A 230686-nucleotide genomic window follows, 5' to 3' on the forward strand; every position below is an offset into this window, starting at 1 on the left:
ACTCCCATCTTCGACCGGGTTGACCCACCACTCAGTCCACTCTGGATCGTTAGAAGTGAAATGTATTTTAGGCATTGGTACAATCTCCTTAAGATAAAATTCCATTGTTTTATGAAGGCGATCGCTCGTGTTTGGGGCTATTGCCTTTTTACTTGGAACCGCTAACCCTGCGGCGCTACGACTTACGGGTGAATGCAGTTGTCGGTTGTCAGTTTCCCCTAGCAGGTCTTTGGTATTTGCTCAGTGCTGGCAGGCTGCTATCTCTGCCTGGTTTGGGGTGAAAAGTCAGGTACAGGTTTTACGCACATCTGCTAGCAGGTCTTTCTTTTATGAGGCTGCTGTCTCTCATTAGTTTGCAAATATTATGCGTATGATTTAGCATAGTAGCATCTTTTTTGAATTATACGCACAATTAGCCTAAAATTATGCGTAGGATTGAATGTTAAAATCGTGCGTAGGATTTATGAATCGAACAAATGCACAGCGAAGACCTCAAGAAGGAGTCCAAGAAACATGGTTGGTACGAAGAGAGGAAGCAGCGAATGAACGTAACGCTCACTCCTACAGCAGCCAATCACCTGGATGCGATATCACAAGCTCAAAACACGAGCAAGTCGGAAGTCATAGAAACAATGATCAGAGAGAAAATGCAACAATCTCTTTCGTCGGCGGAGGTAAAGATCCTGGGAAAATTTCAGAGCGTCTCAAGCTAATAGAGCAGTCATTTTTGTTCTATATTCACAGTCATCGCGATCGATTAGAAGCAGAACTTGATGAGAATAGAACGTTGGAGGAAAGGTTTTTAGCATCCATAAAGGAGCTTGAGCGCGAGATTAATTCTTTGGTTCCAGAGCAAGACAATTTAGACGAACACGCCGTAGACAGTAACGAGCATTCTTAGCCGTCGTACCCGAAAAGGAAAGGGTACGACGGCTTTATTCATGGATATGTCGCCTACTGCCACCAGCAGGCGACGCATCTGTGACTAGACATCGAGGTGCGATCGTCCTTAGTAAAAGTTGGTCTTAAGCAATGAATAGCAGCATTCAGCATTACAAGGAAAAATTCAAACATAAATACGGGTATCTTCTGATGTAAGCATCAGCAGATCCCGTAGATGGTGGGATTGAACATCTACCTTTCAATCCCTATGGAAATTGTAATCCTCCTTTTCTGGCTAGCGCTAATGTCGTTCCTCCTGCGGATAGCCTTCCTGGTCGTGCAAACCCACCAAGAGACTCGCAGACGCTATCACCCAAAAAGAACTGCAACATACAGACAGTCAAAGAAAAGTACACATTTTTTTCAATTCAAGCGCCCCTCTACCAACAGAGTCAGCAATTCCCGGGAGTGGAAAGAATTGCTAATTTTGGTGCAAGGTGACACAGCTACAGCCAACCGACTCATTGATGGCGAACGCAGACGAAACCCAGGACGTAGTTCTGACTGGTATTTAGATAAAGCCATTTGGCAGTTAAAACGCGATCGGCACTAGCTAACTCTCTTCTTTGAAGTTTAGCGGCGGCTGACCAGCACCAAGGACAGCCGCCATTTTTATTGACCACCAAGAAATAAAACCAATGATCAGAGCTAAATTCACCTGTCAACAGAACACCCTCGACCACGAAACCCAGACAGCAACAGTTATCCTCACCCCAGTAACCACCAACCCACCCAATGAAGAAAACCTAACTTTCTGGCAAGCGACACCAGCCGGTAACATCACACTCGAAATCACCAACCCAGCCGCATCGTCTCAATTCTCTGTTGGGACTAGCTATTACGTTGACTTCACTGCTGCGTGAAAAAGAAAGTGCGATCGCTCTTGCCCAATAACTAATGACCAATGCCCAATGACCAAACCAACATACGAAAAATTCAGCGAACTAGTAGGTAAAACAGACCTCGAAATGTATCGATTGGGCTGGACAGAAGACCAAGGTCGGGAGCATTTGTTGAAATACTACGGCAAGCGATCGCGCCTTCTGCTGACCGAAGAGGAGTTGGATAACTTTCTCCTTTACCTGCAACTCTCCGATCAGTTAGATTGTTGACAGTGTTTTAATAGTAACTAAGTGACTTGTCACACGCAAAAAAAAACTCACTAAGTTTATAGCTTAGTGAATTAGATACAAAAAACACAAGTAAATAAATGAACAAATACTTACGAATCTTAAGCGGTAAAATAACCGTTACTTTCCCGCATTCTACCACATTAAATAATTTAAACCTAGCTAATCGGGGGACAGACAAATGACACAAGGTACTTGCTCATTCCCCCAAGCACAAATTGACTTCAGTAACAACGTAGACAAATTACCACCATGCGAGATAGGAGCAGAAGAAGCAATTTTGGGTGGTATCTTATTAGACCCAAACGCAATTTACCGAGTCGAAGACAGACTAAAACCAGAACACTTTTATATCAGTGCCCATAGAGACATTTATGCAGCATGTTTGCGGCTTTCAAAAACAAAGAATCCAACCGACTTATTGAGTGTTACTAGCTTCCTGTCTAGGCATGGCATTCTTGCTCGAACCGGTGGTCAAAACAAGCTAGCTACCTTAGTAGATAGAACAGTCAGCGCCATTAATATCGACGCTATGGCTAACTCAGTAATCGAAGCATTTGTTCACAGAGAGATAATTGCATTAGGGAATAATATTATTCACTTGGGATATCAAACCGAGCGAGAAATACCTGATTTACTCGCGGAAGTTACTGAGAGAACTAGGTCAATTATTGAAGTTCCAATTGGAGCTACTAGAGACGAATACGAACAGTGTTATCACGACACATTGCTCTCGGAACTTAAACATATTTATACCACTTGCGGTAGTCCATCTCTAAGACTCATCAAACTGCGCTTAATGGCAAAAAAACACAAGGAACAGATCGAGTTCCTGGAACGGGTTTACATGAGAAGCTTGACTGATCAATGCAGCGAGTTGCTTACGTATCAGGAATTAAAAGAGTTAGCAGGCTCAACAGTTAGAGAATGGCTGCAAAATGGCTTAATACCCAAACATACAACTATCCTCTTAAGTTCAGATGGTGGAATTGGGAAAACAAAATATGCCTATGGACTGGGGAAATTCCTAATCCAAGGTAAACAGTTTGGCCCGTTTCATGTGACAGGAGAGAAACGGAGAATCCTTTACTACCAAGGCGACGAAAGCCCTGGAGATATGATGCAAGCACTCGAATCTCTTGGTTACTCTGAAAACGACATTGGCAAGTATGTGAAAGTCCGTATTGGGTGGAGCGCCGAAAACATGGCCGCCCTACTGGAAGATTTGAAGGAATTTCAGCCAGACCTGGTTGTAATTGACTCGCTTTCTACCGCTAACCGCCACTCTATTTATCGAGAAGGCGAAATGGAATATGCCCGCCCCATCTTAGAGATGGCTGGATTGGCTAACGAATACAAAACTACCTTCCTGCTCATCCACCACAACAACAAGATTGGTGAAGTTCGTGGCACGACAGCGATACGCAACTCTGTCAGTGAAGTTTGGAAACTGTCTAAAGACAATAGCAATACAGCAACGCCTCATGACCGGATCTTTGAGATCGACAAATCGCGATCCCGGTCATCTGGAAAAAAATACCGTCTTATGTTTAACCCTGAAGACCTCAGTTTTACCTTCCTGGGTGAAGAAGGCGCTGAATTGAGCGGGCCAAATCACTCTGCCAAGGAAGCAACTTTAGAACTTTTAGCCAGCCACAGAAACATCAACTTCACATCTGAAGAGATTGCCCACCGACTGAATATTTCCAAGCCTTATGCCCGACGCTACCTAACAGAGTTAGCGTCCGATGGCTTAGTTAGCGTTAACCGTCCGCCAGGAAAAGCCTACACCTACTTTTTAGCCTACGAGAAAGGATCACCAAAGGATCACCCCTCGGATCACCCCTGCTCATCTCCTATAACTATTGCTAGTAATCAATCACAGCCCGAATTAGATATTGGTATAAAAAAGTTAGGATCACCAAAGGATCACCCCCTGGATCACCTCCAGGAAGCTTGTCTGACAAGCGATACAGCCAAAGGTGATCCTCGACCCCCCGAAAATGGCGAAAAAATTTCCAGAGTAGGTTTAGAAAATATTCTCGAAAATCAGGGGGTACAGGATCACCTTTGCTCGAATGTCTTACCAGGCAACAATCCTGGAGGTGATCCAGGGGGTGATCCTAATTTTTTTATACACAATCTTCAGACAGTCGTTGAAGTATTGCCAGTTAACGGCTCTAGCAGTTTTCCACAGGGTGATCCGGGGGGTGATCCTTCAGGTGATCCTTTGCCTTTGCTTCAGGAGAAAGGCACTTACTGGAGTGTGTCCTTCAAACGAGAGGTAGAAGTATTCCAAATTTTTGATGAGATGTCTGAGGTTAGCTGCCAGGTTCCAGGGCGGGGTAGGCGGAGTCTGCCATTCACTGACTTGCAAAGCTGTCAGCAATCCCCTAAGCACAACTTCTACGTGGGAGATCAGGTAGTAATTCTTGTTGGCAAGCTCATTGAAACCTTTGCCACTATTACCGACATTAGATCGGATGGCATTTGGCTAAAATCTGACGATCGCAAAAAACGTCTAGCAAGACCTTACTTCCCTCATCAACTGGTAAAAGCCTGACATTATAATTCGGCACAGTGCAATCAACAAGTATCGTCATTGCCTTGAATGAAAAATGCGTAGGCGAAGCCCGTCGTAGACATCGCAGTTCTTGAGAGTGCGATCGCAATAAATCCGATGAAGTGAAGACAGGTGTTACAACCTCGTCCAACTTATTCGCTAGGGCAAGCTTTGTCACAAGGTTGGGGTTTATAGAGTTGCGATCGCGCCCCTTAATTGGTCAGCCCCAATGTCGATGTAACGCTCTAAAGACTTGATATCCTTGTGTCCCGTAAGTCTTTTAATCGTTGCCAAACTGATACCGTTATTGTGCAGGTTGGTAACAAAACTTCTACGAGTGCTATGAGTACTAACACCCTTGCTTGCTAGTCCCGCTTTCTCAACAGCATTAGTGAGGATATCGTAGGCATTACGCAAGCAAGTATGTTTTTCAAAGTCTCGACCAGGAAAAAGCCAAACACTATCTTTATCTGGCTTGTAATACTCTAGCTGCTCACGTAGTAGATCGTGGATCGGAACTTGTCGAGTTTCGCTATTTCCGTCTGGATCTTTCTTTCGGGTAGTAGCCCTGAAAGTGATTTCTGAATATGGCTTACCATCAGGATCGTAAACATCTGAGACTTTCAGTTGAATTAAAGCTCCCCAACGTTCGCCGGTATACCACCCCAAAGCGAAAAGGATTTTGTACTTTTCATTTACGATTTGTCTGCGGATTTTAGAGTATTCATCATTGGACAGTGTGGCAGCTTGTCCACTTCTGTTATTTTTCATATCTTGAACCAACTTTTAGATATTCCACTTTTACTTTGGCTAATGGTAAAAGTGGAATTTACTTTATATCTGCTCCGAGCAAATATAGGCTCTATTGTATTACCAGTAATGCTTTGGCGTAATCCGTGAATACTCCAGTTTTACATAAAACTGGAATATTTACATAATTTTGGATTAGCAATACAACGGATTTATTCACAACATCTAAATCTGCTTTTATGGCTGAACCAACACTTACTGCTGTATTCGGAACGTATGCAATTCAGGACGCAAACAGCTTAACTATTAGCAAAGCTGATTTGGCATCTGTGGGATTGACTGCTTCTGCAACCAATACCGCCGAATCTTTGTTAATAGCAATCATGTTGAAATTTAAATCAACACTAACGGATGAGGCACGGGACACCAATATTGACCAATCTGTGGCGGTTGTGGATGGATTTAGCCCAAGTATTACCACTCGTAATGATGCTATTTACCTACGAAATACTATTTCTGTAGAAATAGACCGGGTGCTTACAGGCGCGGAAACAATCGACCCTGACCTTTATTAATCATGCAAGCACTAACACTTGCTCAATTATTTGGTGTTAATGCTGTGCAAACTGCTACTGAATTGGTAATTAAAAAATCCGACTTAGTAGCAATTGGGTTGACGCCACAGATAAACAATCGCGCTGAACAATTAGTAGTAGCGATTCTACTGAAAGCTCTCGAAAATTTTCAAGGTCACTTAACAGACCCTAACGATAATCAAGTAACAGACTTTCAAGGTAGAAAGATAAATTATGATAATTCTAATTTGTATAAGTCGTTACTACTAGAGCCTTGGAAAGAATTTATAGAACAGCGATTAGAGAATTATGTAATTAGAAATACTTTGATTATTCACCAATTCTCAGAATATGCAGATACAGAATTTTCCTAGTGGTACGCCAACCATGAATGATTTATTGTTGTTTCAATCATCGGCAAACCAAGCATATTACAAATCTCAGTTTAGTCAATTATCGATAGCATCTAAATGGACTTCGATAAATACTAGTTACGCTGCCAGCAACTACAACAAATTAGTAATTAATACTAGTGCATCCATTACCATTACTTTGCCTATTGTGTCTGTTGGTGAAATAGAAATATTTAATATCAATAGCTCAACTGTTTATATTAATACCCAAGGCAAGGCTTATAGTAATGGTATACATGATGCAACTCACTTAAGAATAAAAACTACTAACACACATGTAAGGCTTGTCTATCTCAATGACAGCATTGGTTGGTATCCAATAGTAGGAGGTTTATCTGTTATTACTGATGCTACCGTATCAGCGCTTTTGAATTTTAACGGTAGTAATGGAAGTACAACTTTTGTAGATGCAAAAGGCGGCACAGTTACTGCATTTGGTGCGGCACAAATTAGTACAGCACAAAGTAAATTTGGCGGAGCAAGCGGTTACTTTAATGGTAGTGGTAGCTATTTAACACTTCCTCTGACAACGGGCTTGACTTACGGAACTAATGATATTACATGGGAATGTTGGATTTATCTATTAAGTAACCCAGCGTCAGCTAGCAATATGACCATCATGGGTAATGCGCTCGGTGGTGGAAGTGGAAACGCAGGGCTATTTCTATGTGTTAATAATGGCAGAGTTCATTTTAGGCATTGGGTAAACGGAACTACTAATGCTATTAGTAGCCAAACAATTTCCGCTAATACTTGGTATCATGTCGCTGCGACAAAACGTGGTACAGCGCTGCAAGTATATGTCAATGGCATTCAAGGGACAGCCGGAAGTACAACCGCTAGCAATACGGATAGTAATTTTTTTATTGGTAGAACATTGAATAATTCTGGCTTTGCAACCGACTTTAATGGGTATATTGACGATTTGCAATTAAGCGCTCCAGGGGTATTTCGATATACAGGTAATTTCACTCCACCAATTTCTCAATTTACCGTATGACACAATATTGCAAACTAGGTGATAAACCAAAAGTAATTTATAGGAAAAATGGTGCCTCAGAAGATAACGTTTTTTATGCAAATGTTTCACCTATAGATGTAACCGTTGTTCCATACGAGAATCCAAACTTACCAAATCAAATGTATGCCTGGAACTTTTCAACAGCATTGAACCCCCGCACAACGTTAGAGCAAATGCCTTTTCGAGCAATAGGCAAGCTTACCGATTTTAAGGTAACAGGATTAATAAACACCGATACAGTAAACGGTGTGCAAATTGGCAATTGGTCGTGTCAATTTAAAGATGGTAATGGAAGTTTAATTGCAGGTAGCGCTGTCGGTTATCATCCAAATGATCCGCCCACGCTTGCAAAAATACTAATACCAAATCCAGATTCACCTTCAGATATTTGTAAATTACAAATCAAAGATACCAATGGAAACTTGTTATTTACAGCTAGTGGTAAGTGCCCAATTCTTTACAAGGTAGCTTGTGGAGATTGTCCTGATGAGAGCCATAAATGCACGCATAATAAATATCCAGGATACTGCTGTGTACCATGCAAGCAAACGGGCGATCGCCTGAAAAATCTTGCAAATAAAGTAGGTCGGTAAATGGCAGAAGTTTGCAAAGATATCGAACAAGGGCTAGCCGCGCTCAACCGCAAAATTGATGAACAGAATAAACGACTGCGGGACTTAGAGCGGAGACAGAAAGAATGTTGTGAGCAACATGATAAAAATAACAATAACAACAATAATAATGATTTAGAAAAGCGTGTAAAAGAACTAGAAAAAACTTCAGAAGCGCTCAAAAAAGGAATTGTAGAAACTTTGAATAATTTTGCTGATATTGAAAACACAAACCGAGAATTTATTGACGCTTTTCAAGGGCTACACGAGATGGTAGCGCCGTTGATTGATACGGTTTCTACAATTGCTGAATTCTTAGGAGGGGATTAATAATGGCTAGCTGGAATGGGACGCCTTTACCAAGTTCACCTTCTCCTAAAATACCTAATTCAATTCCTCAAAATTTTAATTGGGATACTTTTAAAGCTGACCCCAAAGGGACTTTTAACAAATTCAAAGGAGCAAGAGAAGCTCATAGATTAAATTGGAAAGGATACCGCACAGCTAGTGCTAGTACTAAAAAAATAATTGCGTCATCTCCTAGCAAAAAATTTATTGCTGATGCAGGTAAACGCATTAGGCAATTAAAAAAAGTTACTGATTCTACAAAAAAGGTAGCTGATGCCACCAAAAAAGCGACTGATCTAACTGAAAAAATACAAGCTGCACTTTTTAAAAATGTTCCTGGCAGTGCCTTTTTAGATAAAGCTTCCCGTGTTGGTGGTATTCTTGGAATTCTTGCGGCAATTGGAACAGTAGCAATTCTCAAGTTAAATGAGTTTGTCAGTAGCCGGACTTTCGATAATTTAGATTCAATTAGTAACGACCTAACAAAAACTAATCAGTTAGCAGTACAAGCTGGATTAAAATTAAAAACTATTGATAGTAAAATTCAAAAGTTTGAAAGGGAATTAGATACTAACGCTAAAGATTATTATCGATTAAATAAGCAGCAAGAAACTTTTGGCAAGGATTTAGTAGAAGCTAAAAAGAAGGCGAATGATTCTCTATATGAAACGCGAGAAGGACGGAAGATACTTGAGGGCAAAATAACCGAAGCCAAAAAGCAATCAAATGATGCGCTTTACGAAACGCGGGAAGGCAGGAAAATACTTGAGGGCAAAATAACTGAGCAGCGAACAAGCTTTGAAGCTAAAATCCAACAAGTTAACGCCCAAATTGCAAAATTCACCAGTGAAGTCTCAGATAGCTTTCAAAAAACTGTTAACTCTACAATTTCAAAACTACAATCTGACCTAGCAGCCACGCGATCCAAAGTTGATGCAATTCGCCCACAAACACCAACAGATACCGCAGCGATTAACGCGAATGCTGTAGCGGCTGCAAGGGCGCTTGTTACCCCGCTTCAATCTCAAGTAGTGCAATTATCTGGGACGGTTGCCAGTCTGCAAGGGCAAGTGGCTCAAATTCCAGTATTAGCTGGCGCGGTTGGGAGTTTAGCGCAATCTTTGGGGAATGTAGATTCCAAAGCAGATGCAGCAATGAATGAGGCCCGTAATAAAGGCGTACCAAATTTAGCGCCTCTTCAGCAGCAGCTAGATAATAAATTTAATCAGTTGGTAGCAGATAATCTAAAATCTCTTGACATAAAAGGTTTAGAGATGTCTGGCTTATTCAAGGAGTTTGAACAAAAAAATAAGGACTTTCAGCGACAAAGTAATTTGACTGCGGATCAACGCTATCAAGAGTTTGTCAAAGAAAATATCAAAACACTGACCGCGACTGACTTAAAACTATCGGACTTATCCAAAGAATTCGACAGACGTAATGCAGAATTTTTTGCTCAAAGTACTAAAAGTTCTCAAGAAATATATGAAGGGTTTATCGAGCAAAACAAACAAGCTCTGTCACCAATAAAATCTGAAATAGCTAGTATAAAATCTGATTTAAAAACTACAACAACAGATTTAACAAAAATAGATACAAAATTGAAGGATCAAGCAAAAGTGAACGAGCAAGCCCTACCGAAATTGGATCAAATTGTAGGCATACTTGGCTTAATTCCTGCTCGTGCGGCTGACGCTATTAAGCCATCTATCCCCACAATTCCAGAAATCACAACAGCAACAGGTACTGCAATGTGCAATAACCTGAAAACGGGGTGTGGCAAGAAAGCCATTGATGACGCCGTAGGGAATGTTACTGGAAATGCTAATAGTAATGCTGCTAACATACTGGGTGCTGTTAATGCTGTAGGGCAAGGTGCTGATTTAGCCCTACTTGGTGTTATTAACAACAAGCTTGGCGATCAACTACCTGGTGGTATTGGAGGCAAACTAACTCGATTTGCACAGTGGGCGCATTTAGATAGAGCGCTAAACCTTATGAATCTTGCCGCTAATATTCACAATGGAGCAATGCTATCTAATAATCTTGGTCAAACACTATTAAGCGTAATTGGAAATCTTCTTAGTATCGTGGGATTAAAAGATGCTGAAGGACAAGCATTTGATATTGGGAGTGTAATTAGTAAAGGGATTGAAGGATTGATAAAAGGTGCAATTGGGGAAGAAAACTATAAAGTACTTGATGCTAACTGGAAACGTGCAAACCGCATTTATCAAGCAACCGCTAATCTTTTAAATTCAATTCAATCTCTCAGTGCTTCTATTCTTAATGCTTTAGAGGTTGTGGGGCAATGGAATGCAAAGGTGGGAAATGCCTTAAAGCGGTTTGGGGTAGTAGGAGAAAAAGCTTACTCGTGGATGAATCCAAATGTCAATTTCCAAAATAAATATTTTACTGCTCTTGAAAATGCCACTAATGTTATCTCACAAGTAGACCAAGTAGCATCTGAAGTTTTATCAATTAAAGAAACAATTGGACAAATTGTAGAGCAAAAGAAAGAAATCGATGACTCTTTGAAAGAAACTGATTCTAGTAAGCAAAAAACTGAACTACCTGAAGCAGCTAAACTAGCACAAAAAGAAACCGAATCAAAAACGGCTAGCGCGGCTTTACCACTAGAAGAAAATGACAAAGAAGCGGATGAGGATAATTAACAATGGTCGCTCAATTCCCAGTGGAGATAACAACCCCAGCAAAAACTCTTACACCTCAAATTAAAATAGATGTCCGAACTTTTAATGAAGGCATTGCGCGATCAAGCGAACCAGGAATGCAAAGAGATTATCGGATGTGTGCAGTTGATATTGTTATCAACAATGTCAATAAAAACTTAGCTGTAGCAACATTTTCAAGAATCTTTGCATACGCACAATCGCTAGCCAACAACGATATTAATCCGACAGCGAATACTAATTTAAGTGCAGTAGAGACTGGAGCTAATTTGCTTCAAGCAAAGCCTAATACAGGCATAATTTTATCTATAGACTCAACAGAATCAATATCAGTGTGTGCTTTGACATTGAGTATTTCTAATCTCCGCCTTGACTATATGGACGAATATTTCAACAGCACATTAACGTACTTAACAAATGCGATTGCAAGTGATTTAAATCCCTAGTATGCCACTGCCAGTTAATTTTAATGAATTTGAACACCTCCAAAATTTAATCAGACTCGAACATAATAAAGCTGTACGAGCCTACTTCAAAAATCAACCCGATGATGATATATCCACTCCCAAAGCAAATCTAAAACATGCTTGCTTGATTAAAGACGAAGATACCGCAGCCATGACTCAAATGAGGCTGTGGTTATTTGAAATTACAATTGGACACGCTCAAAGTTTACAAACTCCAATTTATGGCATTCCTGTACAGGAGTTTCAAAGAGATTCTAAATTTAAGCCACAGATAAAACTTTATTTCAAGGAGCCATACAATTTTGAAAAGCATCATGATGGTACAGAACAGGTGCGTGGTGAAATTGGCTTTAGGATCATGAATAAAAATGCTGATACAATTTCAAGAGGTGATGCTGTTGAATATGCTCGTGAAATCAAAGCAGAATTTGCTACACCTCCATTAATTTGGAAGAAGGGTAAATTTAAATGCACTTATTTAGATTTAGAGAATGGCTTTGATTTACGCTTATTCTGCTTATCTAAATCTGAAGGAATATCTACTGTTCAATCTGTTTTAAAGATTTTAAATAAAACTTACAGCGATAATAATTTTCAATTCATAGAGAACACTAAGGAATTTCCCGCTAACCCAGGAACACACCGTGTATATGGCAGACAGGTGAAAAAATTTAGACAAAGACCGACTGCTGACGTGAAGTTCACACACGCACAACTGCTCATTCCTGGTCAAGTGAAGCCTGTCAATCTAGTGGGACTTAACGGACGACTCAAGAGTGCTATCGAAAATGTCACAGTTTCTTAAGTCCGCTAATTCTTTTTAATTCTTTTTCGGAAAGTTAACTTGTCACTGGTTTAATTCTTCCTAAAACAGGGTGCTAGCTTAGTTTGAGACCTAAGTAGTGACTTTGTAGGAATTTAGACTAGATGACTAGATATGGTGATATTCGGCGAGCTAAAGAACTAACCGATGCTTTAGAGAAACTTCGGGCGTGGGAAGACAAAACAGTAAAAGAAAAAAGAGCGCTTTACAAAGCACAGCGTGGTAGCTCAGTAAGAGTCAAAGTTAACCGCACTAAAGGTTATGTTGAATCTTTTCAGCTAGTTGGACGTATATATTTACCAGTAAAACTGCTATCAGATAGCCAAACGGGAAGCAATGCCACCACATTAGCTAATACAGTCCGTGAGGCAGTACAGGCAGATGGCAGGACTGTTGCAGTAGGTTTTACTTTACCTACTGGTGGGGTTTTACTTGATAACATGACAGGCTATCGCCCAGCCCGGCTCTCGTTAACCGATCGCGGGGCAGAAGTAGCTGATAGCAAATCGCGCATTACGGATCTTGAGTACAAGCGATACGACAACAAAAGTGTTTCGTCTCCTTTTGGTTCTAAAAATACAGGAGGCGAAACTTATGCAGCCGCTGTGGCAGAAATAAGTGATATCGCCGCTATCAAAGCCTTTGCTCAACAAGAAGGTAATCGAGTTGCGTTTATTCCAGAAGTTATCTAATGAGCATATTATTGCCAGATTACCGTGATTTCTTGATGGTATCTGCTTGTGATGAGCGAAGTCTCAAAGGGATGACAATTATTAATCAAGCTTCTGCTGATTGGCTTGCAAGCACGATAGACACAGGTACTTACTTTGATGTGTTAGATCACTTTGGGATAGACCCCTTTTTGCATGTCAATCCTGTAGAAGATTTAGTCTTCAATCAAATTATTACGTTAGACCTTTGACATGAGGGAATTACAGCTTGGTAATTCTAATAACTGGGAAACAATACACAACCAAAGCGTAGATGCGGTACAAATAGCTAAAGTTGGGGGCGGATATAAAACTGTCCCCATTCCTGAAATATCTATTGCTTTGTTGCTGAATGTTTTTGTTTTAGCAATTCTGGTTTCTACTAACGTGCCTGAAGGTAGAAGTTGGAAGTTTGCTGGTAATGTTAGGCAGAAGGTTAGTACTGGTATTGTTTTTGGTGGTTCTCAAGATGCTAGCTTCAATAGAAGATACGCTTTATTTTTGGACAAGATAAACCTTGTAGTTTTTCCAGCAATATCTACTAGCTACAGTATTTCTATTCAAGTGCCTGAATGGTTTGAAAATGCCAGCATCACTGTATGGCGTTACACGGGGCCTGATTATGATTCCGATTTAACTCGAATTGAATCTAAAATTGATGCTCTTTAAATTAAATGACTACTACACAATCTACAATAGCTGCTAGTACCAATTCGCCAGTAATTACGGTAACTCTAGAATCCGTTGGCGTCTTTACTGGCATCCTTGTAAGTGTTTCTGTACTAGGCACGCTTGCAGTCAAGCTTGTAAATAACTTAAATAATATTTCAAGTTCTATTACTCAGATAAAAGAGGACTTGAAAGAACACGCTGATAACGCCGAAAAAATTAGAGATTTAGAACACAGACTTGATTTACATGTTCAAGATTATATAAATCGCAAAGATACTGTAACTTTGTTGATCGCACAAGTGACACAAACAGTTGAACATAGGACAAATCGTCTTTACACCTCGATGAAAGATATTGAAAATTTTTTGCAGATGCAAGGAACTTTCAAAATCCGGGAATTTCAGGATTTACGCAAGATGGAAGAGGAAGACCCTTTTAATAAGCTTTAGGGCTGCGAATAATTCAATGGGGATTCACTCTAGTGATTTGTAGGGGATTACGAAAAATCTCTTTTGGCGAATAAAATCCTGCAAGGTGTAGCACCAGAGGCATTGTGCAGACGCAGGAAAGTAAGGCTCATCTTCCTTGCAATACTTTCCACAAGTGCAGCAGAATCTAGATTTGGCTGCACTTGTATGACTTAGATCGTCCATTGGTCAAAATCTCCAATTTGTCACTTAGTAGGCTTAAGCCCTGTAAATTCGTAGGTCAGCTTGTTTCCAGGTTGCTTACGACCTTGAATAAAATCTTGTTTCCTAAGTCGTTCTATGGCTGGATATAACCGATGAAATCCCATGTGTAGAGTTTCATGAATTTGGACGGCTCGTAACGGGCCAGCCTTTAGTAACAAATTGTAAATTTTAGCGTCATCTTCGTTCATTTTCGTCACATTGCCTCCCCCAAGTCATCTTTGTAATCGGCGTGGATCAAATCAATTTTGCTTTTTAGCCTATCAAAAGCCTGCTTTGGTGTATTACACAATTCCGATTCAATTACTTCAAGCCTAAAAGGATGCTCACAGGAGGCATAACAGTAATTGTCTTCTGTATAAAAGACTTCTAGTAGTAATCCTCGATGTTTCTCATAAAGTACTGTCATAGTCTCCAAAGGTAAATAACGCCAATGGACTTTTAGAAATTCTATGTAAGCAGACAATAATACAAGCTGCTACAAAAACGTCTGAAGGTAATTGTTGAAAATTACAATAACCCTCTGTCAAAACTCTGTAGATAGTTTTAGGCGATAAAATGCGCGATACCCGGTCAATAGTAGCATGATAGGGATTATCAAATTTCCTAAATTGCATTGGTCAAAATTCCGTTTTTGTCACATTTTAACTGTCCAGTGGACACACTAGATATTCCACTGGACAGGAGGCGTTTTTATTTAAATTAGTCAAAGCTTTAGTGCCGTTTACCCTTGAGAATTGGGGCTTTTGGAGCATGACACCAACTCCATTTAGGCAAGATTTAGGCAAGGGGAAATAGTGGAGGGCTGGAAGTAGTGGGTGACGAGGGATTTGAACCCGCAACCAATAGATTAAGAGTCTACTGCTCTACCGTTGAGCTAGTCACCCGCACGAATAGCCATCATAGCAAACTTATGACCGATTTGCCAGTGCCGCGCCCAAAAAACTAATTAAAGCGGGAATTTGAGGGTGAAAGTGGTTTGACCGGCTCGACTCTCTACATAAATTGAGCCGCCTAAATGTCTGACCATTTTCTGCACTAATGCCAATTCCAGTCCAGTGCCGCTATGTTTCCAAGGATCATGTTTGGAAAGGTGATAGAAAGGCTCAAATATCCGTGACAGTTCATTGCTGGTAAGCTCTAGTCCCGAATTGCTAATATTAAGCTCTACTGCTTCCCCTCTCAGGTGAGCAGAGACTGTGACAGACTCACCTGCTGGGGTATATTTGCAGACATGGTTAAGTAGTTCGGTGATAATCCTCTCCATATCTGTGATATCTGTCTCTAAAAGCGGGAGTGCAGGATCAACACTCAGGTTTAACTGCTGTCGCTGGCAGTTGGTGAGGTCTCGAAAAGACTCGACAATGGGGTTAAGCCAGCTTTGTAAGTCAATGGCAATCAAAGTTGGGGGATCGGGTTCAGCTTCTAGATATGTGAGTGTGAGTAGATCGTTAATTAACTTGCTTTCTCGCGCACACTCGTTATGCAGAATCTGCAATAGTTGTGGAACTATTTCTATATCTAATATTTCTTCTGGTGTGAGGACACTTTCGAGGGTTTGGACTGCAAGGCTGATGCTAGTTATTGGTGTCCGCAGTTCTTGGGATAGGTTTCTGAGAAATTGGTTTTTAAGCCGATCGCATTTTTCTAATTCTTTAACCTGTGCCTGGTTTTGTTTGTAAAGCTGGGCTTGACGAATGGCGATCGCACATTCACTTGCTACTTGCTGCACTAACTCGATTTCAAATTCATTAAATGCCTCTTGTGTCGGTCTTGTCAACCAAATGTTTCCTAAAATTCCTTGAGTATCAAAAATTGGACAAGCCATCTGGGACATAACCAACAACTTTGGTTGCCATCCCGGCACAATTTCCAAAAATTGCAAAGGTTGTTTTTGCAACAGGGGCTGATAAACTTCAAGCCGGTCTGCAATCTGTTTAGTCAATCCTTGACACCGAGGTAGGTTAATGCTGTACTCGTAGGTAATAGTAACCAGAGTTTGACAGGTGCTATAGAGTTCGATTTGGCAACGATCAAGGTTGAGTAACTCTGCTAATTCCTGGGTGAGTGTCTGCAATACCTGAGTTTCATCCAGACTGTCGCGGATTTGTTCTGTCATGCGTCGCACCAAGGCTTCAAAGTTTCGCACCTGCTGCAACTGATTTTTGTGTTTCTGTTTTTGCAACTCTAACTTTGCTTTGAGATCCTTAAACTGCTGACGAAGTTCTGCCTGTCTGGCAGCAATGCCGATTTGAGTTGCCAACTGAAGAGTCAAGTCAGTTTCTGTTTGCTGCCATTGACGCGATTGGTGGCAATGCTGGGCAATCAATAGCCCCCACATATCTTGCTCTTTGAAAATCGGTACGACTAGATTGGCTCTCACTTGCAAAGATGCCAGAAAATCTATATGGCAAGGATGCAACCCAGCTGCATAAATATCTTCGACAACTTGAATGCAACCTCGCCCGTAGTGTTCTCGATGTTTGCCACTGAAGCAGGGATCGGTGATGTTTTTTCCCAACAGGGGATCAGTCATAGTTGATTCGGCAATGATTACCCCACTGCCATCAGCCTCGAAGCGATAAATTAGGACGCGATCGCAATTCAAAAATTGCCGCAGTTCAATTGTTGTCTGATGCAGAATTGTCTCAAATTCTACAGATTGGTGAATTCGTGCTGCGATCGCTTCTAGCAGTTGTTCCCGTTCAACCTGGAGTCCGGCTGCTTGTTCTGCTTGCTTCACAGGAGTGATATTGCTACTTGTACCAATCAGTCGATAAATCCTAGAGTTAGCATCTCGTAGCGGGGTGAGAGTCGTACTCCACCAAGTCGGAACCCCCTGGAATTGCAAACATTGTTCGTAAGAAATAGTTTTGCCGAATAGCACACATTCAGCATAATGTTGACGCACCTTAGCAGCATCGATTGGGGAGAGAATATCCTCTGGTTTTTTGCCCCGGAGATCATCTGAGCGAATGCCTATCCACTGCTCATGAGTGGGATTAAGTGCCACATATCGAAAATCTCCGTCCTCTAGAACATCAACTACAAATATTGATGCTTGCACAGAATCGTACATGCTCAGTATAAACTGCTCAATACTACTTTTCTCATCTACTTCTGTGCCGAAGAGAATCTGAGGTGGTGATAATTTTGTCAACTCTATAGTTGATTCCGTTGGATTTATATTCATGCGAGAGTCCCTGTCTGGTATTACTGACTCTTCTAGGCGCTCTCTTGTTGTTACGCTTGTAGTAGATGCATAGCGCCTATAGCAAAGTCTTGTCAGCTGTTGCTCATCGAGATTTGGATCTTTCTCTACTTCTTGTCAGAAATCTAGGAAAGCTAATAGGAGTCAGCTTAACAAATCCTGCTTTTTGAAGGCGAAAACACATTTGCAGATTAGGGCAAACTTACTGAAAATAAGTTTTTAACAGTTTTTTCAGATTGTTGCATATATCTAAGTGCAAGCATCAGTATACATCAACTAAATTTACAATTCTTAATAAAGGGAGTGGGAACTCACCATCGCAACTTGTGAGCATTCATTCCGGTGAGGATACCAACCAACAGCCAAGTAATAGCTAATCCCATGACTTCGCCTAAGAATAACTGCGTCAGGCGGTGTAAGATCATCCCGATAGCAGAACCCACGGGGACAGCAACAGCCCAACTTGCCGAAGAGACAAATATCCATCGCCACGCCGCAGGCTGGGGAATTGCCAACCATTGTGCCAATCCAATCCCCAAGCCGCCAAATGCCCCATAAACCGCCCCAGAAAGGATTCTCACAGGGAAAATCTGAGTGCTAGGGACTATCCAACCCACCGCACCAATACCGATAGCGGTGATGATACTCCAACCCAAAAGACTTGACAAAATCCACCTGATACAAAATATAGGTTCTTTGAGAAGACAACCTTGAGGAAGTGCGATCGCAAATCCGCCGATAGCCGCCTCTACTACCCCAATATCTGGCTTTTCGCCAACTTCGATAAACAGTAAACTTAATAAAAAACCGCCAAAAGTAGCGAAAGTCCACAGCAATATAAAGCTAAATCTAGTATTTCTCGGTGCAAATGGCATCAAAGTTTCTTTGGTTTTAATAGTCTGACAGTTTTAGCATTAAACAGATCAAAAAAAGCTTTGCGTCGCTGTTGGGGTGATTCGGGTACGATGTAACCCCAGAGACTCTCCCAGTAGAAAAAGGAGATACCGTCAAAATTGCGATCGCGTACAACCTGAACTTGTTCTCTAATTTGTGCTATTTTCACAGGATTACGCACCGTTCCCGTTGATATACCAATACCTACAGGAATTAGACTTTGAGCCAATTTTATCGATGATTGTTCCAGTTGAGCGATAAAAGAGTTTTTGTCATTTCGATACACCTGCAAAATTAACTCATTAACTAAACCTTTTTTTACCCAATTTTCCCAATCTTGCAAATAGTATTTGTAGGCAAAAGCTTGATAGTTAGGAGACAGAGATATTCTAACTTTGGGTTTAACTGCCTTGACAGCTTGATAGATTTCTGCCATAAAATCAGTAATTTTGTCTGCCCGCCAACGCATCCACTCTGAGTTAAAAGGATCAGTTGGGGGACTTTTGCCTTGATGCTCTTGCTGGTAGAGTTCAATAGTGAAGCGATCGTAGCCAAACTGTACCGGCATCCCAAAATGATCGTCAAGCTGAATACCATCCACATCGTAATTCCTGACTACTTCCAAAATTAGCTCTTGGATAAATTCTTGCACTTGCGGATGTAGGGGATTCAACCAAGCCACCTTACTAACCAAAACATTATCGATTTCTTCTGGTGGAGCATCTTGGGTAGACTTTATACCTTCTTGCCCAATTGTCAACCAGTCAGGATAACGCCTTGCTAATTGTGAATAATGCGGCGTCATAAATCCGTATTCAAACCAGGGGATCACTCTCAAATCTTTATTTTTGGCAAGTGTTACTATTTTTGCTAAAACATCCTGTCCACCGTGCATGAAATTGAGCAAAGGTTGAGTTTCCGAACCTGTAGTCATTTTAGCTACAGCACTCTTATAAAAAGTATGTCCTCGGTTCCAAACTACAGGATAAATTGTATTAAAGTTGAGAATCGATAATTGGTTTATAGCACGGTTAATACCCCAAGGAACAAATAGTACACCACTAGCAACATTAGTCAGCCAAACGCCGCGAATTTCTGTAGTTAATGGACTTGTATTTTGGGAATAAACTGGCAGTGAAGAGACTGAAGAGAGTGAAAAAACTCTTAAAGTGACTACTAATCCCAAACACAGTAAATAATAAACACAACGGTGAGCAACCCGATTCATTTGTAAGCGTGACCTAGTGCGATCGCAATATATATAACTACAAAATTAAGTTGTAATCCTCCGGATGATGTAAAGAAATGATGATTCAGAACTCAGGATTCAGAACTCAGGAGTCAGAATATTTGAAATAATGCAGAGCCAATTTTGGTTATAAATATACTTAACGATACCAAAACCTGATAAATTATGAATCCTAACTCTTAATTCCTGTACAGACGCGATTAATCGCGTCTCTACTCCTAACTCCTGTACAGACGCGATTAATCGCGTCTCTACTCCTAACTCTTAAAATCTTTCCACACCTTCAAATTGCTTGAGTGCCGATGCATTTGCTGCTTCACCACAAGTTCGTGGTGTGGGGAATATCTTTTCAGGATTTGCTAACCCTTTAGGATTAAAAACTTGCCGTACCCATTGCATAGTTTCTAAATCAACTTGGCTAAACATCTGTGGCATATAGCATTTTTTCTCTTCACCAATGCCGTGTTCACCAGAAATACTGCCACCAACTTGGACACAAAGTTTGAGAATTTTCCCACCCATTTCTTCTACTTGCTCTAATGCTCCAGGCACAGAATTATCATAAAGGATTAGCGGATGAAGATTGCCATCGCCAGCATGAAATACATTAGCAACACGATAACCGTATTGTTCGCTTAAAGTCTTAATCTCGTGCAGAACATAAGGCAACTGAGTTCGAGGAATTACACCATCTTGCACATAATAATCTGGGCTTAAATGCCCAGCCGCAGCAAAAGCCGCTTTGCGTCCTTTCCATAATTTCAACCGGGTTTCTGGGTCAGTAGCAGAAGTGACATTTCGTGCCCCATTCTTTTTACAAATTTCAATAACTCGCTGCTTATTTCCTGCAACTTCCACTTCTAAACCGTCAATTTCTATGAGCAAAATGGCAGTAGCATCGCGGGGATAACAATTAGTTGCTACAACATCTTCAACTGCATTGATGCTGAAATTATCCATCATTTCCATACCACCAGGAATAATTCCGGCGCTGATGATGTCAGAAACAGTTGCCCCGGCAGCTTCAATGCTAGTAAAATCTGCCAACAGCACACAAATTGATTCTGCACTTTTGAGAATTCGCAAAGTAATTTCTGTGGCAATTCCTAAAGTACCTTCAGAACCAACAAAAACACCTGTTAAATCATAACCAGGCATTTCTGGAATTTGTCCACCTAAATCGATAATTTCCCCTTCCGGCGTGACAATTTTTAATCCCAAAACGTGGTTAGTAGTAACACCGTATTTGAGACAATGTACACCACCAGAATTTTCGGCAATGTTGCCCCCAATAGAGCAAATAATTTGACTAGAAGGGTCAGGAGCGTAGTAAAAACCAGCACCACTGACAGCTTGTGTTACCCAACTATTAATCACCCCTGGTTGGACAACTGTTCGTTGATTTTCCAAATCAATGCTGAGGATTTGCCGCATTAAGGAAGTGACAATTAAAACAGAATCTTCTAATGGCAAAGCGCCGCCAGATAGACCAGTGCCAGAACCGCGTGCTATGAAGGGGATAGAGTATTGGTTGCATATTTTCACAATTTGGGCAACTTGTTCTGTAGTTCTAGGTAACACCACCACAGCCGGACGTTGGCGATAGCCAGTTAAACCATCGCATTCATAGGTAATGAGTTCTTCGCGGCGTTGCACCACACCATTTTTGCCAAGGACAGCCTCGAATGCTTTGAGAATGGGTTTCCAGTTGCGTTGTTTTTTATCTTGGGTAAGCATAGTTTTTTAAAGTTCAAGGTAGATGTTGCAGGCTGGTTAGTATAGCTGTAATTACTATTGTTGCAAGAATAGCAGTCAAAAGTGAGTAAACGCGATCGCTCTGGGCTTCTGCATTCAGTGTAATGTTATACCATCTTAGTTTTCAGGCGACACATTTTTTGGTTCTCGTCTGTATGAGTTTATTAGTAGGTAAACATTTTGAGGGGTTGCTGAGGAAGTTTCGGTTAAATTCATTAATGTGTTTGATAACGAAGCTATATGAATGAGAAGCTGACTCAAAAAATTCAGAATGATTTTGATCGCATTGCTCTATATGACAAACAGGGATGGGATCATAATAATCACTATCACCATTTTCTACTCAAACAGTTTCCAAAGCAATGTAAAACCGTCTTAGATATAGGTTGTGGAACAGGTGAATTTTCACGTCTTCTCGCTAAATATGCTGACAGAGTTGTTGCAATTGACTTATCCCCAAATATGATAGAAGTTGCCAAGCAACGTTCAAGACAGTATACAAATATTGATTTTCAAGTTGCTGATATATTGCAGTGGGAGTTTCCAGTTGAGCAATTTGATGCGATCGTTTCTATAGCTACAGTTCATCATCTACCAGTAGAAAACTTGCTGCCCAGCCTGAAAGCTGCTTTGAAGCCTGGTGGCAGTCTAGTGATTTTGGATTTATTAGAGCATGAGAATGTCCAAGATATGTTGAGCGATTTTGTTGCTGTTCCTCTAAACTGGTTGCTTCAAACGATTAGAAATAGGCGTGTTCAACCGTCATCAGAAGCAGTAGAAGCCATGAGAGAGCATCTTCGCACAGACAAGTACTTTACCTTATCGCAAGCACGACGAATTTATACAAGCTTCTTGGGGAAAGCGAAGGTTAGAAAGCACTTATTTTGGCGTTATTCCGTAGTTTGGAAGAAAGGTAATCTCCCTCAGGTAAGTTCAGCCATTATGTAGTTTTTGGATACGCGATACAAAGTTAGTTACTGTTTTACTACATGCAATCAATTAACCTAGAAATAACGCTCTTAAATACTGGATAAAATCATGGTTCAGCAAGTTTTAATCAATGATGATGATTACTATGTGCCAGATGCCAACCAGCTAGTCACTGAAGATGATACGCCTGTGGACAATTTTGCATCTGAAAAACAACAACGTCTCTTGGTTGGCTCTCTTTACAGTACTCTACAGCAGCAGACTTTTTTAGCAGCAGCTAATGTCGGTATTTACCATACAGACGGTCAACCTGCAATTGTACCCGATATCTTTCTCAGCTTCGATGTTCAAGTACCTCAAAATTGGTGGGAAAAACAAAATCGCTGTTATATGGTTTGGCGTTTTGGTAAACCTCCAGAAGTCGTGATTGAAATTGTCTCTAATAAAGAAGGTGATGAACTTGGCAAAAAGCTGAAAATTTATGAACAAATGCGGGCTAGTTATTACATCGTATATGACCAGAATCAGCAATTAGGAGAAAAAGTACTACGCGTTTATGAACTTAGAGGAAGGCGCTACTTTGAAACTTCAGAAAATTGGTTAGAACAAGTTGGTTTAGGTGTAACTTTGTGGGAAGGGAAATTTGAAGATAGACAAGATACTTGGTTACGCTGGTGCTACCAAGATGGTAATGTTTTATCGACTGGAGATGAACACGCCGAACAGGAACGACAACGTGCCGAACAAGCAGAACAACGCACCCAATTGCTAGCAGATAGGCTACGGGCTATGGGCGTAGATCCCGACACTATCTAGGACACTCAACTGTAAAGACGCAAAGTTTTTTTTGCGTCTTTGCATGAGCAAAAAAATTCTCACTAACTTGTGCGAATTATAAACTCATTTATCCGATGCCAAACCTTCTCTAATAAATCAGGATCATCGGCATCAAACCATTCAATTTGTGGATATGCTCGAAACCAAGTGCGTTGTCGCTTGGCAAATTGTCGGGTATGCAAAATGATTAATTCTTTCGCTTCATCTAAGGAAATATCCCCAGCCAAATATTGCTTGATTTCTTGATAGCCCAAAGTATTCAACAAAGACAAATCAGCGCCATATTTTTGACAAAGATACTCCACTTCAGCAACCAAACCATTTGCTATCATTTGCTCAGTACGCTGTTGAATCCGAGCAAGCAACTTTTCAACATTGCAATCTAAACCAATCTGCAAAATCGGATAATTGGGTGGATTCTCCCCTTGCTGTTCTGAAATTGAATGACCAGTGACATAATATACCTCTAAGGCTCTTAAAGTTCGCACTAAATCATTGCCATGAATCTTTTGTGCTGCAACGGGGTCAACTTGTTGTAACATTGCATAGAGTTGAGTTTGACCGAGAGATTCAAGTTGCGATCGCAATTCAATCTGTGGTGCAACTCTCGGAATTTTCATCCCTTGGACAATGGAACGGATATATAAACCAGTGCCACCAACTAGAAACAGTGGTGTAACACCAACAGAAGCAATTAAGGCTTGTGTTTGCTCCTGATAGTCTGCTACTGTCATCATGTCTGTTGGATCGCAGATATCTATTAAATAGTGCGGCACCAATTTTTGTTCAGCTACAGTTAGTTTAGCTGTCCCAATATCAAACTCACGGTAAACTTGACGAGAATCAGCACTGAGAATTACAGAACCCAACCGCATCGCCAAAGCCAAAGCTAAACCCGATTTCCCCGTTGCCGTCGCCCCACAAATCACAATTAATTTAGTCATTAGTCATTAGTCATTAGTTATTTGTTATGGGGCATTGGGCATTGGGCATTGGGCATTGGGCATTGAGCATTAGACAATGATTAATAGTTCTTCTCCCCCTGCCTCCCCTGCTCCCCCTGCTCCCCCTGCTCCCCCTGCTCCCTCTGCCCCTCTTCCACGGTAGTGCAACCCCAGTATAAACTTCTCTAGAAAATGCCCTACAGACGCCAGCAAGGCTTTTGTGTTACAATTTTGGAGTGTTTTTACTTTTATTTGCCTTTCGGCGATTTCAACCTCACGCATCAGGAGAGTTTACATGACGAGCAGTTACAGTGCCGATCAGATTCAAGTTCTGGAAGGTCTGGAAGCCGTCCGCAAAAGACCAGGAATGTACATCGGTACCACTGGGCCGCGAGGACTCCATCATTTAGTTTACGAGGTGGTGGACAATTCAATCGATGAGGCTTTGGCGGGTCATTGCACTCATATAGAGGTGGATATCAACGCTGATGGTTCAGTGACTGTAACAGATGATGGTCGCGGTATTCCCGTCGATACTCACTCGCGCACCGGAAAATCGGCTTTGGAAACCGTAATGACGGTACTGCACGCCGGTGGTAAGTTTGGCGGCGGTGGTTACAAAGTTTCTGGAGGATTGCACGGGGTTGGTATTTCTGTTGTTAATGCCCTGTCAGAGGTTGTAGAAGTTACAGTTTGGCGAGATAAAAAGGTTCATATCCAACGCTATGAACGCGGTATCCCAGTTAGTGAACTGCAAGTCAAGCCTTACAAAGAAGCTAGAACTGGAACTTCTGTTACTTTTAAGCCAGATACCCAAATATTCACTACTAGCATTGAGTTTGATTACATCACTTTATCAGGTCGCCTACGGGAATTGGCGTATCTGAATGCAGGTGTCAAAATTACCTTTACTGACCACCGTCTTGAATTACTAAAAAGCGATACACCGAAAGTAGAATCCTACAATTACAAGGGTGGTATTAAAGAATATATCGCTTACATGAACCGCGAGAAGCAGCCACTGCATGAAGAAATTATCTATGTGCAGGGGGAACGCAACAATGTACAAGTGGAAGTCTCATTGCAATGGTGTACTGATGCTTACACAGATAATGTTCTAGGTTTCGCCAACAATATTCGTACAGTAGATGGTGGTACGCACTTAGAAGGGTTGAAAGCAGTTCTGACTCGGACATTAAATGCGATCGCTCGCAAACGCAATAAAATTAAAGAGAATGAACCTAACCTCAGTGGCGAACACGTCCGCGAAGGTTTGACTGCGGTAATTTCGGTTAAAGTCCCAGATCCAGAATTTGAAGGACAAACCAAGACCAAACTCGGTAACACTGAAGTTCGAGGGATTGTTGATTCTTTGGTAGGAGAAGTCCTCACCGAATACCTAGAATTTCATCCTGCTATAGCAGACTCAATTTTAGATAAAGCTATCCAAGCTTTCAAAGCCGCAGAAGCAGCCCGTCATGCGCGGGAATTAGTTCGGCGCAAATCCGTACTGGAATCTTCGCCATTACCTGGTAAATTGGCAGATTGCAGTTCTCGTGATCCCAGCGAATCTGAGATATTCATCGTGGAAGGGGATTCAGCCGGTGGGTGTTACATTGGTAGTACGCTAGTAGCATTAGCTGATGGACGTAATCTTAGCCTTGAAGAAATTGTTACCGAACAGGCGATGGGAAAGGAGCATTTTTGCTACACAATCAGAGAAAGTGGGAATATTGGGATAGAAAGAATCATCAATGCCCGAATGACAAAGGCCAATGCCGAAGTCATCAAAATTACATTAGATAATGGGGAAACCCTAATCTGTACACCGGATCACCTACATATGTTGCGAGATGGCAGTTATAAGGCAGCAGAATTACTGACTCCAGAAGACTCGCTCATGCCTCTACATCGTCAGATATCGCAGAAGAATGAAGGGGGAACGGGACTTATTGGCTACGAAATGGTTTGGAATCCATTGAATGATAAGTGGATTTACACTCATTTGCTGGCAGATTTTTACAACCTTGAGCATGGTGTCTATAAGTCGTCAGATGGCAGCGATCGCCATCATGTTGATTTCAACAAACTCAATAACAACCCGACAAACATCAAGCGGATGTATCGTGAAGTACACTTAAATCTGCATCGCCAACACCTGAAAAAAACATTACATCGACCAGATGTAATTGAAAAGAGCCGCCAAATTCATCAGAGTCAGGAATTTCGGGCCAAGATGAGCCAAAGAATGCAGCAGCCCCAAACGCGACAGATTTTGTCACAACAGGCTAAGATGCAATGGGCTTCGACAGCTTACAAAGCCTATATGACTGGCAAATGGCGCGAGTTTTATGACAATAACGAAACTTATCGTCAGCAAAACCGCGAACATCTCAATCAAGCACAGCAAAACTATTGGAATGACGAAACCAATTGTTTAGCTCAAGCTCAAAGAGTTAGCAATTATTTTGCTAATAACCCAGAGGCGCGTGAAACTCACTCACTTATAGCCAAGCAACAATGGCAAGATGAGGCTTTGTTGGCATGGCGGCGAGAAAAAACACAGGAACAATGGACGCCTGAATTCCGTACCAAACGCCACGCTGCTTTACAGCGAACCTACTATCGCAAAACTATTGCTGCTCTCAAGCAAATCGAAATTGAACAAGGTGCGCTTGAATTAGATGCTTATCAAGCTTACCGTCTACAGACACGAGACAAGTCTCTGTTAAAGTTCGATACGTTCTGTAAGCGCTACTTTGAAGATAATCAAGCTCTTGCTTGTGAAGCAGTTGCTAACTATAATCATCGCGTTGTTTCTATAGAACGCTTAGAAGAAAAGGTAGACGTTTACGACATTGAAGTTCCTCATACCCACAACTTTGCTTTGGCAAGTGGTGTATTTGTCCATAACAGTGCAAAACAAGGACGCGATCGCCGCACTCAAGCTATCTTGCCTCTACGTGGTAAAATTCTCAACATTGAAAAAACCGACGACGCCAAAATCTATAAAAATAACGAAGTTCAAGCGTTAATTACAGCACTCGGTTTAGGTGTCAAAGGTGATGAATTCGATTCCACCCAATTGCGTTATCACCGCATAGTCATTATGACGGATGCTGACGTAGATGGGGCGCACATTCGGACTTTGTTGTTAACATTCTTCTATCGATATCAACGAGCGCTCATCGAACAAGGCTTTATTTATATTGCTTGTCCCCCACTCTATAAAGTAGAACGGGGACGTAATCATGAGTACTGCTATAGCGATCGCGAAAAAAATCAAGCGATCGCCAAATTCCCTGCTAACGCCAACTATACCATCCAACGATTCAAAGGTTTGGGTGAAATGATGCCACAACAACTCTGGGACACCACAATGAACCCAGAAACCCGCAAAATGAAGCAAGTCGAAATTGAGGACGCTGCCGAAGCCGATCGCATCTTCACAATTTTAATGGGCGATCGCGTCGCCCCCAGACGAGAATTCATCGAAACCTATGGTTCTAAACTCAACTTTACCGATTTAGATATCTAATATCAATTCTCTGACACGACTCCAATAATTTGTGACATTGGTAATGGGTGATACGTTTTCACCCATTACCTTTTTTATATCTAAAAATTGCCATAAAAACTACCTCTTTTGGATGACGACAAACTACGAAACATATAAATCTTTTGTATTAATATTTTTCAGACTACAAACTATGTCGTTAGATGAGTGACTATATCCATAAATTCAATAAGTATTGTTAATATCCTATTTAACTGGATTCTGCACAAAGCTATGAAAGCGAGCAAAGGCATAGTAGAAATATTGTTCAATATTATTGGCATAAGTAGCTTGATTGCTCTGTCTGCCTGCGCTCAACCTGTCGAAACTCCTACAGTAACTGTCCCTCCTGTCACCCCAACTCCTACTGCCACCATTGCCACCCAAAATTTAGCAGAACTGGCAAAGTCAGCAGCCAGTCAGGGACAGTTTCAAACCCTCATCCGAGCAGTGCAAGCCGCAGGCTTAACTGAACAACTTTCTGCACCAGGCCCTTACACAATATTTGCACCTACTGACGCCGCTTTCTCTGCTTTACCACGCCAGTCGTAGGTCAGTGCGACATAACTACAAAAATTCTCAATTTTTCACTTAGTCAACAACCATATAATTTGCTTATTGTCAATATTTTACAAAAGTTCAATCTTATAGTGTTAGCTAAACTACCAACTTTATGGAAGTTTAGTTAAGATAATACTCTTTGCACTGACTGGCTGATTTATTTTGTCTACCAGCTAGAAACACATTTGTTATGCTTTAAGAAAATAACTGAATCTCATCTATCAAACAGCAATTAATAAGTATTTTAAGGATTTCTCATAATAAGATGACAGAAACTTACCGAAACAAAAGTATTGAAGTTTACAGCATACTTACGTAAATCAAGTTTGTAACCAAATCATCAGGCAATCTTCTGTCTTTCTCCTTCTTCGAGGTAATGCCTACTGGAAGCGGACACCATCTGGCAGCAAACTTGTTAATATCTTCATGTACTGCCGTAGCGATCGCTATTGTATCGGATGTATCCAATAAACTTTTGCCTTAAATAAGACTATACTGGCGAGTTCGCAGGACAAATTCTTTTTGTATTGATTAAAATATCCTTGTCTACAATAAGAAAAGTTTGTCAAGTTTCATAGGGCTGAAATCGCCACAGTGCGCTAACGTGTGAATAAGACCAAATTAGTTAAACCTAAATTGATCTCCTATCAGGTCGATTCTGCCACAACCTCAACTCCTCAGTTAAGGTAATTAGTACGCAGAAGGTTAACTGCTTCAAGGCAAACACCATCACCCTTGTTGTATTTACCCAAGGTCAATACCCGCTTAAGTCTAAGGAATGCGTAATTTGTGAAGGAAATGTAAAAATGGGTAAATTAAGACGAATCGTCTGAGTTAACATAAAATTCACTCTTCCTAAGTAATGAATGTTGTGTAAAATACATGAAATTCGGCAAAAGCAAACGTACTTACTTTGTAATGTAATAAGAGGGTCACTGCAATTGGGAAAAGTGGAGAAAAATTTAAGGGTATAACTCCCGTTTTTAATGTCTTTTTGGTAATAGTGGCTAATAATTGCTTTAGAAGTTCATGATTAATACACAAAAAGAGTGCAATTTCTGTGAAACAGGCTACAATCGGAAGAGTCTTTCTAGGAAAATCTGCCAACAGTCTGAACTTATTAGTATAGAGTGGCAAATTTTTTGATAAAGACGAGTCTTTTTTTTGACTAGTTAGTTGAAAGCACTGTGTGATAGCAACACACATAACATTTACTAAGATGAGCAAGTCACTTTTAGTAATCGCTTAAACTAAAGTAAAAAACCTCCGACCGGAGGTGTAAAACGTCCGAAAATATCTTTGGCAAATCGGCCAAAAAGCTTATTTTCGGTTGATGAATAGCTCGTTTAAAAGAGCAGTAAACACATCTTGAGTAATTGATTCTGCAAGGAGCATGAGGAACGCGGCATGAACCAGGCTAACAACGTACTCGAAAGCATATATCAGCCTGACCTAGAAATAATAAATCAGCCTGAGCTCGAGTTAGAAGAACTCTTAATAGACGATGAAGAGGACTTGCTGATCATCGATGAAGGTGACGAGGAATTTTTAGAGCCTCAGTCTGATGAGGACGACGCAAAGTCTGGAAAAGCCGCTAAATCGCGTCGTCGGACACAAAGCAAGAAGAAGCACTATACCGAAGATTCAATTCGGCTTTACTTGCAAGAAATTGGTAGAATTCGGCTGTTGCGGGCAGACGAAGAAATTGAATTGGCGCGGAAAATAGCCGATTTGCTGGAATTAGAGAGGGTGCGCGAAAGACTCTCAGAACAGTTAGATCGCGATCCTAGAGATAGTGAATGGGCAGAAGCAGTACAATTACCTTTGCCAGCTTTTCGTTATCGCCTCCATGTTGGTCGCAGGGCGAAAGACAAGATGGTGCAATCTAACCTCCGTCTTGTAGTTTCAATTGCTAAGAAGTACATGAATCGTGGTTTGTCGTTCCAAGACTTAATTCAGGAAGGCAGTCTCGGTTTGATTCGTGCCGCTGAAAAGTTTGACCACGAAAAAGGTTATAAGTTTTCTACATACGCTACATGGTGGATTCGTCAAGCAATTACCCGCGCGATCGCAGATCAATCCCGCACAATTCGCCTTCCAGTTCACCTTTACGAAACCATCTCTCGGATTAAGAAAACTACCAAGTTACTGTCTCAAGAAATGGGTCGCAAACCCACGGAAGAAGAAATCGCCACTCGCATGGAAATGACCATTGAGAAGTTGCGGTTTATTGCTAAATCCGCCCAGTTACCCATTTCATTAGAAACACCCATTGGTAAAGAAGAAGATTCTCGATTGGGCGATTTTATTGAATCCGATGGTGAAACGCCAGAAGACCAAGTTTCCAAAAATCTTCTACGCGAAGACCTTGAAAAAGTCCTCGACAGTCTAAGTCCTCGTGAACGCGATGTTCTCAGACTGCGTTACGGCTTGGATGATGGTCGGATGAAGACTCTTGAGGAAATCGGACAGATTTTCAACGTCACCCGCGAACGCATTCGTCAAATTGAAGCGAAAGCACTCCGCAAGTTACGCCACCCAAATCGTAACAGCGTTCTCAAAGAATATATTCGGTAGTCAATTAGTCATTAGTCATTAGTCATTGGTCATTAGTAAATAAACAAAAAACAAATGACAACTGACTAATGACAAAACAAATAAAAAACCTGGTAGTGAATTAGCACTCCAGGTTTTTTTATTTATAGGTCATCTTAGATATTAAAACTTAAACTTACAGGATGCCCCAAAAATGTAGAAAGCCTTGACCAGAAAAAAGCTCAACCAAAACGGCTGCCAAAAAGCCGATCATTGCCAAGCGACCGTTCCAAATTTCTGCTTGTGGGGTAAAGCCCCAACGCCAAGCGTTGCGATCTTCAATTACAGGAGTAGTTACTTTTGTTGTAGTTGCATTTGTCATGGTTCGGACTCCAAGCTTAATTTTTAAGGTTTATTGCCTTATGTAAACTAATATAACAAATATTTTTATAAAGGCAACATTTTTTATACTTTTGTTTCCATAGCTTGACATGAACAATAGGAATTAATAGGAGCTAAAACATCTATCTTTGGATACAACTATAGGACTTCTACCATTTCACGAAAATCTTGATACATATAGATTTTCCGTAAAGGCGCACAGCTAGCTGTGCATTGGTGTCAACTTAAGAAGATACAGCCCAAATTTGTTGGGTGTAAGCGTCAATCAGTCGATGGCGCTTACGCCTTGTTTTGACTTTTATTTTCTAAAATTATGGATAAAATCATCTCTTTTGTCTGAAAGTCTTGTCTAGCAAGGATTATTGTTGTTTTCTCTATAGAGAGTGATGGAAGAGCGATGATATGATGTCCGGGTAATTAAGCATAATAAATACCCGGAACCTCACCCCAGCAAAGCTAAGCTTGAGCTAACCTCCCGAAGAGTGGGGAGGGGTTGAGGATGGGGTTCTTTTATTATGGGTAATTTGGTGGACATGATATGAACAGTCGAATTTACGTTTTTTAGCATCTTCGCATAAAGCTATAAAACAAAATTAAATACCGCCTAAATCGTTTTAGACGGTATTGTGAATCTTTGGGTTTTTAAGATAGTTAGAGTTAAGAGTTATGGATTATAAGTTGTAGTTGTAAGCAATTCTTATCCATCATTGATCGCTCCTAACTCCTAAATCTCTATCTTCCTACCCCTACATATTGGAATCCAGCCCGTATCATTGCTTCGGGGTCAAGGAAGTTACGACCGTCGATGATAACGGGGTGGGCCATCAATTTTGCCATCTTCACGTAGTCGAGAGTGCTGAACTGCTGCCATTCAGTGACGAGTACCAATGCATCGCAGCCATCAGCTAGTCTTTCGGCATCTGTTTCTACTAGCACACCAGAAAGACCATGACGCATACCTGTTTGGGAAACAATGGGGTCGTAGGCTTTAACTTTGGCTCCTAGTCGGTTTAGTTGTTCAATTAAGTTGAGTGCTGGAGCATCGCGCATATCATCAGTATCAGGCTTGAAGGTCAGTCCGAGTAGTCCGACTGTTTTGCCTTTGAGAATTTTCAGAACTTGTTGGAGTTTTTCCAAAGCAATCAATCGCTGGCGTTCGTTGACACTGACAGCAGATTTCAGTAGCTGGGCTTCATAGCCATAATCATCAGCAGTGTGAATCAGGGCGGAGACATCTTTGGGAAAACAAGAACCACCCCAACCAATACCAGCTTGTAAAAATTTGTTACCAATACGGGAGTCTAGACCGATACCTTTGGCTACTTGGGTGACATCAGCACCGACGCGATCGCAAATATTAGCAACTTCGTTAATAAAACTAATCTTAGTGGCTAAAAAAGCATTAGCGGCGTATTTAATCATCTCCGCCGAACTCAGGTCTGTTGCCAAAATTGGCACAGGGGGTAAAGATTGATCGTCAGCGTACTTGCGTTCTACAATTGGGGCATAAAGTTGTCGCATTAAGGCTACTGCTCTTTGACTATTGCCTCCTAGTACAATGCGATCGGGGTTGAAGGTGTCGTGAACTGCCGAACCTTCGCGCAAAAACTCTGGATTGCTGATTACATCAAACTCGGCTGCAAACTCAGGTAATTTCTCATCACTCGGCACCCCACCTGCGGGTACTAATGTTTTCTGCCGTTCAGCAACACCATCTAGAACAAGCATCCGCACCCAGTCACCTGAGCCAATGGGTACTGTAGATTTATTCACTATGACTTTATAACCACCATTGAGATTTTCACCAATCCCACGGGCTACAGCTTCAACATAACGAGTATCACTTTCACCAGTGGGTAAAGGTGGCGTTCCCACAGCAATAAACAGAATTTCGCCGTGGGAAACTCCAGCAGCGAGATCGCTAGTAAAATGAATTTTCTCTGTTTGAATGGCAGACTGGATAATTTCTGAAAGTCCCGGCTCAAAAATTGGGGACTGCCCAGACTTCATTAACTTAACTTTTTCTTCGTTGTTGTCTACGCAAATTACATCATGCCCAATATGAGCCAAGCAAGCACCTGTAACTAAACCAACGTAACCAGTACCAATCACGCAAACACGCATTTTTTAACTCCTCACTTTTTTGGGGTTAGTCTTTAAAAAGAAGTATCAAGATGAGACTTAAACACTGGCAGTCAACTCAGCCACCAAGCATACTAGTACAGCGCTGCGTAAATCAAGCTACCATTTTAAAACTTGCAAAAAGCTTGATATACAAAACTTTTGACTTTTGACTTCGCCTTGCGGAACTAGCTACCGATAAGGTGAGCCTGGATGAAATTTAGAGCAACGCTAGGTGCTGCTTAGGTGGTTGAATTATTTTCATCGCTTTGAATGCGATCACGAAAATCTTCTATTGTTAGTTTTAACCCCTCTTGCAGAGGAATAGTCGGTTCCCAATTTAACCAAGTTTTTGCCTTTGTGATATCAGGTTGGCGACGCCGGGGATCGTCCGAAGGTAGTGGCTCGAATTTAATCTGTGCGTCTGGGTTAATCATATTTTGCACTGCTTGTGCCAATTGCAAAATCGTATATTCACCAGGATTTCCCAGATTTACTGGCCCTATGTAATCGCTATTCATTAGGCGAATGAATCCTTCGACTAAATCGGAAACATAGCAGAAACTACGAGTTTGTGAACCATCACCGTAAACGGTTAAAGGATTACCCCGCAAGGCTTGAACTATAAAGTTGCTCACCACCCGGCCATCATTTTCTAACATTCTCGGCCCGTAGGTGTTAAATATCCGAACAACTCGAATATCAACTTTATTTTGCCTATAGTAATCAAATGCTAGAGTCTCAGCAATTCTTTTACCTTCGTCGTAGCATGAACGTATCCCAATGGGATTAACGCTACCCCGATACTCTTCGGGTTGGGGATGAACTTCTGGATCACCGTATACTTCACTGGTTGAAGCCAAGAAAAACCTAGCTTTCACACGTTTAGCCAGCCCCAACATATTGAGTGTTCCCATCACGTTAGTTTTAACGGTTTTAACTGGGTTGTACTGGTAATGTACTGGTGAAGCAGGACAAGCTAAATGATAAATTTGATCCACTTCTAACCGAATTGGTTCGGTAATATCGTGGCGGATCAGTTCAAAGTACGGATGACCTAACCATTTAAGGATGTTCCGTTTGTGACCAGTGTAAAAATTATCCAAGCATATTAATTCATGCCCATCATTCATTAGTCGGTCGATGAGATGGGAACCAATAAACCCAGCACCACCCGTCACCAAAATTCTCATAGTTTCCCAGTTACTTACAAATATTTTCAGTAGCTATTGCACTTACTTTTAGATTACCCAGGTTGGGTACAAAAATACAAAACGAAAAAAAGAACAATGTTCAAGCAAAAAGTCTTGTTGAATTTACCTATTTTTCTACGGTTATAGTTTTATTATTTTTTACTTGCTTCCTTAATAATTTAACTAGTAAAATAACAAAAATTGTCAGTCTTCCACCTAAAGTTCATCAAATCTTCAACAATATAAAGTGTTTTTACGGCTACTACTGTTTTCAATTGGATGTAGGAATAGGTTGACACTTTCCACAGTTTAAGGGATTACAATTACCCATATTTGCTTCATATCATACAGCAGAGGTAATGCTAGTAACCGTCTTAGACATAACTAAATTTGTGGTTTGAGTGCGTTGCGGTTCTCCAAGCATGACAATGGAGCAGGTGAGTTGTCTGGCTAACTGAGTTGTGACATCGCTAATGGCTAACCCTCCAGGGCTGGTACGATTACGTATAAAAGGTAAAACTACTAGATCATATAATCGTGCTGCCTGCAAAATTGCTTGAGCAACATTTTCATGAGCGATAATTTGAATTTCTGGGGCATTGGTCAAAGCCAATTTAGATACCAATAGGGAGAGATGCGATCGCCTCCAAGCAATTTTACTAGAACTAGTGCGGCGATCGCACACATTCAGTACAGTAATGTGGCTCTGATTTGCCTCTGCCAGCATCTGGGCAAATTGTACAGGCTGTAATGTAGGTGCTGTTAAGTTTTCTACTGGTACTAAGATACGCTGAATTTTTTTCGGTGATTCTACTAGACGTGTTACCGCGACTGGACAATGGGATGCCCAAAGCACACCATCAATCACATTCCCAAATAAACGCGCTCGCAACCCAGTCCGTTTACCCCAACCCATAACGATTAAATTAGCCTTTTGTTCACGAGCCGCTCTGCTTATTCCTTGAGCAAACGCATCATCAATTCGCAGCATTGGCTCTGCGGCCACGCCCAATACTCGACTGTGTACCGTGGCTTTGGTTAATAATTGCTCACTCCGTTGTAGAGACGCTTCTAACTGCGGTGCATCCATTTGAGCAGTGGCATTAGCGATCGCAAGCGGTATAATTTTGCCCTTAGACTGACGCGCTAATAATGCCGCCATTTCAATCAAATACTGCTCGGTGTGAGGATTATAGACAGGTACGACTATAGTAAAAGCACTGTCTGTCCCTGGTGCGTTTTGGTCAGGTAGGGGGGGGGCTGGCTCTCCGGCGGTTGCGGAATTCAAACCAACAGCTATTCTACTAGTGAGCAACGGCCCCAAGGTTGATGTGACAACCATTAAGACAATGACGCTGTGTAATACTTCTAGTGGCAGCAACCCAGCCCGGTATCCCACTAACGTTGCTGCTAACGTTGTACCAACCTGGGGAAGTGATAGCGACCAGATGGTTAGCATTTCTTGCCACTTATAGCGGTAAACCAGTTTTGTGAAAAAAGCTGCAATCAATTTACTGGCAATCAAACCGACTATCATCAACAGCGTTAACTTGAGCGTGTCTAGGTTGTTCACAAAGGCGGGTAGATTGATCGTTAAGCCAAGGTCAACAAAGAAAATCGGAATGAATAGCACACTGCCAATAAATACCACCTTTTCTTTGACTGGGCCTTCCCCTACAGCTTCATTTACCGCGAAACCCGCTAAAAAGGCACCAACAATTTTCTCTATCCCAATCAATTGAGCGCCCACAGCCGCCAGAAACACAGAAAGCAACACAAACAAAAACTTGTTTCCTTCGTCGTCTCCAGACCGTTTGAAAAATTCTTTGCCTGCCCAATCAAAGCCTGTGACAACGGCTACAGAGTAAATAATTAACCAACCCGACAAGGTGAGTAGTTTAGCAAAGCTGAATGCTCCAGCATCAGCGACGGCTACACAAAGGGCTAAGATAAGTACTGCGCCAATATCTGTAAAAATCTTAGCTCCAATGGTGACCGTAACAGCTTCGTTGTTGACCACTCCCAAACGGCTGATTATGGGATATGCCAAAAGAGTATAGGAAGCGAATAAAGAGCCAATTAATATTGAAGTATTCCAGCCATAGCCTAAAATCAGCCCTACTAAAGTTCCCATCACCAGGGGTAGAGTGAAAGTTAAGCTAGCAAACCCGAAGGCACGACTTTTTTGCCGGCGAAACTGTTCTAGATCAACTTCTAGCCCTGCGACAAACAGCAAGTAAATTAACCCAATGTCTGATAGCAGGTTAATCATCGGCGAGTCCGACTGAAATAGATTCCAGCCTGAGGGCCCGAGTACTAGCCCTGAGAAAAGCAAACCCACTAATCCTGGTAATCTTAGCCGCTCAAACATGATGGGTATAACTAAGATAACCACCAGCAAAATAGCAAAGGGAACAATTGGTTCCTTGCCAAGAACTTCGGAAGTTGGCTCCAGAGCAAGAACTTGTGATATGAGTTCCATCATGTAGGAATTGAAGGGGCTATGGTAAAACGCGATTACCTTGGGGCGATCGCTTAATCGATATAAATAGATAGAGAAGCCACCTGAGCAAAAATCAAATAAATCAAATATATTAACTTACACTAACTAGGCAATTGTCTCAGAACTAACTACCTACGGATGGATTTGACTTAAAATGAACCGCAAGCGATCGTAGTCGTCTTTAAGTAGCACACTCAAGCTACGTCCAGCTTTAATTAGCCATTCTCGGTCAGCTTTGCGTAACTGGTATATATCTCGAATGGCAGCTGCGGTCAAAGACTCTACTGGCGCACCGTTAATACAAAGGAGTGTCCGCAAAAAATCTAGTTCTTCAGTAAATTTAATGATTGCTTCTGGTTCGCACCGATAAACAGCTTGATGAATTTGCGGGGGACGGGGTGGTAGATACTGATATATTCTTTGGTTATAACCTCGATTCTGGGAAGATTGCTCAAATCCCACGATCACAGATCGAAATTCTGTTCTGAGCATGGCAAATATCTGGGGTTGTTCTTCGCGTAAGTCTTGCAAAGACAACCCCAAAGCTCTAGCCCGGTGTACGGAATCTATGGGCATAGTTGTGGCATAATATACCACAGCATAAACTTGATTGCCCGATTCTTCATCTACAGAACAGACCCAGCTACCAAAGGGTGGCATAGAGGGAAAGCTCAAATCTGGTGGTTCCAAACACTGAGCTAAAAATTCAGTACTAGTGGTTTCAATCACCTCCGCAATGTGGTTGGGATGGCGATCGTCAGTAGCAAACTGTGGTAGGGGGAGGCGCATGGGAGTGCTGAGTTAGGAGTTAAGAGTTAGGAGTGATGAGTTAAGAGTGAGGAGTGATGAGTTGAAGAATCATAATTCCTAACTCCTAACTTCTCACTCCTAACTAATCTCACTCCTAACTCCTAACTAAATATTATTTGGCTTTTTTACGTCCGGCTGTGGTTTCTACGAGTTCCAATTCGCTCAGACGAAAGGTAACTAATTTATCCCAGTTACCACCCTCAAATAATACGGCTACTTTGCCATCGGTCAGTCGTTGCACGAGTCCTTCGTAGCGATAATAGGTATCTGCGGGATTCTTGACGCGAACAGTTGCTCCAGGCAGAATCATGTTTTTAGCCTCGCTTGTTTCCTTTTAATAGCTTAATACTTCTTATTAGTCATTTGCCCTTGGCTCTTACAAATGACAAATGACTAATGACTAATGACGAATCAATAATACTTCTGCCTTTGGCGAAAATTTGCTACTGATTCTACTATTCCCAAGGAAATGAAGTTGGTCAGCATAGCAGAACGCCCGTAACTCATCCAAGGTAGCGGGATTCCTGCCACAGGCGCTAAACCAACTGTCATGCCAACGTTGACAATTAGCTGAAATACAATCATAGACAAAACCCCAATAGCCAACAAGGAACCAAAGTTATCTTTGGCGGTTTGGGCAACATGCAGTAGACGGAAGCAAATTAAGCAGAAGACAAACAGCACTACTAAACAACCAACAAAACCGAATTCTTCCCCCACTGCGGAAAAAATAAAGTCTGTATGCTGTTCAGGCACGAAATTCAGTTGCGTCATTGGCCCCTTAAACAGACCCCATCCCCAAATTTCACCAGCACCAATAGCAATGCGAGATTGGATTAAGTGATACCCAGCACCGAGTGGATCGTGATCGGGGTTCATGAATACAGTTAGCCGATCTTTTTGATACTCTTTCAAAATATGGTTCCAGGCGAAGACTCCTAATTCGCCACCCAGTATATTGAGAGTCCACGCACCAATAGCACCTAAACCAAATCGACGCCAGGGAAGAGTTTGCCAGCCCACAATAGCCATCGCAAATGACCAAACTATTCCTAATGGGCCAAAAGATAGTTCTTTGAATAAAACTATCGGCTCTGATAAAGGCCAAGATATACTAAACAAAATGGCGGCAACCACAGGAGAAATCATCAGAATTAACCAGCCTGGGTTAGCATTTGCCCAGTAAAGCATTCCTAAGACGATCGCACCAAATACCAGTGATGTTGCTAAATCTGGCTGCAAAAATACCAGTCCCCAAGGTATAGCAGTGATTGCCAGAACGCGGAAAACACCTTCGAGGGTAGAAGCAGTGCGCCTGTGTAGCAAAGCTGCTAAGGTGATGATCATGCCGATTTTGGCAAATTCTGAGGGTTGCACGTTAAAGCCGGCAATACTAATCCACCTCTGTGCCCCTTTAGCGCTAGTACCAGCAATCATCACGGCGATTAAGCTGAAGTTCGTTAGTGCATAAGTTACCCAGTGCCACTGCATCAAGAGTTCATAACGGACGCGAGCTAAAAACAGGGCTACAAGCACGCCGATACCTGCTACCATCCAGTGCCACCACCAGTCAGTTACTGGCTGCTTCAGTTCCGTACTGAGAATCATCAGGCCGCCAAAGATACTGATAACAATCGGCAAACAAAATAGTAGCCAATCTACATTCTGCCAGGGCTTAACCCAAGACTTCCAGCGAATTTTGGGGAGCGATCGTTTTAACAACATTGTGTAAGTTTAGACTTTAGCTTTAATTGTTGGGAATTGGGAATTGGGGATTGCGAATTGGGAATTGGGCATTGGTTATTTCCCCTCTACTTCCCCTGCTTCCCCTGCTCCCCCTGCTCCCTCATCTCCCTCATCTCCCTCATCTCCCTTATCCCCAATCCCCAGTACCTAGTATTCCCAAGCTATAGCCCAGGAAGAAGATAGAAATTAAAATTAATTATGTCAGGGCAGCAACTGATACTTTACCAGCAATGGTAAGAGCGATCGCTGTTAATGCTTTTGCCGAAGCTGAATCTGGATCACCAACAACTATTGGCACACCACTGTCACCGCCAACTCGTGTGGAAATTTCTAGCGGTACGCACCCCAAAAGTGGTACTCCCAATTCGGCAGCTGTTTTAGAGCCACCACCGGAACCAAATATGTCATACTGCTTATCTGGTTGATCGGGGGGTATAAAATAGCTCATATTTTCCACAATCCCTAATACCGGGACATTCATCTGCTGGAACATCCGCAATCCCTTGCGAGAATCTAACAGGGCTACAGTTTGCGGCGTGGTGACAATTACTGCCCCTGCCATCGGCACTGCTTGGGTTAAAGTTAACTGAGCATCTCCGGTTCCTGGTGGCATATCTACAATCAAATAGTCCAGTTCTCCCCATTGCACTTGATAGAGAAACTGGCGAATTACACCATTGAGCATAGGCCCCCGCCAAATTACTGGCTGATCCCGGTCAATCAAAAAGCCCATTGAAACTAATTTGACGCCGTGATTAAAAGCAGGTTCCAGGATGTCACCTGTTTCACTGGAACGCACAGTAATTTGGGCATCAGCCAGTCCCAGCATGGTGGGGTCATTAGGGCCGTAAATATCAGCATCTAGCAAACCGACTTTCGCCCCAGTTTGAGCTAGAGCCACTGCTACATTCACCGCCACCGTGCTTTTACCAACGCCACCTTTGCCACTGGAAACAGCAATGATATTTTTCACCCCAGAAATACCAGTGCGGTCAGGTAAACTTTTTTGTTGCGGTGTTTCTGCCGTCACTTCTATACTTACATCTGTAACACCTGAGAGTTTTTTGACCGCTTTCTTACAATCTTCGACAATAAATTCACGTAAAGGACAGGCAGGAGTGGTCAACACCAAAGTGAAACTAACCTTGCCACCGTCAATTTTTACGTTGCGAATCATATTCAGTTCCACCAGACTTTTGCGGAGTTCTGGGTCTTCTACTGGTCGCAACACTTCTAAGACAGAGTGAGAATCGAGGACATCGTACATAAAAATTCAAAATTAAAAATGAATAAATACACTTGTGGCGAACATCTTAGCTATTAACTGGATGCTTTCTTAAGTAAGGTCAGCTTAGTATTTTCACTGTCAATCCCGTAATAAAACTTAGCAAATTGCATTATCACCTAATAGAATCTTAACTTTCTTTGGGTATTGGGAATGGGTATTAGTCATTAGTCATTTGTCATTAGTCATTTGTTATTAGGCATAGGTTATTCTCCTTGTCCCCAGTCCCCAGTCCCCAGTCCCAGTCCCCAGTCCCCAGTCCCCAGTCCCCAGTCCCCAGCCCCCAGTCCCTAAAAATCCAAACAACTGTCATTAAGGGATTTTTTCTTACCAGATACCGTTGGCAATGCCGTCTTTTCTACTGCCTCTACTAAAGACCGTGCTACGCGGTCTGTATAAGGACGGGATAAAGACCAAATTAGGGGCGATAACCAACCCCGTAGTGTTACAGAATAAGACAAACAAGTACCACAAACTGTTGACTCTACTTGATAAGTCACCCGTTCCTCTATCCCAGGAATCGCCAGCACTCGGATACTCAGCATCTCCCTGTGATTGACGCGTTCCACAAAAATTCGGATGGGAATCGGCCAAAAGCGTGTTACAGCATGAAAAATCAATCCTGGCTTGGGTACTAATCCGTAGGGCACGTTAGTACTCTTAAGTAGTGGATGCCAGGAAACATCTGTTAAGTCAGCAACTTTTTGCCACAGTTCATCTACAGAAGCAGAACTTATCTCTCGATACGTCCGCACCAGAGAAGCGCAAAACCGACGACGTTTGCGGTGGATGAATTTGGATAACCAACCTTGCATTTTCCTAATCCTCCTCCTAGACACTTTCTGGTAACTCTGGTATTGTGGGCAACTACGCTCAAACCCTAATAGGACTTACGCAAAACTACACGCGCTCAGGGACAATACCCTGCGGCTACTCCGTTGGAGAACTCGTAGAGTAGCCGCTTTGCGTCTACATGAATTGCCCTAAGAAGAAAATCAGGGTTTCGACTATTGTTTGCGTAACTCCTGCCTAAATTAAAACTTTCTCAGAAATGCCCTAAACATAGCAAGCCTCTATTCGGTACAGAGCCTAACAGCTAACATAAGCAATATGGCAAAGAAGTTTTGAGCAGGCCAGTTAAACCCTTGATAATTCAAGGTTACGACTAAAGTCTAGTATTTATACCAGAATGTTCCAATTAAGAATTTCAAAAAAAACTCAGTCAATATACAAGCCTATACGCATTTGAGGGAAAATAACTCTAGTGATGCCCATCAATCGTATAAATGCTTAACCAGTAAGAAAAAGCGGGTTGGGCAAATAGAGCTTGATTGTTGGCGCGTGTTTCCCCCAAATTTTAAGATAAGAAATTTGTGGCTTTCTGGAAATTGTAATTTAGGTTCGGGAATCTATGTTGACCAACTCGCAAACACCAACTGTAGCAGCAGAATCATCCAAGTCTTTGCCAGCACCTGACGCTCAGACTAGAGTCAGTCAGTTTATGAAACAACTGCAAGACGAAATTACCGAATCATTGGCAAAACTAGATGGTGTGGCTAAGTTTCATGAAGATAGTTGGGAACGCCCAGAAGGGGGTGGAGGGCGATCGCGCGTGCTGCGAGAAGGTGCAATATTTGAACAAGCAGGTGTAAATTTTTCTGAAGTTTGGGGTTCCCATTTGCCAGCCTCAATTTTAGCCCAACGCCCTGAAGCAGCAGGGCATGGCTTTTATGCCACAGGCACTTCAATGGTATTACATCCTCACAATCCTTACGTGCCCACAGTTCATCTAAATTATCGCTACTTTGAAGCAGGGCCAGTGTGGTGGTTTGGTGGTGGTCTTGACTTGACACCTTATTACCCCTTTGCTGAAGATGCGGCACATTTACATAAAACGTTAAAACAGGCTTGTGACAAACACCACCCAGACTATTACTCTGTGTTTAAGCTGTGGTGCGATGAATATTTTTACCTCAAGCATCGTGATGAGACACGGGGCGTAGGTGGTCTGTTTTTTGATTACCAAGATGGTCAGGGTGCTTTATATCGCGGGCCAAATCCGAATGGGGAAGGGGCTATTCATAGCAACCAGGTGGGAACACCAGCAACCCGCAATTGGGAAGATTTATTTGCTTTTGTGCAAGACTGTGGTAGAGCATTTTTACCAGCCTATGTACCAATTGTAGAACGGCGCAATGGGATGGAGTATGGCGATCGCCAACGAAATTTTCAACTCTACCGCCGAGGACGGTATGTAGAATTTAACTTGGTTTATGACCGAGGTACTATTTTTGGTCTACAAACCAACGGACGCACCGAATCAATTCTCATGTCCCTACCGCCCTTAGTGCGCTGGGAATACGGCTATCAACCGGAACCCAATTCCCCCGAAGCCGAGTTGTATGAAACTTTCCTTAAGCCTCAAGATTGGATCAACTGGACACCCAAATAGTGCTGAGTGCTGAGTTAGGAGTTAGGAGTTAGGAGTTAGGAGTTAGGAGTTTGGAGTTAGGAGTACAGACGCGATTAATCGCGTCTGTACAGGAGTTATGATAATTATCCCGATCTTCCCCGACTTCCTCATCTCCCTCATCTCCCCACTCCCCACTATTTTGCTGAGTTAAACTACTAAAGTTAAGCACTTAGCAAAAAAAGGTGACAATTTTAGCTATAGCTTGTTAACCTCAAGTGGCAGCATTAGAAAATTCTGTAAATAGTTAATCTTAAGAAGAATGTCACGGGGAGGGCTTTAGTGATTCATATAGACCAAAAAACTTATACAACCCAAGACGGAAACACCGTTATTGTCCTGACACCAGCAGGTCGCCTAGATATTACCACTGCTTGGCAATTTCGCCTGAAGTTACAGGAGTGTATTTCCAAACTCAGCCGCCATGTAGTTGTAAATCTGGCTCAGGTAAATTTTATTGATAGTTCTGGTCTTACATCTTTGGTTGCTGGGATGCGTGATGCTGATAAAGTTAAGGGCAGTTTCCGCATCTGCAATGTACATCCAGAAGCCAAACTCGTGTTTGAAGTGACGATGATGGATACTGTCTTTGAAATCTTTGAAACAGAAGACGAAGCTTTAGAAGGTGTACCTCGTAGCATCGCTAGCTAAAAAAGAGTTAGGAGTTAGGAGTACAGACGCGATTAATCGCGTCTGTACAGGATTTAATTCAAAATTCATAACTTATAACTCATAACTTATAACTTTATGTTATTGAATACTGGTTTCGCTTGGTGTAGCGATAAGGCCCCATAATCGCTCCCCAAGTTGCTTTTCCAGTTGCTGGATCGATTCCTTTGTCATAGCTGTGAAATTCTAAAGCAGTAGCTTCAAAACCCAAGGAAACATTGATGCTATTGCCAAGATAAGTAAAGCTGCAACGAGTTTCTGGTAGTGGGGTAGCGGTAAACTTATAGCGATCGCCAGCTAGTGTTTCCTGAGTTACTGTTAGGATACAACCTGGTAGTAAATCTAATTGTTCGGATGTCAGTGTGTTAAGTAGAGCAGGGTTATTGCCTGCGCCTATTAATGCACCTGGATCTTGAGGCATGTAGTATTGTACTTCCAGAGATGTGTCATTGCTGCCCTGACGCAACCGCATAATTCGCTGGCGGTAAGGTTTATCTAGATTAACAAGGCTAGCCTGTTCGGCAAAGAGGGTGATGCTATCTTCTGTGAACAGATTAATTGGTCTTTGCCACAGCCGGAGGTGGACAAACCAAATTGGTTCTCCTATGGCTTGTTCTTGATTATCAAATTCACCAGCTAGATACTCACCCAAAGCAATTAACTGTGGCGAAAAGTTCATAAATGCGATAAACAAATCATTAAAAATAAATATTTTTGGCTAGTTTTTTAGAGGAAAGGGTCTTAATCCCCTGTGGCTACTAGCTTATAAAATACTTCTGATTTGTCTACATTGTAAATCAAACCGTCACCAGTCAAAAGCTAAACTTGGCAAAGTAGCCTTTAAGCGAGAAAATAAAGATACGTCGCCCTTAACATTTTCTTTGTGAACAACGTCCGTACTGTCTCTGATACAAAACGAACTTTTTACAATCTTCATACCCGTCCGATCAACACTATTTATCGTCGGGTAGTAGAAGAATTGATGGTGGAAATGCATCTGCTGTCAGTAAATATCGATTTTAGCTACAATTCAATTTATGCCTTGGGCGTCGTCACTACTTTTGACCGCTTCATGCAAGGCTATGAACCAGAACGGGATCAAGAATCAATTTTTAACGCCCTATGTCGGGCTATGGAACAAGATCCGCAACATTATCGACAGGATGCCGAAAGATTGCAAGCTGTAGCTAAAGGTTTGCCAGTTAAAGATTTAATTGGGTGGCTAGGCCAAACTACTTTTTTAGATCGAGATGGGGACTTGCAAGCACAATTGCAAGCGATCGCCAACAATCCTAACTTTAAATACAACCGTTTGTTCGCAATTGGTGTATTTTCGTTATTAGAACAGTCAGATCCTGAATTAGTCAAAGATGAAAAGCAACTCACGGAGGCGCTAAAAGCGATCGCTGCTGGCTTGCACCTTTCTGATGACAAACTCAACAAGGATTTGGAGCTATATCGTTCTAACCTAGAGAAGATGGCGCAAGCGCTAATAGTGATGGCAGATATGCTCTCAGCCGATCGCAAAAAACGCGAACAACGTAAACAACAATCAACTACCACCCTTGCTCCCCCAAGTTCCAACGAATAGTTAGGAGATGGAAGTGAGGAGTGATGAGTTATGAGTTAAGAGTTGTTAATAACTCTTGTAGAGACGCGATTAATCGCGTCTTAGTAGAGACGCGATTAATCGCGTCTCTTTTAATTTTAGACGCCCAATAATTTGTAGATTAAGCTGTTAATTATAGTCAGCGCAAATGCCCCAATAACGGCACTCCAAATACCGTAACGCAAGCGAAAGCCTTCTACTAACCAAGCAGCAATACTAAAACAAACCACGGCAATCATAAATGTGAAAATGCTGGATAGTAAGTCCAATGTGAGTAAGTTTGGTACTGCAAAAACGAGGCTTAAAATCGGTCTGACTATTGCCGTCACGATACCAAGCACTGCGGCAGAAAGGAAGGCTTTACCAGGAGTATCAATCTCAACTCCTAAAGGTAATTTACTAATTATCAACAGGCTAATAGCTGTTACTAACCAAACAATTAAAAGCGTAACGATATTCATGCCACAACCCCTGAAACGTGAATGGCAATTGGTGATAAATTACTTCAGTTTCTCGGTGAAAAAAATCTTTAAAGCTCAACCAATTATCTATAAATTAGCAGGAAATTTTTCTCTAACGGAATTTTATTTTAGATATCTTTAGGTTTGGGAAAAGTTTGAAGTGGAGTGGGGAGTGGGGAGTGGGGAGTAGGGAGTAGGGGAGGCAGGGGAAGTAGAGGGGAAATAACCAATGCCCCATGCCCCATGCCCCATGCCCCATGCCCAATGCCCCATGCCCCTATCTCATCTTTTGGGATTAGGTTGGGTTTGTTTAGGTGCTACAGGCGCTTGAGATGCTGGTGGGTTGGAAATACCAGGATTGATAGGGCTGATGCCTTGCCCCGTTGGAGGCTGAGTTATGCCAGGAAGGGGTACAGAATTAGGTGCTGAGGGAAATTTAGGGGCAAGATTCCCTTCGGGATTGATGCCTGGAAATGGTGCGGTTGTGGGTATTGGTGCTGCACCAGGATTGATTGGGAAAGAAGGAATATTAGGCTGGTTGAGTGAGTTTGTAGGTGGTTGAGATGGGCCAGGAATAATTCCCAAAGAAACGCGATCGCCTCCTACTTGCCGTAGCAAATCCAATGTCTCAATTACATCATTATAAGTTGCTGTCCGCGAAGCATTCAGCACCACAACGGCACTAGGGTTTGCTTGGAGATACTGTTTTAACCTCGCTCCCAAATCATCGCGTTGTACAGGCTGTTTTTCTATGTAAGTATTGCCAACGGCATCGATAGTTACAATCAGACTTCCACTCTGTGATGTTATTCCAGATACTGAACTGGCGCTGGCTTTGGGCAAATCAACATTTATTGCCTGTTGGCGCGTAAATTGTAATGCCGCTAATAAAAAAAACGTCAGAATACAAAAAACAACATCTATTAAAGGGATGATTTGAATTTGGACTTCTTCAATTGGGGTATGTAGATTAACTTTCATTTTCTCAATTTAAATGCCTAGTTCGGGGGTTGAATTATTGACTAATTAGGTGAATTCGGGGGTTCAGGAGGTTCAGGCAACCTAGTCTTTCCTGGCTTGCGGGGTGGAGTGAAATTTTCTCGCACAATTGCTGATGTACTATTACTAAAATCAGGGGGGGACTGGCGGTAAAGCAATTCCATCTCATTCCCTGCCTTCCGAAAAACTTTGACTTGATTGACTACAAAACTTTGAAATAGGCGGTAAAATACCAAACTAATAATGGCAACTATTAGCCCTGCTGCCGTACTAATTAAGGATTCACCAATACCAGTAGTCACCCCGGCGGTAGATTCAGTTCCTAAATCGCCAATCCGAATTGAGCGCAGGGACTGGATTAGACCCAAAACTGTACCTAACAATCCCAGCAGGGGCGCGAGGGCAATTACGGCTTCTAAAAGTTTTTCGCCCCGCCGCATTCCAGCTAATTCATCTTCGGCTGTGGACTCCAGTGCTAGTCGAAAGGTTTCCGCATCAGTTTTTGGAAAACGTAGAGGAGCATAGAGAAAACGCCCGACAGGCTGATGGCTTGCAAGTCTAGCAATGTCAGCAGCTTCTTGCCAATTATTCTGGGCAGCATCCAGGATGCGATCGACTATTTGCTTTTCCTGAGTCAAAATTCGTAACCAGAACCACAAACGCTCAAAAATCACACTCAAAGACAGAATTGAGAGAATAAGCAAAGGCCACATTGCTGGCCCGCCCTTATAAAATAAATCTAAAATATCCACTGTTTAAGTTTCCTCCCTCTATGACTAGAGCAAATGTGCTTAGGCATTTTAATTCTAGAGATTAATGCAAAATGAGGGACTTCCAAAATATAAATTTACCGAAAACCTAAAAAGACAGTGCAAGCATGGGGTATTTGACTTAGACTGCTGAACATTGGGATAAGGCAGGAGGCAGAAGGCAAGAGGCACGAGGGAAGAGGGTTTTAGTCTAGTTTTATTGTGCCAACTTACTTATACACGGGTGGACACTTAGCTAGTTTTCTTTGCCAGCCGAGATCAAATGTGAAATATTTTGGGAGGCATATCCTTGAGATAATCCTTTATCTTCCAATAGTGACAAAACTTTTTTAAGTTGGTTTTCAAGTTGCTGCTGACTACGAAAGTTAGCCAATAGCATTTTTTCAATGGGTTTAACAATCCGCCTCATTTGTTCCTGATTGAGTTCTTCATCTTTTGGGTCTCCTGTAATGAAACCATGAGTAATAAAGAGTTCACAACCATTAATGATCCCATTTTGAAATACTTGGTTAATTTGCACGTAATTTTCTGCGATAAATCGCTCATTACTATATTTTAAAATAATTGGTTCTAGTATATAAATTACTGAAATTTCTTCTGTATTTTTAGACATTAAACAATGCCTTACAATTAAATTATTTACAGTCTCAAATAACTGCTGATAAGTTAAAAATTGCTGACTGTCTTGTACTAATTCATTCCATAAGGCTGTATTGCGTCTGATACCTACCCAATAGATCAGATTTATTTCTACTTGTGAAAGTCTTTTAAATTGCTGATTTAAAAAACCAGTGGTTAATTCATCAATAACAGTTGTAACTTCACCATTATTTATAAATGGTGATATATCACCATTAAACACATTATGAATGCTTTGTATAATTCTTTTAAGTATCCACGGATTATTATAACGCTCACTAAATTTTTCTAGTTCAATATCTGTACCAAATAGACCTTCTGCACTTAAAAATTCTTTTACGTCTTTTTTCATAAGAGGTAACGATTTTTTGGAACAAACAAATTTTCCTTCTAATATTGCAATATTGTCAGGTTTTCTTCTACTAAGTAATAACAAAGAGCTTTTGTGGGATTCTTTAGCAACTCTCTCGACAAATACATTATACTTTGTATAATCTTCGCTATAATTGTCTATAATTTCCTCCCAAGCATCCAGCACTATTAAACATTTTTGATGATGTAAATACTGCATGAGTTGGTAAATATCGCCTTCTTCTTGTTCACCTTTAGATAAAAATTGCACCAGTCTATTCAATATCTTTTTAAATGGTGGTGCAGATTCTAGAGAAACCCAGAGTAAGCGATTATATTTGTCAGCAATCCTATCTACTAAATGGCGAACTAAGGCGCTTTTTCCAATTCCCCCCATTCCGTGAATAAGGACTAATCGACAACCTTTTTGGATAAGCCATTGCTGAAGTTCAGCTAATTCTTGGGTACGTCCATAAAAATTAATAGGAGGGGGTGCTTCGCTCAAATCTCTATTAGCATCTGCTTCATTTTCTGCTATATCTTCCCAGTTCAAGTCCAAAACTTGACAAAAAGTCTTAAAAGTAGAGGCAGTAATACGTTCCTTTGCTTCCCGAAAGCGTTTCAAAGTAGCTGATGATACAGCACAATGGTCTTCTGAAACATTATCCCAGTTTTTATCTGGTTGTAAAATCTTACTTGCTTCTTGAAGAAATATTTCATTCATATCTGAAGCACTTGCAATCGCCGTTCCATGTTTCAGAATTAGCCTCTTCCAGGCTTCCTTGATAAGTTTTTTTCCCTGTTGAGAGGCTTTGAGAGAAAAGCGTTCAGGCATAAATTTCAAGTTTATGTGAAAAAATTACATTCTTACATTGACAGTTTGTACGTCTTTTTAGGGATTATTTCGTTGTGGTGTTTCCAGAAGAGTAAAACCATATTCATCACTGTTAGGATTACTTTGATTAACTTGTACTAAAACACCAACCCCTGTGACTGCTTTGCGATCGTGATCTCGATTAAATCTTACCTCTGTAGTAGCACCTGGAGCAGAAAAATTATTCTCATCATTCAACTTATTGAATATACTTTGACGAGTTGGATTGTTATTATTTTTTAAAGCTTGCACAAATACCTGCGCTGCGTCATACGAAGTCATTGTTCTCCAACTAACTTTTCTTATTCCCCAAAGCTCTTCAGTTTTATCATTAAAATTTTTTTTAGCATTATCTGCATGAAAAGACACCGCAATTGTTATTTTATTAGCAGAACTTTGTATGTTTTTATACAAATTATCTCCTGCTAAAATTTGAACTTTTCTGCTCGTTACTCTTCTAATAATATCCAGGTATTCATTATAATTTACATTAGGAGCTGCTAACATTAATGCCTGTAGCTCGGAATTTTTCAACTGATTTTTGCAAAGTAAAGCATTATTTATAGATGCTGATACATCACAAAGATTGTAATTTCCTTCTGGATATTTATCGCTCAATTTAGATTGAAATTCTACGGCTAAAGATTGGCTATAAATATCTTTAGAATCGTAAATAATCAGGACGTTATTTAATTTAAGATCATCCCATACATATTTAGATAATTTTGATGCGGCAATGGAATCATTAGAAGCTGTTCGGAAAACATAACGATGCAAATATTTTCCTTGAGTTGTTATTATTGATTGAGAATTGATTGTCCTGGTAGCGGTACTTGTAGGTGCAATCAAAACAAGTTCTTTTTTCCCATAAATTTCTCCTACACCCTCAACCTTTTGTTGTGTACTTGTATTTTGATTAAAAAGATATTTGCTTGTATAGCGGCCAATAACTCCTAAAATTTGACTTTTCTTAAAATGATTAAATTCTTCTGGAATATTTTGATCAGAAATAAATCCAGCTAGCTTTTTTACTTCCTGGTCTATATTATTGTTACTTGCTAGGAGTATTTGAAACAATGGTAAATTTGTGTCTTGTTCTTGTAAAACTTGGGCTACACCACGTAGTATTTCTAATGCAATATTATCTTCGGGCATATTTGGAATAACAACTGCAATTGTTGGTAGGTTACGCGCTGATGTAGCTTGAGCGACCTTAGAGTTGTATTGATAAATGAATGTTTCAGGATCAGATATACAAGAATTTTGGCTAGAGGTTCTTACCATAGCTATAGATTCTGTAAACTTACTGTAAGCCTCTTGAAAATCGTTATTATTACCAGACAAACTAGCTCTTTTAAAAGCTTTCATTCCTTCTTGCTTGAGATTGTAAGCTTTTTTGCAACTTTGATCAACAGCTTTTGCATTTAGTTGAGCAATTAAAGATTCTTCCCCTCTGCTAAAATAGTTGGCAAAAGGTGGTGGGACTAATGGTTTAGGATAAAATATAACAGTGAAAGCAACTGCGATCGCAATTCCTAATGAAAACGGAAAAACAAAACTTATTATCGAACGCCAGCGTCTAGGAAGTTGCCTCACCCAATCAAGAAATCTCCTCAACATTCTTGGTTTAGGAGACGAGCCTGAATTAGGTCTTTGAGTAGGATGTGAGCCTGAATTAGGTTCACCAGACAGAATCTTAAGAACCTCTTGAGCAGACTGAGGACGGTCTTCTTGTCTGCGTTTGAGCATTTCGTCTAAAGCTTTTGCAAAATACTGATCGCTCACTGGCACATGAACTCTCCAACTTGAATTCAAGAGAAGCTCACGAGTATCTGTAATTCCTGTTAACAAACACAGACAAGTTGTGGCTGTGGCGTATAAATCTGATGCAGGGGATACTTTGTCACGATCAAATTGCTCAGGCGGTGCAAAATGCGGATCTAGCACTATAGATGTTGTCTCAACCTCTAATCCTTGCAATATCTGTTTAACTGCACCAAAATCTATTAGATATAGCTTATCGTCCTGACTACAGCGTATGATATTAGCAGGCTTAATATCTCTATGTATAACTCCGTTAGTACCGTCATAATTATGGATATAATTGAGTAAGTTCAGAATTTCCTTGAGAATGTTTATAACTTCACCCTCTGAAAAGCTTCCCACCTCCCGGAGTTCCTGAGCTAAATTTTTTCCTTCTATATAATCCTGCACTAAATAAAAAAACTTTTGCACATAGCCTGTTTCTTCCTCAAGTTCCATAGTAAAAAAAGCCAAAAATTTGGGAATTCGTGGATGTCTCAGTCTGTCCAAAGTGATTGCTTCTCTCACAAACATTTCTTCTATCCGTTTGAGAATTGTTGGAGTTAATATTTGTCCAGAAGTATTTCTGGGGTGCAACTGTTTAATTACACGGGTTGTGTACGGAAAGTGCAGATCCAGTGCTTTAAAAGTTCTGCCAAATCCGCCGCTTCCTATAAAACTTAGGGCTACAAAATTCCCCTGTAAAATCAATGGCATTTTACAATTAGAGCAAAGTATTTCTGTTGTATTTGAATTTAAAAAATCGCCTGGAATAGTATTTTCAGGTTTTGTACAACTTGGACGAGTACAGTAAACTTCCATTGGTTGTTGCATTGATTAATCTCCAAAATTAGTTTAATTAAACCCTGGATAACAAAAGATTGTTTAATTTGGAAGAATCGATAACTTCAGATCCTCGATTTATCTAAGAAGTCGGGGAGCTAATTGGGAGCATCCCAATGCAAGCAAATTTACCAAGATGATAGATTGTCATTGCGAATGAAGCAAAGCGGAATGTTCGCCTTTGGCGTTCCCGTAGGGTAGCAATCACAAAGTCTAGATGTTGCGATTGCTTCTCTACGAGACGCTCCGCGAACGCTTCATTTCATTACGCTCGCAATGACAAAATATGTTTTTACACATTTGGGATGCTCCCAGCTAATTTAGAATTGCTATAGAGGCGGGGATATTAAACCTAAAAATTACGTAGGTAAAAGCTTTGACGTAAGCAATTACGAATTAGATTAAAGTTACGCTCACCTCTTCAGCAGTATTGCTTACGTAATAATTTTAGTACAGTCATGATTCTTGTAACATCCTGCAACTAATGTTTTTTGCAAAAAATAATACTTTTGCAACCCCGACTTTTTTAATAAAGTCAGGGTTCTGATACAATGTTCTTTATATCTTGAACGTAGTTCTAATTACTCCCACAAAAATGTCCCCATTCTGCTCGTTGTGATTTGGTGCTGTCAGCCAAATTAAACCAGGAGTAATACTGATATTGTCGTTGATTTGATACCGATAAAACCCTTCAATATGAAATCCCGTATCGGGGTCACGACGAGGTAAGCCTGATAACTCTGCTGAAGAACTAGTCAATTTAGGCTGCATCCCAACGATAATCCCTCCCAAATTCCCTTTTTTGCCCAAATCAGGGAAGGCTAAAGTGACAGCCCAACTCCAGATATCAGCATCACCTTTGACTTCGCCACTCAATGCTCGTGCATTGGTGTAAGCTATCCATCCACCAAGTTGCAAGCCATCACTAACTACTACATTCGTTTCAATACCATAGGAATTAGAAGAAACTTTTCTGCCGCCCAAGTTGGAGGCTAAACTGCCAGTATTATGTCCTAAACCATTCTCGTTGTAAGCATTGACGTAAGTGAAGGCAATTTTGGTATTTGTGTCTTTTTCATTTGGATAGAATACAATCTGTGCCAATGCACCATATTTACCATTAAACAAGCCGCTACCAGGGTTGTTGGTATTAGCTGCTAAATAAAACATCTCTGCTTTTAAATTGCCATTCGGCTTAAAAGTCACACCTACACCCGTATCTCCACCTAAGCGAAAAATTGGACTGTATCGACCGAAGCGAGAAATAGTAGCATCCGCATCGCTTTGTAGAGGATTAATCACATCCGCATCATCGAAGTAAGTATTAAAACCTGTACCCAACAGAAAACTTACTTTATCGCCTATGGGAAAACGATATTCCAGCTTACTGAGGAAAACATTATTATTTGTATCACTACCAGATAGGAAGCTTAAACGAGCTTCATTTCCGGGTGCAGTTGGGTTTACCACATTACTCGCCTGAAATCGTATCCGCAGCCGATCTTTTCCAGTAAAGCTGGTATCAAAGTTGAGACGCACCCGACTAGAAAATGTGAGGTTGCTTTGATCCCCATTTCCACTAGGGCTAGCATCTCCAAGAGCATCTGTGGCAGCAAATATCACTTGACCATTAAGTTTTGTAGTGGTAGAGAACCGTTGTTCCTCTAACTGTTCGGTACGTGCTTCTAAAACATCAACTCTACCCCGTAAGGTAGCAAGTTCTGTTGCAAATTCCTCTTGTAGCTTTTGCAAAGTCGCCAAATCTTCTTTGTTAACCATCTGTGTGATATCAGCATCAATTCTTTGGTTAACTTTGTCTAAGCAGGCGTTTAATGCAGTCGCAAACTCAAAGCGAGTCATGGCGCGATCGCCTTTGAAACTACCATCAGAGTATCCAGCGATACAGCCATAACGCTCAATTAGAGACTGCAACGCTTGAAATGCCCAGTCTGTCGGTTGCACATCAGAAAGCTGAGTAACTGAAGTGACTGGTGGAGAATCAAGTTGAGCATATTGACTAACTTTCTGAAGGGAATCAGTGCTTTTTTCAGTTGTTAAAACTCCTAGTAAATCTTCAGCCTGAACTCTGGCGAAGGGAGCTAGTACCAAAATCAAGACAGCAGGAACTAACCTCAGAGAAGCTCTGAAAAAACTAAACATATTTTTCTCCTGACAAGAATTATTTTTTAAAAACCTGGAAATTACTATTTTTTGTAATAAGTAATTTCCTTGACATGGCAAAAACTTAAATCTATATACTTTTACCTTGAGGCTTTATTCATAAACTATCAGAAATTTTATTGATTTTTTCGCTGGAATTTCAACCATATATTCAACTATAAAGTTCAAAATATTCAACATTTTCAGTTTGTTCGCTCAATTTTTTAAAGATTTAATTTATCTCTCAAATTAAGTTAAGCTCACTAAAAGAAATTATTTCCAGTGGACAGATGAGCACTGACAAAATATCGGAACTCATAAGAATAGCAAATGTTCTAGTTCTCTCAAAAACAGGAATACCTTTAACAAATGTGCAAAAGTCTATCCTGGAGCAAGTTTTGGGAGGGAAGAAGCTTAAAGATATTCAGGTTTCTGGATACACCGACGGCACTGTGCAGCGAGCATCTTCCCCAAAACTTTGGGAGTTATTATCAAACGCTACAGGGCATAAAGTACGTATTAATACAGTGAAATTGATTTTAGAAAAATTATTAAAAGAACCTAAATACAACATAAGTAATGGCAGCGAAATTGTTACACTCGAACTGCCTTTAGTTCCCCCGCCTATTTCTCCCAAACAGCTACGTCACAACTTACCTGCTCCTAGCTGCACTGCATTTGTTGGTCGAGAAGAGGAAATTGCTCGGCTTTTGGAGTTAGTTTCACCCAGACATTCTGCACATTTGGTTAGCGTCGATGGGATTGGAGGTGTAGGCAAAACAACACTTGTCCTAGAAGCAGCCTATCGCTGTCTGCACGCCAGTTACAACAACGAAACTTGCTTGGGTGTGCCTACCTTCGATACCATTATTTTTACCTCGGCCAAACAGTCTTACCTCATGCCCTTCGGTTTATTGCCAAGTTTGGCTCCCAGAAGAACTTTGCACGATATTTTCCGTCAGATTGTGCGGATATTAGATGAATTAGATATTACAGGGGTGAGTTTTGAAGAGCAATTAGATTTAATTAAAGATGTCCTTTCCTGTCAGCGCACATTGCTAATTGTCGATAATTTAGAGACTGTGGAAAATCAACAGGATGTTTTGGCATTTTTGTATGAATTGCCACCAACTGTCAAAGCGGTCATTACCACCCGCGAACAAATTTTATTTGTACCCGTGCGGTTGACATCAATGCCAGAGTCAGATGGTCTTTGTTTAATTAAGCACGAAGCTAAAGAAAAGGGAGTTTCCCTCAGCAATAAAGATAGTCAAACACTTTACAAAGTCACAGGGGGTATTCCAGTAGCCATCAGCTACGCAATTGGTCAGCTAGCTAACGGCTACCCCATTAAAGAAGTATTGGGAGGAGTATCTCAGTCTACGGGAGATGTTGCCCGTTTTTGCTTTGAAACTTCCGTCAAACCACTCACAGGACAATCAGCCCATAAGTTACTCATGGCATTAGCGCTGTTTCCAATGCCAGCTTTGCAGGATGCTCTGGTACAAGTTGCAGTCCCAGAAGTTAACTTGAATACAACAAATGCAGACTTAGCTCGACTGCGAGGACTTTCCCTGGTCAGACAAGAGAATAATCGCTATAGTATGCTACCACTAACCCGCGAGTATGCCCTAGCCGAACTAAAGGCTCACCCTGACTTTGAACGGCAAGCAAGGGAGAGGTGGATTGGTTGGTACTCAAGCTTTTCCCAAAGGTACGCCGGACAAGATGCTAAAGGGTGGCAAGGACAGTTCAATGGTTTGGAGGAGGAGTGGCAAAATTTACAAGCTGCCATTGAGTGGTGTATGGTTGAGAGTCGATACGCCGAGATGTTGAACTTCTGGCAAAATCTTGAGGCATACACCCATATTATGGGTAGGCGAGAAAGTCGTTTGCAATACTGGGATGATCGCCTTACTTGGACAACATGGCTAATTCAAGCAGCAGAACAACGTGGGAACTGGTCAGTTACAGCAAAAGTGATGGTTGACCGTGCTTGGACTCTCACCTCGATGGGAAAGCAGAAGCAGTTAGAAGAAGCAGATAAACTATTTAGCAAAGCTTGGGAACTACGTCACTATCAAAAAAGTTTATTTATGTTGTCTTTGGCAAGAAATATAGCAGTTTTACGCATTCAACAGCAAAGGTTTGATGAGGCCCAGGTTTGGCTGACCCAAGCAGTAGAACTACTAGAACAAACACAATTAGATCAACAGCAGCGATCGCGGCAATTAGTTCAAATTCAATATTATCAAGGTGAAATTTTATTTAAAAATGGAAAATACGAGGAAGCAAAAATAATTTTTCAAGAAACCCTAAAACTCGCACAAGCGATGGACTGGATACGCGCCATCTTTTGTACTCAAAATTGGCTGGCTGACATTGCCATCAAACAAGAAAGATTGGATGAAGCCGAAGGACTTTTAACAGAAGGACTACGCGTAGCTGAAGCTAACGAAGACAAGAGCCGTATTGGATTTTGTCAACGCTCATTATGCTCTCTGGCAAAGGCGAAAGGCAATTTATTTGATGCTCACTATTGGGCTAGTAAAGCATTAGAAAATTTTGAGAAATTGGGGATGCTACTGGAAGTCGAGGAAACACAAAATTTGCTGCAAACGTTAGATACAGAAATGTCAGATAGCCGAATTCTCTAATAAGGCGGCTATCTGGTTCTTCAGAATGATTTTGAAAGCAGCAAGCCCTATGTAAAATTCAAAAGAATTTCACAACAAGCGGCTGCGGATCTGCCCATAGTACCTTGCCCAAAATTGAGATCGAAGAGTTTCTGAGTTTGAGCAAAAGCTAATTGCCATTCTAAATGTTCAGCTTCTCCTCCAACTCCAAATTCGGGAACGTGTTTCAGACAAATACTAAAGAGGCTTTGGCAGTCTTTTTCAAACTGATGAATATTAGCTATATGTGCGTGTAAAACTGCATCAATTTCTTGATTAGGAACCATTCTCAGGTATGGGTATTTTTGGATTAAAAATAAGAACAAACCATACTGTCGAATTGCAAATAAGGCTTGTATTACACTCATATTTTGACCTTGTTCAGATTTGATAAGTCTCATAAATATTGCTTGCCATTCAATACTTTTTAGCTTATCAAAGAAACTTTGCTCTACAAGATACTGCCAAGATATTATGGGGAACGTCTGAATCAAATTCAATTTACAACTCCTGATATCCAATCAAAGTGTTTTGTAACAAAAATTAAATTTAATGATTGTCATTAGGCTGTGCAATATTCAAGACAACTTCATTTATTGTTAAGCAATCAGTCTAGGTTAGATCCTGATTGAGCAACAAATCTATGAAGATCATCTTTTGTTTTAATCATTAATAAATTCAGAAGCTTGAGTAACGAATCCGCTCAGGATAAACCCGAAAAGAATCAAAGAAATTAACAGATTCTGTGGTTAACTCATTTGGTGTAATAGCTCCCATAAAATAAAGATGCTGATTAACCACAAATGCACGATATTGTCCCAGAGTTTCATCCGAGTGTTCCATCAGTAGCTCCAAACCAGGATGCCCATCAATTACAAGATTGGTAGTTCTAATAACCTTGCCAGTACGACCAATAGTTTCCCGCATTGCACTTTGCAACACTTGCCGAACCTGTAGAATAGGTATCCTGGAAGCTTCTGGAAATTCTTTATGTATAATAGTATATATTGTACGCGTAGTAGCGCTTACAGATGTCAATTGTTCCTCTGTACTGTCTGTGACTATACCTGGCATTAAAATTTTACAATCCCCCTGCGGACTCCAATAAGTACTGTTATCTGCAACTAAATTAGACTGTTTGGGCGTCAATTTTTTAGTATTAATAGATACTAATCCACTCGAAAACACGTCTTGCTCAACCAACGCAATTGCTGGGTTATGCATTCCAAGAGTCAGTAGTGTACAAGAAGTGACAGCAATTTTTTTTACAGCATTTAGCATAACTCGATCTCCTTCTTTGTGTTAAATTGATATCTCTCTGTTGAGCTACAATTAAGGGTTTACCATTAAAGCAAATATGAGTTCAAACCTCAGTTTTGGCTCAGAGAATAGTTCATTTAACGCTCAGAGAAAAGTTCAGTTAAGCTACCAGCTTCCAGTAATGGCTGATACCTGAATTGCAGAGTTCTCAGTTACAGCAAACTTTGTAAGTACAGTTGGGGTAGTGTGACTTTGACCATAAATTAAGCAAAAAGTTCAACATCTGCTTCAAAACGTATGTCATTACGAGTAGCGTCTTCCAGACTAACTAGGGCGGTTATTCCCACCGCCAATTTATAGGATAATTTGTCAAAATTAAAGATAACTGGAGGTTCAAAATATGAAATTTTCAATCGAATCACTTTACACTTGGTATCGCAATGTGCTTCGTAACCCGAAGTACCGTTGGTGGGTAATTTTAGGAACGTTAGCCTATTTGGTCAGTCCATTTGATATTCTTCCAGATTTTATACCCGTTGCGGGACAGATTGATGATGTTTTCCTTTTGACTCTGCTAGTTTCTGAGGTGTCTGGGCTAGTAATTGAGGGCTGGAAAGCTCGTAAGGGTGATGTGGGTACTGAAGCATCTAATACTACTGAGGGTTCTACCTCTACTGGAAGCACTATTGATGTTGATTCTGTTTCTGTTAAGTAAATTTAACAAAACCCCTGCTTTTGGAATCTGAGGTGGGGGATATTTTTTTCAACGCAAAGGAACGCAAAGGGAAGCGCAGAGGAACGCAGAGGGGGAGTTAGAGGTTGTTGGCTACGCGTTTAATACCTTCTTTGAGGTGGAGGACATTAAAGTTGAGGAGAAGACCTAGTTTGCAGTTTGCTAGTTTGAGATAGGTTAGAAGTTGAACGGAGTGAATCGGGTGGAAGGATTCTACAGATTTAATCTCTACAATTACTTTGTTTTCGACTATCAAATCTAATCGATAAACGCATTCCAATTGCACATCTTGGTAAACCAAAGGTAATGGAATTTGCTTACCAACATTCAATCCGGCTTTTTTCAACTCATAATCTAAGCACTCTTCATAAGCCGACTCCAACAAACCTGGCCCCAAAGCAGTATGCACCCTGATCGCACAACCAATAATCAACCCACTCAACTCATTCTCTCTCATCCTCTGCGTTCCTCTGCGTTTACCTTTGCGCGACGGCAGTCGCTACAACGGGGAGCCACTGCGGTGGACGGGTTCCCCGGCATAAAGCAAGTGGCGTGGGAACCCCCGCAACGCGCTGCCTCCCCTCTGCGTTTAAAAATCCTTCACAAATTCCGTCAAGAACCTAAATGCCTTCAAAATATAACTAGCGCAATCTCTAGGTGAAGTATTGTAAAACGATCGCCACGCACTCGCCTTATCCTCATCATACCGATCGCTGCGATGAGTATGGTTTTCCAACCACGCCAATCGCACCGCATGACCAATTAACACATCTAATACAATATATTCTTCAATTTGTAGCTTAGGATTATTGGCTGCGATCGCTCCTAATTCGATTAATGCTTCAATATTAACTTGGCGGTATTCTGGAGCTTCAATTTTATTCAGCAAATGCTCAACTAACAGAGCAAAATTTCTTTCCCCGGCTGTCATCTCCGACAACATTATCTCACTATCTAAACGATTGCGGCGCTCTAATTTATCGCCAATTACTAAACCCTTGCAATGTTGCATTAATAGCCAAACTTGTTTAAAAAATTCTTTTGGTACGCGCCCCGTCGCACCCTCGGCTTGGCGAAACCGTCGCCAACCGCCCGGCGGAACTTCTATCCCTTCGGCGATTCCTGGTAGCACCACCCAAGCAATATCACTTTCTTTTTGTTTGACGTGCAGTGATTCTTGCTGGCGCAACAGGTTACTCATGCCAGTATATCCAGTTAATACCTGACGCAAGCGCACTTTAACTTCAAAGGGTGAAAGTTGCATTAAGTGATCGTAAGCTTCATCTTGAGTGACATGCAATTCCCGCGCTAGTTCGCTGGTGATCAATAAGATGAGATAGCCGACTCTCAGCGTTAGTAGTCCCTGAAATAGTTCGGGTTCTGAGCGAATTAAGATACCAAGATAAATTAAAATCTCTTGTGTTAGGACGCGATCGCGTATATCCTCACGACAAAAATGATTAATTTTATCGGCAATTTCATCGTGCGACATGGGTACGGTAATCAAGGACGCTTCACTGTAAGCTTTACCCACAGCAATTTGCTTACCCCTTACCAAAATACTCGTCACTGCATCTGATAAACTGATATCAACCATTTGCCGTAACCCCGCAGCCCGACGCACTACTGCCCAAATGCCTAAATCTCCAGCTTTGATGTAAACTTCATCTAGTAAATCGGCTACGGTGACAGGATATCCTGGGCCACCATACCCCGTATCAAATTTCATTCCCTGCAAGCGAGTCAAAGTTTGCAATAACTCAATTTGCTCGTAGATATTCTCTGATGAACGCAAATAAGAAAGTAATAATCCGAAGTTAGTTTCATACTCCATTTGAAATTCTTGGGTATGTCCTAAACGCCAGTTTTTCTCAGGATGATAAGCTAGATAATAGCAACGTGGGCTAGCATTTTTTACTGGCGATCGCGAGAATTCTGCATTGGGGAGAAAATCAATTCTTTGGATTCCGGCCGTTAGCATTAGCTGATTTAGCCGCCCTAATTTCACCCGCACACCGTTACAAACACCATTTTTCAGTTCTTGCATTAGTTCTAGTAATGCTTCCGAACCGGCTTGTAACATGGTGTGCGTTAACATTAAAGTCAAGGTAGGACGCCCTAAATCGCTCCAATATTTTTGGATGTAAGCTAGTTCGCTTCTAATTTGATCTAACAGAAAATGGTAATCAAGGGTTAAGTAAAATTGTTGAGAGTCTGAGAATGAAGGCAAAAATACAATTGTTTCACCGCTAATCCGAAAGATTCTAGATGTTGTCAAACTTCGCAGCCGCCGCACTGGTCGTCCAGTTAAACCAAGTTTATTGTTACGTCCGATTTGGGTATAAATAGCTGAAAATTCTCCAGCTTTTCTCACCTGAATCGGTTCTACTTGAGTAGGCGTTTGTGCTTCAATTCCGTGAACTTCTAGTTTCGTTTGTAAATCTTCATCTTCTGCCAATAAAGCAATTTGTACCAACGATTCGCGCTGTTTACCCACACACAAATGTCTTCCTAAAGGGTCGATATCACCAACCGCTAGTAACCCTTCACTCAACATTTCACCGAAAAAATATAAACTCTGCGCCCACACTAAGGGAATATTTTCATTGGGCAAACGTGGTTGTGTTTGAGGTGCTAATTTTTCTGCCTCTATGTTTTCGGCTGGAACATAATAAAGTTCTGGCAATAAACGCAAACCATCTTGTTCTATAAGTAATGATTCTAAAAGATTTTGGTATTTTTTAACTTGTTCTTGTTCGCCGCGAAATAATCCATCTAGAACTAAATAAGTGAAAAATAACGGCCATTCGCATTCAATATGCTCAAATTGCTTGAGTTCCCACGGTTCGTAGTGTAAGCGCTGATTATCTTCTAAAACGGTTTGGTGTCCATCACGCAGAAAGCGTTTGCAGCCGTATTTACCTGCGAGTTTATTGATAATATCGTTTAAAGTGCGATCGCGTAACTCCAAATCTTCCACTGCAAAGGCAGGATAACTAATAATACTCAACAGCGCCGCATCAATTTCCTTGGAACCAGATTCTCTCGGTAATAAGGATTCTAGGGTAATCCGGGCACGGGCGATTTCATCTGGTAGCACATGAATTACCGATGCTTGACTACCACGCACACCAAACAAATCCAGCCCATTAATAGCTTCTAAAGCAGCTTTTGCCATGCCTACAGAACTGGCATTTAACTCAGCACTACCACGATTAATTTTATTACCACGTTCCCAAATGCCATAATCTGGTGTGCGGTAAGCTCGTCCAATATAGTAAACTAAATTTTGGACGAAATTCACTTCATCAATCGTATAAATTATTTGTAATCCTGCTGCGGTCATTTGCGCCAATATCAGCAAAAATATAGATGTGGCATCAAGTTGCAAATGTCCCCATTCATCATCACCAACAACAATGTCACCAGTCGCGGTATTATATTTGGCGTGCAGTCCATCCAGTAGCGACTGAGTATGTTTAAATGTCTCTACTTTATGAGCCTGTCGCATCATCGCAAACAACAACCCGCGCATCAGTTTGATGACGCTGTGTTCTAATTCATAGGTGCGTCCTTTGTCGTCGTCAATCTTGCGGTATGCAAGTCCTAAACCCCAAACTGCTAAAATGCTGTAAACGTTGTCTCGCACCCAGGCATCAGTATAATCGCCGTGGGCTGTAATCGCTGTACTCGCAGGTAGTAAACCAGTAATCGGATTCTGGCGAGTCAGGATGATCGTTTTGATTTGCTGGTAGTAATAGTCTAGACGAGCTAGCAATTTGGTAGATGTTTTCATGGTTTGGTTCAGAACAATTTGCAAAATTTGACCCTGTGACTGTCAAGTGAATTAGCTAAACCAAGCCAGAATAAGTTCTGTAATGGTTGATGGGACAACAGCTAAGGGTGGTGTGAGCTTATTATTATCTCCTGTTAATACGCCTCTGGGTACTGAATTTTAGCGATCGCAAGCTAAAATATGATATTTGTTCAAACTTCGTTCAGTCTATCGAATTATTTTATACTGAAATATTTTTCAGCCATAATGAATGATTTTTGTTGATATAGGAATCATATTTGATTTCTGAAAAAATCTAAGTATTTGTAGGGTGTGTTAGGCGTAAGCCGTAACGTACTAAAAGCTTGAAATGGTGCGTTACCCTTGGCTAACACACCCCAGGCCAAGCGCATCTCAAATGCTATTGACATAACCAATATTTTGTGGGTTTTACGTATTTCCGTTCTTTCAGGCTATTGCAAGACAGGATAATTGTAAATCTAGCGTAACAATTATCTGATCGCATCTTAATAATCCAAGAGGTTAACTCTGGTTAATTTAGCGGTAAACGCTTACGGTGCAAGCAACTCACAAATTCATTTTTTTGTCAATGATTGTTAAGATGCGCTGACCTTGTAACACACCCTACGTATATTTCAAAAATCAAATACTATTCTTATAGTAGAATTGCATCACTCTTGATGACTGCAAAAGGTGCTGATTGTATTCTTATTTCAAAAGTTTTTCGAGTTAGTTTTAGTGTAGTAGCGATCGCAGATAGCTAGCCGTTTCAAGGTGAGCATCTGTCACAGGGTAAGCGCATTTCAAACCCTATTGACAACAAGCTTTTTCAGCATCATTATGATGAGATAAACAAGCAGCTAAAATCGTCAACATATAATTGTTATCCATAGCAGCTCGATTGGATTTTTGACGATTACTACGCTTGAACTACGCATTGACAGGAAAACCCAAATATGGGGTATGGATTCCAGGGATTAAACCTTGATTTTTCGACCCCTTTTAGGCGATGCCTTCGGCGGGCTACGCCTACGCTATTTATCCCAGGATGATTTCTAAAAGCCTGAAACGACGCATTTTCGTTGATACACAAGATAATCAATTTGTACAGTGCGTAAGTCCTATTAACATATTTAATACTAAAATCCGATTCTCTCTACATTTATTGGTTAAATATTCTGTATTTTTAGCTACAAAATTATATGCGCTTACCCTGGCTCCAGCCCTGCTTTTATGCAACTTAAATGCAGATTAGCTTAAAATTCACCTCGAAGGTACAATCAGTAAATCGCAAAGTTTTTCTCAAGAGCGATCGCTAAAGCTCAAACACCTTACCATGACTATGAAGTGAAACCTGCTAACCCATTTCTGATTCTGCGTCGTCCAGGTGACTATGCATGAAGTTGGTTGATGGCAAAGATTACTTAATAGTGTTGTAAATATTTTAACTCTATAAAGTTTGCGAAAAAAATCGTTGATTGGCAAGACACATAGCTTATAGCAATAGTAAAATCTACTTTAAGCTAGACGAAAATTACCTAAATTTCAGGGTAATTAAGTTAGCTATTAGTGGTAAATATTATAAATACTGAATGCTAATATTCAGTATCTCCCGGAGAGCGCTATTCCGGGTTAGGATGATGACTAGCGATGCCTTAATTTAGATATCGATATTGATTTGTTGAAATTTTATGGGCCATAGTCCACCAGATGGCAGTATCAACCTCCTCTGATCTGGCGAGGAAGTCTCCCAGCGCGGGGGAGACTTAGGAGATATTTATCATGCTTACACAAGATATTCGTGATTTGCTGACTGATACTACCGATTTAAACCAGTTGAAATGGGATTTAAATCGCTTGCAACCTGTGGATGTGGGAGACTACATTACACAATTGCCTGAACAACAACGCGCGATCGCATTTCGTTTACTCAACAAAGCTCAGGCAATTGATGTATTTGAATATCTGCCCACAGAGGTGCAGGAAGAACTCATTAATTCTCTGCATGATGTCCAGGTAGTACAACTTGTAGAAGCGATGAGTCCCGACGAACGGGCAGAATTGTTTGATGAACTACCTGCTGGGGTAATCAAACGGCTATTACAAGAACTGAGTCCAGAACAAAGGCAAGCAACAGCAACGATTCTCGGCTATCCAGAAGGCACTGCTGGGCGGGTAATGACAACTGAATATGTCCGGTTGCGCCAAGGATTGACAGTAGGTGAAGCCCTAAGCAAAATCCGCCGTCAGGACGAAGACAAGGAGTCGATTTACTACGCCTACGTCACAGATGACAATCGGACGCTGGTGAGAGTAGTTTCACTGCGCCAATTGCTGTTTACCTTTCCCGATGTTTTCATCAAGGATATTGCTAGCGATCGCGTCATCAAAGTTAGAACTGAAACCCCCCAAGAAGAAGTGGCGCGAATCATGCAGCGCTACGACTTAATCGCTATCCCCGTAGTTGACCGAGAAGACCGATTGGTGGGCATCGTCACCATTGATGATGTCATGGATATTTTGGAAGAAGAAGCCACAGAAGATATTCAAAAACTGGCGGGTGTCAGTGGTGATGAAGCAGCTTTATCCTCTCCCTTACTCACCATCCGCAACCGCTTACCTTGGCTGTTGGGAATCATGGCAATGTATATTGGTGCAGCTAGTGCGATCGCGCCTTTTCAATCTGTAATTGCCGCAGTGCCAGTTTTAGCAGTAATCATGCCGATTTTTTCTAACACTGGTGGTACTGTTGGGATTCAATCATTAACGGTGACAATTCGCGGCTTAGGGGTAGGCGAGGTAACACCCAAAGATACCTTGAAAATTCTCCGCAAGGAACTTCTAGCTGGTTTAGGTACAGCCCTAGCTTTAGCCACAACGATGATCCTGCTTTCCTTAATTTGGGCGCGACCCCAAGAACGATGGGTGGCTTTAATTGCCGGAATGGTAATGGCAACTAATACAATTGTGGCTGTTACACTCGGCACTTTACTGCCAATGGCTTTGACACGACTGAAGCTTGACCCTGCTTTAGTTAGTGGCCCTTTAGTGACTACAATGCTAGATACAATTGGGTTTTTAACATTCCTCAGCCTAATTTCTCTAGCTTTAAACGTTTTGCATTTACCAACTTGAAAGGATTGGGAATGGGGCATTGGGCATTGGGCATTGATTATTTCTCCCTTATCTCCCCCAGTCCCCAGTCCCCAATCCCCAGTCCCCAGTCCCCAGTCCCCAAATATGCCTACTACTACCTGGAATCGTCATCACATTCTTTCCCTGGCTGACTTCACTACCACTGAATACAATACAGTTTTGCAAACTGCGGCCAGTTTTCAAGAGGTGCTATCACGGCGGACGAAGAAAGTACCAACCTTGCAGGGACAGGTGGTGGCGAATTTATTTTTTGAATCGTCTACCCGCACCCGCAGCAGTTTTGAACTCGCGGCGAAACGTTTAAGTGCAGATACGCTGAATTTCGCCGCAGCCACATCTTCTATGACTAAGGGAGAAACAATTCTCGACACGGCGAAAACCTATTTGGCGATGGGAACTGATATAATGGTAGTCCGCCATCGAGAGGCAGGAGTACCAAATGCGATCGCGGCTGAAATGGATCGTCTAGGTGTAAAAGTTGGCGTCCTCAATGCTGGTGATGGTCAGCATGAGCATCCTTCCCAAGCACTGCTAGACTTATTTACCATTTGTACTCTAATTGACCCAGCTAGTCCTCGACTAGAACTTTTAAAGGGGAAAAAGATTGCCATTGTTGGGGATATTCTTCATTCTCGCGTGGCGCGATCGAATATCTGGAGTTTAATCGCCAGTGGTGCCGAAGTACATCTCGCAGCCCCACCCACCCTCTTACCCAAATTATTTGCCGAGTATATCTTGGAAGAGGCAGGAGTGAAGAATCAGCAGTTTATTATCTCCTCATCCCCCACTCCCCACTCCCCACTCCCCACTCCCCAACTATTTCTACATTGGCAACTAGAACCAGCTTTGCAAAATGCCGATTTTGTAATGACTTTGCGCCTGCAAAAGGAACGTATGACGGCTCATTTACTGCCAAGTTTGCGAGAATATCATCAGCTATTTGGCATTACCCGTACAAAGTTACAACTTTGTAAACCTAACGTCAAAGTTTTGCATCCAGGCCCAGTTAACCGTGGTGTTGAAATTAGTTCTGAATTGATGGATGACCCAGAATTTAGTCTCATTCAATCGCAAGTTACCAGTGGTGTCGCCGTTCGTATGGCGCTGTTGTATTTATTAGGTAGCGGCAAAGCTTAATAACAGGATAGACTCAAGCTACATCCTGGCAATACATTTTCACCCGATAGCAGTTTGGTGATGTCAGATAAGACTTATGCAAAAATTGTCTGAAACTCTTATTCCTTTGCGGTAGCCTGCGGAGTTATTGCTAACAATCTTTTAATATTAGTCCCATCGGACTAGCTTACCGAAGAATACCTATTCTCATAGAAATTATGTATTACTCCGATCGCATGAGGACAGTATTCTCAAATTTTGGGACACTGGGAGCGTAGAAGTCAAGAATTTAATGACTTTTAGAAGTGTCGGAGGTAAATTATGAAAGCAATTTTTTTGACGGCAGCAGCCTTACTCAGCACGCTATCTTTAGCTGCTCCCCTTTCCGTCAAAGCAGAAAACTCCGCCCCTGTCCGGCGCTTGCTGGAAACTAGAGAATGTTCTGGATGTAATTTAACAGGAGCCAACCTCAAAGGCGCTCACCTAATAGGTGCTGACCTGAGAAATGCAAATTTGAAGTCTGCTAATCTCGAAGGTGCTAACTTAGAAGGTGCTGATTTAACTGGTGCAAATTTGAAGTCTGCTAATCTCACAAAAGCATTCGTCAGCGATACTATCTTAAATAATGCTAATCTCACCAACGTTAATTTGAGTAATTCGCGTTTATATAATAGTGACGTAGATGGCGCTGTTATGGCTAATATTGATTTAAGCGGTGCTGATGTATTTAATACTGCCATTAGCATTGGTGGTGAATACTAATAGTGAATAATGATTTCAAAGTGATGAGTTAAGAGTTATATTCAACTCCTAACTCTCTACTTTTTAACTTTTACTCACCAGTAATCGACAGTTCATTAACCCAGATTTTCGGGCAAACTCCCCCGGGCGTTAACTCTGGCTCTTTTTCTACATAAATAATTGACTTCAGGACTTCCAAGAAATCGCCAGCAACAGTTGCTGATTCAATACTCGTCCTGACACCCTTATTCACTAGCCAACCATCAAACGGCAAAGAAAACGAACCTTGCAAGGCTTTAACTCCAGCATGGAGAGCTTGTAAATCATCGATAAAAATCACATTTTCAGCAGTTTCTAAACTTAACTCTTCTTCAGGAGTTGCTGTTGACAAAACGTGATAAAAATTGGGACTAACGCTAACTTTTGCACCAATACTGGCATTACCTGTTGGCTGGGTATTAAACCTTTTCGCAGTGCCTGCACTGTGGAGAAAGCTTGTTAAAATGCCATTTTCAATCAGTGAAACCTGACGAGTAGGAGTTCCTTCACCATCAAAACTTTCTGCACCAACGTTAGCTGGGTGAAGTGCATCATCAAAAACTGAAAGCAGAGGAGAAGCAATTTGCTTACCTAAATCATCAGCAGTAGATAAGCTTTGGTTGTCCAAAATACTTTGAGCGTTGAATAAGTTAGAAAAACCACCTAACAGACTTAAGAAAGCTTCCGGTGAAAAAACAACCCGATATTTACCAGTTTTAATTTTTTCATAGTTTAAGTGACTGATAGTTTTATCTGCGGTTTCTTTGATGCAACCATTGATGTCTAGATTATCTAAACTATGGTTGATTCTAAAAGCACCTGCACTGCGAGGTTTTTTTCCTTCTTCCTCAGTTTTGCTATAAAGATAAACTGATGCTAAGGAGTGAGATTCAGTTCTCACGGCACCCTCACTATTGAGATAAAACCTGTCAATATCTCTTTGCGATAACCCATTATAAGGCACACCTTTAATTGCTGGATGAGCTGCTAGTAGTTCTTTTTCAGCTACCAACAATCTTTCTATGAGTTCAGCAACAGGTGCTTGGGGTGTCTTATCTTGTGGTTTATTTGCAATAGGAGCAGTAGCTTCTGGACTAAAATCAGGAACATTTTCTTTAACACCAAAAAAACTGGCTTCGTAGGCGGTTTTCAAAGCTAATTCCAGTCCTTTGGGGTCTACATCTGTGGTACTGGTGACACCCATTGTATTATCTTCATTCCAGACACGAACAGTAACACCAGAGCGATTTGAGGCTTTGACTTGTTTTGGCTCACCTTGGTCTACTTGTACGCTAGTATCATCTACTGTTGAGCCATAAATGTCGAATTTCTTAATACCAAGCTTCTCAGCATTATCCTTGGCAGAATTTGCAATTTCATTGATATTTGGCATAGTTCAATTTTGGATTTTGAATTTTAGATTTGAAGCAATTTTATTTTGGATATTAGATTTTGAATTTTGGATGTTAAGCTTTTCCACATAAAATTTGCTTGTATTTCTTGGGCGGGCGAGACGCCCACCCTACAACTGAGTATTATGCTAGATGTGGTTTAGCTTATGACTTATATTTGTCTCGTAGCTTTTTATTGACGTAATATCCTGAACATTCACAATCCAAAATCCAAAATCTCAAATCCAAAATTATTATCTTCCACCGACGGTAATAGAATCAACCTTGATGTGGGGTTGTCCTACTGTGGTGTAAATACTACCACTGACGGAACCACAAAAACCTGGTGCAATTTCCAAATCTTGGGAACACATAGAAATTTTATTCATAATTTCCTTAGCTTCACCAATTAGAATTGCTCCCTTTAGCGGTTTGGTGATTTTGCCATTTTCAATCAAATAAGCTTCATCAACACTAAAGTTAAATTGGCCTGTAGCACCAACGCTTCCGCCACCCATCTTTTTACAGTAAATACCTTTATCAACAGAGGTAAATAAATCATCAATGCTATATTCGCCAGAATCAATATAAGTATTACGCATCCGGCTAGCAGCAGCATAGGTATAATTTTGGCGGCGTCCACTTCCAGTTCTGGGGTGTCCGGTGCGTGCAGAACCTGTTCTATCTGCTAAGAAGTTTTTGAGAATGCCTTTTTCAATTAATAGGGTTCTTTGAGCAGGCATACCTTCGTCATCCATGTCAATTGTTCCGAAGGCATTTTCAGAACGCCCTTCATCCCAGGCTGTCAAACTTTCGTGGGCAATTTTTTCGCCTTTTTTGTCAGCAAAGGGAGTGGTATTGCGTTCAATTTGAGTGGTTTCTAACAGGTGTCCGCAAGCTTCGTGGAAGATTACCCCGCCAAAGTGATTGGCCATAATAATCGGGTAAGTACCTGATTCTACGTAATCGGCGTAGAGCATTTTGCCAGCAGATTCTGCTATTTTTTCGGCGGCTTGTTGAGAATCCCAAGTCCTCAAGAAGTTGGCATCGCTAGTGTTACCAGCGCGTTCACCGATGGAAGCACGATTAGCACCATCAGCACACAACAGGTTAAATCCTACTGATTGGGTGAGGCGAATGTCACGGGCAAAAGTGCCGTCACTGGCGGCGATTAAAACTTCTTGCCAATCCCGGAAATAGGTAGCACGGCGCGATTGGACGTGGCTAGCTTTTTGCTTCAGGTGGGCAGTACCATCAAGGAGGACTTCTCCCATTTCTCGGATGGAGCTACACACTGGTAGCCAGGCATCTTTACCTCTTTTGGTGGCGTAATCTCTCAATAATTCTAGGTTGATTTCTGGGATGAAAGCTTTAGCAGTGGGTAGTTGCAATCCCAGGATAGAAAGACCTTTTTCTAAAGCTGCTTTCAAACCGGAAAACGAAAGGTCATTGGTGCTGACGTAGCAATCAGCTTTGCCACGAAATACTCTGACTCCCGCGCCTGTAGACAGACTGGGTGAAATACTGGTGATGGAGTCGTCTTCTGCAAGAGAACTAATATAGTTGCGACGTTCTAAAAATAATTCGATGAAGTCAGCACCTGCGGCGCGTCCTAGTCCCAGGAGGGTAGCCAGGGGGGCTTCCCAGGTTTCATCGAAACGCTCTGGTGTGGAGGAATATTGCAGGGTGGGAAGTTGATTCGAGAGAAGTAGCGTACTTGTAAGCATGGGTAGCCTCGTCTGCTGGCGTAGTTCAGAGATTTGACTGAAAAATCCCGGTGTGTTCAGTCTAACAAATCAGTGAAAGCCAGAGTCGGCAATTAAATAGTAGGGGTTTCCTCACCTGGGAAACTTACTTCCCTCTCTTAAGCGTGAGTGAAATATTGTAAGTAACGCCCTTTGGAGTGCGATCGCTATCATGTAGAGTTGTTACAATATCTTGTCACTGTTACTGACCTTGGCATGAAGCAAAATATTCAAAATATCTATGGCATAGTTGCACCCTGGTAATAAGTGAAGAGAATATTTAGAGAATCAGTTGCAATACTGGGTGTAACGTTTTAGACGCAGAGAATGAGCAAATCAGAAAGTGAAAATATTCATACATAAATAATTGGAAGGCAGTATAAGACTGTCTTCCAATTTCTTAAACTATAGGAAAGAAGATGCACATATATTGGTAGAAGCAACAATTTCATCAAACTTATTTTTGATTTCTGCCTTGCTCGTCCCTAGAATGATACCGTTGATAAATTACCATTTTTACATCCAGTTAATTCTTGGTGAGAGCCTATTCCTTCTCAGGTTTATTTACGATTTGTTATTTTCAGTGGAATTCTTGCTGTTTCTTGCTGATTGAAAGTCTGACCTAAATTAGCAGCAGTTGGCGCTGGCTATGTTAAATTCTTAAACAATAGCTTTAGAGTTCGAGTAATAGTTTTAAGAATTTTCATTTTGCTGGCACTCGGCTTTTGATCGTATCTCAAAACCATTGGAATTTCTACAATTTTTGGTTTGAGCGGTTTGGCTTTCAGCAGTAAATCTATCATGCAAGCAAATCCACTTTCAGTGAATAAACTCTCGCCATAATACATATCTAGTTTGCTGACGAAAGTACGGTTATACAGTCTGTAGCCGCAAGTATAGTCTCTTACACCTGGTACACGGGCTGCAATTCTAAAAAGCCAGCTAGCTCCGTAACTCATTATCTCTCTAAATTTTGATAAACCTATGACTTTGGAGCCTTTTCGATATCTAGATGCGATCGCAATATCATAGCTACCAGCTATCATCGTCTCATACATCTTAATTAATAGTTCTGGTGGTTGAGTGTTGTCGCAATCCATCGCGGCTAAAAAATCGCCTTCTTTAGAAATTTCTAAGAAAGTTGTGAAACCTGTTTTAATGGCTTGACCTAAACCAGCATTTTTGGCATGTTGGACTAATTTCAGTGATATCCCTAACGATTGAGATTCATCTATTGCAGTCTGAGCAGTTGCATCCTTGCTACCATCATCAACAAGAATCAGCCGTATCTCCAGATTAGAGATTTCCTGCAATACCTGAAACTTTTTGAACAAGGGGCGAATTGATTCTTGCTCATTGTATGCGGGTAAAAGAACAAAAAGGCTCATAAGTACCTCGTGTGATTTTCAAAATATCATTTTCAAATTTCAAGAATTCAGTAATGTTGATTTCTTGAGAAATTCATCGACTTGTCGGACGACTGCGTTGTTATTGACGCTATCATTGACCAACTGTGAGGTATTGACGACGAAAAAATCATCGTTTTCAGTACTCACTTTTGGCACAAGGCTTGAATAATTTAAAACTTGTAGCGGCTGTACTTTAATAGCTCGATTAATGTGTGCTGCGACAATATCATCTGCTTTAAGTCCTGGGAACATCAAACGTATACCCTGGAAGAATACTTGGCGCAATTCATCATCTGGCTGTTTTAACAACGGGTCAGTAGAAAGGATATATTTTGGTAGAAATGTGATATGATATCCTGCTGTCTCTTGCAAAGAAACTAGGTTACTCATCCCGATGACTCCAGTAAAGGGAACATTTCTATCGGCAATATTTACTACGTAATAAGGAATTAGAGCCTTGCGAGTAATAAGTACCATGCAGATTACGCCCAGGTATTCTACTGTTTCACCTGTGTCTGAAACTTTCACCAGTTCTTTGGCAGCAACCTGTTGCAGAATATTAACTGGCCCAGTAAAGATGACTTTATCAAAATGCTCCTTTTTGCCCAGATATTCTACCCACATTCCACCCTCTGGATGAGGTGCGATATATTCCACCGAAACGCCTGTGTGGATATCACCCCCAGCCGCGTAAACTAATTTTTCTATATGGTCAAAAACAGTTTTGTAACCGCCTGAGACATAACCAAGTTGTTCTTTATTTAATGAAGAATCCCGCGCTGAAAATAACCGTTTGATATAAGCCCAGATAAAAACTGCTGATATTCGCTTATAGTTCTCTCCTAATTTGGATAGAAGCAAGGGTTTCCAGAGCTTTTCGTATGTGCTTTTACCACCAAGTTTCAATAGCCAATCTTCAACTAATATCTTCTCTAAGCGCCGCCAGTTATTAAGCCGTGAACCATACAAGAGAGTGAAAGCTAATCTGATTTTACCTATAAGTCCAAATAGAGGAAAGCGGAGGAATTCTATAGAGTTACTGATAGAATAAAACTTTTGATTGTCGTAGAAGCCAGTTAAACTTCGATGCCAGCGCAGTTTATCTCCAAGGCCAATATCTCTGAGAAAATTTATTAAATGAGTATCAGAAGGGAGGATAACGTGATAAAACCGATCCCAGGTAAACAACCCATAATCATGATAAGTGGTAAGTCCACCAAGCTGCTTATTACTGTCGAATACAGTTACTTTATGTCCTTGATTGGAAAGACGTTGGGCTAATACCAGCCCAGTTATACCCCCGCCAATGATACCTATATTCATAAATTTAATTCAGATTTTTGTAGGGATGTCTTGGAAATTATATTTTCAGAGAATTTTAGTTCTAATAGTCTTGCTCTCTGCCCATTTAGCTATTAGTTTACAACAAGAACGACACCAGTTATGATAATGGAAATTCCTACCCACTGGCTAAATATAACCTGCTCTTTTAGAAAATAGTGAGAAGCAATGGGTATAAGTGCATACATTAATCCTAGAACTGGAAATGCTTGACTCAGAGGAATTGTCCGCAATACATAAAGCCACAATATAGTCATAAATGTATAGCAAACAAACCAAATCCAAAAATAACGAGACAATAACAGATTTTGGATAGATGCGCTTGCTCCCTTAGTAGGACTAGAAATGTAAAGTCCATACTTTAGTGATAGGTTAGCTGTTGTTCCGAATAAAACCACAAGCATTAAAACTAGCCAAGTAATGATGTTCATTTGTGAATGCTTCCTGATGAGATTTACTATAAGTTTATGTAGATTTTTTCACTGGAATAACTACTAAAAGAACACCCAAAAAAATAGTAATTACTCCTGCTATTCGAGTTAGTGTAATCTCTTCATTAAAAAAGTAGTATGAGCCGAAAAGTATCCCGACATAATTTAAACTAGTCAGTGGATAAGCAATACTCAATTTTACAGATCGGAGAGCCAATATCCAATTTACCACTCCCAAGCAATAAACACTAATAGCTAATACTAATTGTTGAATAAATACCCAATTAAATAGTCCCTCATTTGTATGACTCATGGTATGCTTCATCAGCAGTTGCCCAGAAATACTAAATAAAATACTGATAAACAGGATAATATAAGGAATTATTTTAACGTTTGAAGTTTGCGAAATAGATTTCATAGTACATTTACCTCAATCGAGATAGTAGGTATGAACCGGACAGTAAACAGCCCATCGTTTAGAAAGTTTCGGATTTAGGTCACACCTTCTGTGCAATTCGACTTCCATTTCAATAAATAGACAACAAAATTAGGAAGCCTATGTTGAAGTGACTAATATCAAAATGATCGTCGAAGCTCATGTCCAAGAGTTAGCAACTAAATACTATGCAGCTTGTGGGATGGTTGCTGTATCATGGCAACGCCCGATATTATCCGAGTAGAATCGGTTACACTTGCAGACATAACAGTTTCCTTGCTTGACAATTGGTACAATCAATTTAGGCTTTGCCCAATTGTGAATTGCAGATGTCTTCCGTATCAGCCAGTTATGTTTCCAGACTAGTTTTAGTGCGATCGCAATATCTATGTCATAGTGGATGCAGATATAGGAAACATTGAGTCCTCTGCCACAAATTTGTGGACAAAGTTTAGCAGTGAGACATCGCTTATGCTGAACTCGGATTCGGCCCCCATGTTCAACAGATGGAGTTAAGCGAATAATAATGGATTTCCGGAATTTTTGATTAATCCATTCATTAACTTTCATCAGTTGTATCCTGCTATAGAAACCTTGTTGAAGACACTACTCAACTTCTCAAGCCATTAACTTGTGCATCAAAACTAAGCTGGATTGATAAATGTTTTTAATTTTCTCCAGGAAGTGTTTATTAGTTTTATGACATACCATAGAATTTATCCAGGCTCACAGACATATCTGCAATTTCGGCTGGAGACTAAGCCGATTCATAAAAATTTGTACTCAAATCGAGTGTGCATAGATGTTCTTTTTGGACATCGGAACACAATGGATAACAGAAATCTGCCTGAGAGCGAAAACCATCTATAGATAACTTTACAGTGATGTGCTTTACAGGTTTTTGGGGAATTTTATTGAATGTCAAAATGGAGTTTTTGACGGGACTAAGGGCTAATGTAAACTAGCGTTTGGTGATCAACTCGCAGCTTACTTACGTTGAGTTAAGTGGATTTGAGATGTTTTTACATTATCTTAAGTATTAGTGTTGTTCGATTGTTCTTAACTATATGTAATTTTAACTAGAGCTTTATCTCAAAATTAATTTTTACATATAATCACTTACTAGAATACCACGAGAAAACAATGTTGCAAATTTATCGCCACACTTCATCAAAAATTCATTTTAAGAAAATATACCTAAACAAAAACTTTATAAAATCTACACTTTCCTCTTGATGAATCTTTATTTTTAAGAATTTGTACATTTATATACCACTTTCTGGCTAATAAAAGTGCAAAGTTAAGAGTTTTATAAAGCAGAATTTAAACTTGAACAATAGTGTAAATAAATTATTTCTTGTATAATAAGATACTTAATGCATCAAGGATCATAGATGCTAACCGATAGTCTGAACGTTTTTTATTTATCCATGAAAATCTTCAAATTCAGATATCTCAGACAAAACTTAGTCGAAGGTTGACTTAGACACTAAGTAAGCCAGAGGACTCTATTTCTGAATTCTCTTATCAAACTTTATGCTTCTTCAGTACCTGTTATGCCAAATTATTAGTTAAACATGAAAACTTGGCTTAAAAATCAAGGTTAAAAACCAAAATCAATCCTCAACCCCTAAAAAGTTAGTAAATAATGTCAATTTTTATTGGATAGCAAGGGTTTCATGGTTTTTGTGGAGTATATTTAGCATAATATGTAATGAAGAGCCGCTCTTATTTAGTTTCTCTAAATTGTTCTCCTTTGCTTGGAGTTTGTTTGGACTCATTTTCCTGCAAAAGTCTGTTGGTAATAATTAAGACAATGATTAACAATCCAAACTGAATCTGCCAGGGTGCTAATACTAAACTGAAAATTAAGCTAATAGCCGCAAATACACCTGCAATATATGCAAGTTCATCACTACTCTTTTGAAAGAAGTAGCCAGTGGCTAAAGCCGTACAGAGTGGTATCAAAAAGAACAAAGCCATTTTACTAACTTCTGAACTATAAGTTGTTGTGCTTATAAAACAAACTGAAATTGTTTTTTGGAATTGTGGTTAATTTTACATCCAATGAGGTTTTAGCCACAATAGCCCATTGAAATAAATATTATAGAAAATCAAGATTACGCAACGTCGTATCTTACACAAATTGGAATAATTCTTGCGACAGAAGCAGCGCCCAAAAGCTTGGCTAATAACTCCTTCTTCTGTGGTCGATAGTGAGCCAAGCTGGCTTTAACAGTAGGTTACCAGACGCTAGGCGTAGCTTGGTGAGGAGTGCAAAATCCCTTCTGGTGACATCCCAACTCAGTATAGCTGCGCTATGCTATACAAACTCTTGTTTACACACGCAGATTGGAAGGCTTTAAAACTTGCGAAGGTGGGTTTTGTCTATTTAGCCAATTGCACTTTTGTGAGCAATCATCTGGTAAATTAGCTTAAAACTTTGGCCTTGCGCCAGGATCAGGATCTAGCATATTACCTTTAGAAGTAGCATTTTCATTTTTTCATTTTAGACACTCAATGCTGAACATTCCTCAATTACTGGCAACTGAAATAAACCTCAAACCCCATCAGGTGCAAAACGCGCTGGAACTTTTGGCGGAGGGTGCAACAATTCCCTTTATTGCACGTTATCGTAAAGAGCGCACCGATGAGATGAATGAAGTGCAACTACGTGAACTGGCTGATCGATATACTTATTTAACAGAACTGGAAGAACGAAAATCTGTGATTTTAAGTGCGATCGCAGAACTTGGTAAACTCACAGATGAACTTAAAGCCAAAATCTCATCCTGCTTACAAAAAACCGAACTTGAGGATTTATACTTACCTTATCGCCCAAAACGACGCACCCGCGCCACTATCGCCAGAGAAAAAGGACTCGAACCATTAGCGGAATTCATCAAGTCATTAAATGCCAAAAATGCTGCAACGGTTTCATTGGAAGAAGAAGCGGCTAAGTATATTTCTGAAGCCAAGGGAGTAAAAACAGCAGAAGAAGCACTTAAAGGTGCTGCTGATATTTTAGCGGAAGAAGTGGCTGAAAAAGCGGAATTACGCGCATATATTCGCGATTATCTTCTAGAAGAAGGGGTCTTTGTCTCCCGCATCAAAGATGATTATCCCGAAGGTACAACCAAATTTGAGATGTACCGTAACTATCAAATTAGGGTAAAAAATATTGCACCCCACAATATGCTGGCGTTGTGTCGGGGCGAAACGGAGAAAGTATTAAGTTTTGAAATTGCTTTTGATGAAGATACGGTACTTTACTATCTTGAGTCGAAAGAAATTAAAACCAAAATTCGGACAATTCGGGATTTTTATCAGGTGATGTTGAAGGATGCATTTAATCGTTTGATGAAAGTCTCTCTAATGGGAGAGGTAATTTCTGAGAATAAAGTCTACGCAGACATGGAATCAATCAAGACATTTGAAACTAATCTGCGAGAGTTGCTGCTGTCTGCACCAGCAGGAATGAAACCAACCTTAGCGATAGACCCTGGATTTAGAACTGGGTGTAAAGTTGCTGTCCTCGACCAAACGGGGAAATTTTTGGAATATCAGGCGGTTTTTCCCCACCAAGCTGCTGAACAACGTGCTAAAGCTGCACAAACTGTCAAAAATCTGATTGAAAAGTACAAGATTGAGTTAATCGCCATTGGTAACGGTACAGCCTCCCGCGAGACAGAGGAGTTTGTCACGCAAGTATTGCAAACCATAGAACGCAAACCAGTTAAGGTGATGGTGAATGAATCTGGCGCATCTATATATTCTGCTAGTATTGTGGCGCTAGAAGAGTTTCCCGATTTAGATATTACCGTGCGCGGTGCAATTAGTATCGGCCGTCGTTTGCAAGATCCTCTGGCGGAACTGGTGAAAATCGATCCCAAATCTATTGGTGTGGGACAATATCAGCACGATGTCGATCAGAAGTTGCTGAAAAAGAAATTGGATGAGACTGTAGAAAGCTGCGTTAACTACGTCGGCGTAGACTTGAACATGGCCTCCAAAGAACTTCTGACTTCCGTCTCTGGGATTACGGCAACAGTTGCCAATAACATTGTCGTCTATCGGAACCAAAATGGAGCCTTTAAAAATCGCCGACAACTTTTGAAAGTTCCGAAGCTGGGGCCAAAAGCCTTTGAACAAGCGGCGGGTTTTCTGCGGATTCGCGGCGGTGACAACCCATTGGATAATACAGCAGTGCATCCAGAAAGTTATTCTGTAGTAGAAGCGATCGCATCTGATTTAAATGTGCCATTAAATCAGGTCACACAAATTGCCGAAAAGCTCAAAAAGACCAACCTGAAGAAATATGTTACCGATAGCGTCGGCGAACCCACACTGCGCGACATCCTCAGCGAACTAGAAAAACCAGGTAGAGATCCCCGTGCAGAATTTAAGTATGCCACTTTCAAAGAAGGAATTAAGGAAATCAGGGACTTAAAGGTGGGAATCGAACTAGAGGGAATGATCACAAATGTCGCCAACTTCGGCGCCTTCGTTGATATCGGCGTACATCAAGATGGCTTGGTGCATATATCCCAACTTGCTGATAGATTTGTAGACGATCCCAACAAAGTGGTCAAAGTCGGACAAGTAGTCAAAGTGCAGGTGCTAGAAATCAACGAGAAACTCAAGCGGATTAGTTTGTCGATGAAAGCAGTTAAACAATAATTACAAACAGCAGATGGCAGTTTATCAAGTTCAATTCATCAATCCTACACTTGGGTTAGATCGCACTATTCCAGTACCAGACGATCAATATATTTTGGATATGGCAGAAGAAGCTGGTATCCGTTTACCATCTGGGTGCAAACAAGGCGAATGTTCTGCCTGTGTCGCTAAACTCATTAGCGGTGAAGTCAATCAAACTGAGCAAAAATTTCTGCGTCCAAGTGAAGTACAGGCTGGTTATGTTGTTACTTGTGTAACTTACCCCTTATCTAATTGCACTTTAGAAACCCATCAAGAACAAATCTTGTATAAATCAGCTCTTTACTATCAGCCTGAGTCGGGAAAATCTAAGCGATCGCAATACTAATCGGTTAAGGGACTTCCAAAAAAAACACTCAACCACCTAACACAAAAAATCTCTCAAACTCTCATTTATCCGTGTCCTCTGTGCCTCTGTGGTTCGTTTATTTGGATAATTTATTTCTTGGAAGTCCCTAAGAAGATTTGTAGGTTGGGTTGAAGGTAGTGAAACCCGACAAAACTCTGAGAATGTTGGGTTTCATTCCTTAACCCAACCTACCTTGGAGTGCTTTTTTAAGTAAAACCTACGCAGTATTATAACCGCTATATTTTTCTCAATGATCGGCCTAACGGTAGAAGCAAATTCTATCTTGCAAGAGAGGTTAAAACCTAGCAGATAGTTGAAGATGAGATAAGAAGTTACAAAAAATCTTTAGTGATTAGGTAAGAAAAATGTTAACACCATTATTAACCGCCCTAGCTACAGCTTTGAGCCTGTTGATTGTTGATTTAGTTGTTCCAGGCGTTAATATTGCTAATTTTCCCGCAGCTATGATTGCGGCTTTAGTAATTGGTCTAATTAACGGTTCAGTTAAACCAGTTTTGTCTGCTCTTTCTTTACCACTTAACTTTCTCTCATTTGGAGCATTTTCACTCATCGTTAACGGTTTGTGTTTCTGGTTAGCAGCAGTGCTAGTTCCTGGGTTCGCAGTTCGCGGAATTATTGGTTTCCTTCTTGGGCCAGTGATTCTAACTTTTGCTAACACCTTCATTAACAACTACTTTGTTGAAAGAAACCTTTTAACCGGCAGTGGTGATGTAAAAACCCAAGGTGAATTACCTTCTAGATAAGTATTATAAGGAGTAGAAATACCAGTTTTCTCACATCTCTACTCCAAATAAATATCCGAAGGTGGATTTCCTAATTCGGCATCTTCAGCAGAATGTAATTAAAGAAAATCACAAAAATACGGCAAAATCATGAAATTAGTTCGTTTTCTTTTAGGTTTGTTAGTGCCTCCTTTAGGCGTTTTCCTGACAGTTGGAGTTGGCCCAACCTTGTTTATTAACATCTTGCTCACAGTTCTAGGTTGGCTACCCGGTAGTATTCATGCAATTTGGGTTATTGCCAAGCATGATGAACAACTGAATAGAGAAGGAAATATTTACTAATACGCAAGATTAATTTTAGAGAATCTTAAGTAGGGTGCGTTATGGCTAAAGCCGTAACGTACCATTTTAGTTTCTACTAGAATTAGAAGATAGTTATAAGACCTAACCCCCTAACCCCCTTCCCGAAGCGGGAAGGGGGAAGAATTCAAATTCAAAGCCTCTCTCCTTTTAGGCTACGGTGTACACACAAGTCTCGTCGCAGCCATATCTTTATTAATAAATCTCGCACTGCGTTTCTATCCCGCCTCGGAATTCATTCCGAGTCTCATAGCTGAAGTCCAATTAAGTGGACTAAATTGATTATTCAGTCCACAAAGCGTGGACTTCAGCTATTAGCCCTGAACTTTAGTTCTGGGCGGGATGTCAGTGAGTGTGATAGTTTAACTCTGACAAAAATGTGGCTAAAAGAGTTGAAACCTATGTGGACAGCACTTGTGTGTACACCGTAGCCTAAAAGGAGAGAGGTTTGGAAGAGAGGTTATAATTGTACCTTACTAGGTCAAGAACCGCTATAACGTAAGTCCTACGATTATGCAATTTAGATATTTTTCAGCCTATCAAGCGGTGGGTTGTACCAAACGCTAATGCACCCTAAGAAAGCTAAGTTTCTAATAATTATACAAATACGTTGATAGGACACGGCAATGCCGTGTCCCTACGAAATTCTATATGTACCAGGATTTTTGTGAACAGCAGTCTAGTCTATTTATGAATAGTATCCCGCTCTTTATTGGCAGGTTCCTTATCTTTGAATAAGTCAGCCGCCGTTAAGAGTAACTCTCTCAACGTTTGTTTGATTTGGCGCTCTTTTCTTGCTAGAGATGTACCAGCTTCACCCAGTTTATCTTCAAGCTGCGATCGCTTCTGTTCTACCTGCACAGCCATAGATTCTGCTTGAGGACGAGCTTTATCGTACCAGTGTTTAGCCTCGTCTAGATAATCCTGAACCTCCATATTACGTCCGCCATAGCGTGCAGCTAAGTTAGCTCGGACAATCGCTAGCTGCGCTTGCAGTTGGGCGTAACGTTTCTTTAACAATCCTGCTTCTTCACTATCTTTAAGAGCATTGATAGCAGAATCAATTGCAGTTTTAGTACTAGCAGGTTTTTCCTTACCCGTCTCTTCAATTTCTGCCAAAATTACATCAACCTCTTGCTGGAGTTGTTCTTCTTCACCATCTAGTTGAGCCTGTAGCCGTTTTATATCTGTCTGAGTTTTAGCAATGCTTTCGTGTCTTTTGCTATTAATCCCTTCCAGCGCTCCTTCAATGGAAGCTGTCACTTCATCTTTAAGTTCGCCACCTTTTTCTTGGAAGTTTTCAATTACAGCAGAAACGGCATCTTTAACAAGATTACGAAGTTCACTAGAGCCTTGCTTAAACTCAGAACCTACTTGAGAAACTGCGGATTTCACAATTTCCCGAATCCGCTCAGTTCTTAATTGCCCAGTTTCTTTAGCTTGTTGCAGGTCTGCTTGAATTTGTTGTTTGATATTGTTAGGCATTTTCAACTCTTAGGGTTTAACTATTTTGGATAATATTTTCTAGACATGTTCCCATACCCACATTATGGCGTAGTCTGATAAAGCTCGGCACTTCCTTTAGATAGAAAATAATAACCCTTAAGAGGTGATGTGTAGCATGTTGCCCATTCATGAGATGATTAATTGTTGGTAGTAATTGAGATGAAAATATGTGGCGAGTAAATATTACTTGTTCAGCCGATGCCTGGAAGCTCTATGGTACTGAATTTAAAGCGATCGCAGAAAAATATCAAGGTGAATTGATTGGTTCCAAAAAAATGCCAGATGGGACTCGCATCATGTCTTATAAAATTGAAGATGTTAGCGATGCCGAAGCCTTTCAAGAAGATTGTGCAAATTTTGCTGGATTTACAACTGACTTTGAATCCTTGTAGTATTGGTTCTGACACTAATCTCTGCAACCAATATGTCCAAATCAGGAGAAGTTAATTGAAAAGACTAGTTACATTAGTATTAGTAATGTTTTTGTTATTGATAAGCACTTTTACTTTACCTGCTAGTGCAGCAGACACAGTTAACGGTGAACAAATATTTAGTGTTCATTGTGCTGGTTGTCATATTAACGGCAGCAACATCATCAGGCGAGGTAAAAATCTCAAAAAGCAAGCGCTGAAAAAGTATGGTATGGATTCAATAGAGGCAGTTACATCTATAGTTACCAATGGTAAAAATAATATGTCAGCCTACAAAGAACGCCTCACTGAACAGCAAATTCAAGATGTTGCTGCTTACGTTCTCCAACAAGCTGAAAAAGGCTGGCGTTAGAAGAGACGCGATTAATCGCGTCTGTACAGGAGTTAGGAGTAGAGACGCGATTAATCGCGTCTGTACAAGAGTTAAGAGTTAAGATTTAAGAGTTATTGATTATCGCTGTTATAAATGGTTCTTAAGAAGGTATAAAGCCTAAGAATGTTGTAATAAGATGTTTACTAACTAATTCTTCATTCCTCTAACTCCTCACTCCTAACTCCTCACTCCTCACTTATCACTCCTCCTAAACTGGAAAATGAACTTACCCACAGCTAGCCGTCTCCAATTCACTCCCGATTTAAATATCTGCCGCATATTAAATGGGATGTGGCAAGTCTCCGGCGCACACGGACGCATTAATCCCAATGCCGCTATTGAGACTATGTTCAAATATGTAGATGCAGGCTTTACCACTTGGGATTTAGCAGACCACTATGGCCCCGCAGAAGACTTTATTGGTGAGTTTCGCTGTCAACTAATTGACACTCGTGGGAAAGATGCTTTATCTCAGGTGCAAGCTTTTACAAAATGGGTGCCTCGTCCTGGCAAAATGACGAAAAAACTCGTTGAAGAAAATATTGATATTTCCCTGAGACGGATGAATGTGGAATCGTTAGATTTGATGCAATTCCACTGGTGGGAATATCAGGATAAAAATTACCTGGATGCCCTCAAATATATGGCAGAGCTTCAGACTGAGGGTAAAATTAAGCATCTAGGTTTAACTAATTTTGACACAGAAAACTTGAAGCTGATTACCGAAGCAGGTATCAAAATTGTTTCTAACCAAGTGCAATTTTCCCTTGTTGACCGCCGTCCCGAAGTTAATATGGTGCAGTTTTGTCAACAGCATGACATAAAGCTTTTTACTTACGGTACACTGTGCGGCGGTTTGTTATCAGAAAACTATTTGGGTAAACCGGAACCGCGAGGATTTGATCTATCTACTGCCAGTTTGAAAAAATATAAAAATATGATCGATGCTTGGGGTGGTTGGCGATTATTTCAAGAGTTGCTAGCTATCCTAAAGGAAATTGCTAATAAGCATGGGGTAAGCATTTCTAACGTAGCAGTGCGTTACATTTTAGATCAGCCAACCGTGGGCGGTGTGATAGTTGGTGCAAAACTTGGTGTATCTGAACATATAGAAGATAACGCCAAAGTATTTAATTTTAGTTTAGATGCAGACGATCGCGATCGCATCAATGCAGTATCTCGCCAATCACGCGATTTGTACCAGCTAATCGGCGATTGTGGCGACGAGTATCGGCGATAATTTCGGGAAAAAGGTGATAATACGGTGAAGCAGAGCGCAAATATCTAACGCTCATCAGAGGAAAATTTTCATTTGCTAGAAACCGCATCATCCCGCCTCAGACAAAAGCGGTAGAGTGTACAAAGATTCTTCACGCATACACTCTGCCGTAAAAGCGAACACCGCTCTTAGTGCTTCTGAGGTAAGAGTAGGATAGTTTTCTAGCACTTGTTGTTCTGTCCATCCCGCAGCAAACAAACCCAATAAGAACTCTACAGATAAACGAGTTCCTTTCACAGTCGGCTTACCCAGCAGAATTTTGGGGTCTGAATGAATGTACTGTCGCCAGTCCATAGTTTTTACTCCGACTAAGCTACAGCTATTGTTGCACAGTATGATTTGTTCGGGTTGTTGAAGGGGAAATGCGATGGCGCAGAGCGATCGCCGAAGGCGATCGCGTTACTCTTAAATTAATTGGCGACAATATAACCAGCTTATGCAATCAGTCCTCTAGACTCGTTCACGAGTATCAAAGACTCGTCGGCGAGTATAAAAGACTCATTCACGAGTATCAAAGACTCGTCGGCGAGTATAAAAGACTCATTCACGAGTATAAAAGACTCGTTCACGAGTATAAAAGACTCGTCGGCGAGTATAAAAGACTCATTCACGAGTATAAAAGACTCATTCACGAGTATCAAAGACTCATTCACGAGTATCAAAGACTCGTCGGCGAGTATAAAAGACTCATTCACGAGTATCAAAGACTCGTCGGCGAGTATCAAAGACTCATCGGCTGTTTGGTAGAGTGTGTTAGCGACAGCATAAGGCAGTAAAAACATCTTGGAAGGTGCTTTAAGTTCTTAACGCACCTTCCAAGGTCACTAACCTACTTCATACATCTGCTTATGCTTGGCTAAAAGCTCTTGATATTTCTCATTTGTCTTTGCTTCTACCCACTTGGCCTTAAATATTGCTGCTGATTCCGCTTTAACTGCATCTACTTCATAAGGAAGAATCTCTTTTTTGGAATCTGAAGTTTCAGAATTTTTTTTATACTTCCTACCGCTTTTATGATTAGCATAACGGCGAGAGCGAGTATAGCCCATTTGGATAAACTTTCGTGCCATATCCGCGCCGACAAAATCATCTTTCTCTAAATAATCAAGAAAAATCTCGTAGATTTTTTCACTCGACTCTTTAGCAATCTCAGGAGTTTTGAACCGCCAGTAGGGAAGGATTTCTGATTTGTATGGTTCAACCAAAAGCACACCCTGCTCACCCTTGCCAACACGATAGAGTTCAGGATGTTGGCGAAAATCAATATTTTTAAAGTCTAAAGAATAATCAAAAGCCATGATAGATTTTTATTAGGAATAGTAAACTTTAAAAAAAAGTTCAACTTCTATCTAAGTATTGAGATTTTGTTTGATTATGCTATCTAGCACCCAATCCGTGAACAGTGTCCTTGCGCCAGGAAATCTGCGTAAAGTGCATCATATTGCCCTCAACGTCCAAGATATGCAAGCTTCCCGCTACTTTTATGGCACAATCCTGGGTTTGCATGAACTCACAGGCGACGAAGTACCCGCAACTCTAACGGAACTTGTCGCATCTGGGAAAGTAGCCAACTTCATCACCCCGGATGGGATGATTCTGGATTTATTTGGGGAACCAGAATTATCACCACCAAATCCAGACCCAGAAAAGACTTTCACCAGGGCGTACCATCTAGCCTTTGACATCGATCCGCAGTTATTTGAGCAAGCGGTGACAGTGATCAGAGAAAATAAAATAGCGATCGCACATGGCCCAGTCACTCGTCCTACTGGTAGAGGTGTGTATTTTTACGATCCAGATGGCTTTATGATTGAAATTCGTTGCGATCCAGAAGCTAGTTAACTTAAGAGTAATAACAAAAGTATCTACTATGACTGCGAAAATCACGCAAATATTTAAACTAATTGAAGACACAATCAAAAAACCGCCAATTCCACACGAACCATACAAGCAATCATTGAAAGCCTGGGCGATGTATTGTTTGCGAGACAAAGGTTTTATAGTCGTTTATGCTCAAAATGCAGATTTTGCCGTTGAAACTAAAGGCGCAGAAAAGTTATATTTCAAAGTTTCAAATAGCCCCGATGATTTAGATAATTCTATTAGCTGGATTGTTTGGGATAGTGCAATAAAAAGCGCCAGTCTCATTCCCAAAAAAATAGACTGATACCAAAATATTTATCAAATGTTTTCCTGATTTTTTAACTATTCTGGCTCATGAATTCTGACTAACTATCTTTCTTCCCCAGACAATTGCCGCACAAATCTTTGATGTTCTGGCGAATTTAATCCCAACTGCAACACAGCCAATACCTGCTGCATATTGCCAGCAAGTAAATCTGACATTGACAACCACAAACCAGGAAATACTTGACTTTTGATAATTCCATCTGCGTCCACTTCTAAGGACACGTATTCTCCTTGTTGCAGACTAAACCAATCTAATTTGTTTTCAAATATTTGCCAAACAATATATTCTTTTACCCCATTTCGACCATAGATTTTTTTCTTGTCATGTAAATCAATAGCAACACTGCTAGCTGCTATCTCTATTACGAGTTCTGGCGCACCTTCGATGTAATCATCATCACTAAAACGAGATTGTCCCTTAGCTGTTGGTGTGATTAATAGCACTCCATCTGGTTGCGGTTCATTGTCTCGATCTAAGCGGACTGTTGGCTCAATTCCCAATCTCACACCAGGAGTGGCAATTTGGTAAGTCCACAACCAACCTATTAGATGACCATGTGGTTCAGCATGACTTTCAAAGCGTAATGGGGATGCCAAGTATACAACTCCTTCAATTAATTCTGCCTTTTGATGACGGGGCATTGCTTGATAGCGGCGCTCAAATTCGTAGCGAGTCAGGCGATCGCCATTCTCTAAAGGAGGAATTCGCTGCTTGAGTGATAGGTTGACCATGATTTTCTGCTCTGCTAAGGAGTTTTACTTTATTATGGCTTGGTGCATATTTTTCTACAGATTTACTAAATCACTATATAGCGCTTCTGGGTTGAGTTCAATACAGACCTAACCCCCAGCCCCTTCCCTTGTAGAGAATGGGAGTAAGTATCAAAGCTTCTCTCCTTTTAGGAGAGAGGAATCGAAGTAAGTTCAGAGTAAACTAAAATCGCTAGAATCAGGTTTTTCAAATATTATTAAATGCTGTTGAGGTAACAAGTTTTTAGTTTCACGCCAAACCAAACCGGCAGCTTGCATTTCTTTACGGACTTGCTTTTGGGTCATCTTGTGCAGACCTTTAATCATAATAAAGGGATTTTCACCCCGGTACTCAACCAGCACTACCCGACCACCTGGTTTAAGTGCTTTCACAATTCCTTGCATAACTTCTTGGGGATACTCAAGTTCATGATAAGCATCTACCATCAACGCCAAATCGATACTTTCAGATGGTAAGTTTGGGTCGCTAAGGGTTGCTAAAACAGGCTCAACATTGGTGATATTTTTCTCTTTTTTGAATAACTCAATGATTTCCAACATTTCTGGCTGAACATCTACAGCCAACACTTTACCTGCTGTTAATAGCGGCGCGATGCGAAAGCTTAAGTAGCCTGTACCAGCGCCAACATCTGCCACTACATCGTTAGCTTTTAGGTTGAGGAGGCTGACTATTTTACTTGGCTGTTCCTCTCCCTCTCGGCTTGGACGTTCTAGCCACCCAGCACCTGTGTATCCCATGACTTTGGCAATTTCTCGCCCCATGTAATATTTGCCGATACCATTTGGACTATGGATTATCCGTTGTTCGTAAACAGCGTAGGCGTAGCCCGTCGTAGACATCGCACCAGTCGCGGCTTGTGCTGACAGAGTTGGATTCACCAGCAAGCAACTCAACATCACAACAAGAGTTACTATAAATTGTAGAAAAAAGTGTAAAAAATTTGACATTTGGTTATGACTGATCTGGATAGCTATAAGCAGCAACTAAAAGAATTTTATGGTAGTAGGACGACTTATGACCATGAGGAAGGTACTCGCCATCCTCTAGATGCCAAGCTTCTACTAGAATTTGTTCCCCTACATTCGGGACAGAAAATCCTTGATGTGGCGACTGGAACAGGTTTAGTTGCGATTCCCGCAGCTGAAAAAGTTGGTTCAGAGGGCTATGTGATTGGAATTGACATGACCCCTGGAATGTTGCATCAAGCAAGACTGAAGATTGCAGCAGCAAAATTAGAAAATATCGAGTTGATTGAGGCAGATGCAGAATATTTCAACTTTAGTGATGCTAGTTTTGATGTTGTCTTTTGCTGTGAGGGAATTGTACTTTTTCCTGATATCCTTGCTAGTTTGCAAAAGTGGTATCGCTACTTAAAACCAGGAGGGTTTGTGGCATTTACTTGTCCTCCCGAAACTGCTTATATGGCGTCTCTTCATCAGAGTATCTGCGCTAGAGTTTTGGGTGTATCGTTACCACATATCCTTGAACCACTGGGGACTCCAGAAAAATGTCGGAATTTGCTCAATCAGGCAGGTTTTAGAGATATCGAAATTAAGATTGAGCCATCAGGACGTTATCGCCCTCTTAGGGATAACGAATTATCTGAGATAGCAATTAATATAAATTTTAAAGGTAATCTTTTGTTGTCAAAATTATCACAAGAACAATTAAATCAGTTACAAGTTGAGTACAAAGCAGAAATTGAGAAACTAGCAACTGATCAAGGTATTTGGGAAGACACTACAAAGTTCTTTGTTCGCGCTCGAAAATAAGTTGATGAGCAAAGCTTTGCTGCTGAATTTACAGCTTGGGGCGATCGCGCATAATAATCTTACCGTTACTAATGACTAGGACTTAGGCATTGACAAGAAATACCAAATATGAATTAAGGTTAAAAACCATATCTTTCGTAAGGGCACAGCAATGCTGTGCCCCTACAGCATCGGCAGTCGCTACAACGGGGAGCCACTGCGGTGGACGGGAACACCTGCATAAAGCAAGTGGCGTGGGAACCCCCCTTCGGGTTCACCAGTCGCCTACGGCGGGAAACCCGCCTACAGCGCTGGATTCACCGCAACGCGCTGCCTCCCCTGTGCGTTGAAATTTCAATCCTCAATTCGCTACGATTTTACGTAAAGCAGTATTAAGTAAACTTTTCTTTAATGATTTGACCTTAGCGCGAAGCCCTGGAAGTTACTGATCTTTGCAAATTAGCTAGAGCGCGATTGTAATCCAAAATAGCTGCAATTCGATTTCCTTCTGCTCTTGTCAGGTCATTTTCAGCAGAGATCACCTCTGTTTGAGTACCCACACCAGCTTGGAACCTCAGCCTTGCTAAATTCAGAGCTTCCCTAGCTTGATTTAAAGCCACAGTAGAACTCTGCACATTATTTAAATTGGATTGTAATTGAGAATAGTACTGTTCTACATCAAAGCGAATTAGGTCGCGCTGGCTACCAAATTCACTCTCTGCGATCGCAATATTAGCTCTCGACTGAGCCGCGCTTGCTCTTGCTGCTCCCCCATCAAACAAAGTGACATTTCCTTCAAGTCCCACTGAATAGCCATCAGTAATGCTGACGCCATCATCATAGCGATCTAGCAGATTGTAGTTGGCTGCCAAACTAATTTGTGGCCCTAGCTGTGAAAGTGCCTGTCGTCGCCGTTGCTCACCAATGTTACGTTGTGCTAATTGCTGTTGCAATTCTGGACGATTTTGAAATGCTCGGAGAATAGTTTCTTCCAGTGTTGGCTGCCAAAGGCCCGCTAATTGTACCGGATCTGCCGCAGTGATATTAACCGACTGTGCCAAACTTAACCGAGTTGCTAACCGACGACGAGCAATTTGCTGGTTTGAGATAGCATTAGTCAGTAGTTGTTGGGCGTTTGCTAAATTCACCTGAGCTTGCAGGACATCGAACCGCGTACCCACTCCAGCCTGTTCTCTTGCTTGGGTATCCCGCAAACTAGCCTGGGCATTTTCTACAGCAGACCGATTAATTCGTACTTCTTCATCTGCTTGTTGCAAATCGTAATATTCAGTAGTAACATTCAGATCGACTTCCAGAGATGTGCTTTCAACATTTAATTCATCTACCCGTAGCTGTTCCTCTGCGGCTCGGATAGCAGCTTGTCGGTTCCCAGAAGTGTAGAGGCCATAATTCAGTTGTGCTGAACCATTGAAAGAGGTGCTGGCTTGAGATGAATTGCTAGTAAAACCATTACCACTGTTAATTAAACTACTGTTGATTGCAAGAGTAGGAAATAAGGCAGCTTGAGACTCGCGTAGGGAGGAGCGACTGCGTTCTAGCTCTAATATGGCTACCTGTAAGTCTCGATTGTTGCGTTTTGCTAGTTCTAAAGCTTGTGCCAAACTGATTGGTACATTTCTCTGAATCCTTACTTCTTCCGGTTTGGTAGGAAATTGCAGAGGATTGGGATTGGGGTTGAGGTAATCGGGAACCTGTACAGGGCTTGAGGAATTCTGCGGTTTTGGGGGAGTTGCTGCACTTGCTGCATTTGGAAAAAAAATAGCGATGCCTGACGGCAAGGCTACCGCCAACGCTACGCTAACCCAGGTAGAATGCACGAACAATAAGCTGAAATTCATAAATAAATCTAGTCATTAATTAGGTTTCTTTGAGGGAACAATCAAAAGTTTTCATCCTGATTGACCTACAGAAATTTAAATCTTAAATTCCCCCTCCAAGGGTTGATATTAACAAATTAGCCTACAATCAAGCCATCCTGAACTCGAATAATCCTTTTGGTTTGAGCAGCGATATCTGGTTCATGAGTGACAATCACAATCGTGATCCCTTGGTCATTAAGTTCTGTCAGCAAACTCATCACCTCATGGGAAGTTTCAGTATCTAAAGCTCCTGTTGGCTCGTCTGCCAAAACTAATGCAGGTCGGTTGACCAAAGCACGAGCGATCGCTACCCGTTGTTGTTGCCCCCCAGATAGTTGACTCGGACGGTTAGATATGCGTCCCCCTAGTCCCACCTTTTCCAAAGCATCTAATGCCCTTTGACGGCGTTTTGGCTTAGGCAAGTTAGCGTAAACCATTGGTAACATAACATTTTCCAGCGCTGTTGCCCGCGCCAATAAGTTAAATTGTTGGAAAACAAAACCTATTCTTTGGTTACGAATATAGGCTAATTCATCATCATCAAAAGTCGTCAGGTTTCTGCCTTCAAAAATATAGTCTCCAGTTGTCGGACGATCCAGACATCCCAAAATATTCATGAGCGTGGATTTACCCGAACCTGACGCACCCATAATCGAGACATATTCCCCTTCTTCAATAGAGAGTTCAATTCCCTTAAGGATTGGAACACTAACTTCTCCTAAGTAGTAGGTTTTAGTAATAGATTCCATCCAAATCATTGTTGGCATAAAAGTTAGGAGTTAGGAGTTAGGAGTTAGGAGTTAGGAGTTAGGAATTACAAATTATTTAGTCACTTCTTAAAGCAGTAATTGGATCTAATTTAGATGCATTCCGTGCTGGAATTACCCCGGCCACTAAGCCAACGCTCAATGAGAGTCCAAAGCCAGCAATGATCGACAATAAAGAAATTACAAAGGGAAATTTGAAAGTGTTTGCAGCTATAAAGGCTAATAAAATACCAGTGACCATCCCAATACATCCGCCAACAATGGAAATCACGATCGCTTCAGTTAAAAATTGATTAAGTATTGCCGAATTGGTGGCTCCTACGGCTTTGCGAATCCCGATTTCTCGCGTCCGCTCAACCACGGAAACCAGCATAATGTTGGCAATACCGATTCCACCAACCACTAACGAAATTCCAGCGATCGCTACCACCATTACTGTAAATAAACCCACAATACTAGTGAAGGTACTAACAATATCAGCTTGATTGGTCAGCCGAAAATCATCAGCTTGCGGCGGATAAATGTTGTGACGTAGCCGTAAAAGATTGGTAACTTGAAACTGAGCGGCTTCTAACTGCTCCTGATTAGCGCCTTTAACTAAAATTCCATTTACAGAAACACCTACCAGAGCATTGTTCCCAACTAGTCTCTTCGACATACTAGTTAGAGGAATGAAAACCTGGTCATCTCGATCCATCGGCCCCTGAGAACCTTTAGGTTCCATCACCCCAATTACTTCATAAGCCTCTCCCTGAATCCGAATTTTCTCACCGATAGGATTTACACCCTGTCCAAAGAGTGTTCTTTGAACTGTAGGGCCAAGAATAGCTACCTGTGCGACAGTATCTAGTTCTTCTTGAGTAAAATATCTCCCTTGTTGGGGGTGAGTATTTCTAATTTCTGGGTAGTTCAAATCTGTGCCATAAATGGTTGTTGAGGTGTTCTGTCCTGCATATACAACTTGGGCGTTGCGTTGAAGATAAGCAGAAACCATCTGTGCTGATGGCGCTTGTGTAGCGATCGCCTTTGCATCTTCCCAAGTCAACGTGCTGCTAGAACCTACCCCTTGACGGACATTCCCGCTTCTTGCCGCACCCGCTAAAATTTGGATGACATCTGTACCCAATGCTTGTATCTGTTGCTCAACCCCCTTTTGCACTCCCTGACCGACAGAAGTAATGGCAATGACTGAAGAAATCCCAATAATTACGCCCAACATAGTTAGACCTGTGCGTAATTTGTTACTCCACAGAGTCTCTGCCGCCATTGTCAAGATTTCCAGCAACGGCACTGTGCGAGTATTCTTAGTTTTGTAAAAGCCCTTAAATATCTTAAACATAAAGTTTTATTTGAAACTCAATACAATTCAGTTAAGCATTTCTTCCTTCTCTTCCTTTGCGTCCTTTGCGGTTCGTTAAAAAAGTTGAACCTTTTTACTCAGCAGTTGAGCCTTTTTACTCGGCAGTTGAGCCTTTTTACTCGGCAGTTGAACCTTTTTACTCGACAGTTGAGCCTTTTTACTCGGCAGTTGAGCCTTTTTACTCGGCAGTTGAACCTTTTTGCTCGGCAGTTGAGCCTTTTTGCTCGGCAGTTGAGCCTTTTTGCTCGGCAGTTGAGCCTTTTTACTCGACAGTTGAGCCTTTTTGCTCCAATACGGTTCAGTTAAGGCTTAACTCTTTGTCAAAGTTAATTTTTTTAACGAACCGCAAAGACGCAAAGAACGCAAAGGAAGAGAAGAAAGAAATGCTTAACTGAACTGTATTGCTTTTTACTCCCGTTTCTGTTCCATCCCCCTGCTCCCTTGCCTCTTTTTAACTAAACCGTATTGATTTAAAACTAACTTTAAGGGGAACCACCGCCTTGACGACCACCACCAGAACGACCACCTCCGCCTCCGCCTCCTCCTAGACCAGGGAAAACTCCTCCTCTTGGTGTTGATTGCGGACGCGATCCTGGTGGGAAACTGAGCAATACCCTTTCGTTTCCTGTCAATCCAGATTTAACTTCGGTAAAGTTATTCGCGGTGACACCAGTCTCAATGGGAGTAAATACAGGTCTGTTATTCTTTCCTGCCACAAACACACCTGTGGCATTTTCTTGCCGCACTACCGAGGCGGTTGGCACTACTAAAACATTTTGAACTTGGCCGGCTTGAAAATCTACTTCCGCATTCATCCCAGACCGCAGTAGCCTTTGAGGGTCTGAAAGTGATACTCTCACTTCAAAACTAGTGACGTTTTGCTCTACTATTGCTTGGGCAGCAATTTGGCTCACTTTACCTTCAAAGGTTTTTCCTGGGTAGGCATCCGCCTTAATCGAGACTTTTTGACCAAGGCGGATTTTGGAAATATTTGTTTCCGCTAAATTTGCAACAACTTCATTTGTTGAAGCTAGAGACAAGATTGAAGAAGAAGAAGAAGAAGCTACTTCACTACTGGCAGTTGTAGGTGTCACGAAAGCGCCGGGATCAGCAAACTTCTTTGTCACCACACCATCAAAAGGTGCGCGAATAATTGTGTCATTGATTTGGGCTTGGATATTTTGCAGCGAACCGCGAGCAGATGTTACCTGGGCGCGGGCTGCGTCAATATCTTCTTGGCGCGTTCCGGCTTTCACAAGTGCCAAAGCTTGCTGTCTTTGCTTCACCACAGCTTGTGCTTGCTCGATGTCTTCTGGACGTGACCCGGCTTTTTGCAGAGCCAGTGCTTGCTGTGCTTCATTTACATTAGCTTGGGCGCTGTCGCGATCGGCACGGTTTTGGTTAAGAGTCTGAAGGGAAATACCGCCTGCATTGTAAAGTTGTTGATTACGAACAAAATTATCTTCTGCTTGGCGGAGGGCGGCTTGAGTGCTTTGCAAGCGTGCCTGTGAAGCAGCAATATCTTGAGAGCGATTGCCTGCTTGTACCTTTTGCAGATTCGCTTGGGCTTCGTCTAATGCTCCCTGTGATTGACCAATATCTTGAGGGCGATTGCCTGCGATCGCCTTTTGCAGATTCGCCTCGGCTTGTGCCAATTGTCCTTGAGCAGACGTGAGTTGCCCCCGCAGGTTGGAATCATCCATGTAAGCGACAATCTGTCCTTGTTTGACGATATCTCCTTCTTTCGCCAGCAGTGTTTTCAAGATGCCTGAATTTTTCGGGCTGAGGTTGATTGACCGCTCAGGTTTCACCGTTCCGTTCGCTGAAACTGTGATTGTTAAACTCTGCCTTTCTACAGGCTGTGTCAGCACCCGGCGGCTGGCTTGTTGACGGGGAGCAACCGTTACTTGGTAATAAACGGCATAGCCAATTCCACCCAAAAGGCAAAGAGCAATTAGCCAAGAGAGCCAATTACGTCCCCCCTTTTTTTTCTTTACCTCTGGAACCAAAACTGGTGAATCTACGGTGTTATTTGTATCAATTTTCATATCTGATTTGTCTATAAAGAACGGCTAAAACTATAGCCTGGTAGCCTTATACTGACAATGATTTTGAGTTTTTAGTGTTTTAAAGGTTTATTTGCAGTACCAATCCACTAGGAAGTCTGAAGTAATCGCACTCTAACTAATCTCCCAGCAGGAACAATTTCCTGATTAGGAAGAAGAATATCCCCGTTGGGAAGTCTATTGCGATCGCCAACAACATAGACTTTCGTCTGGGCACTTGCAGGGGCAGTCAAGAGAGTGGGAACAATGATCAGGGCAGCAGCAGCTAAGACTATCGATATCCGGTTTGCTTTTAACATGGAATTGATTCCTTATTTGCATTAAAGTTATATTTTGCTGAGGTTTGAATTCAGCAATCTTTAGACAGTTATTTTTGTTTTGGTATGAAGGTGTTTAATATTTACCTCTTCGTATAAATTCATACATATTAATTATTGCTTAAAACGTCCAAAGCGATGTATGACCAAAGTCATTAGTAATTCCAGACTGATGTATGACCAAAGTCATAAGTTTTTTTAACTAGTTCCGTGGGTTTAAGTCCCCCGGTTCAATAAAAATTTTGTTTTGTGTTGGGGTTAAATCCCCATTACAAAACAAAATTTACGAAAGCGTTGCGGGGCGAAGCCCATTACGAACTTGTACTGAGCGACTTGTGCCGAGCGTTCGCGTAGCGTCTCCAAGAGTTGCCGAGGTAAGCCGAAGTATTACGAATTACGAATTATTTAATAGGGAGTGGGGAATAGGGAGTGGAGAATGGGGCATTGGGCACTTGTACTGAGCGATTTGTGCCGAGCGTTCGCGTAGCGTCTCCAAGAGTTGCCGAGGTAAGCCGAAGTATTGGGCATGAGAAAGAGGATTTGGGGACAAGGGGAAAGACTTATTGCAAGTTCTCACCTCTTGTCCCCAAGTCCCCAAGTCCCCCCTGCCTCCCCTGCCTCCCCTGCCTCCCCTGCTTCCCCTGCTCCCCCTGCCCCTCATCCCCACTCCCTCCTGCCTTTCTTTGTAAGATTTTGCTACCGTCAACAGCGCAGATCGTTTAAGCTAGCTGAAAGATTCTTTGATTAGTGGCTTAAAGGCGGTAGTGTGCCTAAACATGTTCGTTTGATTTCTTTTCTAATGGTCTGTAGTTTATGGAGTATGCCAAAAGCCGCTAACGCGCAGGCATTAATACCCCATACATTGCAGCTAGATGGGACAAAGTTAGAGAAGCAGGGGTTGAGCTTGGCACAGGAAGCGGCTCAACTGGCTCAGTTTCAACAGGTTGAATTAGCTTTGCCACGAGCGCGGCTGGCTAGTCAACTCGCTCCTAAGAATGATAAAGTTTGGTTGCTCTTAGGTGGATTGCAACTGCAAACTAAAGAGTTTGACGGGGCGATCGCTAGCCTGAAAAAAGCGCAATCTATCAACCCCAAAAATGGTGATATTCTGTTTGCTTTAGGTTCAGCTAATTTTCAGCAGAAAAATTACCAAGCAGCTGTTGTCAATTACCAAGATGGTTTGAAGTTAAAACCCAATGATCCAGAGGGTTTGTTTAATTTGGGTAATGCTTACTATTTGCTGGGTCGATTGCCAGATGCGATCGCACAGTACAATACAGCAGTTTCTCAAGATAAAAAATTCTGGCCAGCGCTCAACAATATTGGCTTAATCAACTACGAACAGGGTGATATCCCCGAAGCGATTAAGCGATGGCAATCTGCTGTAACCCTTGATAAGCAAGCCGCCGAACCTTTATTAGCCTTGGCAGTGGCACTGTATACTAAAGGCGATGCCTCCGGCGAGCTACGCTTACGCCAACAAGGATTAAGCTTGGGAGAAGCCGCACTCCGCATCGATCAGCGCTATGCTAATTTGGATTTCCTCAAAGAAAATCTCTGGGGCGATCGCTTACTGTCTGATACGAAAAAATTCTTAGAATTACCTCGTATTCAAGCAGCCCTACAGCAACGAGAAAACTCATCATCAGCCCCTGGACAACAGCCTACTCAATAGGAGTGGGAGTGGGGAGTTAAAAGTTAGGAGTTAGGAGTTGGGAGTTAAATATTTCAACAGTTATCAGTTAATTTGTCCGTTGGGAGTCAGAGTCCCCCACAACTAACAAGTGGTGTGTTTCAGTCGGGGTGGTCACGTAGGTCTGCCGAAGTGTCAAATCCCTGACTGAAACCGCGATCACTGTTTACTGTTCCCTGTTCACTGATTTAACTCCTCACTCATAACTCCTAACTCCTAACTCTCTTATTACCACTTGCCTAATAGCACCTTTTCGTAGTACATCTATACTAAACTGATTAAATACAGGAACTAGTACAGGTCGGCGGAAATAAACCTATCATTTCATTACATCCAGAAAGCCCAAATTAAAGCATGTGTGACTTTTGAATGCGTGACTTTTGACTTCCGCCTTGCGGAACTAGTCGCCCAAAAATGTTTGCGGGCGAGTATTCCTGAAATAAGTGGTCAATTCTCAGTGGTCGTCTGTGGGTAGAAGTGCGATGATTTGGTCAACAAACTGTTGATGGTCAACAACTGGCTTAGAAATGTAACCATCAGCGCCGCTTTGCTTGAGAAAGTTTTCGCGATCGCCTTCCATAGCATGTGCCGTCACCAAAATAACGGGTAAGTTTGCTGTTTTTGGATCAGATTTTAACATTTGTGTAATTTTGATTCCATCAACAGATTTACCTTGGTAAACGCTTCTAGACAGAGAAACATCCATCAAAATCAGGTCGGCTTCTCCTGATTGGGCAATTTTTATTACTTCTTCGACATTTTCAGTGTGTTTCACACCCAAGCCGCCACGCTTGGACAAAATTTTGGAAAAAACACGAGCATTAATTAGATCGTCTTCGACAATTAAAACAGTTTTCATGAGATTTTTAGTTATAGAGGTAGAGGTAAGGTGATTAGGCAATTGAAAATTTAAAATGAGAAAATGCAGTCATGGCAAGTATCCTGGCTATGGAGTCTATACAAATTAAGTGTGCAGCATATCATTCGATTAAAACAGCTACCTGCTATCTGTTTCCTTTTTAATAGTCAATGTACATCCTGTCATCAAGGATGATACTACTGCTTTTTCTTCTATGACTATCAATATTTTGTTAGGAATCCCATTTCATCCGTTATGCTGTGGTTGCTGCAATATTGAGTTCCGACGGCTTTAATGTAGTTAAATTTCAGGGAAAAAACTCATGGCAAAACAGTTAAACCTTCTCTCAACGGGACAGGTAATTACAACAGCCCTGCATACCGAGATGCAACGGTCTTATCTAGAATATGCCATGAGCGTGATTGTCGGGCGAGCGCTACCAGACGTGCGTGATGGCTTAAAACCAGTGCATCGCCGTATTTTATATGCCATGCACGAACTCGGTTTAGTACCAGATAGACCCTATCGAAAATGTGCCCGTGTAGTGGGTGATGTGTTGGGTAAATACCATCCCCACGGCGACCAATCAGTTTACGATGCTTTAGTCAGGCTGGTACAGGATTTTTCTAGCCGCTATCCCTTGCTGGCAGGACACGGGAACTTTGGCAGTGTCGATAATGACCCGCCAGCAGCGATGCGTTACACAGAAACGCGCCTCGCACCCATCAGCCATGAGGGAATGCTGACAGAAATTGGCGAAGAAACTGTGGAATTTGTCGGGAACTTCGATAATTCCCAGCAAGAACCAACGGTGTTACCTGCTCAGTTGCCGTTTCTGTTGCTCAATGGCTGTTCTGGTATTGCCGTGGGAATGGCGACGAATGTTCCACCCCACAACTTGGGGGAAGTTGTCGATGGGTTAATTGCCTTAATCGACAACCCAGATTTGCCAGATGAAAAATTATTCGAGCTAATTCCAGGGCCAGACTTTCCCACTGGTGGAGAAATAATTGGTGAGGTGGGAATTCGGGAAGCATACACCACAGGTAAAGGTGGAATTCTGCTGCGGGGAGTTGCAACTCTGGAGGAAATTCCAGCCACAAGGGGAAGCAAGCGACGGACGGCAATTATCATTACAGAATTGCCTTATCAAGTGAATAAGGCTGCCTGGATTGAGAAGGTAGCGGACTTAGTAAATCAAGGTCGCTTGCAAGGAATTTCTGATCTTCGGGATGAAAGCGATCGTGAAGGGATGCGGGTGGTAATTGAACTCAAACGCGATACCAATCCCCAAGAAGTTCTCCAGCATTTGTATCACCAAACTGCTTTGCAAATGACTTTTGGGGCAATTCTCCTAGCAATAGTTAATGGACAACCCCGCCAGTTAAGTTTGCGTCAACTGTTGCAGGAGTTTTTGAGTTTCCGAGAAGAGACGCTGAACCGTCGCTACAATTACGAGTTGGAGAAGGCCCAAAGTCGTGTGCATTTGGTAGAAGGTTTACTCAAAGCACTATCTAATTTGGATCAGGTAATTGAAATTTTGCGGCAAGCTCCCGATGGCAGTACGGCAAAAATAAACCTTTGTAGCCGACTAGATTTGAGTGAGGTACAAGGAGATGCAATTCTGGCTATGCCGTTGCGTCGCCTCACCAGTTTAGAACAGCAAAATTTGCAGCAGGAATTTGAGCAGATAAGTGAACAAATTAGATTGTTGGAGCTATTACTGAGCGATCGCCGAGAATTACTCAAGGCACTGAAAAAAGATTTGCGATCGCTCAAGCGCAAGTACAACGATCCCCGACGTACTAAGCTAGCGCCTACCAGCAGCGACACAAGGATACAAGAGGACAAGGGGACAAGAGGACGAGTAGAGGAAGAAGAGGAACTTAAATCTTCTGAACCAGCAGAGGAAGCAATTTTAGAGTTTACCCAACGGGGTTATGTGCGCCGCACCCAGCCATCTGGGAGAAAGTCAAAAGCTGAAAATGGTCTGCATGATAACGACTTCATTATCCAAACTGTGTTGACTGACACAGAGAAAGACTTGCTAGTACTAAGCGTTAGTGGCAAAGTTTATCCTGTGAAGGTGGGAGAAATTCCCCCAACCACTGGACGTTCCCCACGAGGGAAACCTTTGATTACTATGCTTAGTAGTACTGCTCAAGGTGCTCAAGAAGCTGTAGTCAGCCGCTTTTTGCTGCCGGAAAATCTCGAAACTAAGCAGATGATTCTCATAACAAAACAGGGACGGATTAAGCGGTTGTCTCTGGGAGAATTTACTAACTTGACTCGGCGCGGAATCACGATTTTGAAGCTCAAAGACGATGATGAATTGTCATTTACCCAGTTCACCAAACCAGGGGATCATCTGATTTTAGCTAGTTCCGGTGGGCGACTGTTGAGGTTTGCAGTCAATGATGAACAATTACCGATCATGGGACGCACAGCGATGGGTTTACAAGCATTTCGGTTATTGAAAAATCAGCAAATGGTTGGCTGTGCCACCGTCGGGAAAGATGACCAGCTACTGCTAGTTACTCAAGAAGGATATGCCAAGCGAATGCCTGCGAGTCAGTTAAGAGCGGCTAATCGCGGCGATTTAGGCACGCAAGCGCTGAAATTTGCCAGCAAAACTGACAATTTAGCTGGTATGGTTATAGCGATCGCATCTGGCGAGGTAGCTTTAGTGACGAATAAAGAGCGGGTAGTGCGGTTACCTGTGGAAACAGTACCTATTTTAGGTAAGGATGTGAAAGGTGAAAGCATTCTTCAACTCAACCGTGATGAAAAAATCATCACCGTCACCGAAGTGCGATCGTAAATTAGGGTGATGTTCAACTTGCGACAAGCCAACTTGCAAGATTTAGAGGCGCTAATCCAACTGCGTCTCGAACTCCTGCGGGAAGCTAGCGATATTAAAGGTGACTCTGACACCGCAAACCTAGCAGAAGCAACTCGAAAATATCTTGGCGAAAAAATGCCGTTGGGTGAGTTTTTAGCTTGGGTAGCTGAAGTGGATAATCAAATTGTTGCCACTAGCGGCTTGGTATTTTTTGAAAGACCCCCTTACAACGGCAATCTGTCAGGCTTGGAAGCCTACATTATGAACGTTTATACAATTCCCATGTATCGAGGACAGGGAATTGCAACAGCATTATTAAAGGAAATTATCAGCTTTGTGAGAGTAACTGAGGCAAAACGCCTCTGGCTTCACACCACTGAGAATGATAAACGTATCTACGAGAAGCTTGGTTTTGTCTCGACTGTCATGGTTTACCGCCGTAGGCATCGCATTGAATCAGCCCTTAGAGCGAATTTCTACGGGAATGGGATTTCGTGGTTTATACCATTTATCTCAAGCTTTTCTACGTGGTGATGCTAGTAACGCTGTTCCCTATTTTGTTGAACGTCAAAAGCTGTTTGGATTAGTCAAAACAAGGCGTAAGCGCCATCGACTGATTGACGCTTACACCCTTTGGGCTTTATCTTCTTAAGTTGACACCAATGCACATCTGTGCGCCCCTACGTAAAACTGTCTTTCTCCGACGAGCGAGAGAAACTTGAACTTTAGTTCAAGACAGGGAGAGGTTCATCGAACTCATGTTAAAAAAAGTTTACTACCTTGTTTACGTGAAAATATCATATCAAGCGCTATGTGGAATACGCTCAATTTCAGCATATCCACTGAAAATAAGTTTTTGACCTTCAGTTTCTAATCGGTTGAGCCGCATTTTCACTCCATCAAGGTCAAAACGATCAAGATCAACCATATTATCTAAAATTTCTACCAGCGCCACGCTCAAGGTTTGCGAGATTTCCCGTTGTGCTTCTGGCACTTGCTCAAGTTCAATTTTTGGATCTTTGAAGGAAACTCGCCGCCGCCTTTCAATGCCTAAAGTTAGGCTCATGTTCAGGGGAACGAGTTCGCCATTATTTAAATCTGCTTTTGCTACAAGCTGTAAGCGATTTCCTGGCAATAGCTGTACCTGGACTTCCGTAAAGGAAACTGGTTCACCGCCAGATAATTCTGTCAGCGATGGTACGGTGAGGTTAAGCAGGCGCTTTTTCACCAGTTCCGCATTAAAGGCTTGGTTTATGCCTGCTTCTGATAAAATTACCTGAGCGATCGCTTGAGTGGGTTGCTTAAGACTGAGTTTGCCACTTAAAACCGAGCCGAAGTCAATGGCAACCGCATCGGTTTCAAAAGACATCTCCTCTACCGCGAAATCTTTCCGAATCACCAAGCCACGACCGCTCATTTTGAAGCTATCAATGCTGCCTTGCAACAGTTTGCTGGAGGGATAGCAGCGCACAAAGACTTCTACTGACTCGCTCATGCTAAACAGGTGGCGAATCGTTTGGCTGGCGACCGTGTTGAGCATCCGCTCTCCCCAATCTGTGCCTTTAGGATCTTGTAAACCAGTAAGTCCGCCGAACATGTGGTTTTGGGTCTCTAGAAGTTCTTTGTACTTTTGTAACAAACTGTGAAGAATACAGCAAGCGATCCCGTGATTAATTGTGCTGATGGGTAGGTATAGAAGGGCTGATGGTTGATAGCTAAATGTATTAAATGTTACGAGTTTGACTTAGACAGGGAGAACGTCGCAGCATTCATGACATTAGGAATCATACGTTAAAGTTTATGGGCTAAAGGCTTCAGAATAAACACCCTACTCTTGAGGGTCAAGTGCGACTTTTAATCAAGCTGCGATCGCTTGCCCAACAAAATATATGATTTAAGCATCCTGAATCAGCTTTTCTTAGTGCCATTCGTTTCAGACTATATGTTATTAAAAACCACATCTTTCGTAAGGGCACAGCATGGTCTATTTCCGATCGCAGAATAATTAAGAAAAGCCTGAAAACTTCCTATTTTAGGTAATGCACATCACGATGCATTTGTACAGTGCGTAACTCCTAATAGCATCAGATTTTCAAACGGATACTGATTTTTCCAACGGTAAGCATTAAAATCTCTGAAATCTATCGACAAAATTCTTCCATGCCCCAGATGTTCTGCCAAAACTATTAACGAAGCATCGGCAAGATCCATTGGTAAGTTCGCATATTTTTCCATCAGTTCACAAATACGTTTACCATGATGGGGTTGCAAATCAAAAACCGTAAATACCTTTAAAGATAAGTTATTAATGAAACTTACTTGGGCGTGATTGCCCATCTTTGTTAGCAGTAGATAGCAAGTCTCTGTAACGACAGCCCAAGTCGTAATCAGAGGTTCGTTGACATTGGCAAGTACTGTTATTGCTTGAGTGTGGTACAAGTCATTTCGATTTGCTAAGGCTAACCAAAAGCCAGTATCAACGATAATCATACTTAGCTTTCAAGCCATCTCTCAAAATTAATTTGTAATTTACAGACAGATCCAAATCTGTATGACCACAACCAATAAAGCCTGTTTGGGTCAGCATTGATAAGGCGTTCTTTTGCTCCTGCTGAAGCTGCTGGTAATACAATTCAATAGCAGACTTAATCACATCTGTTACTGCCTGACTAGTCTGCTGTTGGATGTAAGCTAGTTTGTCAGCATACTCTTCATCTAATCGCGCATTAATTCGCATCGCTAGGTTCCTTTGTCGTACAAGTTGTATGACAAACATAACATACCTCCTACCTCGTCAACAACTTCCGCCGCAGATTATCTAACGCTGCATTCGCGCTGACATGACGAATTAAAGCTCGACCTCTCACTGTACCAAACTGATACTCAAAACTTGCTACTTCATCCTTTGGCCCAGCCAAACCAACGTAAACTAAACCCACCGGCTTAGTATCTGTCCCTCCAGTTGGGCCAGCAATACCAGTAATACTCAATCCCCAAGTTGTTGCAAGGCGGGTTTTGACTCCAACAGCCATTTGCTCTGCAACAGTTGCGCTTACCGCCCCAAATTTATCTAAATCTTCCTGGTTAACCCCCAGCAGCCCAACCTTCACCGAATTGTCATAAGAAATTACGCCACCCCAAAAGTAATCAGAACTCCCAGAAATCTCAGTCAACATTTGCCCTAAACCGCCACCAGTGCAAGATTCTGCCACTGAAAGCGTTTCTTTTGATGCCCGCAATAACTGACCAACCACGGAAGCAAGAGTATCATTATTAACGCCGTAAAAATCTAGTCCGGCAATTTCTTTAAGTTGTTTTTCAATGGGCGCAATTAACGTTTCTGCGGCTGCTTCTGAAGTGGCTTTAGCAGAAACTCGCAATCTTACTTCCCCCTTACCTGCATAAGGGGCTACTGTGGGATTTGGCAACTTCAAATAGGAAGCAACTTTTTCCGCCAAAGCAGATTCACCAATACCCCAAAACTTTAAACTCCGGCTGTAAATAATTTCTTTACCCCAACCTTGACTTTTGAGAAATGGTACGGCTGTTTCTTCCCACATCAGGTGCATTTCACTGGGAACACCGGGAAAGGTAAAAATTGTGATTTCAGGACGGGGTAGCCAAATGATACCAGGTGCTGTTCCAGTGGGGTTGGGGAGAATTTCTGCACCTTGGGGAATTAAAGCTTGCTTGCGGTTACTTGGTGACATAACCCGACCACGTTGGGCGAATTTTTGAGTTATGTCTTCGATGATGTCAGAACGTTCTACTAAGGGAACTTTAAAAAAATCGGCAATGGTTTCGCAGGTGAGATCATCTGGTGTTGGGCCGAGTCCACCAGTGAAAATGAGAATTTGCGCTCTGGAAATAGCAATTTCTATAACTTGCTTCAACCGTTCTGGATTATCCCCAACCACTGTTTGATAATAGTGGGGAATTCCGAGTTGCGCTAATTGTTGCGCCAAAAATTGAGCATTGCCGTTGAGGATATCTCCTAGCAGCAGTTCAGTACCAACACAAATAATTTCTGCACTCATTGGAAGGAATAGTAAGAAGTTAGGAGTTAGGAGTTAGGAGTTAGGAGTTAGGAGTTAGGAGTTAGGAGTTAGGAGTTAGGAGTTAGGAGTTAGGAGTTAGGAGTTAGGAGTTAGGAGTTAGGAGTTAGGAGTTAGAAGTTAGGAGTTAGGAGTTAGAAGTTAGTAGTTAGGAGTTAGGAGTTAGGAGTTCAAAACTTAAAACTCATCACTCTTAACTCTTAACTCCTAACTATCATCTCAGGCTAATGCTGGTACAGGAATTTCCAGGTGAGGATATAAGGGGAAGCGATCGCACAATGCTGCTACCCGTTGCCGACAATCTTGGGTTACTACGTCGGAATCTGGAGAAAGCAGGCGATCGCTAATAATATTTCCAATCTCGGCAAATTCTGCTACTCCTAAACCTCGCGTGGTCATTGCAGGCGAACCTAACCTCAGACCACTGGTAACAAATGGCGATTGCGGATCGAAGGGAATAGTATTCTTGTTAGCAGTAATATTCACAGTACTGACTAGCTGATCCGCCTGCTTACCAGTTAGACCTACAGAACGTAAATCCACGAGGATTAAATGATTATCAGTGCCATTAGACACTAGCTTTAAACCCCGGTTTTGTAGTTGTTCTGCCAAAGCACGAGCATTTTCAATCACTTGGGCAGAATAGGTTTTAAACTCAGGCTTTAGGGCTTCTCCAAAAGCTACTGCTTTACCAGCAATGACGTGTTCCAATGGGCCGCCCTGGCTACCAGGAAAAACAGATTTATCTAGCTTTTTACCTAGTTCTGCGTCGCTGGTCAAAATTAAACCACCTCTAGGGCCGCGTAGAGTTTTATGTGTAGTTGTTGTTACTACATGACAATGAGGAATGGGATCGGGATGAAGACCACTAGCAACTAAACCAGCGATATGGGCAATATCGGCAAGTAAGTAAGCGCCGATTTCATCAGCAATACTACGGAACTTTTCAAAGTCAATTATACGGGGATAAGCCGAATAACCACAAATCAAGAGCTTAGGACGCTCCCTCAGCGCCAGCTCCCGAATTTGATCGTAGTCAAGTTGTTCTGTTTGTTGGCTGACATTGTAGTGGCTAACTTGGAACCACTTACCTGAGACGTTTACAGGGGAACCGTGGGTGAGATGTCCCCCATGAGACAAATCCATTCCCATAATTTTGTCTCCTGGTTCCAACAGCGACAGGAACACTGCAAAATTCGCTTGTGCGCCAGAATGAGGTTGCACATTCGCATGAGCAGCACCAAATATCTGTTTAGCCCGGTTAATTGCCAGTTGCTCGATTTTGTCGATATACTCACAACCGCCATAGTAGCGTTTACCAGGTAATCCCTCGGCATATTTATTTGTCAGTACTGAACCTTGAGCCGCTAGTACAGCAGCTGAGGTAAAGTTTTCACTAGCAATCAACTCCAAGTGATCTCGCTGACGCTGTAGTTCGTCGTTGATTAACTCCGCGATCGCTGGATCGGTGGAGGTAAGAAAGTCTGAGTTAGTCTTAGTCACTTCAATTATCCTTGTGGAAATTTGTACAACGGCTGATTTTAGTTGGATACAGCACCTAACAGTCCACTCTCAAGAGTCCATAGCCCAAAGTCTATAGTTCAACGATTTTTGACTGCTCTACAGAGGCGATTAATCGTCTCCGTACTATTGAGGTTTATTTGTGCCAACTTATTTATTATTAGACGATTAATTATCATAACGTTGGTTTTTGAAGCTGCGTTAAAGAAAGCTTGTTGCGTAGGCGTAGCCCGTCGGAGACATCGCTCCTCTGTAGGACAAAAAGCTAAACGCCTCAGCAATTGACTGTGCGTAATACAGCACTTGCGGAACATGGCTGCAAAGTTCTACGCTGGAAAACTTAAGCACTCGGTATTGTTGACAAATGAAAAATTTTTTGAAGCTTACCTTTGACAGCGAACAAACAGCATTAGCTATTCGAGTTGATCAACAAGCTGAATTACCAGATGCTCTTGAGCGAATAGGGCTTGGCGGTTCGCGTTCTGTTTTAGTAGTGGTGGGGGGTGCAAGTAACATCAGTGAAGCCGACTTTCTCCGCATTAAACGGTTGTTTACGGAAGTTTTAGCCCCCATCGCCGAAAGTTTGGGGGCTTATGTTGTGGATGGAGGTACGGATGCGGGAGTAATGCAATTGATGGGTGAGGCTCGTACCCAGATTGGTGGTAAATTTGCTTTGATTGGTGTAACACCCCAAAGCAAAGTGGCTTTACCTAATCAACAAGAACCTGCTGCTGATTTGACACCCTTGGAGCCAAACCATACTCATTTTGTACTGGTTCCTGGCGATAATTGGGGCGACGGGTCTACTTGGATATCTTACGTTGCAACTGTGCTGGCCAATAATGCACCTTCGATAACTGTACTTTTGAACGGTGGTGAGATTACTTTTGAGGATGCGTTTTCTAGCGTTAATAGTGGAAGGTTAGTTGTTGTAATTGCTGGTACTGGTAGAACCGCAGATATACTTGCAGATGCCTTGCGTGGACAAGCTACCGATGAGCGAGCTAAAAAGTTAGCTAAATCTGGTACATTACAATACATCGACTTAATCGACATAGAGAAGGGAGTTAAAAACTTAGGCGAAATAATTAAGGGTTTGCTTTCTAATTAGGAGCGAAAATGGCAAAAAAAGATAGTTATCATGAATTTTTAAAGGAAGAATTTAACAAGTTATTTGAAGGTATGAAGTTAGGCGATGTGCAAAAACATTTTTTGCGATCGCGCTGGTTAGACCAAGTACTCTGGATGGAAAAGAAAGCGAATTTTTCACGCGATCGCCATTATTTGTTGCGGATAACGACTATTGTTGGTGGTGTAATTCTCCCGGCATTGGTAAGTCTAAACATCAACACTACTCTACAAGTTAACAATAGAGCCAGGGATGTCATTATCTGGTCAACTTTTTGTTTGAGTCAAATAGTTGCTATTAGTGCTGCCATTGAAGAGTTTTTTCACTATGGAGAACGTTGGCGACACTATCGCCGTACAGTCGAATCATTAAAAAGCCAAGGGTGGCAATTCTCACAGTTGACAGGCCCTTATCGTAATTATACAAGCCATGAACAGGCGTTTAGTCTTTTTGCAGGTAATGTAGAAGATATTATTCAACGAGATGTGGAAATATACTCCACTCAAGTTGTACAAGAAAAGAAAGAAGAAAAAGAGAGTCAAGAAAACTCTATTGTGATGCTAAATACAAAAATAACCAATTTGCAAGAAAAGAAAGAAGAAGAGTAAACTCTTTCTTGCAATCTGCTCCCATTTTGGATTTTAGATTTGGCGGAAAGTCTGAGCTAAGGCTTCCTTAAGTAGTCAGACAGAATTAATTACACAATGTCATTGCGGGAGCGAACGCTCGCAATGACTGTAAATATTTTTGTCCTACTACTTATGACACAACTCTCCCAGACAGATTGCTCGTAATTATTTTTTAAATTGGTATGAAGCAAAAACACAAAGGCGCCAAGCAAATTTTAGTACCTTTGTGTTTTGGCTTGAGGTAATTAGCTGCCCTTGGTTACAGTCTCTCCAGGGCCAGCAGTGACAATTATCAGATTTTCCGGCTTAATTAAATCCTCAATTGCCTGTTGCATCTGAGCCATCGTGACTGCTTGAATCTTCTGGGGAAACTCTCGGATTTCTGAGCGTGAAAGTCCCAAAACAGCATTATTCAAAATGATGCTTGATACGTCACTGGGATTAGCTAAATCCACAGGATAGCTATTAGTAATTGAGCGTTTTGCCGTGTTGAATTCAGACTCAGTTACTCCTTGCTCGCGCAACTGTTTGAGTAAAGCGAGAGTACTGGCGATCGCTTTTTGGGCATCACCAGGAGCAGTCTGCATCTGAATCAAGAACGGGCCGGGATTGATTCCGGCGGCAAAACCACTATAGATACCGTAGGTTAGACCCTGGCGATCGCGCACTTCCGTACCCAAACGGCTCGCTAAGGTATCACCACCTAAAATTTGATTCAGTACCAGTGCTGCATAATAACGTGGGTCTTTCCGAGAGATACCGTTGTAGCCGATGTAGGTAACAGCTTCGGATTTACCAGGTATGACTTTGTTTAAACGTGTCAAAGTTTGCGGCAATGGCACGGATGCTATTTTCAGAACAGGTGGCTTACCTGTGGCTGACCATTTGCCAAACGCCTGATTCAGCAAAGTTTTTACCTTAACTGGATCAAAGTCTCCCACTAAAGCGATCGTTGTGTTATCTGGTCGGTAGTGTGTCTGGTAGAAGCCAAGCAAATCATCACGAGTAATACTCTTTAAACTCTCGGCTGTGGGAAAGCTATGGAATGGATGATTTTCTGGGTAAATTGCCTGCTGAAATACTTGTCTTCCTAAACCTCTGGGGTCATCTAGCTGGACTTTGAAACTTATCAGTGCCCGTTGGCGACTCAGTTCTAACTGGTCGGCTGGAAAAGTCGCGTTTTCTAACACATCTGCCAGAGTTTGAATCAATATCGGCAGGTTCGCTGAGAGTCCCTCACCGCTAACGCTAACTCCCTCGCGGCTGGCACTGAAATTCAAATCGGCTCCCCGGTCTTCTAAGGTTTTTGCTAGCGTCAGAGCATTTTTAGTCTGCGTCCCATTCATTAAGTTGGCCGCAGTCAAATTCGCTAATCCAGCTTTTTGGTTGCCGTCAAATTCAGTACCAGCGTCAATTTGTCCACTCAGGTTAATGGTGGGGAGGTTGCGATCGCGCAAAAGCAAAACCCGCAAACCATTATTTAAGGTAAACTCTTCTGGTAATGATTGTTTGCCCGAATCTGTAGCTGATGTGGCAGGTGGCAGATATTTCGCCAGTTCTGCTGGATCTACAGGCTTACCAGGGCTGAAATTTTCTACTGTGCGACCAGAACCAGCGCTAGAAGTCCCTGGTTTACCATCTGGTTGAGTTGGCTCAAAGAAGCCGATGGTTTGTTTCGTCGGATTGAGGTAGTTTTTCGCTACTTTCTGTACTTGGGCTGGGGTCACTTTTGCGATCGCAGCCAGATACTGTTCAATAAAATGATAATCGCCAGCCACAGTTTGGTTATATCCCAATTGGCTTGCCTGACTAGTGATGTCTTGGTTACCCAAAATAAAAGAGGCTTGCAGTTGCGTCTTCGCCCGGTTCAATTCTTCTGTGGTAACTGGCTGCTGTTGCAATTTTGCTAAAGATTCCTGAAGCACCTGAGCAATTTTCCCTAACTCTTGACCCGGAGCCGCCGTAGCATTAATTTCATACCAACCTGGTTCAATGAGTTCGGCAGCACCGCCACTCGCTGAACTAGCGAGTCCAGATTCCACCAAAGCCTGGTAAAGCCTAGAACTACGTCCGCCTGTGAGGATGGCATCCATTACATCAATTGCTGGGACATCAGGATGCTTGATATCTGGCAGAGGATACACTGCTTGCAGTAGTGCCGCACTTCCAGGTTGCTTCAAAACAATCGGTGCTTTTTTAGTAGTAGGGGCAACCGGAGAAGAAGCGGTGGTATTTCCCCTCACCGCGTCCTTGCGTCCTTGCGTCCCCGTGTTCTCTTTTCCTCGTTTTGCCAACTTCCCATAAGTTTCTTTAACAACTTTGAGTACAGGTTCTGTGGCAAAATCCCCTGTAATCACCAACGTGGCATTTTCTGGGCTGTAATAGGTTTGGTAATAATTCCGCACCTGCTCCACCGTGAATTTCTCTACATCAGCTTTTGTGCCTCCCACAGGTAAGCCATAGGCTCTATTAGGAAAAGCATCTCGCATCACTGCCCGACTCAGACGATAGCCTGGTGAATTTTCGTACCCCTGTAACTCGGAGATTACCACCCGCTTTTCACTTGTCAGTTGTTCAGGCCCAACTAAAGAGTTTTCCATGCGATCGGCTTCCAGTGTCAACAATGCTTCGAGTTTGTCTCGTTGCACTGTGCCAAAGTAAGCTGTTTGGTCATAACTAGTAAAAGCATTGAACTGGCTACCCAAGGCACTAAATAACCTTCCAAACTGCACAGGACGGTCAGTTGTACCCTTGAACATTAAATGTTCTAGCTGGTGAGAAATGCCATTCTCTCCCTTAACCTCGTTACGTGAGCCAACTTTATACCAAACTTGTACGCTCACTACTGGAGCGGTATGGACTTCTTTAGTTAGCACCGTTAAGCCGTTGTCCAATACCGTTTTTTGCACCCCTTGGGTGAATGAGACAGCTGATACAGGTGCGGCTGTTGTTGGTGTTGCAGCATTGGTGAAATTGCCCGAAAAAGGCAAAATACTTAGCAGAAGGCTAAGAAAAAATCCTATAAGCATATATGAGCGTAGCTTCATAAGCAATGGAAATCGCTTTTACATAATTATTTAATGCTAAGTCATCTCTCAAGCTTCAATCAGCATGGAAACACTACGATTGGTGCTGCGTGCATTTCAAGATAATGACATCGCAGTATTTGGGATACACCTTACCCAGAAGTAGAAGCGATCGCGTTTATCGAATTGATGAAGCAGTCAATACTAAGTACAGCTTTGCGTAAAAGCGTAGCGTTTTTAATGCAAGCCAACGCATTAACAATGCAGCCGACGCATTAACAATGCAAGCCAACACATTAACAATGCAAGCCAACGCATTAACACCCACAAGGGGATGAGGTTTTACGCACGATCTATAAATACGGATTATCTACCCTTTATGATGCCGCCTTTCTTGCTTGTACCCAGAGTGTGTCTGCGGAGTTTTGGACGGCTGATGCTGCACTGGTTAGACAACTCATGCCCCGACCTGCTTATCTCCGAGAAATAGGAGAAATATAATTGAACTTATGGAAATAATGTGGTGCGTTAACGCAGTGTAACGCACCCTACAAATAAATCAACCCCTAAACTTCAACATCCAAAGTACGCACCAAAAAAGCCCATTTATCTGCGGCTTCTTCGATAATTTTAGCTGTGGGTTTACCCGCACCATGTCCTGCTTTTGTCTCAATTCTAATTAGCGTTGGCGCATCACCAATGTGAGCCTCTTGCAAAGCTGCGGCAAATTTGAAACTATGAGCAGGGACAACGCGATCGTCATGATCGGCTGTGGTAATTAAGGTTGCTGGGTAAGCTGTATTTGGTTTGATGTTGTGTAGTGGCGAATAAGCATACAGCGCTGGAAACTCTTCTGGATTATCTGCTGAACCATATTCGGAAGTCCAAGCCCAGCCGATGGTAAATTTGTGGAACCGCAACATATCCATCACGCCGACTGCTGGTAAAGCTGCACCAAACAAATGGGGACGTTGCGTTATACAAGCACCCACTAATAAACCGCCGTTACTACCACCTGCGATCGCTAGCTTCTCAGTCTTAGTATACTTATTAGCAATCAACCACTCACCAGCGCCAATAAAGTCATCAAAGACATTCTGCTTTTTATCCTTCATTCCTGCTTGATGCCATTCTTCGCCGTATTCTCCACCGCCGCGTATATTAGGCATAGCATAGACACCACCCATCTCCATCCACACCAAAAGACTTACAGAAAAACCAGGTGTCATTGAGGCATTAAAACCACCATAGGCATAGAGATAAGTCGGGTTATTTCCATCTAACTTTATGCCCTTTTTATGAGTGATAAACATTGGTACTTTAGTACCATCTTTGCTATGATAAAAGACTTGTTTAGTCTCGTAATCATTAGGATTAAAATCTACCTGTGGCTGGCGGAAAATGGTACTTTTACCAGTTACCATATCGTAGCGATAGATAGTTCCTGGTGTGGTGAAACTGGTGAAACTATAAAAAGTTTCGGTATCATGACGCTTACCTCCAAAACCTCCGGCTGAACCCAGTCCAGGTAATTCTACCTCACGAATAAACGCACCTTTGAGGTCAAATATTTTAATTTGGCTGTGAGCATCTTTGAGGTAATCAGCAACAAATTGGTTATTGAGTACGCCTACACTTTCCAACGTTTCTGCTGATTGGGGAATAATTTCTCGCCAATTTTCTGGTGCAGGGTTTTTGGTGTCAATTGCAATAACTCTTCCCCGTGGTGCATTTAAATCCGTGCGGAAATAAAACACGTTATCATCATTGTCGATAAAGCTGTAATCTGCCTCAAATTGGTTAATTAATTCTACGACTTCAGCATTAGGGTTAGTCAAATCTTTAAAGAAAACCAAATTTTTGGAGTCAGTACCTAGCCAAATTGAAATTATTAAATAGCGTCCATCTTCAGTAACACCGCCACTAAAACCCCATTCCTTTTGGTCAGGGCGATGGTAAATTAGTACGTCTTCTGATTGGGGTTTACCTAATTGATGATAGTAGAGCTTTTGATAATAGTTAACATCTTCTAATTGAGTTTTTTCATTTGGTTCATCGTAGCGACTGTAGAAGAAACCTTGATTATCATGTGTCCACGACGCGCCAGAAAATTTAATCCATTTCAGGTGGTCTTGGAGGTCTTCACCAGTTTCGACATCGCGTACTTTCCATTCTTGCCAATCAGAACCAGAGGCAGATAGACTGTATGCTAAAAGTTTAGCATCCTCGCTAATAGACAATCCCGAAAGAGCAACAGTACCATCTTCTGAAAGTTTATTAGGGTCGAGTAAAACTTTGGGTTGGTCGTCGAGGGTTTTCAGAGTGTAGAGGACACTTTGATTTTGCAGTCCGTCATTTTTGAAATAAAAGTAGCGTTCAGTGGAACCGTCTTGCAGAGATTCGCCTTCTTTAAAAGGGATACCATATTTTTCATAATCCCAAAGTTTGGTGAGGCGCTGTTTAATTTTTTCCCTGGTAGGAATTTCACTCAAGTAGCCAAAAGTAACTTGATTTTGTGCCTCAATCCAAGCCCTTGTTTCTTCAGAGTCAGGATCTTCTAACCAACGGTAAGGATCTGCGACTAAAGTACTGTGGTAGTTATCGACTTGATTGCTTTTGTGGCTAGATGGGTAGGTGAGGGTTTTTTTAGAGGAGGGCATAATCTCAGGTCAAAAGTGCTTCTTTACATACTACAAAGATAGACCCAAGACGTAGAGCATATACTGACCAAACCTGCGGGAAAATTCCAATTTAAGATCAGCCCTTCCAAGTTGACTGGTCAAATCTCTTTTTTTTCTCTCTGCGCAACGGACACTTTGCTCAAGTCGGGAAACCTGCCCACGCAAGTGTCCTACTCCGTGTCTCTGCGGCTAAAAATTCTTTTATTTAACCGCAGAGGCACAGAGAAGCCAGTGCGTTGGGCGGGTTTCCCGACTTGAAGCAACTGGCGCAACACAGAGTTAAGAGGTTAAAGTTTATTAAGCAAAATTTTTACCCAGCTTGAAAGGGCTATTCTACAGCAGCATTTAGTAGACTACTTGCCACCAACCGAAGGCTGGGCCGATAAAACGGATAGTTGCCCATGCTACAACCATAAGTCCAATGCCTATCCAAGCACCACGACTTGTCCAACTGACAAATAATTCTGCTTGTTTTTTTGTGATGGGAAGCCAAGGCAAGATGCGAGTCTCTTGACCGTATGTTTCCCCTAGTGTGGTTTTACGACGCTTTGCTTCACCCATAATCAGCAACTCAAATTTTTACTTAGGTTCTATCTAAATTTATCTTGCCAGGAATCATAGCTACAGAGAGGCAATAAACTGATAATAGTGCTTGCTTTTAGACGATCGCGCTTTGGTTGACAAAATTTAAATTGGGCATTGGGCATTGGGCATGGGGCATGGGGCATTGATAACTGAACTTTAGGCGGAATTTTCTTCATCGGTATTAGAAAACAGACTGGGGTCGAGATAGTTAATGCGGGCCAGAGGACTTAAAGCTGCAAGAATTTGAGCGCCGTAGCTGCGATTAACTACACGACTATCAAGTAAAGCAACAATACCTTGACTTTCTCGAACTGGAGCGATCGCTCTTTGTAATTCACTCAAGGCAGCTGGCAACAAATATAAACGAAACCAATCTTGATGCGATCGCTTATAGCGAGCTACCCTACCAGCTACTAGCGGATTTTCTAAAGATGGTAAAGGTAAAGTAGCAATAATTAACAGATGGGGTGCTGGCAAGACTCGCTGATGTTCTCGCCAAAATTCCCAACCGCTAATCAAAATACCATTTTCATCTAAACAAGTTTTTTCGACTTGCACCCGCGAACCAAACTCTGAGGCCAGAATTGTTGCAACTTGAGACTTGAGTGGTACATCCCCCACCAAGACAACCGTTAATCCTGATGCTGTAGCACTTAGACAAACCAGTGTGCGGACTTTGTGAATAAATGCCGCTTGAAATTCTGGCGTGTTAGGTAGGGGCAATTTATAAGGGACATACAGTTGAATTGCTTCTGCTTGATCTGAAGAGAACTTCAGGCAAGTTAAATCGTCCAAACCAAGGCGCTGTCGGAAAAGGGGAGCCTCAGTTTCCGGTTCTATGGCGCTGCCAATTAAAACTACTGGTTGTCGCTGCCATAAGGGTGAGAGGATTTCCCCTAACTCCATTGGGGCGTAGTGTAAAGAAAATAAACCTTGTCGATGGGCAATAGTCGCCCAGAAGAGGGCAGGGGGGGCAGGGGGAGATGAGGGGGCAGGGGAGGCAGGGGGGGAAAGATTTTCATCAAGGGTTTGAAATTGTTGCCAGAATTTTTTCCAAGGTTCTGGCAGTGCTTGTACTGACTCTAAAGCAGAATAGAGACGGCTTAAAATTTCTATTTCTGGTTGGGAAATTAGGTAGCACTGATATGGATTGACAGGATGCTGAAGAAGTTCGTGTGTAAGTTGTATCCGTGCTTCACGAATTACCTCAGCTTGATTTGGGCAAGCCAGCATGAGTTGCTCCCAATCATCGGGTTGAATATCTTGGGTAAGTTGATGACGCACCCAATCTTCTAGATCATCTACCCCATCAATAATTGTGGGGATGCCTTGGGGAAAGCAGGAGCCACCAGCAAATTGCCCTTTTAACCAAGCTTCTGGAGAGGTCAACAGTAGCCCTTGGAACTCAGCACTAGGCCAAGCATCACCTGTCCTAATCGCTTTGTTGGCTGGTAGCCACTGCTGTAGACGGGGAATTTCCACCCGCAGCAGAAGTTGCTGCACCGCTTCTTGAGCAACAATAATTACAGGGCCATGCCACATCAGGGCTGATGCTACGAAACTAGTACGATATCGCCCTTGATAGCCACAAACCGCCCCTACTTGAATTAGGGCACTACGTCCCAGGCGCAAGGCGCGTGCTACCAACCGTGCCATCGTCAAATGATGGGGCCAGGAAGGGAACCCCGCCTGCGATCGCAAAAAGTTATGTAGTGAAAAATGAACTTCTGCCTCAATCACACGCTTTTAATTCCATACAAAGTGACTTTTACGAACAAAGCCCCACTTCTATTATGTTGTCCTTTGTTATTTGTCATTTGTCCTTTGCTAATGACCAATGACTAATGACCAATGACCAATCACCCAATACCCTGAATTATGCCAACTTACACAGGAATTTCCAGCGAAGCCTTCAGGCATCCACTAGATCGCCAAGCCGAGCAAGCTTTACGAAATTTACCAGGATTTGATTTAATCGCTCGTAAATTTGTGGAATTTATCTACGAACGCCCTCAGTTAGTCTATCTAATGGGTAACACCATCCAAGTCGGGCCGCGTCAATATTCCACTATTTACCAGATGTTTCGGGAATGCGTCCGAGATTTGGACATTTACCCAGAACCGACACTGTTTGTCTCGCAAAATCCCCAAGCAAATAGCTATGCGCTGGGGCAAGAGAATCCTTACATAGTCATAAATACAGGGATACTAGACTTACTAGACGAAGCCGAGATTCGGGCGGTGCTAGCCCATGAACTGGGGCATATTAAATGTGGTCATACTATTTTAATTCAAATGGCGATGTGGGCGATGAGTGCTGCTTCCGCCTTGGGAGAATTGACCTTCGGCATCGGTAATATTGTCACACAAGGTTTGATTTACGCCTTTTTTGAGTGGCGGCGTAAAGCCGAGTTATCGTCAGATCGCGCCGCACTACTAGTCATGGATGACTTGAATCCCGTGATGTCAACGATGATGAAACTCTCTGGCGGTAGTAACAAATATGCCAACGAATGTAGTTTACAAGAGTTTATCAAGCAGTCAGAAAATTATCAGGCACTGGATGAAGATGGACTAAATCAGGTGTATAAATTTTTGATCTACAATGGCGCTCAGGGTACGATGTTGACCCATCCTTTCCCAGTGGAACGCTTGCATTATTTACGGGCGTGGGCAGTATCTGAAGAATACCAGCAAATTCGCCGAGGAAATTATCAGCGATCGCCTGCTTCAGGATCAGTAAATGTTGCAGCAGAATCTTCCGCGAATGAAACAGAAACTTTACGCCGTCAAATTGAAGAATTACAACGGGAAATCGACAGAATGAAAAGGTCTGAGTAGTTCTGAGTGCTGAGTGAAGTTATATTATATAGTGCATTAGATTTGCCTAATGCACTATATATACTTTTAGCACATACTTTGTCTTAAGGATTTCCAGAAATTAAATTATAGCGGTTCTCGAATGGAAGCAATACACTTTGACCTCACTTCCATTCCTCTCTCCTAAAAGGAGAGAGGCTTTGAATCTTGTTCCCCAACGCTAGCTCTTAAGGGGCTGGGGGTTAGGTCTGTATTGGACTCAAGCGAGAAGCGCTATATCCAATTTCTTAGAGCGAAAGCGATGATCAGCTTCTTCCTCCCTTGCTTACACAGCGATGGGACATTTTTTTAGTTGGAAGTCCCTAAGTAAAGTTTTGCGTAAAAGCGTAGCGTTTTTAATGCAAGGGAACGCATTGGCATTGCATTGAGATGCATTAACAAGGCCACCGCCGCATTAACAATGCAAGCCGCCGCATTAACAATGCAAGCCGCCGCATTAACAAGGCCGCCGCCGCATTAACAATGCAAGCCGCCGCATTAACAAGGCCGCCGCCGCATTAACAATGCAAGCCGCCGCATTAACAAGGCCGCCGCCGCATTAACAATGCAGGGTATGCCAAATTTAATTCGCTACGAATTAATGAAATGACGCGATGTGCAACTTATTCTTAAAACCCCACTTCCATTCCTCTCCCCGAAGCGGAGAGAGGCTTTAAGTCTTGCTCCCCTTCCCTCTTAGGGAAGGGGTTGGGGGTTAGGTTTGAGGGAAAGTTGCACACCGCGTGAAATGCTGTACTAACGTTGTAGCCCTAAAATGAGGACTAAAGTCCTCACTACAAACCTTTAGATGTAAGCATTTCTGAATATGGCAATTCACTTGACAAAACGGTTTTCTGTGTTCGCTGCTATTCTAGCTCTTGTCCTTTCCATGCCGGGAATTGCCTTAGCTGCACCCGTTCAGTTCCATACTACTTTTGGTGTTATTTCCGCCCAAACTACCAAAACTGCTAGCTACTCCACCTCGTCGGAGATTAACCTGACTCCCTTACAACGCCAAGAACTCCAGGCTGTGCGTCAGAGAAGAAACAGGGAAATTGAGGCAGTCTTAAATACATCGCAACGTGCCCAACTTAATCACAATCTCCGGGCTGGTAATAATATCAATCAAGCCCTAGAAAAACTGCATTTGCAACCAGAACAGCAAGATTTTGTAAAGGCGATCGTGCAATTTACTAACTTGAAAATGAAGGCTATTTCATCTAGGCATTCGCTAACAGTAGACCATAAATAAAGGTTTGACTTGTACATTGGATTATTGAATCGTTGTCATAGAAGATATGAATCATATTTTCTATGACCAAATAATTATTAATTCATAATTCATAATTCATAATTTCAGCTTACTTGCCCCATGCAGTATCAATGGAGACACAAAAATGCTTAATCATTTTTCAAGCCCCCGCATTAATAAGCCACTGCGGTCTTGGGGTCTCCCCGCGCGAGAGCAAGTGGCGTGCGTGGGGTAATAATTATGAATTAGTAATTAAAAATTTATGAATTAATTTGACAGCCTTTTGGATAAAATGCTATCAAGCGATCGCACTTTTTCTTGTAAGTATCTTACCTACTATTGCCCAATACGCTTAGAAGGTGTTTGAAAAGTCCTCTTGTTGGTATCAAAAGTTTTAGATCCCTCTAAATCCCCCGATAAATTGGGGGACTTTGATTCCGGTTCCCCCCTTTTTAAGGGGAGCCAGCGCGGTCTTGGGGTCTCCCCAAGTGGAGCGACTGGCGTGGGTTAGGGGGGATCTAAAAGTGCCTAAAGTCACAGCGAACCACTTTTCAAACAACCTCTTAGGTTAAGGCGTGATCCTCCCTAACCCTCCGATAAATTGGAGGGAATTAGAGCAAGCCTTATGAAGGAGTCTAAAATTGCCAAACCTATGGAAACATTTGACTAATATGGATTTCAATTTCTGGAAATGCAATCAAAGATAAAGTTGCATCCTCCTGCAAAATAAATTCAAGATTGTAGCCTTTCAAGCTCGGTTCGCGGAAAACATAAACCTGATGCTGATTCACATCCAAAATCCAGTAATCAGCAATTCCTGCCTTAGCATATAAAGGTGCTTTCTGTTTCCGATCCGTGTCTAGCGTTGTATCTGCTACCTCAATCAATAAAAAGATTTCATTGGGTGCAGGATGACGATCAATGTACTTTCGCGCATCAATGCGGACAACGGCAATATCTGGTTCAGGTTCCGAGTATTGGCTTAATTGAATGGGATCTTGCACCCGAACTAAGGCAACTTCTGCCAGCGACCGCTTAAAATAATCAGACGCACATAGAGTTGTTGCTGCGTGTGGAGGATTTTTGGCGCTCATGGGGATAACTTGCCCATTAATCAGTTCTACCCGTTCATCCTCTGTAATAATACCCGTTTCAAACATCCGGTGATATTCGTTTACAGTCCACAGGCGGACTCTAGTTTGTGTCATTGTGTATTTCCTTTAGCGATGCCTGGGTTGGGCTACGCCTACGCACATCAATTTTAGGCGATATTATCATCTGCAAAGTGCAAATATCTCTTACTCTCAACTTTTGCAGCAACTATAATTAATCTTGCCCCCTGAAAGTTCCTTACCATGTCGGAAGAAGATATCCGAGCCGCAAGGCTGGAGAAAGTAGAACAACTCAAGCAGCTAGGGACTAATCCCTACGCCTATCGTTGGGAATCTACCCATCATGCAGCGCAGTTGCAAGAACAGTTTGCCGATTTAGCCAGTGGTGAAGAAGTTGATTTAGAAGTTGCGATCGCTGGACGCATTATGGCGCGTCGCGTTTTTGGTAAACTGGCTTTCTTCACCTTGCAAGATGAAACTGGCACAATTCAGCTTTATTTGGATAAAAATCGCATCCAAGAAAGCATGGCAGATATTGATGCTGATGCCTTCAATCATTTAAAACAACTCACAGATGCAGGCGATATCCTGGGAGTTAAAGGTACTATTAAACGGACTGAAAAGGGCGAGTTATCTGTCTACGTTAAACAATATACTATCCTGACTAAATCCCTGTTGCCCCTACCCGACAAGTGGCATGGATTAACGGATGTTGCCAAGCGCTACCGTCAGCGCTACGTTGACTTAATTGTTAACCCGGAAGTACGGCAAACTTTCCGCCGTCGCGCCCAAATTACTGCCGGTATTCGCCGTTATTTAGAAGAACGAAATTTTCTGGAAATTGAAACGCCAGTTTTGCAAAGTGAGACTGGGGGTGCAGATGCGCGTCCATTTATCACTTACCACAACACTTTAGAAATGGAGTTGTATCTGCGAATTGCCACAGAACTTCATCTCAAGCGGTTGATTGTGGGTGGTTTTGAAAAGGTGTTTGAATTGGGGCGGGTTTTCCGCAATGAGGGAATTTCCACTCGACATAATCCCGAATTTACGACGATTGAAATTTACCAAGCCTACGCCGATTACAACGATATGATGGCGCTGACTGAGGGGATTATTACCACTGTCGCCCAAGATGTACTCGGCACATTGCAAATCACCTACCAAGGGGAACCTATAGATTTAACACCACCTTGGCGGCGGGTGACAATGCACGATTTAGTTAAAGAATTCACAGGCTTGGATTTCAATTCTTTCCAAACATTGGAAGAAGCAAAAACAGCAAGTAAAAATGCTAGTATTCCTGGTATAGATGAAGCCAAATCAATTGGAAAGTTACTGAATTTAGCTTTTGAAGAGAAAGTAGAAGCTAATTTAATTCAACCTACCTTTGTAATTGATTACCCAGTAGAAATTTCGCCCCTAGCAAAACCTCACCGTTCTCAACCTGGTTTGGTGGAAAGATTTGAGTTATTTATCGTAGGGCGAGAAACTGGCAATAGCTTTTCAGAACTTACCGATCCCATTGATCAAAGAGAACGCCTAGAAGCCCAAGCTGAAAGAAAAGCTGCTGGCGACTTAGAAGCCCAAGGTGTAGATGAAGACTTTTTGACAGCCCTTGAATACGGTATGCCGCCTACAGGTGGTTTAGGGATTGGGATTGATCGGTTGGTAATGTTATTAACTGATTGTGCCAGTATTCGGGATGCGATCGCCTTCCCGCTACTCAAGCCTGAAGGCAGCGTTATTAAGCAATTTACCTATGAGCCAAAAACTCAAACACTGACTATTGAATTTGATAGTGGAAGTGTTTACGAGTATTTCAAAGTACCTCCCAGTGTGAAGGAAGACTTAGACAATGCACCGTCTAAAGGTCAATACTTTAACAAGTTTATTAAAGGGAAATTTAAATTTGAACAGTTGAGCTAGTAAAGATGCATGGGGCGGTAACTCGCCCTATTCATTAACATGATTTCCATTTGGTAAGAATTCAGAATTTAGAGTTTCGCTTGGAGTGTAAGGGCATATTTCTGGAAAAATTTGCTCACCTAATTTAGTCTCTCGCATTGCCAAAGCTAAACCTAGTTCATAAACAGTGGGGAAAACTTCGTCTAAATAAGGTTTCAAACTAGGGCTATCTTGCAGAAGCAGCTTAATTTGAACACGTTGCTCTTGAATTGTACCCAACCAACTATTGCTACGTTTTTCAGCTTGAAACTGCCATTTCAGCAGGTGTCCTAACAATACTCCTAGCCGATTTCTTAATTCTTGTCGTTCTCTTCTGCCCAAAGTTTCAATTTCTTCAATTAGGTTAACAGTATCTAATTGATCCCACTGTTGAGTTTTGAGCAAGCTAACTTGCTGTTGAGTCCAAGTATAGAAATCTGTTTCATACAGATGAGATGTGTACATCTTTTCGACAGTCATAAGCTTTTATTTAGCAAAACCGTGATAATGACTTTGGATAATCTAGGACTTACGCACAGCTAATGAAAAACGAACCACAGAGGACACAGAGAAGCCAGTGCGCCCTTGCGGTTCCCCGACTTGTTCGCTCTTAGCGTTCCCGCAGGGTAGCAACTGGCGCGTCACGGAGGAATGAGAGTTTGAGAGAGTTTTTGCGTAAGTCCTATAATCAATGGTAGAGCGATGCCTACGGCGGCAAGCTACGCCTCACCTACTATATAAAAAAAATATTGGGTGGTGCGATGCCTACGGCTGCAAGCTACGCACCACCCAACCTAAAATAATCTAAAATCTAACGACTAATTCGCTACTTCAGCCACCTCAATCACGCGCCCTTCATAGTCCTTGACCAAAAAATTCAGGGGCTTTTGGTTGCGAATCTTGAATTTCAAACCGCGCACTTCGACTCGCATTAAAATCATTTCCAGGCAGTCGTGATCAAAACAAACGTGGCGTTGCTGATTTTTGCTACCTAAACTCGCCCCAGTAATGACATGTAGCTGGGTGTTTTTCTTCAATTGATACCACAGCCCATCGTTGGCATTATTCATCATTTTGCTAGACAAGCTCGGCCCAGTAGACATATATAGTGGATCAATGCCAGTTGCGCCAATAGTTTGTTCGTAATTGTAGTAGTAGTGCAATGGCACCTCAGCTGCTGGCAAATCTAGCAGCCCTTCATACAACTGTCGGGCAATCTCCAAATCCGACACCATTACAGTGTGTACTTTTGGGGCACTGGTGAGGAACATCCACATTGCGCCAGCGTAAGCTGCAAGCAGCATCACCATAATGCCTTGAGTGGAGAACAGGCTATCTAAGGGCAGGGAAGGCAGAAAGGAGCCTAAGGTAAGGGGACTGAGCAGGAACGATATCACACTAACTGCTATAACCATGAACAAATAAGGATTCTATAAGGGAGCCGATTTTATGATTGTCGATTAAGACTAAAATTAAGTCTTTGTTTCTAGTTTATCAATACTCAAGTAGTCTGAGTTTGGGGTACAAACTGGGCAACACCAAGATATTATGCGATTAGCTACCGGAGTGCAATTCCCAAAACTATTTTAACAACTATCCATCGAAAGGCTTATGCAAATTCCTCATTTCCCGGAAGCTAATCACCCCCTGGTGAAGTCGCTGTTCCATCACAGTGACCATGAACTACTGACTCTGTTTCAGCAAAATCCAGATGCCGGAAAGTACTTCACGGTGATTTTTTGTCGCTATAGTCCCATAGTGTATACCTTAATTCGGCATTCGGCGCGATCGCCTGTGCAGGCAGATTATCTGTTTGCCCTCACCTGGCGGCATATCTACTACGAACTCGGTGGACTAAATTTAACCGCCTCTGAATCAGGCGAGGAAACTTTAACCATGCAAAATTGGTTAATTAATATGACAGCTTTTTGTATTAATGAGATTAAAGTACCATCCACAGAAGCAATTCATTATTCTCTGCAAGCGACTTCGCCGCCGCTATGGTGCTATGTACAACAGGCATTAGACCAACTACCACCAGTTTTGCGATTAATCGTGTTAATGGCTCAAACTTTCCACTGGAGCGAAACTAGAATCGCCGCCTATCTGCAAGCCGAAGGAGAAGCGATCGCACCTAATGAAGTAGCCAATTTTCTTCAGGAAGGCTATCGTATGCTAGAGGATAAATTACCCACAGATATCCGCGCTATATACTTTGGGGAAGATTTAGCGCAATCATAAATTAAGTGCAAATGCGTATATTGTTTGTCTTCAATTTAAAAACTTAAAACTTTTTCTTAGACCTTCTACTTAAACCCGCAACTTTAGGGGTAATTTTTATGAAACAACGGCTTGTATTTCCCAGGCAAAAGGTAAGCTTAATTTGTGTAGGTGCGATTTCTCGTCCCCAAATACTTTTACAGAGCTTTTTACTGTTTACTTTTTTGCTGAGTCCCATAGCTGCGAGTGCAGTTGATATTACGCAACAACTCCACCGTCCTTTAAATAGTTCTGTTGGGCGACAATCAAGAGATGAAGCAGATGGCTTGCTGAGTATCGGTGAAAAACAATACGCTTCAGGATATGCCGATAAAACAATTACGTCTTGCTTGCGGGCATTGGAACTATATCACGCAATTGGCGACCTGAAAGCACAAGGTCTAACTTACAATTTGCTTGCTAAGGCTTATGTGCAGATTGGTAGTTTAAAAGAGGCGGAAGATGCTTTAAGAAGAGGATTAGCGATCGCTCGTGATACTAAAGACTTCCAATCTCAGGTTTTTGTGCTAAATAATATCGGTACATTTTTCCTGCAACAAGGAGAATTTGCTGCTGCCAGCAATTCTGTTGAAGATGCACTCGCAATTGCTCACGGTGTCAAAAACATTGAAGGAGAAGGACTATCTTTAAGTAATTTGGGTTTAGTAACTGCCAGGTTAGGAGATTATAACAAGGCGATTAAATTGTATGAAAATGCTTTAATTTTCCGCCGTCAGACTGGCGATGCCATCGGTGAAGCAAATACCTTAAATAATTTAGGAGATGCTTACTTAGCATCTGGAAATTATCAGGATACTATTGGCACTTATGGGGCAGCAATGCAGATAGCTAAAACTAACCGCGATCGCACTAATGAATTACGGGCAATTGACGGTTTAGTTACTGCTCACACTGCTGTCGGACGTTATGAACGGGCTTTTGATTTACTAGAGGAACGTTTAAAACTCGCTAAAGAATTGCAAAATTTGCGAGAAGAATTAAAATCTTTTGAGTCTTACGCTCAGTTATACAAGCAACAAGGTAATTACCTAACTGCTCGCAATTTTTACGAAAGGGCTATTATACTGGCGCGGACATTGGAAGACAGCAAGCAAGAAGTGCAATTGCTGGATCAGCTAACTAAAATGCTTCAGCGCAAGTAGAAATCATTCAATTTTAGATTTTGAATTGAAAGAGAATAGGACTTACGCAAAAACCCTCTCAAACTCTCATTCCTCCGTGACGCGCCAGTTGCTACCCTTCTCCTGACGGAGACGCTGCGCGAACGGGAACGCGCTTGAGCGAACAAGTCTCTTAACCGCAAGGGCGCACTGGCTTCTCTGCGCCCTCTGTGGTTCGTTTTCCGTTACCCGTGCGTAAGTCCTATCAACGATCAATTTAGTCCACAAAGCGTGGACTTCAGCTATGAGACTCGGAATGAATTCCGAGGCGGGATAGAAACGCAGTGCGAGATTTATTAATAAAGATATGGCTGCGACGAGACTTGTGTGTACACCGTAGCCGACTCGGAGAGGGACAGATTTGAACTTTAGTTCAAGTCAGGGAGAGGTTCATCGAACTCACGTTTGATTAATTCAAGAAGACTGAACCGTTTCGTTCGATTCTCATAGCACTTCTACCCTGTGTTGCATTCGTAGCTTCGTTAAATCTAACTTCCAAGCTTCCTAGCTCTGACGAGGGTTGTGGAGTTACTATCAACTGTCCGCCATCTTCTCGTTCAAATGTCACCGTTACTGGTGCGCTTAAAGCTTGCAGTGTGACATCTGACTTACCTGGTAGCGATCGCGGTGCCGTATCGCCAATCACTTGGTAGGTTACATTAGCCGCAGTGTCATTTACCAACCTGATGTTAACTATACCATTTACTAGTGTGATCGTAGCGCTGGGGGTTTGCCGTGGTTGTAGTAGTGGTGGTTGGTCGGTGGAAACCGCTCTTGGTGAGGGCTGTTGAGTTTGATTTCTAGGGGCTGCGCGTGATGGTTTAACACCTGGCCCTGGTGGTAAGGGAGACAATTGCCCCTCAGCCGGAGCAACTGGGCGTGGTGGTTTAACACCTGGCCCTGGTGGTAAGGGAAACATTTGCCCCTCAGTCGGAGCAACTGGACGTGGTGGTTTAACACCTGGCCCTGGTGCTAAGGGAGACAATTGCCCCTCAGTCGGAGGAACTGGGCGTGGTGGTTTAACACCTGGCCCTGGTGGTACGGGAGCCTGAGAGCGGTTATAGGGTGGTTCACTAAAAATACTAGGACTTGGGTTAACCTTGGGAGTAGATTCTTGTGCTACTGCTTGAGGAATTGCTGGCAGACTAATCAGTAATCCCCCAAAAATAGCGCCAAATAACTCAGCAGACTTGCGAAATTTTTGAGACTTCATATTCTTTATTGGCTCCTATAAAAACTTAATTTTTTTTAGAAAGATTGATACAGCAGAAAATTAAATTAGTTTTTATCAGTCGTTTAGTACATCTAATATTTAACAAACTACTTGATTTTTCGTATCTAGCTAAGGATGCAAAAATAATCTAAATAATTAAATATATTTCATTCTCAAGACTGAAAGCCTCAATCATGCAATAAGACCACATTTTTATAACAGTTAAATTTGTCTTGTTTAACAACATACCGCTAGAAAATAAATTTCCTGACTAATAGTTAAAGTCCAGTTGAGTGGACTGAAATCTTACATCTATCACAGGAAACAAATATTTCTTGCCGAATTAAGACTCAAGAGTTATTGGTAAAGTGACGGTGAACGTGGTGCCAATGCCTTGAGTGCTTTCAACTTGAATATGACCCTGGTGATGTTCCACAATAGCTTGAGCGATCGCTAATCCCAATCCTGAACCAGTAGCGCTGGCTGTATCTGTATTCCCAGTTGTATGAGTCCGTGCCGGATCTACCCGATAAAACCGATCAAACAAGCGTGGTAGTGCTTCTGCTGGAATTCCAACACCGGTATCACTCACTTTAACTTGCAACTGGGCGCTGGTATAACGTAGTCCAGAAACGCGATTTATTCCTTCTATCCGCGCCAATTCCACTTTCACCCGTCCACCTGCTGGAGTGTAATGCAAAGCGTTAGCAATCAAATTTGTGAACAGCCGCACCAGTTGATCCCAATTGCCCCCAAGGGTAAACCAATTTTCCAGTAATTCCGGGCTAGTTTCGGAGGCGGGTGGATCAACTAAGTCTAGAGAAAGAGCGATTTTTTTTTCAGGGAGTAACAAGTGTTGTTCTTCAACCACCTCCATCAGCAAAGCGTCTAGCGGACAAGGTGAAAAAGTATCTTTGCTAATACCACTATCCTGTCGTGCTAAAAACAGTAAGTCATTAACTAATTTACCCAAACGCTGCGTTAACCGTTCCACCACCTTTAATTGTTGCCGATACTGCAAAGAATTAGTCGCTTCTGTCTCTGCTAAATCCAAGTCAGCAAGAGCAACTTGCACATTTGTTTGAATCAAAGTAATGGGACTTCTAAGTTCATGAGAAGCATCAGCAGTAAATTGTTTGAGGCGTTGGTAAGACTCTCCTACAGGTTCCATCGCTTTACCCGAAAGAAACCAGCCACTTGCGCCGACAGAAAGTACCATTAACCCAATACCTAGCGCCAAATCAAAAATTAATTGGCGACTGGGTTTAGTAACTTCAAACCAGGGATGACTAACACGCAGATATCCTAATACTTGCCGCCCCACTTCCACCCGTTGGGTAACTTGCCGTAATAACAGTGGGGAGTGGGGAGTGGGGAGTGGGGAGTAAGGGGTGAGGAGTTTATCATCTTTGCCTTTTTCTTTCTCTCCCTTAACTACGCCCACAGTTTCACCAGTGCGGTTGGCATGAATAGGAATATTTAGGGGTTCGGATAGCGTTGACCATAGTAATTCACCAGTCGGACTAAACCATTCTAAGTCGATGTGGTCATCTTCTACGGTGTCGGTATTGTCACGAAAACTGGCTTCTAGATTATTAATGCGAAATTTATCTGGATCAGCATTAATTGGTTCAAATATGAGCTTAGATGCACACGGGCTTGTTGTGAGACAACGCTCCACTATTTCCACTACATGGTTAAGGGTATCATCAATCCGCTCAATCAATGTACTGCGGACGTATAAATAAACGCCACTGGCAAACAGTAGTAGTAATACAGCAGTTACAGCAGTGTACCAAAGGGCGAGACGGCGACGAGTAGCCTGGAACATATCACCACAATATCCAAATCGCAGAATTAGGCAATACTTTTTAAAATACTTTAAAAATTCAAATTTTTGAATTAAACTTTTTACGTAAATTTACTGTAGCAATATATTTTATGTAAAAGTTAGATTCTACTTGCAATAGATGAGAACAAAGGTACTTTAGAGAACAATAAAAACCAGAAATCAATAACCCGTAGTTACTTTATGACTTATACTTCCATTCCAGATTCGGCTATTTATTACATACTGACAACAAGTCTGTCTTTGTTTTTGCAAATAATGAGTCTTTGACTAGTTATTAGTAGCAACTTACTAAAACTTCAAATTTGCAAATCTGAACCATTTGACATCTACCAAGTCATAAACAATCGCTTCAGTTAAAAAAGTAAGAATCACACTTGTCAACAAGTTGCATTTCCACTAAATAAGTCAGAACTCAAGCAGCATCAACAGTAATTCTTGGTTATGTCAATAGCTAGTTAACATTACCGCACTATAAGTAACTTGCAGCCAGTATAAGCATCGGAGTTTTAGAAAAATACTATGGCAACAACATATACAGGATTTCCAGATCCAGGAAGTAGCAGAACTACAGCTTTAGACACTACATCTGCACTCTATATGGGTGGTTCACTCAGCAACGACTCCAGTATTTTTCAGGACTCTGTTAGTAGTACTGATACTAGCAATTATTACAAAATCCGCATTGGTGCCAGCAGCAGCGACCCCGCTAGCGCTGTGACGCTGAGATTGAATGGTTTGACTGGTAACGCAAGTCTAATACTGTATGACGAAAGCGGTAATACTCTCCAAACTGCCAATGCTAGCGGTACAACACCAGAATTACTCACTCGCAGCCTGAATCCTGGTTTCTACTATGTCCGTGTCGGTTCAGTGAGTGGTGCAAGCACTAATTACAACCTCAGCCTCTCAGCTAATCCGATTAGCATCAATAAAGCCGGTGACGACTCCCTAGCGCAAGCATTCAACATTGGTTCTCTAACTAGCAGCTACACTACCACTGATTATGTTGGCAATAGGGGTGTCATCCTTGATAACGATGATTACTATCAATTTAACGTAGTAAATAGTGGGGCGTTCAGCTTAAACCTCAATGGTCTAGGAGGTGATGCCAATGTGAAATTACAGAATAACTCTGGAACAATTATCCAAAGTTCTACTCAAACTGATACTAATTCAGAATCAATTAGTCGCAGTCTTGCTAGCGGCACATACTACATTCGAGTGTATCCTGGTGCCACAAGTGCGACAAACTATACTTTGAATCTCAACTTTGTTGCCGACCCAGTAGACAATGCAGGGAACACCCTATTGGAGGCTCGCAATATCAATACCTTAAGCTCTACGCCTTCAAACTTCACAGACTATGTAAATAGCATTGATACTAATGACTATTACCGTTTTGATTTAACGTCGAATACTCTAGTTGATCTGACCTTAACACCTCAAACAGCAGATGCTAACGTCCAACTACTCGACAGTAACGGCGCAGCGATCGCTACTTCTAGCCAGACTAGTATTACTTCAGACATTATCCGCCACAGCTTGAATGCAGGCGCATACTATATCCGTGTATACCCGGCTTCTGGTGCAGCAACTAACTACGATCTGAGTGTTTCCGCTACTCCTATTGCCCCTGATATAGCGCCAAACACCCGAGGTACAGCTAAAAATATTGGCACCCTAGATGGTTCCCAGAACTTCAGCGATTTTATTGGCAATATCGACACAGACGATTATTACCGTTTCAATCTGGCTTACAAGAGTCAGTTAACCGTTTCTCTTCTTGGTCTATCTGATAATCCTCGTGTCGATTTACTCAACAGCAGTGGAACCACGCTCCAGAGCTTTAGTATCTCAGAAAATACACCAGAATTTACTTTTGCCACTAATAGTCTTGTAGCGGGTACTTATTACGTTCGGATCAACTCTCTTGGTGCTAACACTTTCTACAACCTAAACCTGTTAAGCGAGCGTCAATTTGAGAAGTTGGAAATCTCCCCAGGATCAAGTAGTTCTAACCCGAATAATCTCACGGCGCTGGGTAGCACCTTGTACTTTACTGCCAACGATGGTAACGGCATCCAACTCTGGAAAAGTGACGGTAGCCTAGCAAGTACAACTAAGCTCACCAACATTAACCCTGGCAGTTTTAACCCAGACAAACTAACTGTTTTTGGCAGCAAGTTACTCTTCAGTGCTGATGATGGTACTAACGGTAGGGAACTTTGGGTTTACGATGGTACGACAGCCAATAGAGTCAGTAATATCAATCCTGGACTTGGTAGTTCAGACCCCAAGAATCTGACCGTAGTTGATAACAAAGCATTCTTCACTGCTAATGACGGTACTTACGGCAATGAACTTTGGGTTTACGATGGCACGACAGTTAGTCTAGTCAAAGATATCTACTCAGGTTCCACGGGTTCCAGCCCCAGCAATCTCATCGCATTTAACAACAAACTGTATTTCGCCGCCCTTGACTCAGTTAACGGTGTTGAACTCTGGTCAAGCGACGGTACCGCAGCCGGAACCACCCTTGTTAAGGACATCAGACCTGGTGGATTGAGTTCGCCTCCTGCCACACTGACTGCAATTGGTAGCACTCTCTACTTCACTGCCAATGATGGCACTAAGGGCCTGGAACTATGGAAGAGTGATGGCACCAATGCAGGAACAACTATTGTCAAAGACATTACCTCTGGTACGGGCGGTTTTGCACCAAGCGAACTTAGACCTTTAGGTAGTACCTTATATTTCGTCACAGATAGCAATGGTGACTTCAAACAAGAACTATGGAAAAGTGATGGCACCGATGCAGGAACTATGCGGGTCAAAAATGACCTGACAAAAGCTCCGAATACTGGTTTTGGCCCCCTGTATCTGACTGCTGTCGGTAGCACTCTCAACTTCACAACCTATGACAGCACAACAGGATTGGAACTGTGGAAGAGTGACGGCACCGATGCAGGCACAATTTTAGTCAGCGATATCTGGGAAGGCCCAGATCCGAACAACAGTTTTCCCAGTAGTCTCGTTAATTTTGGTAATACCCTCTATTTTGTAGCTTCTGAGTCTACAAACGATAGAGAAGTGTGGAGTAGTGATGGCACAGATGTAGGTACGAGAAGGGTGAGCGATATCAACTCAACAGGCAATGCCAACCCTACCCAGCTGACTGTCGTTGGTACACGACTATTCTTCACAGCCACCAACGGGACGGATGGAACAGAATTGTGGGTTTTATGAAAAGGAGGTGATGTTTATAACCAAGTCATAAAGTAAGAATTTCCGTTTGCTCAATTGCATATCAGCGTCTCAAACAATTCTCGGAAGCCTGGAAAATCACTCCTAAATGTGATGTTCAAAATTAAGGTTTCAAACCCAAAAAAGCCAATTGGAAAGTTCAAAACTAACCGAATTCACAGAAATATACTGAGGAGCGAATTTGAATCATGAAAAATAACATCTTAGCTATTATCGTTGCTGCTGGTACCGCCGTTGTCGGTAGCTCTTTGTTATCAGCACCAGCCCACGCCCAGCTAACTACTAACCAAAACGTGTCTGTTCAAATTAGCGTGCCAGAAGTACTTTTTTTGCGGACTTTCCAAACAGTTGATTTAGCTATTACTGAAGCTGACTTGGCAGGAGGTACGGCAGTAACTACAGCTGGAATTGGAAAAGACTTCAACACTGTTGCCACGACAACCGGTACTACTCTTATCGATCAAGCTAGTCCATTCGCTGGTTTAACAGGCGGTAGTATCACAAAAAACGTGAGTGAATTGTATGCTGTTTGGTCTAATAACCCCAGTGGCAGTATTGCTGTCACCTTGTCCCCTACTACCACTGCTCTTACAGGTCCAAATAGTGCTACTGCAAGCATTGTCAGTATCGCTAAAACTGTTGCTGATCCAGCTACTCCACCTGGTTTAGATACACCTTTCGTTGGTGGTGCAGATATAACGTTTGACTTGGGTACTGCTACGCAGGCTGGTGCGTACACCGGAGGTGTCGTCAATGTTAGCGTGACAGCTCCATAGTTCCATCATTACTGGTATAGGCATCTTGCCTGCTGCCATTGACAAGCAGGATGCCAACCAGATAATGCCATTCTCATTGTTAAAGACAGTTACAGCCCAGCCAAATGGTTAGCAATCAGACAATTCATTTTCAGTCTTGCTTAAGTATGCTACTGGCACTTCTGGCTTGGCCACAGCCCCAAGTTGTAGCGCAATCTCTAAATTTGCCAGAGCCAACACAAATCTATCAGATATCAACCCCCCAACAACTGACCATTCCTCCCCAACAGTTAGGGGAAATTTTACCTGCTCCCGTCAGTCAGGCGGTGACGAATCAGCAAGATTTACTAGCTCCTCCCCAGTTTCATACGTTGATTACCCGCGAGTTACCAGAGCTTTGGCAGATGCGCGTTCCTATAGACAAAGTGGGTTCTCTCTATGCCACTTATGAACTTAGAGCAGAGAATGGACAAAATAATGGGTTTAGTAGCAATTATCGTTCTGAGCAAACAATGCGCGTTGTTGTAGAACCGTTACCCATTATCGAGATATATCGGGATGAGAATACCAACACAGCTTTAGTTCAGGGGGGCGCGCGGTTGCAATTCGATCTCGCTAATGTCGGAATTGCAGGTGGCTATCGGGGTGTAATAACGGTCACGGTAAACCAACATTAGTAATAAATAGTACTTACCTATAAATGGTATGTAAAGATATGTTTCGCAGAGCCACACATTTAGCCTTAAGTTTAATAGGGGCATTTGCCCTGGGTATATCAAGCGCCACAGCTTTGAATATTGGTGTCAGCCCAAACCGAATTGAACTAGAAATTAGTCGTAAAACTCGCACTCAAGCGATTCGTGTACTCAACTTATCTTCTGAGCCGATTGAACTCAAAGCTTATGTGCGGACTTGGAAGATGAATGAAGACAATAAATTGGTAGAAATGCCTTCCACCGAGGAATCATTAGATCAGTGGACTGTTTTCACTCCGTCTCAATTTACCGTTCCCCCTCGCAGCGCCCAGACTATACGTTTTGCTATTCGTCCCAAAGTTCAACCTAAACCAGGTGAATACCGAGCTGTACTATATTTTGAAGAAATTCTTTCTCCCAGTGAGAAAGTCAAGGGTGTGCGCTCTGTAGGACGCTTAGGGGTTGTCATCTATGGCTATGTAGGAGACATCAAGCGAGTTGGTGTACTCAATTCAATTACTGTAGCTCCTCAATCCAATGGTGTAACAGCGCGATTTGATATTTCTAGCCAAGGTAATGGTTATGTCCGGCTAAAAGGTCAATATGCCATTTGGCCTGCGGCTAAATACCCAGGAGCTACGGCTACAAAACCTATAGAAGACTTGGAAAAACCAGGAAAAAAACTCCCACAAAATTTATTAGCTGTAGGAACCCTGCCACTATTGCCCGTATTACCTAATACTCGTCATAACATCGAATTACCTATCACTCAGACATTAGAACCGGGTAAATACGTATTAGATATTAACGGCGAATTGAACGGAGTAAAAATCGATCAAGGTATTCCCTTTACTGTTCCAAAAGCTACGACTACCGCCTCAAATCAAACTAGGTCTTCTGGTTCTCAAAATTTGAGGAATCGTCTTCGTAGTAAATAGCTTTTACTTCATCAAAAGCTGAAATTATCAGAGGTTGTTTGAAAAGTGGTGGCTGAGGTATCCAAAACTTTAGATTTTTCAAAAGAGGACTTTGAGAAGGTTATTCTCCCTTTTTTAAGGGAGGCTAGGGGGGATCTTGATACAAGCTTATACTTTTCAAACATCCTCTCAAGCGGAGTTGATTTTGTACTACGCCTGAATTTATTAGAGGATGTTTCTAAAGTCTAATTTATTACTCACCTGGCGACTATAAGTCGCGGCTACACAGACCTAACCCTCAGCCCCTTCCCTACAAGATAAAGGGAGTAAGATTCAAAATCTCTTTCCTTAGAGTTAATTTGTAAACTAGAGTAAAGTCTTTGATTCGTAAGGGTTTCAGGAATTTGAGCCAATCAAGCGTTTATTCTCTGAAAGTAATGCCCAGCAATCAATTGGATATCCTTAAAATTTTCTTTACGAATCAGTTCTTATAGGAGAGAAGTCAGAGTGTATTTAATACAGATGAGAAACGCTATATTAACCTAACCTTACTGGCTTAATAAGTCCTTGACTTTGTATTATTCCACGGAGGTTGACTTCCCTACGTGAACGCTTGTGTAGTAGCTATCTTCAAACAATACTTTTAAAACATCCTCTTTCTTGCTTTTTTAGTTATCAACTTTTGCTTAATTACCTTCCCAAATTCAATATAGTTTTTGTGCTTAACTAAGATATGCTGCATCTTATTTTACCACCTACACCACCTGCAATTGTTATTAAAATAAACCAGTCAGATAGTATTAATGGCAAGCATGTAAATGAGAAAATAATGAGTTTGCTTAGGCAAAAAAAACGCATGATACCTGCCTCTGAAAAAAGTAGTAATGCTACAGCATTAAAAATACAATATTTAGATTATACAGTTGATAATATCCAGTCTGTTCATTCAACAGTAACGATTAATATTCCCACCAAAACTCCAGCTTCTGTACCTACTATTTCGACTAATCAAACTATTAAAGTAGCTTTACCACTGTCATCAAAAGTTTATAATTTGGCAATTAAACTGATTGCCAATAGTCCCCCAGAAGCAAAAAATGGCAACTCAACAGCAACCATTAACATTCCTACCAAAACTCCAAGTTCTGTACCTAATATTTCGACTAATCAAACTATTAAAGTAGCTTTGCCACTTTCATCAACAGTTCCTAATTCAGCAATTAAGCTGATTGCCAATACTCCCCCAGATGCAAAAAATGGCAAAGAAAATCCTACTAATACTACAGATAGCACTCCAAAAGCTACTAATACAAAGACAAAGTCTACTAATGAGATTAACGTAGTAGATAAACTGAGGGGTACTTCTACACCTGTAGATACAGGAACAAGTACTATTACTCAAAATATCAAGGCAACAAATGGAAAATTTTTGGTTGGGGTGATTATCAACAATAGAGAAGTTGGTAGTTTAGAGCTTCGCATGGATACTAATACTATTTTAGTTCCCCTCCAAGAATTTGCAGAAATCGCTAGTTTCAGTGTTGAAAATATTGATGATAAAACCCAAATAAAAACTCCTTTGGGAGTTGTTAATTTAGCAGCGATTAACCTGAAACAAATTGATGGAATAACATATATTAGTCAGGCATTACTCAAAGAAAAATTATCTACTTTGATAGAGTTTGATGCTGCTAATTTAGCTTTGAGTGTTAATTTGCCTTGGCGACGTGATAGTGGGAACTCTCCACAGCCAATATCTGAATTACAACCTGAAGTTATACCTCCTCTCAGTGCCTTTTCCAATTTAAGGCAAGAAGTACAAATTACCAACGATTCTGGAGACACACGGGTACGTAGTGCGACTCTTTTAGGGGGGCGGCTAGCAGGAGGCAGTTGGCGGGCACGTTTGAATAATACTTTTGTCAATCAACCTGATGTTTCTGAATACTTTTTCTATAAACGTACCAATCAATTTCGCTATCAAATCGGTAGGCAACAAGTTGGTTTGCATCCTTTACTGAACGGCATGAATCTGACGGGAGTACAACTTGGTTATAGCAATTTAGCTGCCGATAGGTTTTCACAACAGTACGGTGCATCTGAACTTTTACCCAGACGAGGTAGACCTTTACAAACATTTCAAGGTCAAGTACCACCAGCAAGTTTTGTGCAGCTAAGAATAGGGGGAATTGTATTTGCACAACAACAGGTTGGACTCAATGGTAGATATGAGTTTATTGATGTAAATTTACCTAATAGTAATACCAATGAAATTGAACTGTTGGTCTACGATCGCAACAATCTGAGTGTACCTATTGAAATTCGCTCTTTGAATATCAATGTTTCTGATTTGTTGCTTCCAGCAGGTGGCAATGTGCAGTTAGGTGGCTTGGGATTAAGCGGCAATCTAGCACAGGATTCCTTTTTTGGAGATTACGGTTCCGAATCAGGTAAGCTGGTTGGATTTTATCAATTGCGCCAAGGACTTTCAGACAATCTAACTTTTGAAGGTTCTGTGCAAGCTATTCCCGGAATTGTACAGACACAAGCCGGCTTCATTTGGCGACTGGCAAATCCATTTATTCTCGCTAGTAGTATCGGTACATCACGTGGCCAACTTGGTTATACAACCGATTTAAGCCTAAATTTGGGTCGGTTGGAAGTTATCGGTAATTCGCAATCGTTTCCTAATGAATATAACTCAACTAATCAATTGCGCGATCGCTTCAACCATAGCTTGGAAACAAAATATCGTTTCAGTAATAATTTTTCCTTAGGATTTATTGCCCGTAGCCGCCAAGACGAATCTACAGGCGCTAGTTATATTTCACCTACTTTTTTTCTAAATCCTTTTAAAACCTTATCTTTAGCGGGTAGACCCGATTTAGATGGGCGATATTTATTCACTGCTTTCTATTACCCAAATAGCTCAACTAGACTTAGTTTAAATACTTTTGGTAATGTATACACTTCAGATTTTACCTATAATTTAAACCGACAATATCAGTTATCTTTCGGTACTGAATTTGGTGGCGATTTAGCAAGTCGTTACTCTACGACTCTAAATTATAATTCTCCCAACCTCAACGGCTTGAGTTGGAGAGCAGGACTTGCTTACAGCAATGGCGATGTCGGTCCAGTTGTTGGTGCTAGTATGCAGGTGCTACCAGGCTTATTTGCCAGGGTGGAATATCAAGGCATTCCTTCCAGAAGTAGAAACCTTTTGGGTGGATTCGGGGACGATCGCCTGACTGTTTTACTAGTGTCAGATTTATCTTTTGCCGGGGGTAGTGTTATTCCAGCTAGGTCTTCTGGTTTGGGACAGGAAAAAGGTGCGATCGGTGGGCAAATTGTAGTAGAAGGAGGAAAGAAAGACTTTGACTTAGGTGGGGCAAATATCCGCGTCGTAGATAGTCGCAACAACAGAGTTAGCACAGCTAAAACTGACTCCTCTGGCAAATTCTTTATTGGCAACCTCCCAGAAGGTATCTACATTGTTGAACTTGATCCAGATAGGTTGCCTATAGAACTTGCTACCGTCAAAACCAGCATAGTAGCAGAAGTAGCCGCGTCAGCTGTGACTCGTTTAGATTTCACCACAAGATTAGAATACGGACTAGCAGGACGCATCACTGATGTGGCAGGTAAGCCAATGCCACAAGTGCAAGTGGAACTAGTCAATGCTGGTGGTACACACGTCTTATCAGCCGTGACTGACGAATTTGGTCTTTATCGTCTGGATGGAATTCCCATTGGTAAGTACACATTGCGAGTTCCTAACCAAGATGGCATGACCAGTACCGAAACTTTTCCCACACGAGAAGTAGCAATTAACAAAGAGTTTATCTACGACCAAAATCTGCAATTGCCATTTGCCACAGCAACGAAGAAAACGAAGGAAAAATGAAGTTCCCTTTCCTTTGACTTGCTAATAACCTTTTCTAACTTTGTGAACAACCCTTCTCCACTTTTGCTTTGGAATAGGCAAGCAAGAAATTACTCCTTCTCGAAAAGCTGCTTCGCCTCTATGCACCATTTAACTTACTATGTTTAGTATCCCCCAGTTAAATGGGCTATATCTGCCTGCCTTTAAGTCATTATGGCAAAATCTAAAAAAAGCGCTACCCCCATCAATTTAAACGATCCACAATATTATCTTAACCGAGAGTTAAGCTGGCTAGAATTTAATGGCAGGGTATTACATGAAGCCTGTGACGATCGCACGCCCCTTCTGGAACGCCTAAAGTTTTTGGGAATCTTCAACTCTAATTTAGATGAGTTTTTCATGGTGCGCGTTGCTGGTTTAAAGCAACAAGTAGAAGCGAAAGTTACCCTGTTGACTCCTGATGGTCGGACACCACAACAACAGTTAGACGATATTAGGTCTACCCTCACTCCTCTTGTAAAGAAAGAGCATCAACATTTTGAGCAAGTACTTCGTCCTCTACTAGTAAATCATGGCATCCATATTCTGGATTACATAGATTTGAATCAAAAACAGCGGACTCATCTCAACAGTTATTTTGAGGAACAAGTCTTTCCAGTTTTGACTCCCCTGGCTGTTGATCCTAGTCATCCCTTTCCTTTTATTTCTAATCTCAGTCTGAATCTGGCTGTTGTGGTCAAAAACCCAGACACCGAAGAAGAATTCTTTGCCAGAGTCAAAGTCCCCAGTGTTCTCCCCCGATTTTTACCGATACCGCCTGAGTTGGGAGATCAGAACAACGACAAACCTGCACACTGGACTGGTGTACCTTTAGAACAAGCGATCGCTCATAACTTGGAATCTCTATTTCCAGGGATGAACATTCAAGAATATCATCCGTTTCGCATTACTCGTGATGCCGATTTGGTCTTAGAAGAAGATGAAGCAGATGACTTATTGTTAGCGATCGAACAGGAATTGCGAAAACGGCGCTTGGGTGGAAGTCCAGTTCGGCTAGAAATTCAATCCCAGACTCCTGAAATAGTGCGATCGCGATTATTGCATGATTTGGAATTAACAGAAAGCGATCTCTACGAAGTAGACGGTCTTTTGGGGTTGCGGGATTTGATGTATTTTATGTCCTTGCCATTGCCGGAACTCAAAGATCCACCACGCCAATCTGTTGTACCATTACGCTTGCAAAGGCTGAGAGAACCGAGTTTAGACCCAGATGGGCTGGAGACGGACGAAGGAAAAGACTTTTTTGCTGTGATTCGGGAAAAGGATTTACTAGTACACCATCCCTATCAATCCTTTTCGGCTACAGTGGTGCGCTTTATTACCCATGCCGCCTACGATCCAAATGTGTTAGCCATCAAGATGACCCTTTACCGGACTTCTGGCGACTCGCCCATCGTCAACGCCTTAATTGCCGCCGCCGAAAATGGCAAGCAGGTATCCGTGCTGGTGGAATTAAAGGCGCGATTTGATGAGGAGAATAATATTTACTGGGCAAAAAGACTAGAAAGAGTCGGGGTTCATGTCGTCTATGGTTTAGTCGGGCTAAAAACCCATAGTAAAACCGTCATGGTAGTACGGCGGGAAAAAGACCGGATACGTCGCTACGTGCATATTGGCACTGGTAACTATAACCCCAAAACGGCACGACTGTATACAGATTTGGGATTGTTCAGTTGCCGTGAAGAATTAGGTGCTGACATCACAGATTTATTTAATTTTTTGACAGGCTACTCCCTGCAAAAATCTTATCGAGAGTTGCTAGTTGCGCCTGTGAATATGCGCGATCGCTTTTTGGCACTAATTCACCGCGAAATCGAAAATGTTCAAAATGGATTTTCTGGACGCATTGTTGCCAAAATGAATTCCCTAGTCGATCCGCAAATTATCGCTACTTTATATGAAGCCTCCCGCGCCGGAGTGCAAATCGACTTAATTATCAGGGGCGTTTGCTGTTTGCGTCCAGGACTCAAAGACATTAGTGAAAATATTCGCATAATCAGCATTGTCGGTCGTTTTTTAGAACACTCTCGGATTTATTATTTTCATAACAATACACAAGAGGAAATCTATATCGGCAGTGCCGACTGGATGCGCCGCAATTTAGATCGCCGAGTGGAAGTAATTACCCCAGTCAAAGACCCAGATATTGCCAAAGATTTGCAAGAAATTATGGGAATTATGCTCGCAGATAATCGCCAAGCTTGGGAATTACAAGCTGATGGCACTTACATTCAACGGCGTCCCTATGATGATTCTCCAGAAGCTAATTCACAAAAAATTCTCATGAATATGGCATTACGCTCAAGTGGTGTAGCCTCAAACCTGATTGATTAAAAATTGAAGAAGAATTCAGAAGTCAGAATTTAGCAGCGGAACCGGAGGCTCCGAAAGCTCCGGTCAGAATCACTTTTCGTAGCAGATTCAGACCCGCCACTGTCTTGTTGACCACTAAATCTTCTCTTTCAGAGACGCACTCGCGTTCGATTTAGTGGGGGTCTTAATGCTCTTTGATTCATCCGCCAGTACTTCTCTACGAGACGCTGCGCGAACGACAGGCTCAGTAACCATCGCACAAAATACCCAACAGAATTCTGGCTCCTGACTCCTGAATTCTGTTTTGATAAGTTACTTATACCTTGACAACTAGCTCAACTTAGTTTACTTAGAAAACCTGACTTTTTTGAGAAGTTATCTCAATACTGCGTAGGTTTTGCCTAAAAAAGAAAAATGCGTAGGTTGGGTTAAGGAACGAAACCCAACCTAAGAGCGGGGTTTGTTGGGTAACACATTGCCCCAACCCAACCTATAAATATTCTTAACCGAGCAGTATTGGAAGTTATCTAAGTTGTTTGTCATGGGTTCACACAAGTTATTCAACCATAGGATAGAGTTAGTGCTGGCATTTGTTCCCATAGACTAGAGAGGTTGTTCTGAAATAATTTCGTCTTTCCCCTCAATGTTAATGTTATCCTGTGAGCTTTCTACCTTGCGTGTTCTAGTAGTTGATGACCACGAACTGACTCGTTTAACCTTACAATTAGTTTTTTCTTGCCAGGAAAATATTCAAGTAGTAGGTTTAGCCAGTAATGGTGAAGAAGCTATAGAAATGGTTAAAAGTTGCCATCCTGACGTAATTGTTCTAGATTTACAAATGCCAGTCATGGATGGTTGGAGTGCGTCTAGTCACATTAAAGCTATATCTCCGAACACCCAGATTCTTGCTTACTCCTCAGTGGAAGACGTAAATTTTCAGGGGACAAAGGCAATGTCTAGCTTTGATGACGTTTGCAAGAAAGATGTACCTACAAAGGAACTTATTGCCTTAGTTAGGCAGTTAGGTCAGCGTGCAGGAGATGGTTCAGTTTCAGGATAAATGATACAGCTATGTTGCTTCGCCAACTCACAGTTAGTTCAATTCTGGGGATTTAAGGACATGATACTACTGAGGAGCGTCGGTATAACCTGAAGTTGAGGGTTAAACCGACGCAATTTTTGATAATTTCTACTCTACCGGAATGGTACGTCTAAATTCATCAATTAATTCATCCAGTTCTTCCAACGCCTGGTTTACATCAACTCTCAAAGTTCCCAAATTTGGTTGCTCTAGTAGCCCTAATAGGTACTCACGTTTGCTTTGAACTGCGACAATTCGTTCTTTTATAGTCTGTATATCCATTATTTTTTTCCTATAACTACCTTTAAATTTAAAGTTAACTCAAAATCCAACATTCTGGGGCACTATATGTCCTTACAAATATTAGAACAGAAAGCTCACCAGCAAGAGTATGAAAACTTTTTAGTTTTCATACTCTTGTGTGCTTTAGGGGCGGGGACGCCAGAAAAGAGGGACGGTAAACCCGACTACAGCGCACTCTTCGTGTCCCGGTGTCTAGGGAAATTTTTGTATAGCGGTTCTCGTTTACATAAGGTACACCCATAGGGGCACGGCAGTGCCCATTGCTGTCAACTTAAGTCAGAGAGCTTCATTCCATAGTCATTTTACCCCACTCCTTAATCCCCTCCCCGTGAACGGGGAGGGGAGATTTTGTCGCTAGACAAAAGCGGGGTGGGGTTGCGAGGGCATAATTAGTAATTGAGTGGACTTGGTATAACGCAATACGCTTGGGTTTCACGTTAAGTTGACACCAATGGGCACTGCCGTGCCCCTACACCTCGTGATGTAATGTTGTATCGCATGTGAATGGGAACCGCTATATAAGGAAGGCAGAACCTCTTGACTTCTTAGGGTGTCAGTCTTAACCTAGCAATTTTGAGTTGGTTGAATATTACTATCTAGGAACGATGTTCTTCCCTAATTAGTTATTCATAGCCGATGATAATAAAACTGAGGTATTCATACTTTATACTAATTTAAGCTCATGCTACGCCAAATTTCTTTGGGAACACTCGGTTTAACTATCGGCGGCATATTAACCATCATGGGTTTCGTCGCCTATGGTGCTGATAATGCCACATTAAATCTTGTCGGATTTTTTTACGGGATTCCTCTATTGTTGGGAGGGTTGGCGCTGAAAGCTAATGAACTCAAGCCAGTACCCTTTACCCAAACTACGTCACCGTCAGCATTGATATTGCGGGAACAGCAAGCAACTGATACTCAAAATAAAATTCGCAAAGACATCACCCGATATTGTTACGGTCAAGATGCTCATCTAGATACAACACTTTCTTTTCTGGGTTTGAGTCCCTCAGACCAGGAACGACCAACAGTAACAGGCTTGCGAGAAACAGAAGTTAATGGCAGCTATGCCCTAATTTTAGAATTTGATTCACCGCTAATACCAATTGATGTCTGGCAAACAAAGCAGGAAAAAATGACCAACTATTTTGGTCCTGGATTGAAGGTTGAAATAACGCAGCCATCTGAAAATACAATTGAGCTAGCACTGATCAATACTCAAAAAGAGTCACTAGTCACTAGTCAATAGTCAAGAACAAAAATTATCGTTACCCAAACTCGATTCTTTTATGTAGCAATTCTGAATCAAACGAGCATATCCCTTACTTATCAAAGAAGTTGGGGTCTGCCAATACGGTTCAGATAAGCAGGGGGAGCAAGGGAGGCAGGGGAAGAAAGAGGGTATTGTTGAGTAACTCTTCTCTCACCCTGCTTCCAATACTGCGTAGGTTAAGCCTAAAATATAACTCCAATGTATGTTGGGTTGAGGAACAAGACCCAACATTTTCAGGGCTTTGTTGGGTAACACTTAAGTTCAACCCAACCTACAAATCTGCTGTCTGTTATGCTACTTCTTAATTGACTTTTTTCTTCTTTACCGCTAACCAAAAAGTTACTTTTCTAAACGAACTGCATACCACTGCAAATATTGCCCAGGAGCAATATCTAATTCGCAGGTGGTGTCAAGTAAATATTGTGCTTGAGCTTCCGTAGTATCAAACTTTTGCAAATCAGGCGGCAAATCTTGAATTATGAGTTGTTGGAGAGTTTTTTTGAGCTTTTCTAATAACTCTGATTGTGTCAGAAATTGTTCTGGTTGATTTGTTTCTAGAACAACAAAGTGATCTTGCTGATACATTAATGAGTCTGGCATTTGAAAGATTTAGTGAATGTAAATAGAATTTGATTTTTGGATGAAATAAAGATGGCAGTTTTATATGTTAATTCTGAAGTAACTGTCAAATTTAGTTTTTCAATAAGTCTTAATTTAGCATATCTAACTTTATAGAATATTAGCTAGTAAATCGCTATCTTTATATAAGAAATAACTATAATTTTTAATTTAGCTAAAATATATCGGAATTAAATAATAATTTTTAATTATTTTATTAACGCAGAGTGAGTCGACAATAAAGCTTTCTACCAAGGTACATTTATATTCTATGTAATTATACTAGACCTGCGTAATCCTTGCCGAATAGAATAAATTTGATTCAAGTAATATTAATATTTAGTTTTAACTATCTTCTGAGCGCACTTGTGATTTTTGCTTTGCCCTGTATCGTTAGGTTTCTAAGCTAACTACACAACTAAATAAGTAAGGTCTGCATTTGCAATTTTTAAAAAAATCGCAATTTTACTTTAACAATGGGGAAATATAAAAGTAACATTTCCTCGCCTAACCATAGGCGAACAAAAAGGTAAAAATTGCCTTCGTGTTCCAATTATAGATTGTCTATGCAACTTAGTTATCTACCGCTTGCTTGGCTCAGTAACACAAGAGCCTCTATTGTCAAAAAACAGTTGATTGTGAAGCCAGACACACCTTTGCCGCAAATCCTGGCATTGATGAAAAGAGCGATCGCCCCCATGCGATTGAGTTGTATAGCCTTTTTCAGGATAGTTCTGCAAGTGGAAGGCAACTCATGTCAGGCATAACTCCATTTTCTGTTTCTAAGCAACCACCACTGATTCTAGTAGCTGATGATGACAAGACCATCCGAGTATTGTTACGTAAAGCTATGGAACAAGAAGGTTATCGAGTGGTTGACGTTAATGATGGTAAGCAATGTTTAGATGCTTACGAGACTATCAAACCGGATATAGTTTTGCTAGATGCTGTAATGCCTGTAATGGATGGTTTTACCTGCTGTAAGCACTTGCTCCAGATTGCCAGGAATAATTTAATCTCAGCCCTTGCAACCTTTGATACTGACTCCGGCCTTAATAATACGATGATCTCCAAGATATGGGAGCGCACTCCCATATTGATGATTACATGCTTGGATGATGAAGAATCCGTAGACCGTGCTTTTGAAGCAGGGGCGACTGATTATGTCACTAAGCCAATTCACTGGCCTGTATTGCGCCAGCGATTGCGTCACCTGCTACAGCAAGCGCAAGTATACAAACAGTTAGAGGCAGCAAACCAAGCTTTGCACCACCTCGCCAATGTAGATGGCTTAACTGAGTTGGCAAATCGTCGCCGTTTTGACGATTATCTCAATACTCAGTGGATTAATCTGGCACAAGAGGAATCTCCCCTGTCAATGATTTTGTGTGATATTGACTATTTTAAATTTTATAACGATAAATATGGTCATCCTGCTGGGGATGTCTGTTTACAAAAGGTGGGTGCTGTATTAAGCCTCAAGGCGCAAAAACATCAGGATTTAGTAGCGCGTTATGGTGGAGAAGAATTTGCTGTGATTATGCCATACACTCCTGCATCTGGCGCAGTTCACGTTGCCGCAGCGATACAAGAGGGAATCAAAGATTTGCAAATTGTTCACGATGGCTCTGCGGTGAGTCAGCATGTCACGCTAAGTATGGGCGTAGCTACTGTTGTCCCCACTTGGGAATCCTCACCTTCAGATTTGATTGTGCGGGCAGATAAAGCACTCTACCAAGCAAAGGCCGGGGGACGCGATCGCTTTATCTCAAGTTGTTAGTTGTTAGTTGTCATTAGTCATTAGTCATTAGTCATTAGTCATTAGTGAATGACCAGAAATAAAAAGGTACAGAGCAAGTAAATTTATTTATGGAAAATAAAAAAATGTATTTCGAGACACGTAGTGCAAGAAATACTACGTCAGTTGACTCAGGCAAATAAATTTATTTATGGTTACTGAGCGTAGCCGAAGTATGGGCTTGGTAAATTTTTGACTTTTGACTTTTGATTTTTGACTTCCCCAAAGGGGCTGACCAATCTCTAAGAAGGATAAACTGGTAGTGTGAAGTGGAACGATGCTCCGTTATTGGGAGCAGAGTCTACCCAAATTTGACCATAATGTGCCAGGATGATGCGTTGACATAAACAAAGACCAATCCCATAACCTTCTGTACCTTCATCCCGTTGCAGGCGGAAGTGATTTTCAAAGATGCGATCGCGATTTTCTACAGGAATCCCAGGCCCAGTATCGCCGATACTAAACTGAACTTTTTGGGTAGTGCGATGCAATCCGGCAACGCTAATCTTGCCACCTTCTGGGGTATATTTGATAGCATTATCCAACAGATTCACCAGCACTTGGCGGATGCGTTCTGGGTCTGCATATACATAAGGCAGGTCATTAGGAATATCTGTTTCTACCTCTTGGGATTTGGCGGTGTAGCGATCGCACAATTCTTCTAGTACATCTAAGCAGAGTTTACCTAGCTGTACCTTTTGTGGTAGAATAGGTAACTCTGTATCTTTGCCACGACCTACCTGTAAAAGGTCAGCAATCATCCGGTCAATGACCTTAGTTTGATTGCGGGCTTGTTTTAATAAATGCGCCGTCATGGATGGCTTGAGGCGCTGAAATTGCCCCGTCTCTAAATTGTAATTAGATTGGAGAGTTTCGATGGCGATCGCGGCAGCAGTTAGCGGATTGCGAAGATCGTGCGCCAGCATAGCAATCACCCGATCTTTAAACTGTAGCTGCTCTTGGAGATTATCTTTTTCCTGTTTCAAGCGAAAAATTTCGTCTGAGAGTCGAATTAGTTCCGCAGAAACAGCAACTGAACGAATAGTGGATTTGGGTGATGTCGCCCTACCATTGTCGTCTATACGTTCTTGTAAGTCTTCCTGTACTTTTAAGAAGGTGTCTACAGCAGCTTGCCAGCGAGGCCACCAGTTTTTCAATTGCGCTATGATATTACTCCCAGCCAAAACCTGTCGTGGTTCCGGATGGATTTTGATTAAAGCTGGCGTTGCTATCAATTTAAAGTGTTCTGCTAAGTAAGGTTGTTGTCCAACATCGATAGTTTCAAGTTCAAAACTATACTCAGCCTGCAATTCTTTTAAGTAAGCACGGATTCGCTGCACTTGTTGTCGGGACTTGGGTCGTCCATCGATAAACAGTAGCAGCTGGAGTGGAGCCTCAGAATAAATAGGCTGATCCTGGGAAACTTGCATGTAATCGTGTTTCAGCACTGGTAACAACCCGGCGACGCTTTACAGAAAGTAAAATAGACTGACGGTTGTCGATGGTCGTTGTTTTTTCTTCAATTTAATATCTATCTATTTTAGATTCTTAATACTCTTATCAGTTCTGCGTTTTTGACATCAGACATATCTTTTTCAGCCTTTTGCCCTGTTTTGGTTAACTTTATCTCCAAGAAACACCCTTATCCTTGAATATAAGTCTTAATTTGCCTTGAAGCAAAAATTTTCGCCAGAGCTAGCAGGTGAAAGGTTTAACACTATGTCAATTCGAGTACTTGCTTTGAACAAGTGATCACCGAAGCAAACGCAGATGCTAATTGTATCTAATCTATCAGGAAGTTGTTAACTGTTCAGACCAAGTTTGTAGAGGGCTTTCTCAACCGCCAGTGCATCCGATGAAGTGTCTTTTTTGCCTCTACCCAATCCTAGTAATGATTGGGAAAACAGTCACAGCTAACTATGTACTGTCTCTATAACTTGCGAAGCGCACCCTCTGCCCAGCCTTCCTAAAATAACCCCTACCCTATACCAGAAGAACAGGGGATGGATTGCCAAAGAGAAAACTTTGGATAACATAGAGGCGATGCCTACGGCGGTAAACTACGCCCTTTTAGAGAAAGCACTCACTGCTTTCGAGGCTGCCAAGAAACTCTTGACTATAGCACAAGTAACACTTACCCCAGAAAATCAATTTAGAGATACTAGGGAAACTGCTGCGACACTTGACTGCTTTGCCTATCACCCCGCCCCCAAGAACCACAACTTACGCTAAGTTCCTGGAATTGCTTAATAGTGGCATTTCCACCTATTGCCTTATTCAGCTTACCATCGTCAGATGAATAATTTCCAGAATCGATTGTAAGCAAGCGTTAGCGTTCTTTATCTATTCCCCTCCTTGGATGAGGCTAAAGGGGGCTTTAGTCCTAGTCTATCACTTCAGTTGCTTGGCGTAGGTTTTGCCCGCACTTCGGCTGCGCTCAGTGACCGCCGTAGGCATCGCATTACAACTAGTGCATCTTGAAGAAGATTAAAGCTTTTGCTAGCTACACTCTTCTTTGGTGAGTTAACAATCAGTTATCGGTGCCGATTGAATATTTCCAGAACTATCTAAAAATTTGATTCTCAATCTAGTAGTCTGCCACATTAATTTTGATCAGTTAGTAGTGGGTGGCTCTAGCTCTCATCTAAGCACAGTCCCTTAACCTGTCATAATACCTGTGAGCTTAGAGCATCCAAATCACAAAACTCTTATCTAGCAAGTATTTCAGGTTTATTTCTGTTTTTTTCCCAAAAATGTTAGTTTGCCAGAATTTTAGGGAACTCTATAAATAAGCATGGGAATTATCAAAACCTAATGGCTGTAAAACAAAGACAATACGGTAGCTTTTTGCTACCGTTTACTCATTTTTAGAGATATCATCTTCACCAACAGAGACATTTACGAAGAAGACGCCGTGAGTCTGTAGTGTCTTTTGGTGATATTAAGAGTTAGAAAAGCAGAGGGAGCTGGCGTTGCAGGGGAAGCAGAGGGAGAATGCCCAATACTCCGGCAACCCTCAGTACAAGTACCCAATGCCCCATGACCCATTCCCCATTCCCCATTCCCATTTAATGAACAGTCTGCGCTAGGGTAGGAATTGAAACTCAATTTGTGATTTCCTGTGCTTCCCTGTAAACGTCCAGCTGTATTTCTAATTTGGGCTGTTCTACTGACTTCGTTAACAGCCTGTGCTAACAGTCCAGTCGCCAAAAACCTTGAGGAATCTTTGGCGGCAGATCCGAAGCTGCAAAGCAATCCAGTTGTCTTTGGAGAATCTCAGAGTAACCAACCGCAAGCACAGCAAAACGAATCAACAGTTCAGTTACCACCTGATTTCCCTAAAGATATCCCCCTATATTCCAATGCCAAACTACAGGAAGTTACACCTGCTAGCGGCTCAGAAAACAGAGTCTCAACTCGTTGGTTGAGTTCTGACCCCAGCAACTTTATTGCTAGCTTTTATAGTAGCCAGTTTCAAACAAATAACTGGCAGATTTTGCAACAGCCAACAGATGATGCAGGAGGTGCTTTTGAGGCACGTCGTAACGATTTGCTGTTGAAGGTTTCCATTCAGCCTAAATCAGTTACTAACGCCACACCTAATCAACCCCAAACAGCCACTGAATTACTGATTGAGTACGTACCAAATAGTACTGCAACGGCACAACCTACCCCGACTACAAGTCCTAACGAAACTACTAACGCCGTTCCTCAACCAGGAGATTCCCAGTTTATTGGCCCGGTATCACCCGCAAACTTGGCAGCACAGCCACCAAGCACAGCTAATAACCAAACAACTCCTACAGCCACAGCCGAATCTCAGGAATTCAACGATCTGAATAAGGCACCGCAAGAATGGCGGCAACACATCCAAGATTTGGCTGCATTAGGTGTTTTGTCTATAGAACCAGAAGCAACCAAGAGTAACTCTACTACCACAACTAACCAGTTTGAACCCGGTAAAATCGTTACACATCGGGAATATGCTCGTTGGCTAATTGCTGCTAACAATGCTATGTATGCCAGCAATCCAGCTAAACAAATTCGCTTGGCATCAGAAACTACTCAACCAGTTTTTAGTGATGTGTCCGCAAAAGATCCTGATTTTCCAGCAATTCAAGGATTAGCCGAAGCTGGGTTAATTCCCAGTCCTTTGTCTGGAGATTCTACAGTAGTTTTGTTTCGTCCTGATGCACCCCTAACGCGGGAACAGTTGCTGCTATGGAAATTACCTCTAGATACTCGCCAAGCTTTACCCTCTGCTAACTTAGATGCGATCAAACAAACCTGGGGTTTCCAAGACGCGGCGCGAATTGACCCAAAGGCTTTAAGAGCAGTGTTGGCTGATTACCAAAATGGCGAACAATCGAATATTCGGCGGGTGTTTGGTTATACGACTCTGTTTCAACCCAAAAAACCAGTAACTCGTGCTGAGGCTGCTACAGCTTTGTGGTATTTCGGCAGTCAGGGTGAGGGTGTGTCGGCTACTGAGGCTTTGAAATTAAAGCGAAGTTAAAGCGATGCCTACGATGAGCTAGACCATTATGTTGCGGTTAGTCCGTCGCTAACGCATAAAAGTGGGCAATTTCCAGGCTTTAGCATGTAAATTTTGCCATTTATTTGTAATATAGCTATTTTTTATCAAGAAAATGTAAATCTAACTATTTTCAGCGTTTTTACCTGTGTTTAATAAATTTTTGAGGAATAGTTAAGTAAAACAATGTAAATTAACTCAATAGGCGTACTTAGTTTTGAAGTAAGTCAAAAAACAAGTTGTCAGACTATCACCCTTTCATTACTATTAAACAAATTAAAAATACCACAGGTAAAACGAAGATGAAAAAACAAGCTGTAGCAGTAGGATTTGTTCTCCTATCTTTCATGTTGCCGCTCAAAGCGAGTGCTGCGAGTTTTACCAAATTTTATGTATTTGGCGACAGTCTTTCTGATACTGGAAATGTTTTCACTGCTACTAATGGTTTAGTCGCTCCGACAACAGCCATTCCTCAAGATCCACCCTACTTTCAAGGGCGTTTTTCTAATGATCAGGTGTGGGTAGACTACCTGGGAGATCAACTAGGATTAAAACCCTCTCCATACATTACTTTAAATACTACTATTCCCAATCAAGGTATTAATTTTGCTGTGGGCGGTGCTAGTTCTGGTCAGGGTAATGCTGTTGTTCCTAGTGCGCCTTTACCGGGAGTACTAGAGCAAGTCGGCTTGTTGACGCAACCGATTATACAAGACAATCAGAAGCTTGATCCGAATGCTCTTTATGCTGTATGGGGAGGTGCAAATGATTATGTGTTTGGTCAAGCTACCAATGCAGCTCAAACAGTCCAGAATTTATCAGATGCAGTACGGTTACTTGCCTCATCTGGCGCAAAAAATATTTTAGTCTTTAACTTACCTGATTTGGGCAAGATTCCATTTGCATTCGCTACAGGTCTATCTAGCAACTTGACTGGTTTGACAAATGATCATAACAAGAGATTAGCAGAGGAATTAGGCAAATTTAGCAATAACTCGGACTTGAATCTGATTTCTGTGGATGTGTTTTCCCTATTTAATCAAATACAAGCAAATTCAGGGAAATTTGGGTTTCAAGATGTGGCTAACCCTTGCGTAGTAGGGAATTCCCAGACAATCATCAGTGTATGCCCTCAACCAAACGATTATTTGTTCTTTGACTCTGTGCATCCAACAACAGGCGTTCATAAGTTAGTAGCAGATACTGCACTGGCAGCGATTGAGGCTAAGTCTGTCCCGGAACCTGCGATAAACTTGGGAATTTTAGCCCTTGGTGCTTTTGGTGCGGTAGGAGTGCTGAAGCGTCAACAAAAAAGGTCAGCACTTGTATCAGCAGGTCGGGTTATTGATGCACAATTGTCTCATACAACAGTTGAAAACTAAACTAACTGTATTGATGTGGGATTACGATCGCTTATTTCAAATTATTGAAGAATTAATCATGCACCATTCTCCTAGTGGTGCAGAAGCTGAGATTAACCAGTTGTTGATGCAACGATTTGCGGCGCTGGGTGTGGAAGTCTGGTGCGATCGCGCCGATAATATTATTGCCAAGATTCCAGGGAAAAGTCCAGACCGAGCGATTGCCATCACCGCACACAAAGACGAAATTGGCGCGATTGTCAAGAGTCTCGCTGATGAAGGTCGTGTGGAAGTCCGCAAACTCGGCGGTTCTTTTCCCTGGGTTTACGGCGAAGGCGTTGTCGATTTACTCGGAGATAACGAAACCATTAGCGGTATTCTCAGCTTTGGTTCCCGCCATGTTTCTCACGAATCGCCCCAGAAAGTGCAGCAGGAAGATACTACTGTTAAGTGGGAAAATGCCTGGATTGAAACGAAGCTCACTACGGCTGAATTAGAAGCAGCTGGCATTCGACCTGGAACTAGAATGGTAATTGGCAAGCATCGCAAGCATCCAATTCGGTTAAAGGATCATATTGCTGGTTACACTTTGGATAACAAAGCCTCTGTTGCGATTCTGCTAGCTTTGGCTGAAAACCTGAAACAGCCAGTTGTTGATGTTTATCTGGTGGCGTCAGCAAAAGAAGAAGTGGGAGCAATTGGGGCGCTATTTTTCACCCAAAATCAGCCTTTGGATGCTTTAATTGCTTTAGAAATTTGTCCATTATCTGAGGAATATCCTGTTAAAGATGGGGAAAGCCCTGTAATTTTATCTCAAGATGCTTATGGAATATATGATGAGGGGCTAAATCGACAACTGCGCCACAGTGCCAAGCAACTCGATATGCCAGTGCAGTTAACAACTCTGAGTGGGTTTGGTAGTGATGCTTCAATTGCCATGAAATTTGGCCATGTTGGGCGTGCTGCTTGTTTGGCATTTCCCACACAAAATACACATGGGTATGAAATTGCTCATTTAGGAGCGATCGCTAATTGTATCGATTTGTTAAAAGCTTTCTGCGAAACTGAGTTTGAGTGATAATTCTAGGCTTTCACCTGAGTGAAATGATGTTGATTACTTACTTTGGGTAGTGAATCAACTTTTTGTGGCAAAATAAAAGCGTTATGCTGCAAACACAACGCTTTTGAAAACGTAAAGAAAGGTTGTTCTTAGCTTTGACTTTGCCGCCTTAGTAACTCACTAATCAAAACTTGGCAGCGCTTACTAGACTCGTAAGCTTGTCGCATCAAGGTTCTGTTTTACTCTTCAATCAGGGATTGCATTCGTCTATGTGCAATCCTTAATGCTGTAAGCGTGGTTGGATTCATATTTATCTTAAATTAAAGGGTTTAAGACCCCTCTGTTTTACAAGCATTTTGCTAAATGCTTGATTTATGTCAAACTTGACTATTGAGTAATACTTTCACCAAAGCCGATGATGGGATTTGAACCCACGGCCTGCTGATTACGAATCAGCTGCTCTACCACTGAGCCACATCGGCGTACACAATCTAAGAGTATAACATGATTTAATCATGGGAGATCAAAATCGCAAAAATCGCCTTAACCCTGAACAATACGCCAGCCTCAAAGCAGAAATAGCCGCTCCTTATCGCGGCTTACGACAATTTTTCTACATCGCTTTCGGTGCTTCTGGCTCACTCGGTGCATTCGTCTTTTTCTTCCAAGTGCTTGCCGGACGCAATGTTGAGAGTGCAATGCCAAGTTTAGCTCTCCAAGTAGGAATTGTTGCCCTAATGGTCTTCCTCTGGCGCTGGGAGCAGCGTCGGCAACGACGCCCCCAATCGGGTAAAAATCCTAATCCCTGAAGGGAGAAATTTTAGTTGTTAATTTTTTATTGCTTTCCTTTTATATATCTTTATATTCTTCAAATTTATTAATGCTTTGATGAAGATAAAAATATCAAAAGAGAAAAAATAAAAAAATTATTAGGAAATCTCAAAAAGCAAAAATTTCTGAGAAACTAGAAATCGTTGAAACGGGGTCAGCCAATATAAAGACCCTGACCATAAAACCAATCACATTCCAATGGGGTCAGCTATATTTAAAGACCCCAAATTTTATGTTTAAAAACCCCTAAAATTAATAAAACTCACGATATTGGAAGCGCCAGACTAACAAATTATCAGTCTGGTGCTTCAATTTGCTAACTAGTACAGCACGGCGGAAATAAACCACTCCTTTCAAATATCTAGAATCCTTGCGAATTACGAATTACGAATTACGAATTACGAATTACGCACAGAGGTACTAGGCATTTACTGAACTGTTACCAAATAGGATGAAGGAATTGGTTGGGCACGTCCAGCATTGACAAGTGCTTGGTAAACAAAGGCAGCAACTTCGGCTCTAGTCGCTTCACGATTAGGATTGAGTTGCTTCGCGGTGGGATAGTTGATCACTAGTTGCCGTGCAGTTGCCGCAGCAACAGGAGCGATCGCATAATTAGGAATCTGGGCAGCATCGGTGTAAAAGGAAAGGACACTCTGATCATTCGCAGTTAACCCCAAACCATTAGCTAAAGCGACTAACGCCTGCACTCTGGGAATTTGCTGCTGTGGCTTAAAAGTTCCATCGGGATAACCAGAAACAAATTCACTTTGGTAAGCAGATTGAATTGCAGCGTAAGCCCAGAAATTGCTTGCTACATCCTTAAATTTAATTGCAGTGCGTTTGGTTGCTGGTGTTAGGGCTTTAGTGACAATAGTGGCGAATTGAGCGCGGGTTACAGGATCATTGGGTTTAAAGCTGCCATCAGGAAAGCCAGCAATAATATTTTGGGAGGCTAAAGCTTCGATGTAGGTTTTTGCCCAGTAATTTGCTGGCACATCTTTAAAGGCGACAGGCCCTCCAGGCGGTACGTCAACAGTTGCAGCAACGAAATTTACTGAGCCGAAAATCTTTTTCTGATCGATATCGTTGCCAACAGCGACAATTTGACTGGTTTTTGTGGCGTTGTTCACATCATAACGAGTGTTATTGCGAATAAGGTTGCCACCAGGATTTTCGTTGGTACCAAGGTCGGGTAGAGCATTGACGGTTGCTACTACACCATCCCGCTTATTGTTCTGAATGACATTCTTACGCAATACGGGCTTTGCTGATTCGGAGATATAAAGACCGTCTTGGTTTTGGATAATTTGATTTTCCACAATTTGGGGTGTGGAAGTGCCACCGATCGCTAGACCAAAACCAGTATCCTGAAATAAGTTATTCCGAATTTCTCCTTGAGCAGCTCTAACAACTGAAATCCCATTCCCTTTGTTTTGCACAAAGAGGTTACTTTCAATAGTGGGATTGCCTGTACCCGTAACAAAAACACCCTCTCTGACACTGTTAGTAAAAGTACTGTTTTTGATAATGGGATTAGTTGACTCCACCCACACAGCCGTACCCCGGCTATTTGGGTTGGTGACGGTGACACCAGCGATCGTGGTATCTCGTTCGGCAAGGATGGTAATGTCCTGTCTGGCAAAGGTGCGACTAGTGTAGAAACCTCCACCTGTAATCAATATCCCTTGACCTTTAGTAGCTTCATCACCCCGCAGTGTCACCCCTGGTTTCAGCAAGAGCGGGAAGGTTTCGCCACTTTCCTGGTTATAGTTCCCAGGTGCTAATTGAATAACTGCACCTGCTTGGGCTTGACTTAGAGCAAAACTTATGCTTTTGTAAGGTGCAGCTGAGGTTGCACCAGCACCAGCACTATCTGCACCAGTTGCTGGGTTAACGTAAATCACTGCGGCAGTTGCAGGAGCTTGCGCTGTGAGAGTTGGGGCGATACCTTCAGGATGAGTAGCACCAGCATTAACCTCGTCAGGTAGTAGTATTGACCCACTAGAGACAACAAGCATTGCCGTTAGTCCGGCTCCCACGCGTAAAGTATATCTGAGATGACTGCTAGAAAGAAGGCGAAAAATCTCCGCTAGAGAAATGTGAAAACCCCGGTATTTCATTTTTTCCGTCTGTGATGTGCTGAATTACGGTGTGTCGAACAAGGTTAAAGGTAGGAAGCAGCCTTGTAGCTGCTGTAAAACCCATGCAAAACTATACTGGATGATTAGCACTGATTCAGCTAAATTCCTTAGATAGATCACAGAACTTATACATTAGTTATATTATTTTATTCATAAAATTCTACTAGTACTCTGTCAAGAAAACTTTGAAAGGTAAAAGAACGAACCACAGAGGCACAGAGAACACAGAGTCAGAGAAAAAAAGATGTTTGTTTAAGAGGTTGTTTGAAAAGTTTTTAGCTGTAACTTTAGGCACTTTTAAATCCCCCCTAACCCCCCTTAAAAAGGCTACGGTGTACACACAAGTCTTGTCGCAGTCATATCTTTATTAAAAAATCTCGCACTGCGTTTCTATCCCGCCTCGGAATTCATTCCGAGTCTCATAGTTAAAGTCCACGCTTTGTGGACTAAATTGATTGTTCAGTCCACAAAGCGTGGACTTCAGCTATGAGCCGCTGAACTTTAGTTCTGGGCGGGATGTCGGTGAGTGTGACAGTTTAACTCTGACAAAATGTGCTAAAAGAGTTGAAACCTGTGTGGACAGCACTTGTGTGTACACCCTAGCCTTAAAAAGGGGTGAACCGGAATCAAAGTCCCCCAAATTAGAGGGATCTAGAACTTTTGATACCGACAAGAGGACTTTTTAAACATCCTCTAAGTGCTCATCCTGCCTACTGAAATTATTTATTTTTTAGTATTCCCTAAAGCCAGATGCCGCAACTCATTGTGCTGGAATATCATTACAGCAAAAGCAAACCTATTGGGAATCGGGAGAAATGCGTTTTAAATTTTTGGGGCTGCGTCGCGCTTTAGTTTTAGTAGGTAGTACCTGCCTTTTACTTTTGTCCCCGCCTGTCTTTGCTGCGGAACGAGTGGTGCTAAACTATGGTATCTTCCGTGAATCACTTTCAGTGGAGGAGCTATCTACCTTTGCCCAAACAGGTGAACTTTCACGTTCACTACGAGTTAATTTTGCTTTGGCGCGACAAGATCCCAAAGCCATCCGTCAGTATTTGACAGAGCCGGTGAAGGTAAACCTTGTATTTTTAGATAGAGTGCTGAATAGCCGGATTGGTAATATTATTTTGGATCAAATTAGTCAAGTTATTTATACACCGTCTCGCAGAGCAGATCGGCAGGCTTTGCGAGCTGCTTTGGTACTTTCTGCGAGTCAAGACGGGCAGGTGTCGCTAATCGAAATTATTAAGAATTATCCCACAAATGAAGTGGAAGTTGATGGAAAACGCTTGGAGGGTGCATACCGTCAACTCCGCCGCTTGCAAACAAGCCTACAAGATTTATTTGGTGTTTAGTAAGCTAAAGTTTCTAAAGTTTCCCTTAAATACCGTTGTACCTGCTGTTCCAAGCGAATCCCGTGTAATTGAGCATCGCGTTCTAGTTGCCAACGTTGAAAACCGGAACTAGTGGAGATCGCACATTTGAGGCTATACCAAATTTCAGTATCAGCAGAAAATTGGCGATCGCTAGAAGCTGGAATTTGAGCCATAGTTTCTCATTCCTTTATTTTAACTTCAACGGTAATTGGGCATGGGGCATTGGGCATGGGGAATGGGGCATGGGGCATTGGGCATTGGGCATTGGTTATTCTCGTCTGCTCCCCCTGCTCCCCCTGCTCCCCCTGCTCCTCTGCTACTTATTTATAGCCCTTTAAAGTGAAATAATATACTTTACGGGCTGCTACGAATCTGTATTAATCCTAAACAAAGATTCCAACAACCGGGGCACGATTTGATTAACCCGTACTCCTAAAATTGTAAAATCCTGCTTAATCTTTTCTAAAGATAATGGCTCTATGCCAGCGAATTCTGTGTCATTAGTCACTAAAACTCGCATTACACTCACAGGTATTTGTAAAAATAGATTGCTGCCCAAAAATGCTAAACCCGCAAACAATAGTGCAACGCTACGCCATTGTGGGAGAAATTTAGCTGAATTTGCTACTAATGGGGCAATTTGGTAAAGCTGCCACAGCACCCAAACCGACAATACTGCTGCTACTAATGCCAGGATACGATTTAACTTTGTATTAATTAAACAGAGGATTTTTCGCTGCCGCTCGGTCAGATTTTCTGGCTTTAGGGCTATTCCTAAAAGAGCAAATATATAAAAAGGGCGACGCAATTGCATCCATAGCAAAGGGAGAATACCAATGGCAGCAACTAAAAATAGCTCCATCCACACTGGTAAAAACGGCTCGCCTACAGACAGGAAAAATAAGCAGAGGACTAAAAAAACAGGCAACGTCGCTAATCCAGCGACGTGAATCCACAAAATAGGTTCAGAGCGAAATGAATGCATATATAAAAAGTTATGAGTTAAGAGTTAGGAGTTAGGAATTAGCAGTCTTTAACTCCTAAGTCCTAATTTATCACTCCTAACTTCTAACCATTTTACCCTCAACACTACCTTGTTAAGGTGAGAGTGCGGCGCTTCGTAACCATCTGATAGGCTTCGATGATGTCACCTTCAACCCAATCATTGAATTTATCCATGCCGACACCGCATTCATAACCGGCGTTGACCTCACGGGTATCTTCTTTCATCCGTTTTAGGGAGTCAAGGACGCCTTCAAAGATCACCTTACCGCCGCGTCGCACCCTGACTTTACAGTTGCGAACTAGCTTGCCAGATTGAACGTAGCAACCGGCAACAGCACCGCGACCGACTGGGAAGACGGCACGGACTTCGGTTTGACCCAAGGGTTCTTCCACCAACTCTGGTTCCAAAAGACCTTCCAAGGCATCTTGGATATCTTCTAGGAGTTTGTAGATTACGTTGTATTCACGAACATCTACACCCGCTTCATCGGCGGCTTGTCTAGCGCCACTAGCGAAGGTGGTGTTGAAGCCAATAATTACAGCGTTACTGGCAGCTGCTAAGTCGATATCTGTCTCGGTGATTTCCCCAGCAGTAGCCAACAGCATCCGAATTTGGACTTCGTTTTGCGGGATTTGCTTGAGCGCTCCCACAATCGCTTCTACGGAACCTTGTACGTCTCCCTTCAAGATCAAGTTGAGTTCTTTCAACTCGCCTTCTTGTGCTTGAGCCGATAAGGTTGTAAGGGTAACACGACCCTGTAACAAACGGGATAGGCGTTGTCTGTCTGCGCGATCGCTAGCAAGTGTTCTGGCTTCTTTCTCGTTCTCGAAGACCTCGAACTCGTCACCTGCTGCTGGCACATCACTTAAACCTAGTACCTCGACAGCAAAGGAAGGAGAAGCAATATCTACTCTCTTGCCTCTGTCATCCACCATCGCCCGGACTTTACCGAAAGCCGAACCAGCTACCAAGATATCTCCCACATGCAGGGTGCCATTCTGAATTAGCAGGGTAGCAACTGCTCCCTTGGCTTTATCCAGATGTGCTTCAATTACAGTTCCTTTGGCGGTACGATCTGGGTTGGCAGATAGTTCTCCAACCTCTGCTACCAGCAGAATCATCTCTAAGAGCGTATCCAGGTTTTCACCTCTGATGGCGCTCACGGGAACCATGATTGTCTCACCACCCCAGTCTTCTGAGGTCAAACCATACTGGGTGAGTTCTTGTTTCACCCGCTCTGGCTGTGCCCCTTCTTTGTCAATTTTGTTGATTGCAACAACAATTGGCACTCCCGCAGCTTGGGCGTGGCTAATGGCTTCAATGGTTTGAGGACGGACACCATCATCAGCAGCCACTACCAACACGGCAATGTCTGTTACTCGCGCTCCTCTGGCCCGCATAGCTGTAAAGGCTTCGTGACCAGGGGTATCCAGGAAGACTATCTGCTGTGGTTTGCCCTCATGTTCCACATCCACATGGTATGCGCCAATGTGTTGAGTGATACCACCAGCTTCGCCAGCAGCCACTTTTGTTTTGCGGATTGAGTCGAGCAGGGTTGTTTTACCGTGGTCTACGTGACCCATAATTGTCACGACAGGCGGACGGCGGTGGAGATATTCTAGGTCTTCTGCGCCGACCATTTCCGTAATTTTCCGAGCTTCTGCTTCTCGCTCGGCGGTTTCGACTTCTATTTCTAGTTCTTTTCCTACTAGGGTAATTGTGGGAATATCCAGATTTTGGGTGATACTCACCGCCATGCCTTTGAGGAACAGGATTTTCACAATCTCTGTATCGGGAACGGCTAAAACGTCAGACAGTTCTTGGACAGTCAACGGGCCTGTGATCACGACCTTTTCGGGACGATCGCGCTTTGTATCGGCTTCTTGTTGGCGACGGTTATTCTGATGGTCACGCCCAGAACCAGATTTAGAACCAGGCTTTCTACTTCCTCTAGCAGTTGGGGCGCTAGCAAGGCTTGCACCTGGCATCTGCACAGGTCGAGTCGCTTTGGGTTTGGGAGGACGGGCAATGGAAAGGCTGACTTGGACGGTGGCTGGTGAGTCTAGATCGTCATCATCTAGCAAATCTTCTTCAAACTCATCATCCAATATCGGCTTGATCCGCTTGCCTTTAACGCCAGCTTTAGCCTTCTCTTTAACTTCGTCAATTATTTCCTCTTCTACCCACTTTTTGCCGCCTTTGGTGGGGCGAGGTGGACTTGGGCGTTTCAAATCGAGGAGATCGGGTGCTACGACTGGCTCATCACCCAATCCTTGAGATTTGCCCGTCATTCCTGACATCTGCCTGGGTGGAGTAGCGATCGGCATTGCGGCTGCTACGGCTTCACCAGGGCGGGCTGGTCTGGGTCGTTGCCCCTCTCCTAGTTGTGATGGTGCAGATGGTCTATTGACCCTCTGCTCTGGTCTGGTGGGTGGAGGGGTAGGACGACTTGTTCTTTGTGGTGCAGGTTGCACAGACTGGTCAGTTGGCAGTTTAGCAACTCTTGGCTTAATTTGTTCGCGATCGCCTTCGACGGGCCGTTGCCGTTGGTCGCGTTTGAGGATCGGTTTGTCTGCCTGAGATACTGGCTCATCTGCCACCTGGGCTTCTTCTGCCGCAGGTCTTGCCGGAGGGGCAACTAGTTGCGGTTTGATCGGTTTTTCCGCTTTCGGTCTGGGTGGAACTATTTTTTCTGGTTTTTGGGATGCTATTTTTTCCGACGCCTGATTTGGATTTGGCGTTTGTTCCAAGTCCGTAACAGGAGGTTGCTCTTGAGTCTCAGATTGAGTCCGGGGCACAGGTCGAGTTGGTGCTGCCGGCTTCATGGGTGAGACTGGTGTAGCGAAAGGCCGTGGTGGAGAGGGAGGATTAGCTTCAGACAAGGCAGCTTGGGTATTGGTAGCAACTGACGCCTCTGGGGCGTTGGGGGTAGTATTTCTCAATATTTTGGGTTTGCGTATTTCCAAAATTTGCTGTTTGTGGGGTGCAGCAGGTCGGGCAGATCCGCCGTTTGGTGGTGAGTTTGGTTTATGGGTGGTTGTACGTAGTTCCTTTTTGGCGGAGACATTCGTCGCTGCGAGTTTTTCCGCAGCCGTGCGGATGCTTTCTGCCTCGGATTCTGAAATCGTGCTGCTATGACTTTTGACCGCAATATCGAGCTGGTCGCAAATTGCTAGTAGCTCTTTGTTATCCAAATTCAATTCCTTTGATAATTCATAGATTCTAACTTTGCCGTTGTTCATCCACTCTTCCCCTTTAATTTACAGTTTTAGCGGATGGTTGCCTGGTTTGCGACATCTCCATCCTTGGATTACTGTTTTTAGACTGCCGTTCAGTTTTTGCCGGTGCCTCCAATCAGGAAAGAGAGATGTTTCGGTTTAATAATGGCATCCCCACCAGGAATGATGGTTGAGGGACACCCATAAAAATTTTTTAAATAAAAGATTTTTATAGGAACCCCTGACGCCGAACTGCGCCTGAGCGCTACCAGGTTGCCATTTTGTAGTTTCTTGTTTTGGTGATTCTGAGCCTTCCACAACACAATCGATTACATCTTGTTCTGGGAATCTTGCCTCGCCCCTCTTAATTATTGGAGAGCCGAATGCCTTTTACACCCATTTACTATTTTGGCACTAACCTTAACGATCAACAGAGGGTGTCATGAAAGCGCGACTTCGGCTTTCGCACTATTCCTCTGGTGATGACGTCACAAAGTTGTTCCAATTAAATTTGGTTTTGGGTATTGCTTTGGGCTAGACGTTGCAACAAGCTTTGGTACAGTGTTTCTGGCACTGATGCATGTAGCGATCGCCCTAGTCGATTTTTTTTTTGAGCTGCTTGTAGGCAACTCGTTTGCGGACAAATATAGGCAGAACGCCCCATGCCCTGATCTAATTGTACCTTTCCCGATGGAAAGACGCGGACAATCCGCCAAAACTCATCTTTTGAGCCTACTTTCCGGCAACTAATACAGCGCCGATAATTTGGTTTCATCGCTTCTGGGTGATCTCAGTCCAGCATTCTGGATGTAAAAAGAAGTTTATTATTACTATTTTTTACTCATACCAAGTAGCTTTTGAGAAAATAATCCAAGAGACTGAGACTACAATCAACAGTATCAAAACTTTACAAAATTAATCAATTATTCATCATCGTTATTGTCAAAACTATCCTCATCTTCTAATCCGTCCTGATTTTCATCCTCGAATTCTTCCTCATATTCAAGATCGTCTTCTTCTGATTCCTCTGATTGATATTTTGTTCTTACAGCCAGAAATTTGGCATCTTCTCCTGCATAGTCATACTTAGCTTTGTCTTTGATGTCTATTTTCCAACCAGTCAGACGGGCTGCCAAACGGACATTTTGTCCTTCTTTGCCTATGGCTAAACTCAATTGGTCTTCAGCCACTAGTACGTGAGTTTGCCGGGATTCTGGGTCCATCAGGCGTACTTCATCTACCCTTGCTGGACTTAAGGCATTGGCAATATATGTTGCTGGGTCTGGCGACCAGCGAATTACATCTATTTTTTCACCGCGTAATTCGTTGACTACCACTTGAATTCGCGATCCCCTGGCTCCGATACAAGCGCCTACTGGGTCTACATCGCGATCGAGGGTATCTACTGCTATTTTAGTCCGGGGGCCTACATAACGGGAAGGGGGGTTTGCCTCCCTCGCTACGGCAACAATCCGTACCACTTCATCTTCAATTTCTGGAACTTCGTTGGCAAACAGATAAACTACCAAACCAGCATCAGCGCGAGACACAAGCAACTGTGGCCCTCGTTGCTGACCTTGTGAGACTTTTTTGAGATATACCTTGAAGGTGGCATTTGCCCGATAATTATCGTTGGGCAGCTGTTCCCGCTTCGGTAATTCGGCTTCTACTTCTGGCTGACCAAAGCCACTGCTAACTGCCAAAACTACTGATTGCCGCTCAAACCGCAGGACTCTTGCTTGCAGGACAGTTCCTTCTAAATCTTGGAACTCTTCTTGCACCATTTGGCGCTGTTGATCCCGTAATTTTTGCGCCAGTACCTGCTTGGTTTGCATCGCTGCCATCCGACCAAACTCTCCTTGGTCGGGGGTAACATCTAGCACCACAGAGTCCCCTAACTGCGCTTCGGGAGCGACTTGTTGCACTTCATCTAGGGAAATCTGGTGGTCTGTGTTATTGACTGCTTCGACAATGGTTTTGGTGGAAAGAACGCGAAATCCTTCTCCTTCAATATCGAGTTCTACTTCAAAATTTTCAAAATAATCTTCGTCAAACTGTTTGCGTTCTAAATTTTGGGCGCGACGATAACGTTCGTAGCCTTTGAGTAATGCTTCTCTAATAGCTGATTGAACTGCAAGACGGGGTAAATTCCGCTCACGACTTATACTTTCAATTAATTCTTTTAATCCAGGTAAAGTAACCATTGACATAAGCAATCTCCTTTAAAAATTAGGGACTGGGGACTGGGGACTGGAGACTGGGGACTGAAAATTACGCATTAGAGCCAGAGATTAGAGAATAGCTTTACACTAGTCCCTAACCTCTAGCTCCTAGCCTCTAACCTTGAGCCAAGGTGCTTTAGTCTCTAACTCCTAAGCCTTAGCCCTTTGTTTATCGGCGCTCGTCTAGCTGCACCTTAGTAATTAGGGAGCGGGGAATTTCGACTACACGACCTTTTTGGTTTAAGTAAAGTGCTGTCTCATCCCGGCGAATCAACTGACCAGTCCACTCTAGTTGTCCGTCGTAGGGTGGCGAAGTGGAGATGATGACAGGAAATCCTTTAAAGGAAATAAACTCCCTGTCTGTTACCAGTTGCCGCGAAATCCCAGGACTAGACACTTCCAAGACGTATGCATCTGGAACGATTTGGGCAGCATCTAAGGAGGCTTCTAAAGCACGGCTCATCCTCTCACAATCATTTAAACCGGTGTCTTGCTCAGGATTGCGAATGTCTACCCGCAAAACTGGTGGACTTTGGTTAGTGTGAAAAACCACGCCAACCACTTCCAATCCCAGTTCTTCTGCCACTGGTGTCGCCAAATCAATAATTTGTGGAACTAAAGGATGAGCCATGAGAAAATTCAATAAAAAAAGTGGGCACTGACCCACTTCCTGCGATAGGTATATCTTCCAAGAAGTCTTGTGACGAAACAATTATGATTCGCCTAATTCGAGTTTAGCGCATTTCTTTTATAGTCGTGCATTGGGCATTGGGCATTGGGCATTGGGCATTGGGCATTGGGCATTGGGCATTGAGCATGGTTCAATAATCAGTAGTTCTTATTCTGCCTCCCCTGCCTCCTCTGCTCCCCCTGCCTCATCTTTTCACTACTGCTGGAACTGATACTTGTGTTCGTAACTGTCTGGTTTGCTCGATAATTTGGTCTATGTCTTCTTGGGACAAACGCTGGACGTAGTTGAGTTTGATTTCCTCTAAGAAGTCAAAAAGTAAACTCTGAATTTCTGAGAGTACGTGTTTTTCCTTTATTTGAGATCCTAAGACTTTGCTAAAGGTTTCTACTAGTTGACTGGTGAGTTTTGCGCCAACAGGGTCTTCAACAGCACTAACTAACGTTTTGTAAAGATTAGTTGTGATTTGATTCGCCAGTTGTTCGCTTAACTGGGTTTGGGCTTGTCCCACGCCAGGGAGGTTCTGGAGGTCGCGGTAGACGGGGACTTGATGGAAGACGGTTTCGATGTTGTGGCGCAAAATGGCAACGATCGCAGGTTGGATTTCGGGTAGCACTTGGTAGACTATTGTCTTTACTAAAAGACCTGCGATCGCTTCCACTTCATTTACATTATTAATATCTATGTAGGGACGTAAATTTTCTTGTTGCAGTAGCCAGCGCGTTAACTCACCCTTCTGTATTGAACCCTGAACCTGATTAATTACTCTCACCACTACAACTTCTGTAAGTTCTTCGGCAAAATTGGCGACAATCCCCTGATGAATTTGCTTTCGCACTGGATGGAGATCCAATAACCGCGCTTGATCGAGGCGGACTACTACAGGTAAGATTCGCAGCCACCGCCAAAATGGCAGTAGTAAAAATAGGTCGTACCAACGCCACAATACTGCTTCAAACCAGCTTAAACCAGGATGTCGGCGTCTAATTAAGAAAGTGCGCCCCAGCAATTCTACGCCAAATAAAATCACAAAGGGTAAGTCAATAATCCAGAAATTATCAACAAATTCGCCATTTTCACCGATTTGGCGGTAGTAGTTAGAGGCAATCAAAGGGCGGATGCTCTCGTTAAAAAAATTAATTTCTTTAACCCAGCCATTTTGTGATAAGTACGGCTGACTCCAAAAAGTGGCAAAGGACTGTTTTGCAGATTCATTACCAATGTGCGATCGCATTCGCTTTTTGATTTTTTCCAGAGTCCCACTTTTATTCACTCCCGCAAACGGGTTACTGTCAATCATCTCGCTGCTAAGACGACTTATTTGTATTAGCCTGTTATTTACCTGAGAAGACTCTAACCCTGTTTGCCTGACTTGTTCTTCTAATGCGTCTACTGTTTCTAGATAACTTTTTGTGTCTCGATGGGGTTCAATACCTTTTATTGGGTCATAAATCTGGATAATTTGGGGAAGTTTTCGCAAGTAGAAATCTCGCCAAGGTACGTAACTTAAATTAAACAAAACTAAACCTAAATTTACGGTGGCAGTAATTGCCATAATTCTTTCAAACCAAAGATTCTGCTGTTTAGAAGATTTTATATTTTTCATATTTTGTCATATATTATACATTTCTTTGAATGTTTGGAATATAAGCTCTTTCATTTATCGAAACAGAATTCAGGAGCCAGGTGGTCGCCGAGCGCAGTCGAGGTGAGCCAGAATGGGCTAAACGCCCCGCTACCGCTAACAGGATAAATTTTGAACGAAGGTCAAAAGCCGCTCCGTTCGGGCAACATCTCAGATTGCCCTGGCTCTAGCTTGACACAGGTGACAGATGTATGCACTACACTAATTCAGTGTTCAAGGGGTGGATTCGATTCAAATGAGGCTGTATCTCTGCTAATACAAGATACTCCTTTTGATGGATGACGCAAATTAGTTTTTGTATAAAAAGTTAAATTTGACAAAAATAAATCACAAATTATTCAAAAAATATTAAAAAAGCGCAAAAAAAGTTATTAAACAAACTTAAAATGCAGCTGTTAACATTTATAATCCTGCTGATTTAACTCAAAGGAGTTTTAAGTATGTGGTGTGGGTTTGGAAAATCAAGCGCGAACTTTGCTGTTACTTGCCTGATAACTGCTAGTGTCGTAATTGCAGACACAGGTTTCGCAGCTTCTCAACGTAGCTATACCCCCCAGCAATTCCGTGCTGTGTTGCGAGGGTTAGGCTATAACGTCAAGGTAACAAATGGTGCTTTGACGGATGAGGAAACTAAAAAGGCAATTCGTGAATTTCAGACGGGTTATAAGCTAAAACCAGTTGATGGGATAGCAGGGCCAAAAACCCAAAATTTTGCTGCTAGCATCATTCAAATTTTGCACACAAATTTGAATGCAGTGGTAAAGCCAAATCCTCCCCTTCCGCGCGATCATTTTTATGGTTCCCGCACGGAAGCCGTGGTGAAGGAGTATCAGAAGAAATATCAGTTGCAAGAAACTGGAATTGCTAATTTAGCACTCCGCCAAAAGCTGAATGAAGAAGCAAAGACAGTCTTCAGTCAGCCAACAGCTACACCAACTCCTGCACCAACAGGTAGACCGAGAACTAGACCAACAGCTACACCGACAGCTACGCCAACAGCTACACCGACAGCTACGCCAACAGCTACGCCAACAGCTACACCGACAGCTACACCAACAGCTACACCGACAGCTACGCCAACAGCTACACCAACAGCTACACCAACAACTACACCCTAATCGCCACCAAAAACTCCTACCCCAAATCCTCTCAAGTCATTTGATTTGGTTCTTCTAAGGGTCTGCCCTTGGGCATAGGTAGAATTGGACGACGGTCATTGTAAGGCATAGGAATGTACTGGACGCTGGGTCGGCCTCCTTGTGGCTGTGGGTACAAATCCATGAGATCATAAATAGAATGGGGCAGTCCGACAGTTACGGGCAGCCCCATTTCTGTTGCTTCTTCTATAGTGATGGGATAGTCGTGGGTGACGCGGCCGGTTGTCAAGGCTTCGATAATCGATTCGATATTTTCTGGCAGAACTTTTTGTTTGGGTATACTGTCTTTTAGCAGAGTCCGTACAAACCTCTGTACCTGCCCAATTGCTTTACGTGAGAGGTCGGCCATAATTAGAGTTTGGTCATCAATTTCACTGATGGGTTTATCTTCGACTACTTTTAGGATACTTGCTGCTGGGTAGTTACCCAATTGGGGATCAACTGGCCCTAAGACAGCGTTAGCATCCATAATAATTTCATCAGAGGCGATCGCAAGCATGGTACCGCCACTCATGGCATAGTGGGGGACAAAGACTGTAACTTTTGCCTGGTGGCGAATTAATGCTCTGGCGATTTGTTCTGTAGCTAAAACCAAACCACCAGGAGTGTGCAAAATTAAGTCAATCGGCACATCTGGGGGTGTGAGGCGAATTGCTCGCAATATTTGTTCTGAGTCTTCGATAGTAATGTAGCGAGATAAGGGAATTCCTAGGAAGCTAAGGGACTCTTGGCGGTGAATCAGCAAAATTACCCGACTATTGCGTTCCTGCTGGAATTGTTGTAAAGCACGCAAACGGCGATATTCTATTTGACGTTTTTGCCAAAGGGGTTGCAAAGAAGTCAGAAGGAGAAAAATCCAGAATAAATCACCAATACCAAAGCCCATAAATATTAATTCTTGTTCAAAAATAACGGTTGCCATCATTATTGTGACAATTTTTGGGCGATCGCATTTCTATCTGTAGGTTTAAAAATATTGAACCACACTAAGCAAAAATATTATGAATTATAAATTATCATTAAAGCAAAAAGTTTTTCCCAAAGAGCGATGCCTGGGGCGGGCTACGCCTACGCTAATCACACTTGCGTAGATTAAAGTGCTAGAGACTACCTATTTTATAATTAATGCTTATAGTGGTCTGAATAAGTAAAAACAAAAAATTTTCTGTACTTTTCCGAATTATCATCAAGCCAATATGTAGCTAACACATAGCAAAATATATATTATTTGCTATATATTATGTATATAGTTTTGCTTGAGTTAAGGAGCTTGAATCTGTCCGTTCGCTCATTTTTAAATATATGTTCTAATTTCATAAAACCTATATTTTACAAGAGTTTAAAGCTTTGTATAAAAAATTTTATCTCCTTCTTTATTCGTTATTTATAGTTCAAATGAACTAGTTAGTAGCGATGTCTACGACGGGCTACGCCTATGCAATTTTAAGAAAGTCTGAAACAGCTATTCTGTCGTCAGTAATTTGAAAACTTAGAGCGAAATAAGCGAATGGACAGCTTAAATGATGCACCTTGTGGAGTTGTAATAAGATGGCAAGTAAATCGGTTGAACTTTTTATTTCCTACTCACATAGAGATGAAGAACTTCGGCAGCAATTAGATAAGCACTTAGCTTCCCTGAAGCGGCAAAAAGTAATAGAGGCTTGGCACGATCACAAGATTGAAGCAGGGATGGAGTGGGCAAAGCAAATCGATGATAACCTGAATTGACGAGCTGCGGATAATGCCACCGTCACAAATATTTCGGTCAGTCCTGCCTCGTATAATTTGTCTAATACTCTACCTAGACGGTCATCGTTTAAGTGTTCCGAGCTTATCCCTTCTCCTAACAGATGCTCTGTGGCAATGCCTTCAAAAAATTTTTCACGCCAGGTATAATGGCGCACTCACGAAGCCAAGTCCATTCAAAACCATTGCTTTTACAACTTGACCTGCACTGATTATTTCTTGAGAGTGAGTTCCAAGCAGGCGATTGATTTGTTCTACTAGATTCATCCATCACATATGCCTGCGACTATGCCGCAGTGGTCAATATCCTGTACCCTGATATCTAATGGTGATGCTGTCATGATTCTAAAATGCAGCATTTAGGTCATTTTCAAAAATACAGCATTTACGATCGCACCTGCAGAATCTGGGTTCCAAGTCTGGCCAAGCCTGATTTTGTGCAGTTTCAGAAACAATTGGTATCACACCTAACTCCTCCCCAAAATCGGCTACGGTGTCCACACAAGTCTTTGGTGAGGCCATTTAAGATTTATCGCGCAGCCCCTAAGATACCTCACCCTGGTTTTGCTATGCAAAACCTGTCCCTCTCCTTACTAAGGAGAGGGATGTCCGATAGGACAGGGTGAGGTTTTGGAGGACTTTTGGGTAATCGGATAACTTGTGTATATACCGTAGCCAAAATCGGGAAGGAGTTTTTTAGCATCAGCTAAAAACAAGGTGCGTTGCTTGTATTATGGGCAATTTGACTGATACGAACTCAGACTTTCTGTGCAGATACTTCCTCTGGCTTTTCTTGCCTTTGCAACGCAGAATACAGCCTATTGAGCGCATTTACATAGGCTTGCGCGGATGCCACGATGATATCTGTGTTCGCTGCATGACCAGAAAACACTTTAGATTCATAACGTAAACGAATTGTCACTTCTCCAATGGCATCAATACCGCCTGTTACTGACTGCACAGAAAACTCAATCAACTCGTTGGGCACATTCACCACACGGTTGATGGCTTTGTAAACTGCATCCACTGGCCCAGTACCGATCGCAGCATCGGTTAATTCTTCACCGTCTGGGGTACGCAAGGTAACTGTAGCTGTAGGACGGGCGTTGCTACCACAGGAAACTTGCACCAATTCTACTCGGAACAAATCGGGTGCTTGTTGGATTTCATCGTTAACGATCGCTTCCAAATCCCAATCAGAAATATCTTTCTTTTTATCTGCTACTTCTTTGAATCTGACGAAGGCTTTATTTAACTCAGTATCTGACAGTTCAAAGCCCAATTCTTTCAACCGAGTGCGGAAAGCATTTCTGCCGGAATGTTTGCCCAAAACTATTTGATTGTCTGTTAAGCCAATCAATTGAGCATCCATAATTTCGTAGGTGAGCTTATTTTTTAGCACACCATCTTGGTGAATCCCAGACTCATGAGCAAAGGCATTCGCCCCAACGATCGCTTTATTTGGTTGTACTAACATTCCCGTCAAATTGGAAACTAAGCGTGAGGTTTTGTAAATTTGCCGAGTGTCGATATTTGTTAAGGGTTCTTGAGATTCTTCTGGTCTTCCCAAATAGGGATTAAAGTATTGTCGCCGCACATGTAGCGCCATCACCAATTCTTCTAGTGATGCATTTCCGGCGCGTTCGCCAATCCCATTGATGGTACATTCTAGTTGGCGTGCGCCATTTTTCACTGCTTCTAAGAAGTTAGCAACTGCCAAGCCTAAATCATTATGACCGTGAACGGAAATAATCGCTTGGTCTATGTTGGGGACATTTTCGATAATCCCCTTAATGATTGCCCCAAATTCGCTAGGGGTTGTGTAACCGACAGTATCGGGAATGTTAACTGTTGTTGCACCAGCTGCGATCGCTCGCTCTAACACTTGGTAAAGAAATTCTGGATCGGAACGAGCCGCATCCATCGGCGAAAATTCTACATCTGTCATGAAGGACTTGGCATAAGCTACCATTTCTTCGGCGATCGCTAGCACTTCTGCCCGTGACTTCCGCAGCTGATACTCTAAATGGATATCAGAAGTCGAAATAAATGTGTGAATTCTGGCGTTAACTGCTGGTTTTAATGCTTCTGCGGCTGCCTCAATATCTGCTTTAATCGCTCTTGCCAAACTGCAAATTACCGGCCCATTTTCTGTCCCCACAATTTTCGCAATCTTGCTGACTGCTTCAAAATCTCCGGGACTAGCAAAAGCAAAGCCTGCCTCAATTATATCCACACCCAGACGCGCCAGTTGCTTGGCAATAACTAGCTTCTCGTCTATATTCAGAGTTGCTCCTGGACACTGCTCTCCATCTCGCAGTGTAGTATCAAAAATGATGATTCGATCTGTTTTGTTTGTCATTTGCGGTTTGTTGTTTAGTTTTTACTTATGGATGAAAATATCTTCAACCTTAGTTTTTCTTTTACTCTTACCTTTGTAAATAATTGCTAAGAATACTAACCTTCTGTTTTTTCTATTTGATCTCTGATATCATTTAAATCTATATATCTGTCTGTAGCATTCCGTAGTTCTCTAGCTATCATTCCTTCTGTCGAAACTACTGTAATATGTGTATTTTTTGAGCGTAATAGTTCGATTGCTCTTTCAAAATCTCCATCGCCACTGAATAATACTACTCGGTCATACTGGTCTACTGTATTAAACATATCTACAACAATTTCAATATCTAAATTCGCTTTTTGCGAGTAACGACCAGAAGTATCATCATAATATTCTTTAAGAATTTTAGTTCTAACTGTATATCCTAGACTAATTAAAGCATCTCTAAAACCTCGCTGATCTTGTGGGTCTTTTAAGCCAGTGTACCAGAATGCGTTAATTAATGTTGTTTCTGATTGCTCATGTTTGAAGTATTCTAAAACTCGCCGTGGGTCAAAAAACCAACCATTTTTTTGTTGAGCATAGAACATATTGTTTCCGTCTACAAAAATAGACAGACGATTCATTGGAGAACCCATACAAATTTACACCTAATAATATAAATGAATTTAGATGGAACAATAGATTATAGCAATTTTCAAATGCCTTGTTTGCTAATATCTATAAAGTAATTCTTCATCTGTAGCTTTTATCCTACCTCTTTCAAGGCATAAAAACGCCTGCAACATTAGAGTTGAGATACTGGGTGCTAAACCTTATTCACCTCCGGCACTGCAAGAGCCACCCTGTGATCAAAATCTACCAATAAAATTGAACTAGTAACAGCATTCATAACTGTATAACACTAAATTTTACTCCTAAAGAGGTATGGCATAGGCTTAGGGTAGGATATAAGTTGATGCCTATCTATAGGTTTTGCTTTCAGTATCAGGACACACTTTGTGGGGAGTACCAATATTGCGCCAAAGACAGAAGACGGACTTGGGACAGCTTCTGGTAAAACCCCAGTTAAGAGCGTACTTGTTGGTTAGGTTAGGGTAAAATCTCGCCGCAACCAACTACAGAGACGAAGTATATCCGGCTATAATCTGTGAGAGAATCACTCTTTTGTAACTCACTCAACAGAAAAATAATAATTTAGGCAGTACCTAAGTAGGAATCTCTTGGGGGCTACCTTTGCCAATAAAAGTTTGTTGATGAATAGAAGATACTTTACAAATGTATAAGATTGTCATTTAAGTCTTATTTCTATGTGCTTGTACTAAAACGTGGTCTGAATAAATAAAAGTGTTGGACTTAAATCAATCAGTAACACGATATGGCAGAAGAACCTACATCTACCTTAACTAAAAACTATGTCTCTGCTGCCAATAGACACTCAAGTAAACCGACAAAGGTAACGTCAACAGCATCGGCTCGTCAGTCTAGGTGGATGCTTCGCTTAGGTCATCTCCTGGCTGGCGGTTGCGTAATGGGTGCAGCAGTGCTGAGTGCTTCTGGTGGAAAATTAGTTCAATTGATGGAGAATAAGGCGCTTTCTGCCTTTTTCCAAGTGCGTGGGCCGATTTTGCCTCCAGAAGACATCGTAATTTTAGCAATAGACGATCAGTCAATATCAGTTCCCGCACAGTACTATAAAACAAATCCGAAACAGTATGCCTACCTAGAAACACTTAAATCTTATCCTTATAAACGGGCTGCTTATGCTCAGGTAATCACAAAGTTAATCAAAGCAGGTGTCCGCTCTGTAGCGGTAGATGTAGTTTTTGACACGCCAAGCAGTTATGGAGCTACTGACGATCGCCAACTCCAGGCAGTATTGCAAAAATATGGCAGCAAAGTTACTTTAGCAGCCGTCTACGAAAATTCCCAGACGCACCAAGGGTATTTTATGCAACTGATTGACCCACAACAGATGTTTCATACAGGGTCAGTCTCCATTGGCTCAGTTAATTTCCCCTTGGAGGCAGATGGTAAAGTTCATCGATTGGCGAGTGAGTTTTCTAAGTTGTTAGCTGAAGATAATTTGATTGAGAAGCTACCCTCTTTTGATGAAGCAGCACTGAGGGCAGCACAAGTAAATTATCCCCGACCAAAGGGCGATCGCATTCATTTTTGGGGTTCTGCGGGTACATTTGAGCAAGTACCATTTTGGCATGTCCTCGACCCGGAAAACTGGAACACCTATTTGCAGCAGGGAAAGGTTTTCAAAGACAAGATAGTGCTGATTGGTGCAACAGATAAGTTACACAATGATTATTATCCAGTCGCTGCTAGCAACAGCGCTAAACCCATGTCGGGCGTAGAAATTCACGCCAATGCGATCGCAACTTTGATGCAAGGTAAAGCGATCGCTCCAGGAATTAAAAGTCCACCGTTGCGGGGTTTGTTTATGCTAATTATAGTTGGCAGTACAGCCTTGATGATTAGCAGACGCAAGCGTAGTATCAATAGATTTCTTTATAGCCTCGCCCTCTCTGGCACTTGGGTAGGAATTAGTTATGGGTTATTTGTTCATGGTCAGTTAATATTTCCCACTACTGTACCAATGATTGCGATCGCTATGATTGGATTTTCCTATCTGGGAACCTCATTAGTGAGAGAAAGCATCAAAAAACGCCAATTAGTAGACATTTTTCAGAAGTATAAAACTTCCGCCGTTGTCCAAGAGATTATCAGCCAACAAGATGACTTGCAAGACCTAATCCAGCAAAGAGATTTAGCCTTATCAGGAAAAGTCCTGGCTAGACGTTACAGAATTGTCAAAGTTCTCGGTTCCGGTGGATTCAGTGAAACCTACATTGCCGAAGATACCCAACGTCCTGGAAATCCGCGATGTGTTGTCAAACAACTAAAACCAGCCAACACCAAACCAGAAGCCTTGCAACTTGCCAGACGTTTATTTAACTCAGAGGCGCAAACACTCGAAAAATTGGGAACACACCCTCAAATCCCGCAACTTTTGGCGTATTTTGAAGAAGATGAAGAATTTTATTTAGTACAAGAACAGATCATTGGTCATCCTTTAAATCAGGAATTGCCAGCAGGTAGAGCAATTGAGGAAATTGCAGTTATCAAAATTGTCAGGGACTTATTGCAAACATTAACATTTGTCCATAAAAACAATGTGATTCACCGGGATATTAAGCCCAGCAATATCATGCGCCGACATTCAGACGGTAAACTGATCCTGATTGACTTTGGAGCCGTCAAAGAAGTCAATACAAGACAGCTTGATCATCAAGAGCAAATCCCCTTCACCATTGGCATTGGTACTCAGGGTTACGCACCAAGCGAGCAATGTTTTGGGCGTCCACACTACAGTAGTGATATCTATGCAGTCGGCATGGTTGGAATTAAAGCCTTGACTGGTATAGCACCCCGTGAGCTACCTAGAGATGCTGATGGAGAGATAAAATGGAGCGATGCCTACGGCGGTAAACTACGCACCCAGGTGAGTCACTCCCTCGCTAAGATTCTCAGTAAAATGGTGCTGGATGACTTCAAACAGCGATATCAGTCTGCATCAGAGGCTCTTGAGGATCTTAAAGCTTTTGACGATGTTGTAAGTTTCCAAAGCATATACCCCATGCTACAGAATGACTCATTAATGAATACTTTAGATGACTTAGGCGCTCCCACAAAATCTTGCTCAGAATCATCCTCAGAAACTACTTGAGAAAGACGCGGGCCGTTTCGGATAAGCTGGGGAGGCAGGGGAGGAAAAAGAAAGAGTTATTCGGCAATAATTCTTTCTTGCCCTGCTCCTCCTCTCCCCCTCGTCGTGTCTTCTTCATATCATGTCCGGGTAATTCGTTATGATTCCATAGTCATTACACCCCACCCCGATGCTTTGCTACGGTTACACACAAGTATGACCAGCATAGGTTTCAACTCTTCTAGTAGTTTCTTAGGGTGCGTTATGGACACGCCGAAATAACAAATGCGTTCGCCGAAGTAACAAATGCGTTCGCCGAAGTAACAAATGCGTTCGCCGAAGTAACAAATGCGTTCGCCGAAATAACAAATGCGTTCGCCGAAATAACAAATGCGTTCGCCGAAATAACAAATGCGTTCGCCGAAATAACAAATGCGTTCGCCGAAATAACAAATGCGTTCGCCGAAATAACAAATGCGTTCGCCATGATTGCAAGAATTTAGCTTTGTCACGCCAGCGTAACGCACTGCAAATTTTTGGTAGATGAAGTTTTTCCGACTTGTGTGTACACCGTAGCCGAAGGCATCTGCCATTGATTGGGACATCATCCCAACTTATCAACCTAACAGCAATATAAAGCAATACGCTTGGGTTAAGGCTTTACTCTTTGTCAAAGTGAATTTTTTTAACGAACCGCAAAGGACGCAAAGGACACGTTCGCGCAGCGTCTCGAAGAGAAGGAAGAGAAGAAAGAGAAGAAAAAATGCTTAACTGAACTGTATTGCAATATAAAGCACATCTTCTCAGGAAGGCGTGTCAAACGTGCGTGGTATGTAACTGCATATGGTTTGAAGATTCACGCCGATGTGAATGGCGCATTCAACATCGGCAGAAAAAGTAATCCTGAAGGATTTGACAATCTCAAGTCTATTCTAAGGGATAGGGGGTGTCTGGTAGTACATCCAAGGCGGATAACTCCACTATTTAAGCGTGTCCATGCTGAAAGTAGAGTGGCTTTTACCTAAATTGCAAATGTCTGACTATACTTGACTATGTGATTTGGAACTATAATAAGCAATCAAGCTGACATGATATCACTCAGTTGTGCATAGAATTTTAATTTAACGACAAAAATTCTTCTCCTGTCGTGGGATGAATGCCTATTGTTTCATCCAAATCTTCCTTAGTAATGCCCTTGCGAATTGCCACACCCAGACTTTGAATGATATCTGCTGCATGTTCACCCACCATGTGAGCGCCCAAAACTTGCCCAGAATCACCATTTAACACTAACTTTATAGTGGTTGGCTCATCCTGTTCGATTAGCTGATACAACAGTGGTTGGAACTGGGTGCAGTAGCATTGTACAGATTCACCAAATTTTTCCCGTGCTTTCGCCTCTGTCATCCCCACACTAGCCGCTTCTGGACGGCAAAAAACAGCAGTGGGGACATAATCATAATTTAGTTTTTGCGCCTTGTTGCCAAAAACTGTATCCGCAAAGGCAATACCTTCTGCCTTAGCCACTGGAGTCAATTGCACGCGGCTGGTGCAGTCACCCACAGCAAAAATGTTTTCTTGGCTAGTGCGGCTGTATTCATCTACTTTAATTGCACCATGTTCGCCAAGTTCAACATGGGCATTTTCCAAACCAAGATTCTTGGTATTTGGAGCGTAACCTGTGGCAACTAAAATGGTATCTGCTGTAATTATTTCTTGGCTCTCACCAGTAATAGTTAACAACAAACTCTCATCTGAATATTTAATTTCAGCAACGGTGCTGTTGGTGAATACTTTAATTCCCCGTTTACTCAAACCCTGATGTACAGCAGAGCGAATGTCATCATCAAACCCCGATAAAATCATCTCGTCTTTTTCAATCACCGTCACTTCGCAGCCGAAAGCGTGCATCATGCTGGAAAATTCTACGCCAATGTAGCCACCGCCAATAATTGCTAAACGTTTCGGCAGATAGGGTAGCTGAAACATCTCGCGGGATGTGATAGCGTATTCTATACCTGGGATTTTGGGCTTGAGGGGTTGCCCTCCCACAGCAATTAAAATTTTGTCGGCTGTAACTTTGCGTCCATTAATATTGATAGTATGGGTATCGATGAAAGTGACATATTCAGAAATTAGTTCAATTCCAGCTTTTTGCAATTGCTGAAAATAAGACTGGTTAATGGTGTCAATATGCTGATGTACTGACTTAATAAATAATGTCCAGTCAAAGTATGTTTGACAGTCACTCCACCCATAACTGTGCGCTATTTGATTTTGCAGGGCGAAGTCAGCGGCGTAGACAATCAGTTTTTTAGGAACGCAACCGCGATTTACACAAGTCCCACCGACGGATTCTTGTTCGGCAATAGCGACACGTACACCGTAACTAGCTGCTTTTTTAGCTGCTGCCAATCCCCCAGGCCCAGCACCAATGACAAACAAATCGTAATCAAATGTCATAAAAATCTGTTCCTTTTTCACTGTTTTGGAAAGCAGAGCTATTTCATACCTTATAGTTATTCACACAAAACTTGATCTACTGCCTTTGGGTGGACAATTTGGGATGACAACAGGTTGATATTTAGCACATTGCCGCATTAATCGCAATTAGATCCAAAAAGGACAGCGATCGCTCGATTATTGCTAAGTTATATTACATTATGTTACCAAAGAAGCATTTTGTCTATTCTACAAGAGGTAGATGTTTGCGTAGGCGTAGCCCGCACAACGGCTGCGCTCAGTGACCATCGTAGACATCGCATCGGGCGGGTATGCGATCGCAGTTGGGGGCAGCAGCCATCTGGAGATCCATTGTTTGCAGATGATTATGGGGAATCAAGCAAAGTTTGTATCTCCTGTGCATCCCGTGTCATTCCCAAGTGCTTAAAACTATTAATAGCCTTAGTTGACAATTGACAGGCTTTCTGTTGACTTCCCCACTTTTTCTCCCAACGGGCAAAAGACCGTTGATAACGAGCCAAACGCCGTTTATTATTGCTGCTTTCGGCGACAGTTAAGCCTTGAATTAATAGCCTTTGAGCTTCATCGCGATCGCCTTGTTCGATGGCAATATCGGCAAGCCAATTTTGAGCAGAATTGATCACCCGATGCCAATTAATTTTTTCTGCACTTTTCATCACCTCTTGAAATAGCTTCTTTGTTAAAAAATATTCACCTTCTGAATAAAAGATTTCAGCCCGATGGTAGAGAACGGGAATAAAATAACGGATGTGCTGCCGCTCCTCTAGATTCGCCTCGATCACCAATTTTTCTTCTACCGTTAGCCAGTGGCGTGCATCTTTATAATCCTTCTGTCTGATTTGCAGCCTAGCCATACTTTCGGCTAAGTCAGCTTGAACGCATGAATCTGCATGGTCACGTAAAACCCACGCCCGCCGTAATATTTCGTCTGCTTCTTTTAGACTTTCGGGTGAACACTCTCGAATTAGCAGCCAGGTTTTGCGGATCATGAATTTTACCAAAGATGACCATTCACCACGTCGTTCTGATTGTTCTATGAGCCATTGCAACCAATCGAGGCGATCGTCCCAATAAGCATAGAGATTGGCGTAGTGGTTCAAGAGCAACCACAAATCCCTAACTTCTGCATAGTGATCTTGGTTTTTACACCAATAAAGTACTGTTCGCAGATTCCCTTCCTCTTCCTCTAACCTGTCGTAATGTATCCATTTTTCCCAATCTTCTCCGCCGTAACTGTAGGCAAAATCTAGATACCATTTCACCCACCTTTTCCGTGCTTCTTTCTCAAAATCTGGGTAAGCAGCTAATTGTGCTAAGGCATACTCACGAGTCAGAGAGAGCATCTCGTATCGCTTAGTTTCTGGGTTCAGATTCACTAACGAAAGTTGCTGCAAACGTACCAAGCCTTTACTGACGGAATCAGGAGCAGATGTCAGTCCAGCAACTTCAGCCACAGCCGCTTGGATAGGAGAGTCAGGGAAAATCGCCAGTGACATTAATAACTTGTGGGGTGGCTGTCCCTTCATACCTTGCACTGATTGCTCAAAGCAAAAACGAGCCACATCGCCTGTAGCGGAAGTTAACTGCTCTAATACTGAGTTCAAGGAGTAGCCACTGGATACTTGACCCAGTGCGTAGACAATAGCGAGGGGGATTCCCCCAGTGCGCTTGTAAAGCAAGCTAGAGTCCTCATCTTGGATAGTTATACCTTTTTCTTCAGCTTGTTGCTGAATCAACTGTAAACCATCATTCAGGGGCAAGTTTCGCAGACTGATTGGCAGCAAGGCAATTCGTTCGCGGGTAGTAATTACTACTTTGACGCAAATGGGCAAATTGTATAGGAATTCTATAACCTCATCCCTGTCCTCTATAGTCTCCATATTGTCCACAATCAAAAGCGTTCGCTGTTTAGAAAGACTTTGGCGTACACGGTCAAATTGGTCATTGGGAGGAGATTGAATAATAGTAGAGTCGCTTAAGGCGTTGGTAATCACCCGAAAAATCTCGCGCAAGTTACGCTGTCCTTGCTGGCGTTGCAAAATCATATCGGGAATCAGTTCCTGTTGTTTGGCTGAAGTGAAAATAATCGCATCAAATTTAGGTGCATCAGAACTGTTTTTGTTACTAGCTTCTAAGCATACGTAAGCAGCAGCTAACACCAGCGCCGTTTTACCTACGCCACCAATGCCATGTACCGTGATCATATGAGCGCCATGCATTGGCGAAAGGCGTTCCAGTAGCTTTTTCATATCTGCCTCGCGCCCAATAAATTCTGTGTAGGTTGGCGATGGCAGATTGTGGGGAATAGAGGCGCTTTCGGTACTAGATGCAGCAACACCTCTGCGATATCCATGTCTCTCTAGAATGTAAATAAGGTTACTTGACCTAACGCTGTTATCTGGTTCTGCTGTCAAAGTTTCAATATCTCGATAGATATTGCTCAATCCCACTCTCACACCAGCGTTATCTCTGTACAAGTCCTGACTTATCTTTGTCAAGCTATACCCGCACAGCAACCCAAGTAACAGGTCTTTTTTAGAATTTTGCCTGTATCGCTCTTGAATTCTAGACTCCAAGTCAGTCAGTAAACGATCTATATCCCAGTCGTGTAAAACCTTTTGATACCAGGCTTTAGACAGATTCCCACGCTCTGATTGATCTGACATAAATATCACCCTATTAGTCTGTTATTAAATGTTGTGTTAGCAACATTTTAACTAACAAAACTTTCTTGATGTAGTACTATTAACATTTTAAATAACAATTTGTTAACTTTGTTAATTAGCTATTTGGCATCAATTTAGTAGGCTAATTGCTAAGTTCATAATTGTTGGTAACAGGCATCGTGCAAATGCAACATCATCCTGAGAACCAATCAAAAACTTTGGCTGGATTATCCTTTTCACCTCTAACGACAAAGGAGTACTGAATGAAGAAACTAATTCAAACCGTAAGTATCTTGGTTGGTCTAAAACAAGCTCGACTTTATTTTCCTGAAGAAAAACAAGTCTGTGTCTTTAATAAACTTCCGATACTTTACCGCGAGTTTACACCAAAGTCTGTGCAGGAATCAATCAACGAATTGCAAGAGCGATTAAAAGCTCAAGGTTTACTTGCAGAGATTACTGGTAAATTTGACTTAGAGACAGATGAGGCAGTAAAAGAATTTCAAAAAAGAAATAATCTTCTAGCAGATGGAGTGGTTGGCCCACTGACATGGGCTTGCCTTTTGTATCCAAAGCTTTTTCGTAGTCAAAAAAGTAAGTCCCCAGAATTAAGGAATGCAGTTAAGGAACTGCAAACTATCCTTTATGATGAAGGATTTTTGAAAAAAGAACCTAATAGCTATTTTGACAGCGTAACAGAAAAAGCAGTTAAACGCTTCCAAAGAACTTATGGATTGAAGAATGATGGCATTGTTGGGGCAGCAACTTGGGCAGTACTACTGGGAATGCGACAAAAAATTGATAAAAGCTTTCCGAGGTTAATTTATTTTCTGTCGCCGCAATCATGGTTTTTATGGGAGCAATTTTTGATGATTTCTTGCATCCTATTGGGTATTTATTATAGTCCTATACCAGGTCAGACTCCTAAATTCAATACTGCCTTAGCAACTGCGTATGGACTCACCTGTGTAGTGCCTTTTTTGTTAGATAATTTACCGATGAAGCCTTCAATTAAGCCTAGTTTATCTCTCTTGCAATATGCCCCCTACGTGTTAACTGGGTTCTTTTGGAAACCAATTATCAATTTTTTAGGGACATTGTTTAATTAATCATTCCATAGTTGAATAATTGAAGAGCGATCGCTCTTCTGTTTTTTGTCGAATGTTTGCGTTGTGCTTCTCAAAAATTGCGATCGCACATTGAAGACACCCTACTGTTACCCATCGCTGAAATAGAAAAACGACCATTCAAAAATTAAATCGCCTTCTTCTTTGCGTAAGGTAAAAATCAAACAAAGGCGGGTGCGGGGATTGAACCCGCTAATCCCCACAATGGTGGAGATGTAACCGATAACCCTAAATTCTCCGGCCCCGAAAGGCAAGTTGCGAACAAGGGTAACCCGCCATGAAATAATGAAGGATAAAGTTTTTCGTGCTTTATACCATTTCTTTGTGAGGCTGCGCCAAACCCTTTTAACTTCTTTCTTTCTTTCTTTCTTTCTTTCTTTCTTTGTGTCCTTTGCGTCCTTTGCGGTTCGTTTCTCTTTCTTGTTTCTTGTACTTAAATATGGTTTAGCGCATCTTCATACAGAATTGGTATTACCCTTCAGCAATATCTACAATTCACCCGTAGCCAGCATCTGAATGATCCGAGGCGTACCTGGGTCGAACCCTGCCAAATCCCAAGACAGCGAATCTTCAGGATCTACCAAAGTAATTTGGTAAGGTGTCAAGGTGACATACACCGCCTTGACGTTAGGATTTACCTTTTTCCGGTACTCCTTCAAGGCTTGACTTGGATGCTTATTTCCCGCCCAGCTTTCAGAGTCAGTCCAAAAGCAGACAACATCTGCTTTAAACTTATTCTTGATCATCCAGTCATAAGCTACAGATGCATCCGTTCCACCAAAGTTTTGGTTGCTAGCTTTGCGAACCGCAAAACTAAAACTATCTTTAGCAGTGATAGCTAATTCACGGAATTCGGTAGCAAAGCCGCGAATCATGTAGTTTTTCTCTGCCTTTGCTGTTACCAGTGCCATTGTGGTGGCAATTTCACAACAAGTTAGTCCCATATCTGCAACCAAGTTACCCATAGAACCAGAAACATCCACGGCGTGCATGAATACTTTACCTGTGGGTTGCACAACATCAAAAGACAGTTCAACCGCTTTTTCTAAAATGTCCACAATCCGAGGAACTGGGTTCCAAGTTTTCTTACTGCGTCCTAATTTTCCACCAGATTCATAAGTTTTGAGTGCTTTCAAAACATCAATTGGATGGATGCGACCTTTACGCAGATGTTCTCTGCGATTAAGAACTGCTTCCACTTGGAGCAAATTAGCATTTTCATCAGCTCGTAACACACCCAGTTCAGTTAAAGAACCCAAGTTACGCAACATTGCACCTATTGGCATTTCCTGAAATAGCAACTGCCAAGCAAGCTTATCCATTTTGCCCACAGGTGCAGCCATTTCATGGGTTAAACGTCCTTGGGAAATAGCTTCATGGGTTTGGGTGGGATTTCGCTTGAGCCACTCATACCACCAAATCTGCGCCAATGCTTCTGAGGGGATATCTGCTGGCAATTCTTCCCAGCCTCTAACTACCCACTCAAATAGTTGACGGTGATTTTCTGTAGGCGGTTTGACATGGAACAACCGCAACACATCTCGGTGGGAGAAGCCTTGACGCTGTTGATATTTCAAAAGTTGATAAGCCAAGCCTTTGACATCTTCTCTTGAGAGCCAAGTTTTACCAGCTTCCCGCACTACTTTACCAAATCCCCGCAGAGATTTGGTGTAGTTCAACCATTCGTAGAAGTGGCTGCCAGTGCGGACAACTTGCAGGAAGATTTCACTAAATGCTTGTTTTGCTTCTGATACTTCACCCATCGACAGCAGCACCAAAGCTAATATAGGCGCACTGTTATTGATGGCGCGTCCATCGCTAGCATACAAAATTTCTTCCGCTACACGGCTAGGATTTTCCGCAACAGCTTGTCTGACAACTGCCACAAAATCCTCAGTTAATTCCTGTTTACCAGCATAGTAAGTGCTTTTTGCTGTGCCAACCAAAAGACAGCGACGCAGCATTTTCCAAATACCAGCATCAAACATCCAGCCGCCGGAACGTCCCTGAACCATTTCGGCTTCCCGACCGGGGATAGGCTGATTTTGTGGTGTTGTAGTCTTCTTGTTAGTGAAAAAATTGTAATTCATCGTTTCATCTCCCGGCCCTTGCGGGCAAAAATGAAAGGTGGCAGAGCAGGATTTGAACCTGCGACATCCGGCTTAACAGGCGATAACCCTAATTCGTCGGCCTTTGCAGGCAAGGTGTGAACAAGGATGTTTTTCGGCGCTCTATCCAAACTGAGCTACCTGCCACATGAAAATTTTGGATTTTAAATTCAATCCAAAATCTAAAATTATTTGGTGTAGCGGAGCGGGATTTGAACCCGCGACCTCTCGAACCCTATTCGATAACCCTAATTCGTCGGCCTTTTCAGGCAAGGTGTGAACAAGGATGTTTAGCGCTCTACCTCTGAGCTACCCGCCACATAAAAAGTTAGGAGTTAAGAGTTAGGAGTTAAATATTTAAAACTTCTCACTCTTGAGTTTCTACTCAGCATTCAGTACTCAATTTGGTGTAGTGGAGCGGGAATCGAACCCGCGACCTCCCGCTTGGCAGGCGAGAAGCCTGCTGCGATAACCCTCAATTCGTCGGCCTTTTCAGGCAAGGGCTGAATAAGGATGTTTAGGCGCTCTAACCACTGAGCTACCCACCACATATCAAGTAAAGTTGACTTGTATTATTAATGTAGTATGTGTATTATTTGTTGTCAAGGGGTTGGCAAGTTAATTTGTAGAGTTCTTGGTTGAGTCAAAAACCCTCTTATTTTCTTTGGTAAAAAACTTTTGCCTGATCGCAGACCAATCTTAGATAAGTTGCAGATTCAGAAGGTTATAACACTCATTAAGGAAAGGTTTTGTCGGCAAATTTGCCGCAACTTTGCCAAAAGATACAAAAAAGTACCCCGATTTTTGCCAATATAATAATATTATTTCCCAAAATTCACTTGGCAAAAATCGGCATGAGTGAGAAACCCATAGAAGATAACGGCAAGGCTTTTCTCGTTCTACTTTTGCCCATCTCGTTCTTGATTATTTTCCTAGTTACCACTTGGAGATTTTTACTGGCGCTAATTGTGCTGGTAATTGGCTTCAAGCTTTGGCAGGAATATCAATGGCAACAGTGGACTCATCGAGTTAACCCAATTTTTCATCAGTTGGTTCGGGAAAATCAGGGCAGACTTACGCCAATGGACTTGGCAATGAGGGGCAATTTTCCTGGAACGACGGCAAAACGCTACTTGGATAGTAAAGCCTCGGAATTTGGCGCTAGTATAGTGAACTCCGAAGATGCGGGGCAGTCTTATTACTTTATAACTGCCAGCATTCTCGGCAATATTCTTGATAGTAGTGAGCCTGTTAAAGAACTTCCTACTCAACCAGTTACTAAAACTGCGCGTTCGCTCCTAGCACCACCACCAACCCCACAGGAGGAACCAGAAACCGAATTACCACCACAGCCAACCCATGAGTCAGCTAAACGATCGCTGGAAAAACAGTTAATTTTTGGCTCTCTGATTCAATCTGAACTTGCTAAACGGCTAAATGTCTATTCCAGCACGGTTTATAAACGGCGAAACGATCCAGAGTTTCCTGAGTGGAGCCGCAGTAAAGACCCTGATGGTATTGCCTGGTCATACTCAGAAAAAACTAAGGAGTTTTTTACAGTGGAGGAAGAAGGTTAAATAATTCATAATTCATAATTCATTAGGACTTACGCACAGCTAATGAAAAACGAACCACAGAGGACGCAGAGAAGCCAGTGCGTTGGGCGGGTTCCCCGACTTGAAGCAACTGGCGCGTCACGGAGGAATGAGAGTTTGAGGGGGTTTTTGCGTAAGTCCTATTCATAATTCATAATTAGAATTTTTGAATTTTTGTTTGTAAACCTACAGCTTCGTTGATGGAATTTAATCCGCTTTGTTCTAGCTTGGAAAGCAAACCTGCTAGAATCTGGCTTACCATCAGTGGCCCTTCGTAAATCCAGCCTGTATAAACCTGGATCAAACTAGCACCAGCAGTAATTTTCTCCCAAGCATCTTCAGCAGAAAAGATGCCACCAACGCCAATAATGGGGATTTGTCCTTGGGTTTGCTGCCAAATAAAACGAATTACCTCAGTGGAGCGATCGCGCAATGGTTTACCGCTAATTCCGCCAGCTTCATCCTGGGGTGATTTGCCCGTTTGGTCAATCACCTGGGTTTTGAGTCCATCACGGCGGATGGTGGTGTTAGTGGCGATAATTCCTGCCAGTTGGTAGGTTTTAGCCAAAGAAATAATGTCAGCGATCGCAACCCAATCCAAATCTGGCGCTATCTTGACAAAAATTGGTTTTTGTGTAGTATTTTCTTGTTGTAATAAATTCAAAATGGCACTGAGCATAGAAGCATTTTGGAGCGATCGCAACCCCGGTGTATTGGGAGAAGAGACATTAACAACAAAATAGTCTCCCAAATCCTTGAGTAAGCGAAAACTATCGAGATAATCTTGTGCGGCTGCTTCTAGAGGAGTTACCTTAGATTTACCCAAATTTATCCCTATGGGTATTGACTGGGTTAACTTCTGCTTTTCCTGTGCCAAACGTGCCGCCATTGCTGCTGCACCGCGATTATTAAAGCCCATCCGATTGAGAGCAGCTTTATCCAACGGCAAGCGAAACAAACGGGGAGGCGGATTTCCTGGCTGTGCGTGAAAAGTTACAGTTCCTAATTCCGCAAAGCCAAAACCCAGGTTAGACCAAATGCTGGCAGCTACTCCATCCTTATCAAACCCAGCTGCTAACCCTACCGGATTTGGGAAGTTTAGCCCAAACAAATTTTGTTCTAAGCGTGAATCGTACAAACACAAGGATTTTTGTAAGCGTTGGTTTACCCAACTAGCAGGGGTTTGCGATAGCCAGCTAAAACTGCGAATCGTCTGCTGGTGTAACCACTCTGAATCGGCTTTTACCACATTGAACAAAAGCGGACGAATGGCAAATTTATAAATATCCATTAGCTTTTATTTTTGGAGCTATTGCAGATCATTCCGCTTGGGATTGTCTAATTTTCTCGCGGACTAGCTGCTCAAATTGATCCATTGAAGTGATCTCAATGCCAGGTTCATCTTGTAGTCTGTCCATGTATGCTTGGAATGCAACATGGTCTTGTGGATGGTTTTTTACGTAGTCTCTCAATTGCTCTCTGCTCATTGCGGCAAGATTGATATCGGTCATAAAAACCTCACTTTTCCGTTTGGGTAAATCAGCACTTCTATTTCCTCGCCAGCCAAGACATAGATTTGGTTGGTTCTCTCATCTAGTCTGACTGCATTAATGGGCAGCAGTACATTACTTAATCTGACGCAAACTAAGAAAAATTCAAAGGTTTGTTTTGCTGTAGGTACTTCTGGGTACATAACCCTCTATTAAGCTGTCCAGGTTCAATATTTAACACTTGTGGCAATATTACTCAGGGTGCTTTTCTGGGCATCTTATATATTACAAGTTATGTTAACCAATAAATCAGATGGGGCAGCCGCAAAAACCTATAGCCGCCGAACAGCAGATCCTCTCATTGGGGCGCGTCCTCCAGAGCCTCAGAGAAGAAGATGATGTTGACGTTCTGATTGAAACCACTATTTCTTATCTTAAAGAACAGTTTGACTACAAACTGATTTGGATTGCTCTTTACGATCGCCTGAATCACATATTATTCGGCAAAGGGGGCATCACACCCGATCATGACACGAGCTTTTTACGCCAAAGGGTTGTTCTCAGTCCTGGAGATTTATTAGAGCAAGCGGTGATTGAACAGCATCCCTTGGGCATAGCTGATTTACAAACTGAAATCCGCGCCGCCGAATGGCGAAAAATTGCCGAAAAATCCCACATCCAAGGAACGATTATTTTACCAATTCGCTATAAAGACCGTTGCTTAGGTGTGCTGTTACTGGGTTCAGAACGCTGGGGCTACCTACTGACAGGGGAAGCAAAAGCACGTTTGATGATGGTTTTAGGCGAATTGGGAGCAGTGCTTTATCAAAATGAAATGGATTTGCAGCAAAAGCAAACCAAGCGAACCGACGAACCATTATTAGAATTGCTAGAAAATTTACGCACCCTTAGTAACCTTAATCAAAGACTTGAAGCTGCGGTGCAAGCAACTCATAAATTTGTCTCCCCTAGCCGGACAAATGTTTACTGGTTTGAGCGGGAAGGGCGCTACTTTTGGTGTCGGATGAGCAATCAGCTTGTGAAAATTGATCGCAATTCTAGCAGTCAGCAAGCGGCGGGAATGACGGTACAGGAGTTGAGTGACTTTTATTATGCTTTGACAGTTAACCAAATTGTCTCGATTGGTGATGCACGCAGTTCTTTAAAAAGCCATTTTACGGCAAAATTACTGCAACGCCTGAAGGTGCGATCGCTCTTGGCAGCTCCAATAATCTGGCAAAAGAACTTGCTCGGTTTTCTGGCGGTAGAAAGCAATGAACCTCGAATCTGGACGGAGACAGACAAAAATTTTGTCCAAGGTGCTGCTGGCTTAATTTCGCTGGTCGCAACTACCGAAAGCATGGAAAGCACTATCAAACAGATTCAAGAGGATGCCCAACTGACTGGTCAAGTTGCTCAAGGTATCTATAGCGAACATGACCTTCAGGAAACTTTAGACAGCTGTGCTAAGAGAGTTTTAGCTCGATTAGCTGCCACGCGCTTTTTGCTGTTGCAATATGATCCTGAACAGAATAATTATCAATTTATTTACCAAAGTCAGCCCTATAATCGCCGACCGTTGACATTTGCTCTTAATACTCTTAAAGAGTTAGATGGGCAGCTTTTGCAACGTTCAACTCAAGCGGTGGAAATTGAGAACTTAGATGAAGATTTACGCTTTTTTAATTGGCGTCCTTTGTTGTTAGAAAGTGGAGTGCGATCGCTACTTATTTGTAAATGCACTCACGATCATATACCAGCAGCGCTTTTAGTCATCACTCACGACACCCATCGTTCTTGGACAACTCTAGAAAAAGAATTACTATGGGCTGTTAGTCAACAGATCGGTGTAATTATTCGCCAGTGGCAATTACATAACCGCACCACCCAGCAGCAAAAAACTTCCCAGGCATTTGAGCAATGCCTACGCATCCTGACACAATCCCAAAATAGCAAAATCGAGGTAGAAAAAAAACATTTAGAACGTACAGCACTCGAACAAATAGCATCGATTCTGGGTTGTCCCTTAGCGGTACTGCTATCCTGGTCACCTGGTGAAAGTTGGGCAGAAATTATCCCTGGAGTGGTTGACAATAGCCTATTTGGGATTTTTTCTGATGCATCTATTCCTATCCAGGCTGAGGCACTAATTCAGTGGGCACTTGCCACAGAGAGTTACCTAACTTTGAACGTAGATAATTTACCCCCCAAAACTCGAAAATGGTTGAATACTCCAGACAAAGGTCAAATTTTGGTAATGGCATTACGTACCAATGCTGATTATGAAATTACGGGTGTAGTGTTGTTAGCAGATTATCAAGAGCGTTGCTGGTCAGAACAAAACCTCAGTGCAACCGCAACTTTAATTTCTCAATTAGCCTGGTGGCGTCGTGAAAAGCAAATTACCCGACTTCTAGAGTCTACAACAGAAGAATTACGACAACTTAACTGGTACAAACATCGCCGCTTAGAGGAAATTCAAAGAATAACGGCGCTATCCCTTAGACAAATACATGATTTGGGTATTCCTGCTAATGAACTGACTCAGATGCGCTACGAACTATTGCTGCGGCAATTAGACCATACAGCCGCCTCCATGAGTGGAATGCTAAAACTTGAGCAATGGCAGCTACATATAAGTTGGGAAACTATGCCCATAGCCAGTTTACTAAAGCGATCGCTCGAACGCATTGAAAATTTACTTAAACACCAAAAGCTGTGGATTGGTGTACATGGTTTGGGACAACAGATTGAGGAACAATCGCCAAAAAATTCTTCACTCGACAGAGGTGTTCCTAGCTCCAGCGAGCGATCCGCAATGGCGATCGCTGGTGATATTGTCAAAATTGAGTTAGTTATCCATGAATTATTGGTTACTGCCTGTAACCGTTCTCAAACCGGAGGCAGAATTGATATTTGGTGTCGCCGTGTAGATGCATCTAAAAACTACGATTCAAAGCATTCTTCTGGAAGTGGAGGGGCTGAACATCAGACATCTTTAGAACTGTCGATTACATACAACGGTGCGATCGAACCACAGCTACTAACAGAACTACATGAGAATACACCTAAAGATGTGCTTGCTCCCTCCAAACTCGACCAACCGCCAGGTTTACATCTGCTAATCTGTCAAAACCTTATGCAGGAACTAGGAGGAGAGTTGAATTTCTATCAATTACCAGATAATCGGGTAGTTAGCCGCTTGTTGTTGCCGTTAGTTGGTCATGATTCTTAGTATTATTTTTCAAAACAAGTACCTGGAAATAAGCTTGAGTTAAGAAAATTAAGTTTTAGAAGTTAATTCAGTCAAATTACCATTAGATGCCAAATAAATATAAGAGTATTTTTTTCTTACAGCAGATTTGAGGTATCGCTGCACCAAAGGCTTTGACGATCACCCTTTTCTAACTATCTAAAGTTCCATCTTTTCAGGCAACTAGCCAAAAAATATATCTAAAGATAGATTGACGTTAGATTTGCTCGTCGAAAGTATCCTCCATTCGTAGCAAACTGGTTATAATTATTTTCCATCTCTCTCAGAAATCAAATTCTCATATACACAGCATTTATATGGGACGTGTCCGTTCTAAATCTGACCTACCTACAAAAATCTGTCCGGTATGTCAACGTCCTTTCACATGGCGTAAAAAGTGGCAAGATTGCTGGGACGATGTGAAATACTGCTCAGAACGTTGTCGTCGTCGCCGTTCTGAAGCTCAAAATGAGACTAACCGCAACACAGACGCAAATAGCGCAAGAGATTAATGGTGTCACAGGTGCAACCTAAATTAATTATTCATGGGGGGGCTGGTAGTTCTCTCCACGGTAAAGGCGGATTGGAGGCGGTGCGCCGATCGCTCCATACAGTAATAGAAGAAGTCTATTCTCTACTATTATGCGGAGCAACTGCCTCTGAGGCGGTGGTGCATGGTTGCCAAATGCTCGAAGATAATCCCCGCTTTAATGCTGGTACTGGTTCAGTACTACAATCTGATGGGCAAATCCGCATGAGTGCTTCTCTGATGGATGGCGCATTAGGGCGGTTTAGTGGTGTAATTAATATTTCGCGGGTGAAAAATCCCATTGAGTTGGCACAATTTTTACAAAACTCCCCAGACCGAGTGCTATCAGATTTCGGTTCGGCTGAATTGGCGCGGGAAATGCAAATTCCCAGCTATAATGCTTTAACTGATTTGCGGTTACAAGAGTGGATACAAGAACGCCAGGATAATTTTAAAAGCGCAATGGCTGGCGTGGTAGCAGAACCCGAACTGATAGAAACCAGCAATGCCGGACGCGGAACCATCGGTGTGGTAGCTTTAGATGCATCTGGTAGGCTAGCTGCTGGCACTTCTACAGGTGGTAAGGGCTTTGAGCGGATTGGTAGGGTAAGTGATTCTGCGATGCCAGCAGGTAATTATGCTACTAGTGATGCGGGTGTTAGCTGTACTGGCATTGGCGAAGATATCATTGATGAGTGTCTAGCTCCCCGGATTGTAGTACGTGTCACTGATGGAATGTCCCTAAAGGAGGCTATGCAGCGATCCTTTGGGGAAGCGCACCAGAACCAACGGGATTTGGGAGCGATCGCTTTAGATGTCAGTGGAGCGATCGCTTGGGGTAAAACTAGTGAAATCTTACTCGCTGCCTACCATGACGGCGAAAAAATGGGTGACACTTTGGAATGGAATGATAGTGAATTGATTGGCTATTGTTGAATAAATTCTAGCGTCTGAGTTAAGATTTCTTCTTGGTCAACCATTGCAGCCAATTCTTGGGCTTCATAACGCCCCTCAAAAGCTTCTAGCGCCGCTCTTTTCAGTGCCACTTGATATCCTTGTTGCAGAATATCGATTAATTCTGCCTGATTCAAGTAATAACCACCAGATTTGCGGCGCTTGTTTATTTTGTTGATTTCACGCACTGTATTTTCTATCGAAACATCGCAAGAGCGAGTAGAACGTTTTTCGGCCTTTTGTTTAATTAAATGGATGAGCAGAATTACTCCATAACTATCAATTTTATTGATTTTGTCACTGAGGCTCATTTCTTCTAACTCATCCACCAACAGCAACGCCTCATGGATTTTGCCTTGTTCTAGAAATTGCCTAAGTTCTAGCAGTTCTTCCATACTAAATTGTGTTTGTCTTGCTCTGATGACTCAAATGGGACAAGCTAAAACCATACAAACCATTTGATTGTACTTGAGCGGTGAAATAATTAAGATACAAGGGTGCATTAGGAACCTAATTAACCATGAGATTGCTTAACCTCCACCTTCTGCTAATTCACCTCAAAAAGAGCGCGTGGCAATCCTGACTGGCGAATAATAGATCGTAAAGTACCGACACGAAGCTCGTCATAATTAGGAACAGGAACGGTTACAGTTGAGTCTTCTGTTCGCTGTTGCATCATAATATGGCTACCGTGCTGGCGTACTTGCACAAAGCCATGCATCTCTAAAATTTGACACACTTCCCCACCCGAAAGAACGCGCAGCTTACCCAACACTTACCTCTAGGCGTGTAATAAAAACTTCTGTAATTAGCCGATCTTGGATTTCAGAGGGGTCAGCTGTCTCAAAAAATAATTCCAATGCCTCAACCAAATTACTGCGTGCTTCTTCGATAGTGTCACCTTGGCTAGCAATATCTAATTCTGGACAAAGTGATACATAGCCCTTTTCCTCACGCTCAATAATCGCGGTAAGTTGTTTTGTTTTCCTCATCTTTTACCTTTAGTTGAATCAGCTAATCTGATGATTTAATTATCGCTTTATTGGCTCTTTTTGCGCCAAGCAGGTTTCACCACCTGACGACTACGGGCAATTACCAAAGAATCATTAGGCACGTCTTCTGTAACAGTGGAACCAGCTGCGATATAGACATCATTTCCCAAGGTAATTGGAGCTACTAAAACGCTATTGGCTCCAGTTTTTGTGCGATCGCCTATTTTGGTACGGTGTTTCTTCACGCCGTCATAATTGGCAGTAATTGTACCGGCACCAATATTCACCTGATTGCCGACGACGGTATCACCTATATACGACAAATGTGCTGCATTAGTGCGATCGCCTAATTGAGTATTTTTCAATTCCACAAAATTCCCCACACGGCAACCAGCACCCACTTCTACCTGACCGCGCAAATGAGCATAAGGGCCAATTCGGCTTCCCGCCTGCACAGTGCTATCTGTCACCACTGAATACTGCACCGTGACATTTTCAGCCAACTGGCTATTTTCAATTAAACTTCCCGGCCCAATGTGACTTCCTGTTTGAATCACTGTATTTCCCCGCAGGTGAGTTTGGGGTTCAATAATTACATCCGACTGTAATTCCACTGTTTCATCAATGGTGATGCTTGTAGGGTCGATGAGAGTGACACCCGCCAGCATCCATTTTTCCTTAACTCGCCTTTGCAAAATTTCCGATGCTGTTGCCAATTGCAAGCGATCGTTAATACCGAGAATTTCTTGGTAATCTTCTACATCCACTGCCATAACTTTTCCCACTTGAGTTACGGCATCAGTGAGATAGTATTCTTTTTGAGCATTGTTTGCTTGTAGGTGGGGAAGCACCTTTGCCAAATCTGGCCAGCGAAAGCAGTAAACTCCAGCGTTAATCCGGTGATTTTGTCTTTGGGCAGCAGTACAATCTTTGTGTTCGACCATTTGCTGCACAATATTTTCATCGTTACAAAAAACTCGCCCGTAGCCCGTGGGGTCGGGTAGGTGCGAAGTGAGAATAGTGGCAGCGTTCTGATTTTGGGCGTGAGTTTGTAACATCTGCTTGAGGGTTTCGCTACGTATCAACGGTAAATCGCCGTTAAGTACCAGCAAATCCCCAGTGTAGTCTTCCAAGTGAGGAAGTAATTGCTGGATGGCATGACCTGTCCCTAGTTGCACAGTCTGTTCGACAAACTCCAAGCTCTTAATTGAATGCATGGCGGCTTGCACTTCCTCAGACTGATATCCTACAATCACGATTCGCCGTGAGGGCGAAAGTGGTTCTACACTTTCGAGAACTCTCTCAACTAGCGATCGCCCACCCAAAGAATGTAAAACCTTGGGTAAGCCTGATTTCATCCGTGTGCCGCGTCCCGCCGCTAGAATTGCTACAACTACCATAATTAGCTATCAGCTATCAGTGAAATTATGATTAATGCTGTTGGTACTTTAAAATATCGGCTCAAATCATACCAGCTAATCATAGAAGACTGAAATATACAATGAGTCAGGATTATACCAATTTTCGCCGCTCGCGGCAGCTACAAAATTTCTTACTCCCTACTCGTTTTCATGACAGGAGAGAATAAACTCGGCAAATTGCTGCATTAATTTGGGATTACGCCAACCAGAATCAGTTTCTTTTTGCATCACTAAAAGTGCTTCTGTTGAAGTAAAAGCTTTTTTGTAAGGTCGTTCGCTGGTTAGGGCATCGTAAATATCAATTAACTGAAATACTTGCGCCAGGTAGGGAATATCATCCTCTTTGAGTCCATCAGGGTAGCCTGAGCCATCCCAGCGTTCGTGGTGATGACGAATAATGGGAATTACACCGCGCATACTGCGTAGTGGCTGGCAGATTTTTTCTCCAATCAAAACATGCTGCCGCATGATCTGCCAATCTTCGGGCGTGAGTTTGCCTTTTTTCAGCAGCACTGCATCGGGAATACCCACCTTACCAATATCATGGAGATAACCACCCCATATCAAATCTCGAATTTGGTAGCGTGAAAAATTGAGGTATTCGCCAAAAGCTTGTCCCAGTTTTACCAAACGCTCACAATGATTGCCTGTATTGGGATCGCGGCTTTCAATCGACATGGCAATAGAAAATAGTACTTGTTCGGCATGTTCTAAATCTTCGTTCAGACGCTTCTGCCGCACTAAGGACTTTACACGCGCCGCGAGTTCCACACGATCAAAAGGTTTGGTGAGAAAATCATCTGCCCCAACTTCAATTCCTCGAATACGCGATCGCCTGTCATTTAAGGCCGTAATAAAAATCACTGGGATTAGCCTAGTCTGCTCATCCTGCTTGAGTAATTGGCACACTTCAAATCCATCCATTCCTGGCATCATCACATCTAGCAAAATCAAATCTGGTTGTTTTTGAGTTACCAATCCTACAACAGTGGAACCACTATCCGCCTCAATCACTTCGTATCCTTCCATCCCCAAGAGGGCAACAGCAGTCATGCGACTGGCGGCATGATCGTCAACTACTAAAACCTTCGGCGGATCTAAATCAAACCCATTCACTTTAGAACCTTTGGCTTGTAGTGTTCTAGAAACCAATGAATCATCATCACAATTAACATCAACTTTTATCCAAGAAGACACTGCTTGGGTATCTTTAAGCATAAGGTCTTCTTGAGATAAGCCTAAAGAATAAGTCTCCGCATTATTTTGCGATCCTACGGCATGATTTGAACCGATACTCTTCACTCTGCTAATGGGGTTTGGCCCACTAACAATTTTTTCTGTAAAGCCTGTATGGTTGGATTTCCATTGAATCACAAAGGCACTCCAGTTTTTTGCACAAGTTAACAGTGTCAGATTTCAAAAACAAATTTAATATTCAACTGTATCTGAGCCAAAGTTTTAATAGGGATTATGTATTATGTCAAACTGCGTATCTAAGTTTTTCGCAGCATCTATGTTTTATGTTACAAACAAGGGGTATATTGCTGTCAATTTTTTTGTTTTGCTTCTAATTACAGTATGATCAATTGACACAAATCTTAAATCAGGTTTTTTACGGATATTTTTTCATTGAGCGGCGCTAAAAAGCCTTGTAATTGCTTGTTTTATATCGAAATACCCAGTTTTGGATGTTAAGTCTTTATGGTAATCATAAGGTGTATAGCTTTTTACTTACTCAGTTATAGCAGTATTTTATTACTGTCAAATAGTATGTAGTATTAAATGCTACTACAGAATTAAGCCTATTAGCTTGTAAAAACTTGGTGCTTGAGTATCTGGAAAAGAAATCAGAATTTTTGGCAAAAAAGAGAAGTGTCGAATCCCCATCTGAATTATCCGCCTTCCTCCCTGATCCCTTGTCTCTATTTCAATTACCGCAGCTACGCCCGTCTTAGATATCTCAACCGAACTACAAACTAGTTCCTATAAAATCTCTGCCTTGTGTTCCCAATAACCACCTTTTTCGCCAATGGGAGGTAGGTTCGAGTGAAGAGGTTTGTTGCTCTTGTTGCCGCCGCATTATTATGACTTCGGTTGAATCGCTTAATTCAGGATCGCGATAGGGAATGGCAGCACGGGTTAGCAAGTGTTCTTTTTCAGGTTGTGAGAGCATAGGGAATGCTGTTAGCGGATAGCTATGGTTGAGCCAGTGCTGAGTGCTGTTAGAATGGGCTGCCACAGTACCAGGCGATCGCCTTCCCATCGGTGGGGTAGAACCGATCGCCAAACCAGCAGACAAAAGTGCTGTGCGTACAGCAGCAGCACAAGAATAGGTGGCTAATAAACCATCTTGATGTAAACACAATGACAGTTGTTTAATAAATTCAACAGTCCATAATTGAGGACATTGAGGTGGTAAGCTAACCCCAGCCCTAAAGGGCGGGGCTTTGTAGTAGCCCTGAGCTATCGGTACTGAGATTACAGTACAAATAACCCGAACCTCCGGGCAAGCTTACTGATTGCCCCAATAAAGAAATCATTTTTGCACCGTTCAAATCAGCATCACCATGCCAGCCGCAATTACCACATTTGAAACGTTTATCAGACCTCAAGCCAATATACAAACATTGGTGGCATGTCTGACTTGTGTAGGCAGGTGGCACAGCAATTACTTCCACTCCTTCCTTGATTCCTTTGTACTCAAGGAAATATCGCAATTGATAAAACGACCAAGAGTTCGTTCGTCTACGCTCAACTTTACCTCTAGGTTGTTTATTGGTGCGCTCTCTAATCCCTGTCAGATTTTCAATAGCAACAATTGCTTTGGTGGATTTCGCTTGGCTTATAATTCGGTAGCTTATTTGATGGTTTATCCACTGTTGAAATCTTCCCTCACGCCCCGACAACCGTTGCAAAATCTGCCTTGCCCTGCGGCGAGTAGACCTTGTGCCTTTCGTAGCTTTTTGCTGGAGAGAAGCTCTAGTTCTGTTGTATTTATCTCGAATATCAGTTACTTGTTTACCGTCCCATCTATCCCCATTACTAGTTACAGCGATGTCTCTGCGCCCGAAATCAACGCCAATCACATTGTTTGGCTTGAGTGGTTCGGGAACCTCATCTTTGATTTGAATATGAATGTAATAAGAGCCATCCCGATGTTTACACAACTGCGCCGATGTTGGTTTTTTACTTTTGAGCTTGCCTCGCTGGTAATTGCCTACATCCATCTTGATGTGTTCTCGACCTTCAATCAAAGTCAGACTAACAGTCCAATCTTTCTCTCTAAACGTAAAAATCCTAGCGTCGTAATCGGCACTAGTGGGTTTAAAAAATTTGACTGGCTTATTCTTCTGTTTAGCGGTTTTGCGGTTAGTTCCCACTCTGGCACAAGCCCTGACAGCCAAATTAGCAGACAACAAAAACTTCGAGCGCAAGTCTTGATAGACCATATTCTGAATGGTTGTCTTGTTCGTTATTTGAGGTTTAACCTGCTCGTTGGCATAGTTGCAGGCATTTGCAAATGCTTCCAGCGTTGCCTCTATTTGGGCAACCTGCTGAGAATTGGGGTTAAGTTTGCAAACTATTGTCAGTACTTGTTCCATGATTTCAATCATATCACAGGTGAGAAATATTTTTTGACGGCGAATAAATTCGCCTGCGCCTTACCCCCATACATAAATGCAGGGGCTTCCCCGGCGCGAGGATTATAGTGAAAAGGGATCGAGGAAAATTGCATCTGCCCAGAAACCTGATTGACGTAGTAGGGTTATCGTAGTTCTAGCATCGCCAATTAATAGCTTTGCTTTTAGACAAGGTGTTTGCACTTGATGATCATTTGCTAGCTGGGACAAAATTTCAATATAGTTACAGTTCCAATTGTCGAACAAATGATGAGCGATCGCAGCTTGTGGCACTGCTGGATTCAGTTCTAAACCGATTACTTCAACACAACAGCTAGGATTCACTGCCCAAATTGTCTTGCTTTGCAGTTGTGTTATATCCTAGACCATAACAAATATCCAATAGTCGCAACACTGGTTTTTGGGCGGCTGTAGTCAGTTGAGTAGGTTCCACAAACTTGAAAAAACTCTCCTGCTTCGCACCATAATGGCTGTGAAAGGATTCACCAAACTCTTGAGAGACAAAGGTGAAGGAACCATCTGCTGTTAACTTAGGTGTAAAATTTTCTAAGTCTGACATTTTATAAAAAAACTAAATAATGACCAATCCCCTTCAGGAGTACTGAGTGCTGTTAGCGCTAGCTGGGCGTTGAGCCAGTGCTGAGTAGGAAATCTAACTTATTTACTTAGAACTTCCAAAAGAGGAACTGTTTTACCCAATGCCCAATGCCCCATGCCCAATGCCCAACCCCCAATTTGTTGTTTCGCCAGCTTGGCTGTTTGAACATCTAGAAGATCCACAAGTCGTTATTGTGGATTGTCGCTTTTCTCTAGCCGATCCACAAGTAGGGCAACAACAGTACCAAACAAGTCATATAGAAGGATCATATTATCTAGATTTGAATCAGGATCTTTCCAGTCCAGTCGGTAAACATGGTGGGAGACATCCTTTACCTAACCCCAATGATATAGCTAACAAATTGGCAGCGATTGGGGTAAATTCCCAAAAAAGTTTAGTTGTAGCTTATGATGATTCGCGCTTTGCCTTTGCATCTCGTCTATGGTGGCTTTTGCGCTATCTAGGGCATGAACAAGTAGCAGTACTGGATGGAGGCTTTGCTGGATGGCAAAAAGCTGGATATCCTGTTACAGATGTCGTTCCTCAACCCCTGATGGGTACCTTTGTAGCTCAAGTACAAACAGAAAAGGTGGTAGATATTACAGAGGTGAAAAGCCGGAAAGATGGGCATGAGGTAGTATTGGTAGATTCAAGAGAAAGCGATCGCTACCGAGGTGAACGAGAGCCAATTGATAAAATTGCCGGACATATTCCCGGTGCAGTCAACTATCCTTGGCAAGAAGTTACAGACTCTTCCGGCTACCTACTGCCTCAACCAGAACAACGCCGTCGCTGGGAACAGCTAGAAACAGCCGAAGAAATCTTGGTTTATTGCGGTTCTGGCGTTACTGCTTGCGTAAATTTACTTTCTTTAGAATTAGCTGGCATTAGCAAGGGTAAACTTTATGCTGGTAGCTGGAGCGATTGGATTAGTTATTAGTCATTGGTCATTAGTCATTGGTCATTGGTAATTGGTCATTGGTAATTGGTCATTGGTCTAAATAAATGACAAAGGACAAATGACAAAGGACAAATTTCAAAACTGACCTAATTGCAAACTGTAATTAATACTGAAAAACCAGCCATCAAAATTAATGTTTTCGGCGGTTGAACTACCTAAACTCACTCCAGCCTGCACATTCATATTGCTGGTATCAGATATTCGGTAATTTAAGTGCCCGAATAGCCGATGAAATTGGTCTTCTCGATCGCGCTGTGTAAAGTCCGAAAAATTCACCTGGTAGTCAATACCAACCTGGAGAGGCTTTTGCAAGTAGTAGTTCAAAGACACCCAAAAGGAATTGATTATCCGATCGCGACTTTGGGGATCAGCAAAATTTACACTCAATTCGTAAAAGCTATTTAATATTAATTTTGAAGTTAGGGGATCTCGCCGTCCTAAAGACACTTGCAAGGAATTCTGATTTAAAAAGCGATCGCCTGCTTTGAAGCTATCCAGGCGATCGCTGTTGTTGGCATGAAATAACTGTTGATTGCTCCAACTAACTTCTCCATACATTCGCTGCGACAGTTGCTGATAAATACTGAGATTAAATCTCACTTGGTTGTAATCGTATTGTGACTGATTGATATAACGAATGAGATTGCCATCAATTGAACCGTTTACATAAGTCTTAGCTGCCAAAGGGAAATATGCAGAGGCTAACGTCAGTCCAGAAATAATTAAACCATCTTCTATGGGACTATCATTTGAAGAAAAAATATTACTCGTCTGGAAGTAGGCTACACGCCCTTGTAGATAGCCTATAGGTTTAAACTTAACTACGGGTTGTTCTATTGGTGGAAAAGTAGGCTGTTCTAAGGGTCGTAACCGCACCCGCAACCCCAATTCGGGATCGCTATCAGATTCAGGTGGCTGTTTTGGCAATTCTAGCAACTGCATTAGCCTCTCTAGCCTTTGAGACTGATTTATCTCAGGTGCATTCAACAGTTCCTCTTTTGAGTCTGGAGGAGATGTAGGCAAATCACTTGGCTGCAATTCTAGCTGTGGCGGGTCATTTTGGTTTTGAGTATCCCCAGGTTCTTCGGTTGTGTCTGGGGCTTGAGTAGTTTCGGGTGTTTGCTGCGCCAGCTTTAACGAAGAGGCAGGGGGACTCGGGGCCCCCACGGAATGGGGATTGGGGGAGAGGGGGCAGGGGGCAGGGAGAAATGATCCTTTCTTCCTGTCGCAAAGCAAAGCAGAACATGGGTCTGAATCCCCCACTTCTATTAAGTGGTTATCGTACCCTACGGGAAGCTGGCGCAACAGGTGGGGCCGAATCCCCATTTGAACTATCTCCCCAGCTAAGAGTTCCCTGCTCAAGAGCCTCTTTTTCAACGGCATCTGCGAGTTTAAAGGATGCGACTCACTGGACTGCTTGCACAAAGAGTTAATTACCTCTTGCTCCAAGTTCTGACATAGCTGATAATTTACCTGTGTGTTTGCTAAATTTTTAGACTGGCAAATATCTGTATTTGCAGATTCTGCCGCATCTACTCTAATGCAACACCAGCTTCCACCACTGGAAGCTAACAAAATACAAAAAAACAAATTTTTCCAGTTTTTGAGTCGCATCTGTTAGATTGCGTTTATCGCTTTTGGCAAATGTAGACCCACAAGCTGTATCGGAAGTTCCGACTCAGAATATACAATTGAGTACATTTATCTTAGCTTTGTAGGTATATACTGAAACTACAAACTGAAATTGCCGCTTTTCGGATTTTTCCCCAGATTCTTTTGCAAAACTGAGATGATCGGATATAGTTAAAGTTTATGCTCAAATTTAGTGAAATACAGGCAGTGACTCATTTTACACAGATCCCTAACAACTTTTTGTCCCTGTAGCTGCTCTGATTAGAATGGATTATCTGTAAGGTTCTCCTCATTTAATTGTTAATATCAAGCAAGTACTAACCTTGAAATCTGCCGCAGGCTTTATTGTATCTAATGCCAGTTTCATAAAAAAACTTAAATCAACTAAACACATAATTTATTCGTTGTCTATTTTATCTATTAAATGTAGGCTAAAGTACAAATAAATTTATTAAATAAAATCGCTATAAAAATTATCAGCAGCTTCAAACTTGAATTTTTTTGGTATTAGTTGAAAATCAAAAGTTATCAAATTATGTTTTATAAATCGTTTCCATTGTTAGTGATTGCTTTATGGGGAGTTATAGTAGTGCCTTTGCCAAATAAGGTAAGTGCCATAACCCCTTTGACGCGAGCAGAGATTCAAAACCTCCGCAACATGGTACAACTGATACCCAAAGATAAACTGAAGAAACGTCCTGCACGCAAATTAGATGCAATCACTCCTGGGGACGGGCTGTCAACTGGTCAAGCTTCCCTAGCAGATTTGCGTTTCAATGATGGCTCTTTGGCCCGAGTTGGAGAACAGGCGTTATTTCAATTTTTGCCGAAGACTCGTGACTTTAAACTGTCAAATGGGACTGTGTTGCTGCTCATCCCACCAGGAAGGGGGCAAACACGTATACAAACGCCAAGTGCAGCAGCAGCAATTCGTGGTTCAGCATTATTTGTACGCTACGACCAACAAACAGACACGACTATTGTGGGTGCGCTGACAAATAGCGGCATTGAAGTTTCTAACAAGGAAGGTGAAACTAAGGTGCTGGAAGCAGGGCAGATGATAATTCTAATTAAAGGGAAATTTCAGAACTTATATGATTTTGATTTAAGAAATTTTTATGAAACGAGCGAACTGGTTCGGGAACTTGATTTGAACAGGCAAAGTCCTGTGCCGACACCTGATCCAGCAATCACCAGTGTTCAAGCCGAAACTACTGCGGCTTTAGAAGCACAGCCACCGATAAAAGGCGAGGGAGTAATTGAAAACCCCTCTTTTGTGCAGCTAACTCCTAGTCCTTCAAATTCGCCTAGTAGTAATGATGTTATCAAAGATAATTCCTCAGCAAACTCTTCAGATTCAGAGAAAACAGGACAAGCATCGACAAATACTAACCAGCAGAGTGTACCAAGTAGCAAGGTAAACACTGAGGATAGTAACGTTGGTGTTGATTCTAGTAGAACCCCAACAATACCTCAAACTTCTCCAATAGAAAAGCCGACGAGCCAAAACACACAAAATACTCCACAACCCGCCGTTGGAGGTACAGTCACCCCACCGCCTGAGACTAGAACTCCACCGCCTGAAACTACAACTCCACCGCCTGAAACTAGAACTCCACCGCCTGAAACTAGAACTCCACCGCCTGAAACTAGAACTCCACCGTCTGAAACTAGAACTCCACCGTCTGAAACTACAACTCCACCGCCTGAAACTACAACTCCACCGCCTGAAACTACAACTCCACCGCCTGAAACTACAACTCCACCGCCTGAAACTACAACTCCACCGCCTGAAACTACAACTCCACCGCCTGAAACTACAACTCCACCAGACCCATTGGAAACCACATAAAACTGCTGAGGTATTCTGTAATCAGCGCCTCATTAACTACTCCCTCTACAGCAACCAAAGCAAAAAGTGATATTCCCTACGACCAGAGAACATCTGCTAACGCTAGATTAAATCAAGGACAGGACTTACACAGAGTTCACCGGATATCCTTATATAGTTCAATGACGTTTTCTGTGTAAGTTCCCAGGAACTGATTTATTGCTAAAGAGAACATAAATTTATGACTTTTGATTACGACCTGTTTGTAATTGGTGCGGGTTCTGGAGGTTTGGCGGCTTCCAAACGGGCGGCTAGCTATGGGGCAAAAGTGGCGATCGCTGAATATGATTTAGTTGGTGGCACTTGTGTGATTCGCGGTTGCATTCCCAAAAAACTCATGGTCTATGGCTCTCACTTTCCTGCACTGTTCAGTGAAGCTTCAGGTTATGGCTGGAAAGTAGGTAATGCCGAGTTAGACTGGGAACATTTCATTACATCTATAGATAAGGAAGTTCGGCGACTGTCGCAACTACATATCAGCTTTTTAGAAAAGGCGGGAGTGGAACTAATTTCTGGTCGCGCCACATTGGTAGACACTCATACAGTAGAAGTGGATGGACGCAAAGTTACAGCAGATAAAATTTTAATTGCTGTTGGTGGGCGTCCCGTCAAGCCAGATTTACCAGGGATGGAATATGGCATTACCTCCAACGAAATCTTTCATCTAAAAGAACAACCAAAACACATCGTCATTCTTGGCGCTGGTTATATTGGCACAGAATTTGCCTGTATCATGCGTGGTTTGGGTTCTAATGTGACACAAATTACCAGAGGTGAAAAGATTTTGAAGGGGTTTGATGAGGACATCCGTACAGAAATTGAAGAGGGGATGACGAACCACGGAATTCGGCTGATTAAGAATAATGTGGTAAAAACAGTTGAATGCGTGGCGGAAGGTTTTAAACTTACTTTGTCAGGAGAAGACCAAGAACCAATAATTGCCGACGTGTTTTTAGTGGCGACTGGTCGAACTCCTAATGTAGATGGACTAGGTTTGGAAAATGCTGGGGTTGATGTCGTCGCCAGTTCTATAGAAGGGCCAGGGTACAGTACCACAAATGCGATCGCAGTCAATGAATATAGTCAAACAAATCAACCGAATATCTTTGCCGTTGGCGATGTCACTGACCGAATCAATTTAACTCCCGTCGCCATTGGTGAAGGTCGCGCCTTTGCAGATAGTGAATTCGGCAATAACCGCCGCGAATTCAGTCACGAAACTGTTCCCACAGCCATATTTTCTACCCCAGAAGCCGCTACAGTCGGCTGGACTGAAGCCGAAGCACGGGAAAAACTCGGTGATGCCGTCAAAATTTTTCACACTCGCTTTCGCCCCATGTACCATAGTTTGACTGGTAAGCAAGAGAAAACAATGATGAAGTTGGTGGTTGATAGCAACACTGACAAAGTGCTAGGCGCTCACATGGTGGGTGAAAATTCCGGTGAGATAATTCAAGGTGTAGCGATCGCTGTGAAGATGGGTGCAACTAAAAAAGACTTTGACGCCACCGTTGGTATCCATCCCTCAGTAGCGGAAGAATTTGTCACAATGCGGTAATAAGAGTTAGGAGTTAAGAGTTATGAGTTATGAGTTGAAGAAAGAAACTCATAACTTAAAACTTAAAATTCTTAACTTCTCACTCCCAACTATCTATAGCTTTGCAATATATATATCTTCACGGTTTCGCTTCCAGCCCTAATTCTGCCAAAGCGCGGGATATAGGCGATCGCTTTGCCCAAATTCACACAAAGCTAAAAATTCCCGATCTAAATGCTGGCGATTTTTCGCAGTTGACAATCACTCGTCAGATTACTCAAGTTGCCGCAGAATTCAGTAATAATTCTACGCCAGTAACGCTCATTGGCTCAAGTTTAGGCGGCTTGACCACTGCCCACTTGGGACAGCAATATTTACAAGTACAACGTCTTGTGCTGCTAGCACCAGCTTTTGGGTTTTTATCCCATTGGTTACCCAAGCTAGGCGATGAAGAAGTACAGCGTTGGCAACAAGAAAAATATATCATGGTCTACCACTATGGGGAGCAGCGAAAGCTTCCCTTAAGTTACGATTTCGTTACAGATGCTGCCCAATACCAAGAGAAGTTTTTGCAACGTCCTATCCCCACCCTGATTTTGCATGGGAAAAACGATGAAGTCATCTCCATCGAAGCTAGTCGTAACTTTGAGCGTTTGCGTCCTTGGGTGGAGTTAGTCGAACTCGACAGCGATCACGCCTTGGGTAATGTTATGGAAGAAATTTGGCAGGCAATTCGCCTCTTTTGCCAATTACCTTGAAGCTGTAAAATATTAAACTCTCATATAAATAATGTCCTTAGTCATTTCTCCTTTGTTAGTTACCAATGACTAATGACTAATGACTAATGACTAATGACCAATGACTAAAACTATGCTTCCTTTTATCCGTTCAGATTTAGCCCAATTTACCGCGTACAAACCTCACCCCAGCAGCGATACAGCCGAATCTGTCCTCGTGCAATTTGATCGGCTAGATACAAATGAAAGCCCTTATGATTTACCACCTGAGTTAAAAGAGAAGCTAGCCTGGACGTATCAGCAAGTAATTGAAACAAATCGTTATCCCGATGGCGGACATGAGACACTTAAAGATGCGATCGCCCAATACGTTAATGAATCAGGCGCCATCTCGCTATCTAATACTGCTGCCAATATTTCGGTTGGAAATGGTTCAGATGAACTAATCCGTTCTTTATTAATTGCCACCTGTCTAGGAGGAGAAGGTTCAATTCTAGTTGCCAATCCCACTTTCTCTATGTACGGGATTTTGGCACAAACTTTGGGTATTCCTGTAGTCGCGGTGGGTAGAAATGCAACAAATTTTGAAATTGACTTAAAAGCTGCACAGGCTGCGATCGAAGAAACTCAAAATCCCCCGATTCGCGTAGTTTTTGTAGTGCATCCCAATTCACCGACTGCCAATAGCTTAACTACGGCAGAGTTGGCATGGTTAAGAAGTTTGAGTCAGCATATTTTGGTAGTAATTGATGAAGCTTACTTTGAATTTAGTCAAACTACCCTAGTAGGTGAATTAGCACAACGCCCCAATTGGGTGATATTACGCACTTTTTCTAAAGCCTTTAGATTGGCATCTCTCCGTGTTGGCTATTGTGTCGCTCATCCCGAAGCGATCGCCATCTTAGAAAAAGTTCGCTTACCTTACAATCTCCCTAGCTTTTCCATAGCAGCAGCATTAGTTGCTTTACAAAACCGCACACTCTTATTGGAGTCAATTCCCCAAACCCTGAGTGAACGAGCCAAACTCATCGAAATTTTATCCCAGCAACCAGAACTACAAATTACCCCAAGCGCTGCTAACTTTATTTACCTACGTCTTAAACCAAATAGCTTTAATTCACCCGATGCTGCGCTAAAAACTTTCCACCAGAAACTTAGAACACTTGGCACCGTTGTGCGACACATTAGCCCAGGATTGCGAATTACTGTAGGGACAATAGAGGAAAATGCCCGCACCGTTAATCGAGTACAAGCTGTTTTGGCAAATTTGGAATTCTAGCAATTCGCTCAGTAATTAAATCGGCTGTTCACCTCACTGCCCAAACGGCGTACTATTCCCACTGTTTGTGGCAGCACACCTACTAAAAGAGCAAAAGCAACATCCGGCAGAAGAGCCACTATATCTGGTGGAAAGTATTGTTCAAATTGATCGAGAATTTTCTGAACTCGCTGCCCAGGCACTGGGTTTTCTGTAATTTGTTTGATCAATCGAATCCACTGTCGCCTAATCAAGTAAGCCTTCTGGCGTTCTTCATTAGATTCGGGAGTTAATAAAGATAGATTACCTATGGGCAGTGCCCTTTGACAATCACAATCGTAATCCCCACCTACAGCAGCCCCAGGCCCAGCAAACTCTGCATGGTAACGTTTAAAGAGGATTAATCCATTTCGTCTACGACTATTGACGATGAAAACTTCCCCACTGTGCAAACGTGTAAGGATATCCGAGCCTTGCGATTGCTCAGTTCCGTCTGGCATGACAAGAGAATCAAGGAAACTAGCTTCAGGGTAATAAGTTGATACCATAGAAGTCTGATAGCGCTGATGCTGTTCGCTATCCATGTTTTTTAAACTTTTAACGAATTTGGTAGTAGTATGCACTTCAAAACAGAATTAGCTGTTATGTCAAATCTGGTTTTTGAATTCTTTATATTATCAAGAGTCTTTTGGCGAATTTTACTAAGATAGTAATAAATAGGCATTGTTTAGTAATTGAGTGATCATATTTTATGAGATCTAACTAGATTTGTCTTCCAATTCCGAGAGGGTTTTCTTAAAGTTTTTATAAAGATGAATATCTTAATTAAAAAGTTATTATGAGCTATTGCTAGTTTTCTCAGTCCAATTGTACAGCTATTTTAATTATAATTAATTTATTTATCTATATAAAATATTCTAAAATAATTGTCGTTTAATAGCAAATAAAAAAGACAAAGTTTAATAAGTTAATCATTTAAGATAAGTTTTTAAAAGTTATATCTTTCTTAATATTACGAATAATAAGCTCCGTAAAAAGTCCAAACAAAATAAATATGCTTAAAAGAATTATTTAAAGCTATATAGCAGTCCTAAATGATTCATAAATTTTTTTGCTTCTTTTCTTCTCTACGAGACGCTACGCATTGGCAAAAACCTCTCGTAGAGATAGTGATTCGATAAGTTTTTCAAAAATCTAAGTGTATGTAGGGTGCGTTAGGACGGAGTCCGTAACAAAGTCTTTGGACAGTGCTGTACTTTCGTCTGACACACCCTACATGTATTTCAAAAATAAAATATCAGTCCTATAGCTAATACTAGCTTAGTTTTAATTAAGTTAGTTTGTGCTTTGATTGTCTATATTGGTGAGAAATTTTCCCAAAAGTAATTACAACATTAAAACTTACTTATTATTGCTAAAAGAAAATTCAAATAGTGGAATCAGTACTCAGATGCTTGTGCAATAACATTTGGCTTGAACGTCTTAGGAAAAATTTATTCCAATTCGATTCGACTTTATGCACCCGATATCCCAACTTGAAATAAAGTTGCCTTGCTTGATGGTTATTTTCCAAAACGTGGAGATATAAGTCTTGAAATCCCCAGTCACGAGAAACTTTTTCACAGCTAGTCAGTAACCCTGAAGCGACACCGTGTCTACGGTATTGTGGGTGAACTGCTAAATTAGATAAGTAAGGAAAACCCATGCCAACCTGGTTCCACGAATCACTGTAACGTACACCCAGTTCTACACTTCCCACTAAGTTATTAGCCGCACCAGTAGTAGCTTCAAAGGCGACTAAACAAATATGACGCGACGGAGGTGATGCCATGCGATGCCTTAAGTCTTCGTAAATACCGAGACGTAGTAATGGAAAAGCCCATCCCCACATACCCTGTTGGGAGTGAAAGCTTTCAGCAATAATTTGAGAAACACCGATCAAATCAGCAGGTGTAGCTGTACGAATTTGAAATTGGCAGCAAGCTGGATTGATTGGCTGTTGCTGGTATGGATGAAAAAACCGATATTTCAAGGCTAGTTTAGTATTGATTTTATTCAACGAAAATTTTCTCAAATATCCTCAAACACCATTTAAACTGAAGAAAAACTTTATATCTGCCCAGGATATTGAACTAACCTAAAATCGCTAATTCGCTTTTGCTTGTGGAGCATACAAAGTTTTACACTTTAGTTTGGGGTTTTATAGTCTGTATTTTTGGAAAAGTCTTAGAAGTTACAGCTTCATCAATCTACAATCTTAAGTTCAGTAGGTTCAGGTGCATCCCTTGCTTTAGGTAGGGAGGATATCAGTCTGTCTACCACAAAAACATCTGTAAAGTCGAACAGGTTTAGGTGAATGGGTAGATAAATAGCATAACCTGTCCGTAAACATTACCTACAAAATTGTTAAGTAAGTACACTACCGACAAATTCTGCTTGCAAACCACCTTTAGTTACAGTACTGAACTTGCTTATGCAATTGCCGCTACACTAACAGGACTTTACTACTAGGTCATAGTAACAGGATGTGCAGGTACTGGGGAAGAATCTCCAAGATCCCTAATCCCTAACTTCTTAACCCTACACTTGTCTTAATGATAGTTCTGATTGCTAAATTAGAAGGAGGTATTTGTCTAATAGTATACTTTGGCTTTAAATCTTATTGTTTTAATATTGCTGGCTCTACCATGACTACCATAAATAAAATTTACCTGCAAGTGTTAGTACAACTGCTGCAAAGGGAAAACTTAATATGCAGCTTCATCTGGATTTTTCAGCTAGCTATGAGCGCTGTATGTAGTATCAGACATTGCTCACAGGAGGTGAAGGAAGATTTGGCAAGCAAGGAGCGACTCTGTAACCCTAAAACTGATTATGAAAGCAATTACACTGCACCAACGCAATCGGTAATAGGCATAAGCCATTGAGACGAATTACTGTGCGTAAACGCTTCTACACTCAGCAGTCATGTAGCCAAACAGCCTTATTGGTCGAAATGCTCTGCTCTTACCTGACTCAGAAAAATTCTTACCTGATCAGATTATTCTTTATCCGACTGCCGTTGCAGCAGGAAAGCGGTGCATGAAATCCCAAGCAAACAGTAAGCCTAAAATTTTGGTTGTCGATGATGAACCAGACAACCTTGATTTGCTTTACCGCACTTTCTATCGTGACTATAAGGTGCTAAGGGCGAACTCTGGCCCTGCGGCACTCGATCTGCTGGCTCAAGAGGGAGAGGTCGCTGTGATCATCTCCGATCAGCGGATGCCGATGATGAGCGGTACAGAATTTTTGAGCCTCACAGCAACTCAATATCCAGATATTATCCGGATTATTTTAACTGGCTACACCGATGTCGAAGACCTGGTGGAAGCAATCAACGCTGGTAAGGTATTTAAATACGTCACTAAACCGTGGGAAGCTGAGGAACTCAAAGGAGTGGTACGCCAAGCTTTGGATACTCACAATGTCCTCAAAGCCAGAACCCGTGAGCTTACCCGCACACTCCGACAAGAATCGCTGCTGAATACTGTCACAAATACGATTCGCAGTGCTTTAGACTATCGCCAAATTTTGCAGGCAATTGTAGATACAGTGGGTCACATGTTGGAGGTGGATGTTTGCCTGTTGCGTCCCTTCCAAGATGAGCAGTTAGCGGATAAAGGATTTATTTATCAGAAGGCTCTTTCTGAAGAAGTAGGGGAACAGACACCAGCAGAGGTGCAGGCAAATAGTTCTTCTGCTGTGTCCCTCTCACCCTCTACCCCTCTGCCTCTTTTGGCTCAAACTGTGTGGGAAACTCGTGAAGTCCAGGTGATTCACGATGTAACTGATGATGAGCGTATTCACGGTAATACTCCCGAACTGCGCCAACGTGAGGAAGCTTTTGCTGCTGCTAACATTTGCTCTAGTTTAGTTGTGCCATTGATCTGCCAACAAGAACTGATGGCAGTGCTGGCGCTGCATCAGTGTTCTCTACCTCGCTTTTGGGGGGATGATGAGGTGCAGCTAGTGTTGATGGTGGCGGATCAGGCAGCTTTAGCTTTGTCTCAAGCTTATGCTTACGAACAAGTACGTGCCCTTGCCAAGCGAGAAGCCCTAATCAATACGATTACTAGCGCTATTCGCTCTAGTCTAGACCCCCAAGATATCTTTGCGGCTATTACTCAACAACTGGGACAAGCTTTACAAGTCGATGGCTGTGTCCTGTCTTTGTGGACAGAGGAAGATGAGTTTGTCGAGTGTGTAGCGTTGTATGACAGTTTTCAACATTCGGAAAATTTGCATAGGCACAGCCCAACCCAGGCATCGCCAGCCCCAGACGATAATCCAAGTAGCAAGAATAACCTATTGCCTCCGAGATTACCCTATTCTCAAGCATCTATACAGGAGAATCCAATCCTCCAACAAATGCTACAGACACATGAACCTGTGGTAATTGGTAATGTGAGCCATTCTCCCTCAGATGTGCAGGGTTTTGATTTGCCGTTAAAAATGCCAGCGCGATCGCTAATGTTTGTGCCATTATTGGCTGATGGTAAATGCATCGGTAGTATTACGTTGCATGAAGGTAAAAAAGTACGCCAATGGCTGTCATCTGATATTGATTTGGCAAAAGCAGTAGCAGCTCAAGCAGCGATCGCTGTGCAGCAGTCATACCTATATCAAAAAACTCGCCAACAAGCTGAACGCTTACTGGAATTAGATAAACAAAAAACCGAATTTTTCCAAAATATTTCCCATGAGTTTCGCACACCGATAACCTTGATTCAAGGGCCTTTAGAGTCGGCGGTGGCGGCTGGTGAAGGATTATCTTACTCCCAAAGTGCGATCGCCCTGCGTAACTCCCGCCGCCTGCTGCGACTGGTAAATCAACTCCTAGATTTACAACGCTTGAATGCGGGGAGAATGCAGCCTAGCTTCCATCCCTGCGATTTAGCAGAATTTGTCAGCCAAATTGTGGAATCTTTTCGTCCCTACTGTGAGAAAAAGAGACTGCATCTCGTTACCCAGTTAGATGACTGTTCCCCGGTGTACTTGGACATGGAAAAATTTGACAAGGTGGTTTATAACCTCCTGTCAAATGCCATGAAGTTTACTCCCGAAGGTGGGACGATTAGTGTCAGACTAAAATCTGAGCGCGATCGTTGCATATTGCAAGTACAAGATACTGGAATTGGCATTGTTAAAGAACAAATTCCCCACCTCTTTGAGCGCTTCCGCCAAGCTGAAGGTTCAGCAAACCGATCCTATGAAGGTAGTGGTTTGGGTTTAGCTTTAGTTAAAGAATTGGTCGAATTACATGGTGGTCAAGTCACTGTGGAATCAGTTTATGGCCAAGGCACTACCTTTAGTTTATGGCTTGTGACTGGAAATGCTCATTTACCTACACAGCAAGTACTAGAAACGCCTACCGAACTGAATACAAGCCGCGCTAGCGTAGAATTGGCTGATTTAGAACTGGTATCAACAACAGACAATATTGAAGATATTACAATAAACCTCTCCCCCAGTATTGATACTCAAGACTCAGCACTTAAGACTCAGCACTCAATTTTAGTTGTAGATGACAACCCGGATTTACGAACCTATGTATCTGAGATTTTCCGCCGCAACGGCTATCATGTACGCACAGCTCGTAACGGTTATGAAGGGCACAGTATAGCTAAAGAAATTATACCCAGCTTGATTGTGACTGACTTAATGATGCCCTTGGTGAGCGGACTTGAAATGATTCAGCTGATCCGCCAAGAGGAGAAGTTGAAAGGAATACCAATCATTCTGCTGACAGCAAAAGCTGACGAGGAAACCCGCATCGAAGGTACAGAACATGGCGCAGATGCTTATTTAGCAAAACCATTCAACGATCGGGAACTTTTGGCGGAAGTTCGGAATCTTTTGGCATTGAAGGAAAATGAACGGCGAATCGTGGAGTTAAATACTTATCTAACTGAATCGGTGCTAAAGCGGTTTTTACCGGCTGTATTGGTGCAAAAAGCCGCAACCGGAGATTTAACGTTAGATTTGCGCCCAGAACCACGCTTAATTACAGTTTTGTTTAGTGATATTGTGGGTTTTACACAGCTATCAAATACTCTCAGATCCCGACGAGTCGCAGAATTGCTAAATGAATATTTAGAAGCTATGACCAAGGTTGTATTTGGCAATGGCGGCACTGTAGATAAATTTATGGGAGATGCTATTTTAGCTTTATATGGAGCGCCGGAAGAGCTAACCCCAAATGAACAAGTGCGTCGTGCCATCAATACAGCAAGGGCAATGCACCGCTCACTGGCTGAGTTGAACCAGCGCTGGCGAAACCAAGGTGTATTCGATGGTGACAGACTTACTAGCGTCCAGTTTCGGTGCGGTATCCACCAAGGTACTGCTGTTGTGGGGATGTTTGGTAGTGCTGAACGGGCTGATTATACTGCCATTGGCCCAAGTGTGAATATTGCTGCAAGGTTGCAAGCTGCTGCTGTTCCCGGTACGATCCTAGTTTCTGCTGCCGTGGCAGATTATTTGCAGGAAGAAGAAATTATTAAAGGTAGTCCGCTAGAACTTAAAGGAGTAGATGAAACAGTTTTGACTTTTGCTGTTACACCAGAAGTAATGGTTAATCGCTAAAATTTAGACTGGTATTTTAAAGCATTAGCAATGAGTAATACTGCCTAATCATATCCAGTTTATATAATATGACACCATCAGTTGCAGACAAAACTCCAATTCCAAGCAAAGTCTGGAGGCGACACACCGATCCACCAGCTTTGTGGATTTCTGTTGTTATAGGTTCAGTCTCTCTGCACTTGCTAGCGTTCTGGCTGATGCGCTCATCTAATGCATTTAGTCTTTGGTTTCCCCAACAAAGTCAATCTGCTGTTCCCATTGAATTGATAGACATTGCTCCCAAATCAAAATCAACAGCCAAAACAGTTTCGCCAAAGCCATTATCCTCAACTCAAAAGTCTGTACCAGCACGTTCACCACAAACAGCACGAACTACGCCTAGAAATCAAGATTTTGGCGCAATAAATTCTGCGGATAATCTCCAGCAGAAGAGGCAAACTTACGCCTCTCAACCTAATAGCCAACCCTTTAGACAACAGAGAGTTGCTACGGCGACACCGACGCCGAAATCTACACTGACACCGACACCTACACCTATAGTTCCAGTCAGTAATCTACCTTGGAACCGCCGTCAAGAAATCAAACTGGGAAAGGGAACGCTACTACCAACAGGTGTTCCATCAAATTCACTAGGTTCGGAAGCTGAAAACAAAAAAACGCCACCTACCTCCGCTCAGAAAACTCCAGTAACTCCGACTAGAGAAACTCTACGCACCCCCCCCGCTCAGGAAACTCCAGCAACTCCGACTAGAGAAACTCTACGCACCCCCCCCGCTCAGGAAACTCCAGCAACTCCGACTAGAGAAACTCCACGCACCCCTACTCAGGAAACGCCAGCAACACCGACTAAGGAAACTCCACGCACCCCTACTCAGGAAAGTCCAGCAACACCGACTAAGGAAACTCCACGTACCCCCACCCAAGGAGCATCAGTAGCAATAGTAGCTCCTTTGCTTAGAGATGAAGTCAGCAGCTTGATACAATCAGGAAGATTACGACAAGATGCTTTACCCGACGTTATCGCTTTATATAGGGGAAGCAACACAAAACAATTAGACTCAAGTTTTCTTGTCCAGAATTCTGGACTTGAACCAGCACAACTCTTGGCTAGCTTAATAATTGATAACAATGGCAATTTTCAACAGGCTGTAGTTCTAGAAATAGAACCAGCAACACTGCAAAGTGAAAAAAGCACATACCAGCAAGTCCTCAGCGAAGTTTTCAAAACAGAAAACTTTATTGCTGCTCACAACAACGATGGCACAAAACCAGAATTGAGCAATCTGTATGTCAGGATCAACATCCAACCTGCTAATTCCAACTAAATGCTTGAATTTTTCCAAAAGCTGTGTTAAATTTATAGGGTTGGAATTTTGCGGGCGTAGTTTAGTGGTAAAACTATAGCCTTCCAAGCTATTAATGCGGGTTCGATTCCCGCCGCCCGCTTAGAAAAAGTCTAAAATGCACTAGTGCAGCACGGTGTAAATCCACCTGATATTTTAAAGGCAAGAGCAAAAGCCCATTTTCCAAGCTAGGCAAACTTCCGCCACAATGTACTACTACTGTGTGAAGCTAATAATGCTTGGATTAAATAACGAACCGCAGAGGCACAAAGAACACAGAGAAAGATTCTAAGATTTGGTTTACCAAGGATTGTTGGCTTGACGGACTACTAGTGCAAGAAGTAAGTCTGGGCTTGGTAAAATAATCAGTTAAAAAATAACTGTTTAAATCATGGAATGCCTGCTCTGTAGTTATCACAAAAGCTACAGCTAGATAATAACTAGCAAGTCAAGCCAATACTAGTACTGCGATATGTGTGGGACTATTTTTGAGTGGGTATCTTACCCATGCAGTCAATGTAAGTCTTAATATTAAACAGCTTAATTATTGCTTTTCTTTACTAAGAAACAGCCATGATTGATCAAGCGATGCCTGCGGCGGGCTACGCCTACGCTAACCTTGGCAAACAAATAAAAAACTAGAGGAATATCGCCCAGCTTTAATTTCCGAGTATCCCTCATTGTTCTAACATCAACAATGTGTAATGTTTATCTACTTATCCAAATCTACCGCTAACGTAATCTCTGGTATCTTGCTGCTGAGGATTGTTGAAAATTAATTCTGTGGCGTCGTACTCTACCATGTAGCCGTTACGGCCTCCGCTTTCTGTAGTTTTAACATTAAAAAAGGCTGTTTTATCAGAAACCCGCGCTGCTTGCTGCATATTATGGGTGACGATAACGATGGTATATTGCTCTTTAAGCTGGTGAATTAGTTCTTCAACCCGCAACGTGGAAATAGGGTCAAGGGCAGAGCAAGGTTCATCCATTAATATAATTTCAGGTTGAACTGCGATCGCACGAGCAATACATAACCTCTGTTGTTGTCCACCAGATAAAGACGAACCACTTTGTCGCAGTTTATCTTTGACTTCATCCCACAAAGCTGCTTGTCGCAAACTCCGTTCTACTAATTCATCCATATTACCTTTGTAGCCGTTGATTTTGGCTCCAAAAGTAATATTGTCATAAATTGATTTTGGAAACGGGTTTGGTCTTTGAAACACCATCCCAATCCGACGACGCACTTCTACAGGATCAATGTCGGATGCATACAAGTTTTTATCGTAAAAAAGTATTTTACCTTCTGCCCGAAATGACTCAATCAGGTCATTGAGGCGGTTATAGCATCGCAACAAGGTACTTTTACCACAACCAGAAGGGCCGATAAAGGCTGTAACCTGATTTTTTGGTATATCTAGCCAAATATTCTGCAAGGCTAAAAATTTGCCGTAGTAAACGTTGAGGTTTTCGGTGCGTAAAACGGTTTGAGTATCGTTGACTGTGCTAATGTTGTTAGCCATAAATTAAATGTAGTATTAGTTTTAGCGATACAAATCCGCTATATAGATGCTATTTGACTAAGCTTTCTTGCGAGTTGCCCAGCGAGCGATGATACTTGTGATTAGAACCATCAATACCAAAATCAAAGATGCTGCCCAAGCTAGTGATTGCCAATTTTTAAACGGAGAAATAGCATATTTATAAACCAAAACAGCAAGGGAAGCTGTGGGTTCAAATAAGCTACCTGGCCAAAAATTGGAAAATAGCGCGGTAAATAGTAAAGGTGCGGTTTCTCCAGATGCTCTGGCGATCGCTAACGTTGCCCCAGTTACAATTGCTGGTAGGGCTGCTGGCAACACTACTTGACTTACTGTTTGAAAATTAGTTGCTCCTAACCCTACAGATGCTTGTCGCAAATCTTGCGATACTAACTGCAAGGCTTCATCAGTGGTTCGGACAATGATTGGCAACATCAAAATTGCTAATGCAAACCCTCCACCGAGAGCAGAGTATGATCCTAAGTTTAACTTTACCAGTGTTAAAACTACAATGCCATAGGCAAATACTCCAGCAATAATTGAAGGGACTCCACTCAGGACATTAGCCGCAAAACGTACCCATCTCGCTACTTGGGCCGAGCTAAATTCTGTGATGTAAATCGCCGCCAAAACACCAAATGGAATACTAATCAGGGCAGCAATTCCTACCATTAATAGTGTACCCAAGATTGCATTACCAAAACCTCCTCCCTGTTGTAAAGCTTTGGGTGGCAGTTCAAAAAAGATGCTGGGACTCAAACTGCTAAAGCCTTGAATAATGACGTAAGAAAGCACTGCTAGCAAAGGCACAAGTGCCAATACCCCACAGATAAATGCGACTACTGTCATTACTGTATTAAACAGTGTCCTTTGAGACATGGGAGCGCGAGTTAGACTGCGCTCTGGAAAACTAGAAGTCATAATTCAACCCAAAACTAAGCTACAGTCGCTTGACTCTCAGAACGATAAACTCGGCCATGATATTAACTACCAAGGTCAAGAAGAATAGAACTAAAGCAGCGTACATTAAAGCCGAAACTTGCAAACCACTAGCTTCTGAAAATTGATTTGCCAGTAGAGAAGAAATCGTATTGCCTGGTGCTAACAGTGAGATACTAATGTTGTTGGAATTACCAATCAACATTGTTACAGCCATTGTTTCTCCCATTGCGCGACCGAGTGCCAACATCACAGCGCTAACTATCCCCGAAAAGGCTGCTGGAATCAGAATTTGTAAGATAGTTTCCCATCGGGTTGCTCCTAGTCCTACGGCGGCTTGGCGCAAACTGGAGGGTATAGAAATCAAGGCATCGCGCGATAGGGCTGTGATGATGGGCAAAGTCATAATTGCTAATATGACTCCTGCCGGTAACATTCCTGGGCCTGTAGGGGAGGTGCTAAAAAATGGTATCCAGCCAAAGTAACTATTGAGCCATTTTCCCAAGTTAGTTAAGATAGGCACTAAAACAAAAATACCCCACACACCGTAGACAACGCTGGGAATAGCTGCGAGCAGTTCTACTGCAAAAACCAGTACCAACTTCACTTTGGCGGGTAAAAAATCCTCGCTTAGTACAATAGCAGTACCAACTCCAATCGGTACAGCTATCAGTAAACCGATAAAAGAACTCAAGAGAGTTCCATAAATTTGAGGTAGCACCCCGTAGCTATCATTAACTGGGTTCCAAATGGTGTTAGCTAAAAAGCTAGCACCAAACTTTTGCATTGCAGGCCAAGAAGCAATTGCAACCTGTAAGCCGATCCATAATAAAGCGGCAGCAACCCCAAAGGCGAAAATTTTAGTAAGCCAAATAAAACCCTGATCTAGGGACTTTTCTACATCAGAGCGATTTTTTGTCGCTGATGAAAGGTTTTGAGAATTTGTAGCCATGACTACCGACTTTCACAATTAAATCAGAAGAAGATATGGGAGGCAACCATATCAACAAATTTGTTGCCTCATTGGTTTTAAAACTGAGACATTGGTAAGACAGAGTTCCAAATTACGAATGCTTATAGTTTAGTAAGCAGCCTAAAAGTTATTGTCTAGGAATGCCTCAAGTTTTGACTGTAGCTACTTGCTAGCGCTAGTACCACTACCAACAGCGATTTTATATTCTGGACTGATTTGATCGGCAGCAGCAGCCACCTTTGTAATGACGTTTTGGGGTAAAGGAACATACCCTAGTGCCGCAGCATTCTTCTGACCCTCAGTTAAAGCGTATTCGATCGCAGCTTCAACTGCCTTAGCTTTTGCCGCATCGGGATATTTCTTGTAAGCCAAAATCCAGGTGTAAGTGACGATGGGATAGGAATCAGCGCCTTCGGGATCGGAAATGAAGACGCGGAGATCAGGGGGTAGAGTCACTGATGCCAGAGTTTTAGAGGCTGACTCCTCAGTAGGTACAATAAACTGACCGCCTTTGTTTTCCAAAGCAGCAAACTTGAGATTATTTTGTTTGGCATAGCCGTACTCGACATAACCAATAGAACCTTGTGTTTGTTGGATTTGGGCGGTAACACCCTCATTCCCTTTAGCACCAACTCCCTTAGGCCAATTCACAGTTTTGCCTTCACCAACTTTAGTCTTCCACTCTGGGCTAATAGCGCTGAGGTGTTTTGTGAACACACCTGTTGTTCCGCTACCATCAGAGCGATAAACAACTGTAATCGTCTCTTTAGGAAGTTTTACACCTGGGTTAGCCTTGGCAATTTGGGGATCATCCCAAGACGTGATTTTGCCTAGTAGAATATCAGTGTAAACGGCTCGTGGTAGCTTTAGTTCTGCAACATCTGGCAAGTTGTAAGCTAGGACGATGCTACCAGCAGTTACAGGCAGTAAAATAACGCCCTTATCGGCTGGCACCTTCTGGATTTCTTCATCCTTCATGGCAACATCGCTGGCACCAAAGTCTACAGTCCCTTTGATAAACTGCTCAACTCCAGCACCGCTACCAACTGAGGCATAGTCAACTTGCAGATTTGGATATTTTTTGTTTAGATCCGTAAACCATGTATCATACAGTGGTGCTGGGAAAGACGCACCAGCCCCGCTTAACTTGAGATTTCCACCCAAATCTAATTTGGTTGTGCTGGAGGCAGTGGTATCTGTAGCAGTGCCAGAAGGAGTATCCTTGGTGGCTGTATTATCTGGGTTTTGCTGTCCGCCACATGCAGCTAGGCTGATTGTCAGTGCTAACACTGAAACTGAAGCTGTGAGGCGATGGATTTTTGTTACACTAAGAGGTGAGGGCATCGCTATCAATGTTTGGGTAACTTTTCAGGTGAGCGCTTCTCAGGATACCCCTAAAGGATGAAGGTTAAGGTAAAGGATAGGTTAACAAAGCAAAAAATGCTTGTTTCTTTTGATGAAGAACAAACACTCGTTTCTACTTTTGCTTGATAAAATTTATACTGCTGCTTTAGTCACATACAAACAAATAGTACCACAGGAAGTTGGTTATAGATATTTACAAAACTCTATTATTAGTGTAACTTTGTTTGTCAAGTGATAAAAAACATGTAAAAAAATGACCAAATGTGGTAATATTTAAAACTTAAATAAATTTGGGAACTTATGAAACTTCTTGCTGCTTATAGCTCTAAGCAGACTTAAAGTCATAACTAAACAATCTAAGTTTAGTCAGTGAAATTATTGTTTAGAGAAAGCATAAGAAAAATCATAAATTGCCTATTTTATGGAGAGTAGGCGGGGCGATCGCTAAAAAATAGTGAATTAAGGACTATCTTTACAACTTTGTAGCAGAAGTTGGCATTGAGTCTAAAAATTTAAATTTAGTTTAAATACTATATTTTACTAATATTAACATATTAGGTATTAGGTCAAATACCATAATCAGACTACATTTAATTCAATAACATTACAGCTATAGACACCTAAGCCATAATTTGCAGAACTGAAAAGTTACATACCAAAAAGGCAAAAAAAATATGCTAATTCTTAGAGGTGTCAGCACAAATGTTATTTTAACACTAATGAATATACTAGTACAGCAGGCGCGAAAATAAACATACCATTTCAAATGGTGCAAAAGCCTGGAATACAATTATGCGTGACTTTTGAATGCGTGACTTCCGCCTTGCGGTACTAGTAGCTGTTGGTTTTCCCTTTTGCCTTTCCCTGGTTGACTGATAAATGTTTGCTGCTTCCAATCAATTACTATGGTCCATGATTGGCTTACTCCTGACAATGGGTGGCACCTTCCTAGACGCTTATGGCATCACCTTACCTTGGAGTTGGAGTAAGCACGGAATTCAGACAATTTCATTAGGTGTCACTTTTCAAGTTGGCGCAGTATTGTTGGTGGGTTGTTTAGGGGGCAAAAATGCTGGTGCGCTCTCACAAATTGCCTATTTAGTCATGGGGTTGACCTTATTACCCGTATTTGCCGATGGCGGCGGTATTGGTTATTTTAAGTTATCTAAGTTTGGCTATCTACTAGGCTTTATTCCTGGAGCTTGGATTTGTGGCTTGTTCGCTTTTAAAGCTAGACCTCGACTAGAAACTCTCGCCTTTAGTTGCATCTGTGGCTTGTTAACTCTCCACATCTGCGGTATTACTTATTTGATTATTAGCTATATTTTCCAGTGGAAAGGCACAGAAAACCTACCCTTGATGCAAGCAATCCTTAGATACTCCTGGTTTGCACTACCAGGGCAACTAAGTGTGGTCTGTGCCGTTACTGTAATAGCATATGTATTGCGTCACTTAATGTTTTATTAGTCATGAAGGGGCTAGAAATTTAAAATCCCTAGTCCTTAGTCCCTAGTCCCTAGTCCCTAATCCTAGCCCCTAGTTTCATGCGTTTAAAAAATCGCCTTTTCTGGATAGCTGCCTTCATAGCTTTTTTCTTAGATCAAATAACAAAATACTGGGTGGTGCAAACCTTTAGCTTGGGGCAAACACTACCACTCTTACCTGGAATATTTCACTTCACCTATGTCACTAATACTGGTGCCGCTTTTAGTCTATTAAGTGGGAAAGTAGAGTGGTTGCGCTGGTTATCTTTAGGAGTGAGTTTAGTATTGATAGCGTTGGCCTTGTTTGGCCCAACGTTAAATTTATGGGATCAGTTGGGCTATGGCTTGATTTTAGGTGGAGCTATGGGCAACGGTATTGATCGCTTTGTTTTAGGCTACGTCGTTGATTTTCTTGATTTTCGCCTGATTAACTTTGCTGTATTTAATGTGGCAGATTCATTTATTAGTATCGGTATTGTTTGCCTGTTAATTGCTTCCTTGCAAAAAACACCGACTTCAACTGACAGGTCGCATTAAACTATTAAGCCTGGGATGATTAATCCCAGGCTATTGATTACTAAAACCCTTGCTCAGTCCTATATGCGAAGACTTGATCCATTGGTTCTGGCGATTTTGATTTGTTATTTTACACCAGTTCGCATAACTGGTGTAAGAGGTGAAGATGCACTGGCGATCGCTGATGGCAAACTAGTATTCAGATTATTATGCCTCAGCTTTTAATTTAATTATCGACTAGGAGTTGGCGAACTAGAGCCTGGAGTATTATTGGGAGAACCAGTACTTGGTTCGGGATTGCTGTCAGTAGTACCAGACTCAGGTGTAGTTGGGTTTCCTGGTACGGTAATGCTGCCAGGAGCGCCAGACTCAGGTGTCGTTGAGCTTCCTGGTGCTGGAGTTAAGTTGCTAGGAGCGGCAGGATCAGATGGGGTAACAGTTCCTGGTGCTGGAGTTAAGTTGCTAGGAGCGGCAGGATCAGATGGGGTAACAGTTCCTGGTGCTGGAGTTAAGTTGCTAGGAGCGGCAGGATCAGATGGGATAACGGTTGCTGGTGCTGGAGTGCTTTCGGGAGTGGCAGATCCAGCTCCAGGTGCAGTTGTACTATCTGGTGTGGTGGTGCTATCTGGTGTGGTTTCTGCTGGTGCTGTAGTGCTACTAGGAACGCTAGGGGTGAGTGCTGTGCCGCCCGGACAGCGGGAGTTAAGCGGAAAATTCTCGCACAGAATTTTCATCCCTTCTGGCGACATTTTAATTTCCGTTGGTGTACTAGTTGAGTCGCTACTGGATTGGGCTATGGAGGATTTACTAGATTCAGCTACAGCAATGTTAGCGGTGAATGCTAAAGATAAAGCTGCACCAATCAGACTCAGAGATTTTCCCATCATTCTGTAATTAACCTCAACGGAACACTCGGCCCATTAAAACAGACAATAGGATTTAGAAAATCTTCCTAAATGAATATATTTAGGTTTGTTTCAGAATATGTGGATATGTAAAATTGGTAAAAATTAAATCTGTTGTCTATGGATAACTAGTGTTTAAAAATACAGATTTTAAACTATGGTTGTAGTTATATAAGTAGTAATATTAGACTCAATAAGCCTTTGAAAATGGAGAGAAAATTTGTGTTTTTGTAGATAAGTTACAAAAATTACAAATACTTTTTGGTAACAGGCTAAATTTAAGTATAAATTAGGTCAAAAAGTTCCGTAGAGATAATTTATGCTTTGGCTTATGAGTAAAATGATGAAAGACTAACATCTAAATTGATTGTAATTCGCCCGATTCTTCACTAAAAAGTGTGATGTGAATAGCCGATGAGTTCTCCCCAACCCCCTCAAAAGCCACAAACTTTACTTGGTCAACTGACTCAAGCGGTACATACTATCCAAGCTAGGGTCGATTTTTCTAAATTGGCGCTTAAGCCTAATGCCAAAGTACCGGAACTCTGGGTGCAGGATGCGGGGGCGGATAAGGCAGAGGTATATCCACTGTTGGGCGATCGCTATATTCTAGGTCGTAGCTCCAAATCCAGCGATATCGTCATCCGTAACCCTGTTGTCAGCCAAATTCACCTGTCGCTATCGCGGAATTCTACTCAACGCACACCAGTTTTCGTGATCAAAGACGAAAACTCCACCAATGGCATTTATCGGGGCAAGCGTCGTGTCAATTCCCTAGAACTGCGTCACGGCGATATTCTGACTCTAGGCCCCCCAGAACTCGCCGCTTCTGTGCGGTTGCAATACGTCGATCCACCAGCCTGGTATGTGAAAGCTGCAAGTTGGACAGCTTATGGCGTCGGTGGTACTAGTGCCCTGTTAGCGTTAGTAATTGGTGTCGAATGGCTAAAATTTCAAGTTAAACCCCTACCTACAGCTACACGCGCCCCAGTAGTTGTTTACGCCCGTGATGGAGCCACTCCTCTGAGAGAGCCTCGGACTACCTCTCATGTAGACATGAAGCGTTTAGAGGAATTTGGCCCTTATTTGCCTGCTGCGGTGGTGGCTTCAGAGGATAGTCGTTATTACTGGCACTTTGGGGTTGACCCTGTGGGGATTTTACGAGCCGTGTTGATCAATAGCCGCAGCGGAGATGTGCAGCAAGGAGCCAGCACTGTTACCCAGCAAGTTGCCCGCAGTTTGTTCCGCGAGTATGTAGGCAGACAAGATACCCTTGGACGTAAATTGCGAGAAGCAGTTGTCGCCCTGAAGCTCGAAACCTTTTACAGCAAAGATGAAATTTTGCTGATGTACTTAAATCGGGTTTTTTTAGGGGGAGATACCTCTGGCTTTGAGGATGCATCCCAGTATTACTTTGAGAAGCCCGCTAAAGAATTAACTTTGGCAGAAGCAGCAACATTGGTAGGAATTTTACCTGCTCCCAACGCTTTCGATTTTTGTGGGGATGGGCCAAATAAGCTAGAAGCAGCTGAATACCGGAATCGCGTGATTAAGCGGTTGCTGGATATGGGCAAAATTAAACCTGAGGATGCGAATCGAGCTAGACGCTCCACTGTCCAAGTTAGTCCTAAAGTGTGTGAACAGCAAGCCAAGACGATCGCTCCTTATTTTTACAGTTACGTCTTCTCTGAACTTGAATCAATCTTGGGGGAGGGAGCTGCAAGAGAAGGAAATTATATCATTGAAACCAAGCTTGATCCAGCGATACAGAGTCAAGCAGAAGCAGCATTGAATAATTCAGTGAACAACGCTGGTAGAAATTTTAATTTTTCTCAAGGGGCGGTAGTCACTCTTGACTCTAGTACAGGCAGTATCCTGGCAATGGTGGGTGGGACTGATTACAGAAAAAGTCAGTTCAATCGTGCTGTTCAAGCCAAAAGACAACCAGGTTCCACCTTCAAAATCTTTGCTTACACCGCTGCTATTCAACAGGGAATTTCAGAATCAAAAAGTTATTCTTGCGCTCCTTTAACTTGGCAAGGCTTTACTTATAAACCCTGTCGTGCTGGTGCTGGCGCTAGTTTAGATATTGCCACGGGGCTGGCTCTTTCAGAAAATCCTATCGCTTTACGAGTTGCCAGAGAAATCGGGCTGAATAAAGTCGTGGCAATGGCACAGAATTTGGGAATAAAGTCAACACTTGATCCAGTTCCTGGCTTAGTACTAGGTCAAAGTGTAGTCAATGTTTTGGAAATGACTGGTGCTTTTGGCGCTATTAGTAATGGTGGTATACGGAATCCTCCCCATGCGATTAACCGAATTTTAGACAGTGGTGATTGCCGCGATCGCAATGATATCAAAACCTGCCGTGTAATCTACTCCTTCGACCAAGATCCGGATGCCAACAAACGAGTGCTGCCAGATAGTGTAGCCGATGAGATGACTAGTTTGATGCGCGGCGTAGTCACAAGAGGTACTGGTCGTAGTGCTGCCATTGGGCTGGGGGAAGCTGGCAAAACAGGCACAACTGATAAAAACGTTGACTTATGGTTCATAGGTTTTATCCCCAGTCGGCGGCTTGTAACTGGTGTCTGGCTGGGAAACGACAATAATTCCCCTACATCTGGTAGCAGCGCTCAAGCAGCTCAGTTGTGGGGAAATTATATGCGGCGGATTACAAAGTAAATTGGGCATTGGGCATTGGGCATTGGGCATTGGGAACTATTGATCAATAAATGATCAATGGAATTTTGTGAGAAGACCTGATTTTGAGGACTTAGAAGTTTATCAACTAGCCCAAAAGCTAGCTAATGAAATTTGGCGTATTGTTAAGGGATGGGACAATTTCACTAAAGATACACTGGGCAAGCAAATTGTTCGATCTGCTGATAGTATTTGTGCGAACATTGCAGAAGGTAGAGGTAGGTACAACGACCAAGACAATCGACGTTTTGTCAAGATTGCGAGAGGGTCTTTGTATGAAACTATCAGCTGGTTGAGGTTAGCCTACGCCAGACAGTTATTGACAAATGAACAGGTAAGCAGATGTGAACTACCCCAACTTACCGAGTACGGTTGAAGTTGGGGCTTCTGTAATCATAGGGGAGTGCCTAAACTTAGACTTTCGCCCAAGAGTAGGACTTACCCCCCCTCCTACAGCAGAGACGGCTGAACCTTCCGCCTTTATCATTCTGATCCCCTCTGCTCTTATGTTCTGCGCGGCGTTCGCGTCCCGGTCATGATGAGTATGGCAATGAGGACAAGTCCACTCACGGATATCCAACGGCATCTCACCTATTTGATAGAAACAATTAGAACAGAGTTTTGAACTAGGGAACCATCTATCAATCTCAACTAACTTTCCACCTCTGCGTTCTAGTTTATAAGCTAGAAAATTGGTGAATGTTCCCCAGCCACAATCAGATATAGCATAAGCCAATTTGTGATTACGAACCATGCCTAATACATGAAGATTCTCTACTATGACAGCTTGGCTATTGCTGACCAACTTATAACTAAGTTTATGCAGAAAATCCTGCCGCGAATTACTAACTCGCTCGTACACCTTGGCAACAACTTTTCTATATCTATTTCTTGACTTACTCCCCTTCTGTTTACGCGCTAACTTCTGTTGTTTACGCTTGAGGTTAAACTCATGTTTGGCAAGGTGTTTAGGATTGTCGTAAAAAGATACTTTTTCGCCATCAGTGACGACTGCAAAGTGTTTTAACCCTAGATCAATACCGTAAATTTTACCTTCTGAAATAATTGGATTTTCACCTTCAACTTCAGTCAGGATAGATGCGAGGTATTTACCAGAAGGCGTTTTACTCACGGTAACAGTTTTGATTTTCCCCTCAATCGCTCTGTGTATTTTGGCTTTGACCATCCCTATGTTACCAGGGAGTTTAACATTACCATCTACAATCTTGACGTTTTGAGGATACTGGATAGACTGTTTACCATGCTTAGATTTGAACTTAGGAAATCCAGCACGTTTCTCAAAAAAGTTTTTGTAGGCTGTAGTTAGATTCAGTGTCGTAGCCTGTAAAACTTGGCTGTAACAATCGGCTAACCACACAGTCTCTTCTGCCTTTTTGAGTGCAGGAAGAAATGCGTTGAGTGCAACACGGCTAAGTCCCTTACCCGTCTCCTTATAAGTCTCAATAGATTTATTTAGAGCATAATTCCACCACCATCTAGCACACCCAAAAGTTTGAGCCAGTTGTATTTGCTGCTCAAGTGAAGGATATAAACGGACTTGCACAACTTTGTGTAACACTCAACATCACCTCCTTAATATTTTTACTTTATCACAAATATATATTCTGGTAAAGTAACAAAATAAAATAATTGGTGACTTCTCAAACACCCCCTCCCTTATCAACCGTAGGTTGATATTAGTCAGAGGTGCTTTCGTCGTCAAGAAAGCTATCCATCCCCGCCCTGTAGAGGGACGGGGAATTCCGCCGAATTAGTTAAACCAATTCTTGATGAACTATTACCCAAGCTCAATGTTTATCTAAAATCCATAGGGAATAGGGAATAGGGAATAGGGAATAGGGAATAGCAACTTAATTCTTTTCCCAATGCCCCATGCCCCATGCCCCATGCCCAATTATTGATATCCCTGCCAAGGCGTAACTTCCATCGTGCCGTTAGGCTTGAATATCACTTGAAAATGGGCGAGAGGTTCTTTATTGTTGGGAGCTGCTACATTGGAACCGTAGACAGCTTTGAACATCTTGGGAAGGGGTGTTTCGCGGAAATAGTCAAAGGCGACTTGGTTGAGTGGTTCATAGTCAGCAATTACACCATCTTTGTTGACTGCTACCCGATATTTCAAATCTCGCGTAAAGGTGGGCGTACCATTCCAGGTTTGGCGAACTGTACTGTAAAGCTTTTGGTTTAAACCTTTGACTATATTAGAGTCAGTAATTTTTGCACCTACTACCTCTGGCGTCCTAGCATATCCTCGCCAAGGACTAACTTCTAGCACACCTTTTGTAGTAAATACTACTCGGAATTGGGCGATCGGTTCATTAGAAATGGAAGGGCGCCTAGCTGGATTGTAAAGTACGTTAGGCAGAGGAGTTTGCCCCACTCCTATATTTGCCTCTTTATTCACCGCTTTATAACCAACGATCGCTCCATCCGCAGCTACACCCAGACGATAGATCAAATCCTGTTGCAATCCGGAGCGATTAGTCCAAGCTGGATGAACTTGGTTGTAAACTTGACGATTCAATGCACGCAACTGCGATGGATCAGTAATTTCTGGAACTGTATTTAAAAGTGCTTCTAAATCTTTAACTGCGGGCTTTGTATTAGCTGTGGATGTTGCTGTGGGTGTTGCAGCAGCTGATGCTGGAGCAGTGATATTGTTTGTTGTAGAGCTAGTTTGCTCATTTGGTTTAGGCTGCGGTGGACGCATTTGGGGAGGTGGAATTAAGTTAAAGGCGATCGCTGCTACTGCTAAACTTGACACACCCACAGCAGCAGGAACAGCCTGCCTGATCAAAGCCTGACTAGCACCGCCATAGCGTCTAGTAACTGGTTGTAGTTCTAAGGAAAGTTCAGGTAAAGTTTGGGTATCAGCAAAAAACTGATCCACTGCTTCCACTAAATCAAACAACTGCACCGTATTCAAATCTATTTCAATAGGCGGACGTTTGGAATTGTTAGAGTGATCGAACCCCTCTGAAGCATCTTCTGAATATATAATTAACCTATGTCGGTTGCTGTCAATTTTCCGAAACTCTACTAGCTCCGATTCCTGGTTGTGTGCTTGCGGATTAGGTACACTACTTAAAAATTCTTGGGCATAGCCACTAACAGCCCTCACCAAACTTTCAAAAAATTCCCGCCCTCCCGTTAGGGGTTGGTTGTAACCAGATAAATAACATTCTGCATTTACCAATATTGATAATTCCGGGCGCATTTCCTGGAAATGTGCAGCCCGACTGAGATCGCTTAACCCTTCTAAAAGCAGTGTACAGTTAGGCAAACTGTACTTACGTTGAATATTCATTCCACTTCACCGTCAAAAAGACTAATCCAGAACCGTTGCATTCCAGCTGTACCAGTACAAAATAGTAATTGTCCTAACAAATTTATAGCTAGCTCATCTAATTTTGCATCAGAAGTTAATGCTAGGACACCAGAACGTCGAGCATTCATCCGGCTCTTAAAATGCGCTCTAAACCGCTCTAGGTAATTAGATAGGCGCAAATTCTGTTCTAATGGAATCTGCTTTTCTTCCATTTGCTGACATATCATTAGTAACTGGCGAATCACAACAGTTAAACGCCGTGCTATGTAGCAAGCAATGACCACCAGAGCTTTTGCTTCCATGATACTTAAGGGACGGCGCATGTGCGCTCTCCGTAGCGGATTAGAGCTACGCATCCGCCATAAATTTACCCTGTCTTTAACAATTCCTTTTAGATCCAACTCTTGAGCAAAAGTCAGGATTGCTTCCGAACCCCCAAGCTCTAAAGCTTCAATTGCCAGTAAAATCAGGTCAATTTGCAGCCTGGTTCTGCGAGGACACGTTTTGGAAGCGATCGCAGGATCTGGCAAAGTGTCCAGAACCATCGGCAGTGAATCTTGAGTTGGACTGTTGAACGGCGTTAAACTTGCTGAGACATTCATTCTATAAATACCTTGTGCGGTTCCAACAGACTAGATAAAACAAATTTAAGATCGGTAGCCAAGACTTGAGCATTAGACTTGTAGCAGTAGCATGACTACCTGATATATACATTACTTAACTCTTTCTACTCAAAGTTTTACCTATATTGAAATCAAAATTTTAAAACATAACTTAATTCACCTCATTTATTTAGTGCAATACCTCTTCTAGCTTGATTTAGATTCTAATTATCGTCAATAAACGGCGAAGCTTCAGCCTCGACCCCCAGCGTATGACATTATAGTGTACGATTTTTCAGGTATCTGAAATTGGACATTGGGCATTGGGCATTGGGCATTGGGCATTAGTTATCCTTTTTTGTCCCCCTTGTTTACCCTATTTCCTGATTCACCATGCCCCATGCCCTATTCCCCATTCCCCATTCCCAATTTCCTATTTTATGGATTTGAAGTCTCTCGTTCGTGACATCCCAGATTTCCCTAAACCCGGAATTTTATTTCGGGATATTACTACCCTGCTGCGCGATCCGGAGGGACTGCGCTACACTATTGACTTTCTAGCACAAAAATGCAATGAATCTGGCATAACGGCGGATTATGTCATTGGTATAGAGTCGAGGGGATTTATTTTTGGTTCACCTCTGGCTTATAAATTAGGAACCGGTTTTATTCCCGTCCGCAAAAAAGGTAAGTTACCAGCAGCCGTTCATTCAATTGAATATGAACTAGAGTATGGTATGGACTGCCTAGAAGTGCATCAAGACGGTTTACACCAAGGTAGCCGAGTATTAATTGTGGACGATTTGATTGCCACGGGTGGAACTGCGAGTGCAACAGCAAAGTTAGTGCAGAAGATTGGCTGCGAACTAGTAGGATTTGGGTTTATTATCGAGCTACGGGATTTAGAAGGGCGTAAATATCTGCCGGACGTGCCGATTATCTCTTTAATTGAATATTAGTTATTTGTCATTGGTCATTAACAAAGGACAAATGACAGATGACAAAGGACAAAGGACAAAGGACAAAGGACAAAGGACAAATGACATCTACGAGAATTTCCTTGGAGACAGGTCGGGATTGGCTAATAACGCTAGTCACGAGCGAAACTTTTGTTTATGTGGTAAAGCGGATATTGCAGGCACTACTAACTTTGTTGTTGGCGTCGGCGTTGTCGTTTTTCATTATTCAACTCGCTCCAGGAGATTATGTAGATACGCTGCGGCAAAACCCAAAGATATCGCCAGAAAGAATTGAAGAAATCAAGCGGCAGTTTGGTCTGGATAAGTCTTGGCCAGAGCAATTTTGGCTGTGGCTATGGCGAATATTGACAAAGGGGGATTTTGGCACGAGTTTTATTTATCAACGCTCAGTAGCATCGTTGTTGTGGGAACGAGTACCAGCGACTTTACTATTAGCGATCGCATCTTTAATTGTCACATGGGCGATCGCCATCCCTTTAGGGATCTTTGCTGCTGTTAAACAAAATAAGCCAGCAGACCGGATTTTACAGGTAATTAGTTACGCTGGACAAGGCTTTCCCAGTTTCATCACTGCTTTAGCGCTGCTGGTTTTAGCCCAACTCACCTCGCCTTTATTCCCAGTGGGTAGCATGACTAGCATTGATCACTCAGAACTGTCGTGGTTTGGCAGAATCTTAGATATCGGCTGGCACATGATTTTACCCACGATCGCCCTCTCAATTACTAGTTTTGCTGGTTTACAACGCATCACTCGCGGCGAATTATTGGATGTTTTGCGTCAAGATTATATCCAAACGGCTCGTGCTAAAGGATTGCCAGAGAACCGCGTCATCTACGTTCATGCACTCCGCAATGCGATAAATCCCTTGATTACCTTATTGGGTTTTGAATTAGCTGGTTTATTAAATGGTGCTTTTATTGCCGAATTCTTCTTCAACTGGCCCGGTTTAGGGAGGTTGACTCTACAGGCTTTACAAGCTCAAGATTTATATTTGTTAATGGCAAGCTTGGTAATGGGCGCAGTCTTGCTGATTGCTGGTAATTTAATCGCCGATTTAATGTTAAAAGCCGCCGATCCACGCATTCGCCTAGAAAATTTGAATTAGTCATTAGTCATTAGTCATTAGTCATTAGTCATTAGTCATTAGTCATTAGTCATTAGTCATTAGTCATTAGTCATTAGTCATTAGTCATTAGTCATTAGTCATTAGTCATTAATTATTCTTTCTTCCCCTGCTCCCCCTGCTTCCCCTGCTCCCCCTGCTCCCCCTGCTCCCCCTGCTCCCACACTCTCCCCATCCCCATCTCCATGCTGTCCGAAGTCTATTACTTGGTGCGCTCAAAAACTGACGGTAATTATCTCATAGCTCGTCCTGACACCGAAACATCAGGTTATTTATTGCTGTTTCAGGAAAACTTTGATGCCCTTAGCTATCTCAACACCCACGCAGCAGAAGTAGCAAATCGCTTTTCTGTGGAATCTATTCCGAGTACACAGTTGGGAAACTTGCTCAAACGTTGGGGTTTTAGCGGTGTGGGTATTGTGACTGACCCGTTATTGCCCAAGGTCGAGTTTTTACAGCATAGTTAAGCTCCACTACTTAGACATCGCTCTGCAATTAAAAGTAGTTTTGCCATCTTGAAAAAAGTAACCTACTCAACTAACAAAACCAATTCTCTAGTTGAAGTTCTTGAAAATCCGCATAGTCTGAAACATTATTTGTTACCAAAATCAGACCATTTACTTTTGCGATCGCTGCAATCTGTCCATCTGGATACGCGGGAGTTTTTCCTATAGTTACCAGTCGCGCTCTTTCTAAAGCAAACCATTCGGCTGCCACGTTATCATAGGGCAAGATAGGAATATTTGGTTGGACTATATGCTTGAGATACTGCTTAATTCTCTCTCGCCTTTTAGAAGCGGGCAGACGATAGCAACCAAATAACAATTCATGCCAAGTAACCGAAGCAATAGCAAATTCCCCTTGATACTGTTGCAACCTTTAGATAACTGCTGGATTCGGTTGTGGCCTTAACGGCTCAGAGATGACGTTAGTATCC

Annotated in this window: 198 protein-coding genes, 6 tRNA genes and 4 pseudogenes; 94 read left to right on the forward strand and 114 right to left on the reverse strand. The window is 42.2% G+C overall.

The features are described from left to right. Positions 1-104 precede the first annotated feature (104 nt). The 6 genes from LC586_RS01550 to LC586_RS01575 all read left to right on the forward strand — a co-directional run bounded on the left by LC586_RS01550 (position 105) and on the right by LC586_RS01575 (position 4635). A complete protein-coding gene (locus LC586_RS01550; RefSeq protein WP_229482634.1) occupies positions 105-281 on the forward strand; it encodes a hypothetical protein in 177 nt (58 codons plus the stop codon). Positions 282-463: 182 nt separating this feature from the next. Beyond that, the gene (locus LC586_RS01555) at positions 464-901 is read left to right on the forward strand and encodes a hypothetical protein (protein WP_229482635.1); all 438 of its coding nucleotides are present in this window, start codon (positions 464-466) and stop codon (positions 899-901) included. A 249-nt stretch (positions 902-1150) separates the two neighbouring features. Then, positions 1151-1495 carry a hypothetical protein gene (locus LC586_RS01560; protein ID WP_229482636.1) on the forward strand — a complete coding sequence of 115 codons (345 nt, stop codon included), beginning with the start codon at positions 1151-1153 and terminating at the stop codon, positions 1493-1495. An 85-nt stretch (positions 1496-1580) separates the two neighbouring features. Further along, complete coding sequence (locus LC586_RS01565) at positions 1581-1805, forward strand: hypothetical protein (RefSeq protein ID WP_229482637.1); 225 nt, start codon at positions 1581-1583, stop codon at positions 1803-1805. A 48-nt stretch (positions 1806-1853) separates the two neighbouring features. Then, the gene (locus LC586_RS01570) at positions 1854-2054 is read left to right on the forward strand and encodes a hypothetical protein (RefSeq protein ID WP_229482906.1); all 201 of its coding nucleotides are present in this window, start codon (positions 1854-1856) and stop codon (positions 2052-2054) included. Positions 2055-2253: 199 nt separating this feature from the next. Then, complete coding sequence (locus tag LC586_RS01575) at positions 2254-4635, forward strand: DnaB-like helicase N-terminal domain-containing protein (RefSeq protein ID WP_229482638.1); 2382 nt, start codon at positions 2254-2256, stop codon at positions 4633-4635. Between the two features lie 189 nt (positions 4636-4824). Here LC586_RS01575 and LC586_RS01580 read toward each other — a convergent pair whose 3' ends face one another. Beyond that, positions 4825-5406: a tyrosine-type recombinase/integrase gene (locus LC586_RS01580; protein WP_229482639.1), complete on the reverse strand. Its 582-nt coding sequence runs from the start codon at positions 5404-5406 to the stop codon at positions 4825-4827. Between the two features lie 218 nt (positions 5407-5624). Between LC586_RS01580 and LC586_RS01585 the strand changes: the two genes are divergently transcribed. The 12 genes from LC586_RS01585 (at position 5625) to LC586_RS01640 (ending at position 14167) form a co-directional block, all read left to right on the forward strand. Further along, entirely contained in the window at positions 5625-5960 is a 336-nt protein-coding gene (locus LC586_RS01585) for a hypothetical protein (RefSeq protein ID WP_229482640.1), read from the forward strand. A gap of 2 nt (positions 5961-5962) precedes the next feature. Next, complete coding sequence (locus tag LC586_RS01590; RefSeq protein WP_229482641.1) at positions 5963-6334, forward strand: hypothetical protein; 372 nt, start codon at positions 5963-5965, stop codon at positions 6332-6334. Continuing rightward, the gene (locus LC586_RS01595; RefSeq protein ID WP_229482642.1) at positions 6312-7373 is read left to right on the forward strand and encodes a LamG domain-containing protein; all 1062 of its coding nucleotides are present in this window, start codon (positions 6312-6314) and stop codon (positions 7371-7373) included. Before LC586_RS01590 ends, LC586_RS01595 begins: the two co-directional genes overlap by 23 nt. After that, complete coding sequence (locus tag LC586_RS01600; protein ID WP_229482643.1) at positions 7370-7987, forward strand: hypothetical protein; 618 nt, start codon at positions 7370-7372, stop codon at positions 7985-7987. Before LC586_RS01595 ends, LC586_RS01600 begins: the two co-directional genes overlap by 4 nt. Then, positions 7988-8335 (forward strand): hypothetical protein, encoded by a 348-nt coding sequence (locus tag LC586_RS01605; protein ID WP_229482644.1) that lies wholly within the window; start codon positions 7988-7990, stop codon positions 8333-8335. A 2-nt stretch (positions 8336-8337) separates the two neighbouring features. Next, positions 8338-11028, forward strand: a complete 2691-nt coding sequence (locus tag LC586_RS01610; RefSeq protein ID WP_229482645.1) for a hypothetical protein — start codon at positions 8338-8340, stop codon at positions 11026-11028. A 2-nt stretch (positions 11029-11030) separates the two neighbouring features. Next, the gene (locus tag LC586_RS01615; protein WP_229482646.1) at positions 11031-11492 is read left to right on the forward strand and encodes a hypothetical protein; all 462 of its coding nucleotides are present in this window, start codon (positions 11031-11033) and stop codon (positions 11490-11492) included. A gap of 1 nt (position 11493) precedes the next feature. Continuing rightward, a complete protein-coding gene (locus LC586_RS01620; RefSeq protein WP_229482647.1) occupies positions 11494-12318 on the forward strand; it encodes a hypothetical protein in 825 nt (274 codons plus the stop codon). A 122-nt stretch (positions 12319-12440) separates the two neighbouring features. Further along, positions 12441-13028: a hypothetical protein gene (locus tag LC586_RS01625; RefSeq protein ID WP_229482648.1), complete on the forward strand. Its 588-nt coding sequence runs from the start codon at positions 12441-12443 to the stop codon at positions 13026-13028. Continuing rightward, positions 13028-13258 carry a hypothetical protein gene (locus tag LC586_RS01630; protein ID WP_229482649.1) on the forward strand — a complete coding sequence of 77 codons (231 nt, stop codon included), beginning with the start codon at positions 13028-13030 and terminating at the stop codon, positions 13256-13258. The genes LC586_RS01625 and LC586_RS01630 overlap by 1 nt, the downstream gene beginning before the upstream one ends. A gap of 1 nt (position 13259) precedes the next feature. After that, positions 13260-13715 carry a hypothetical protein gene (locus LC586_RS01635; protein ID WP_229482650.1) on the forward strand — a complete coding sequence of 152 codons (456 nt, stop codon included), beginning with the start codon at positions 13260-13262 and terminating at the stop codon, positions 13713-13715. 5 nt (positions 13716-13720) lie between these two features. Continuing rightward, on the forward strand, positions 13721-14167 hold the full coding sequence (locus LC586_RS01640) for a hypothetical protein (RefSeq protein WP_229482651.1): 447 nt from the start codon (positions 13721-13723) through the stop codon (positions 14165-14167). A gap of 224 nt (positions 14168-14391) precedes the next feature. On the opposite strand, the gene LC586_RS01645 is transcribed toward LC586_RS01640, so the two are convergent. From LC586_RS01645 to glcD, 7 genes are all read right to left on the reverse strand, one after another. Then, on the reverse strand, positions 14392-14598 hold the full coding sequence (locus LC586_RS01645) for a helix-turn-helix domain-containing protein (protein WP_229482652.1): 207 nt from the start codon (positions 14596-14598) through the stop codon (positions 14392-14394). A gap of 5 nt (positions 14599-14603) precedes the next feature. Continuing rightward, complete coding sequence (locus LC586_RS01650) at positions 14604-14816, reverse strand: hypothetical protein (RefSeq protein ID WP_229482653.1); 213 nt, start codon at positions 14814-14816, stop codon at positions 14604-14606. A gap of 406 nt (positions 14817-15222) precedes the next feature. Beyond that, positions 15223-15294, reverse strand: a tRNA-Lys gene (locus LC586_RS01655). A gap of 62 nt (positions 15295-15356) precedes the next feature. Then, entirely contained in the window at positions 15357-17600 is a 2244-nt protein-coding gene (locus tag LC586_RS01660) for a sensor histidine kinase (RefSeq protein WP_229482654.1), read from the reverse strand. A gap of 329 nt (positions 17601-17929) precedes the next feature. Continuing rightward, complete coding sequence (locus tag LC586_RS01665; RefSeq protein ID WP_229482655.1) at positions 17930-18493, reverse strand: hypothetical protein; 564 nt, start codon at positions 18491-18493, stop codon at positions 17930-17932. Beyond that, on the reverse strand, positions 18493-19740 hold the full coding sequence (locus LC586_RS01670) for a glycoside hydrolase family 10-like protein (protein WP_229482656.1): 1248 nt from the start codon (positions 19738-19740) through the stop codon (positions 18493-18495). The genes LC586_RS01665 and LC586_RS01670 overlap by 1 nt, the downstream gene beginning before the upstream one ends. A gap of 285 nt (positions 19741-20025) precedes the next feature. After that, positions 20026-21498 carry a glycolate oxidase subunit GlcD gene (glcD, locus tag LC586_RS01675; protein WP_229482657.1) on the reverse strand — a complete coding sequence of 491 codons (1473 nt, stop codon included), beginning with the start codon at positions 21496-21498 and terminating at the stop codon, positions 20026-20028. Positions 21499-21756: 258 nt separating this feature from the next. Here glcD and LC586_RS01680 point away from each other — a divergent pair, with 258 nt between their 5' ends. Continuing rightward, positions 21757-22464 (forward strand): class I SAM-dependent methyltransferase, encoded by a 708-nt coding sequence (locus tag LC586_RS01680; protein ID WP_229482658.1) that lies wholly within the window; start codon positions 21757-21759, stop codon positions 22462-22464. Between the two features lie 90 nt (positions 22465-22554). Further along, positions 22555-23262, forward strand: a complete 708-nt coding sequence (locus LC586_RS01685) for a Uma2 family endonuclease (protein WP_229482659.1) — start codon at positions 22555-22557, stop codon at positions 23260-23262. 62 nt (positions 23263-23324) lie between these two features. Here the strand turns inward: LC586_RS01685 and miaA are convergent, their stop codons facing one another. Beyond that, the gene (miaA, locus tag LC586_RS01690) at positions 23325-24227 is read right to left on the reverse strand and encodes a tRNA (adenosine(37)-N6)-dimethylallyltransferase MiaA (RefSeq protein WP_229482660.1); all 903 of its coding nucleotides are present in this window, start codon (positions 24225-24227) and stop codon (positions 23325-23327) included. Between the two features lie 69 nt (positions 24228-24296). Beyond that, complete coding sequence (locus LC586_RS01695; RefSeq protein ID WP_229482661.1) at positions 24297-24509, reverse strand: hypothetical protein; 213 nt, start codon at positions 24507-24509, stop codon at positions 24297-24299. An 85-nt stretch (positions 24510-24594) separates the two neighbouring features. On the opposite strand from LC586_RS01695, the gene gyrB reads away from it, so the two are divergent. Further along, on the forward strand, positions 24595-27765 hold the full coding sequence (gene gyrB, locus LC586_RS01700) for a DNA topoisomerase (ATP-hydrolyzing) subunit B (protein WP_438822868.1): 3171 nt from the start codon (positions 24595-24597) through the stop codon (positions 27763-27765). Between the two features lie 252 nt (positions 27766-28017). Further along, positions 28018-28335, forward strand: a complete 318-nt coding sequence (locus LC586_RS01705) for a fasciclin domain-containing protein (protein WP_438822865.1) — start codon at positions 28018-28020, stop codon at positions 28333-28335. A gap of 309 nt (positions 28336-28644) precedes the next feature. Here the strand turns inward: LC586_RS01705 and LC586_RS01710 are convergent, their stop codons facing one another. Then, positions 28645-28812: a hypothetical protein gene (locus LC586_RS01710; protein ID WP_229482663.1), complete on the reverse strand. Its 168-nt coding sequence runs from the start codon at positions 28810-28812 to the stop codon at positions 28645-28647. 939 nt (positions 28813-29751) lie between these two features. Here LC586_RS01710 and rpoD point away from each other — a divergent pair. After that, entirely contained in the window at positions 29752-30921 is a 1170-nt protein-coding gene (gene rpoD / locus LC586_RS01715; RefSeq protein WP_100898539.1) for an RNA polymerase sigma factor RpoD, read from the forward strand. Positions 30922-31075: 154 nt separating this feature from the next. On the opposite strand, the gene LC586_RS01720 is transcribed toward rpoD, so the two are convergent. From LC586_RS01720 to rodA, 7 genes are all read right to left on the reverse strand, one after another. Further along, a complete protein-coding gene (locus LC586_RS01720; protein WP_109009401.1) occupies positions 31076-31261 on the reverse strand; it encodes a CAB/ELIP/HLIP family chlorophyll-binding protein in 186 nt (61 codons plus the stop codon). A gap of 752 nt (positions 31262-32013) precedes the next feature. Beyond that, positions 32014-33405 (reverse strand): UDP-glucose dehydrogenase family protein, encoded by a 1392-nt coding sequence (locus tag LC586_RS01725; RefSeq protein WP_229482664.1) that lies wholly within the window; start codon positions 33403-33405, stop codon positions 32014-32016. Positions 33406-33644: 239 nt separating this feature from the next. Beyond that, positions 33645-34595 (reverse strand): UDP-glucuronic acid decarboxylase family protein, encoded by a 951-nt coding sequence (locus tag LC586_RS01730; protein WP_100898600.1) that lies wholly within the window; start codon positions 34593-34595, stop codon positions 33645-33647. A 343-nt stretch (positions 34596-34938) separates the two neighbouring features. Next, positions 34939-37077, reverse strand: a complete 2139-nt coding sequence (locus LC586_RS01735; RefSeq protein ID WP_229482883.1) for a cation:proton antiporter domain-containing protein — start codon at positions 37075-37077, stop codon at positions 34939-34941. Between the two features lie 153 nt (positions 37078-37230). Beyond that, positions 37231-37887, reverse strand: coding sequence for an HAS-barrel domain-containing protein (locus LC586_RS01740; RefSeq protein ID WP_229482665.1), 657 nt, complete (start codon positions 37885-37887; stop codon positions 37231-37233). Positions 37888-38020: 133 nt separating this feature from the next. Next, complete coding sequence (locus LC586_RS01745; protein WP_100898602.1) at positions 38021-38218, reverse strand: NAD(P)H dehydrogenase subunit NdhS; 198 nt, start codon at positions 38216-38218, stop codon at positions 38021-38023. Between the two features lie 101 nt (positions 38219-38319). Beyond that, positions 38320-39633 carry a rod shape-determining protein RodA gene (gene rodA / locus LC586_RS01750; protein ID WP_229482666.1) on the reverse strand — a complete coding sequence of 438 codons (1314 nt, stop codon included), beginning with the start codon at positions 39631-39633 and terminating at the stop codon, positions 38320-38322. A gap of 43 nt (positions 39634-39676) precedes the next feature. Here rodA and LC586_RS40480 point away from each other — a divergent pair, with 43 nt between their 5' ends. After that, positions 39677-39805, forward strand: coding sequence for a hypothetical protein (locus tag LC586_RS40480; protein WP_267921637.1), 129 nt, complete (start codon positions 39677-39679; stop codon positions 39803-39805). A gap of 45 nt (positions 39806-39850) precedes the next feature. Here LC586_RS40480 and LC586_RS01755 read toward each other — a convergent pair whose 3' ends face one another. Together LC586_RS01755 and LC586_RS01760 are read right to left on the reverse strand one after the other, a co-directional pair. Next, the gene (locus tag LC586_RS01755) at positions 39851-40921 is read right to left on the reverse strand and encodes an Mrp/NBP35 family ATP-binding protein (RefSeq protein ID WP_229482667.1); all 1071 of its coding nucleotides are present in this window, start codon (positions 40919-40921) and stop codon (positions 39851-39853) included. A gap of 308 nt (positions 40922-41229) precedes the next feature. Further along, positions 41230-41754 carry an SRPBCC family protein gene (locus LC586_RS01760; RefSeq protein WP_229482668.1) on the reverse strand — a complete coding sequence of 175 codons (525 nt, stop codon included), beginning with the start codon at positions 41752-41754 and terminating at the stop codon, positions 41230-41232. A gap of 596 nt (positions 41755-42350) precedes the next feature. On the opposite strand from LC586_RS01760, the gene hemF reads away from it, so the two are divergent. Further along, a complete protein-coding gene (gene hemF, locus LC586_RS01765) occupies positions 42351-43391 on the forward strand; it encodes an oxygen-dependent coproporphyrinogen oxidase (RefSeq protein WP_229482669.1) in 1041 nt (346 codons plus the stop codon). Positions 43392-43419: 28 nt separating this feature from the next. Here hemF and LC586_RS01770 read toward each other — a convergent pair whose 3' ends face one another. Next, on the reverse strand, positions 43420-43581 hold the full coding sequence (locus LC586_RS01770) for a hypothetical protein (protein WP_229482670.1): 162 nt from the start codon (positions 43579-43581) through the stop codon (positions 43420-43422). 110 nt (positions 43582-43691) lie between these two features. On the opposite strand from LC586_RS01770, the gene LC586_RS01775 reads away from it, so the two are divergent. Beyond that, the gene (locus LC586_RS01775) at positions 43692-44060 is read left to right on the forward strand and encodes an STAS domain-containing protein (RefSeq protein WP_114083376.1); all 369 of its coding nucleotides are present in this window, start codon (positions 43692-43694) and stop codon (positions 44058-44060) included. Between the two features lie 94 nt (positions 44061-44154). On the opposite strand, the gene LC586_RS01780 is transcribed toward LC586_RS01775, so the two are convergent. Next, complete coding sequence (locus LC586_RS01780) at positions 44155-44757, reverse strand: chromophore lyase CpcT/CpeT (protein WP_229482671.1); 603 nt, start codon at positions 44755-44757, stop codon at positions 44155-44157. 204 nt (positions 44758-44961) lie between these two features. Here LC586_RS01780 and psb29 point away from each other — a divergent pair, with 204 nt between their 5' ends. Further along, complete coding sequence (gene psb29, locus LC586_RS01785) at positions 44962-45669, forward strand: photosystem II biogenesis protein Psp29 (RefSeq protein ID WP_229482672.1); 708 nt, start codon at positions 44962-44964, stop codon at positions 45667-45669. A gap of 116 nt (positions 45670-45785) precedes the next feature. Here the strand turns inward: psb29 and LC586_RS01790 are convergent, their stop codons facing one another. From LC586_RS01790 to LC586_RS01815, 6 genes are all read right to left on the reverse strand, one after another. Continuing rightward, positions 45786-46148, reverse strand: coding sequence for a phage holin family protein (locus LC586_RS01790; RefSeq protein WP_118165339.1), 363 nt, complete (start codon positions 46146-46148; stop codon positions 45786-45788). Positions 46149-46430: 282 nt separating this feature from the next. Next, entirely contained in the window at positions 46431-47129 is a 699-nt protein-coding gene (locus LC586_RS01795; RefSeq protein ID WP_229482673.1) for an ExbD/TolR family protein, read from the reverse strand. Between the two features lie 41 nt (positions 47130-47170). Beyond that, positions 47171-47899, reverse strand: coding sequence for a MotA/TolQ/ExbB proton channel family protein (locus LC586_RS01800; RefSeq protein WP_229482674.1), 729 nt, complete (start codon positions 47897-47899; stop codon positions 47171-47173). A 253-nt stretch (positions 47900-48152) separates the two neighbouring features. Beyond that, positions 48153-49742, reverse strand: a complete 1590-nt coding sequence (locus tag LC586_RS01805) for an NB-ARC domain-containing protein (RefSeq protein WP_229482675.1) — start codon at positions 49740-49742, stop codon at positions 48153-48155. Between the two features lie 57 nt (positions 49743-49799). Next, positions 49800-52418 (reverse strand): bifunctional serine/threonine-protein kinase/ABC transporter substrate-binding protein, encoded by a 2619-nt coding sequence (locus tag LC586_RS01810; RefSeq protein WP_229482676.1) that lies wholly within the window; start codon positions 52416-52418, stop codon positions 49800-49802. Positions 52419-52985: 567 nt separating this feature from the next. Beyond that, positions 52986-54587: an iron uptake porin gene (locus LC586_RS01815; RefSeq protein WP_229482677.1), complete on the reverse strand. Its 1602-nt coding sequence runs from the start codon at positions 54585-54587 to the stop codon at positions 52986-52988. Positions 54588-54877: 290 nt separating this feature from the next. Here LC586_RS01815 and LC586_RS01820 point away from each other — a divergent pair, with 290 nt between their 5' ends. Next, on the forward strand, positions 54878-57244 hold the full coding sequence (locus LC586_RS01820; protein WP_229482678.1) for a tetratricopeptide repeat protein: 2367 nt from the start codon (positions 54878-54880) through the stop codon (positions 57242-57244). A 47-nt stretch (positions 57245-57291) separates the two neighbouring features. Here the strand turns inward: LC586_RS01820 and LC586_RS01825 are convergent, their stop codons facing one another. Together LC586_RS01825 and LC586_RS01830 are read right to left on the reverse strand one after the other, a co-directional pair. Beyond that, positions 57292-57762: a glycine-rich domain-containing protein gene (locus LC586_RS01825; RefSeq protein WP_229482679.1), complete on the reverse strand. Its 471-nt coding sequence runs from the start codon at positions 57760-57762 to the stop codon at positions 57292-57294. A gap of 178 nt (positions 57763-57940) precedes the next feature. Further along, complete coding sequence (locus LC586_RS01830) at positions 57941-58543, reverse strand: hypothetical protein (protein ID WP_229482680.1); 603 nt, start codon at positions 58541-58543, stop codon at positions 57941-57943. 379 nt (positions 58544-58922) lie between these two features. Here LC586_RS01830 and LC586_RS01835 point away from each other — a divergent pair, with 379 nt between their 5' ends. Further along, positions 58923-59237: a YkvA family protein gene (locus tag LC586_RS01835; protein WP_229482681.1), complete on the forward strand. Its 315-nt coding sequence runs from the start codon at positions 58923-58925 to the stop codon at positions 59235-59237. Positions 59238-59334: 97 nt separating this feature from the next. Here LC586_RS01835 and LC586_RS01840 read toward each other — a convergent pair whose 3' ends face one another. Together LC586_RS01840 and LC586_RS01845 are read right to left on the reverse strand one after the other, a co-directional pair. Next, a complete protein-coding gene (locus tag LC586_RS01840) occupies positions 59335-59712 on the reverse strand; it encodes a GxxExxY protein (RefSeq protein WP_229482682.1) in 378 nt (125 codons plus the stop codon). A 132-nt stretch (positions 59713-59844) separates the two neighbouring features. Next, positions 59845-63051, reverse strand: coding sequence for a glycoside hydrolase family 15 protein (locus tag LC586_RS01845; RefSeq protein ID WP_229482683.1), 3207 nt, complete (start codon positions 63049-63051; stop codon positions 59845-59847). 1782 nt (positions 63052-64833) lie between these two features. On the opposite strand from LC586_RS01845, the gene mgtE reads away from it, so the two are divergent. The 3 genes from mgtE (at position 64834) to LC586_RS01860 (ending at position 68085) form a co-directional block, all read left to right on the forward strand. After that, positions 64834-66186 carry a magnesium transporter gene (gene mgtE, locus LC586_RS01850; protein ID WP_229482684.1) on the forward strand — a complete coding sequence of 451 codons (1353 nt, stop codon included), beginning with the start codon at positions 64834-64836 and terminating at the stop codon, positions 66184-66186. A gap of 105 nt (positions 66187-66291) precedes the next feature. Continuing rightward, positions 66292-67344, forward strand: coding sequence for an aspartate carbamoyltransferase catalytic subunit (locus tag LC586_RS01855; RefSeq protein ID WP_229482685.1), 1053 nt, complete (start codon positions 66292-66294; stop codon positions 67342-67344). A 300-nt stretch (positions 67345-67644) separates the two neighbouring features. Further along, the gene (locus tag LC586_RS01860; protein ID WP_229482686.1) at positions 67645-68085 is read left to right on the forward strand and encodes a pentapeptide repeat-containing protein; all 441 of its coding nucleotides are present in this window, start codon (positions 67645-67647) and stop codon (positions 68083-68085) included. A gap of 70 nt (positions 68086-68155) precedes the next feature. Here LC586_RS01860 and LC586_RS01865 read toward each other — a convergent pair whose 3' ends face one another. The 8 genes from LC586_RS01865 to LC586_RS01900 all read right to left on the reverse strand — a co-directional run bounded on the left by LC586_RS01865 (position 68156) and on the right by LC586_RS01900 (position 76839). Further along, positions 68156-69496, reverse strand: coding sequence for a TldD/PmbA family protein (locus tag LC586_RS01865; RefSeq protein WP_229482687.1), 1341 nt, complete (start codon positions 69494-69496; stop codon positions 68156-68158). Positions 69497-69748: 252 nt separating this feature from the next. Then, positions 69749-71221 (reverse strand): TldD/PmbA family protein, encoded by a 1473-nt coding sequence (locus tag LC586_RS01870; protein ID WP_229482688.1) that lies wholly within the window; start codon positions 71219-71221, stop codon positions 69749-69751. Between the two features lie 665 nt (positions 71222-71886). Continuing rightward, positions 71887-72627: a glycosyltransferase family 2 protein gene (locus tag LC586_RS01875; RefSeq protein ID WP_229482689.1), complete on the reverse strand. Its 741-nt coding sequence runs from the start codon at positions 72625-72627 to the stop codon at positions 71887-71889. A gap of 39 nt (positions 72628-72666) precedes the next feature. Then, positions 72667-73971, reverse strand: coding sequence for an NAD(P)/FAD-dependent oxidoreductase (locus LC586_RS01880; protein WP_229482690.1), 1305 nt, complete (start codon positions 73969-73971; stop codon positions 72667-72669). Positions 73972-74063: 92 nt separating this feature from the next. Continuing rightward, positions 74064-74420 (reverse strand): EamA family transporter, encoded by a 357-nt coding sequence (locus LC586_RS01885; RefSeq protein WP_229482691.1) that lies wholly within the window; start codon positions 74418-74420, stop codon positions 74064-74066. Between the two features lie 34 nt (positions 74421-74454). Further along, positions 74455-74838, reverse strand: a complete 384-nt coding sequence (locus LC586_RS01890) for an EamA family transporter (protein WP_229482692.1) — start codon at positions 74836-74838, stop codon at positions 74455-74457. Positions 74839-75042: 204 nt separating this feature from the next. Continuing rightward, positions 75043-75426 (reverse strand): hypothetical protein, encoded by a 384-nt coding sequence (locus tag LC586_RS01895; RefSeq protein ID WP_229482693.1) that lies wholly within the window; start codon positions 75424-75426, stop codon positions 75043-75045. Between the two features lie 1158 nt (positions 75427-76584). Beyond that, complete coding sequence (locus LC586_RS01900) at positions 76585-76839, reverse strand: hypothetical protein (protein WP_229482694.1); 255 nt, start codon at positions 76837-76839, stop codon at positions 76585-76587. Between the two features lie 537 nt (positions 76840-77376). Here LC586_RS01900 and LC586_RS01905 point away from each other — a divergent pair. The 4 genes from LC586_RS01905 (at position 77377) to LC586_RS01920 (ending at position 81009) form a co-directional block, all read left to right on the forward strand. Then, a complete protein-coding gene (locus LC586_RS01905; protein ID WP_229482695.1) occupies positions 77377-79536 on the forward strand; it encodes a Tex family protein in 2160 nt (719 codons plus the stop codon). Positions 79537-79549: 13 nt separating this feature from the next. After that, positions 79550-79903 (forward strand): 2Fe-2S iron-sulfur cluster-binding protein, encoded by a 354-nt coding sequence (locus tag LC586_RS01910; RefSeq protein WP_229482696.1) that lies wholly within the window; start codon positions 79550-79552, stop codon positions 79901-79903. Between the two features lie 386 nt (positions 79904-80289). Continuing rightward, entirely contained in the window at positions 80290-80688 is a 399-nt protein-coding gene (locus tag LC586_RS01915; RefSeq protein WP_229482697.1) for a phage holin family protein, read from the forward strand. Positions 80689-80817: 129 nt separating this feature from the next. Further along, the gene (locus LC586_RS01920) at positions 80818-81009 is read left to right on the forward strand and encodes a YqaE/Pmp3 family membrane protein (protein WP_094353212.1); all 192 of its coding nucleotides are present in this window, start codon (positions 80818-80820) and stop codon (positions 81007-81009) included. 702 nt (positions 81010-81711) lie between these two features. On the opposite strand, the gene LC586_RS01925 is transcribed toward LC586_RS01920, so the two are convergent. Then, on the reverse strand, positions 81712-82512 hold the full coding sequence (locus LC586_RS01925; protein ID WP_229482698.1) for a histidine kinase: 801 nt from the start codon (positions 82510-82512) through the stop codon (positions 81712-81714). A 188-nt stretch (positions 82513-82700) separates the two neighbouring features. Between LC586_RS01925 and LC586_RS01930 the strand changes: the two genes are divergently transcribed. The 3 genes from LC586_RS01930 (at position 82701) to LC586_RS01940 (ending at position 84577) form a co-directional block, all read left to right on the forward strand. Then, positions 82701-82925 (forward strand): hypothetical protein, encoded by a 225-nt coding sequence (locus LC586_RS01930; RefSeq protein WP_229482699.1) that lies wholly within the window; start codon positions 82701-82703, stop codon positions 82923-82925. A 55-nt stretch (positions 82926-82980) separates the two neighbouring features. After that, the gene (petJ, locus tag LC586_RS01935) at positions 82981-83316 is read left to right on the forward strand and encodes a cytochrome c6 PetJ (RefSeq protein ID WP_229482700.1); all 336 of its coding nucleotides are present in this window, start codon (positions 82981-82983) and stop codon (positions 83314-83316) included. Positions 83317-83557: 241 nt separating this feature from the next. Further along, positions 83558-84577, forward strand: a complete 1020-nt coding sequence (locus tag LC586_RS01940) for an aldo/keto reductase (RefSeq protein WP_229482701.1) — start codon at positions 83558-83560, stop codon at positions 84575-84577. An 87-nt stretch (positions 84578-84664) separates the two neighbouring features. Here the strand turns inward: LC586_RS01940 and LC586_RS01945 are convergent, their stop codons facing one another. Genes LC586_RS01945 through LC586_RS01955 form a run of 4 tightly spaced genes read right to left on the reverse strand, consistent with a single transcriptional unit; the run spans position 84665 to position 85914 of the window. Further along, on the reverse strand, positions 84665-84910 hold the full coding sequence (locus LC586_RS01945; protein ID WP_229482702.1) for a DUF433 domain-containing protein: 246 nt from the start codon (positions 84908-84910) through the stop codon (positions 84665-84667). A 25-nt stretch (positions 84911-84935) separates the two neighbouring features. Then, positions 84936-85058: a hypothetical protein gene (locus LC586_RS40485; protein WP_267921639.1), complete on the reverse strand. Its 123-nt coding sequence runs from the start codon at positions 85056-85058 to the stop codon at positions 84936-84938. Then, positions 85051-85398 carry a hypothetical protein gene (locus LC586_RS01950; protein ID WP_229482703.1) on the reverse strand — a complete coding sequence of 116 codons (348 nt, stop codon included), beginning with the start codon at positions 85396-85398 and terminating at the stop codon, positions 85051-85053. Before LC586_RS01950 ends, LC586_RS40485 begins: the two co-directional genes overlap by 8 nt. 42 nt (positions 85399-85440) lie before the next feature. After that, positions 85441-85914 carry a DUF4385 domain-containing protein gene (locus tag LC586_RS01955; protein ID WP_229482704.1) on the reverse strand — a complete coding sequence of 158 codons (474 nt, stop codon included), beginning with the start codon at positions 85912-85914 and terminating at the stop codon, positions 85441-85443. A gap of 76 nt (positions 85915-85990) precedes the next feature. Between LC586_RS01955 and LC586_RS01960 the strand changes: the two genes are divergently transcribed. Both LC586_RS01960 and LC586_RS01965 read left to right on the forward strand, forming a co-directional pair. Beyond that, positions 85991-86458: a VOC family protein gene (locus LC586_RS01960; protein ID WP_229482705.1), complete on the forward strand. Its 468-nt coding sequence runs from the start codon at positions 85991-85993 to the stop codon at positions 86456-86458. Between the two features lie 28 nt (positions 86459-86486). Continuing rightward, positions 86487-86783 (forward strand): hypothetical protein, encoded by a 297-nt coding sequence (locus LC586_RS01965; RefSeq protein ID WP_229482706.1) that lies wholly within the window; start codon positions 86487-86489, stop codon positions 86781-86783. A 65-nt stretch (positions 86784-86848) separates the two neighbouring features. Here LC586_RS01965 and LC586_RS01970 read toward each other — a convergent pair whose 3' ends face one another. Then, positions 86849-87538, reverse strand: a complete 690-nt coding sequence (locus LC586_RS01970; protein WP_229482707.1) for a Uma2 family endonuclease — start codon at positions 87536-87538, stop codon at positions 86849-86851. A 192-nt stretch (positions 87539-87730) separates the two neighbouring features. Continuing rightward, a complete protein-coding gene (locus LC586_RS01975) occupies positions 87731-88525 on the reverse strand; it encodes a class I SAM-dependent methyltransferase (protein WP_229482708.1) in 795 nt (264 codons plus the stop codon). A gap of 6 nt (positions 88526-88531) precedes the next feature. On the opposite strand from LC586_RS01975, the gene LC586_RS01980 reads away from it, so the two are divergent. Together LC586_RS01980 and LC586_RS01985 are read left to right on the forward strand one after the other, a co-directional pair. Continuing rightward, positions 88532-89350: a class I SAM-dependent methyltransferase gene (locus LC586_RS01980; RefSeq protein ID WP_229482709.1), complete on the forward strand. Its 819-nt coding sequence runs from the start codon at positions 88532-88534 to the stop codon at positions 89348-89350. A gap of 89 nt (positions 89351-89439) precedes the next feature. Further along, complete coding sequence (locus tag LC586_RS01985; protein WP_229482710.1) at positions 89440-89679, forward strand: hypothetical protein; 240 nt, start codon at positions 89440-89442, stop codon at positions 89677-89679. Positions 89680-89751: 72 nt separating this feature from the next. Here the strand turns inward: LC586_RS01985 and LC586_RS01990 are convergent, their stop codons facing one another. The 5 genes from LC586_RS01990 to LC586_RS02010 form a co-directional block, all read right to left on the reverse strand. Further along, complete coding sequence (locus LC586_RS01990; RefSeq protein WP_229482711.1) at positions 89752-91188, reverse strand: TolC family protein; 1437 nt, start codon at positions 91186-91188, stop codon at positions 89752-89754. A gap of 116 nt (positions 91189-91304) precedes the next feature. Beyond that, the gene (locus LC586_RS01995; protein WP_306423223.1) at positions 91305-91976 is read right to left on the reverse strand and encodes an ABC transporter ATP-binding protein; all 672 of its coding nucleotides are present in this window, start codon (positions 91974-91976) and stop codon (positions 91305-91307) included. Between the two features lie 58 nt (positions 91977-92034). Then, positions 92035-93315, reverse strand: a complete 1281-nt coding sequence (locus LC586_RS02000; protein ID WP_233715439.1) for an ABC transporter permease — start codon at positions 93313-93315, stop codon at positions 92035-92037. Between the two features lie 503 nt (positions 93316-93818). Then, positions 93819-95384 carry an efflux RND transporter periplasmic adaptor subunit gene (locus tag LC586_RS02005; RefSeq protein ID WP_229482712.1) on the reverse strand — a complete coding sequence of 522 codons (1566 nt, stop codon included), beginning with the start codon at positions 95382-95384 and terminating at the stop codon, positions 93819-93821. Between the two features lie 107 nt (positions 95385-95491). Continuing rightward, positions 95492-95701: a hypothetical protein gene (locus tag LC586_RS02010; RefSeq protein WP_229482713.1), complete on the reverse strand. Its 210-nt coding sequence runs from the start codon at positions 95699-95701 to the stop codon at positions 95492-95494. Positions 95702-96485: 784 nt separating this feature from the next. Between LC586_RS02010 and LC586_RS02015 the strand changes: the two genes are divergently transcribed. Beyond that, positions 96486-97394 (forward strand): tetratricopeptide repeat protein, encoded by a 909-nt coding sequence (locus LC586_RS02015; protein WP_229482714.1) that lies wholly within the window; start codon positions 96486-96488, stop codon positions 97392-97394. Positions 97395-97866: 472 nt separating this feature from the next. On the opposite strand, the gene LC586_RS02020 is transcribed toward LC586_RS02015, so the two are convergent. After that, positions 97867-98271, reverse strand: coding sequence for a response regulator (locus tag LC586_RS02020; RefSeq protein WP_109009404.1), 405 nt, complete (start codon positions 98269-98271; stop codon positions 97867-97869). Between the two features lie 322 nt (positions 98272-98593). Here LC586_RS02020 and gyrA point away from each other — a divergent pair, with 322 nt between their 5' ends. The 3 genes and pseudogenes from gyrA to LC586_RS02035 form a co-directional block, all read left to right on the forward strand. Further along, positions 98594-101092: a DNA gyrase subunit A gene (gene gyrA / locus LC586_RS02025; protein WP_229482715.1), complete on the forward strand. Its 2499-nt coding sequence runs from the start codon at positions 98594-98596 to the stop codon at positions 101090-101092. 9 nt (positions 101093-101101) lie between these two features. Further along, positions 101102-101647: a GNAT family N-acetyltransferase gene (locus tag LC586_RS42505; protein WP_438822866.1), complete on the forward strand. Its 546-nt coding sequence runs from the start codon at positions 101102-101104 to the stop codon at positions 101645-101647. Next, positions 101553-101765, forward strand: a pseudogene (locus LC586_RS02035) (IS4 family transposase); the annotation flags it as partial. The gene LC586_RS42505 and the pseudogene LC586_RS02035, both read left to right, overlap by 95 nt. A gap of 150 nt (positions 101766-101915) precedes the next feature. On the opposite strand, the gene LC586_RS02040 reads toward LC586_RS02035, so the two are convergent. The 5 genes from LC586_RS02040 to glyA form a co-directional block, all read right to left on the reverse strand. Next, positions 101916-102710 (reverse strand): LmeA family phospholipid-binding protein, encoded by a 795-nt coding sequence (locus tag LC586_RS02040; RefSeq protein ID WP_229482716.1) that lies wholly within the window; start codon positions 102708-102710, stop codon positions 101916-101918. 449 nt (positions 102711-103159) lie between these two features. Next, the gene (locus tag LC586_RS02045; protein ID WP_229482717.1) at positions 103160-103603 is read right to left on the reverse strand and encodes a type II toxin-antitoxin system VapC family toxin; all 444 of its coding nucleotides are present in this window, start codon (positions 103601-103603) and stop codon (positions 103160-103162) included. After that, positions 103590-103889, reverse strand: coding sequence for a CopG family transcriptional regulator (locus LC586_RS02050; protein WP_229482718.1), 300 nt, complete (start codon positions 103887-103889; stop codon positions 103590-103592). Before LC586_RS02050 ends, LC586_RS02045 begins: the two co-directional genes overlap by 14 nt. A gap of 10 nt (positions 103890-103899) precedes the next feature. Beyond that, the gene (locus tag LC586_RS02055; RefSeq protein WP_229482719.1) at positions 103900-105150 is read right to left on the reverse strand and encodes a competence/damage-inducible protein A; all 1251 of its coding nucleotides are present in this window, start codon (positions 105148-105150) and stop codon (positions 103900-103902) included. Between the two features lie 237 nt (positions 105151-105387). After that, positions 105388-106671 carry a serine hydroxymethyltransferase gene (glyA, locus tag LC586_RS02060; RefSeq protein ID WP_229482720.1) on the reverse strand — a complete coding sequence of 428 codons (1284 nt, stop codon included), beginning with the start codon at positions 106669-106671 and terminating at the stop codon, positions 105388-105390. Positions 106672-107053: 382 nt separating this feature from the next. Here glyA and LC586_RS02065 point away from each other — a divergent pair, with 382 nt between their 5' ends. Together LC586_RS02065 and LC586_RS02070 are read left to right on the forward strand one after the other, a co-directional pair. Further along, entirely contained in the window at positions 107054-107800 is a 747-nt protein-coding gene (locus LC586_RS02065) for a TRP family putative cation channel (protein ID WP_229482721.1), read from the forward strand. 8 nt (positions 107801-107808) lie between these two features. After that, positions 107809-108426 (forward strand): DUF4231 domain-containing protein, encoded by a 618-nt coding sequence (locus LC586_RS02070; RefSeq protein WP_229482722.1) that lies wholly within the window; start codon positions 107809-107811, stop codon positions 108424-108426. A 266-nt stretch (positions 108427-108692) separates the two neighbouring features. On the opposite strand, the gene LC586_RS02075 is transcribed toward LC586_RS02070, so the two are convergent. The 5 genes from LC586_RS02075 to LC586_RS02095 form a co-directional block, all read right to left on the reverse strand. Continuing rightward, positions 108693-111476, reverse strand: a complete 2784-nt coding sequence (locus tag LC586_RS02075) for a M16 family metallopeptidase (protein ID WP_438822867.1) — start codon at positions 111474-111476, stop codon at positions 108693-108695. Positions 111477-112039: 563 nt separating this feature from the next. Beyond that, a complete protein-coding gene (locus tag LC586_RS02080; protein ID WP_229482724.1) occupies positions 112040-114133 on the reverse strand; it encodes a prolyl oligopeptidase family serine peptidase in 2094 nt (697 codons plus the stop codon). 366 nt (positions 114134-114499) lie between these two features. Next, positions 114500-114715 (reverse strand): DUF2839 domain-containing protein, encoded by a 216-nt coding sequence (locus tag LC586_RS02085; RefSeq protein ID WP_229482725.1) that lies wholly within the window; start codon positions 114713-114715, stop codon positions 114500-114502. Between the two features lie 29 nt (positions 114716-114744). Continuing rightward, complete coding sequence (locus LC586_RS02090; protein ID WP_229482726.1) at positions 114745-114915, reverse strand: hypothetical protein; 171 nt, start codon at positions 114913-114915, stop codon at positions 114745-114747. Continuing rightward, complete coding sequence (locus LC586_RS02095) at positions 114896-116479, reverse strand: helicase C-terminal domain-containing protein (protein WP_229482727.1); 1584 nt, start codon at positions 116477-116479, stop codon at positions 114896-114898. Before LC586_RS02095 ends, LC586_RS02090 begins: the two co-directional genes overlap by 20 nt. A 138-nt stretch (positions 116480-116617) precedes the next feature. Here LC586_RS02095 and LC586_RS02100 point away from each other — a divergent pair, with 138 nt between their 5' ends. Then, entirely contained in the window at positions 116618-117580 is a 963-nt protein-coding gene (locus tag LC586_RS02100; protein ID WP_229482728.1) for a M48 family metallopeptidase, read from the forward strand. A gap of 844 nt (positions 117581-118424) precedes the next feature. Then, positions 118425-118850 carry a hypothetical protein gene (locus tag LC586_RS02105; RefSeq protein WP_229482729.1) on the forward strand — a complete coding sequence of 142 codons (426 nt, stop codon included), beginning with the start codon at positions 118425-118427 and terminating at the stop codon, positions 118848-118850. Positions 118851-119500: 650 nt separating this feature from the next. Here LC586_RS02105 and LC586_RS02110 read toward each other — a convergent pair. Beyond that, positions 119501-120058, reverse strand: a complete 558-nt coding sequence (locus LC586_RS02110) for a Uma2 family endonuclease (RefSeq protein ID WP_229482730.1) — start codon at positions 120056-120058, stop codon at positions 119501-119503. A 147-nt stretch (positions 120059-120205) separates the two neighbouring features. Here LC586_RS02110 and lysS point away from each other — a divergent pair, with 147 nt between their 5' ends. Then, positions 120206-121891 carry a lysine--tRNA ligase gene (lysS, locus tag LC586_RS02115; RefSeq protein ID WP_229482731.1) on the forward strand — a complete coding sequence of 562 codons (1686 nt, stop codon included), beginning with the start codon at positions 120206-120208 and terminating at the stop codon, positions 121889-121891. 27 nt (positions 121892-121918) lie between these two features. Here the strand turns inward: lysS and LC586_RS02120 are convergent, their stop codons facing one another. Both LC586_RS02120 and LC586_RS02125 read right to left on the reverse strand, forming a co-directional pair. Then, positions 121919-122374, reverse strand: a complete 456-nt coding sequence (locus LC586_RS02120; RefSeq protein ID WP_229482888.1) for a DUF29 domain-containing protein — start codon at positions 122372-122374, stop codon at positions 121919-121921. A gap of 353 nt (positions 122375-122727) precedes the next feature. Further along, complete coding sequence (locus LC586_RS02125; protein WP_190735826.1) at positions 122728-123324, reverse strand: glyoxalase-like domain protein; 597 nt, start codon at positions 123322-123324, stop codon at positions 122728-122730. A 196-nt stretch (positions 123325-123520) separates the two neighbouring features. Here LC586_RS02125 and LC586_RS02130 point away from each other — a divergent pair, with 196 nt between their 5' ends. Both LC586_RS02130 and LC586_RS02135 read left to right on the forward strand, forming a co-directional pair. After that, positions 123521-124150 carry an RNA polymerase sigma factor sigma-70 region 4 domain-containing protein gene (locus tag LC586_RS02130; protein ID WP_229482732.1) on the forward strand — a complete coding sequence of 210 codons (630 nt, stop codon included), beginning with the start codon at positions 123521-123523 and terminating at the stop codon, positions 124148-124150. A gap of 98 nt (positions 124151-124248) precedes the next feature. After that, positions 124249-125331: a tetratricopeptide repeat protein gene (locus LC586_RS02135; protein WP_229482733.1), complete on the forward strand. Its 1083-nt coding sequence runs from the start codon at positions 124249-124251 to the stop codon at positions 125329-125331. A 427-nt stretch (positions 125332-125758) separates the two neighbouring features. Here the strand turns inward: LC586_RS02135 and LC586_RS02140 are convergent, their stop codons facing one another. Together LC586_RS02140 and LC586_RS02145 are read right to left on the reverse strand one after the other, a co-directional pair. Then, positions 125759-126562, reverse strand: coding sequence for a fimbrial protein (locus LC586_RS02140; RefSeq protein WP_229482734.1), 804 nt, complete (start codon positions 126560-126562; stop codon positions 125759-125761). A 343-nt stretch (positions 126563-126905) separates the two neighbouring features. Then, positions 126906-128393, reverse strand: coding sequence for a sensor histidine kinase (locus LC586_RS02145; protein WP_229482735.1), 1488 nt, complete (start codon positions 128391-128393; stop codon positions 126906-126908). A gap of 540 nt (positions 128394-128933) precedes the next feature. Between LC586_RS02145 and LC586_RS02150 the strand changes: the two genes are divergently transcribed. The 7 genes from LC586_RS02150 (at position 128934) to LC586_RS02180 (ending at position 141364) form a co-directional block, all read left to right on the forward strand. Then, the gene (locus LC586_RS02150) at positions 128934-131660 is read left to right on the forward strand and encodes an ELWxxDGT repeat protein (protein WP_229482736.1); all 2727 of its coding nucleotides are present in this window, start codon (positions 128934-128936) and stop codon (positions 131658-131660) included. A 206-nt stretch (positions 131661-131866) separates the two neighbouring features. Then, the gene (locus LC586_RS02155) at positions 131867-132454 is read left to right on the forward strand and encodes a hypothetical protein (protein ID WP_229482737.1); all 588 of its coding nucleotides are present in this window, start codon (positions 131867-131869) and stop codon (positions 132452-132454) included. A 104-nt stretch (positions 132455-132558) separates the two neighbouring features. Continuing rightward, positions 132559-133110, forward strand: a complete 552-nt coding sequence (locus tag LC586_RS02160; protein WP_229482738.1) for a hypothetical protein — start codon at positions 132559-132561, stop codon at positions 133108-133110. A 38-nt stretch (positions 133111-133148) separates the two neighbouring features. Next, on the forward strand, positions 133149-134066 hold the full coding sequence (locus LC586_RS02165) for a fimbrial biogenesis chaperone (protein WP_229482739.1): 918 nt from the start codon (positions 133149-133151) through the stop codon (positions 134064-134066). A gap of 835 nt (positions 134067-134901) precedes the next feature. Next, on the forward strand, positions 134902-137952 hold the full coding sequence (locus LC586_RS02170; protein ID WP_229482740.1) for a carboxypeptidase regulatory-like domain-containing protein: 3051 nt from the start codon (positions 134902-134904) through the stop codon (positions 137950-137952). A gap of 192 nt (positions 137953-138144) precedes the next feature. Continuing rightward, positions 138145-140325, forward strand: coding sequence for a polyphosphate kinase 1 (ppk1, locus tag LC586_RS02175; RefSeq protein WP_229482741.1), 2181 nt, complete (start codon positions 138145-138147; stop codon positions 140323-140325). A gap of 622 nt (positions 140326-140947) precedes the next feature. Then, positions 140948-141364, forward strand: a complete 417-nt coding sequence (locus tag LC586_RS02180) for a response regulator (RefSeq protein ID WP_229482742.1) — start codon at positions 140948-140950, stop codon at positions 141362-141364. A gap of 129 nt (positions 141365-141493) precedes the next feature. Here the strand turns inward: LC586_RS02180 and LC586_RS02185 are convergent, their stop codons facing one another. Then, positions 141494-141667, reverse strand: a complete 174-nt coding sequence (locus LC586_RS02185) for a hypothetical protein (protein ID WP_167407612.1) — start codon at positions 141665-141667, stop codon at positions 141494-141496. Between the two features lie 703 nt (positions 141668-142370). Between LC586_RS02185 and LC586_RS02190 the strand changes: the two genes are divergently transcribed. After that, positions 142371-142940 carry a DUF2854 domain-containing protein gene (locus tag LC586_RS02190; protein ID WP_229482743.1) on the forward strand — a complete coding sequence of 190 codons (570 nt, stop codon included), beginning with the start codon at positions 142371-142373 and terminating at the stop codon, positions 142938-142940. A 363-nt stretch (positions 142941-143303) separates the two neighbouring features. On the opposite strand, the gene LC586_RS02195 is transcribed toward LC586_RS02190, so the two are convergent. Beyond that, on the reverse strand, positions 143304-143564 hold the full coding sequence (locus LC586_RS02195) for a CRR7 family NDH-1 assembly protein (RefSeq protein ID WP_229482744.1): 261 nt from the start codon (positions 143562-143564) through the stop codon (positions 143304-143306). Between the two features lie 584 nt (positions 143565-144148). Here LC586_RS02195 and LC586_RS02200 point away from each other — a divergent pair. Together LC586_RS02200 and LC586_RS02205 are read left to right on the forward strand one after the other, a co-directional pair. Beyond that, entirely contained in the window at positions 144149-144349 is a 201-nt protein-coding gene (locus tag LC586_RS02200) for a hypothetical protein (protein ID WP_229482745.1), read from the forward strand. Further along, the gene (locus tag LC586_RS02205) at positions 144337-145362 is read left to right on the forward strand and encodes a GGDEF domain-containing response regulator (protein ID WP_229482746.1); all 1026 of its coding nucleotides are present in this window, start codon (positions 144337-144339) and stop codon (positions 145360-145362) included. The genes LC586_RS02200 and LC586_RS02205 overlap by 13 nt, the downstream gene beginning before the upstream one ends. A 260-nt stretch (positions 145363-145622) precedes the next feature. On the opposite strand, the gene LC586_RS02210 is transcribed toward LC586_RS02205, so the two are convergent. Further along, positions 145623-146828, reverse strand: coding sequence for a histidine kinase (locus tag LC586_RS02210; protein WP_229482747.1), 1206 nt, complete (start codon positions 146826-146828; stop codon positions 145623-145625). Between the two features lie 577 nt (positions 146829-147405). Here LC586_RS02210 and LC586_RS02215 point away from each other — a divergent pair. The 4 genes from LC586_RS02215 to LC586_RS02230 all read left to right on the forward strand — a co-directional run bounded on the left by LC586_RS02215 (position 147406) and on the right by LC586_RS02230 (position 152353). Continuing rightward, positions 147406-147612: a hypothetical protein gene (locus tag LC586_RS02215; protein ID WP_229482748.1), complete on the forward strand. Its 207-nt coding sequence runs from the start codon at positions 147406-147408 to the stop codon at positions 147610-147612. Between the two features lie 889 nt (positions 147613-148501). Further along, on the forward strand, positions 148502-149896 hold the full coding sequence (locus LC586_RS02220) for an S-layer homology domain-containing protein (protein ID WP_229482749.1): 1395 nt from the start codon (positions 148502-148504) through the stop codon (positions 149894-149896). A gap of 320 nt (positions 149897-150216) precedes the next feature. Next, positions 150217-151296, forward strand: coding sequence for an SGNH/GDSL hydrolase family protein (locus tag LC586_RS02225; RefSeq protein ID WP_229482750.1), 1080 nt, complete (start codon positions 150217-150219; stop codon positions 151294-151296). Between the two features lie 13 nt (positions 151297-151309). Beyond that, entirely contained in the window at positions 151310-152353 is a 1044-nt protein-coding gene (locus LC586_RS02230; protein ID WP_229482890.1) for a M42 family metallopeptidase, read from the forward strand. A gap of 392 nt (positions 152354-152745) precedes the next feature. Here LC586_RS02230 and LC586_RS02235 read toward each other — a convergent pair. After that, positions 152746-152817, reverse strand: a tRNA-Thr gene (locus tag LC586_RS02235). Positions 152818-152850: 33 nt separating this feature from the next. Here LC586_RS02235 and LC586_RS02240 point away from each other — a divergent pair. Beyond that, complete coding sequence (locus LC586_RS02240; RefSeq protein ID WP_229482751.1) at positions 152851-153144, forward strand: DUF3493 domain-containing protein; 294 nt, start codon at positions 152851-152853, stop codon at positions 153142-153144. Positions 153145-153594: 450 nt separating this feature from the next. Here LC586_RS02240 and LC586_RS02245 read toward each other — a convergent pair whose 3' ends face one another. Beyond that, complete coding sequence (locus tag LC586_RS02245) at positions 153595-155289, reverse strand: DUF1565 domain-containing protein (RefSeq protein ID WP_229482752.1); 1695 nt, start codon at positions 155287-155289, stop codon at positions 153595-153597. Between the two features lie 836 nt (positions 155290-156125). Here LC586_RS02245 and LC586_RS02250 point away from each other — a divergent pair. Next, the gene (locus LC586_RS02250) at positions 156126-156662 is read left to right on the forward strand and encodes an alpha/beta hydrolase (RefSeq protein ID WP_229482753.1); all 537 of its coding nucleotides are present in this window, start codon (positions 156126-156128) and stop codon (positions 156660-156662) included. On the opposite strand, the gene LC586_RS02255 is transcribed toward LC586_RS02250, so the two are convergent. The 7 genes from LC586_RS02255 to LC586_RS02285 all read right to left on the reverse strand — a co-directional run bounded on the left by LC586_RS02255 (position 156659) and on the right by LC586_RS02285 (position 165423). Continuing rightward, positions 156659-156856, reverse strand: a complete 198-nt coding sequence (locus LC586_RS02255; protein ID WP_012412012.1) for a hypothetical protein — start codon at positions 156854-156856, stop codon at positions 156659-156661. The two genes, LC586_RS02250 and LC586_RS02255, sit on opposite strands and share 4 nt — an antisense overlap. Before the next feature lie 191 nt (positions 156857-157047). Next, positions 157048-157668 carry a low-complexity tail membrane protein gene (locus LC586_RS02260; RefSeq protein ID WP_229482754.1) on the reverse strand — a complete coding sequence of 207 codons (621 nt, stop codon included), beginning with the start codon at positions 157666-157668 and terminating at the stop codon, positions 157048-157050. Between the two features lie 104 nt (positions 157669-157772). After that, on the reverse strand, positions 157773-160931 hold the full coding sequence (gene infB / locus LC586_RS02265; protein ID WP_229482755.1) for a translation initiation factor IF-2: 3159 nt from the start codon (positions 160929-160931) through the stop codon (positions 157773-157775). A gap of 481 nt (positions 160932-161412) precedes the next feature. After that, complete coding sequence (locus LC586_RS02270; RefSeq protein ID WP_229482756.1) at positions 161413-161682, reverse strand: YlxR family protein; 270 nt, start codon at positions 161680-161682, stop codon at positions 161413-161415. A 148-nt stretch (positions 161683-161830) separates the two neighbouring features. Continuing rightward, positions 161831-163117 (reverse strand): transcription termination factor NusA, encoded by a 1287-nt coding sequence (gene nusA, locus LC586_RS02275; RefSeq protein ID WP_229482757.1) that lies wholly within the window; start codon positions 163115-163117, stop codon positions 161831-161833. A gap of 181 nt (positions 163118-163298) precedes the next feature. Next, complete coding sequence (gene rimP / locus LC586_RS02280; protein ID WP_229482758.1) at positions 163299-163760, reverse strand: ribosome maturation factor RimP; 462 nt, start codon at positions 163758-163760, stop codon at positions 163299-163301. 244 nt (positions 163761-164004) lie between these two features. Then, on the reverse strand, positions 164005-165423 hold the full coding sequence (locus LC586_RS02285) for a hypothetical protein (protein ID WP_229482759.1): 1419 nt from the start codon (positions 165421-165423) through the stop codon (positions 164005-164007). A gap of 479 nt (positions 165424-165902) precedes the next feature. Between LC586_RS02285 and LC586_RS02290 the strand changes: the two genes are divergently transcribed. Then, positions 165903-166580, forward strand: a complete 678-nt coding sequence (locus tag LC586_RS02290; RefSeq protein WP_229482760.1) for a peptidoglycan-binding domain-containing protein — start codon at positions 165903-165905, stop codon at positions 166578-166580. Between the two features lie 31 nt (positions 166581-166611). Here the strand turns inward: LC586_RS02290 and LC586_RS02295 are convergent, their stop codons facing one another. Beyond that, the gene (locus LC586_RS02295) at positions 166612-167505 is read right to left on the reverse strand and encodes an SDH family Clp fold serine proteinase (RefSeq protein ID WP_229482892.1); all 894 of its coding nucleotides are present in this window, start codon (positions 167503-167505) and stop codon (positions 166612-166614) included. Positions 167506-168167: 662 nt separating this feature from the next. Between LC586_RS02295 and LC586_RS02300 the strand changes: the two genes are divergently transcribed. Then, complete coding sequence (locus LC586_RS02300; RefSeq protein WP_229482907.1) at positions 168168-168347, forward strand: toll/interleukin-1 receptor domain-containing protein; 180 nt, start codon at positions 168168-168170, stop codon at positions 168345-168347. On the opposite strand, the pseudogene LC586_RS02305 reads toward LC586_RS02300, so the two are convergent. The 3 genes and pseudogenes from LC586_RS02305 to LC586_RS02315 all read right to left on the reverse strand — a co-directional run. Then, positions 168341-168706 (reverse strand): annotated as a pseudogene (locus tag LC586_RS02305) (DUF4277 domain-containing protein); the annotation flags it as partial. The gene LC586_RS02300 and the pseudogene LC586_RS02305 sit on opposite strands and share 7 nt — an antisense overlap. A gap of 416 nt (positions 168707-169122) precedes the next feature. Then, positions 169123-170727 (reverse strand): 2-isopropylmalate synthase, encoded by a 1605-nt coding sequence (locus LC586_RS02310; RefSeq protein WP_229482761.1) that lies wholly within the window; start codon positions 170725-170727, stop codon positions 169123-169125. Between the two features lie 95 nt (positions 170728-170822). Then, on the reverse strand, positions 170823-171344 hold the full coding sequence (locus LC586_RS02315) for a LabA-like NYN domain-containing protein (RefSeq protein ID WP_041565194.1): 522 nt from the start codon (positions 171342-171344) through the stop codon (positions 170823-170825). A gap of 740 nt (positions 171345-172084) precedes the next feature. Here LC586_RS02315 and LC586_RS02320 point away from each other — a divergent pair. After that, positions 172085-174445 (forward strand): CHASE2 domain-containing serine/threonine-protein kinase, encoded by a 2361-nt coding sequence (locus tag LC586_RS02320; RefSeq protein WP_229482762.1) that lies wholly within the window; start codon positions 172085-172087, stop codon positions 174443-174445. A gap of 137 nt (positions 174446-174582) precedes the next feature. On the opposite strand, the gene LC586_RS02325 is transcribed toward LC586_RS02320, so the two are convergent. From LC586_RS02325 to LC586_RS02335, 3 genes are all read right to left on the reverse strand, one after another. Beyond that, positions 174583-175032: a hypothetical protein gene (locus tag LC586_RS02325; RefSeq protein WP_229482763.1), complete on the reverse strand. Its 450-nt coding sequence runs from the start codon at positions 175030-175032 to the stop codon at positions 174583-174585. A gap of 508 nt (positions 175033-175540) precedes the next feature. Beyond that, the gene (gorA, locus tag LC586_RS02330; RefSeq protein ID WP_229482764.1) at positions 175541-176887 is read right to left on the reverse strand and encodes a glutathione-disulfide reductase; all 1347 of its coding nucleotides are present in this window, start codon (positions 176885-176887) and stop codon (positions 175541-175543) included. 365 nt (positions 176888-177252) lie between these two features. Continuing rightward, positions 177253-179574, reverse strand: coding sequence for a tetratricopeptide repeat protein (locus LC586_RS02335; RefSeq protein ID WP_229482765.1), 2322 nt, complete (start codon positions 179572-179574; stop codon positions 177253-177255). 263 nt (positions 179575-179837) lie between these two features. Here LC586_RS02335 and LC586_RS02340 point away from each other — a divergent pair, with 263 nt between their 5' ends. Then, positions 179838-180683, forward strand: a complete 846-nt coding sequence (locus LC586_RS02340) for a peptidoglycan-binding domain-containing protein (protein WP_229482766.1) — start codon at positions 179838-179840, stop codon at positions 180681-180683. A gap of 506 nt (positions 180684-181189) precedes the next feature. Here LC586_RS02340 and LC586_RS02345 read toward each other — a convergent pair. The 4 genes from LC586_RS02345 to LC586_RS02360 form a co-directional block, all read right to left on the reverse strand. Next, positions 181190-182791, reverse strand: a complete 1602-nt coding sequence (locus LC586_RS02345; protein ID WP_229482767.1) for a TROVE domain-containing protein — start codon at positions 182789-182791, stop codon at positions 181190-181192. Positions 182792-182828: 37 nt separating this feature from the next. Continuing rightward, positions 182829-182956, reverse strand: a tRNA-OTHER gene (locus LC586_RS02350). A gap of 46 nt (positions 182957-183002) precedes the next feature. Then, a tRNA-OTHER gene (locus LC586_RS02355) sits at positions 183003-183129 on the reverse strand. Positions 183130-183214: 85 nt separating this feature from the next. Further along, positions 183215-183358, reverse strand: a tRNA-OTHER gene (locus LC586_RS02360). 305 nt (positions 183359-183663) lie between these two features. On the opposite strand from LC586_RS02360, the gene LC586_RS02365 reads away from it, so the two are divergent. Then, entirely contained in the window at positions 183664-184386 is a 723-nt protein-coding gene (locus tag LC586_RS02365) for a hypothetical protein (protein ID WP_229482768.1), read from the forward strand. Positions 184387-184561: 175 nt separating this feature from the next. Here the strand turns inward: LC586_RS02365 and LC586_RS02370 are convergent, their stop codons facing one another. The 3 genes from LC586_RS02370 to LC586_RS02380 are packed head-to-tail and all read right to left on the reverse strand — an operon-like array spanning position 184562 to position 186097. Then, positions 184562-185695 (reverse strand): quinone-dependent dihydroorotate dehydrogenase, encoded by a 1134-nt coding sequence (locus LC586_RS02370; RefSeq protein ID WP_229482769.1) that lies wholly within the window; start codon positions 185693-185695, stop codon positions 184562-184564. Between the two features lie 28 nt (positions 185696-185723). After that, on the reverse strand, positions 185724-185915 hold the full coding sequence (locus tag LC586_RS02375; protein WP_229482770.1) for a DUF6887 family protein: 192 nt from the start codon (positions 185913-185915) through the stop codon (positions 185724-185726). Continuing rightward, positions 185912-186097 (reverse strand): DUF6888 family protein, encoded by a 186-nt coding sequence (locus LC586_RS02380; RefSeq protein WP_229482771.1) that lies wholly within the window; start codon positions 186095-186097, stop codon positions 185912-185914. Before LC586_RS02380 ends, LC586_RS02375 begins: the two co-directional genes overlap by 4 nt. Positions 186098-186207: 110 nt before the next feature. Here LC586_RS02380 and LC586_RS02385 point away from each other — a divergent pair, with 110 nt between their 5' ends. The 3 genes from LC586_RS02385 to LC586_RS02395 all read left to right on the forward strand — a co-directional run bounded on the left by LC586_RS02385 (position 186208) and on the right by LC586_RS02395 (position 190612). Then, positions 186208-189129 (forward strand): sensor histidine kinase, encoded by a 2922-nt coding sequence (locus LC586_RS02385; protein ID WP_229482772.1) that lies wholly within the window; start codon positions 186208-186210, stop codon positions 189127-189129. A gap of 335 nt (positions 189130-189464) precedes the next feature. After that, positions 189465-189659 carry a DUF2256 domain-containing protein gene (locus LC586_RS02390; RefSeq protein ID WP_094350216.1) on the forward strand — a complete coding sequence of 65 codons (195 nt, stop codon included), beginning with the start codon at positions 189465-189467 and terminating at the stop codon, positions 189657-189659. Next, entirely contained in the window at positions 189659-190612 is a 954-nt protein-coding gene (locus LC586_RS02395) for an isoaspartyl peptidase/L-asparaginase (RefSeq protein ID WP_229482773.1), read from the forward strand. Before LC586_RS02390 ends, LC586_RS02395 begins: the two co-directional genes overlap by 1 nt. Here LC586_RS02395 and LC586_RS02400 read toward each other — a convergent pair. The 8 genes and pseudogenes from LC586_RS02400 to LC586_RS02435 all read right to left on the reverse strand — a co-directional run. Beyond that, positions 190603-191025: a DUF29 family protein gene (locus tag LC586_RS02400; protein ID WP_229482774.1), complete on the reverse strand. Its 423-nt coding sequence runs from the start codon at positions 191023-191025 to the stop codon at positions 190603-190605. The two genes, LC586_RS02395 and LC586_RS02400, sit on opposite strands and share 10 nt — an antisense overlap. A gap of 152 nt (positions 191026-191177) precedes the next feature. Beyond that, entirely contained in the window at positions 191178-191402 is a 225-nt protein-coding gene (locus tag LC586_RS02405; RefSeq protein ID WP_229482775.1) for a type II toxin-antitoxin system HicA family toxin, read from the reverse strand. Then, entirely contained in the window at positions 191395-191622 is a 228-nt protein-coding gene (locus tag LC586_RS02410; protein ID WP_229482776.1) for a type II toxin-antitoxin system HicB family antitoxin, read from the reverse strand. Before LC586_RS02410 ends, LC586_RS02405 begins: the two co-directional genes overlap by 8 nt. A gap of 47 nt (positions 191623-191669) precedes the next feature. Further along, positions 191670-193022, reverse strand: a complete 1353-nt coding sequence (glmU, locus tag LC586_RS02415) for a bifunctional UDP-N-acetylglucosamine diphosphorylase/glucosamine-1-phosphate N-acetyltransferase GlmU (protein ID WP_229482777.1) — start codon at positions 193020-193022, stop codon at positions 191670-191672. 159 nt (positions 193023-193181) lie between these two features. Next, positions 193182-194417 carry a response regulator gene (locus tag LC586_RS02420; protein WP_229482778.1) on the reverse strand — a complete coding sequence of 412 codons (1236 nt, stop codon included), beginning with the start codon at positions 194415-194417 and terminating at the stop codon, positions 193182-193184. Positions 194418-195012: 595 nt separating this feature from the next. After that, positions 195013-195459 (reverse strand): annotated as a pseudogene (locus tag LC586_RS02425) (MnmC family methyltransferase); the annotation flags it as partial. A 16-nt stretch (positions 195460-195475) separates the two neighbouring features. Next, positions 195476-196645 carry an RNA-guided endonuclease InsQ/TnpB family protein gene (locus LC586_RS02430; protein WP_229482894.1) on the reverse strand — a complete coding sequence of 390 codons (1170 nt, stop codon included), beginning with the start codon at positions 196643-196645 and terminating at the stop codon, positions 195476-195478. A 108-nt stretch (positions 196646-196753) separates the two neighbouring features. Continuing rightward, a pseudogene (locus LC586_RS02435) lies at positions 196754-197243 on the reverse strand (MnmC family methyltransferase); the annotation flags it as partial. 160 nt (positions 197244-197403) lie between these two features. Here LC586_RS02435 and LC586_RS02440 point away from each other — a divergent pair. Continuing rightward, a complete protein-coding gene (locus LC586_RS02440; RefSeq protein WP_229482896.1) occupies positions 197404-198222 on the forward strand; it encodes a sulfurtransferase in 819 nt (272 codons plus the stop codon). Positions 198223-198318: 96 nt separating this feature from the next. Here the strand turns inward: LC586_RS02440 and LC586_RS02445 are convergent, their stop codons facing one another. Continuing rightward, positions 198319-199857: a porin family protein gene (locus tag LC586_RS02445; RefSeq protein ID WP_229482779.1), complete on the reverse strand. Its 1539-nt coding sequence runs from the start codon at positions 199855-199857 to the stop codon at positions 198319-198321. A gap of 553 nt (positions 199858-200410) precedes the next feature. On the opposite strand from LC586_RS02445, the gene LC586_RS02450 reads away from it, so the two are divergent. The 4 genes from LC586_RS02450 to LC586_RS02465 all read left to right on the forward strand — a co-directional run bounded on the left by LC586_RS02450 (position 200411) and on the right by LC586_RS02465 (position 205319). After that, positions 200411-201727 (forward strand): FecR domain-containing protein, encoded by a 1317-nt coding sequence (locus LC586_RS02450; RefSeq protein WP_229482780.1) that lies wholly within the window; start codon positions 200411-200413, stop codon positions 201725-201727. Between the two features lie 220 nt (positions 201728-201947). Next, the gene (gene gor / locus LC586_RS02455; protein ID WP_229482781.1) at positions 201948-203324 is read left to right on the forward strand and encodes a glutathione-disulfide reductase; all 1377 of its coding nucleotides are present in this window, start codon (positions 201948-201950) and stop codon (positions 203322-203324) included. 95 nt (positions 203325-203419) lie between these two features. Continuing rightward, positions 203420-204061 (forward strand): YqiA/YcfP family alpha/beta fold hydrolase, encoded by a 642-nt coding sequence (locus tag LC586_RS02460; protein ID WP_229482898.1) that lies wholly within the window; start codon positions 203420-203422, stop codon positions 204059-204061. 112 nt (positions 204062-204173) lie between these two features. Further along, positions 204174-205319: a histidinol-phosphate transaminase gene (locus LC586_RS02465; protein ID WP_229482900.1), complete on the forward strand. Its 1146-nt coding sequence runs from the start codon at positions 204174-204176 to the stop codon at positions 205317-205319. Positions 205320-205327: 8 nt separating this feature from the next. Here the strand turns inward: LC586_RS02465 and LC586_RS02470 are convergent, their stop codons facing one another. Further along, positions 205328-205882, reverse strand: a complete 555-nt coding sequence (locus tag LC586_RS02470; RefSeq protein ID WP_229482782.1) for a hypothetical protein — start codon at positions 205880-205882, stop codon at positions 205328-205330. A gap of 842 nt (positions 205883-206724) precedes the next feature. Continuing rightward, positions 206725-207357 carry a GNAT family N-acetyltransferase gene (locus LC586_RS02475; RefSeq protein ID WP_229482783.1) on the reverse strand — a complete coding sequence of 211 codons (633 nt, stop codon included), beginning with the start codon at positions 207355-207357 and terminating at the stop codon, positions 206725-206727. 1022 nt (positions 207358-208379) lie between these two features. Between LC586_RS02475 and LC586_RS02480 the strand changes: the two genes are divergently transcribed. From LC586_RS02480 to LC586_RS02490, 3 genes are all read left to right on the forward strand, one after another. Continuing rightward, on the forward strand, positions 208380-211925 hold the full coding sequence (locus LC586_RS02480) for a response regulator (RefSeq protein ID WP_229482784.1): 3546 nt from the start codon (positions 208380-208382) through the stop codon (positions 211923-211925). A gap of 68 nt (positions 211926-211993) precedes the next feature. Continuing rightward, positions 211994-213250 (forward strand): hypothetical protein, encoded by a 1257-nt coding sequence (locus LC586_RS40490; RefSeq protein ID WP_267921638.1) that lies wholly within the window; start codon positions 211994-211996, stop codon positions 213248-213250. A 50-nt stretch (positions 213251-213300) separates the two neighbouring features. Continuing rightward, a tRNA-Gly gene (locus LC586_RS02490) sits at positions 213301-213371 on the forward strand. Positions 213372-213984: 613 nt separating this feature from the next. Here LC586_RS02490 and pstB read toward each other — a convergent pair. The 4 genes from pstB to pstS all read right to left on the reverse strand — a co-directional run bounded on the left by pstB (position 213985) and on the right by pstS (position 218065). Beyond that, positions 213985-214791, reverse strand: coding sequence for a phosphate ABC transporter ATP-binding protein PstB (gene pstB / locus LC586_RS02495; protein WP_229482785.1), 807 nt, complete (start codon positions 214789-214791; stop codon positions 213985-213987). Positions 214792-214848: 57 nt separating this feature from the next. Next, positions 214849-215730 carry a phosphate ABC transporter permease PstA gene (gene pstA / locus LC586_RS02500; protein WP_229482786.1) on the reverse strand — a complete coding sequence of 294 codons (882 nt, stop codon included), beginning with the start codon at positions 215728-215730 and terminating at the stop codon, positions 214849-214851. 19 nt (positions 215731-215749) lie between these two features. Next, positions 215750-216700: a phosphate ABC transporter permease subunit PstC gene (pstC, locus tag LC586_RS02505; protein WP_229482787.1), complete on the reverse strand. Its 951-nt coding sequence runs from the start codon at positions 216698-216700 to the stop codon at positions 215750-215752. 183 nt (positions 216701-216883) lie between these two features. Then, on the reverse strand, positions 216884-218065 hold the full coding sequence (gene pstS / locus LC586_RS02510) for a phosphate ABC transporter substrate-binding protein PstS (RefSeq protein ID WP_229482788.1): 1182 nt from the start codon (positions 218063-218065) through the stop codon (positions 216884-216886). 900 nt (positions 218066-218965) lie between these two features. Between pstS and LC586_RS02515 the strand changes: the two genes are divergently transcribed. The 3 genes from LC586_RS02515 (at position 218966) to LC586_RS02525 (ending at position 220311) form a co-directional block, all read left to right on the forward strand. Continuing rightward, positions 218966-219553 (forward strand): biotin transporter BioY, encoded by a 588-nt coding sequence (locus LC586_RS02515; protein ID WP_229482789.1) that lies wholly within the window; start codon positions 218966-218968, stop codon positions 219551-219553. Positions 219554-219630: 77 nt separating this feature from the next. After that, positions 219631-220107: a signal peptidase II gene (gene lspA / locus LC586_RS02520; protein ID WP_229482790.1), complete on the forward strand. Its 477-nt coding sequence runs from the start codon at positions 219631-219633 to the stop codon at positions 220105-220107. A gap of 63 nt (positions 220108-220170) precedes the next feature. Beyond that, positions 220171-220311: a hypothetical protein gene (locus tag LC586_RS02525; RefSeq protein WP_229482791.1), complete on the forward strand. Its 141-nt coding sequence runs from the start codon at positions 220171-220173 to the stop codon at positions 220309-220311. 5 nt (positions 220312-220316) lie between these two features. Here the strand turns inward: LC586_RS02525 and LC586_RS02530 are convergent, their stop codons facing one another. Continuing rightward, positions 220317-220973: a hypothetical protein gene (locus LC586_RS02530; protein ID WP_229482792.1), complete on the reverse strand. Its 657-nt coding sequence runs from the start codon at positions 220971-220973 to the stop codon at positions 220317-220319. 432 nt (positions 220974-221405) lie between these two features. On the opposite strand from LC586_RS02530, the gene LC586_RS02535 reads away from it, so the two are divergent. Then, positions 221406-223676, forward strand: a complete 2271-nt coding sequence (locus LC586_RS02535) for a transglycosylase domain-containing protein (RefSeq protein ID WP_229482793.1) — start codon at positions 221406-221408, stop codon at positions 223674-223676. Positions 223677-223743: 67 nt separating this feature from the next. After that, complete coding sequence (locus LC586_RS02540; RefSeq protein WP_229482794.1) at positions 223744-224070, forward strand: four helix bundle protein; 327 nt, start codon at positions 223744-223746, stop codon at positions 224068-224070. Here LC586_RS02540 and LC586_RS02545 read toward each other — a convergent pair. From LC586_RS02545 to LC586_RS02555, 3 genes are all read right to left on the reverse strand, one after another. Continuing rightward, complete coding sequence (locus tag LC586_RS02545) at positions 224044-225273, reverse strand: RNA-guided endonuclease InsQ/TnpB family protein (RefSeq protein WP_229482795.1); 1230 nt, start codon at positions 225271-225273, stop codon at positions 224044-224046. The genes LC586_RS02540 and LC586_RS02545 overlap by 27 nt on opposite strands. A 336-nt stretch (positions 225274-225609) precedes the next feature. Further along, positions 225610-227022, reverse strand: coding sequence for a DUF4335 domain-containing protein (locus tag LC586_RS02550; RefSeq protein WP_229482796.1), 1413 nt, complete (start codon positions 227020-227022; stop codon positions 225610-225612). Further along, complete coding sequence (locus LC586_RS02555; protein WP_229482797.1) at positions 227019-227645, reverse strand: DUF3038 domain-containing protein; 627 nt, start codon at positions 227643-227645, stop codon at positions 227019-227021. Before LC586_RS02555 ends, LC586_RS02550 begins: the two co-directional genes overlap by 4 nt. Positions 227646-228085: 440 nt before the next feature. Here LC586_RS02555 and LC586_RS02560 point away from each other — a divergent pair, with 440 nt between their 5' ends. The 3 genes from LC586_RS02560 to LC586_RS02570 all read left to right on the forward strand — a co-directional run bounded on the left by LC586_RS02560 (position 228086) and on the right by LC586_RS02570 (position 230216). Then, entirely contained in the window at positions 228086-228604 is a 519-nt protein-coding gene (locus LC586_RS02560) for an adenine phosphoribosyltransferase (RefSeq protein WP_229482798.1), read from the forward strand. 80 nt (positions 228605-228684) lie between these two features. Continuing rightward, the gene (locus LC586_RS02565) at positions 228685-229731 is read left to right on the forward strand and encodes an ABC transporter permease (protein WP_229482902.1); all 1047 of its coding nucleotides are present in this window, start codon (positions 228685-228687) and stop codon (positions 229729-229731) included. A 203-nt stretch (positions 229732-229934) separates the two neighbouring features. Beyond that, positions 229935-230216, forward strand: a complete 282-nt coding sequence (locus tag LC586_RS02570) for a hypothetical protein (protein WP_229482799.1) — start codon at positions 229935-229937, stop codon at positions 230214-230216. A gap of 70 nt (positions 230217-230286) precedes the next feature. Here the strand turns inward: LC586_RS02570 and LC586_RS02575 are convergent, their stop codons facing one another. Next, entirely contained in the window at positions 230287-230625 is a 339-nt protein-coding gene (locus tag LC586_RS02575; RefSeq protein ID WP_229482800.1) for a type II toxin-antitoxin system VapC family toxin, read from the reverse strand. Positions 230626-230686: the final 61 nt, after the last annotated feature.

Source organism: Nostoc favosum CHAB5714 (assembly GCF_020829495.1).
In the GTDB taxonomy this organism is placed as follows: Bacteria; Cyanobacteriota; Cyanobacteriia; order Cyanobacteriales; family Nostocaceae; genus Nostoc; species Nostoc favosum.

Bases quoted from the DNA above. Each gene is read 5' to 3' on its own strand.
- LC586_RS01555 (WP_229482635.1), top strand. From the start codon at position 464: ATGAATCGAACAAATGCACAGCGAAGACCTCAAGAAGGAGTCCAAGAA.
- LC586_RS01560 (WP_229482636.1), top strand. From the start codon at position 1,151: ATGGAAATTGTAATCCTCCTTTTCTGGCTAGCGCTAATGTCGTTCCTC.
- LC586_RS01565 (WP_229482637.1), top strand. From the start codon at position 1,581: ATGATCAGAGCTAAATTCACCTGTCAACAGAACACCCTCGACCACGAA.
- LC586_RS01570 (WP_229482906.1), top strand. From the start codon at position 1,854: ATGACCAAACCAACATACGAAAAATTCAGCGAACTAGTAGGTAAAACA.
- LC586_RS01575 (WP_229482638.1), top strand. From the start codon at position 2,254: ATGACACAAGGTACTTGCTCATTCCCCCAAGCACAAATTGACTTCAGT.
- LC586_RS01580 (WP_229482639.1), bottom strand. From the start codon at position 5,406: ATGAAAAATAACAGAAGTGGACAAGCTGCCACACTGTCCAATGATGAA.
- LC586_RS01585 (WP_229482640.1), top strand. From the start codon at position 5,625: ATGGCTGAACCAACACTTACTGCTGTATTCGGAACGTATGCAATTCAG.
- LC586_RS01590 (WP_229482641.1), top strand. From the start codon at position 5,963: ATGCAAGCACTAACACTTGCTCAATTATTTGGTGTTAATGCTGTGCAA.
- LC586_RS01595 (WP_229482642.1), top strand. From the start codon at position 6,312: ATGCAGATACAGAATTTTCCTAGTGGTACGCCAACCATGAATGATTTA.
- LC586_RS01600 (WP_229482643.1), top strand. From the start codon at position 7,370: ATGACACAATATTGCAAACTAGGTGATAAACCAAAAGTAATTTATAGG.
- LC586_RS01605 (WP_229482644.1), top strand. From the start codon at position 7,988: ATGGCAGAAGTTTGCAAAGATATCGAACAAGGGCTAGCCGCGCTCAAC.
- LC586_RS01610 (WP_229482645.1), top strand. From the start codon at position 8,338: ATGGCTAGCTGGAATGGGACGCCTTTACCAAGTTCACCTTCTCCTAAA.
- LC586_RS01615 (WP_229482646.1), top strand. From the start codon at position 11,031: ATGGTCGCTCAATTCCCAGTGGAGATAACAACCCCAGCAAAAACTCTT.
- LC586_RS01620 (WP_229482647.1), top strand. From the start codon at position 11,494: ATGCCACTGCCAGTTAATTTTAATGAATTTGAACACCTCCAAAATTTA.
- LC586_RS01625 (WP_229482648.1), top strand. From the start codon at position 12,441: ATGACTAGATATGGTGATATTCGGCGAGCTAAAGAACTAACCGATGCT.
- LC586_RS01630 (WP_229482649.1), top strand. From the start codon at position 13,028: ATGAGCATATTATTGCCAGATTACCGTGATTTCTTGATGGTATCTGCT.
- LC586_RS01635 (WP_229482650.1), top strand. From the start codon at position 13,260: ATGAGGGAATTACAGCTTGGTAATTCTAATAACTGGGAAACAATACAC.
- LC586_RS01640 (WP_229482651.1), top strand. From the start codon at position 13,721: ATGACTACTACACAATCTACAATAGCTGCTAGTACCAATTCGCCAGTA.
- LC586_RS01645 (WP_229482652.1), bottom strand. From the start codon at position 14,598: ATGAACGAAGATGACGCTAAAATTTACAATTTGTTACTAAAGGCTGGC.
- LC586_RS01650 (WP_229482653.1), bottom strand. From the start codon at position 14,816: ATGACAGTACTTTATGAGAAACATCGAGGATTACTACTAGAAGTCTTT.
- LC586_RS01660 (WP_229482654.1), bottom strand. From the start codon at position 17,600: ATGAATATAAATCCAACGGAATCAACTATAGAGTTGACAAAATTATCA.
- LC586_RS01665 (WP_229482655.1), bottom strand. From the start codon at position 18,493: ATGCCATTTGCACCGAGAAATACTAGATTTAGCTTTATATTGCTGTGG.
- LC586_RS01670 (WP_229482656.1), bottom strand. From the start codon at position 19,740: ATGAATCGGGTTGCTCACCGTTGTGTTTATTATTTACTGTGTTTGGGA.
- glcD (WP_229482657.1), bottom strand. From the start codon at position 21,498: ATGCTTACCCAAGATAAAAAACAACGCAACTGGAAACCCATTCTCAAA.
- LC586_RS01680 (WP_229482658.1), top strand. From the start codon at position 21,757: ATGAATGAGAAGCTGACTCAAAAAATTCAGAATGATTTTGATCGCATT.
- LC586_RS01685 (WP_229482659.1), top strand. From the start codon at position 22,555: ATGGTTCAGCAAGTTTTAATCAATGATGATGATTACTATGTGCCAGAT.
- miaA (WP_229482660.1), bottom strand. From the start codon at position 24,227: ATGACTAAATTAATTGTGATTTGTGGGGCGACGGCAACGGGGAAATCG.
- LC586_RS01695 (WP_229482661.1), bottom strand. From the start codon at position 24,509: ATGCGTGAGGTTGAAATCGCCGAAAGGCAAATAAAAGTAAAAACACTC.
- gyrB (WP_438822868.1), top strand. From the start codon at position 24,595: ATGTACATCGGTACCACTGGGCCGCGAGGACTCCATCATTTAGTTTAC.
- LC586_RS01705 (WP_438822865.1), top strand. From the start codon at position 28,018: ATGAAAGCGAGCAAAGGCATAGTAGAAATATTGTTCAATATTATTGGC.
- rpoD (WP_100898539.1), top strand. From the start codon at position 29,752: ATGAACCAGGCTAACAACGTACTCGAAAGCATATATCAGCCTGACCTA.
- LC586_RS01720 (WP_109009401.1), bottom strand. From the start codon at position 31,261: ATGACAAATGCAACTACAACAAAAGTAACTACTCCTGTAATTGAAGAT.
- LC586_RS01725 (WP_229482664.1), bottom strand. From the start codon at position 33,405: ATGCGTGTTTGCGTGATTGGTACTGGTTACGTTGGTTTAGTTACAGGT.
- LC586_RS01730 (WP_100898600.1), bottom strand. From the start codon at position 34,595: ATGAGAATTTTGGTGACGGGTGGTGCTGGGTTTATTGGTTCCCATCTC.
- LC586_RS01735 (WP_229482883.1), bottom strand. From the start codon at position 37,077: ATGGAACTCATATCACAAGTTCTTGCTCTGGAGCCAACTTCCGAAGTT.
- LC586_RS01740 (WP_229482665.1), bottom strand. From the start codon at position 37,887: ATGCGCCTCCCCCTACCACAGTTTGCTACTGACGATCGCCATCCCAAC.
- LC586_RS01745 (WP_100898602.1), bottom strand. From the start codon at position 38,218: ATGATTCTGCCTGGAGCAACTGTTCGCGTCAAGAATCCCGCAGATACC.
- rodA (WP_229482666.1), bottom strand. From the start codon at position 39,633: ATGTTGTTAAAACGATCGCTCCCCAAAATTCGCTGGAAGTCTTGGGTT.
- LC586_RS01755 (WP_229482667.1), bottom strand. From the start codon at position 40,921: ATGTACGATGTCCTCGATTCTCACTCTGTCTTAGAAGTGTTGCGACCA.
- LC586_RS01760 (WP_229482668.1), bottom strand. From the start codon at position 41,754: ATGCAAGGTTGGTTATCCAAATTCATCCACCGCAAACGTCGTCGGTTT.
- hemF (WP_229482669.1), top strand. From the start codon at position 42,351: ATGTTGACCAACTCGCAAACACCAACTGTAGCAGCAGAATCATCCAAG.
- LC586_RS01780 (WP_229482671.1), bottom strand. From the start codon at position 44,757: ATGAACTTTTCGCCACAGTTAATTGCTTTGGGTGAGTATCTAGCTGGT.
- LC586_RS01790 (WP_118165339.1), bottom strand. From the start codon at position 46,148: ATGAATATCGTTACGCTTTTAATTGTTTGGTTAGTAACAGCTATTAGC.
- LC586_RS01795 (WP_229482673.1), bottom strand. From the start codon at position 47,129: ATGAAAGTTAATCTACATACCCCAATTGAAGAAGTCCAAATTCAAATC.
- LC586_RS01805 (WP_229482675.1), bottom strand. From the start codon at position 49,742: ATGCCTGAACGCTTTTCTCTCAAAGCCTCTCAACAGGGAAAAAAACTT.
- LC586_RS01810 (WP_229482676.1), bottom strand. From the start codon at position 52,418: ATGCAACAACCAATGGAAGTTTACTGTACTCGTCCAAGTTGTACAAAA.
- LC586_RS01815 (WP_229482677.1), bottom strand. From the start codon at position 54,587: ATGTTTAGTTTTTTCAGAGCTTCTCTGAGGTTAGTTCCTGCTGTCTTG.
- LC586_RS01820 (WP_229482678.1), top strand. From the start codon at position 54,878: ATGAGCACTGACAAAATATCGGAACTCATAAGAATAGCAAATGTTCTA.
- LC586_RS01830 (WP_229482680.1), bottom strand. From the start codon at position 58,543: ATGCTAAATGCTGTAAAAAAAATTGCTGTCACTTCTTGTACACTACTG.
- LC586_RS01835 (WP_229482681.1), top strand. From the start codon at position 58,923: ATGAAATTTTCAATCGAATCACTTTACACTTGGTATCGCAATGTGCTT.
- LC586_RS01840 (WP_229482682.1), bottom strand. From the start codon at position 59,712: ATGAGAGAGAATGAGTTGAGTGGGTTGATTATTGGTTGTGCGATCAGG.
- LC586_RS01845 (WP_229482683.1), bottom strand. From the start codon at position 63,051: ATGAAAACATCTACCAAATTGCTAGCTCGTCTAGACTATTACTACCAG.
- mgtE (WP_229482684.1), top strand. From the start codon at position 64,834: ATGCTTACACAAGATATTCGTGATTTGCTGACTGATACTACCGATTTA.
- LC586_RS01855 (WP_229482685.1), top strand. From the start codon at position 66,292: ATGCCTACTACTACCTGGAATCGTCATCACATTCTTTCCCTGGCTGAC.
- LC586_RS01860 (WP_229482686.1), top strand. From the start codon at position 67,645: ATGAAAGCAATTTTTTTGACGGCAGCAGCCTTACTCAGCACGCTATCT.
- LC586_RS01865 (WP_229482687.1), bottom strand. From the start codon at position 69,496: ATGCCAAATATCAATGAAATTGCAAATTCTGCCAAGGATAATGCTGAG.
- LC586_RS01870 (WP_229482688.1), bottom strand. From the start codon at position 71,221: ATGCTTACAAGTACGCTACTTCTCTCGAATCAACTTCCCACCCTGCAA.
- LC586_RS01875 (WP_229482689.1), bottom strand. From the start codon at position 72,627: ATGAGCCTTTTTGTTCTTTTACCCGCATACAATGAGCAAGAATCAATT.
- LC586_RS01880 (WP_229482690.1), bottom strand. From the start codon at position 73,971: ATGAATATAGGTATCATTGGCGGGGGTATAACTGGGCTGGTATTAGCC.
- LC586_RS01885 (WP_229482691.1), bottom strand. From the start codon at position 74,420: ATGAACATCATTACTTGGCTAGTTTTAATGCTTGTGGTTTTATTCGGA.
- LC586_RS01890 (WP_229482692.1), bottom strand. From the start codon at position 74,838: ATGAAATCTATTTCGCAAACTTCAAACGTTAAAATAATTCCTTATATT.
- LC586_RS01895 (WP_229482693.1), bottom strand. From the start codon at position 75,426: ATGAAAGTTAATGAATGGATTAATCAAAAATTCCGGAAATCCATTATT.
- LC586_RS01900 (WP_229482694.1), bottom strand. From the start codon at position 76,839: ATGGCTTTGTTCTTTTTGATACCACTCTGTACGGCTTTAGCCACTGGC.
- LC586_RS01905 (WP_229482695.1), top strand. From the start codon at position 77,377: ATGCTGAACATTCCTCAATTACTGGCAACTGAAATAAACCTCAAACCC.
- LC586_RS01910 (WP_229482696.1), top strand. From the start codon at position 79,550: ATGGCAGTTTATCAAGTTCAATTCATCAATCCTACACTTGGGTTAGAT.
- LC586_RS01915 (WP_229482697.1), top strand. From the start codon at position 80,290: ATGTTAACACCATTATTAACCGCCCTAGCTACAGCTTTGAGCCTGTTG.
- LC586_RS01920 (WP_094353212.1), top strand. From the start codon at position 80,818: ATGAAATTAGTTCGTTTTCTTTTAGGTTTGTTAGTGCCTCCTTTAGGC.
- LC586_RS01925 (WP_229482698.1), bottom strand. From the start codon at position 82,512: ATGCCTAACAATATCAAACAACAAATTCAAGCAGACCTGCAACAAGCT.
- LC586_RS01930 (WP_229482699.1), top strand. From the start codon at position 82,701: ATGTGGCGAGTAAATATTACTTGTTCAGCCGATGCCTGGAAGCTCTAT.
- LC586_RS01940 (WP_229482701.1), top strand. From the start codon at position 83,558: ATGAACTTACCCACAGCTAGCCGTCTCCAATTCACTCCCGATTTAAAT.
- LC586_RS01945 (WP_229482702.1), bottom strand. From the start codon at position 84,910: ATGGACTGGCGACAGTACATTCATTCAGACCCCAAAATTCTGCTGGGT.
- LC586_RS01950 (WP_229482703.1), bottom strand. From the start codon at position 85,398: ATGTTTTTACTGCCTTATGCTGTCGCTAACACACTCTACCAAACAGCC.
- LC586_RS01955 (WP_229482704.1), bottom strand. From the start codon at position 85,914: ATGGCTTTTGATTATTCTTTAGACTTTAAAAATATTGATTTTCGCCAA.
- LC586_RS01960 (WP_229482705.1), top strand. From the start codon at position 85,991: ATGCTATCTAGCACCCAATCCGTGAACAGTGTCCTTGCGCCAGGAAAT.
- LC586_RS01965 (WP_229482706.1), top strand. From the start codon at position 86,487: ATGACTGCGAAAATCACGCAAATATTTAAACTAATTGAAGACACAATC.
- LC586_RS01970 (WP_229482707.1), bottom strand. From the start codon at position 87,538: ATGGTCAACCTATCACTCAAGCAGCGAATTCCTCCTTTAGAGAATGGC.
- LC586_RS01975 (WP_229482708.1), bottom strand. From the start codon at position 88,525: ATGTCAAATTTTTTACACTTTTTTCTACAATTTATAGTAACTCTTGTT.
- LC586_RS01980 (WP_229482709.1), top strand. From the start codon at position 88,532: ATGACTGATCTGGATAGCTATAAGCAGCAACTAAAAGAATTTTATGGT.
- LC586_RS01990 (WP_229482711.1), bottom strand. From the start codon at position 91,188: ATGAATTTCAGCTTATTGTTCGTGCATTCTACCTGGGTTAGCGTAGCG.
- LC586_RS01995 (WP_306423223.1), bottom strand. From the start codon at position 91,976: ATGCCAACAATGATTTGGATGGAATCTATTACTAAAACCTACTACTTA.
- LC586_RS02000 (WP_233715439.1), bottom strand. From the start codon at position 93,315: ATGTTTAAGATATTTAAGGGCTTTTACAAAACTAAGAATACTCGCACA.
- LC586_RS02005 (WP_229482712.1), bottom strand. From the start codon at position 95,384: ATGAAAATTGATACAAATAACACCGTAGATTCACCAGTTTTGGTTCCA.
- LC586_RS02010 (WP_229482713.1), bottom strand. From the start codon at position 95,701: ATGTTAAAAGCAAACCGGATATCGATAGTCTTAGCTGCTGCTGCCCTG.
- LC586_RS02020 (WP_109009404.1), bottom strand. From the start codon at position 98,271: ATGAAAACTGTTTTAATTGTCGAAGACGATCTAATTAATGCTCGTGTT.
- gyrA (WP_229482715.1), top strand. From the start codon at position 98,594: ATGGCAAAACAGTTAAACCTTCTCTCAACGGGACAGGTAATTACAACA.
- LC586_RS42505 (WP_438822866.1), top strand. From the start codon at position 101,102: ATGTTCAACTTGCGACAAGCCAACTTGCAAGATTTAGAGGCGCTAATC.
- LC586_RS02040 (WP_229482716.1), bottom strand. From the start codon at position 102,710: ATGTTCGGCGGACTTACTGGTTTACAAGATCCTAAAGGCACAGATTGG.
- LC586_RS02045 (WP_229482717.1), bottom strand. From the start codon at position 103,603: ATGATTATCGTTGATACTGGCTTTTGGTTAGCCTTAGCAAATCGAAAT.
- LC586_RS02050 (WP_229482718.1), bottom strand. From the start codon at position 103,889: ATGTTTGTCATACAACTTGTACGACAAAGGAACCTAGCGATGCGAATT.
- LC586_RS02055 (WP_229482719.1), bottom strand. From the start codon at position 105,150: ATGAGTGCAGAAATTATTTGTGTTGGTACTGAACTGCTGCTAGGAGAT.
- LC586_RS02065 (WP_229482721.1), top strand. From the start codon at position 107,054: ATGAAAAATTTTTTGAAGCTTACCTTTGACAGCGAACAAACAGCATTA.
- LC586_RS02070 (WP_229482722.1), top strand. From the start codon at position 107,809: ATGGCAAAAAAAGATAGTTATCATGAATTTTTAAAGGAAGAATTTAAC.
- LC586_RS02075 (WP_438822867.1), bottom strand. From the start codon at position 111,476: ATGCTTATAGGATTTTTTCTTAGCCTTCTGCTAAGTATTTTGCCTTTT.
- LC586_RS02080 (WP_229482724.1), bottom strand. From the start codon at position 114,133: ATGCCCTCCTCTAAAAAAACCCTCACCTACCCATCTAGCCACAAAAGC.
- LC586_RS02085 (WP_229482725.1), bottom strand. From the start codon at position 114,715: ATGGGTGAAGCAAAGCGTCGTAAAACCACACTAGGGGAAACATACGGT.
- LC586_RS02090 (WP_229482726.1), bottom strand. From the start codon at position 114,915: ATGAAGAAAATTCCGCCTAAAGTTCAGTTATCAATGCCCCATGCCCCA.
- LC586_RS02100 (WP_229482728.1), top strand. From the start codon at position 116,618: ATGCCAACTTACACAGGAATTTCCAGCGAAGCCTTCAGGCATCCACTA.
- LC586_RS02105 (WP_229482729.1), top strand. From the start codon at position 118,425: ATGGCAATTCACTTGACAAAACGGTTTTCTGTGTTCGCTGCTATTCTA.
- LC586_RS02110 (WP_229482730.1), bottom strand. From the start codon at position 120,058: ATGACACAAACTAGAGTCCGCCTGTGGACTGTAAACGAATATCACCGG.
- lysS (WP_229482731.1), top strand. From the start codon at position 120,206: ATGTCGGAAGAAGATATCCGAGCCGCAAGGCTGGAGAAAGTAGAACAA.
- LC586_RS02120 (WP_229482888.1), bottom strand. From the start codon at position 122,374: ATGTACACATCTCATCTGTATGAAACAGATTTCTATACTTGGACTCAA.
- LC586_RS02125 (WP_190735826.1), bottom strand. From the start codon at position 123,324: ATGGTTATAGCAGTTAGTGTGATATCGTTCCTGCTCAGTCCCCTTACC.
- LC586_RS02130 (WP_229482732.1), top strand. From the start codon at position 123,521: ATGCAAATTCCTCATTTCCCGGAAGCTAATCACCCCCTGGTGAAGTCG.
- LC586_RS02135 (WP_229482733.1), top strand. From the start codon at position 124,249: ATGAAACAACGGCTTGTATTTCCCAGGCAAAAGGTAAGCTTAATTTGT.
- LC586_RS02140 (WP_229482734.1), bottom strand. From the start codon at position 126,562: ATGAAGTCTCAAAAATTTCGCAAGTCTGCTGAGTTATTTGGCGCTATT.
- LC586_RS02145 (WP_229482735.1), bottom strand. From the start codon at position 128,393: ATGTTCCAGGCTACTCGTCGCCGTCTCGCCCTTTGGTACACTGCTGTA.
- LC586_RS02150 (WP_229482736.1), top strand. From the start codon at position 128,934: ATGGCAACAACATATACAGGATTTCCAGATCCAGGAAGTAGCAGAACT.
- LC586_RS02155 (WP_229482737.1), top strand. From the start codon at position 131,867: ATGAAAAATAACATCTTAGCTATTATCGTTGCTGCTGGTACCGCCGTT.
- LC586_RS02160 (WP_229482738.1), top strand. From the start codon at position 132,559: ATGGTTAGCAATCAGACAATTCATTTTCAGTCTTGCTTAAGTATGCTA.
- LC586_RS02165 (WP_229482739.1), top strand. From the start codon at position 133,149: ATGTTTCGCAGAGCCACACATTTAGCCTTAAGTTTAATAGGGGCATTT.
- LC586_RS02170 (WP_229482740.1), top strand. From the start codon at position 134,902: ATGATACCTGCCTCTGAAAAAAGTAGTAATGCTACAGCATTAAAAATA.
- ppk1 (WP_229482741.1), top strand. From the start codon at position 138,145: ATGGCAAAATCTAAAAAAAGCGCTACCCCCATCAATTTAAACGATCCA.
- LC586_RS02180 (WP_229482742.1), top strand. From the start codon at position 140,948: ATGTTAATGTTATCCTGTGAGCTTTCTACCTTGCGTGTTCTAGTAGTT.
- LC586_RS02185 (WP_167407612.1), bottom strand. From the start codon at position 141,667: ATGGATATACAGACTATAAAAGAACGAATTGTCGCAGTTCAAAGCAAA.
- LC586_RS02190 (WP_229482743.1), top strand. From the start codon at position 142,371: ATGCTACGCCAAATTTCTTTGGGAACACTCGGTTTAACTATCGGCGGC.
- LC586_RS02195 (WP_229482744.1), bottom strand. From the start codon at position 143,564: ATGCCAGACTCATTAATGTATCAGCAAGATCACTTTGTTGTTCTAGAA.
- LC586_RS02200 (WP_229482745.1), top strand. From the start codon at position 144,149: ATGCAACTTAGTTATCTACCGCTTGCTTGGCTCAGTAACACAAGAGCC.
- LC586_RS02205 (WP_229482746.1), top strand. From the start codon at position 144,337: ATGTCAGGCATAACTCCATTTTCTGTTTCTAAGCAACCACCACTGATT.
- LC586_RS02225 (WP_229482750.1), top strand. From the start codon at position 150,217: ATGAAAAAACAAGCTGTAGCAGTAGGATTTGTTCTCCTATCTTTCATG.
- LC586_RS02230 (WP_229482890.1), top strand. From the start codon at position 151,310: ATGTGGGATTACGATCGCTTATTTCAAATTATTGAAGAATTAATCATG.
- LC586_RS02240 (WP_229482751.1), top strand. From the start codon at position 152,851: ATGGGAGATCAAAATCGCAAAAATCGCCTTAACCCTGAACAATACGCC.
- LC586_RS02245 (WP_229482752.1), bottom strand. From the start codon at position 155,289: ATGAAATACCGGGGTTTTCACATTTCTCTAGCGGAGATTTTTCGCCTT.
- LC586_RS02250 (WP_229482753.1), top strand. From the start codon at position 156,126: ATGCGTTTTAAATTTTTGGGGCTGCGTCGCGCTTTAGTTTTAGTAGGT.
- LC586_RS02255 (WP_012412012.1), bottom strand. From the start codon at position 156,856: ATGGCTCAAATTCCAGCTTCTAGCGATCGCCAATTTTCTGCTGATACT.
- LC586_RS02260 (WP_229482754.1), bottom strand. From the start codon at position 157,668: ATGCATTCATTTCGCTCTGAACCTATTTTGTGGATTCACGTCGCTGGA.
- infB (WP_229482755.1), bottom strand. From the start codon at position 160,931: ATGAACAACGGCAAAGTTAGAATCTATGAATTATCAAAGGAATTGAAT.
- LC586_RS02270 (WP_229482756.1), bottom strand. From the start codon at position 161,682: ATGAAACCAAATTATCGGCGCTGTATTAGTTGCCGGAAAGTAGGCTCA.
- nusA (WP_229482757.1), bottom strand. From the start codon at position 163,117: ATGTCAATGGTTACTTTACCTGGATTAAAAGAATTAATTGAAAGTATA.
- rimP (WP_229482758.1), bottom strand. From the start codon at position 163,760: ATGGCTCATCCTTTAGTTCCACAAATTATTGATTTGGCGACACCAGTG.
- LC586_RS02285 (WP_229482759.1), bottom strand. From the start codon at position 165,423: ATGAAAAATATAAAATCTTCTAAACAGCAGAATCTTTGGTTTGAAAGA.
- LC586_RS02290 (WP_229482760.1), top strand. From the start codon at position 165,903: ATGTGGTGTGGGTTTGGAAAATCAAGCGCGAACTTTGCTGTTACTTGC.
- LC586_RS02295 (WP_229482892.1), bottom strand. From the start codon at position 167,505: ATGGGCTTTGGTATTGGTGATTTATTCTGGATTTTTCTCCTTCTGACT.
- LC586_RS02300 (WP_229482907.1), top strand. From the start codon at position 168,168: ATGGCAAGTAAATCGGTTGAACTTTTTATTTCCTACTCACATAGAGAT.
- LC586_RS02310 (WP_229482761.1), bottom strand. From the start codon at position 170,727: ATGACAAACAAAACAGATCGAATCATCATTTTTGATACTACACTGCGA.
- LC586_RS02315 (WP_041565194.1), bottom strand. From the start codon at position 171,344: ATGGGTTCTCCAATGAATCGTCTGTCTATTTTTGTAGACGGAAACAAT.
- LC586_RS02320 (WP_229482762.1), top strand. From the start codon at position 172,085: ATGGCAGAAGAACCTACATCTACCTTAACTAAAAACTATGTCTCTGCT.
- LC586_RS02325 (WP_229482763.1), bottom strand. From the start codon at position 175,032: ATGATGTCCCAATCAATGGCAGATGCCTTCGGCTACGGTGTACACACA.
- gorA (WP_229482764.1), bottom strand. From the start codon at position 176,887: ATGACATTTGATTACGATTTGTTTGTCATTGGTGCTGGGCCTGGGGGA.
- LC586_RS02335 (WP_229482765.1), bottom strand. From the start codon at position 179,574: ATGTCAGATCAATCAGAGCGTGGGAATCTGTCTAAAGCCTGGTATCAA.
- LC586_RS02340 (WP_229482766.1), top strand. From the start codon at position 179,838: ATGAAGAAACTAATTCAAACCGTAAGTATCTTGGTTGGTCTAAAACAA.
- LC586_RS02345 (WP_229482767.1), bottom strand. From the start codon at position 182,791: ATGAATTACAATTTTTTCACTAACAAGAAGACTACAACACCACAAAAT.
- LC586_RS02365 (WP_229482768.1), top strand. From the start codon at position 183,664: ATGAGTGAGAAACCCATAGAAGATAACGGCAAGGCTTTTCTCGTTCTA.
- LC586_RS02370 (WP_229482769.1), bottom strand. From the start codon at position 185,695: ATGGATATTTATAAATTTGCCATTCGTCCGCTTTTGTTCAATGTGGTA.
- LC586_RS02375 (WP_229482770.1), bottom strand. From the start codon at position 185,915: ATGACCGATATCAATCTTGCCGCAATGAGCAGAGAGCAATTGAGAGAC.
- LC586_RS02380 (WP_229482771.1), bottom strand. From the start codon at position 186,097: ATGTACCCAGAAGTACCTACAGCAAAACAAACCTTTGAATTTTTCTTA.
- LC586_RS02385 (WP_229482772.1), top strand. From the start codon at position 186,208: ATGGGGCAGCCGCAAAAACCTATAGCCGCCGAACAGCAGATCCTCTCA.
- LC586_RS02390 (WP_094350216.1), top strand. From the start codon at position 189,465: ATGGGACGTGTCCGTTCTAAATCTGACCTACCTACAAAAATCTGTCCG.
- LC586_RS02395 (WP_229482773.1), top strand. From the start codon at position 189,659: ATGGTGTCACAGGTGCAACCTAAATTAATTATTCATGGGGGGGCTGGT.
- LC586_RS02400 (WP_229482774.1), bottom strand. From the start codon at position 191,025: ATGGAAGAACTGCTAGAACTTAGGCAATTTCTAGAACAAGGCAAAATC.
- LC586_RS02410 (WP_229482776.1), bottom strand. From the start codon at position 191,622: ATGAGGAAAACAAAACAACTTACCGCGATTATTGAGCGTGAGGAAAAG.
- glmU (WP_229482777.1), bottom strand. From the start codon at position 193,022: ATGGTAGTTGTAGCAATTCTAGCGGCGGGACGCGGCACACGGATGAAA.
- LC586_RS02430 (WP_229482894.1), bottom strand. From the start codon at position 196,645: ATGGAACAAGTACTGACAATAGTTTGCAAACTTAACCCCAATTCTCAG.
- LC586_RS02440 (WP_229482896.1), top strand. From the start codon at position 197,404: ATGCCCAACCCCCAATTTGTTGTTTCGCCAGCTTGGCTGTTTGAACAT.
- LC586_RS02445 (WP_229482779.1), bottom strand. From the start codon at position 199,857: ATGCGACTCAAAAACTGGAAAAATTTGTTTTTTTGTATTTTGTTAGCT.
- LC586_RS02450 (WP_229482780.1), top strand. From the start codon at position 200,411: ATGTTTTATAAATCGTTTCCATTGTTAGTGATTGCTTTATGGGGAGTT.
- gor (WP_229482781.1), top strand. From the start codon at position 201,948: ATGACTTTTGATTACGACCTGTTTGTAATTGGTGCGGGTTCTGGAGGT.
- LC586_RS02465 (WP_229482900.1), top strand. From the start codon at position 204,174: ATGCTTCCTTTTATCCGTTCAGATTTAGCCCAATTTACCGCGTACAAA.
- LC586_RS02470 (WP_229482782.1), bottom strand. From the start codon at position 205,882: ATGGATAGCGAACAGCATCAGCGCTATCAGACTTCTATGGTATCAACT.
- LC586_RS02480 (WP_229482784.1), top strand. From the start codon at position 208,380: ATGAAATCCCAAGCAAACAGTAAGCCTAAAATTTTGGTTGTCGATGAT.
- LC586_RS40490 (WP_267921638.1), top strand. From the start codon at position 211,994: ATGACACCATCAGTTGCAGACAAAACTCCAATTCCAAGCAAAGTCTGG.
- pstB (WP_229482785.1), bottom strand. From the start codon at position 214,791: ATGGCTAACAACATTAGCACAGTCAACGATACTCAAACCGTTTTACGC.
- pstA (WP_229482786.1), bottom strand. From the start codon at position 215,730: ATGACTTCTAGTTTTCCAGAGCGCAGTCTAACTCGCGCTCCCATGTCT.
- pstC (WP_229482787.1), bottom strand. From the start codon at position 216,700: ATGGCTACAAATTCTCAAAACCTTTCATCAGCGACAAAAAATCGCTCT.
- pstS (WP_229482788.1), bottom strand. From the start codon at position 218,065: ATGCCCTCACCTCTTAGTGTAACAAAAATCCATCGCCTCACAGCTTCA.
- LC586_RS02515 (WP_229482789.1), top strand. From the start codon at position 218,966: ATGTTTGCTGCTTCCAATCAATTACTATGGTCCATGATTGGCTTACTC.
- lspA (WP_229482790.1), top strand. From the start codon at position 219,631: ATGCGTTTAAAAAATCGCCTTTTCTGGATAGCTGCCTTCATAGCTTTT.
- LC586_RS02525 (WP_229482791.1), top strand. From the start codon at position 220,171: ATGCGAAGACTTGATCCATTGGTTCTGGCGATTTTGATTTGTTATTTT.
- LC586_RS02530 (WP_229482792.1), bottom strand. From the start codon at position 220,973: ATGATGGGAAAATCTCTGAGTCTGATTGGTGCAGCTTTATCTTTAGCA.
- LC586_RS02535 (WP_229482793.1), top strand. From the start codon at position 221,406: ATGAGTTCTCCCCAACCCCCTCAAAAGCCACAAACTTTACTTGGTCAA.
- LC586_RS02550 (WP_229482796.1), bottom strand. From the start codon at position 227,022: ATGAATATTCAACGTAAGTACAGTTTGCCTAACTGTACACTGCTTTTA.
- LC586_RS02555 (WP_229482797.1), bottom strand. From the start codon at position 227,645: ATGAATGTCTCAGCAAGTTTAACGCCGTTCAACAGTCCAACTCAAGAT.
- LC586_RS02560 (WP_229482798.1), top strand. From the start codon at position 228,086: ATGGATTTGAAGTCTCTCGTTCGTGACATCCCAGATTTCCCTAAACCC.
- LC586_RS02565 (WP_229482902.1), top strand. From the start codon at position 228,685: ATGACATCTACGAGAATTTCCTTGGAGACAGGTCGGGATTGGCTAATA.
- LC586_RS02570 (WP_229482799.1), top strand. From the start codon at position 229,935: ATGCTGTCCGAAGTCTATTACTTGGTGCGCTCAAAAACTGACGGTAAT.